The organism is Fulverythrobacter fulvus, from assembly GCF_037154085.1.
GTDB classification, from domain to species: Bacteria; Pseudomonadota; Alphaproteobacteria; order Sphingomonadales; family Sphingomonadaceae; genus Andeanibacterium; species Andeanibacterium fulvum.
This window is the reverse complement of sequence record NZ_JBANRM010000001.1, coordinates 629935-852250: the sequence shown is the minus strand read 5'-3', so window position 1 is coordinate 852250 and position 222316 is coordinate 629935. Positions and strand designations below refer to the sequence as shown.

At 63.5% G+C, this 222316-nt stretch carries 231 protein-coding genes, 3 tRNA genes and 1 riboswitch (2 of these 235 running past the window's edge); of the genes, 138 read left to right on the top strand and 96 right to left on the bottom strand.

The genetic code is table 11. The features are described from left to right. The 6 genes from WFP36_RS04130 to WFP36_RS04105 form a co-directional block, all read left to right on the top strand. Positions 1-2606, top strand: partial view of an efflux RND transporter permease subunit gene (locus tag WFP36_RS04130; protein WP_336978101.1) — the 3' portion only. It extends 628 nt beyond the left edge of the window; the window shows 2606 of its 3234 coding nt (coding positions 629-3234); its start codon lies beyond the left edge, outside the window; it ends in the stop codon at positions 2604-2606. Next, positions 2603-2944: an ArsR/SmtB family transcription factor gene (locus WFP36_RS04125; RefSeq protein WP_336978098.1), complete on the top strand. Its 342-nt coding sequence runs from the start codon at positions 2603-2605 to the stop codon at positions 2942-2944. The genes WFP36_RS04130 and WFP36_RS04125 overlap by 4 nt, the downstream gene beginning before the upstream one ends. Before the next feature lie 108 nt (positions 2945-3052). Then, positions 3053-3886: a beta-etherase gene (locus tag WFP36_RS04120; protein ID WP_336978096.1), complete on the top strand. Its 834-nt coding sequence runs from the start codon at positions 3053-3055 to the stop codon at positions 3884-3886. Between the two features lie 143 nt (positions 3887-4029). Then, entirely contained in the window at positions 4030-6027 is a 1998-nt protein-coding gene (locus tag WFP36_RS04115; RefSeq protein WP_336978094.1) for a TadE/TadG family type IV pilus assembly protein, read from the top strand. Next, positions 6024-6638 carry a TadE/TadG family type IV pilus assembly protein gene (locus WFP36_RS04110; RefSeq protein WP_336978092.1) on the top strand — a complete coding sequence of 205 codons (615 nt, stop codon included), beginning with the start codon at positions 6024-6026 and terminating at the stop codon, positions 6636-6638. The genes WFP36_RS04115 and WFP36_RS04110 overlap by 4 nt, the downstream gene beginning before the upstream one ends. Continuing rightward, entirely contained in the window at positions 6638-7303 is a 666-nt protein-coding gene (locus WFP36_RS04105; protein ID WP_336978090.1) for a TadE/TadG family type IV pilus assembly protein, read from the top strand. Before WFP36_RS04110 ends, WFP36_RS04105 begins: the two co-directional genes overlap by 1 nt. A gap of 53 nt (positions 7304-7356) precedes the next feature. Here the strand turns inward: WFP36_RS04105 and WFP36_RS04100 are convergent. From WFP36_RS04100 to WFP36_RS04085, 4 genes are all read right to left on the bottom strand, one after another. Then, a tRNA-Gln gene (locus WFP36_RS04100) sits at positions 7357-7431 on the bottom strand. Between the two features lie 91 nt (positions 7432-7522). Further along, the gene (gene yghU / locus WFP36_RS04095; protein ID WP_336978088.1) at positions 7523-8395 is read right to left on the bottom strand and encodes a glutathione-dependent disulfide-bond oxidoreductase; all 873 of its coding nucleotides are present in this window, start codon (positions 8393-8395) and stop codon (positions 7523-7525) included. A 107-nt stretch (positions 8396-8502) separates the two neighbouring features. Beyond that, the gene (locus tag WFP36_RS04090; protein WP_336978086.1) at positions 8503-8799 is read right to left on the bottom strand and encodes a winged helix-turn-helix domain-containing protein; all 297 of its coding nucleotides are present in this window, start codon (positions 8797-8799) and stop codon (positions 8503-8505) included. A gap of 108 nt (positions 8800-8907) precedes the next feature. Next, a complete protein-coding gene (locus WFP36_RS04085; protein WP_336978084.1) occupies positions 8908-9426 on the bottom strand; it encodes a hypothetical protein in 519 nt (172 codons plus the stop codon). A 77-nt stretch (positions 9427-9503) separates the two neighbouring features. On the opposite strand from WFP36_RS04085, the gene modA reads away from it, so the two are divergent. The 5 genes from modA (at position 9504) to WFP36_RS04060 (ending at position 13625) form a co-directional block, all read left to right on the top strand. Then, positions 9504-10286, top strand: coding sequence for a molybdate ABC transporter substrate-binding protein (gene modA, locus WFP36_RS04080; RefSeq protein WP_336978082.1), 783 nt, complete (start codon positions 9504-9506; stop codon positions 10284-10286). 19 nt (positions 10287-10305) lie between these two features. Beyond that, positions 10306-11010: a molybdate ABC transporter permease subunit gene (gene modB / locus WFP36_RS04075; RefSeq protein ID WP_336978080.1), complete on the top strand. Its 705-nt coding sequence runs from the start codon at positions 10306-10308 to the stop codon at positions 11008-11010. Beyond that, entirely contained in the window at positions 11000-11647 is a 648-nt protein-coding gene (locus WFP36_RS04070) for an ATP-binding cassette domain-containing protein (protein ID WP_336978078.1), read from the top strand. The genes modB and WFP36_RS04070 overlap by 11 nt, the downstream gene beginning before the upstream one ends. A gap of 33 nt (positions 11648-11680) precedes the next feature. Beyond that, positions 11681-12856: a BaiN/RdsA family NAD(P)/FAD-dependent oxidoreductase gene (locus WFP36_RS04065; RefSeq protein WP_336978076.1), complete on the top strand. Its 1176-nt coding sequence runs from the start codon at positions 11681-11683 to the stop codon at positions 12854-12856. Positions 12857-13271: 415 nt separating this feature from the next. After that, the gene (locus WFP36_RS04060; protein ID WP_336978075.1) at positions 13272-13625 is read left to right on the top strand and encodes a hypothetical protein; all 354 of its coding nucleotides are present in this window, start codon (positions 13272-13274) and stop codon (positions 13623-13625) included. 360 nt (positions 13626-13985) lie between these two features. Here WFP36_RS04060 and WFP36_RS04055 read toward each other — a convergent pair whose 3' ends face one another. From WFP36_RS04055 to WFP36_RS04035, 5 genes are all read right to left on the bottom strand, one after another. After that, positions 13986-14375, bottom strand: a complete 390-nt coding sequence (locus WFP36_RS04055) for a DUF6334 family protein (protein ID WP_336978074.1) — start codon at positions 14373-14375, stop codon at positions 13986-13988. 51 nt (positions 14376-14426) lie between these two features. Next, positions 14427-15380, bottom strand: coding sequence for an oxygen-dependent tRNA uridine(34) hydroxylase TrhO (trhO, locus tag WFP36_RS04050; RefSeq protein ID WP_336978072.1), 954 nt, complete (start codon positions 15378-15380; stop codon positions 14427-14429). A 23-nt stretch (positions 15381-15403) separates the two neighbouring features. Further along, positions 15404-16501: a branched-chain amino acid aminotransferase gene (locus WFP36_RS04045; RefSeq protein ID WP_336978070.1), complete on the bottom strand. Its 1098-nt coding sequence runs from the start codon at positions 16499-16501 to the stop codon at positions 15404-15406. Positions 16502-17088: 587 nt separating this feature from the next. After that, positions 17089-17295 carry a hypothetical protein gene (locus WFP36_RS04040; RefSeq protein ID WP_336978068.1) on the bottom strand — a complete coding sequence of 69 codons (207 nt, stop codon included), beginning with the start codon at positions 17293-17295 and terminating at the stop codon, positions 17089-17091. A gap of 230 nt (positions 17296-17525) precedes the next feature. Continuing rightward, positions 17526-18086: a hypothetical protein gene (locus tag WFP36_RS04035; protein WP_336978066.1), complete on the bottom strand. Its 561-nt coding sequence runs from the start codon at positions 18084-18086 to the stop codon at positions 17526-17528. A gap of 66 nt (positions 18087-18152) precedes the next feature. Here WFP36_RS04035 and WFP36_RS04030 point away from each other — a divergent pair, with 66 nt between their 5' ends. From WFP36_RS04030 to WFP36_RS04015, 4 genes are all read left to right on the top strand, one after another. Continuing rightward, the gene (locus WFP36_RS04030) at positions 18153-18890 is read left to right on the top strand and encodes a TlyA family RNA methyltransferase (RefSeq protein WP_336978065.1); all 738 of its coding nucleotides are present in this window, start codon (positions 18153-18155) and stop codon (positions 18888-18890) included. Between the two features lie 116 nt (positions 18891-19006). Beyond that, on the top strand, positions 19007-19561 hold the full coding sequence (locus WFP36_RS04025) for a TspO/MBR family protein (RefSeq protein ID WP_336978063.1): 555 nt from the start codon (positions 19007-19009) through the stop codon (positions 19559-19561). Positions 19562-19598: 37 nt separating this feature from the next. After that, on the top strand, positions 19599-19847 hold the full coding sequence (locus tag WFP36_RS04020) for an accessory factor UbiK family protein (protein WP_336978061.1): 249 nt from the start codon (positions 19599-19601) through the stop codon (positions 19845-19847). A 73-nt stretch (positions 19848-19920) separates the two neighbouring features. Next, positions 19921-20193 carry a hypothetical protein gene (locus WFP36_RS04015; protein WP_336978059.1) on the top strand — a complete coding sequence of 91 codons (273 nt, stop codon included), beginning with the start codon at positions 19921-19923 and terminating at the stop codon, positions 20191-20193. A 6-nt stretch (positions 20194-20199) separates the two neighbouring features. Here WFP36_RS04015 and WFP36_RS04010 read toward each other — a convergent pair whose 3' ends face one another. Further along, positions 20200-20682, bottom strand: a complete 483-nt coding sequence (locus WFP36_RS04010; protein ID WP_336978057.1) for a DUF983 domain-containing protein — start codon at positions 20680-20682, stop codon at positions 20200-20202. A 97-nt stretch (positions 20683-20779) separates the two neighbouring features. Here WFP36_RS04010 and recO point away from each other — a divergent pair, with 97 nt between their 5' ends. The 4 genes from recO (at position 20780) to WFP36_RS03990 (ending at position 23877) form a co-directional block, all read left to right on the top strand. After that, positions 20780-21382 (top strand): DNA repair protein RecO, encoded by a 603-nt coding sequence (recO, locus tag WFP36_RS04005; protein ID WP_336978055.1) that lies wholly within the window; start codon positions 20780-20782, stop codon positions 21380-21382. Next, positions 21379-22437, top strand: a complete 1059-nt coding sequence (gene leuB / locus WFP36_RS04000; protein WP_336978053.1) for a 3-isopropylmalate dehydrogenase — start codon at positions 21379-21381, stop codon at positions 22435-22437. Before recO ends, leuB begins: the two co-directional genes overlap by 4 nt. An 11-nt stretch (positions 22438-22448) precedes the next feature. After that, on the top strand, positions 22449-23573 hold the full coding sequence (locus WFP36_RS03995; RefSeq protein ID WP_336978051.1) for a glycosyltransferase family 2 protein: 1125 nt from the start codon (positions 22449-22451) through the stop codon (positions 23571-23573). 121 nt (positions 23574-23694) lie between these two features. Further along, positions 23695-23877 carry a PLDc N-terminal domain-containing protein gene (locus WFP36_RS03990; protein ID WP_336978049.1) on the top strand — a complete coding sequence of 61 codons (183 nt, stop codon included), beginning with the start codon at positions 23695-23697 and terminating at the stop codon, positions 23875-23877. 12 nt (positions 23878-23889) lie between these two features. Here the strand turns inward: WFP36_RS03990 and WFP36_RS03985 are convergent, their stop codons facing one another. Next, entirely contained in the window at positions 23890-24483 is a 594-nt protein-coding gene (locus WFP36_RS03985; protein WP_336978047.1) for a hypothetical protein, read from the bottom strand. Between the two features lie 115 nt (positions 24484-24598). Between WFP36_RS03985 and WFP36_RS03980 the strand changes: the two genes are divergently transcribed. Then, positions 24599-25084, top strand: coding sequence for a hypothetical protein (locus tag WFP36_RS03980; protein WP_336978046.1), 486 nt, complete (start codon positions 24599-24601; stop codon positions 25082-25084). A gap of 20 nt (positions 25085-25104) precedes the next feature. Here WFP36_RS03980 and WFP36_RS03975 read toward each other — a convergent pair whose 3' ends face one another. After that, on the bottom strand, positions 25105-26379 hold the full coding sequence (locus WFP36_RS03975) for a phospholipid carrier-dependent glycosyltransferase (RefSeq protein WP_336978044.1): 1275 nt from the start codon (positions 26377-26379) through the stop codon (positions 25105-25107). Positions 26380-26501: 122 nt separating this feature from the next. Between WFP36_RS03975 and metZ the strand changes: the two genes are divergently transcribed. Both metZ and WFP36_RS03965 read left to right on the top strand, forming a co-directional pair. Next, positions 26502-27710: an O-succinylhomoserine sulfhydrylase gene (gene metZ, locus WFP36_RS03970; RefSeq protein WP_336978042.1), complete on the top strand. Its 1209-nt coding sequence runs from the start codon at positions 26502-26504 to the stop codon at positions 27708-27710. A gap of 85 nt (positions 27711-27795) precedes the next feature. Further along, positions 27796-28395: a hypothetical protein gene (locus tag WFP36_RS03965; protein ID WP_336978040.1), complete on the top strand. Its 600-nt coding sequence runs from the start codon at positions 27796-27798 to the stop codon at positions 28393-28395. Here WFP36_RS03965 and WFP36_RS03960 read toward each other — a convergent pair. The 3 genes from WFP36_RS03960 to WFP36_RS03950 all read right to left on the bottom strand — a co-directional run bounded on the left by WFP36_RS03960 (position 28368) and on the right by WFP36_RS03950 (position 30512). Continuing rightward, positions 28368-28814, bottom strand: coding sequence for a DUF6628 family protein (locus WFP36_RS03960; protein ID WP_336978038.1), 447 nt, complete (start codon positions 28812-28814; stop codon positions 28368-28370). The two genes, WFP36_RS03965 and WFP36_RS03960, sit on opposite strands and share 28 nt — an antisense overlap. Before the next feature lie 97 nt (positions 28815-28911). Then, positions 28912-30111, bottom strand: a complete 1200-nt coding sequence (locus WFP36_RS03955) for a cation:proton antiporter (protein ID WP_336978696.1) — start codon at positions 30109-30111, stop codon at positions 28912-28914. Between the two features lie 92 nt (positions 30112-30203). After that, positions 30204-30512: an excalibur calcium-binding domain-containing protein gene (locus WFP36_RS03950; RefSeq protein ID WP_336978036.1), complete on the bottom strand. Its 309-nt coding sequence runs from the start codon at positions 30510-30512 to the stop codon at positions 30204-30206. 63 nt (positions 30513-30575) lie between these two features. On the opposite strand from WFP36_RS03950, the gene apaG reads away from it, so the two are divergent. The 4 genes from apaG (at position 30576) to WFP36_RS03930 (ending at position 33200) form a co-directional block, all read left to right on the top strand. Beyond that, positions 30576-30986: a Co2+/Mg2+ efflux protein ApaG gene (gene apaG / locus WFP36_RS03945; protein ID WP_336978034.1), complete on the top strand. Its 411-nt coding sequence runs from the start codon at positions 30576-30578 to the stop codon at positions 30984-30986. Positions 30987-31080: 94 nt separating this feature from the next. Continuing rightward, positions 31081-31869, top strand: coding sequence for a LysR substrate-binding domain-containing protein (locus WFP36_RS03940; RefSeq protein ID WP_336978032.1), 789 nt, complete (start codon positions 31081-31083; stop codon positions 31867-31869). Between the two features lie 30 nt (positions 31870-31899). Further along, entirely contained in the window at positions 31900-32415 is a 516-nt protein-coding gene (locus tag WFP36_RS03935) for an FKBP-type peptidyl-prolyl cis-trans isomerase (protein WP_336978030.1), read from the top strand. 74 nt (positions 32416-32489) lie between these two features. After that, on the top strand, positions 32490-33200 hold the full coding sequence (locus WFP36_RS03930; protein WP_336978029.1) for an EF-hand domain-containing protein: 711 nt from the start codon (positions 32490-32492) through the stop codon (positions 33198-33200). Positions 33201-33946: 746 nt separating this feature from the next. On the opposite strand, the gene WFP36_RS03925 is transcribed toward WFP36_RS03930, so the two are convergent. Continuing rightward, positions 33947-34813, bottom strand: a complete 867-nt coding sequence (locus tag WFP36_RS03925; RefSeq protein ID WP_336978027.1) for a DUF3800 domain-containing protein — start codon at positions 34811-34813, stop codon at positions 33947-33949. A gap of 621 nt (positions 34814-35434) precedes the next feature. Between WFP36_RS03925 and rpsL the strand changes: the two genes are divergently transcribed. From rpsL to rplQ, 32 genes are all read left to right on the top strand, one after another. Continuing rightward, positions 35435-35806, top strand: a complete 372-nt coding sequence (gene rpsL / locus WFP36_RS03920) for a 30S ribosomal protein S12 (RefSeq protein ID WP_006831873.1) — start codon at positions 35435-35437, stop codon at positions 35804-35806. Positions 35807-35881: 75 nt separating this feature from the next. Further along, positions 35882-36352, top strand: a complete 471-nt coding sequence (gene rpsG, locus WFP36_RS03915) for a 30S ribosomal protein S7 (RefSeq protein WP_054530261.1) — start codon at positions 35882-35884, stop codon at positions 36350-36352. Between the two features lie 119 nt (positions 36353-36471). Continuing rightward, positions 36472-38565: an elongation factor G gene (gene fusA, locus WFP36_RS03910; RefSeq protein ID WP_336978003.1), complete on the top strand. Its 2094-nt coding sequence runs from the start codon at positions 36472-36474 to the stop codon at positions 38563-38565. Between the two features lie 89 nt (positions 38566-38654). Beyond that, entirely contained in the window at positions 38655-39830 is a 1176-nt protein-coding gene (tuf, locus tag WFP36_RS03905; protein ID WP_054530259.1) for an elongation factor Tu, read from the top strand. A 161-nt stretch (positions 39831-39991) separates the two neighbouring features. Beyond that, entirely contained in the window at positions 39992-40303 is a 312-nt protein-coding gene (gene rpsJ / locus WFP36_RS03900; protein WP_040715017.1) for a 30S ribosomal protein S10, read from the top strand. Positions 40304-40561: 258 nt separating this feature from the next. Further along, the gene (gene rplC / locus WFP36_RS03895) at positions 40562-41320 is read left to right on the top strand and encodes a 50S ribosomal protein L3 (protein ID WP_336977998.1); all 759 of its coding nucleotides are present in this window, start codon (positions 40562-40564) and stop codon (positions 41318-41320) included. 3 nt (positions 41321-41323) lie between these two features. Then, complete coding sequence (rplD, locus tag WFP36_RS03890) at positions 41324-41950, top strand: 50S ribosomal protein L4 (protein ID WP_054530257.1); 627 nt, start codon at positions 41324-41326, stop codon at positions 41948-41950. Next, positions 41943-42254, top strand: a complete 312-nt coding sequence (locus WFP36_RS03885) for a 50S ribosomal protein L23 (RefSeq protein ID WP_054530256.1) — start codon at positions 41943-41945, stop codon at positions 42252-42254. Before rplD ends, WFP36_RS03885 begins: the two co-directional genes overlap by 8 nt. Positions 42255-42266: 12 nt before the next feature. After that, the gene (rplB, locus tag WFP36_RS03880; RefSeq protein WP_336977994.1) at positions 42267-43103 is read left to right on the top strand and encodes a 50S ribosomal protein L2; all 837 of its coding nucleotides are present in this window, start codon (positions 42267-42269) and stop codon (positions 43101-43103) included. A 5-nt stretch (positions 43104-43108) separates the two neighbouring features. Then, the gene (gene rpsS, locus WFP36_RS03875) at positions 43109-43387 is read left to right on the top strand and encodes a 30S ribosomal protein S19 (RefSeq protein ID WP_336977993.1); all 279 of its coding nucleotides are present in this window, start codon (positions 43109-43111) and stop codon (positions 43385-43387) included. Continuing rightward, positions 43387-43764 (top strand): 50S ribosomal protein L22, encoded by a 378-nt coding sequence (gene rplV / locus WFP36_RS03870; protein ID WP_054530253.1) that lies wholly within the window; start codon positions 43387-43389, stop codon positions 43762-43764. The genes rpsS and rplV overlap by 1 nt, the downstream gene beginning before the upstream one ends. A gap of 2 nt (positions 43765-43766) precedes the next feature. Beyond that, positions 43767-44462, top strand: a complete 696-nt coding sequence (rpsC, locus tag WFP36_RS03865) for a 30S ribosomal protein S3 (RefSeq protein ID WP_336977992.1) — start codon at positions 43767-43769, stop codon at positions 44460-44462. Positions 44463-44482: 20 nt separating this feature from the next. After that, entirely contained in the window at positions 44483-44914 is a 432-nt protein-coding gene (gene rplP / locus WFP36_RS03860) for a 50S ribosomal protein L16 (protein ID WP_226792785.1), read from the top strand. Between the two features lie 3 nt (positions 44915-44917). After that, complete coding sequence (gene rpmC / locus WFP36_RS03855; RefSeq protein ID WP_336977990.1) at positions 44918-45121, top strand: 50S ribosomal protein L29; 204 nt, start codon at positions 44918-44920, stop codon at positions 45119-45121. A gap of 11 nt (positions 45122-45132) precedes the next feature. After that, the gene (gene rpsQ / locus WFP36_RS03850; protein WP_054530249.1) at positions 45133-45414 is read left to right on the top strand and encodes a 30S ribosomal protein S17; all 282 of its coding nucleotides are present in this window, start codon (positions 45133-45135) and stop codon (positions 45412-45414) included. Between the two features lie 61 nt (positions 45415-45475). Then, positions 45476-45844 carry a 50S ribosomal protein L14 gene (rplN, locus tag WFP36_RS03845; RefSeq protein WP_336977987.1) on the top strand — a complete coding sequence of 123 codons (369 nt, stop codon included), beginning with the start codon at positions 45476-45478 and terminating at the stop codon, positions 45842-45844. Then, complete coding sequence (gene rplX / locus WFP36_RS03840; RefSeq protein ID WP_336977985.1) at positions 45844-46164, top strand: 50S ribosomal protein L24; 321 nt, start codon at positions 45844-45846, stop codon at positions 46162-46164. The genes rplN and rplX overlap by 1 nt, the downstream gene beginning before the upstream one ends. Beyond that, on the top strand, positions 46157-46738 hold the full coding sequence (gene rplE / locus WFP36_RS03835; RefSeq protein WP_226792789.1) for a 50S ribosomal protein L5: 582 nt from the start codon (positions 46157-46159) through the stop codon (positions 46736-46738). Before rplX ends, rplE begins: the two co-directional genes overlap by 8 nt. Positions 46739-46764: 26 nt before the next feature. Further along, positions 46765-47070: a 30S ribosomal protein S14 gene (gene rpsN / locus WFP36_RS03830; RefSeq protein ID WP_226792790.1), complete on the top strand. Its 306-nt coding sequence runs from the start codon at positions 46765-46767 to the stop codon at positions 47068-47070. A 10-nt stretch (positions 47071-47080) separates the two neighbouring features. Continuing rightward, the gene (rpsH, locus tag WFP36_RS03825) at positions 47081-47476 is read left to right on the top strand and encodes a 30S ribosomal protein S8 (RefSeq protein WP_226792791.1); all 396 of its coding nucleotides are present in this window, start codon (positions 47081-47083) and stop codon (positions 47474-47476) included. Beyond that, positions 47476-48009: a 50S ribosomal protein L6 gene (rplF, locus tag WFP36_RS03820; protein ID WP_054530244.1), complete on the top strand. Its 534-nt coding sequence runs from the start codon at positions 47476-47478 to the stop codon at positions 48007-48009. Before rpsH ends, rplF begins: the two co-directional genes overlap by 1 nt. Before the next feature lies 1 nt (position 48010). After that, positions 48011-48355, top strand: a complete 345-nt coding sequence (gene rplR / locus WFP36_RS03815) for a 50S ribosomal protein L18 (RefSeq protein ID WP_336977981.1) — start codon at positions 48011-48013, stop codon at positions 48353-48355. A 2-nt stretch (positions 48356-48357) separates the two neighbouring features. Next, on the top strand, positions 48358-49095 hold the full coding sequence (gene rpsE / locus WFP36_RS03810) for a 30S ribosomal protein S5 (RefSeq protein WP_336977979.1): 738 nt from the start codon (positions 48358-48360) through the stop codon (positions 49093-49095). A gap of 6 nt (positions 49096-49101) precedes the next feature. Next, a complete protein-coding gene (gene rpmD / locus WFP36_RS03805) occupies positions 49102-49278 on the top strand; it encodes a 50S ribosomal protein L30 (protein ID WP_054530242.1) in 177 nt (58 codons plus the stop codon). A gap of 91 nt (positions 49279-49369) precedes the next feature. Then, positions 49370-50521 carry an acyltransferase family protein gene (locus WFP36_RS03800; RefSeq protein WP_336977977.1) on the top strand — a complete coding sequence of 384 codons (1152 nt, stop codon included), beginning with the start codon at positions 49370-49372 and terminating at the stop codon, positions 50519-50521. 71 nt (positions 50522-50592) lie between these two features. After that, a complete protein-coding gene (gene rplO, locus WFP36_RS03795; protein WP_336977975.1) occupies positions 50593-51081 on the top strand; it encodes a 50S ribosomal protein L15 in 489 nt (162 codons plus the stop codon). 123 nt (positions 51082-51204) lie between these two features. After that, positions 51205-52569, top strand: coding sequence for a preprotein translocase subunit SecY (gene secY, locus WFP36_RS03790; protein ID WP_336977974.1), 1365 nt, complete (start codon positions 51205-51207; stop codon positions 52567-52569). Between the two features lie 60 nt (positions 52570-52629). Next, the gene (locus tag WFP36_RS03785) at positions 52630-53277 is read left to right on the top strand and encodes an adenylate kinase (RefSeq protein ID WP_336977973.1); all 648 of its coding nucleotides are present in this window, start codon (positions 52630-52632) and stop codon (positions 53275-53277) included. 409 nt (positions 53278-53686) lie between these two features. Next, positions 53687-54055, top strand: coding sequence for a 30S ribosomal protein S13 (gene rpsM, locus WFP36_RS03780; RefSeq protein ID WP_226792798.1), 369 nt, complete (start codon positions 53687-53689; stop codon positions 54053-54055). 54 nt (positions 54056-54109) lie between these two features. Beyond that, positions 54110-54499, top strand: a complete 390-nt coding sequence (rpsK, locus tag WFP36_RS03775) for a 30S ribosomal protein S11 (protein ID WP_054530236.1) — start codon at positions 54110-54112, stop codon at positions 54497-54499. A 106-nt stretch (positions 54500-54605) separates the two neighbouring features. After that, entirely contained in the window at positions 54606-55661 is a 1056-nt protein-coding gene (locus tag WFP36_RS03770) for a DNA-directed RNA polymerase subunit alpha (protein ID WP_336977970.1), read from the top strand. 86 nt (positions 55662-55747) lie between these two features. Then, entirely contained in the window at positions 55748-56170 is a 423-nt protein-coding gene (gene rplQ, locus WFP36_RS03765; RefSeq protein WP_336977969.1) for a 50S ribosomal protein L17, read from the top strand. Between the two features lie 89 nt (positions 56171-56259). Here rplQ and WFP36_RS03760 read toward each other — a convergent pair whose 3' ends face one another. Further along, positions 56260-57033 carry a hypothetical protein gene (locus WFP36_RS03760; RefSeq protein ID WP_336977968.1) on the bottom strand — a complete coding sequence of 258 codons (774 nt, stop codon included), beginning with the start codon at positions 57031-57033 and terminating at the stop codon, positions 56260-56262. Between the two features lie 201 nt (positions 57034-57234). Between WFP36_RS03760 and WFP36_RS03755 the strand changes: the two genes are divergently transcribed. Together WFP36_RS03755 and WFP36_RS03750 are read left to right on the top strand one after the other, a co-directional pair. Then, the gene (locus WFP36_RS03755) at positions 57235-57834 is read left to right on the top strand and encodes a hypothetical protein (protein WP_336977966.1); all 600 of its coding nucleotides are present in this window, start codon (positions 57235-57237) and stop codon (positions 57832-57834) included. Between the two features lie 137 nt (positions 57835-57971). Beyond that, entirely contained in the window at positions 57972-58673 is a 702-nt protein-coding gene (locus WFP36_RS03750; RefSeq protein WP_336977964.1) for a hypothetical protein, read from the top strand. On the opposite strand, the gene WFP36_RS03745 is transcribed toward WFP36_RS03750, so the two are convergent. The 13 genes from WFP36_RS03745 to WFP36_RS03685 all read right to left on the bottom strand — a co-directional run bounded on the left by WFP36_RS03745 (position 58652) and on the right by WFP36_RS03685 (position 74016). Next, positions 58652-59296, bottom strand: a complete 645-nt coding sequence (locus WFP36_RS03745) for a trimeric intracellular cation channel family protein (RefSeq protein ID WP_336977962.1) — start codon at positions 59294-59296, stop codon at positions 58652-58654. The genes WFP36_RS03750 and WFP36_RS03745 overlap by 22 nt on opposite strands. Further along, a complete protein-coding gene (locus WFP36_RS03740; protein WP_336977961.1) occupies positions 59293-59979 on the bottom strand; it encodes a PepSY domain-containing protein in 687 nt (228 codons plus the stop codon). Before WFP36_RS03740 ends, WFP36_RS03745 begins: the two co-directional genes overlap by 4 nt. A gap of 46 nt (positions 59980-60025) precedes the next feature. After that, positions 60026-60448, bottom strand: a complete 423-nt coding sequence (locus WFP36_RS03735; protein WP_336977960.1) for a VOC family protein — start codon at positions 60446-60448, stop codon at positions 60026-60028. Then, entirely contained in the window at positions 60445-61797 is a 1353-nt protein-coding gene (locus tag WFP36_RS03730) for an amidohydrolase (protein ID WP_336977959.1), read from the bottom strand. The genes WFP36_RS03735 and WFP36_RS03730 overlap by 4 nt, the downstream gene beginning before the upstream one ends. Positions 61798-61821: 24 nt before the next feature. Beyond that, on the bottom strand, positions 61822-63228 hold the full coding sequence (gene lpdA, locus WFP36_RS03725; protein WP_336977958.1) for a dihydrolipoyl dehydrogenase: 1407 nt from the start codon (positions 63226-63228) through the stop codon (positions 61822-61824). Positions 63229-63341: 113 nt separating this feature from the next. Next, positions 63342-64565, bottom strand: a complete 1224-nt coding sequence (gene odhB / locus WFP36_RS03720) for a 2-oxoglutarate dehydrogenase complex dihydrolipoyllysine-residue succinyltransferase (protein ID WP_336977957.1) — start codon at positions 64563-64565, stop codon at positions 63342-63344. Positions 64566-64592: 27 nt separating this feature from the next. Further along, a complete protein-coding gene (locus WFP36_RS03715; protein WP_336977955.1) occupies positions 64593-67427 on the bottom strand; it encodes a 2-oxoglutarate dehydrogenase E1 component in 2835 nt (944 codons plus the stop codon). A 43-nt stretch (positions 67428-67470) separates the two neighbouring features. After that, positions 67471-68361 carry a succinate--CoA ligase subunit alpha gene (sucD, locus tag WFP36_RS03710; protein WP_336977954.1) on the bottom strand — a complete coding sequence of 297 codons (891 nt, stop codon included), beginning with the start codon at positions 68359-68361 and terminating at the stop codon, positions 67471-67473. After that, positions 68358-68972 (bottom strand): hypothetical protein, encoded by a 615-nt coding sequence (locus tag WFP36_RS03705; protein ID WP_336977952.1) that lies wholly within the window; start codon positions 68970-68972, stop codon positions 68358-68360. Before WFP36_RS03705 ends, sucD begins: the two co-directional genes overlap by 4 nt. Positions 68973-68979: 7 nt before the next feature. Then, positions 68980-69942: a malate dehydrogenase gene (gene mdh / locus WFP36_RS03700; RefSeq protein WP_336977950.1), complete on the bottom strand. Its 963-nt coding sequence runs from the start codon at positions 69940-69942 to the stop codon at positions 68980-68982. A gap of 388 nt (positions 69943-70330) precedes the next feature. After that, on the bottom strand, positions 70331-72325 hold the full coding sequence (locus tag WFP36_RS03695; RefSeq protein ID WP_336977948.1) for a putative bifunctional diguanylate cyclase/phosphodiesterase: 1995 nt from the start codon (positions 72323-72325) through the stop codon (positions 70331-70333). A gap of 38 nt (positions 72326-72363) precedes the next feature. Then, positions 72364-72741, bottom strand: coding sequence for a hypothetical protein (locus WFP36_RS03690; RefSeq protein WP_336977946.1), 378 nt, complete (start codon positions 72739-72741; stop codon positions 72364-72366). A 165-nt stretch (positions 72742-72906) separates the two neighbouring features. Next, positions 72907-74016 carry a cell wall hydrolase gene (locus WFP36_RS03685; protein WP_336977945.1) on the bottom strand — a complete coding sequence of 370 codons (1110 nt, stop codon included), beginning with the start codon at positions 74014-74016 and terminating at the stop codon, positions 72907-72909. 173 nt (positions 74017-74189) lie between these two features. Continuing rightward, positions 74190-74400: riboswitch (cobalamin riboswitch) on the top strand. Between the two features lie 68 nt (positions 74401-74468). On the opposite strand from WFP36_RS03685, the gene WFP36_RS03680 reads away from it, so the two are divergent. The 3 genes from WFP36_RS03680 to WFP36_RS03670 are packed head-to-tail and all read left to right on the top strand — an operon-like array spanning position 74469 to position 77127. Continuing rightward, positions 74469-75425: an ABC transporter substrate-binding protein gene (locus WFP36_RS03680; RefSeq protein ID WP_336977943.1), complete on the top strand. Its 957-nt coding sequence runs from the start codon at positions 74469-74471 to the stop codon at positions 75423-75425. After that, positions 75422-76375, top strand: coding sequence for a FecCD family ABC transporter permease (locus tag WFP36_RS03675; protein ID WP_336978695.1), 954 nt, complete (start codon positions 75422-75424; stop codon positions 76373-76375). The genes WFP36_RS03680 and WFP36_RS03675 overlap by 4 nt, the downstream gene beginning before the upstream one ends. Further along, positions 76372-77127, top strand: a complete 756-nt coding sequence (locus tag WFP36_RS03670; RefSeq protein WP_336977941.1) for an ABC transporter ATP-binding protein — start codon at positions 76372-76374, stop codon at positions 77125-77127. Before WFP36_RS03675 ends, WFP36_RS03670 begins: the two co-directional genes overlap by 4 nt. On the opposite strand, the gene WFP36_RS03665 is transcribed toward WFP36_RS03670, so the two are convergent. The 3 genes from WFP36_RS03665 to WFP36_RS03655 form a co-directional block, all read right to left on the bottom strand. After that, positions 77114-79291, bottom strand: a complete 2178-nt coding sequence (locus WFP36_RS03665) for a M3 family metallopeptidase (RefSeq protein WP_336977940.1) — start codon at positions 79289-79291, stop codon at positions 77114-77116. The two genes, WFP36_RS03670 and WFP36_RS03665, sit on opposite strands and share 14 nt — an antisense overlap. 112 nt (positions 79292-79403) lie before the next feature. Further along, on the bottom strand, positions 79404-79916 hold the full coding sequence (locus WFP36_RS03660) for a hypothetical protein (protein ID WP_336977938.1): 513 nt from the start codon (positions 79914-79916) through the stop codon (positions 79404-79406). Continuing rightward, positions 79913-80356 carry a hypothetical protein gene (locus tag WFP36_RS03655; RefSeq protein WP_336977936.1) on the bottom strand — a complete coding sequence of 148 codons (444 nt, stop codon included), beginning with the start codon at positions 80354-80356 and terminating at the stop codon, positions 79913-79915. The genes WFP36_RS03660 and WFP36_RS03655 overlap by 4 nt, the downstream gene beginning before the upstream one ends. Before the next feature lie 257 nt (positions 80357-80613). Here WFP36_RS03655 and WFP36_RS03650 point away from each other — a divergent pair, with 257 nt between their 5' ends. From WFP36_RS03650 to WFP36_RS03640, 3 genes are all read left to right on the top strand, one after another. Continuing rightward, entirely contained in the window at positions 80614-82002 is a 1389-nt protein-coding gene (locus WFP36_RS03650) for a porin family protein (protein ID WP_336977934.1), read from the top strand. Positions 82003-82128: 126 nt separating this feature from the next. Beyond that, positions 82129-83088 (top strand): transferrin-binding protein-like solute binding protein, encoded by a 960-nt coding sequence (locus tag WFP36_RS03645; RefSeq protein ID WP_336977932.1) that lies wholly within the window; start codon positions 82129-82131, stop codon positions 83086-83088. 222 nt (positions 83089-83310) lie between these two features. Then, a complete protein-coding gene (locus tag WFP36_RS03640; protein ID WP_336977930.1) occupies positions 83311-84276 on the top strand; it encodes a HupA family protein in 966 nt (321 codons plus the stop codon). Positions 84277-84390: 114 nt separating this feature from the next. Here the strand turns inward: WFP36_RS03640 and WFP36_RS03635 are convergent, their stop codons facing one another. After that, positions 84391-84753 (bottom strand): hypothetical protein, encoded by a 363-nt coding sequence (locus tag WFP36_RS03635; protein WP_336977929.1) that lies wholly within the window; start codon positions 84751-84753, stop codon positions 84391-84393. Between WFP36_RS03635 and WFP36_RS03630 the strand changes: the two genes are divergently transcribed. Beyond that, on the top strand, positions 84722-85567 hold the full coding sequence (locus tag WFP36_RS03630; protein WP_336977927.1) for a HupA family protein: 846 nt from the start codon (positions 84722-84724) through the stop codon (positions 85565-85567). The two genes, WFP36_RS03635 and WFP36_RS03630, sit on opposite strands and share 32 nt — an antisense overlap. Before the next feature lie 24 nt (positions 85568-85591). Here the strand turns inward: WFP36_RS03630 and WFP36_RS03625 are convergent, their stop codons facing one another. Beyond that, positions 85592-86203 carry an HdeD family acid-resistance protein gene (locus WFP36_RS03625; RefSeq protein WP_336977925.1) on the bottom strand — a complete coding sequence of 204 codons (612 nt, stop codon included), beginning with the start codon at positions 86201-86203 and terminating at the stop codon, positions 85592-85594. Positions 86204-86753: 550 nt separating this feature from the next. Here WFP36_RS03625 and WFP36_RS03620 point away from each other — a divergent pair. From WFP36_RS03620 to WFP36_RS03600, 5 genes are all read left to right on the top strand, one after another. Beyond that, positions 86754-88589, top strand: a complete 1836-nt coding sequence (locus WFP36_RS03620; protein ID WP_336977923.1) for a transferrin-binding protein-like solute binding protein — start codon at positions 86754-86756, stop codon at positions 88587-88589. Between the two features lie 129 nt (positions 88590-88718). After that, the gene (gene uvrA / locus WFP36_RS03615) at positions 88719-91628 is read left to right on the top strand and encodes an excinuclease ABC subunit UvrA (RefSeq protein ID WP_336977921.1); all 2910 of its coding nucleotides are present in this window, start codon (positions 88719-88721) and stop codon (positions 91626-91628) included. Beyond that, positions 91625-92176, top strand: coding sequence for a hypothetical protein (locus WFP36_RS03610; RefSeq protein WP_336977920.1), 552 nt, complete (start codon positions 91625-91627; stop codon positions 92174-92176). Before uvrA ends, WFP36_RS03610 begins: the two co-directional genes overlap by 4 nt. Further along, positions 92151-92339: a hypothetical protein gene (locus WFP36_RS03605; RefSeq protein ID WP_336977918.1), complete on the top strand. Its 189-nt coding sequence runs from the start codon at positions 92151-92153 to the stop codon at positions 92337-92339. Before WFP36_RS03610 ends, WFP36_RS03605 begins: the two co-directional genes overlap by 26 nt. Before the next feature lie 101 nt (positions 92340-92440). Then, positions 92441-92914, top strand: a complete 474-nt coding sequence (locus tag WFP36_RS03600; RefSeq protein WP_336977916.1) for a CHRD domain-containing protein — start codon at positions 92441-92443, stop codon at positions 92912-92914. Positions 92915-93006: 92 nt separating this feature from the next. On the opposite strand, the gene WFP36_RS03595 is transcribed toward WFP36_RS03600, so the two are convergent. After that, a complete protein-coding gene (locus WFP36_RS03595; protein ID WP_336977915.1) occupies positions 93007-93351 on the bottom strand; it encodes a hypothetical protein in 345 nt (114 codons plus the stop codon). Positions 93352-94070: 719 nt separating this feature from the next. Between WFP36_RS03595 and WFP36_RS03590 the strand changes: the two genes are divergently transcribed. Both WFP36_RS03590 and WFP36_RS03585 read left to right on the top strand, forming a co-directional pair. Continuing rightward, on the top strand, positions 94071-95276 hold the full coding sequence (locus WFP36_RS03590) for a hypothetical protein (protein ID WP_336977913.1): 1206 nt from the start codon (positions 94071-94073) through the stop codon (positions 95274-95276). Between the two features lie 87 nt (positions 95277-95363). After that, complete coding sequence (locus tag WFP36_RS03585; protein WP_336977911.1) at positions 95364-95768, top strand: glycine zipper 2TM domain-containing protein; 405 nt, start codon at positions 95364-95366, stop codon at positions 95766-95768. Between the two features lie 63 nt (positions 95769-95831). Here WFP36_RS03585 and WFP36_RS03580 read toward each other — a convergent pair whose 3' ends face one another. The 9 genes from WFP36_RS03580 to WFP36_RS03540 form a co-directional block, all read right to left on the bottom strand. After that, on the bottom strand, positions 95832-96365 hold the full coding sequence (locus tag WFP36_RS03580; protein ID WP_336977909.1) for a septal ring lytic transglycosylase RlpA family protein: 534 nt from the start codon (positions 96363-96365) through the stop codon (positions 95832-95834). A gap of 1010 nt (positions 96366-97375) precedes the next feature. Beyond that, positions 97376-98593: an argininosuccinate synthase gene (locus WFP36_RS03575; RefSeq protein WP_226792830.1), complete on the bottom strand. Its 1218-nt coding sequence runs from the start codon at positions 98591-98593 to the stop codon at positions 97376-97378. Between the two features lie 40 nt (positions 98594-98633). Next, entirely contained in the window at positions 98634-99950 is a 1317-nt protein-coding gene (locus WFP36_RS03570) for an MATE family efflux transporter (protein ID WP_336977906.1), read from the bottom strand. 51 nt (positions 99951-100001) lie between these two features. Next, the gene (locus tag WFP36_RS03565; RefSeq protein ID WP_336977904.1) at positions 100002-101267 is read right to left on the bottom strand and encodes a cyclopropane-fatty-acyl-phospholipid synthase family protein; all 1266 of its coding nucleotides are present in this window, start codon (positions 101265-101267) and stop codon (positions 100002-100004) included. 88 nt (positions 101268-101355) lie between these two features. After that, the gene (locus WFP36_RS03560) at positions 101356-102096 is read right to left on the bottom strand and encodes a molybdopterin-binding protein (RefSeq protein ID WP_336977903.1); all 741 of its coding nucleotides are present in this window, start codon (positions 102094-102096) and stop codon (positions 101356-101358) included. Further along, on the bottom strand, positions 102093-102788 hold the full coding sequence (locus WFP36_RS03555; protein ID WP_336977901.1) for a cytochrome b/b6 domain-containing protein: 696 nt from the start codon (positions 102786-102788) through the stop codon (positions 102093-102095). Before WFP36_RS03555 ends, WFP36_RS03560 begins: the two co-directional genes overlap by 4 nt. Continuing rightward, complete coding sequence (locus tag WFP36_RS03550; RefSeq protein WP_336977900.1) at positions 102785-103549, bottom strand: SDR family oxidoreductase; 765 nt, start codon at positions 103547-103549, stop codon at positions 102785-102787. The genes WFP36_RS03555 and WFP36_RS03550 overlap by 4 nt, the downstream gene beginning before the upstream one ends. A 269-nt stretch (positions 103550-103818) precedes the next feature. Further along, positions 103819-104103 (bottom strand): GIY-YIG nuclease family protein, encoded by a 285-nt coding sequence (locus WFP36_RS03545; protein WP_336977898.1) that lies wholly within the window; start codon positions 104101-104103, stop codon positions 103819-103821. Positions 104104-104171: 68 nt separating this feature from the next. Continuing rightward, a complete protein-coding gene (locus WFP36_RS03540; protein WP_336977896.1) occupies positions 104172-104810 on the bottom strand; it encodes an MOSC domain-containing protein in 639 nt (212 codons plus the stop codon). Between the two features lie 116 nt (positions 104811-104926). Between WFP36_RS03540 and WFP36_RS03535 the strand changes: the two genes are divergently transcribed. After that, positions 104927-106393 (top strand): carotenoid oxygenase family protein, encoded by a 1467-nt coding sequence (locus tag WFP36_RS03535; RefSeq protein WP_336977894.1) that lies wholly within the window; start codon positions 104927-104929, stop codon positions 106391-106393. Between the two features lie 209 nt (positions 106394-106602). Here the strand turns inward: WFP36_RS03535 and WFP36_RS03530 are convergent, their stop codons facing one another. The 3 genes from WFP36_RS03530 to WFP36_RS03520 all read right to left on the bottom strand — a co-directional run bounded on the left by WFP36_RS03530 (position 106603) and on the right by WFP36_RS03520 (position 109078). Then, a complete protein-coding gene (locus WFP36_RS03530; RefSeq protein ID WP_336977892.1) occupies positions 106603-107805 on the bottom strand; it encodes an amidohydrolase family protein in 1203 nt (400 codons plus the stop codon). A gap of 161 nt (positions 107806-107966) precedes the next feature. Next, entirely contained in the window at positions 107967-108338 is a 372-nt protein-coding gene (locus tag WFP36_RS03525) for a glycine zipper 2TM domain-containing protein (protein WP_336977890.1), read from the bottom strand. A gap of 137 nt (positions 108339-108475) precedes the next feature. Further along, complete coding sequence (locus tag WFP36_RS03520) at positions 108476-109078, bottom strand: class I SAM-dependent methyltransferase (RefSeq protein ID WP_336977889.1); 603 nt, start codon at positions 109076-109078, stop codon at positions 108476-108478. Positions 109079-109142: 64 nt separating this feature from the next. Here WFP36_RS03520 and WFP36_RS03515 point away from each other — a divergent pair, with 64 nt between their 5' ends. Next, positions 109143-110000, top strand: a complete 858-nt coding sequence (locus WFP36_RS03515) for a PhzF family phenazine biosynthesis protein (protein ID WP_336977888.1) — start codon at positions 109143-109145, stop codon at positions 109998-110000. A gap of 104 nt (positions 110001-110104) precedes the next feature. Here the strand turns inward: WFP36_RS03515 and WFP36_RS03510 are convergent, their stop codons facing one another. Next, a complete protein-coding gene (locus tag WFP36_RS03510) occupies positions 110105-110701 on the bottom strand; it encodes an FMN-dependent NADH-azoreductase (protein ID WP_336977886.1) in 597 nt (198 codons plus the stop codon). A 92-nt stretch (positions 110702-110793) separates the two neighbouring features. Here WFP36_RS03510 and WFP36_RS03505 point away from each other — a divergent pair, with 92 nt between their 5' ends. Continuing rightward, positions 110794-111189 (top strand): winged helix-turn-helix transcriptional regulator, encoded by a 396-nt coding sequence (locus WFP36_RS03505; protein ID WP_336977884.1) that lies wholly within the window; start codon positions 110794-110796, stop codon positions 111187-111189. 16 nt (positions 111190-111205) lie between these two features. On the opposite strand, the gene WFP36_RS03500 is transcribed toward WFP36_RS03505, so the two are convergent. Both WFP36_RS03500 and rlmN read right to left on the bottom strand, forming a co-directional pair. Beyond that, positions 111206-111535, bottom strand: a complete 330-nt coding sequence (locus WFP36_RS03500; protein WP_336977882.1) for an SMR family transporter — start codon at positions 111533-111535, stop codon at positions 111206-111208. Between the two features lie 153 nt (positions 111536-111688). Continuing rightward, entirely contained in the window at positions 111689-112999 is a 1311-nt protein-coding gene (gene rlmN / locus WFP36_RS03495) for a 23S rRNA (adenine(2503)-C(2))-methyltransferase RlmN (RefSeq protein WP_336977880.1), read from the bottom strand. A gap of 210 nt (positions 113000-113209) precedes the next feature. Between rlmN and WFP36_RS03490 the strand changes: the two genes are divergently transcribed. Beyond that, positions 113210-113872 (top strand): outer membrane protein, encoded by a 663-nt coding sequence (locus WFP36_RS03490; protein ID WP_336977879.1) that lies wholly within the window; start codon positions 113210-113212, stop codon positions 113870-113872. Positions 113873-113953: 81 nt separating this feature from the next. On the opposite strand, the gene WFP36_RS03485 is transcribed toward WFP36_RS03490, so the two are convergent. Next, entirely contained in the window at positions 113954-114454 is a 501-nt protein-coding gene (locus WFP36_RS03485; protein WP_336977878.1) for a hypothetical protein, read from the bottom strand. A gap of 212 nt (positions 114455-114666) precedes the next feature. On the opposite strand from WFP36_RS03485, the gene WFP36_RS03480 reads away from it, so the two are divergent. Both WFP36_RS03480 and WFP36_RS03475 read left to right on the top strand, forming a co-directional pair. Beyond that, entirely contained in the window at positions 114667-115296 is a 630-nt protein-coding gene (locus tag WFP36_RS03480; protein WP_336977877.1) for an OB-fold-containig protein, read from the top strand. A 20-nt stretch (positions 115297-115316) separates the two neighbouring features. After that, on the top strand, positions 115317-117053 hold the full coding sequence (locus tag WFP36_RS03475; protein WP_336977875.1) for a flotillin family protein: 1737 nt from the start codon (positions 115317-115319) through the stop codon (positions 117051-117053). Positions 117054-117129: 76 nt separating this feature from the next. On the opposite strand, the gene WFP36_RS03470 is transcribed toward WFP36_RS03475, so the two are convergent. From WFP36_RS03470 to WFP36_RS03445, 6 genes are all read right to left on the bottom strand, one after another. Next, positions 117130-117750: a hypothetical protein gene (locus WFP36_RS03470; RefSeq protein ID WP_336977873.1), complete on the bottom strand. Its 621-nt coding sequence runs from the start codon at positions 117748-117750 to the stop codon at positions 117130-117132. A 110-nt stretch (positions 117751-117860) separates the two neighbouring features. Next, on the bottom strand, positions 117861-118064 hold the full coding sequence (locus tag WFP36_RS03465; protein WP_336977871.1) for a hypothetical protein: 204 nt from the start codon (positions 118062-118064) through the stop codon (positions 117861-117863). Continuing rightward, complete coding sequence (locus WFP36_RS03460; RefSeq protein WP_336977870.1) at positions 118064-118243, bottom strand: DUF4169 family protein; 180 nt, start codon at positions 118241-118243, stop codon at positions 118064-118066. Before WFP36_RS03460 ends, WFP36_RS03465 begins: the two co-directional genes overlap by 1 nt. 2 nt (positions 118244-118245) lie before the next feature. Further along, on the bottom strand, positions 118246-118737 hold the full coding sequence (locus WFP36_RS03455; RefSeq protein WP_336977868.1) for a GreA/GreB family elongation factor: 492 nt from the start codon (positions 118735-118737) through the stop codon (positions 118246-118248). A 64-nt stretch (positions 118738-118801) separates the two neighbouring features. Beyond that, positions 118802-119161, bottom strand: coding sequence for a hypothetical protein (locus tag WFP36_RS03450; protein ID WP_336977866.1), 360 nt, complete (start codon positions 119159-119161; stop codon positions 118802-118804). Positions 119162-119456: 295 nt separating this feature from the next. After that, on the bottom strand, positions 119457-121427 hold the full coding sequence (locus WFP36_RS03445; RefSeq protein WP_336977864.1) for a lytic transglycosylase domain-containing protein: 1971 nt from the start codon (positions 121425-121427) through the stop codon (positions 119457-119459). A gap of 102 nt (positions 121428-121529) precedes the next feature. Here WFP36_RS03445 and dapA point away from each other — a divergent pair, with 102 nt between their 5' ends. Continuing rightward, the gene (dapA, locus tag WFP36_RS03440) at positions 121530-122414 is read left to right on the top strand and encodes a 4-hydroxy-tetrahydrodipicolinate synthase (protein ID WP_336977862.1); all 885 of its coding nucleotides are present in this window, start codon (positions 121530-121532) and stop codon (positions 122412-122414) included. 124 nt (positions 122415-122538) lie between these two features. Next, entirely contained in the window at positions 122539-124641 is a 2103-nt protein-coding gene (locus tag WFP36_RS03435) for a putative bifunctional diguanylate cyclase/phosphodiesterase (protein WP_336977861.1), read from the top strand. Positions 124642-124657: 16 nt separating this feature from the next. Here WFP36_RS03435 and WFP36_RS03430 read toward each other — a convergent pair whose 3' ends face one another. Together WFP36_RS03430 and WFP36_RS03425 are read right to left on the bottom strand one after the other, a co-directional pair. Next, positions 124658-125815 (bottom strand): acyl-CoA dehydrogenase family protein, encoded by a 1158-nt coding sequence (locus WFP36_RS03430; RefSeq protein ID WP_336977860.1) that lies wholly within the window; start codon positions 125813-125815, stop codon positions 124658-124660. Between the two features lie 11 nt (positions 125816-125826). After that, complete coding sequence (locus WFP36_RS03425) at positions 125827-127725, bottom strand: alpha/beta hydrolase family protein (RefSeq protein ID WP_336977858.1); 1899 nt, start codon at positions 127723-127725, stop codon at positions 125827-125829. 190 nt (positions 127726-127915) lie between these two features. Between WFP36_RS03425 and smpB the strand changes: the two genes are divergently transcribed. The 8 genes from smpB to alaS all read left to right on the top strand — a co-directional run bounded on the left by smpB (position 127916) and on the right by alaS (position 140091). Then, complete coding sequence (gene smpB, locus WFP36_RS03420; RefSeq protein ID WP_336977856.1) at positions 127916-128398, top strand: SsrA-binding protein SmpB; 483 nt, start codon at positions 127916-127918, stop codon at positions 128396-128398. Positions 128399-128616: 218 nt separating this feature from the next. After that, complete coding sequence (locus WFP36_RS03415; protein ID WP_336977855.1) at positions 128617-129207, top strand: DUF2062 domain-containing protein; 591 nt, start codon at positions 128617-128619, stop codon at positions 129205-129207. After that, a complete protein-coding gene (locus WFP36_RS03410) occupies positions 129204-131645 on the top strand; it encodes a hybrid sensor histidine kinase/response regulator (RefSeq protein ID WP_336977853.1) in 2442 nt (813 codons plus the stop codon). The genes WFP36_RS03415 and WFP36_RS03410 overlap by 4 nt, the downstream gene beginning before the upstream one ends. A gap of 197 nt (positions 131646-131842) precedes the next feature. Next, positions 131843-133375: a DUF4139 domain-containing protein gene (locus tag WFP36_RS03405; RefSeq protein ID WP_336977851.1), complete on the top strand. Its 1533-nt coding sequence runs from the start codon at positions 131843-131845 to the stop codon at positions 133373-133375. A gap of 221 nt (positions 133376-133596) precedes the next feature. Next, a complete protein-coding gene (locus WFP36_RS03400; RefSeq protein ID WP_336977849.1) occupies positions 133597-135141 on the top strand; it encodes a DUF4139 domain-containing protein in 1545 nt (514 codons plus the stop codon). 134 nt (positions 135142-135275) lie between these two features. Further along, positions 135276-136337: a recombinase RecA gene (gene recA, locus WFP36_RS03395; protein ID WP_226792861.1), complete on the top strand. Its 1062-nt coding sequence runs from the start codon at positions 135276-135278 to the stop codon at positions 136335-136337. A gap of 161 nt (positions 136338-136498) precedes the next feature. Beyond that, on the top strand, positions 136499-137323 hold the full coding sequence (locus WFP36_RS03390) for a class I SAM-dependent methyltransferase (RefSeq protein ID WP_336977845.1): 825 nt from the start codon (positions 136499-136501) through the stop codon (positions 137321-137323). A 101-nt stretch (positions 137324-137424) separates the two neighbouring features. After that, positions 137425-140091, top strand: a complete 2667-nt coding sequence (gene alaS, locus WFP36_RS03385; RefSeq protein WP_336977843.1) for an alanine--tRNA ligase — start codon at positions 137425-137427, stop codon at positions 140089-140091. 39 nt (positions 140092-140130) lie between these two features. On the opposite strand, the gene WFP36_RS03380 is transcribed toward alaS, so the two are convergent. After that, on the bottom strand, positions 140131-141903 hold the full coding sequence (locus WFP36_RS03380) for a cation:proton antiporter domain-containing protein (RefSeq protein WP_336977842.1): 1773 nt from the start codon (positions 141901-141903) through the stop codon (positions 140131-140133). A 183-nt stretch (positions 141904-142086) separates the two neighbouring features. Here WFP36_RS03380 and ybaL point away from each other — a divergent pair, with 183 nt between their 5' ends. Together ybaL and WFP36_RS03370 are read left to right on the top strand one after the other, a co-directional pair. After that, a complete protein-coding gene (gene ybaL, locus WFP36_RS03375; RefSeq protein ID WP_336977840.1) occupies positions 142087-143736 on the top strand; it encodes a YbaL family putative K(+) efflux transporter in 1650 nt (549 codons plus the stop codon). Between the two features lie 212 nt (positions 143737-143948). Next, positions 143949-144335, top strand: a complete 387-nt coding sequence (locus WFP36_RS03370) for a hypothetical protein (RefSeq protein WP_336977838.1) — start codon at positions 143949-143951, stop codon at positions 144333-144335. 93 nt (positions 144336-144428) lie between these two features. Here WFP36_RS03370 and WFP36_RS03365 read toward each other — a convergent pair whose 3' ends face one another. The 3 genes from WFP36_RS03365 to cpdR form a co-directional block, all read right to left on the bottom strand. Continuing rightward, complete coding sequence (locus tag WFP36_RS03365) at positions 144429-145652, bottom strand: NADP-dependent isocitrate dehydrogenase (protein WP_336977837.1); 1224 nt, start codon at positions 145650-145652, stop codon at positions 144429-144431. 140 nt (positions 145653-145792) lie between these two features. Beyond that, positions 145793-145867 (bottom strand) — tRNA-Val (locus tag WFP36_RS03360). Between the two features lie 103 nt (positions 145868-145970). Next, positions 145971-146345 carry a cell cycle two-component system response regulator CpdR gene (gene cpdR / locus WFP36_RS03355; RefSeq protein ID WP_336977835.1) on the bottom strand — a complete coding sequence of 125 codons (375 nt, stop codon included), beginning with the start codon at positions 146343-146345 and terminating at the stop codon, positions 145971-145973. Positions 146346-146484: 139 nt separating this feature from the next. Between cpdR and WFP36_RS03350 the strand changes: the two genes are divergently transcribed. Continuing rightward, positions 146485-147444 (top strand): N-formylglutamate amidohydrolase, encoded by a 960-nt coding sequence (locus WFP36_RS03350; protein WP_336977834.1) that lies wholly within the window; start codon positions 146485-146487, stop codon positions 147442-147444. A 223-nt stretch (positions 147445-147667) separates the two neighbouring features. Here WFP36_RS03350 and WFP36_RS03345 read toward each other — a convergent pair whose 3' ends face one another. Both WFP36_RS03345 and WFP36_RS03340 read right to left on the bottom strand, forming a co-directional pair. Further along, complete coding sequence (locus WFP36_RS03345; protein ID WP_336977832.1) at positions 147668-148447, bottom strand: SapC family protein; 780 nt, start codon at positions 148445-148447, stop codon at positions 147668-147670. Positions 148448-148514: 67 nt separating this feature from the next. Next, positions 148515-149969 (bottom strand): FAD-binding oxidoreductase, encoded by a 1455-nt coding sequence (locus WFP36_RS03340; protein ID WP_336977830.1) that lies wholly within the window; start codon positions 149967-149969, stop codon positions 148515-148517. 159 nt (positions 149970-150128) lie between these two features. Between WFP36_RS03340 and WFP36_RS03335 the strand changes: the two genes are divergently transcribed. Beyond that, entirely contained in the window at positions 150129-150710 is a 582-nt protein-coding gene (locus tag WFP36_RS03335; protein WP_336977829.1) for a hypothetical protein, read from the top strand. Between the two features lie 144 nt (positions 150711-150854). Next, entirely contained in the window at positions 150855-152252 is a 1398-nt protein-coding gene (locus tag WFP36_RS03330) for a DEAD/DEAH box helicase (protein WP_336977827.1), read from the top strand. Between the two features lie 183 nt (positions 152253-152435). On the opposite strand, the gene WFP36_RS03325 is transcribed toward WFP36_RS03330, so the two are convergent. Further along, positions 152436-154745 (bottom strand): ATP-dependent helicase, encoded by a 2310-nt coding sequence (locus tag WFP36_RS03325; RefSeq protein WP_336977825.1) that lies wholly within the window; start codon positions 154743-154745, stop codon positions 152436-152438. 98 nt (positions 154746-154843) lie between these two features. On the opposite strand from WFP36_RS03325, the gene WFP36_RS03320 reads away from it, so the two are divergent. Continuing rightward, the gene (locus tag WFP36_RS03320) at positions 154844-156136 is read left to right on the top strand and encodes an MFS transporter (RefSeq protein WP_336977823.1); all 1293 of its coding nucleotides are present in this window, start codon (positions 154844-154846) and stop codon (positions 156134-156136) included. A 9-nt stretch (positions 156137-156145) separates the two neighbouring features. Here WFP36_RS03320 and rsmD read toward each other — a convergent pair whose 3' ends face one another. After that, positions 156146-156694: a 16S rRNA (guanine(966)-N(2))-methyltransferase RsmD gene (rsmD, locus tag WFP36_RS03315; RefSeq protein WP_336977821.1), complete on the bottom strand. Its 549-nt coding sequence runs from the start codon at positions 156692-156694 to the stop codon at positions 156146-156148. After that, the gene (locus WFP36_RS03310) at positions 156691-157563 is read right to left on the bottom strand and encodes a pseudouridine synthase (protein ID WP_336977819.1); all 873 of its coding nucleotides are present in this window, start codon (positions 157561-157563) and stop codon (positions 156691-156693) included. Before WFP36_RS03310 ends, rsmD begins: the two co-directional genes overlap by 4 nt. A gap of 937 nt (positions 157564-158500) precedes the next feature. Here WFP36_RS03310 and WFP36_RS03305 point away from each other — a divergent pair. Further along, complete coding sequence (locus tag WFP36_RS03305) at positions 158501-159841, top strand: AmpG family muropeptide MFS transporter (RefSeq protein WP_336977817.1); 1341 nt, start codon at positions 158501-158503, stop codon at positions 159839-159841. Between the two features lie 242 nt (positions 159842-160083). Here the strand turns inward: WFP36_RS03305 and WFP36_RS03300 are convergent, their stop codons facing one another. The 4 genes from WFP36_RS03300 to trpB are packed head-to-tail and all read right to left on the bottom strand — an operon-like array spanning position 160084 to position 164276. Further along, complete coding sequence (locus WFP36_RS03300; protein WP_336977816.1) at positions 160084-161406, bottom strand: bifunctional folylpolyglutamate synthase/dihydrofolate synthase; 1323 nt, start codon at positions 161404-161406, stop codon at positions 160084-160086. Positions 161407-161428: 22 nt separating this feature from the next. Then, positions 161429-162277, bottom strand: a complete 849-nt coding sequence (gene accD, locus WFP36_RS03295; RefSeq protein ID WP_336977814.1) for an acetyl-CoA carboxylase, carboxyltransferase subunit beta — start codon at positions 162275-162277, stop codon at positions 161429-161431. Then, complete coding sequence (trpA, locus tag WFP36_RS03290; RefSeq protein WP_336977812.1) at positions 162274-163065, bottom strand: tryptophan synthase subunit alpha; 792 nt, start codon at positions 163063-163065, stop codon at positions 162274-162276. The genes accD and trpA overlap by 4 nt, the downstream gene beginning before the upstream one ends. Further along, positions 163062-164276 (bottom strand): tryptophan synthase subunit beta, encoded by a 1215-nt coding sequence (gene trpB, locus WFP36_RS03285; RefSeq protein ID WP_336977810.1) that lies wholly within the window; start codon positions 164274-164276, stop codon positions 163062-163064. The genes trpA and trpB overlap by 4 nt, the downstream gene beginning before the upstream one ends. A 248-nt stretch (positions 164277-164524) precedes the next feature. Between trpB and WFP36_RS03280 the strand changes: the two genes are divergently transcribed. Both WFP36_RS03280 and WFP36_RS03275 read left to right on the top strand, forming a co-directional pair. After that, entirely contained in the window at positions 164525-165016 is a 492-nt protein-coding gene (locus WFP36_RS03280) for a hypothetical protein (RefSeq protein ID WP_336977809.1), read from the top strand. A 274-nt stretch (positions 165017-165290) separates the two neighbouring features. Then, a complete protein-coding gene (locus WFP36_RS03275; RefSeq protein WP_336977807.1) occupies positions 165291-165746 on the top strand; it encodes an outer membrane protein in 456 nt (151 codons plus the stop codon). A gap of 130 nt (positions 165747-165876) precedes the next feature. Here the strand turns inward: WFP36_RS03275 and WFP36_RS03270 are convergent, their stop codons facing one another. Further along, on the bottom strand, positions 165877-166518 hold the full coding sequence (locus WFP36_RS03270) for a phosphoribosylanthranilate isomerase (protein ID WP_336977806.1): 642 nt from the start codon (positions 166516-166518) through the stop codon (positions 165877-165879). A 57-nt stretch (positions 166519-166575) separates the two neighbouring features. Here WFP36_RS03270 and WFP36_RS03265 point away from each other — a divergent pair, with 57 nt between their 5' ends. Further along, complete coding sequence (locus WFP36_RS03265; protein ID WP_336977804.1) at positions 166576-166995, top strand: DUF4019 domain-containing protein; 420 nt, start codon at positions 166576-166578, stop codon at positions 166993-166995. A gap of 290 nt (positions 166996-167285) precedes the next feature. Here the strand turns inward: WFP36_RS03265 and pyrF are convergent, their stop codons facing one another. The 3 genes from pyrF to purB all read right to left on the bottom strand — a co-directional run bounded on the left by pyrF (position 167286) and on the right by purB (position 169723). Further along, positions 167286-167960: an orotidine-5'-phosphate decarboxylase gene (gene pyrF / locus WFP36_RS03260; RefSeq protein ID WP_336977802.1), complete on the bottom strand. Its 675-nt coding sequence runs from the start codon at positions 167958-167960 to the stop codon at positions 167286-167288. 17 nt (positions 167961-167977) lie between these two features. Further along, positions 167978-168304, bottom strand: coding sequence for a LapA family protein (locus WFP36_RS03255; RefSeq protein ID WP_336977800.1), 327 nt, complete (start codon positions 168302-168304; stop codon positions 167978-167980). A 93-nt stretch (positions 168305-168397) separates the two neighbouring features. Next, on the bottom strand, positions 168398-169723 hold the full coding sequence (gene purB, locus WFP36_RS03250) for an adenylosuccinate lyase (RefSeq protein ID WP_336977798.1): 1326 nt from the start codon (positions 169721-169723) through the stop codon (positions 168398-168400). Positions 169724-169905: 182 nt separating this feature from the next. Between purB and WFP36_RS03245 the strand changes: the two genes are divergently transcribed. After that, positions 169906-172701, top strand: a complete 2796-nt coding sequence (locus tag WFP36_RS03245) for a DUF3857 domain-containing protein (protein WP_336977797.1) — start codon at positions 169906-169908, stop codon at positions 172699-172701. A 7-nt stretch (positions 172702-172708) separates the two neighbouring features. On the opposite strand, the gene radC is transcribed toward WFP36_RS03245, so the two are convergent. Next, positions 172709-173401, bottom strand: a complete 693-nt coding sequence (gene radC / locus WFP36_RS03240; protein WP_336977795.1) for a RadC family protein — start codon at positions 173399-173401, stop codon at positions 172709-172711. Between the two features lie 80 nt (positions 173402-173481). Between radC and WFP36_RS03235 the strand changes: the two genes are divergently transcribed. The 9 genes from WFP36_RS03235 to WFP36_RS03195 all read left to right on the top strand — a co-directional run bounded on the left by WFP36_RS03235 (position 173482) and on the right by WFP36_RS03195 (position 180883). Further along, complete coding sequence (locus tag WFP36_RS03235) at positions 173482-176706, top strand: intermembrane phospholipid transport YdbH family protein (protein ID WP_336977793.1); 3225 nt, start codon at positions 173482-173484, stop codon at positions 176704-176706. A gap of 47 nt (positions 176707-176753) precedes the next feature. Further along, a complete protein-coding gene (locus WFP36_RS03230) occupies positions 176754-176960 on the top strand; it encodes a YnbE family lipoprotein (RefSeq protein WP_336977791.1) in 207 nt (68 codons plus the stop codon). Positions 176961-176962: 2 nt separating this feature from the next. Next, positions 176963-177370, top strand: coding sequence for a YdbL family probable chaperone protein (locus WFP36_RS03225; protein WP_419716609.1), 408 nt, complete (start codon positions 176963-176965; stop codon positions 177368-177370). A 176-nt stretch (positions 177371-177546) separates the two neighbouring features. Continuing rightward, positions 177547-177864 carry an AtpZ/AtpI family protein gene (locus tag WFP36_RS03220; protein WP_336977789.1) on the top strand — a complete coding sequence of 106 codons (318 nt, stop codon included), beginning with the start codon at positions 177547-177549 and terminating at the stop codon, positions 177862-177864. A 54-nt stretch (positions 177865-177918) separates the two neighbouring features. After that, entirely contained in the window at positions 177919-178716 is a 798-nt protein-coding gene (locus WFP36_RS03215) for a F0F1 ATP synthase subunit A (protein WP_336977787.1), read from the top strand. A gap of 44 nt (positions 178717-178760) precedes the next feature. Continuing rightward, positions 178761-178988 carry a F0F1 ATP synthase subunit C gene (locus WFP36_RS03210; protein WP_054530138.1) on the top strand — a complete coding sequence of 76 codons (228 nt, stop codon included), beginning with the start codon at positions 178761-178763 and terminating at the stop codon, positions 178986-178988. A gap of 82 nt (positions 178989-179070) precedes the next feature. Beyond that, a complete protein-coding gene (locus tag WFP36_RS03205) occupies positions 179071-179565 on the top strand; it encodes a F0F1 ATP synthase subunit B family protein (protein ID WP_336977784.1) in 495 nt (164 codons plus the stop codon). A 31-nt stretch (positions 179566-179596) separates the two neighbouring features. Next, positions 179597-180142, top strand: coding sequence for a F0F1 ATP synthase subunit B family protein (locus WFP36_RS03200; protein WP_336978691.1), 546 nt, complete (start codon positions 179597-179599; stop codon positions 180140-180142). Positions 180143-180274: 132 nt separating this feature from the next. After that, positions 180275-180883 (top strand): NAD(P)-dependent oxidoreductase, encoded by a 609-nt coding sequence (locus WFP36_RS03195; RefSeq protein ID WP_336977782.1) that lies wholly within the window; start codon positions 180275-180277, stop codon positions 180881-180883. A gap of 15 nt (positions 180884-180898) precedes the next feature. Here the strand turns inward: WFP36_RS03195 and gloB are convergent, their stop codons facing one another. From gloB to aroA, 9 genes are all read right to left on the bottom strand, one after another. Beyond that, the gene (gloB, locus tag WFP36_RS03190; protein ID WP_336977781.1) at positions 180899-181657 is read right to left on the bottom strand and encodes a hydroxyacylglutathione hydrolase; all 759 of its coding nucleotides are present in this window, start codon (positions 181655-181657) and stop codon (positions 180899-180901) included. Positions 181658-181666: 9 nt separating this feature from the next. Beyond that, positions 181667-182050, bottom strand: coding sequence for a VOC family protein (locus WFP36_RS03185; protein ID WP_336977779.1), 384 nt, complete (start codon positions 182048-182050; stop codon positions 181667-181669). Between the two features lie 2 nt (positions 182051-182052). After that, positions 182053-182469, bottom strand: a complete 417-nt coding sequence (locus WFP36_RS03180) for a GFA family protein (protein WP_336977778.1) — start codon at positions 182467-182469, stop codon at positions 182053-182055. A 93-nt stretch (positions 182470-182562) separates the two neighbouring features. Then, positions 182563-184257, bottom strand: a complete 1695-nt coding sequence (gene rpsA / locus WFP36_RS03175; RefSeq protein ID WP_054530133.1) for a 30S ribosomal protein S1 — start codon at positions 184255-184257, stop codon at positions 182563-182565. A gap of 390 nt (positions 184258-184647) precedes the next feature. Next, positions 184648-184818 carry a hypothetical protein gene (locus tag WFP36_RS03170; protein ID WP_336977776.1) on the bottom strand — a complete coding sequence of 57 codons (171 nt, stop codon included), beginning with the start codon at positions 184816-184818 and terminating at the stop codon, positions 184648-184650. A gap of 10 nt (positions 184819-184828) precedes the next feature. Next, positions 184829-185176 (bottom strand): hypothetical protein, encoded by a 348-nt coding sequence (locus WFP36_RS03165; protein ID WP_336977774.1) that lies wholly within the window; start codon positions 185174-185176, stop codon positions 184829-184831. 38 nt (positions 185177-185214) lie between these two features. Beyond that, entirely contained in the window at positions 185215-185850 is a 636-nt protein-coding gene (locus WFP36_RS03160) for a (d)CMP kinase (RefSeq protein WP_336977772.1), read from the bottom strand. Next, positions 185847-186104: a CBU_0592 family membrane protein gene (locus WFP36_RS03155; RefSeq protein WP_336977770.1), complete on the bottom strand. Its 258-nt coding sequence runs from the start codon at positions 186102-186104 to the stop codon at positions 185847-185849. Before WFP36_RS03155 ends, WFP36_RS03160 begins: the two co-directional genes overlap by 4 nt. Beyond that, complete coding sequence (gene aroA / locus WFP36_RS03150) at positions 186101-187447, bottom strand: 3-phosphoshikimate 1-carboxyvinyltransferase (RefSeq protein ID WP_336977768.1); 1347 nt, start codon at positions 187445-187447, stop codon at positions 186101-186103. The genes WFP36_RS03155 and aroA overlap by 4 nt, the downstream gene beginning before the upstream one ends. 178 nt (positions 187448-187625) lie before the next feature. Between aroA and WFP36_RS03145 the strand changes: the two genes are divergently transcribed. The 11 genes from WFP36_RS03145 to WFP36_RS03095 all read left to right on the top strand — a co-directional run bounded on the left by WFP36_RS03145 (position 187626) and on the right by WFP36_RS03095 (position 194294). Continuing rightward, entirely contained in the window at positions 187626-187949 is a 324-nt protein-coding gene (locus WFP36_RS03145; RefSeq protein WP_336977766.1) for a TIGR02300 family protein, read from the top strand. Positions 187950-188066: 117 nt separating this feature from the next. Then, a tRNA-Ala gene (locus WFP36_RS03140) sits at positions 188067-188142 on the top strand. A 129-nt stretch (positions 188143-188271) separates the two neighbouring features. Next, positions 188272-189726, top strand: coding sequence for a signal recognition particle protein (ffh, locus tag WFP36_RS03135; RefSeq protein ID WP_336977764.1), 1455 nt, complete (start codon positions 188272-188274; stop codon positions 189724-189726). A 33-nt stretch (positions 189727-189759) separates the two neighbouring features. Further along, complete coding sequence (gene rpsP / locus WFP36_RS03130) at positions 189760-190212, top strand: 30S ribosomal protein S16 (protein WP_336977762.1); 453 nt, start codon at positions 189760-189762, stop codon at positions 190210-190212. Between the two features lie 6 nt (positions 190213-190218). Continuing rightward, a complete protein-coding gene (gene rimM, locus WFP36_RS03125; RefSeq protein WP_336977760.1) occupies positions 190219-190704 on the top strand; it encodes a ribosome maturation factor RimM in 486 nt (161 codons plus the stop codon). A 30-nt stretch (positions 190705-190734) separates the two neighbouring features. Beyond that, positions 190735-191010 carry an AbrB/MazE/SpoVT family DNA-binding domain-containing protein gene (locus WFP36_RS03120; protein ID WP_336977759.1) on the top strand — a complete coding sequence of 92 codons (276 nt, stop codon included), beginning with the start codon at positions 190735-190737 and terminating at the stop codon, positions 191008-191010. After that, positions 191003-191389 (top strand): type II toxin-antitoxin system VapC family toxin, encoded by a 387-nt coding sequence (locus WFP36_RS03115; protein ID WP_336977758.1) that lies wholly within the window; start codon positions 191003-191005, stop codon positions 191387-191389. The genes WFP36_RS03120 and WFP36_RS03115 overlap by 8 nt, the downstream gene beginning before the upstream one ends. Further along, on the top strand, positions 191386-192087 hold the full coding sequence (gene trmD, locus WFP36_RS03110; RefSeq protein WP_336977756.1) for a tRNA (guanosine(37)-N1)-methyltransferase TrmD: 702 nt from the start codon (positions 191386-191388) through the stop codon (positions 192085-192087). Before WFP36_RS03115 ends, trmD begins: the two co-directional genes overlap by 4 nt. Before the next feature lie 41 nt (positions 192088-192128). Then, positions 192129-192506: a 50S ribosomal protein L19 gene (rplS, locus tag WFP36_RS03105; protein WP_336977754.1), complete on the top strand. Its 378-nt coding sequence runs from the start codon at positions 192129-192131 to the stop codon at positions 192504-192506. Between the two features lie 115 nt (positions 192507-192621). Beyond that, positions 192622-193647, top strand: coding sequence for an aspartate-semialdehyde dehydrogenase (locus tag WFP36_RS03100; protein ID WP_336977752.1), 1026 nt, complete (start codon positions 192622-192624; stop codon positions 193645-193647). Positions 193648-193670: 23 nt separating this feature from the next. Next, a complete protein-coding gene (locus WFP36_RS03095) occupies positions 193671-194294 on the top strand; it encodes a DUF2238 domain-containing protein (RefSeq protein WP_336977751.1) in 624 nt (207 codons plus the stop codon). Here the strand turns inward: WFP36_RS03095 and WFP36_RS03090 are convergent. From WFP36_RS03090 to WFP36_RS03080, 3 genes are read right to left on the bottom strand one after another with little or no spacing between them, the layout of a single operon-like run. Then, positions 194291-195841 (bottom strand): DHA2 family efflux MFS transporter permease subunit, encoded by a 1551-nt coding sequence (locus WFP36_RS03090; RefSeq protein ID WP_336977750.1) that lies wholly within the window; start codon positions 195839-195841, stop codon positions 194291-194293. The genes WFP36_RS03095 and WFP36_RS03090 overlap by 4 nt on opposite strands. A gap of 4 nt (positions 195842-195845) precedes the next feature. Continuing rightward, the gene (locus WFP36_RS03085) at positions 195846-196904 is read right to left on the bottom strand and encodes an HlyD family secretion protein (RefSeq protein ID WP_336977748.1); all 1059 of its coding nucleotides are present in this window, start codon (positions 196902-196904) and stop codon (positions 195846-195848) included. Continuing rightward, complete coding sequence (locus WFP36_RS03080) at positions 196897-197352, bottom strand: MarR family winged helix-turn-helix transcriptional regulator (protein ID WP_336977746.1); 456 nt, start codon at positions 197350-197352, stop codon at positions 196897-196899. The genes WFP36_RS03085 and WFP36_RS03080 overlap by 8 nt, the downstream gene beginning before the upstream one ends. 91 nt (positions 197353-197443) lie before the next feature. On the opposite strand from WFP36_RS03080, the gene WFP36_RS03075 reads away from it, so the two are divergent. The 5 genes from WFP36_RS03075 to WFP36_RS03055 all read left to right on the top strand — a co-directional run bounded on the left by WFP36_RS03075 (position 197444) and on the right by WFP36_RS03055 (position 202361). After that, positions 197444-198202 (top strand): alpha/beta fold hydrolase, encoded by a 759-nt coding sequence (locus WFP36_RS03075; RefSeq protein ID WP_336977744.1) that lies wholly within the window; start codon positions 197444-197446, stop codon positions 198200-198202. Positions 198203-198271: 69 nt separating this feature from the next. After that, positions 198272-200113 (top strand): M2 family metallopeptidase, encoded by a 1842-nt coding sequence (locus tag WFP36_RS03070; RefSeq protein ID WP_336977743.1) that lies wholly within the window; start codon positions 198272-198274, stop codon positions 200111-200113. A 108-nt stretch (positions 200114-200221) separates the two neighbouring features. Further along, positions 200222-200686, top strand: a complete 465-nt coding sequence (locus WFP36_RS03065; RefSeq protein WP_336977741.1) for an ATP-dependent zinc protease family protein — start codon at positions 200222-200224, stop codon at positions 200684-200686. Between the two features lie 16 nt (positions 200687-200702). Further along, positions 200703-201608: a 30S ribosomal protein S6--L-glutamate ligase gene (gene rimK / locus WFP36_RS03060; RefSeq protein WP_336977739.1), complete on the top strand. Its 906-nt coding sequence runs from the start codon at positions 200703-200705 to the stop codon at positions 201606-201608. A gap of 45 nt (positions 201609-201653) precedes the next feature. Next, a complete protein-coding gene (locus WFP36_RS03055; protein WP_336977737.1) occupies positions 201654-202361 on the top strand; it encodes a hypothetical protein in 708 nt (235 codons plus the stop codon). 112 nt (positions 202362-202473) lie between these two features. On the opposite strand, the gene WFP36_RS03050 is transcribed toward WFP36_RS03055, so the two are convergent. From WFP36_RS03050 to rpsF, 4 genes are all read right to left on the bottom strand, one after another. After that, complete coding sequence (locus WFP36_RS03050) at positions 202474-203916, bottom strand: AMP nucleosidase (protein ID WP_336977735.1); 1443 nt, start codon at positions 203914-203916, stop codon at positions 202474-202476. A gap of 120 nt (positions 203917-204036) precedes the next feature. Next, entirely contained in the window at positions 204037-204645 is a 609-nt protein-coding gene (gene rplI, locus WFP36_RS03045; protein ID WP_336977733.1) for a 50S ribosomal protein L9, read from the bottom strand. Positions 204646-204658: 13 nt separating this feature from the next. After that, positions 204659-204883, bottom strand: a complete 225-nt coding sequence (gene rpsR / locus WFP36_RS03040; protein WP_054530110.1) for a 30S ribosomal protein S18 — start codon at positions 204881-204883, stop codon at positions 204659-204661. Next, the gene (rpsF, locus tag WFP36_RS03035) at positions 204883-205245 is read right to left on the bottom strand and encodes a 30S ribosomal protein S6 (protein ID WP_054530109.1); all 363 of its coding nucleotides are present in this window, start codon (positions 205243-205245) and stop codon (positions 204883-204885) included. Before rpsF ends, rpsR begins: the two co-directional genes overlap by 1 nt. Before the next feature lie 463 nt (positions 205246-205708). On the opposite strand from rpsF, the gene WFP36_RS03030 reads away from it, so the two are divergent. Beyond that, complete coding sequence (locus tag WFP36_RS03030; protein WP_336977729.1) at positions 205709-206218, top strand: DUF3237 domain-containing protein; 510 nt, start codon at positions 205709-205711, stop codon at positions 206216-206218. 130 nt (positions 206219-206348) lie between these two features. Here WFP36_RS03030 and WFP36_RS03025 read toward each other — a convergent pair whose 3' ends face one another. Next, positions 206349-207767: a UDP-N-acetylmuramate--L-alanine ligase gene (locus WFP36_RS03025; RefSeq protein ID WP_336977727.1), complete on the bottom strand. Its 1419-nt coding sequence runs from the start codon at positions 207765-207767 to the stop codon at positions 206349-206351. A gap of 56 nt (positions 207768-207823) precedes the next feature. On the opposite strand from WFP36_RS03025, the gene WFP36_RS03020 reads away from it, so the two are divergent. The 7 genes from WFP36_RS03020 (at position 207824) to WFP36_RS02990 (ending at position 213134) form a co-directional block, all read left to right on the top strand. Next, positions 207824-208648, top strand: a complete 825-nt coding sequence (locus WFP36_RS03020; protein ID WP_336977725.1) for an LD-carboxypeptidase — start codon at positions 207824-207826, stop codon at positions 208646-208648. A 38-nt stretch (positions 208649-208686) separates the two neighbouring features. Continuing rightward, positions 208687-209622 (top strand): ACP S-malonyltransferase, encoded by a 936-nt coding sequence (gene fabD, locus WFP36_RS03015; protein WP_336977723.1) that lies wholly within the window; start codon positions 208687-208689, stop codon positions 209620-209622. A gap of 61 nt (positions 209623-209683) precedes the next feature. Next, entirely contained in the window at positions 209684-210076 is a 393-nt protein-coding gene (locus tag WFP36_RS03010) for a GxxExxY protein (protein WP_336977721.1), read from the top strand. 52 nt (positions 210077-210128) lie between these two features. Further along, a complete protein-coding gene (gene fabG, locus WFP36_RS03005; protein WP_336977720.1) occupies positions 210129-210881 on the top strand; it encodes a 3-oxoacyl-[acyl-carrier-protein] reductase in 753 nt (250 codons plus the stop codon). Between the two features lie 44 nt (positions 210882-210925). Further along, positions 210926-211459, top strand: coding sequence for a hypothetical protein (locus tag WFP36_RS03000; RefSeq protein ID WP_336977718.1), 534 nt, complete (start codon positions 210926-210928; stop codon positions 211457-211459). Between the two features lie 158 nt (positions 211460-211617). Continuing rightward, positions 211618-212745 (top strand): DNA polymerase III subunit beta, encoded by a 1128-nt coding sequence (gene dnaN / locus WFP36_RS02995; RefSeq protein WP_336977717.1) that lies wholly within the window; start codon positions 211618-211620, stop codon positions 212743-212745. Continuing rightward, positions 212745-213134 (top strand): hypothetical protein, encoded by a 390-nt coding sequence (locus WFP36_RS02990; RefSeq protein WP_336977715.1) that lies wholly within the window; start codon positions 212745-212747, stop codon positions 213132-213134. The genes dnaN and WFP36_RS02990 overlap by 1 nt, the downstream gene beginning before the upstream one ends. Positions 213135-213254: 120 nt before the next feature. Here WFP36_RS02990 and WFP36_RS02985 read toward each other — a convergent pair whose 3' ends face one another. Beyond that, positions 213255-214571: an FAD-dependent oxidoreductase gene (locus WFP36_RS02985; RefSeq protein ID WP_336977713.1), complete on the bottom strand. Its 1317-nt coding sequence runs from the start codon at positions 214569-214571 to the stop codon at positions 213255-213257. 306 nt (positions 214572-214877) lie between these two features. Between WFP36_RS02985 and WFP36_RS02980 the strand changes: the two genes are divergently transcribed. From WFP36_RS02980 to WFP36_RS02965, 4 genes are all read left to right on the top strand, one after another. Further along, positions 214878-217499 (top strand): EAL domain-containing protein, encoded by a 2622-nt coding sequence (locus tag WFP36_RS02980; RefSeq protein WP_336977711.1) that lies wholly within the window; start codon positions 214878-214880, stop codon positions 217497-217499. 234 nt (positions 217500-217733) lie between these two features. After that, entirely contained in the window at positions 217734-219830 is a 2097-nt protein-coding gene (locus tag WFP36_RS02975) for an EAL domain-containing protein (RefSeq protein ID WP_336977709.1), read from the top strand. 48 nt (positions 219831-219878) lie between these two features. Further along, complete coding sequence (lepA, locus tag WFP36_RS02970) at positions 219879-221696, top strand: translation elongation factor 4 (RefSeq protein ID WP_336977707.1); 1818 nt, start codon at positions 219879-219881, stop codon at positions 221694-221696. Positions 221697-221755: 59 nt separating this feature from the next. Then, positions 221756-222316, top strand: the 5' portion of a protein-coding gene (locus WFP36_RS02965) for a TetR/AcrR family transcriptional regulator (RefSeq protein WP_336977705.1). The gene runs 93 nt beyond the window's last position; 561 of the gene's 654 nt are visible here — the first part of the coding sequence; it begins with the start codon at positions 221756-221758; the stop codon falls past the right edge of the window.

The window sequence follows — 222316 nt, the reverse complement described above, 5'->3', positions numbered from 1 at the left end:
AGGTGCCGCTGGGCAATCTGATCGAGGCGGCCAGCCAGGCCAATCGTGCCTTCCCTGCGGGCAGCGTGCGCGAAGCGGGGCAGGCGGCGGACGTCGTGGCCGGGCGCACGCTCTCAGGCGCGGACGAAGTCGGCAATCTGCAGGTACGCGCGGTGGACGGATCGCCCGTCTACATGCGCGACGTTGCCACTGTCACCGAAGCACCCACTCAGGACCAGCAAATGGTCTGGCGTTGGTCGAAGGGCGAGGAAGAGGGCGCGAAATGGGCCCGCACTCCCGCCGTCAGTATCGCGATCGCCAAGCGCGCGGGCGCCAATGCCGTGACCGTTTCGGAAGCGGTGGTGGACCGGATCGAAAGCCTCGAAGGAACGCTCATCCCCACTTCGCTCGATGTCGCGGTGACGCGCAATTATGGCGAGACGGCGAATGAGAAGGCGAACGAACTGCTGTTCCACCTCGCTCTCGCCACCGTTTCCATCGTGGTGCTGATCGGCTTTGCCATCGGCTGGCGCGAGGCGGGTGTGACGGCCATCGTCATTCCCACCACCATCCTGCTCACCATGTTCGCCTCGAACATCATGGGCTTCACGATCAACCGGGTGAGCCTGTTCGCGCTGATCTTCTCGATCGGGATCCTGGTCGACGATGCCATCGTGATGATCGAGAATATCGCCCGGCACTGGGCGATGGCTGACGATCGCCCGCGTATTCAGGCCGCTGTCGAAGCCGTCGCCGAAGTGGGCAATCCCACCATCGTCGCGACCATGACCGTTGTGGCCGCCCTGCTGCCGATGCTGTTCGTTTCGGGGCTGATGGGCCCCTACATGGCCCCGATCCCGATCAATGCCTCGGCAGCGATGATCTTCAGCTTCTTTGTGGCCGTGATCATTGCGCCCTGGCTGATGATCCGCTTCGCACGCGAGACGCTGGCCCATGGGCATGACGAGCACGGCGGCAAGCTGGGCCAATATTACGCCCGTGTTGCCCGTCGCGTCATCCGTGACCGCAAGAGCGCGCGCAATTTCCTCATCGGCGTGGGCGTGGCAACGCTGGTCGCCTGCTCGATGTTCTACTTCAAGGCGGTGACGGTGAAGCTGCTGCCCTTCGACAACAAGTCGGAGATCCAGCTTGTCGTAGATATGCCGGAAGGCACGAGTCTCGAGACCACTGCCCGCGTGCTGGATCAGGCCGCTGCCGTTGCTCGCAGTGTGCCCGAAGTCACCTCCATGGAGGCTTATGCCGGTTCGTCGGCGCCGTTCAACTTCAACGGCCTCGTGCGGCATTATTTCCTGCGCGCCAGGCCGGAGATGGGGGACCTGATGGTGACCTTGCTTCCCAAGGGCGACCGTTCGCGCGCCAGCCACGATATTGCAGTGGACATGCGCGAGAAACTCGCGGGGATCGCGCTGCCGCAGGGTGGTTCGATCAAGGTGGTCGAAACCCCGCCGGGGCCGCCGGTACTCGCCACCCTGCTGGCAGAGATCTACGGCCCGGACGAGACTACCCGCCGCGCCGTGGCCATGCAGGTCGAGAAGATCTTCAAGGACGTGCCGTTCATCGTCGATGTCGATAACAGCTTCGGGGAAGGGCGCCCCCAATTGCGGCTGGTGCCGGACCGTTCGCGGCTCGATCACTATGGCCTGTCGGAACGTCAGCTGTTCGATTCCATCGGCGCGCTGATGGGCAATCAGATCGTGGGATATGCCCCGCAGGGCATGGGCCGCGATCCGCTGCCGATCCAGGTCGCGCTCGACCAGTCGGAGCGCGCCTGGTCGGCCAGCCTTGCCGCCACTCCGGTGGCGGTGACGAATGCCGCGGGCGCGCCGCAACTGATCCAACTGGGCGAACTGGTCGATGCGCGGATGGAGCGCGGCGAGCCAGCCGTGTTCCGCCGCGACGGGCGAGGGGCGGCGATGGTGCAGGCCGAGCTTGCCGGCCGTTACGAGGCACCGATCTACGGCATGCTTGCGGTCGACCAGGCCATTAACGATTTCGACTGGGCCAAGGCAGGCCTGCCCAAGCCCGAAATCGCCCTTAACGGACAGCCTGAAGACGAACGCCATCCGACCCTGCTGTGGGATGGAGAATGGGAAATCACCTGGGTGACCTTCCGCGACATGGGCGCGGCCTTCATGGTGGCTCTTCTGGGCATCTATGTGCTGGTTGTGGCTCAGTTCGGGAACTTCAAGATCCCGCTGGTGATCCTCACGCCCATTCCGCTGACCCTGATCGGAATCGTGATAGGTCACATGCTGTTCGGCGCGCCGTTCACGGCCACCAGCATGATCGGCTTCATCGCATTGGCCGGGATCATTGTGCGCAATTCCATCCTGCTGGTGGACTTCATCCGCCATGCGCGGGCGCCCGGAAAGTCACTGCGCGATACCTTGCTGGAGGCGGGGACCATCCGCTTCAAGCCCATCGCCCTGACGGCCGCTGCCGCCATGATCGGCGCGGCGGTGATCCTTACCGATCCGATCTTCCAGGGGCTGGCGATCTCGCTGCTCTTCGGCCTTGCTTCCTCCACCGCGCTCACGGTGCTGGTCATTCCCGCCATCTATATCGTCTTGCGCGATGACGGGTTGCCTGCCACCGGAGACGAATGAAGACTTTGATGCCCTTGGACCTGCTACGCGAAAATTCCGAGGCAATGGCCAACCGGTTGCGGATTCTCTCGCATCCGGACCGGCTGCTCATGCTGTGCCGCATGTCGGACGAGGAAGTGACGGTCGGCGAACTGGTCGAACTTACCGGCATGTCCCAGTCCGCCGTCTCGCAGCACCTCGCCAAGTTCCGCGACATGGGGCTGGTGACAGTGAGGCCCGATGCGCAGACCCGCTATTACAAGCTGGTGGACAACGATGTGCGCCAGATCATCCTCGCCCTTTGGGAAATCTGCCAGGCGGGGATGGAAGGGGCACCGGATTCCTGCGCTTCCTCTTGAGGTGAATGGCGCGGAAACCCGCGAGCTAAGTTGACTCTGTCCTAATGCGGTTGCACAAACCGCGCCTTCGACGCCTGATCGAGGCGCGGGTTGGACGGAGAGGGCCGGATGGCAAAGAACAACACGATCACGCTTTACGATCTTCAGCTTGAGCCGGGCTGCACGATCAGTCCCTTCGTCTGGGCGACCAAATATGCCATCGCCCACAAGGGTTTCGAGATTGACATTGTCCCCGGCGGTTTCACGGGCATCATGGAGCGGACGGGCGGCAAGACCGAACGCCTGCCCGCGATCGTCGATGACGGCGAATGGGTGCTCGATAGCTGGCTGATCGCCGAATATCTCGACGAGAAATACCCCGATCGCCCGACCCTGATCCCTGACCCCAGCGTGCGGGTGCTGACCACCATGATGGAAAACTGGCTGTGGCAGGTGGCCATCGGCCCGTGGATGACCTGCTTCATCAAGTCCTATCGCGACCGGTCGCTGCCGCAGGACCACGAATATGTCACCGAAAGCCGCGAGCGGATGTTCGGGCGCAAGATGGAAGACATCATTGTCGGCCGCGAGGATCGCCTGCCTCTCGTCCCGCCGGCACTGCAACTCATGCGCAACACGCTGGCCGACAACAAATGGTTCGGCGGCGAAAGCCCCAATTACGCCGATTACCGCATGCTGAGTGTATTCCTGTTTGCTGCTTCCGTGGCGGATACGCCGGTGCTGACCGCGGACGATCCCCTGCGTGACTGGATCGATCGCGGGTTCGACCTTTATGGTGGCCTGGGGCGTCATCCGGGCATGTTGCCGCTGTTCGGGCTCAAGCTGCGCGAAGGCGATCCTGAGCCGTTCCAGAAGGGACCGCAACTGGGCGGACTCGCCCGTCGCAACACCGGCCCGCAATCCACTCAGGCCGAGACAGCGATGATGAAGGGTAAGAGTTAACGCTTGTAAAAACTCTGTCCCGATATCGCACGTCTACGATTTCTGCGGGCGTTAACGCGCATTAACCATAAGTGTTGGCGAGGGAGTAACCGTGTTCCGTCTATCTCCGGGCAGGCTTGGCCTAGTCTATGGAGAATATCGGAATGCGCAGCCATTCCCCCGGGGGCAAATTCCTTCGCGCGCTTGCGAAAGACCGTTCGGGCAACACGCTCGTGATCGCGGCTGCCTCGCTGCTTCCTATGACGGCTCTCATTGGAGGCGGGGTGGACGTCAGTCGAGCCTATATGGCCAAGACCCAGCTTCAGTCCGCCTGCGACGCGGGTGTGCTCGCAGGCCGCCGAGCGATGAGCAAGACCGGCACCTACGGCACTACGGAAAAAGCGAAGGCGAGCAGCATGTTCACCTTCAACTTCAACCCGACCTCATTCGATGCCACGAATGTTAGTTACGTCACTCACGACAATGATGACGGACAGGTTCTTGGCACCGCAACCGCGACCATCCCGACACTGGTGATGAAAGTGTTCGACATGAACACGGTCGACCTGTCGGTGGATTGCATGGCCGAATTGCAGATCGGCAATGCGGACATCATGTTCGTGCTCGATACCACCGGTTCGATGGCCAATTCGATCAGCTATGGCGATCCGGCCAAAATCGACGGCCTGCGATCCGCGGTTCGTGACTTCCACAAAACGATCAACCAAGCGGTGAACGATAACCGCACGCGTATCCGTTACGGCTTTGTACCTTATTCGATGACGGTGAATGCCAAGGGCCTGCTCACCGGCGGATCCATGCCCTACAGCTATTTCACGGACCAAACCCAGTACCAGACGCGTATTCCCTATTTCGGGAAGACGACCTACGTGGCCGAAACTCCGGTAGAGGTTGGTAGTGGAACCGAGGTCTATTCGACCAAGATCAGCCAGACCAATTGCAACAAGTATGGCGCCTACAATTACCCTACGAGCGGCGTGAATCCGGTAAAAACTGGCGGCGCGCCCAATCCGCTTTACGTGACTGAGTACAACTATGTCTCCTGGACGAATGTAACCGGATCCGGGAATAACAAGGTTGGCACCTGCACCCGACGCTGGGTGAAGACCAGGACGGATTATGAGACGTGGTTTGGCTTCAGCTACTGGATCTACCAGGATGAGTCGCTGGACACCGCGAATTTCAAGAACTTCTCCTCGGTGCCCATCGCCACATCGGTGACCTCGGCGCTGGTTTCCACGCAGGGTGATTATGACCTCGTGACGCTTGCCAAGATGCAGGCCGGAACTGCCCCCAATGGCGTGAAAGCGACTGGCGTAAGTGTTTCAAGTTATACTTGGAACGGCTGCCTGGAAGAGCGCGACACGGTTCAGGAAACCGATTTCGATCCGATCCCGGACGATGCGTACGATCTCGATCTGGATTTGGTGCCAAGCAGCAGTCAGACACGCTGGCACCCGATGTGGAACAACGTCGAATATTCGCGAAGCAATTACGACGGTCAATATTACTATTATAATTCATCGGACGGTAAGTACTACAACTATTCGAACTATAGCGGGAACCAGGTTTCGCCGCCCAGCAACAGCAGCGGCAGTTGTCCTTCGGAGATGATGCTGTTTCGGACTGTCGAACTGGCTGACGACCCGAATGACGTGCCTGCCTGGCTCAACACTTTTCTGAACAATCTGGTGGCGACCGGTAACACCTACCACGACATAGGGATGACCTGGGGTGGTCGTCTTACGAGTGCGACCGGGCTATTCGCTGACAACGTGAATCTTGATGCCGACAAGATCAATGTGAGCAAGCATATCATCTTCATGACCGACGGTATTATGGAGCCCACAGCGTCCGGCTATTCCGCCTATGGTATCGAGAACCTCGATAGCCGGATTGCGCCACGTTATTACGCCAATACGATCACATCGCGACACAATGCGCGCTTTTCGGCTCAGTGTGAGGCCATCAAGGCGCAAGGCACGACGATCTGGGTAGTCGCTTTTGGTACAAGCATGACCACTGAGTTGCAGAACTGCGCCAGTAATGGCCGTGCCTATTACTCGAGCAATACTGAGCAGCTTCGCAACACTTTCAAGTTCATTGCCGCACAGGTGGCCGACCTGAGGTTGGGCGAATGATCGGGCGAATTCTCCTCAATTCGGTACGCTGCCTTGCGGGTGATGCGCGAGGGGCGACCCTGCCGGAATTCGCCATCGTGCTGCCGACCTTTCTGCTGCTGCTGTTTGGTATCTTCGATCTCGGCCAAGGCATTTACGTCCAGTCCGTGCTTCAGGGGGCAATCCAGGATGCGGGGCGTGACGCCGGTCTCGAAAGCGGGACGAGCCAGAAGGATGTGATCGACCAATACGTGCGCGACCAGCTTCGTCCGATCGCGATCAGCAATCCCACTTATACGATTGAGCGCAAGAATTATTCGAGCTTCGCCGACGTCGGGCGGCCCGAGGATTTCACTGACTCGAACAAGAACGACAAGTACGATTCCAACGAGTGCTTCGTTGACGAGAACGGCAACAACTCATGGGATGGCGACGTCGGTAAAGGCGGGCAGGGCGGCGCGAACGACGTTGTGCTTTATACGGTCACTGTCAGTTATAATCGCGTGTTTCCCCTTTGGAAGCTCATAAGCAGTGAGGAACGTAGTGACGTTTCTGCCTCAACTGTGCTGCGTAACCAGCCTTTCGGCCCTCAGGCCGGCAGGGCGACGAAACAGGTGTGTCCGGGGGTATGATGAGCAAAACAACTCCGGGCGCTCTGCGCCGCTTTGTGCGTCGTCTTTGGCGTGATGAAAATGCCATTGCCCTCGTCGAGTTCGCCTACTCGCTCCCTGTGCTGACCATGCTTGGCCTCGGCGGTGTGGAGATCGCGAACCTCTCGATCACGCATATGCGGGTGAGTCAAATCGCGATCTCGCTGGCTGATAACGCGTCGCGCGCGAAGCAGGAGATCGTCTCCGGCGTGCCGCGCATGCGCGAATATGACGTTAACGAGACGTTCGAAGGCGCCGCGCTGCAATCGGGCGGGCTCGATATCGAGCAGAACGGGCGGCTGATCCTGTCCAGCCTTGAGGTGAACTCGCAGGGTGGGCAGTGGGTCCACTGGCAGCGTTGCTTCGGAAAGACGGCTTACAAGTCGAGCTATGGCAAGCAGGGCGACGGCATTACCGGAACCAGCTTCCCCGGCATGGGTCCCGCCAATCGGCGGGTGCGCGCCGAGAGCGGCTTTGCCATCATGTTTGCGGAAGTGGTCTATAATTACAAACCACTGATCTTCAGCAGCCTGGTGCCGCCGCAGGCGATCCGCAAGACGGCAGCAATGTATGTCCGCGATGATCGCGATCTCACGCAGATCTACAACCCTTCGCCTGCCGCGACAGTGAATTCCTGCCCGAACTGAACGCATGCGCCGCAGGCCCAAGAGTGCGGCTGTGTATCGTGGATCATGCGATTTGGCTGGGGCGGCAGGATTCGAACCTGCGAATGCCGGTACCAAAAACCGGTGCCTTACCACTTGGCGACGCCCCAGCAGCGTCTCCGCCTGCGCCCTTGGGCGCATGGGTGAGGCGCCCCTATAGCGGGGCCTCGCCCATGCGCAAGGTGCTATGCTCGCCCTTCCTCAGAGGAGATCGGGACGCTTGCGTACCGGATCGAACAACGAGGGGTCGAGCGCGTCGAAATCCGCCGCCGAATGGCGTTCCGCCATTGCCTGCGTGTTCACGAGGCGACCGCGAATGGCGCCCGGGCGCGCGTCGATCGTGCGGATCCAGCGGCCGACATTCTCGTATTCGTCGAGGCTGAGGAAGATGTCACAGCGATTATAGGCACCGTGATAGAGGTTGCCGAGCCACGTATAGGCGGCGATATCGGCGATCGTGTAATCGCTGCCCGCGAGATATTCCGTCTTGCCTAGCTGCATGTCCGCCACGGCGAAAAGCCGCTTGGTTTCCATCGCATAGCGATCGATCGGGTACTTATAGCGCTCGGGCGCGTAGACGTAGAAATGTCCGAAGCCGCCGCCCATGAAGGGCGCGCTGCCCATCTGCCACATCAGCCAGCTGAGCGTCTCGGCGCGGGCGGGTTGGGTCTTGGGCAGCAAATAGTCGAACTTCTCCGCCAGATGCAGCAGGATCGAGCCGGATTCGAACACGCGGAACCGCTCCGGCCCGGACTTGTCGAGCAGGGCGGGGATCTTGGAATTAGGGTTCAGTTCGACGAAGCCGGACCAGAACTGGTTGCCTTCGAAGATCTTGATCAGCCACGCATCGTATTCCGCGTCGGAAAAGCCGGCTTCCAGCAATTCCTCCAACATGATGGTGGCTTTCACGCCGTTGGGAGTTCCGAGCGAATAGAGCTGGAAGGGGTGATCGCCCTCCGGCAGTTCATGTTCTTCGCGCGCGCCGGCGGTGGGGCGGTTGATCCCGGCGAACTGGCCGCCATTTTCGGGATCGAAGGTCCAGACCTTGGGCGGAACATAGGTGTCGTCGGACATGGCGCGGCTCTCCTGCGAGGGGGTTTGTTGACTCTGTCGCAGTAGATGGGACTGCGCGGGCGCGAGGGCAAGCGATGCTTTGCTTGGGGCGCGCCAAGATGCGGTTTTCAGCCTCTGAGTGCCCGTGTCAGCAGGGCCAGCGCCTCGCCCTGAGCACCCTTTTCAGCCATTTCCACGACCTTGCGATAGGCTTCCCGCATGTCGCGGCCCAGTTCGGTGACTTTCGCCCCGGCTTGCTGTCCGCCGCCGGGATGTGTCTCCACCAGGGGCTCGGCAAAGCAGCGGTTCATCGCGTCGACCAGCATCCAGGCGCGGCGATAGCTCATGCCCATGGAGCGCGCGGCCGCCGAAATGGAGCCTGTCGCCTCGATCGCGTCGAGCAGGTCCGCCTTGCCGGGGCCCATGGCGATCTCATCGCCGACATAGAGCTGCAGCTTGAGCTTGAGCGTTGCGATCGGCCGTCTCCCGTTTGATCGGGTCAGACTAGCCGATCATGCGGCGGATTGCAGCCGTCAGGGTGCCTTTATCATCAGCCTGCTGGTAGCCACCTGCGCGGCGGAAAGCTCGATCCGATAGGCTCCGGCCTCCAGCGGGAAGTGGACGATCTTGCCGATGCCCGAACAGTCGGACCCATGGCCGTGGCTTGAGGATTCGATCACGCCCTTGGGCCCGATCACGTCGATCCACATCGGGTCTGCCACGGTGATGAGGTAGGTTCCCGCGGCCGGAGCGGTAAAGGTCAGCACGGCGCCCATGCTGCCTTCGGGCAGTTCCTTGCCGTCGAAGCCGGTAAGCGCCACCTGCTCGACGGGAGCGAGCGTGAAGGACCAGGCTTGGCCTGCCGAGATATCGCCGTTTTCGGGTGCAGCCGAAGGACTGTCCCACCCGGTCCATTCGGCAGGCACCGGAACGGGCGCATCGCAGGCAGGCGGTTGCCATTTGTCTTCGGCGGCCAATGCCGGAGAAGCCGAGATGAAGCCGAAGGAAACAAGCGCTGAAAGCGCTGAGGTAATCACGGAACGGGGGGCCAAGGACGTGCTCCTGCCTTGCTATATCGCAGTGTATATAGCATAGGCGCCGTTCGATACGTCAACCGAAAGCCACTGCAATGCAGCGCATTTTTTCCCGCCTCCTGCCGATCGTTGCCGCTGCACTGCTGGCCGCGTGTTCCGGCGGGAAGGAGGAGGCAAAGGGCCCGACTGTGCTCGCCGCCGCAAGCCTGCAGGAATCGCTGGAAGAAGTGGCCGATGCCTGGGCTAAGGAAGGCCATCCCCGCCCGGTGCTGAGCTTCGCGGCCACTTCCGCATTGGCCCGACAGGTCGAGCAGGGCGCGCCCGCGGATTTGTTCATTTCCGCCGATGAGCAATGGATGGACACGCTGGAGGGCGAGAAGCTGATCGAGCCTGGCACGCGCAAGACCCTGCTCGGCAACACGCTGGTGCTGATTGCGCCGGTGGCCAGCAATACCCGCGTCGATCTTGCCGATCGCGCCGGTTTCGTCCGGGCGCTGGGGCAGGGGCCGCTGGCGCTGGCCGATCCCGAAGCCGTGCCGGCCGGGAAATATGCCAAGGCGGCGCTGACCGGGCTTGGCCTGTGGGGCGATGTTCAGGGCAAGATCGTCCAGGCGGAGAATGTCCGCGCGGCGATGGCGCTGGTCGAGCGGGGCGAAGCCGCTTTGGGCGCCGTCTATGGCAGTGATGCCAAGGCGAGTGCCAAGGTGCGCGTCGTGGCGAGTTTCCCCGCTGACAGCCATCCGCCGATCCTTTATCCGGTGGGCCAGATCAAGGCTTCGACGAACCCTGAAGCGGCGGGTTTCCGTGAATATCTGGCGGGCGACGCGGCGATGGCGGTGTTCGAACGGCACGGCTTCACGCGGCCCGGCGCCGATTGAGACAACAAGGCGGTCCTGAATGCTGAGTGCGGCGGAATGGGCCATCGTGGGCCTCTCGCTCAAGGTGAGCCTCGTCGCCATGGCGGGTACCTTGCCCGTCGCCTATGGGCTCGCCTGGCTCCTCGCTCGCAAGCGCTTCCCCGGTATTCTGCTGCTCGACGCGCTGGTGCATTTGCCGCTGGTCGTCCCCCCGGTGGTGACCGGCTGGCTGCTGCTGATCCTGTTCGGGCGTAACGGCCCGGTCGGGTCCTTCCTGGAAGATCATCTGGGCATTGTCCTTGTCTTCCGCTGGACCGGCGCGGCACTTGCGGCGGCCGTCATGGCGCTGCCCCTGATGGTCCGCGCGATCCGCCTCTCCATCGAAAGCGTGGACCAGCGGCTGGAAGAGGCTGCGCGTACCCTGGGCGCACGGCCGCTGCGCGCGTTTCTTACCGTTACTCTGCCACTTTCCGTGCCCGGCATTCTGGCAGGCAGCGTGCTGGGCTTTGCGCGCTCCATCGGGGAGTTCGGGGCCACGATCACCTTTGCCTCCAATATTCCGGGCGAGACGCGCACGCTGCCGTTGGCGATCTATACCGGCCTGCAAATGCCCGGAGGCGAGGAGATGGTGACGCGGCTGGCGCTGATTTCCGTCGGCCTGTCCATCGCGGCGCTGGTCGCCAGCGAATGGCTGGTGCGCCGCAGCGGGGCCCGGCTGGGGCAGGGGGGTGGCCATGTCCTCTGAACCACAGTCCTCTGAGCCCATCTTCGAGATCAAGCTCGCCCGCCGGGTCGGGGATATGCGGCTCGAACTGAATGCCGTTTCCCATGCCTCGCTCACGGCGCTGGTCGGCCCTTCGGGTGCCGGCAAGACCACTACGCTCAACTGCATCGCCGGCCTGTTGAAGCCGGAGAGCGGCCGCATCGTGGTGGCGGGCAGGGTGCTGTTCGATTCCGCGCTGAAGATAAACCTGCCGCCGGAGCGGCGCCGGGTCGGTTACGTCTTCCAGCAAGGGCGGCTGTTCCCGCATATGAATGTGGCGGCAAACCTTGCCTATGGCGAGAAGCTCCACGCGCCGGAAGAACGCTGGATCACGCAGGGCGAAGTGGTCGAGTTTCTCGGCATCGCCCATTTGCTGGAACGGATGCCCGGCACGCTGTCTGGCGGTGAGGCCCGCCGGGTTACTATCGGTCGCGCGCTGCTGTCGGCGCCCAAATTCCTGCTGATGGACGAGCCGCTTACCTCGCTCGACGCGGCTCGGGGCGAGGAGATCCTGCGCGTGGTGGAACGTATCCGCGACGAACTGGCTCTGCCGGTGCTCTATGTCAGCCATGACATGGCGGAAGTGGAGCGTCTGACGGATAGCGTCATCCGGCTCTAGGCGGCAGGGCGCCCGCCCGCTAGGGGCACTGCCATGGCCGGCGAATTCGATGCGATTGTTCTGGGCGCCGGCGCTGCCGGCATGATGGCGGCGGCCACGGCCGGGCAGCGCGGCAGACGTGTGCTGTTGCTCGACCATGCCGATGCACCGGGCAAAAAGATCCTCATTTCCGGCGGCGGGCGGTGCAATTTCACCAATATCCACACCGCGCCGGATCGCTATCTTTCGCAGAACCCGCATTTCGCCAAATCGGCGCTGGGCCGCTATTCGCCGCAGCACTTCCTCGCCCTGGTCGAGAGCCATGGCATTGCCTGGCACGAGAAGACGCTGGGCCAGCTCTTCTGTGACGGTTCCGCGCGGCAGATCGTGGATATGCTGCTGGAAGAATGCGCGAAAGGCGGGGTCGAGCTGCGCTGCAATGCCCCGGTGAGCGAGGTTGCCCACGTCGATGGGACCTTTCGCGTCGCCGCCGGAGGCGAGACGGCAAGCGCGCCCGCACTGGTGATCGCCACGGGCGGCCCGTCGATTCCCAAGATGGGCGCGACTGGCTTCGCCTATGATCTCGCCCGGCAATTCGGCCTCAAGGTGGTGGAACCGCGCCCCGCGCTGGTGCCCCTCACTTTGCCGGGGGACGAAGCCCTGTTCCGCGAGCTTTCCGGCGTTTCGGCCGAAGTGATCGCGCGCTGCGGTAAGGCTGCCTTCCGCGAGGCGGCCCTGTTTACTCATCGCGGACTGTCCGGTCCGGCGATCCTGCAAATCTCCTCCTACTGGCGGCGGGGCGAGGAAGTGGGGATCGACTTCCTGCCCGATCTTGGCGAGGGCTGGCTGGCCGAAGCCAAGCGTACCCGTCCGCGCGCTGGCCTGCGCAGCGCACTGGGTGAGCATCTGCCCGACAGGCTGGCCACGGTGCTGGCGGAAAAGCTGGGGCTGGAGAGGGAACTGGGCAATCTGTCCGACAAGGCACTGGCCGAAGCGGCGCGGCGGCTGGCGGACTGGCGCTTCCGCCCGAATGGCAGCGAGGGTTTCGCCAAGGCCGAAGTGACCATCGGCGGGATCAGCACGGCGGAGCTTTCCTCCAAGACCATGGAGGCGCGCAAGCTGCCCGGCCTATACGCCATTGGCGAGGCTGTGGACGTGACCGGCTGGCTGGGCGGCTATAATTTCCAATGGGCCTGGGCGAGCGCGAAGGCGGCGGGGCAGGCGATTTAGGCGGGGCGGTTGGGGCAAGCGTGTCACCTTTGATGTTACACGGAACGGCCATCGAAACCCCTTGTGTAACACCCCCTGTATGCCGCAGTTTTGAGCCGTTTTTCGGGATTAGGCTCGCGGCGGAGTGTGACCTTTTGTTTTTGCTTTTTCGTGGCCGTTCCAGCCGACCTTTCCAGACCGGGCGGAGGGAGGCGAGGAGGGGCGTGGCGAGGTAAGGCATCGAGCAGGATAAACCCCATTTGCCACGATGTAGGAAAGTGATTTCTCGCCCCCGTCATCCTGAACTCGTTTGTGTAAGCACAGCTTCGCTTCCAGGATCTATTTTTCCAGATTAGGCCGTAGTTTGGGGGGGAGCGATGGATGCTGAAACAAGTTCAGCATGACGGTATAGTGATTTCCGCTTCCCATCCCAATCTTGCCGAATGCCGCCATTCCGGACGCGATGACATTGCGGACGTTGGCTGAAAAGATATATCCTGTTGCGAAGATGACTGTGTCCGAGATCGCAAATGAGCTGGCTAATGAGTGGCTTGAGATGCTTGCCAAGGTTTCGTGGTCCGACCATGCCAAGTCAATTCATGCACGTTCACCGTTTCCCTGCGGTGAGACCACATCGGTTGATACGTCGATAGGACTCTTGGATGTCAGCGATACGGAGCGTTGGACAAGTGGGATTGACGGAGACATCGAACTGATCATCGAGGTGTACGATGATCCCGATGGTGAACCACTTGCCAAGCGCAGCGCCACCATCAGGCGGCCTGCCTAAACACGACGAGCCTCCTCTATGTCCGCTTACCACCCCATTCCTGCCGGTTGAACGTCGCCTTGAGGCAAACGAAAGCTGACAGTCCCGAATGCGTGCGGGCATCCTCCATCCTCCGCTCGTCCTGAGCCTGTCGAAGGACACGCGCGACGGTGGTTCCGGGAAAGATCCAGCTGGGCCAGTTCGCACTGGGAAGGCGACGGAGCTGCTCAATGGTCAAATGGCAGCGCGTGTCCTTCGACAGGCTCAGGATGAACGGACGGGGTGATTGCGGAAAAGGAGCTTTGTTCGCCCCCTTTCTCCCCCGCCTAACCTCAACCCCGAAGCTTGCCCCCACATGCGCCTCGCAGCGGGAGTGGCCGTTCAGCCTGCTATCGACGTAATACGCGTGCAATGGAGCGCGGAAGCTACTCCTGTGAAACTGTAGGCGGGATCGATTCCATCTAACGCGAACGAGAAGCAATCCAGATAACCGCGAAAATTTCGTCCTATCCAGCACCAGCCAAGCTTGTGGGACACAGCGCCTTGTAGTTGCGGAAGCGTCTGCCATCCCTCAACTTCACCGTCGAACGGCTCAAGTGTGACTATCACCTCATCGGTATCCGGGTTCACCCTCAGGATCACAGCGGAGGAGTCCAGCTTCAATGCAAGCTCTTTGCATTCAAGACTGCCGTCATCAAGGCAGCGCCCCCCCTTGGCAAACACGCCTGCCACGGTAGCACCTTCAACTTCTTCCCAGTCAAACTGAAGCATAATTGCCTGATTGTTCGTCCGAAAAGTCTGGCAGGAAAGAGAGCCCGCCGCTTAACCCTCAACCCCGAAGCTCGCCCCAACATGCGTCTCACCCCTTGCCCGGGCGAGCATTTCCTGGCGGTGGCGTTCGGCGTAGCTGGCGCGCTGTTCCTCGTCGCGCTCGGCGTGGCAGGCGGGGCAGCTGACGCCCTCGACATAGAGCGGCGAGGCCTTGTCTTCCGCGCTCACCGGGCGGCGGCAGGCGTGGCACAGATCGTAGCTGCCCGGCGCGAGGCCGTGGGCGACTGTTACCCGCTGGTCGAAGACGAAGCATTCGCCTTCCCACAGGCTGTCTTCGGCGGGCACGGTTTCCAGATATTTGAGGATGCCGCCCTTGAGGTGGAATACCTCTTCCACGCCCTCGGCCTTGAGGAAGGCAGTGGACTTCTCGCAGCGTATGCCGCCGGTGCAATACATCGCCACCTTGGGCGCCTTGCCTTCTCCCAGCAGGCGCTCGCGCTCGGCGCGGAACCAGGCGGGGAAATCGCGGAAAGTGGCGGTCTGCGGGTCGATCGCGCCGTGGAATTTGCCCACGGCCACTTCGTAATCGTTGCGCGTGTCGATCAAGATGGTTTCCGGATCGTTGATCAGCGCGTTCCAGTCTTCCGCCGGGACATAGGTCCCCACGCTGGCCAGCGGATCGATGTCCGGCTCGCCCATGGTAACGATTTCCTTCTTCAGCCGCACTTTCATGCGGTGGAAGGGCATGGCGGGGGCGCGGGAATATTTGACGTCCAGCCCCGCACAACCGGGCAGGGCGCGGACATGGCCGACCACGCGGGCAATCGCATTGTCGCTGCCCGCGATAGTGCCGTTGATCCCCTCATGCGCCAGCAGCAGAGTGCCCTTTACGCCCAGCTCCTCGCACAAAGCGAGCAGCGGAGCGCGCAGGACCTTGTGGTCCGGGAAGGGCGTGAACTGATAGAGCGCCGCGACGCAGACGGGCAGGGAAGTTTCCTTGGGCATGTCAGCCACAGGGGCGGTTCCGCTCAGTCCAGCCGCATCACCCAGCCATGGGTGTCAGGCACGGTGCCGCGCTGGATGCCCACCAGCTTCTCGCGCAGTTTGCTGGTCATCTGGCCGGGGCCGCCCGAACCGATGGTGAATTCGCCATCATGGCCAGCGACCTTGCCCACCGGAGTGACGACCGCAGCGGTGCCGCAGGCGAAGGTTTCGACCAGCTTGCCGCTTTCGGCATCGGCACGCCATTGATCGAGCGAATAGCGTTCCTCGCTCACGGTCAGGCCTTCCTCGCGGGCGAGGGCCAGCAGGCTGTCACGCGTGATGCCCGGCAGGATCGTGCCGGTCAGCGGGGGCGTGACCATGCGCCCGTCATCGAAGACGAAGAACAGGTTCATGCCGCCCAGTTCCTCGATATATTTATGCTCGGCAGCATCGAGGAACACGACCTGATCGTGGCCGCGGGCAATGGCTTCTGCCTGCGGAACAAGACTGGCAGCGTAATTGCCGCCGCACTTGGCCGCGCCCGTGCCGCCGGGGGCCGCGCGCGTATAGTCGCTCGACACCCAGATCGAGACGGCCGGGGCGCCCGACTTGAAGTAATTGCCTGCCGGGCTGGCGATCACCAGGAACTTGTACTGCTTGGCCGGGCGCACGCCCAGGAAGGGCTCGGACGCGAACATGAAGGGCCGCAGATAGAGCGAGCCGCCTTCCACGCTGGGGAACCAGTCCGCATCGGCGGCGACCAGTTCGCGCACGGCGCCGATGAAGGTCTCTTCCGGGATTTCCGGCATGGCCAGGCGCTTGGCCGACTCATTGAAGCGGCGCGCATTGGCATCCGGGCGGAACAGGGCAGTGCCGCCATCGGACAGGCGATAGGCCTTCAGCCCTTCGAAGATTTCCTGCGCGTAATGCAGCACGGCGGCGGCGGGATCGAGCGTGATCGGCTCGCGCGGGCCTACCTTCGCATTGTGCCAGCCCAGGCCGTCGGTCCAGTCAATCGATACCATGTGGTCCGAAAACAGAGTGCCGAAGCCGGGATTGGCGAGGGCGCTGTTACGTTCCGCCAGCCCCATGGGGGCCGGATGAGGCAGGCGATTGAATTCGACGGCGGGAAAATCGGCCATGGGAAGGTTTAACTCCGGTTGATCGGGGCGGTTAAACCTAAATCCGCAGGCGGTGCAAGTGCGAGTAAAGTTGCCATTGTAACGGGTGGCTGCCGCCGGATTTGCCGGGATTTGCCCCAGATATGTGAAAACCCGCCCCGGCAGGCCGGGAGCGGGTTTTCGCATGGTCAGCGGCCGGAAGTGCCGCTCACGGAGCCTTTATCGTTGCTGCTGGATTTAACGATAATGCTCCGCGCGGAAAATAACCGACCTCCCTGCTGAACCATGAGACATCGGATCACCTCCTTTCGCGCTGTTGAGCCAAAGTCGCCGTTTTTTGCGGCTGGGCCCGCGGTCTCGCGTGCCTTGGCCCCAATGTGAGTCATGACGCGGCGCAACACAAGTCTTGCAAATATGTTTTTCCCCGTCAGAATTGAGCGCTTGGGACATTGACGGGTGAACTGGCCCGAATTCCCCGGATTTCCGACATTTCTGGACAGCACAGCAAAACCGCCACGCCTGCTTGTGAGCTGGCGTGGCGGTTGCGATCGGATTGCATGGCCGGTGCAGCCCCACCGCCGGACAGACGGCGAGGCTGCTGCGGGGCATCAGCCCTGGGGTGCTTCGGTCGGAGCCGGAGCCGGGTCTTCGGTGGGGGCCGGCGTCGGGCTTTCGGTCGGCTCCGGAGTCGGAGTGGCCGTTTCGTCCGGCGTGGGGGCGGGAGCTTCTTCCGCGTGAGCGGCGCTCATCGCGAAAGGGGCGACCAGTGCGAGCAGGGCCTTGGCTGCGACCATGTTTTTGATTGTCTTGGACATTACAAACTCCTGGATATTCTGGGGGCGAGGAACAATCCTGCGTTCGGAAAATTCAGGGTAATCCGTCAGTTAAGCATCCAAAATGCGATAATTAGAGCATTTGTAGGGGTGGGGTGCGGCAGGCGTCCGGTTCGTCGCGCGGCGGGCACGCTTCACGTGCGCGCTCGTAACAATTTGCCACGAAGCGGCATGGCGGGTGGGCGATTCTCACCCGCCGGGCACGCGTCGCCCTAGCGGCAATCCTCGATCACTCGGGTCACTTCCGGCCAGCTGGGCACATAGAGCGTCGGCTCGCCTCCCGTCTCGACGGCGAAGCGGCCCTTGCTGATCGCCATCGCATCCAGCAGCGAGTCGCTGGCGGAAAGGTCTGCGGCGAGCAGGGTTTCAATCGAACCCTGGCGCGGCTGGGCGTTGAGCAGGCGCTCGGCGCTTTCGGCACGGATTCGCATCGGCTGGGCGCGGGTCTGGGCGCTGACGCGGCCGATGGCGATGGTGCGGGTTGCCGGATCGCAGCGCATGACGAAGCCGAAATCCGTATCGCTCCTGCCATAGACGGCATAGCTGAACGCACCGACCTTCTTGTAGAACCAGTCCCCGGGGCTGCGCGGTGCATCCATCCAGTTCTCATGCGCCTGAGTCGGCACGGGTGCCGGGGCGGGAGCTGGCAGCGGGGCCGGTGCAGGCGTGGGGCTGGGCAGCGGCGCCGGGGCCGGAGCGGGCGGCACGGCGGCCGGAACGCAGGCGCCGAGCGCGGCGGCGGGCAGGCAGGCGGCGAGAAGGCGAAGTTTCATCGCATGCATCCTTGGCTCAAAGGCGGCGCTGGCTCAAGCGCGCGCTCGGCGCTATCGGCTGCGTTCATGGCGGGAAAACAACGTATCGACCAATTGCTGGTGGCCCGAGGCCTCGCGGAAAGCCGTGCGCGTGCGCAGGCGCTGGTGATGGCGGGCCTCGTCTATCTGGGCGAAAGCAAGGTCTCCAAGCCGGGGCAGCAGGTCGCGGAAGATGCCGAAGTCAGCGTGCGCGGGCGCGATCATCCCTGGGTCAGCCGGGGCGGGATCAAGCTGGCCCATGCGATCGAGCATTTCGGCCTCGATCCCGCCGGCGCGGTGGCGATGGATATCGGCAGTTCCACCGGCGGCTTTACCGATGTGCTGTTGAGCAAGGGTGCCGAGCGCGTATTCGCGGTCGATTCAGGCACTAACCAGCTTGCCTGGAAGCTGCGGCAGGACCCGCGCGTGACCGTGCTGGAACAGACCAGCGCGCGCATCCTGACGCCCGGACAGATCGACGCACCCTGCAACTGGGTGGTCTGCGACGCCAGTTTCATTTCGCTGCGCAAAGTATTGGAAGTGCCCCTGAAACTGGCTGCGCGGCAATGCCGCCTTGTCGCCCTGATCAAGCCGCAATTCGAAGTCGGCAAGGGCGAGGTGGGCAAGGGCGGCGTGGTGCGCGACCCGGCACTGCACCAGCGTGTCTGCGATGAAGTGCGCGAATGGCTGGAGGGCGAGGGCTGGCAGATCGACGGCATCGTCGAAAGCCCGATCACCGGGCCGGAAGGCAATGTCGAATTCCTGATCGCGGCGCAGCGCGGTTAAGGTGCGGGGGATAAGCGAAATTCCCCTTTCCGCCCCGCTTTGGGAACAGTGTGACGCGCGCGATTGCTCCGGCGGCTGCGTGCCGCCAATATCCGGGCAACCGAATCGGAGTTCGCATGACCGTTCTCGCCTCGCGCGCGCAGCTGAGGGCTAGTTTCTTCCGCTGGGCGCTGTTCTTCGTACCTGTGGTTCTGCTGCTGGGATTCCTTTCCGGTGCCGTTTCGGGATCCGGGGCGGAAAACCCGTGGTTCGCCACGCTTGATAAGCCAGCGATCTATCCGCCGCCGGTTGCCTTTCCGGTCGTGTGGAGCGTGCTCTACGCGCTGATGGGCTTTGCTGCCGCGCTGGTGGCTGCGGCCTGGGGCGCACGCGGCCGTACGGCGGCGCTGGTGTTCTTCATCATTCAGTTCGCGCTCAATCTCGCCTGGTCGCCGGTGTTCTTCGGCCTGCACGAGATTCGCTGGGCGCTTTATCTGCTGGGCGCGATGGATGTGGCAGTACTGGTGACGCTGGTGCTGTTCTGGCGAGTGCGCTGGCAGGCGGGCGTGCTGCTGCTGCCCTATCTGGCATGGATTTGCTTCGCGACCCTGCTGACTTTCCAGCTGCTGGAACTCAATCCCCGCGCGGATGGCTCGGAATATTCGGGCGCGGTGCAGCGGATCGAACTCTGATCTTGCGCGCCGCTTCATGCGGGACCAAATAGGCGCCATGCAAAGCGACAACCCGATCGTCTCCGATTTCGTCAAGCTGATGAACAGCGCCGCCGGCACCTTTGCGGGCATGACCCGCGAAGCGCGCGAAGCCGCGCGTGAGCGGATGAAGGGCGCCATGGGCGGCTTCGATTTCGTTTCCCGCGAAGAATTCGACGCAGTGAAGGCAATGGCCGCCAAGGCACGGGAAGAAAACGAAAAACTGGCGGAACGTCTCGCGGCGCTTGAGGCCTCGCTCAAGAAGTAAGCCGCCTCGTGCGTGCGGCAGGCGGAGGAACGCCTGCCCGCCTGAATGGGTTTTACATGCGAAAGGATGCCGCATGTTCACCCAACTCGAACCCGCAATCCCCCTCCATGTCCTGGGCAAGGGCGATGGCTATGCCTTCGCCGTCATCGACTATGGGCAGGAGCATAATCTGATCTGGGTCACCTCGATCAACGACACTGGCGAGATCTGGTGCGCGCCCAATCCACGTGTCCGCATGCAGAAGAACTGGACCATGGGCCGCACGGAGAATCCGCAGGCGGCATCGGCCCGGAATGCCCCGGCATTATGCGCGGATTGTACCGAGGTGCTTGCGGCCCGCGATTGAGGGCGATCAGCCCTCCTTGCTGCCCGCGTCGCTGTTGTCGTCTTCGCGGGCGTGGAGCTTTGCCCACAGGCCTTCCGTGCCCGCTTCCTGCGCCTTGTTGACGTATTGCGAGGCAACCAGCCAACCCTTGATCGGGCGCAGCGGCAGGATGCATCCCGCCAGCATCAGCGGCACCGAGAAGATCAGGTGGACCCAGAAAGGCGGATGATAGGCAACTTCCAGCCACACCACCACGAACAGCAGCGGGAAGGCCACGATGCATTGCGAGAAGAATGCCGGCCCGTCATCCGGGGCGGCAAAGCGGTAATCGAGGTCGCAAACGTCGCACTTGGTGTTGAGCTTCAGCCATGAGGCAAACATCTTGCCTTCGCCGCAACGCGGGCACAGGCCCTTCCAGCCGCAGCGCAGGATCCAGTGGAGCTTGTCGTCTCGGGCGGACGATTTTGACCGAGCAGAAGACTCGGGCGCGGGACTCGGGTTCTTGTCCATGCGCGCGCCATACACACCTCCGCCCGCCATGCCGACCGGATAAGTGGCCGTTCGCGAAAGATTTGTGCGGCGTGGGTTGCTCGCCTACACCGCCGCTATGCATATCCGCGCCCAGGCGATCCTCTGCGCTGCCCGTCCTCATGGCGAGACGGCCGTGATCGCACGGCTGCTGAGCGAGGAACACGGCATGGTCGCGGGCTATGTCGCGGGGGGCAGGGGGCGCAACCTGCGGCCGGTGATGATTCCCGGCAATCTGGTGGACATGGAACTGCGCTGGAAATCGGAAAGCCAGTTGCCTTTTGCCCGGCTGGAACTGGTGCAGAGCCGGGGGCCGTGGCTTTCGGAGCCCCTGCCGGCCGCCGCGATCCAGTGGGCTTGCGCGCTCACGGCATCGGCCTTGCCCGAGCGTCAGCCCTATCCGTCCCTCTATCAGGCACTGGGCGCCTTGCTCGACGCCATATGCCACGCGCCCTCTGCGAGGGGCTGGGCCGGGGCAATGGCCGCCTATGAGGCACTGGTGCTGCGCGAGTTGGGATATGGCGGCGGCGGGCCGCCCCGAACCGAGACACTGACCGAAGCACTTACGGCGCTGGATGCACTTTCCGCTCCTATCGAGCGCTACCTTCTTGCCGACCGGCGCGGCGATGTTATGGCGACGCGCGCGATTCTGCGGGACAGACTAGGGCGGATGGATAGATGAAGATTGCTGTGCTGGCCGGTGACGGCATCGGTCCGGAAATCATGGAGCAGGCTCTGGCCGTGCTCGATGCGCTGGCGCTGCCCGGCGTGGAACTGATGCATGGCGATGTAGGCGGCATCGGCTACAAGAAGCATGGCCACCCGCTTCCGCCCGAAACGCTGGAAATGGCCAAGGCTGCCGATGCGGTGCTGTTCGGCGCGGTGGGCGATCCTTCCTGCGACAATCTGGAGCGCCATCTGCGCCCGGAACAGGCGATCCTCGGGCTGCGCCAGGCATTGACCCTGTTCGCCAACCTCCGCCCCGCCACCCTGTTTCCCGGCCTTGAGGACATGTCTGCCCTGCGCCCCGAAGTGGCCCGCCAGATCGATCTGCTGATCGTGCGCGAGCTGAATGGCGACGTCTATTTCGGCGAAAAGGGCATGCGTACCCTGCATGACGGGCGCCGTCAGGGCTATGATTTCATGTCCTATGCCGAAGACGAAGTGGAGCGTATCGCCCATGTCGCCTTCCGCGCGGCTCAGGGTCGGAAGGGCCGGCTGTGCAGCGTGGACAAGGCCAATGTGCTGGAAACCAGCCAGCTGTGGCGCGACGTGGTGATCGACATCGCCAAGCAATATCCCGATGTGGAACTCAGCCACATGTATGTGGATAATGCCGCGATGCAGTTGGTGCGCAATCCCGGCCAGTTCGACGTGATCGTCACCGGCAATCTGTTCGGCGACATCCTATCCGACCAGGCAAGCATGTGCGTGGGCTCCATCGGCCTGCTCGCCAGCGCCTCGCTGGGTGAGAAGCAGACCGCCTATGGCACCAAGGGCCTGTACGAGCCTATCCATGGCAGCGCGCCCGACATTGCCGGGCAGGGCAAGGCCAATCCGATGGCGATGATCCTCTCGCTTGCCATGCTGCTGCGCCACTCGCTGGGGCTGGAAGCCGAAGCCGCCCGTGTGGAAGCTGCCGTGGCGAAGGCCTTGGCGGACGGCGTGAAGGGTGCCGATCTGGGAGGCAGTGCAAGCACCGCGGAAATCGGCGCTGCGGTCGTCGCGCGTCTCTGAGCCGAACCGGCATGTCCCTGCGCCTCGCGATCATCCTGCCGACCTATAATGAGCGCGCGAATCTGCGTGCGCTGGTCGTGCGCCTCGATGCGGCGCTGAAGGGTGTCGAATGGGAAGCGGTGATTGTCGACGATCACAGCCCCGACGGCACGGCGGATGAAGCACGGGCCATTTCGCTGGAAGATTCGCGTATCCGGGTGATCGAGCGGATCGGCCGGCGCGGCCTCGCCAGCGCGGCGATCGAGGGCATGTGCGCCACTGCGGCGCCGATCGTCGCGGTGATGGATGCCGATCACCAGCACGATCCGGCTCTGTTGCCCGGCATGCTGCAGGCAATCGAGAGCGGCGAATACGACGTCGCCTATGCCTCGCGTTTCTGCGAGGGGGCCAGTACGGAGGCGTGGAACCGGCCCGACCGGGTCAAGGCTTCGGGCCTTGCCAACAGCCTCGCCCGCAAGATGACCGGCGTCGAACTGTCGGACCCGATGAGCGGATATTTCATGCTGCGGGCCGAAACCCTGCGCGCCGATGCCCATCGCCTTTCCGGCGTCGGTTTCAAGATTCTGCTGGATATTCTCGCAACAGTGGACCGTCCGTTGAAGATCAAGGAATTCCCGCTGGAATTCGCGGCCCGTGCCGAGGGCGAGAGCAAGCTCGACCGGACAGTGGTGTTCGAATTCCTCGTCGGCCTCTACGACAAGTGGCTGGGCCGGATCATTCCCACTCGCTTCGCGCTGTTCGGCACCATCGGTGCGGCCGGTGTTGTCGTGCACATGGCCGTGCTTGCCACTTTCCTGCATCTCGCGGGCGGCGACGGCTTTGTCTTCGGGCGCTGGATCACGCAATTCGACGTTGGGCAGACAGTCGCCTCCATCGTGGCGATGACGTTCAACTTCGTGCTTAACAATGCGCTGACCTATGCCGACAAGCGCCTGACGGGCGCGGGGCCCCTGTTGCGCGGCTGGCTGCGCTTCGCGCTGACCTGTTCGGTGGGCATGCTCGCCAATGTCGGCGTCGCGGCGGCGCTCGTGCGTTCGGGTTTCCACGCCTATCCTTCGGCCATTGTCGGCATTCTGGTCGGCTCGGTCTGGAACTATGCCCTGTCGAGCCGCTTCGTCTGGGGCCGCTTCAAATAGGCAGGCGCGAGGCGGGCCGTTCGCATGGCTCGATCGGTTGGGGAACGTTTATCCCGTCCAAGCCGTTGAATTTACGTCGACGCCGCCAGGCGGCGCCGTAAACGGCAAAGGAGGATATTCCATGTCCTATCTTCTCGGCATCATCCTGCTGATCCTCGATATCTGGGCCATCGTCAGCGTTCTGCAGAGTTCGGCCTCCGGCGGGGCGAAACTCGCCTGGTCGGCCGGGATCGTGATCTTCCCGCTGCTGGGGCTGATCGTGTGGTTCCTTGCCGGCCCCAAGGGGCGGCCGGCGCTTACCTGATAATCTGCCGTGCTATCGGGGCGTAGGCACATCGAAAGCCTGCGCCCCCTCGCGGTCGAGATGGGCGATCAGCACTTTTACCGCCCAGACCGAGGCTTCGGCCACATCCGGCCCCCTCAGATCCCACTGATCGCGCATTTCCCGCCAGGCGAGCCCGCTGCACAGCAATTGCATTGCCGCATGGGCCTTGCGTGCCTGATCCTCGGTCAGGTCCTTTGTGTGCGGGCCGAAGATCGCGTTATACGCCGCAACCCGTTCCTGCTTCATTTCCAGCCGCATCTGGCGCCCTTCCGGGCTCGCTGAGGCGACCGTCATGACGGCTGCTTGGCGATCGAACTTCTCGAATGTCTCGCGCAATTCCCAGGTCAGCAGATCGTGCAGGCTGCGCGGCATGCCGCCCGGTGGAGAGAGCAGGCTCCACAGCCGCTTCCGCAGCGCCACCTGATCCGCATAGCGGCGATAGACTGTCCGGCGCGATACGCCGGATTTGCTGGCTACGGCATCGTGAGTGAGCGGCGCACCCTCGGCCGCGAGTTGCAGCAGGGCCTCGTCGATCCGCTCGTCATTGGAGGAAGGCTTTTCGGGTGCGGTTACGTCTTCGGTCATAACGGGTCTCTGGCATGTGGCATAAAATGTGTCAAATTGACGTTGACACTTTTTGTGCCATAATCCAGATGGCCCGCCATCGAGTCGCCCTTGCGGCTCAAAGGGGAGAACCGAAATGCTGTTTCATCTTTCGATCGATGCGCGTCAGCCGCACCATGTCGCCTCCGTCCTCGCCGAGCTGTTCGGCGGCGGCACCGTCACGCCTTTTCCTCCGGTAAGCGAAGGCAGCTGGCTCGCCATGGCAGGCGACGAGCGCAATACGATGGTGGAAGTCTATCCGCGCGGCACAGTGCTGGAAGAAGTGCAGGGCGATGCCGACGCTGTGGGCAATTATGATCCGCGCGCGGGCAGTGTGCCCGGCTTCTCGACCCATTTCGCCATGGCCACCCGCCTGTCTCAGGATGAAGTGATGGCCATTGCCGGACGCGAGGGCTGGCCGGCCAAATATCGCAGCCGTGCGGGGATGTTCGGCGTGATCGAGATGTGGATCGAGGGCGAACGGATGATCGAGGTGCTTACTCAGGACATGCAGGACGAATATCTCGCCAGCATGAGCGTGAGTAACTGGACCGGATTTCTAGCCGCTCACGCCCCGGCCTGATCGGCTCCGGCATTGCCGGATCACCGCCAGCTCTTCAGCCACATCCAGTGCTCATAGGCATAGGGGCCGGAGAGCTTGGCGGAGGAAATGATCGGATAGAACACCGCGAACATTGCCACGCTCAGCGCAAGGCCGCCCAGAGCGGTCTTGCGCCAGCCCGATTTCCACAGATCGTCCAGCGCCACGGCCATCGCGCCCAGCAGGAAGCAGCTGGGCAGGAAATAGTGATAATAGAACTGGATCGGCTTGGGGGCGATGATCCACATGCCCAGCGTCACGCCATAAAGCACGGCCATGGCGAGCGCGGCCTTGTTCTGCCGCATCACCCCGGCAAAGGCACACCAGCCGACCGCCACCAGTCCCGCGATCATGGAAAAGGGATTGCCCAGCAGCAGCACGCCGCGCTGCGCGCCGTCGACCTTGTCGTAAAGGAACCAGATCGGGCGCCAGTCGATCACCCACTGATACCAGCGGCTCATATAGGGATGCGGCTTCACCGTCTGCTGCTGCAGTTCCCACATCTTCTGGTGGTATTCCCAATAGCCGCCGATGGTCAGTGGGTTCTTGGCGTAGAAGAAGACGGGCCAGAAAGTGGCGAGATAGACCAGTACCGGCAGCACGCCGAGCCACAGCCCGGCTTCCAGCAGCGAAATGCCGCGGATCGGCCCGGCATTGGTCGCGGTGAGGAAGCGCGGGCCGGTTTCCTTCAGGCGGATCGCCAGGAAGGCGAGGCCGGGGACCATCAGCACCGGCGCGGCGTTCCATTTGCTGCCCAGCGCCAGCCCCATGAAAATGCCCGCCAGAATCAGCCGCCAGCGCGCCTGCGTGGGCAGGCGGACCGCGCCTGCCACCATCCACAGCGCAAGGATGGCGAAGCACACCATGAAGATGTCGAGCATGGCGATGCGCGACATCATGAACAGGATGAAGCCGGTCGCCAGCAGGATGCCGCTGGCAAGCGTGGCGAAGCGTGAAAGGCTGGCGAACCACATCCCGCGCATGAAGGCGAAGAAGGTCGCCACGCCCGCCACCGCAGGGAAGAAGCGCCACGCCCAGGGATTATCGCCGAAGATGGCGATACCCAGCGCGATCAGTTCCTTGCCCAGCAGCGGATGTTCGCGATTGGTGATGTGATCGAACGTCGCCAGAATGCGCGAGGCAGGCACATAATGCACCTCGTCGAAATAGATTCGCGACGGCGTGCCCAACCGCCAGAAGACGAGGGCTGCAAAGATGGCGGTGAATATTGCGCACCAGCCGAGCGGGTCGCGGGGAGTTGCCTGATGCTGCGTCATCGCCGCGCTGGATAGCAGAGCCGTAAGCCGGAGCAATCGGGTATTCGCCGTGGTCTGCAGCTATCCGTCGCATTACCAAAGCTTGCTTGCCCCGTTGACGCAGCGGCCCTAAACGCGCGCCCATGAAGAAGACCACTGGAACCGACCGCTCGATCACTTCAAAATGGCGCCCGGCCACCCGTGCGGTGCGCGCCGGCACCTGGCGCAGCGAGCACGGCGAGACGAGCGAGGCGCTGTTCCTCACCTCGGGCTATACCTACGACACGGCCGAGACCGTCGCCGCGCGCTTCGCGGGCGAGCAGGAAGGCATGGTCTATTCGCGCATGCAGAACCCTACCACGGCGATGCTGGAAGAACGCATCGCCATGCTGGAAGGCGCCGAGGCATGCCGCGTGCAGGCCACGGGCATGGCCGCGATGACCGCCGCCCTGCTGTGCCAGCTTTCCGCGGGCGATCACATCGTGGCCGGCCGCGCGGCCTTCGGTTCGTGCCGCTGGATCGTCGACAATCTCCTCCCGCGCTTCGGCATCGAGAAGACGATCGTCGATGCGCGCGATAATGATGCGTGGGAAAAGGCTATCCGCCCGAACACCAAGGTGTTCTTCTTCGAAACGCCGGCCAATCCCACCATGGACGTGGTGGACATGCGGGCTGTCTGCGGGCTGGCGCGGGCACATGGTATCATTACCGTGGTGGACAATGCCTTTGCCACTCCCGCGCTGCAGCGGCCGATGGAATATGGGGCCGACGTGGTCGCCTATTCGGCCACCAAGCTGATGGACGGTCAGGGCCGCGTGCTCGCCGGTGCGCTCTGTGCCAGCGAGGAATGGATTCAGGACAAACTGATGCCCTTCCAGCGCAATACCGGCCCGATCCTCGCGCCGTTCAATGCGTGGGTCGTGCTCAAGGGGCTCGAAACGCTTGAACTGCGCGCCGCGCGGCAGAGCGATAATGCGCTGAAGGTGGCGCAATTCGTGGAAAGCCGCGTCAGCCGCGTGCTCCATCCTGGGCTTCCCAGCCATCCGCAGCACGAATTGTGCATGAGCCAGATGAGCGCGGCGGGCCCGATCTTCTCCTTCTTCGTCGAAGGCGGGCGGGAACAGGCGATGGCCGTGCTCAATGGCCTAGAGCTGGTCGATATCTCCAACAATATCGGCGATTCCAAGAGCCTGCTGTGCCATCCGGCAACCACAACCCATCACAATATGGGCCCCGAAGGCCGCGCCGAAGCGGGCGTGGAAGACGGGATGCTGCGCATCAATGTGGGGCTGGAAGATCCTCAGGATGTGATCGAGGACCTTGCCCACGCATTCGACCGAGCCGGGTTCTGATCGCGCTCGGCTCCATCAGGCTGCCCTGAGTAAAATCGTAACTACTCGCCGCTAGGATATTCCCGCCAGAAGAGTGGGGACTTTTATGCGCGAAGTGATTTTCGGGACCATCCTGGTCGCTGCGGCGGGACTGGGCGTCTATTTCATGCCGCTGACCGCCAGCGGCGAGAAGCCCGCCTACGCGATGAGCGTGGGCGAGGCGAAGAAGCTGCTCGCGGGAGCGGACCTGCGCAAGGGCAAGGAACCCTTCGGCGGGTTGGACGTGCTGGTGACTGCGCCAGCCCCCAATGTCGTGCGGTACGAGGCGGGGGGCTCCTTCGCTACGCTCGACTGCCGGGCGGAATTCACTCCGGTCGCGGACACGGGGGTCAATGTCTCGACCAGTTGCAAGCGCGCGGCGATGGACGGTGCGGCTGCTTCCGCGGCCGAGGAAATGACTGACGTCGCCTTTGCCGAATATGTCGATGCCGCGCTCGACCAACGTGCGTTCAATGAAGGCAAGGTCCGTGCCTTGAGTGCGGGGGCAGCGATGCGCAATCTGCCCAAGATGCAGCATGAGGCGCTGAAGATGCAGCGCGAGATGAACGACATGCAGGCCGAAACCAGCCGCCCGCACGACACCGATTGGTCATCCGACGATCAGGTGAACGACTACGATTACGCGCCGGACGCCAGCGACTGGTAAGCCCTGGTCGGCTCAATCTCGGCAATGGCGCGGCTGAACACGGCTGCGGCCGAAAGCGGCTCGCAAATGCAGGGATTGCCCGACAGGCGCACCAATGCGTCTTCGGCCAGATGCGGGTGATCGGCCGCCAGGTTCAGGGCATCGATCAGCAGGCCTTCATCCTGTGTCATCCTGAGCGAACAGCATGGCGCGATGCGGATCGAGCGGTGCGATGCCTGCGCGAATTCCAGCATGAAGGCCCGCAGCAGGACCAGCGGGCGGCGGAAGCGTGCGCCGAACAGATCCAGCATCAGCCAGGCCGCATGCGCATCGCGAATCCCGTGAGCGGCCATGCGGCGCATCGCGACGAGCACCATTCGCCCGGTGCGATCCGCCGGGAGCGGAAGGGGAAGCAAATCGGCGGAACGGCCGTGATTCATGACGCAAACTCCCATCGGCATTATCCGAGCATCTGCGACTCGTTTACCGCTAATGAGAATCGTTCGCAAGTAGAAGAAGGGCCGGGATCGTCCTGACCTATTGATGCTCCATCCGGCGCAGGGCCGGGGTGGCCACGGGAATGGTCAGCATGGTGCTGCCTACTGCCGCCAGCAGCAGGGCAGTGAAGCTGGCACTGGTGATGATCTGCTTGTCGAACAGGATGTTGACGAAGATGATCATGATCAGCGCCTTGGTCTGAAGCAGCCAGCCGATCAGCCACGCATCGCCCTTGTTCCAGCCGAGGATTTTCCCTGCGATGCCAACGCCCGCGAGCTTGCCAGCCACGCTGGCGGCAAGGAACAGCGCTGCCGCGCCGATCACTGCCACGCCGCCCATGTCCCAATTGGTGCGCAGGCCGGTGGAGAGGAAGAACACCGGCATGATCGCCAGCAGGATCGCGTCGCGGAACCGGTCGAGCGCTTCGATTTCCAGCCATTCGGCGTCAAGCACCACGCCCGCCAGGAACGCGCCGACCATGTAATGCAGGCCTGACCAGTCGGCCGCATAGCCCGCTGCCGCGAGCCAGACGAGCACGACATACCACCGGTCGCGCACGGAAAGCCGGGCCATCAGCCAGCGCATGGCAAGGGCGCACACAGCGAAACCTGTAAGGAAGATGGCCTGCCGCCCGACCCGTTCCCAATCGAGCAGGATCAGCGCCAACACGCCCCAGATCGCGACATCGTCAAGGCTGGCATAGCCGATCACGCGCTGGCCCATGGGGCTGCGCAGGATACCCAGCTTGTCGAGCAGCAAGATCAGGATCGGAAGGGCAGTGACGGCGCAGGCCATGCCGGTGCCGAGCACGAATTGCCAATCTTGCCCCAATGCTCCGACCCAGCCGTCCGGGCTTACCGCCAGAAGCAGGACCGCCGCTGCACTGCCCAGCGCCAGAGGCACTGCGAGCGCGAAGAAGGCAGTCGTGCCCGTCTCCCGCCGCCGCTGCCAGGTGCGGCGCAGGTCCAGTTCCATGCCGGCGACGAAGACGAACAGCATCACGGCCCACCACGCAATCCCGTTCAGCGCGCCGATCACTTCCTTGGTGAAGATGGTCGAATAATAGGCCGGAAAGGCCGCGCCCAGCACGCCGGGACCGAGCAGGATGCCGGTGACGATCTGCACCACCACCAGCGGCGCGAAATAGTCGGTGTGGAAAAGGCGCCAGATAAGCCACGGCACGGCGAAGATCAGGGTGAGCGCCACCAGGAACAGTTCGGTCGTCGTCACACCGTGCATGCGGGGCCCCTTCGCCATGCGGTTCGTCGCATTGGCAACAGAATGTCAGGGGTAACAGCATGCCGGGGGAGGCGGAAGGCTGGCCGGGCAGTTTATTCGCAGGCGATCCCGTCATCGTCGCGGTCGAGCCCGGCACGATAGCCCGGATCGCCGCGTCGCAGGGGCGCTGCTCCTGCTGCCCGCGCGGCGGCGCAATTGGGATAATAGGTGCCGGCAGACCCGTTCCGCCGGGGAGACGGGGCGGGGGCAGGCCTATTGGCGGCGCGGTGGCAATGATACTCGCCCGTCTTGCGATTGGTGTGGCAGCCACTGGCGTCGAGCCCGCCCGGATGGGCATGCGCAGGCGATGGATGCGATACCACCAGTACCGCAGCGGCTATTGCCGGGGTAAGGGCGCGCATTCGTCCCATGCGGCCCCTTAGCACCCTTTGACGCCCGGCCAAATATGGCTACCGTCCCGACTCATGAAGGAACTGTTTCAGCACGCCGCGATCACGCAGGGCATCACTGTCAGAGTGGCGGTGAATTTCATGCCCGATCAGTCGCGCGTGGAAGCGGGCAAGTGGTTCTGGGTCTATCACATCCGGCTCGAGAACGATTCGGACGAGACGGTGCAATTGCTCTCCCGCTTCTGGCGCATCACCGATGGGCGCGGCATGGTGAACATCGTCCAGGGCGAAGGGGTGGTTGGCGAAACTCCCGTACTCGCCCCGGGCCGGAGCCACGATTACGTCTCCGGCTGCCCGCTCACCACGCCGCATGGCAGCATGGAAGGGCATTACACCTTCCGCCGGCTGGACGGCGCGCGGGAGGGCGAACTGTTCGAAGTGGCCATTCCCTTTTTCCCCCTCGCAGCCCCTGCAACGGCTAACTGATCGGGGGCCAACTGGCTGGGACGGACCGACTTTCGTCCGCCCAAGCCATGCTTGGTTGCCCACAGCCGCCGGTCAGCCTAAATCCCCTGTCACCATGAAGCGGACGCATCTGCCCCTTAACGCCTTGCGCGTATTCGATGCCGCAGCCCGGCACCTGTCCTTCACCCGCGCGGCGGACGAACTGGCGGTGACGCCGGCGGCCGTAGGCCAGCAGATCCGCGCGCTGGAAGATGTGCTGGGCGTGGTCCTGTTCCGCCGCACCTCCAAGGGCCTGGAACTGACCGACGAGGCGGTGGCCGGGCTCGACACTTTGCGCGAAGGCTTCCTGCGCTTCGAGGAAAGCGTGCAGGCGATGCAGGCGGGTCAGTCCAGCTACAGCTATGCCATTGCCGCCCCGCATGAATTCTGGGCCACCTGGCTCGCCCCGCGCCTTGCCGCGTTCCGCAAGGAGAACCCGGAAATCCGCTATCAGTTGATCGCGGGCGAGGAAGTGGACTTTACCGAGGCCAATCTGGATATCGCGATCCGCCTGGCGGAAGGGCCGGGCGATCTGGAGGGGCTGCAGCTTGCCCCGGCCATGCGCGTGGTGGTGGCTGCCGATGGGGCCCCGGATGACTGGATCGCATGGCCCGGCGCGCCCTTGCCCGATGGGGCCGAGGCCGTGCTGCAGGTGGGCAACGCCGCGCAGGCGCTTGCCAGCGTGCGGGCAGGGCTGGGCAAGGCCATGCTGCCGCTGCTGCTGGTAGAGGAACTGCTGGCCGATGGCAGGCTGCAGGCGCTGCAGGGGCCGGAGCCGGGCCACCGCGCCTATTGGCTGGTCGCGCCGCGTCCACAATGGCGTCAGAAGAAAGTGCGCCAACTCGTTGAATTTCTTACGGCCTGAAATCGCCGCCAGTTTGAGTAAACCACTCCTATGAAACGCTTCTTCTCCTACATTCCTTTCCTGTTGCTCGGCGTCACCGCTATTCCGGCGCTGGTCCTCACTGCCGCCCGCGCGCAGGAAGAACCGCAGGGCACCGGTCTCCAGCAGGATGCCGCCTGGCTCAACAAGCAGCAGGCCGCGCTGGCCTCACTCAAGGCGGAAGATGGCTGGCAATGGATGGAAGGCGGTCTGATGTGGCGCCGGGTGAAGGGCGATGGCACGGGCGAGCATCCCACGGTGCGAGACACGGTGCGCATCCATTATCGCGGCACGCTGACGGATGGGACGGAGTTCGACAGTTCCTATGCCTCCGGCCGCCCGGCCACTTTCCCTTTGCGCGGCTTGATTCCGGCGTGGCAGATGGCCGTGCCGCAGGCGGGCGTGGGCGACACGATCGAGATCGCGGTGCCCGCCGACATGGGCTACGGTCCGCGCGGTGCAGGGCCGATCCCCGGCGGGGCGACTCTGTTCTTCACGATCGAGTTGCTTGGCATTGTCGGCAGGTAAGCGGCGGGGCGGTTCATTCGCCATTCACTGCGCGGGACGGAGGAACCGGTCCGGCGCGGGGAGGAAAGGGCATCATGCGCGGATATCTTGCATTGTTCGGCACGGCGCTGGCCGTTCTCGCCGCCTCGCAGCCTGTGGGCGCGCAGGGCGTGAGCTATGGCGGCGAACCCTCCCGGATCGAACGCGGCCGTTCCGGCCCCAGAATGGACGAGCCGATCGCCCGCAAGAAGTTCGATCAGGCAGTGGAAAAGGTCTTCCGTTCCGGCGACACGGATCGTGACGGCTCCATCACGCTGGCCGAATTCAACGCCGCGATCGAGGGGCGCAAGGCTGCGATGATCTCGCAGCGTTTCGGTGCCATCGATACGGACCGCAACCGCCAGATCAGCCTGGAGGAATTCTCCGCATGGCAACGCTCGCTCGGCTCGGCCGTGCTGGCCGAAGGCGACGGTGCCGGCGCCGAGCGGATTGCGCTGGTGGCGGAACAATTGCCGCTCGATCTGGGCAAGGATCGCGACGACGAAGTTCTGGAAGACATCATCGCCCCGATCACCGCGACGCTGATCGTGGAGGCCAACAGCAATTACGATGGCGGCGTTTCGCTGGAGGAACTGCTCGCCCATGAAGGCGCGCTGTTCGACAAGGCCGACCTCAACAAGGATGGCTGGCTGACAGTGGACGAGATCATTGCCCTGCGCGAGGCATCGGGCAAGCGCGATCCGCGCGGCCCCGGCGGCGCACCCGGAGGTCCGGGCGGCCCGCCGCCTCCGCCGCCGGGCAATTAGAGCCCGACACTCACTGTCATTGCGAGCGGCGTAGCAGCGCGGCAATCCACTGCGTGAAGCGCGGGCTTGCCGAGCACGAAATCCGCATTTCCGAGACTTCGCCGACTGAGCAGGGTGGGGCGGATGTGTCACCCTCGTGTTACGCAGAACGGCCCCCGAAACACACTGTGTAACACCCCCTGCAAGGCGCGGTTTCGAGCCGTTTTTGGCCCTTGCGCGCATTGCGATGTGTGACTTTCCATTTCGCGCTTTCGTGCACGCCGCGCGCTTGCCGCGAGGCGGCACTTTGCCCGACGCCCGCCACGCCTTCTCCCTTCGTTACCCCCGCGCAGGCGGAGGAGAAGGCCGCCGTCTCCAAATCCTCCCCGACACGGGGAGGGGGACCAGCCACAGGCTGGTGGAGGGGCACCTGCCCCATATCCCCACCGCCGCCGCCAGTTGCCTCGCCGGGCAACGCAGGCGCGGTGTCCGCCCCTGAAGGCGGCTCGTCCTTGCGGGTTAATGCGGAGGAAATCGCCCGATCCTCAAGCGGATAGGGAGATATGCGGATGAGGCCATGCGGGGAAGTATAGGCCATAACCCGCCCCAGATTGCAGAAACGGGGCGTGTAGGAAAATGGTTTGTTGGGGGTGGGTTGGAAGATAGCAGCAGTTGTGACGCCGGCGGATAATTCAATTTCTCAAAAACGCGCCGATGACGATATTTAGTTGATTCAGGAAACGATGGGCGCACAAAAAATTTTGATACTATTTGAAATGCTCAACAAGTGCATCAAGGTGCGCAGGTGTTGGTTGTGAATCGCGGTGATCAAGTGTTCGCAATCCGAACATACGATGACCTGCGTGTAAAGCTTGTGATTCAAATACAAGACTCTTGAAGCGTAACCAGTATCGCTTGGTATGACTATAATCAAAATAACCCAGAGTTGGCTCTGCTCCCTTCGGAGCCAGTCTTTCTCGATAGGAGTTTGTGTATGTCAACGCAGAAATTATATCCGCAATTTGTAGTCCCGCTGTCAGACCCGAGTCGGCAAAAAGAGGGGCTTCGATCAATGGGCGCAATAAGCGCCCTTCTTCATTGCCAAATATAAAACTAAGGTAGCTAACTGCTACGGTATAATCTAAACCGTTTCCTTTTTTAAGATGTGCCATGCGAGAATCTAGTATCATTACTCCAGTAGATCGTTTTTCTTTTAAGAATTCAGCATAACGTTCTGCGATGATCTGTAGGGCTTTAGTGTAAATGGTAGTCTTTGGTGTTGGGTTGATTGCGCCCTTTAGCACGGTTACTCCAACGACTCGACCTCCCAATTCTTCGACCAGATCAAGCACGCGATAAACAAACGTAGCGTTTCGTTCTGATCCACTATTTCTAGGGCTTAGAAGGTCCGATCCCTTCACTTCCCACACTGCGTCAATCTTCGATGATCGTTCGATTTCCGCAGCAAAGAACTCGCGTTTGAGGTAAAGATAACGGCGATCATAGTCGCGCCAGCGAGAGAGCGGTAGTGCTACCCCTGCCAAGGTGAAAAGCGGACTTTGGCCCGGATTAAGTGGCAAGCTATGAGGGTCCGTTGTCCCTGATTCATCCAAATAGAGCGCCCACTCAGCCATAACCCCTCCAAATGACGAACGGCCCCACCTATACAGGAAGGGCCGTTCTGGGCGTTCACCCTGATCAAGCGATCATACCGTCCGATGCGGCCGGTCAGATGAACGCAGTTCATATCGGCGGCAGGAATAGCGACGTCAAGTGTTGATGGGGGATGCGCTATTGATACTTAAATTAGGTATGCCTTCGTAGATGTTAACGCGATGCAGCATGGTTGGGAGAATGAGCGTGTGTTGACACTAGGCTTTCCTGCGAGTGAGATTGTAAATCTTGGCAAGATAGGACGGGGATCAGGCGCCGCCTCGCCATCTCCCCACCCCCCGCTTGACCTCATCCCCCCTTTCCCCTAATGGCCCGCGCAAGTTCGGGCAGGGATTCCCTGTGCCGGGCATTACGAGCTGAACATTGGCGGTGCGGTCCCATTGGGGCGACCGGCAAAGTAACCCGGCCTTGTGGCCTGGTGGAGCGTTTCGGCTGGTGCTTCCTTCGGGGCCTCTTTTGCGAGGCCTGGGTTTCCGCTTTCGCGGGAATGACGAGAGGGCGCCATCCTTCACTCTTCACCCGGTCGTATTGTCGACAAGCCTGATCCCCTTTGGGGTCAGAAGATAAGGTGAAGAGATTTAATGCCTACGATCAACCAGCTGGTCCGCAAGGGCCGCGTGCCGCAGAAGGCCAAGAGCAAGGTCCCTGCGATGGAGCAGAACCCGCAGAAGCGCGGCGTCTGCACTCGCGTCTACACCACGACCCCGAAGAAGCCGAACTCGGCTCTCCGCAAGGTCGCCAAGGTCCGCCTGACCAACCAGCGCGAAGTCATTTCCTACATCCCCGGCGAAGGCCACAACCTGCAGGAACACTCGGTTGTGCTGATCCGCGGCGGCCGTGTGCGCGACCTTCCCGGCGTGCGCTACCACGTGCTGCGCGGCGTGCTCGACACGCAGGGCGTGAAGGACCGCAAGCAGAGCCGTTCGAAGTACGGCGCCAAGCGTCCTAAGTAAGCTCCGCCGCGAGCAAGGATTGAGGGCCGGCGCGCCGCCTGACGGAAGCGCCGCCCAGTTGAAAAGGAATTACCGATGTCACGTCGTCGTCGTCCCGAGAAGCGGGAAATCCTGCCCGATCCCAAGTTTGGGGATGTGGTGCTTTCGAAGTTCATGAACAACCTGATGTATGACGGCAAGAAGTCTGCCGCCGAAAAGATCGTCTATGGCGCGCTCGACACTGTCGAGACCAAGGCCAAGACCGATCCGGTTCAGGTTTTCCATGACGCGCTGAACAATGTGAAGCCGGCCATCGAAGTGCGTTCGCGCCGCGTTGGTGGTGCGACCTACCAGGTCCCCGTGGAAGTGCGCCCCGAGCGTGCCCAGGCCCTGGCGATCCGCTGGCTTATCACTGCCGCTCGCGGCCGTGCGGAAACCACCATGGCTGCCCGCCTTTCGGGTGAGCTGATGGATGCGGCGAACAATCGCGGCAACGCGGTCAAGAAGCGGGAAGACACTCACCGCATGGCCGACGCCAACCGCGCGTTCAGCCACTACCGCTGGTAAGCGGCGGGCCGGGGAAGGGCACGCATCGGGCGTGTCTTTTGCCGGTCACAATCGTTACTATATGGGGCGAGGGCCGGCATTGGCCGGCCTGACCTCCGAAAGGCCTTAAGGAAACCACCATGGCACGCAGCCATCCGATCGAACGCTACCGCAATTTCGGTATCATGGCGCATATCGACGCCGGCAAGACCACGACGACCGAGCGGATTCTCTACTACACCGGCAAGTCCTACAAGATCGGCGAAGTGCACGATGGCGCCGCCACCATGGACTGGATGGAGCAGGAACAGGAACGCGGCATCACCATCACGTCGGCCGCGACGACCTGTTTCTGGAAGGCCGAAGAGGGCAATGGCCCTGAGCACCGCCTGAACATTATCGACACCCCGGGCCACGTGGACTTCACCATCGAGGTGGAACGTTCGCTGCGCGTGCTCGACGGCGCGGTTGCTGCTTTCGACGGCGTTGCCGGCGTTGAGCCGCAGTCCGAAACCGTGTGGCGCCAGGCTGAAAAGTACGGCGTTCCCCGGATGTGCTACATCAACAAGCTCGATCGCACCGGCGCCGACTTCTATTACTGCGTGCAGACGATCATCGATCGCCTCGGCGCGGTGCCGCTGGTGCTGTATCTGCCGATCGGCGCTGAATCGGGCTTCAAGGGCCTGGTCGACCTCGTCAACAACCGCGCGATCATCTGGAAGGATGAAAGCCTGGGCGCCGAATTCTTCTATGAAGAAATCCCGGCCGACCTCGCCGACAAGGCTGCCGAATATCGCGAAAAGCTGGTCGAACTCGCCGTCGAACAGGACGATGCGGCGACCGAAGCCTATCTCGAAGGCGTGGCGCCCGACGTGGCCCAGCTCAAGGCGCTGATCCGCAAGGGCACGCTGGAGCATGCGTTCGTTCCGGTGCTGTGCGGCTCCTCGTTCAAGAACAAGGGCGTGCAGGCCCTGCTCGACGCCGTTGTCGACTACCTGCCGAGCCCGATCGACGTTCCGGCCATCAAGGGCGTGAAGCCCGGCTCGGACGAGGAAGACAGCCGTCCTTCGAGCGACGAAGCTCCGTTCAGCGCGCTGGCGTTCAAGATCATGAACGACCCGTTCGTGGGTTCGCTGACCTTCGCCCGCATCTATTCGGGCAAGCTCTCCAAGGGTTCGTACCTCAACTCCGTGAAGGAGAAGGACGAAAAGATCGGCCGCATGCTTCTGATGCACTCCAACAACCGCGAGGACATCGACGAAGCATTCGCGGGCGACATCGTCGCGCTGGCGGGCCTCAAGGAAACCACCACCGGCGATACGCTGTGCGCCAAGAACGCTCCGATCATCCTCGAGCGTATGGAATTCCCAGAGCCGGTTATCGAACTGTCGGTGGAACCCAAGACCAAGGCCGACCAGGAAAAGATGGGCATCGCGCTCAATCGCCTGGCTGCCGAGGATCCTTCGTTCCGCGTCTCGACCGACCATGAATCGGGCCAGACCATCATCAAGGGCATGGGCGAACTTCACCTTGAAATCCTCGTCGACCGCATGCGTCGCGAATTCAAGGTCGAGGCAAACGTCGGTGCGCCGCAGGTGGCCTATCGCGAATCGCTGTCGAAGCCGGTGGATGTCGACTTCACCCACAAGAAGCAGTCGGGCGGTACCGGCCAGTTCGGCCGCGTGAAGGTCAAGGTTGCTCCGGGCGAACGCGGCGCGGGCATCACTTTCATCGACGAGATCAAGGGCGGCAACATTCCGCGCGAATATATCCCGTCGATCGAAAAGGGCATGCGCGAACAGGCAGCCAGCGGCTACCTGATCGGCTTCCCGATCATCGACTTCGAAATTCGCCTCTATGACGGTGCGTATCACGACGTCGACTCCTCGACGATCGCGTTCGAAATCGCCGGTCGCGGCGCAATGCGCGAAGTCGCCGAGAAGGCCGGCATCAAGCTGCTCGAGCCGATCATGAAGGTGGAAGTGGTTACTCCGGAAGAATTCATGGGCGACGTTATCGGCGACATGAACTCCCGCCGTGGCCAGATTCAGGGCACCGACAGCCGCGGTAATGCCCAGGTGGTCGAGGCCTTCGTGCCGCTGGCCAACATGTTCGGCTACGTCAACGAACTGCGCTCGTTTACCCAGGGCCGCGCCCAGTACACGATGCAGTTCTCGCACTACGACGAAGTGCCCGCCAACGTGGCGGCCGAAGTCAAGGAGAAGCTTGCCTAACGGCGAGCGACCGTCTAGGGGCGGCGCCTGATTCAACGGGCGCCGTATCCCGCATTGATCGAATTTTGAGAAAATAGAGGTTTTGACAAATGGCTAAGGCAAAATTTGAGCGGACCAAGCCGCACTGCAACATCGGCACCATCGGTCACGTCGACCACGGCAAGACCACGCTGACCGCTGCGATCACCAAGGTCCTCGGCGCCCCCGTCGATTTCGCGAACATCGACAAGGCTCCCGAAGAGCGCGAGCGCGGCATCACCATCTCGACCGCTCACGTGGAATACGAAACCGACGCTCGCCACTATGCGCACGTCGACTGCCCGGGCCACGCCGACTACGTGAAGAACATGATCACCGGTGCCGCCCAGATGGACGGCGCGATCCTGGTTGTGAACGCTGCTGACGGCCCGATGCCGCAGACCCGCGAGCACATCCTGCTTGCCCGCCAGGTCGGCGTGCCGGCGCTGGTCGTGTACATGAACAAGGTCGACCAGGTTGACGACGAAGAGCTGCTCGAGCTCGTGGAACTCGAAATCCGCGAACTGCTCTCCAGCTACGACTTCCCGGGCGACGATATTCCGATCGTCAAGGGTTCGGCTCTGGCCGCTCTCGAAGGCCGCGATCCGGAAATCGGCGAAAAGTCGATCCTCGAGCTGATGAAGGCTGTCGACGACTACATCCCGCAGCCCGATCGTCCGATCGACAAGCCCTTCCTGATGCCGATCGAAGACGTGTTCTCGATCTCGGGTCGTGGTACCGTTGTGACCGGCCGTATCGAAACCGGCGTTGTGAACGTGGGTGACGAAGTCGAAATCGTCGGCATCAAGGACACCCAGAAGACGACCGTCACCGGCGTCGAAATGTTCCGCAAGCTGCTCGATCGTGGTGAAGCCGGCGACAACGTCGGTGCGCTGATCCGCGGTATCGCTCGTGAATCGGTTGAGCGTGGCCAGGTCCTCGCCAAGCCGGGCACCGTGAACCCGCACACCGAATTCAACGCCGAAGTCTACGTGCTGTCGAAGGACGAAGGTGGCCGTCACACGCCGTTCTTCGCCAACTATCGTCCGCAGTTCTACTTCCGCACCACCGACGTGACCGGCGAAGTGATCCTCCCCGAGGGCACCGAGATGGTCATGCCGGGCGACAACGTGACGATCGGCGTGAAGCTGATTGCTCCGATCGCGATGGACGAAGGTCTTCGCTTCGCAATCCGTGAAGGCGGTCGTACCGTCGGTTCTGGGGTTGTCAGCAAGATCACGAAGTAATATAGGCGCGCGACCCGCGGGGGATTCGTCCCCTGCGGGTCCGGCTTTTGCCTATAAAGTTTCTGGGGGCCGCCCCTTCCCGAACATTCGGTGAGGCGGGGCGGTTCTTTGTTTTTGGCGGTTTTCGGATCGCCTTGGCTCTTTCGCATCGGTAGTTGGAAATGGAAGCTCAGAATATTCGCATTCGCCTCAAGGCGTTTGACCACCGCGTTCTCGATCAGGCGACTGGCGAGATTGCCGAAACCGCCCGCCGTACCGGCGCGCTGATCCGGGGCCCCATTCCGCTGCCGACGCGTATCGAGAAGTTCACCGTGAACCGCGGTCCGCACATCGACAAGAAGTCGCGGGAACAGTTCGAGGTTCGCACCTACAAGCGGCTGCTGGACATCGTGCAGCCCAACGCCCAGACGGTCGACGCGCTGATGAAGCTGGACCTGGCGGCTGGTGTGAATGTTGAGATTAAGCTGGCTTAAGCCGCTGATCTGAAAGTTTTGGCCTTCGGGCCGCATCCTATCCGGAAGCCGGATTTATCCGGCCCGGTCCGCGGGCAAAGTCCCGCGCAGACATTGGGATACCGCCGGATCATCGGATCCGGGCTGCGTCCCCCGTCTTGCTCTCCCCGAGGCTTCAAAGCTGGGGGAGGGTGCTCAGCCCGGACGGGGCGATGCATCACAATTAGGGCTGGCAAGCACCTGGAATGGGTCCAGGTGCCTCTGTTGAGGAGATTGGTCATGCGCACAGGCGTGATCGCTAAGAAAGTCGGGATGACCCGCCTGTTCCAGGAGGATGGACGTCACGTTCCCGTGACCGTTCTTGCCCTGGAAGACTGCCAGGTGGTTTCGGTCCGTACCCAGGAGAAGGATGGTTACACCGCTCTCCAGGTCGGTTCGGGTGAAGCCAAGCAGAAGAACGTTGCCAAGCCGCAGCGTGAACATTTCGCCAAGGCCGAAGTGTCGCTCAAGATGAAGGTCGCCGAGTTCCGCGTCGCCGATGATGCGGTGCTGGAAGTCGGTTCGACGATCGCTGCCTCGCACTTCGTGCCGGGTCAGCTGGTCGACATCACTGGCGACACGCAGGGCAAGGGCTTTGCCGGTGCGATGAAGCGCTGGGGTTTCGGCGGTATGCGCGCTACCCACGGTGTTTCCATCAGCCACCGTGCTCACGGTTCGACCGGTAATCGCCAGGATCCGGGCCGCGTGTTCAAGGGCAAGAAGATGGCCGGCCACATGGGCGACCGTCAGCGCACTCAGCAGAACCTCGAGATCGTCCGCACCGATGACGAGCGCGGCCTGATCTTCGTGAAGGGTTCGGTCCCGGGTTCGAAGAACGCATGGCTCCTCGTTCGCGACTCCGTGAAGGTTTCGCGTCACGCCGAGGCTCCCTATCCCGCCGGGCTGAAGAGCGCGGCCAACAGCAATGACGCGGCGCCCGCCGACACCCCGGCTGAGGAAGCCGTGGCGGTCGAGGCGACCGAAGGCCAGGAGGGCTAAGTCGTGAAGGTGAAGCTTTCCAACCTCGACGGTTCGGTCGCCAAGGGCGATATTGAACTGAACGATGCCGTGTTCGGTCTTGAGCCGCGCGCCGACATCCTCCACCGCGTTGTCACCTGGCAGCTCGAAAATCGCCGCGGCATTGCCCGTGCGACCCGCGAGCGTTCGGACGTTGCCCGTACCGGCAAGAAGTTCGGCCGCCAGAAGGGTGGCGGCACGGCCCGTCACGGCGACCGCAAGGCGCCGGTGTTCATTGGCGGTGGTAAGGCCCATGGTGCCCGCCGTCGCGAATTCGACATCTCGCTCAACAAGAAGATCCGTGCTCTGGGTCTGCGCATGGCTCTTTCGGCCAAGGCGAAGAACGGCCTCGTCGTCGTCGACAGCCTTGAACTGACCGATGCCAAGACCAAGGCACTGGCCGGTCAGCTCGCCAAGGCGGGCTGGGGCAAGAAGGTGCTGGTGATCGACGGCGAAAGCGTGAACGACAACTTCGCGCGTGCCGCCGGCAACCTGAAGGACATCAACGTCCTCCCCGCCATCGGCGCCAATGTCTATGACATCCTGAAGCATGACACGCTGGTGCTGACGCGCGCCGCTGTCGAAAAGCTGGAGGCGCGTTTCAATGGCTAAGAAGCAGGACGTGGATGTGCGTCACTATGACGTGATCCTTTCGCCGCACATCACCGAGAAGTCGACGCTGCTGTCGGAAAACAACGCAGTCGTCTTCAAGGTCGCCGGCAGCGCCACCAAGCCGCAGATCAAGGAAGCGGTCGAAGCGCTGTTCGACACCAAGGTGAAGGCAGTGAATACGATTGTCCAGAAGGGCAAGACGAAGCGCTGGAAGGGCAAGGCCTATAAGCGCACCGACGTGAAGAAGGCGATCGTGACCCTGGCTGCCGGCCAGGACCCCATCGACGTCACCAGCGGCATCTGAGGCTAGAGAACAATGGCACTCAAGAACTACAAGCCGACTAGCCCCGCGCGTCGCGGCCTCGTGCTGGTCGACCGCTCGGGCCTGTACAAGGGCAAGCCGGTCAAGTCCCTCACCGAGGGCAAGAGCAAGACGGGCGGCCGCAACAACAAGGGCCACGTGACTTCGCGTGGCATTGGTGGCGGTCACAAGCAGAAGTATCGCTTCGTCGACTTCAAGCGTCGCAAGTGGGACGTTGCTGCAACCGTCGAACGGATCGAATACGATCCCAACCGCACCGCGTTCATCGCGCTGATCAAGTACGAGGACGGCGAACTCGCTTATATCCTCGCACCGCAGCGCGTTGCCGTGGGTGACCAGGTGATCGCCGGTGAAAAGACCGACGTGAAGCCGGGCAACGCCATGCTGCTCAGCCAGATGCCGGTCGGCACCATCTGCCACAACGTGGAGATGAAGCCGGGCAAGGGTGGTCAGATCGCCCGTTCGGCAGGCACCTATGTGCAGCTGGTCGGTCGTGACCGCGGTCTCGTGATCGTCCGCCTGAACTCGGGCGAACAGCGTTACCTGCGTGGCGATTGCATGGGTACGGTCGGTGCGGTGTCCAACCCGGACAATTCGAACCAGACGCTTGCCAAGGCTGGTCGTCGTCGCTGGATGGGCGTGAAGCCGCTCACCCGCGGTGTCGCCAAGAACCCGGTCGACCACCCGCACGGCGGTGGTGAAGGCCGCACCTCGGGTGGCCGTCATCCGGTTACTCCGTGGGGTAAGCCGACGAAGGGTGCGCGCACGCGGCACAACAAGTCGACCGACAAGATGATCATCCGTTCGCGTCACGCGAAGAAGAAGAGGTAAGCCCCATGGCTCGTTCCGTCTGGAAAGGCCCGTTCGTCGACCTGCATCTGCTGAAGAAGGCAGAAGACGCGCAGGATCAGGGCACTCGCGCTGGCGCGATCAAGACCTGGTCGCGTCGTTCGACGATCCTGCCGCAGTTCGTTGGCCTGACGTTCAACGTCTACAATGGCCAGAAGTTCATCCCCGTCTCGGTCAACGAGGAAATGGTCGGTCACAAGCTTGGTGAATTCGCGCCCACGCGCAATTTCCCCGGCCACGCAGCCGACAAGAAGGGTAAGCGCTGATGAGCAAGCAGAAAGCTCCCCGTCGCGTCGGTGAAAAGGAAGCGCTGTCGGTCGGCACCACCATCCGTGGTTCGGCTCAGAAGCTCAACCTCGTCGCCGGTCTGATCCGCGGCAAGAAGGCTGAAGAAGCCCTCAACATCCTGACCTTCTCCAAGCGGGCGATGGCGCAGGACGCGAAGAAGGTGCTCGCCTCGGCGATCGCCAATGCCGAAAACAACCACAATCTCGACGTCGACGCTCTGATCGTCGCCGAAGCGAGCGTGGGCAAGTCGGTGACCATGAAGCGGTTTCACACGCGCGGTCGTGGCAAGTCCACGCGCATCCTGAAGCCGTTCAGCCGGCTGCGTATCGTCGTCCGCGAAGTCGAGGAGGCCTGATCATGGGTCATAAATCAAACCCCATTGGCCTGCGCCTGCAGATCAACCGCACCTGGGACAGCCGCTGGTACGCCGAAGGGCGTGACTATGCCAAGCTGCTCGAGGAAGATATCAAGATCCGCAAGTTCGTGATCGCAACCCTGCCGCAGGCCGCGATCTCCAAGATCGTGATCGAGCGTCCGGCCAAGCTGTGCCGCGTCAGCATCTATGCTGCGCGTCCCGGCGTGATCATCGGCAAGAAGGGCGCCGACATCGAGAAGCTGCGCACGCAGCTTTCGAAGATGACCCAGAGCGAAGTGAAGCTGAACATCGTTGAAATCCGCAAGCCGGAAATCGACGCCAAGCTCGTCGCCCAGGGCATTGCCGACCAGCTCGTTCGCCGCGTGGCTTTCCGCCGTGCGATGAAGCGCGCGATGCAGTCCGCCATGCGTCTCGGTGCCGACGGCATCAAGGTGATGTGCGGCGGCCGTCTCGGCGGCGCCGAAATCGCCCGTGTCGAGCAGTATCGCGAAGGTCGCGTGCCGCTGCATACGCTGCGCGCCAATGTCGATTATGCCGAAGCCGAGGCGCTGACCGCCTATGGCATCATCGGCATCAAGTGCTGGATCTTCAAGGGTGAGATCTTCGCCCACGATCCGCTCGCGCAGGACCGGCTGATGATGGAGGCTCAAACCTCCGGCGTCCGTCCGGCGCGCTGATCGGGAGCTGAGTAGAGACAATGCTGCAACCGAAGAAAACCAAGTTCCGCAAGGCGTTCAAGGGCCGCATCAAGGGTGATGCCAAGGGTGGTTCGAGCCTGAACTTCGGCTCCTACGGCCTCAAGGCCCTCGAGCCGGAGCGGATCACCGCCCGCCAGATCGAAGCGGCTCGCCGTGCGATCACGCGTCACATCAAGCGCCAGGGCCGTCTCTGGATCCGCGTCTTCCCGGACGTGCCGGTTTCGAAGAAGCCTGCCGAAGTCCGTCAGGGTAAGGGCAAGGGTTCGATCGAATATTGGGCTGCCCGCGTTAAGCCGGGTCGCATCCTGTTCGAACTGGACGGCGTCGCCGGCCCGCTCGCAGCCGAGGCTTTCAGCCGCGCTGCGATGAAGCTGCCGATCAAGACCAAGGTCGTTGCCCGTCTCGGCGACACCTCGCACCTGGAGGGCTAAGCGATGAACAAGATCGAAGATCTCCGCACCAAGACCGACGACCAGCTGACCGCTGAACTCGTCGACCTCAAGCGCGAGCAGTTCAACCTGCGCTTCCAGGCCGCGACCAACCAGCTCGAGCGTCCCGCCCGAGTGAAGGAAGTCCGCCGCGAGATCGCGCGCATCAAGACGCTGCAGAGCGAACGCGCTGCGGCCGCCAAGGCCTGAGGAGTTAGACGATGCCGAAGCGTATCCTGATCGGGACCGTCGTCTCCGACAAGACCGACAAGACCGTCACGGTCAAGGTCGAGCGTAAGGTGAAGCACCCGCTGTACGGGAAGATCATCCGCCGCTCGAAGAAGTACCACGCCCACGACGAAGACAATTCGTTCAAGGTTGGCGAAACCGTTCGGATCGAAGAGACCCGCCCGATTTCGAAGACCAAGAGCTGGAAGGTCCTCGACCGGGTGACGGCCGGTAAGGGCACGGCTCTCGAAGCCAATCTCGAAGCCGAAGCGTAAGCTGAAGATTTTGGAACTGCCGGACTGGTTTCGGCAAGCCGATTGAGAAGGAACCGGATCAATGATCCAGATGCAATCCAACCTCGACGTCGCGGATAACAGCGGCGCGAAGCGCGTCCAGTGCATCAAGGTGCTGGGCGGCTCCAAGCGCCGTACCGCTGGCGTTGGCGACGTGATCGTCGTCTCCATCAAGGAGGCGCAGCCGCGTGCTCGTGTGAAGAAGGGTGACGTTCACCGCGCCGTTATCGTGCGCACCAGGAAGGACGTTCGCCGTCCCGATGGCAGCGTGATCCGCTTCGACACCAATGCCGCTGTTCTCGTGAACAAGAACGAGGAGCCGATCGGCACTCGTATCTTCGGCCCCGTGGTTCGCGAACTTCGCGGCAAGGGCTTCATGAAGATCATCTCGCTCGCACCGGAGGTGCTGTAATGTCTGCCGCGAAGATCAAGAAGGGCGACACCGTCGTTGTTCGTTCGGGCAAGGACAAGGGCCGCACCGGCACCGTGCTGAAGGTGCTTCCGCAGGACGGCAAGGTCGTGGTGCAGGGCGTCAACGTCGCTGCCCGCCACCGCAAGCCGTCGCAGGCGAACCCGCAGGGCGGTATCGACCGCTTCGAAGCGCCGCTCGCCGTTTCCAAGGTTGCTCTGGCCGATCCCAAGTCGGGCCAGGCGACGCGCGTTCGCTTCGAAGAGCGTGATGGCAAGAAGGTCCGTGTGGCCGTGAAGTCCGGGGAGGTCATCAGTGGCTGACAATTATACCCCTCGCCTCAAGCAGAGCTATGAGGACCAGATCGTCAAGGCGATGACCGAGAAGTTCGGTTACAAGAACCGCCTTGAAGTTCCGAAGCTGGAAAAGATCACGCTCAACATGGGCGTTGGCGAAGCCAGCCAGGACAAGAAGAAGGTCCAGACGGCCGCCGAGGAAATGGAACTGATCGCCGGCCAGAAGCCCGTGATCACCAAGGCGAAGAAGTCGATCGCTCAGTTCAAGCTGCGCGAAGGCATGCCGATCGGTTGCAAGGTTACCCTGCGCCGCGAACGCATGTACGAATTCCTCGATCGCCTCGTGACGATCGCGATGCCCCGCATCCGCGACTTCCGTGGTCTCAATCCGAAGAGCTTCGATGGCCGTGGCAACTATGCCATGGGCGTGAAGGAGCAGATCATCTTCCCCGAGATCAGCTACGACAAGATCGACAAGGTGCGTGGGATGGACATCATCGTCACCACCACTGCGAAGACCGACGAGGAAGCCCGCGAGCTTCTGCGTCTGTTCGGTTTCCCTTTCCCTGCCGACCAGCAGGACCAGAAGGAAGCGGCGTGAGCCGCTGATAGAGAGAGCTTAAGTCCATGGCGAAACTGAGTTCCGTGAACAAGAACGAGCGTCGCAAGCAGCTCGTGAAGAAGTATGCGGCGAAGTACGCAAAGCTGAAGGCCATTGCCGACAATGAGTCGCTCGATGAAACCGAGCGTCTGATGGCTCGCCTGAAGCTGGCGGAAATCCCGCGTAACGCGAACCCCACCCGTGTGCGCAACCGCTGCGCCACCACCGGCCGTCCGCGCGGCTATTATCGCAAGTTCGGCCTGTGCCGCATCGAACTGCGGGATCTGGCCAACAAGGGCCTCATCCCCGGTGTGACGAAGTCGAGCTGGTAAGGATCCGCAAATGGCTATGACCGATCCCCTGGGTGATATGCTCACCCGCATCCGCAACGGCCAGCAGGCGAAGAAGGATTCTGTCCTTTCGCCCGCTTCCAAGCTGCGCGCCAACGTGCTCGAAGTGCTCCGCCGCGAAGGCTATATCCGTGGTTACTCGGAAGATGCCACCGGCAAGCACCCGCAGCTGCGGATCGAACTGAAGTATTTCGAAGGCGAGCCCGCGATCAAGCATGTCGCTCGCGTGTCCAAGCCTGGCCGCCGCGTCTATTCGGGTTCCAAGGAACTTCCGAATGTCCGCAACGGCCTTGGCATCACCATCGTCTCGACGCCGCGCGGCGTGCTTTCGGATGCCGAAGCGCGCGCGCAGAATGTCGGCGGCGAAGTGCTGGCGGAGGTGTTCTGATGAGCCGCATCGGTAAAGTGCCGGTGACGATCCCCAGTGGCGTCACCGCCGATATCAACGACGGTATCCTCACCGTGAAGGGCCCGAAGGGCACTCTCACGCTGGGTCTTGCCGACGATGTTACTTACGAGCTGCAGGACGGGACGATTTCCATTCGTCCGGCCAATGACAGCAAGCGCGCCCGCTCCTTCTGGGGCATGCAGCGTACGCTGGTTGCCAACCTCGTCTCGGGCGTGACCGAAGGCTACACCAAGGTGCTGGAAATCACCGGTGTGGGTTATCGTGCGCAGGCCCAGGGCGCGAAGCTCAAGCTTCAGCTCGGCTACAGCCACGACGTCGACCTCGACGTGCCGGCAGGCCTCGAAGTGAAGACGCCCGATCAGACCACGGTCGAGATCACCGGCATCGACAAGCAGATGGTCGGCCAGTTCGCGGCCGAAGTTCGTCGCTGGCGCAAGCCTGAGCCCTATAAGGGCAAGGGTATCAAGTATCGCGGCGAGTACATCTTCCGCAAGGAAGGGAAGAAGAAGTAAGATGGCCAAGCTCTCCCTTTTCGAACGTCGCCGGCGCCGCGTGCGCACCGCGCTCAAGAGCCGTGCGGGCGGTCGTCCGCGTCTGTCGGTGCACCGCACCGGCCGTCACATCTACGCGCAGATCATCGATGACGCCGAAGGCCGCACCGTGGCCGCCGCGTCGACGCTGGGCATCAAGGCCAGCGGCGCCAATGTCGATGCTGCCTCGCAGGTGGGCAAGGACATCGCCGCCGCCGCCAAGAAGGCTGGCGTGACTACCGTCGTGTTCGATCGCGGCGGCTTCCTGTTCCATGGCCGCGTCAAGGCGCTGGCCGACGCCGCGCGCGAAGGCGGGCTGGAGTTCTGATGATGGCTGACGAGATCAACAACGAACAGACCCCGGAAACCACCGGTGCCGTCGAAGCCGCGGTGGAAGTGACCACCGGGGAAACCCGCGAAGGCCGTGGTGGCCGTGGCCGTGGCCGCGGTGGTGACCGTGGCGAGCGCGGTGAACGTGGCCGTGGCCGTCGTGACGACCGCCGTGGCGGCCGTGGCGGCGAGGAAGAAGCGGGTGAGGAGCTGATCGAAAAGCTCGTTCACATCAACCGCGTCTCCAAGACCGTCAAGGGCGGTAAGCGCTTTGGTTTTGCCGCGCTGGTCGTGGTGGGTGACGGCAAGGGCCGCGTTGGCTTCGGCCACGGCAAGGCTCGCGAAGTGCCGGAAGCCATCACCAAGGCCACTGCTTCTGCCAAGAAGAAGATGGTGCGCGTGCCCCTCAAGGAAGGCCGCACTCTGCACCATGATGGCAAGGGCCGCTTCGGTGCCGGCAAGGTCAACGTGCGCAGCGCCCCGGCGGGTACCGGCATCATTGCCGGCGGTCCGATGCGCGCCGTGTTCGAAAGCCTGGGCGTCCACGACGTGGTGACCAAGTCGGTCGGCACTTCGAACCCCTACAATATGATCCGCGCCACTTTCGATGCGCTGATCAACCAGACTTCGCCGAAGTCGGTTGCCCAGCGTCGCGGCAAGAAGGTCGCCGACCTGCTCGGCCGTGGCGGCGCTAACGAGGCCGAGGCTGAAGCCGACGCCGCTGCCCTGACGGAGTAAGCACCGATGGCAAAGATCAAGATCAAGCAGATCGGTTCGCCGATCCGCCGGCCCGAAAGCCAGAAGAAGATCCTCATCGGCCTGGGCCTGGGCAAGATGCACCGCGTCGTCGAGGTGGAAGACACCCCGGAAGTGCGCGGCGCCATCGCCAAGCTGCCCCATATGGTGGAAGTGGTCGGCTGACCGTTCCCCACCGATACGGACAAGGAAGACCCCGGCCATCGTGCCGGGGTTTTTCGTAAGCGCAGAGAATTCGCGGGAGCAAGGGCGCGCAATGGAAGGCAGAGGCGCGGCACAGGGAACGGGCAGGGCGGAGCGGAAGGCGGCCAACCGGCCTTATCTCTCGCTGATCGACGGGGTGCGCGGCATCGCGGCACTGTCGGTGCTGTTCTACCACTATGTCCATTTCTTCATGTCCGGTTCCGACCGGCGCAAGGTGCCCGGCTATCTCGAGCTGTTTCCGGGGCGCGAGTTTCTTTGGCCCGCCTATGAGTGGGGCTATTTTGCGGTCCAGATATTCTGGCTGATCTCCGGCTTCGTATTTGCCCATGTCTATTACGGCCACCGGGTGGGCACGCGCAGCTTCCTCGTCAACCGGATAGCGCGACTTTATCCGCTGCACCTGTTGACCTTGCTTGTAGTGACCGCGCTGCAATTGGTCGCGCTGCATCGCCTTGGTTACACGCCGATCTACGGTAAGTTCGACTGGCAGCATTTCGTCGCCCAGCTCTTCATGGCGTCCGACTGGATCCGTACGGGCCTGTCCTTCAATGGGCCGGTCTGGTCTGTATCGGTCGAGATCGCGGTCTATGCCGTGTTCTGGCTCACGCGCGGATTGGCCCGGCGTTTCGGGGCATTCTTCACGATCGCCATGGCGCTCGGCTTTGCCTGGGCGGACCATGAATGGGGTGCCCAATCCGGTGTCTTGTCCTGCGGGTCCTATTTCTTCGCCGGCTGCACGCTCAGCGTGCTGCGTGAAGGGCGCCTCGGCAAGGGCTGGTGGCTGGCGGGGCTGGTGGCACTGCTCGCGGCGGTGGGGCTGGCGGTCACCCTTCACTGGGGCGTCTGGGGCTGGCGGGCCTTCGGTATTACCGGCATGTTCGGCGCGCTCTTCCTGCTGCTGGCCCAATGGCAGAGCCGGGCGCCTGCCTGGCTCGACCGCAGCTGCGAGTGGTTGGGGGAGAACACCTATGGCGTGTATCTCTGGCACTTCCCGCTTCAGCTTACCCTGATGCTGGTGCTGATGCCGGCGATAAAGACCCAGGAGATTGCCCAGAACTGGTGGTTCCTGGCGCTCTATTTCATTCTTGCAGTGACCATCGCGCGAGTAAGCTACGTCTGGTTCGAACGGCCAATGCGCGATTTCCTGCGCGATCGCCTCGGCGGTTCGCGCCATGCCCGGAAGGATGTGGCCAAAGGGGGGTGACAAGCTCCCCCCTTTCCCTTAAGGGCCCGCCTTTCCATTCAGCGCGAACAAAGCGAAAGCGAGTGCAAATCATGAAACTGAACGAAATCCGTGACAATGCCGGCGCCCGCAAGGGTCGTATGCGTATCGGCCGTGGTATCGGCTCCGGCAAGGGCAAGACGGGCGGCCGCGGCCAGAAGGGTGCCAAGGCACGTTCGGGCGTCTCGATCGCCGGGTTCGAAGGCGGCCAGATGCCGCTTCACATGCGCATCCCGAAGCGCGGCTTCAACAATCCCTTCGGCAAGGACTATGCCGAAGTGAACATCGGCATGATCCAGAAGTTCATCGATGCCGGCAAGCTCGACATCAAGGGCACTGTCGATCACGCGGCCCTGCAGGCTGCCGGTCTTGCCCGTGGCGGCAAGGACGGCGTGCGTCTGCTCGGCAAGGGCGATCTCTCGGCCAAGGTGTCGTTCAAGGTCGCCGGCGCCAGCAAGGGCGCTGTCGCTGCGGTTGAAAAGGCTGGCGGTTCGGTCGAACTGCTCGCTGCTGCCGCTCCTGCGGCCGAAGCTTCCGAATAATTCGGGGAATCGTCCGGGCGGGGGTGGTCGCATCTCCGCCCGGCCCCTATATGGGCTTCAGCTGATAGGACGGGGGAAGATCGGCATATGCTGCCGCGCCCCCAATAAAGGTTAAGCGTTCCCATGGCATCACGCGCCGACAACATTGCGAGCAACCTCAATCTCGCCAACTTCTCGAAGGCGACCGAGCTCAAGCAGCGCATCTGGTTCACGATCGGCGCGCTGATTGTCTTCCGGTTCCTGAGCTTCGTTCCGCTGCCCGGCGTCAACCCGCTGATCCTTGAGGATCTCTATTCGCAGACGCGCGGCGGTATCCTCGACCTGTTCAACACTTTCTCGGGCGGCAGCCTTGAGCGCATGAGCCTCATCGCGCTCGGCATCATGCCCTACATCACGGCTTCGATCGTGGTGCAGCTCGCAGCCTCGCTTCATCCCGCTCTCGCGGCGATCAAGAAGGAAGGCGAAAGCGGGCGCAAGAAGCTCAACCAATATACCCGTTATGGCGCGGTGTTCCTCACCGCGGTCCAGGGCTGGTTCCTCGCCTCGGGTCTCGAAAGCTATGGCGCGCAGAGCGGCCTGCAGGCCGTGGTCGAGCCGGGTATTTCCTTCCGTATCGTGGCGGTGATCAGCCTGATCGGCGGCACCATGTTCCTGCTGTGGCTGGGTGAGCAGATCACCTCGCGCGGCATCGGCAATGGCGTGTCGCTGATCATCATGGCCGGCATCGTTGCCCAGTTCCCGACCTTCACGACGAATATGTTCGAAGGCGGTCGCTCGGGTTCGATCAATCCCTTCGTGATCGTCGGCTTTGTCGGGATGGTCGTGGGCCTCGTATTGCTGATCTGCTTCATGGAGCGTGCCCAGCGGCGCCTGCTGATCCAGTATCCCAAGCGAGCGAGCCAGCACGGCATGATGCAGGCCGATCGCAGCCACCTGCCGCTCAAGCTCAACACCGCAGGCGTGATCCCGCCGATCTTCGCCAGCTCGCTGCTGCTGCTGCCGCTGACGATCAGCCAGTTCGCCGGCAATTCGGTGAGCACGGACAGCACGCTGGGCGGCATCATCGTGACGCTGAACCAGTATCTGCAGCACGGCCAGCCGCTTTACATGACGCTCTATGCGATCGGCATCATCTTCTTCTGCTTCTTCTACACCGCCGTGGTGTTCAATCCGGAAGAGACGGCCGACAATCTTAAGAAGAATGGCGGCTTCATCCCCGGCATCCGTCCGGGCAAGAACACCGCCACCTATCTGGATTACGTCCTGACGCGCATTACCGTGATCGGTGCTGTCTACCTCACCGTGGTGTGCTGTCTTCCCGAATACATGATCGCGCAGACCGGCGTTCCGCTGTTCCTTGGCGGCACCAGCCTGCTGATCGTGGTGAACGTGACTGTGGATACAATTACCCAGATCCAGTCGCACCTTCTGGCGCACCAGTATGGTGACCTTATCAAGAAGGCGAAGCTGAAAGGCCGACTGCGCTGATCGGCGGGCGGGCTGCAAGGCCCGCCCGGGTCGACAGTGCCGGATCAATGGGGAGGGCAAATGAACATCATTCTTCTTGGGCCTCCGGGCGCGGGCAAGGGGACGCAGGCAAAGCGTCTCGTTGAGCGCCACGGCATGCGCCAGCTTTCGACCGGGGACATGCTGCGCGCTGCGGTGAAGGCGGAAACTCCGACCGGGCTTCGCGTGAAGGCCGTCATGGAAGCGGGGGAGCTCGTTTCCGACGAGATCGTCTCGGCGCTGATCTCCGACGAGCTCGAAGCAATGGGCGAGGGCGTAGGCGCCATCTTTGATGGCTATCCGCGCACGGCCGAGCAGGCTCATGCGCTGGACGAGATCCTGGCCGCGCACGGCCGTACGCTTGGCCATGTGATCGAGCTGGAAGTGAACGAAGACGCGCTGGTGGAACGCATCACCGGCCGCTTCACCTGCGCCAAGTGCGGGCAGGGCTATCACGACAAGTTCGAGCAGCCCAAGGTCGAAGGCGTATGCGACAAGTGCGGCGGGACCGAGTTCAAGCGCCGTCCCGACGACAATGAGGAAACGGTGCGCACCCGTCTGGCCGAATACCGCGCCAAGACCGCGCCGATCCTGCCGATCTACGAAGCGCGCGGAATCGTCAGCCGGGTCGACGGCATGGCCGATATCGACGTGGTGACGGCGGGCATCGAGGCTATCCTCGGCAACTGATCCGTTCCGGAACATGCGGGCCGTGCCGATCCCTTTGCGGGGCGGTGCGGTCCGATTGTCTGGGGCAGGGCGGCCTTGTTCGGGAACCGCCGGGCGGCCGATGGATTGATGGCTTTGACCGGGGCCTCTCTCTCGGGTATATACTTAAGCATTCGGCAATCACGCCCGCTGCGTTGGGCGCGGAATGCGCGTGCAAGCTAGCGGTTGACGCCGTGCGAGAATCGGCGTAGGCGCCTTTCCCTCCGATAATGACGGACAGTCCGGCAGGCGGCAATTCAGTGTTCGCCGTCCGGGCTTTTTGCCGTGGCGAAAAAGTCGTCTTTGCCGGAGATGCGCAACGCGTTGAGATAGAGGTTTGTCCGCCCGCCATCGGGCGATCCGGATGCCCTCTGTGGAGCAGGAGAATTAAGTGGCTCGTATTGCCGGGGTAAACATCCCCACCAACAAGCGCGTGATCATCGCGCTCACCTACATTCACGGTATCGGCCCCAAGTCGGCCAAGGACATCGCGGACAAGCTGGGCATCGACCACAGCCGCCGCGTTCAGGATCTTTCCGATGCGGAAGTCCTGCAGATCCGCGAAGCGATTGACGCTGGCTACACCGTGGAAGGTGACCTTCGCCGTAACACCGCGATGAACATCAAGCGCCTGATGGACCTGGCCTGCTATCGCGGCCTCCGCCATCGCAAGGGCCTGCCCGTCCGTGGCCAGCGCACGCACACCAATGCGCGCACCCGCAAGGGCAAGGCCAAGCCGATCGCAGGTAAGAAGAAGTAAGCACCGGCCTTTCAGGCACGGCTTCCTTCTCATTTTCAGGACAGGATACGAACCATGGCACGCGAACCCCAGCGCATTAAGCGCCGCGAGCGTAAGAACATCACCAGCGGCGTCGCTCACGTGAACGCCAGCTTCAACAACACCATGATCACCATCACGGACGCCCAGGGCAATGCGATCAGCTGGTCCTCGGCCGGTATGATGGGCTTCAAGGGCAGCCGCAAGTCGACGCCTTATGCCGCGCAGGTCGCCGCCGACGACGCCGGCAAGAAGGCCGCCGAGCACGGCGTGCGCACCCTGGAAGTCGAAGTGAAGGGCCCGGGTTCGGGCCGCGAGAGCGCCCTGCGCGCCCTTCAGGCGGTGGGTTTCACCATCACCTCTATCCGCGACGTTACGCCGATCCCGCACAATGGCGTGCGGCCTTCCAAGCGTCGCCGCGTCTGATTTGAACCTGCCCGCGGCCCTTCGGGGCCGCACAGTAATTCGGATCGGCCGCGGCGCATCCGGCGCCGACGGCCGATCCCGCAAATAAAACCTCTAGGGGAAGTCCATGTCCGTCAACATGAAGAACTGGCAGGAACTCAAGAAGCCCAACAGTCTGGAAGTGAAGGCCGGAGGCGACGGCCGCCGCAAGGCGACCTTCATTGCCGAGCCGCTGGAGCGCGGCTTCGGCCTGACGCTGGGCAACGCCCTGCGCCGCGTGCTGCTGTCCTCGCTGCAGGGCGCCGCGATCACCTCGATCAAGATCGAGAACGTGCTGCATGAATTCTCCTCGCTCGCCGGCGTGCGCGAGGACGTGACCGACATCGTCCTGAACGTGAAGCAGATCGCGCTCAAGATGGAAGGCGAAGGCCCCAAGCGGCTGCAGCTTTCGGCGACCGGCCCGGCCGAAGTGAAGGCGGGCGACATTGCCGTTACCGGCGATATCGAGGTGATGAACAAGGATCTCGTGATCTGCCATCTCGACGAAGGTGCCACGCTGAACATGGAACTCACCGCCGATACGGGCAAGGGCTATGTCCCGGCGGTTTCCAATCGTCCTGTCGATGCGCCGATCGGCCTGATCCCGGTGGACTCGCTCTACTCGCCGATCAAGCAGGTCAGCTACAAGGTCGAGAACGCTCGCGTTGGCCAGGAACTGGACTATGACAAGCTGAGCCTGAACGTCGAAACCGACGGTACGGTCACCCCGGAAGACGCCGTGGCCTATGCCGCGCGCATTCTGCAGGACCAGCTGACCCTGTTCGTCCACTTCGAAGACGGTATTCCGCAGCCTTCCAGCCCGATGATCGGCATTGCCGCTCAGCCGGAAGAATCGGACGCCAACCAGCTCAACCGCTACCTCCTCAAGAAGGTGGACGAGCTGGAGCTTTCGGTGCGTTCGGCCAATTGCCTCAAGAACGACAACATCATCTATATCGGCGACCTGGTCCAGAAGACCGAAGCCGAGATGCTGCGCACGCCGAACTTCGGCCGCAAGTCGCTCAACGAGATCAAGGAAGTCCTCAGCTCCATGGGCCTGCGCCTGGGCATGGACATCCCTGGCTGGCCGCCCGAGAACATCGAGGAAATGGCCAAGAAGCTCGAGCAGGAACTGCTGGGCTAACAGCTTTAGGGTGAAGGCGGCGACCCGCAACTGCCGCCGGGATTGGGCTACCTCGCACGGGCCCCTTACGAACGAAGGATAGTAAAATGCGTCACAAACTTTCCGGCCGCAAGCTGCAGCGCAAGTCCGGCCATCGCGCCGCCCTCATGCGCAACCTGGCTGCCGCGCTGATCAAGCACGAGCAGATTCAGACCACCACGCCCAAGGCCAAGGAACTGCGCCCCTATGTCGAAAAGCTGATCACGCTGGCCAAGCGCGGCGGCCTTTCGAACCGTCGTCTCGCGCATGCGCGCGTGCTGGACGAGGCTCAGGAAAAGAAGCTCTTCGAAGTTCTGGCCGCGCGCTATGCCGGTCGTGACGGCGGCTACACCCGCATCATCAAGGCAGGCATCCGCGCTTCGGACGCCGCCCCGATCGCGATCATCGAACTGGTTGACCGCGACGTGGAAGCCAAGGGCCAGGATAGCGGCCCGGTGATGAGCGAGGAGCTGGACATGGCCGAAGCCTGATCCAGCCCGCAAGCTGATTGGAAAACCCGCCGGGAGCGATCCTGGCGGGTTTTTCTTTGGGTCTTACCCTCGATGGGATGCGCGCCACCTCATTCCCATTCAGGTTCGCCGGGGCCGGCATAGGGCGCACGTCCTTCCGCGATTGCTTCCCGCATCTTCTCCGTCAGCGCATAGACGAAATCGGCGGGAATGAGGGCGAAGTGGCTTTCGGCCTCGGCGATCTCGGCCGCGTCGTTCGTCAGAAACCCGTCCAGATAGAGCGCCTGCGCGACCTTGTTGTGTTCGAAGGCGATGGAGTCCTGATCCCCGGCCGCATCCGCCAACTGCAGGCGATTGGCATGGATGTTGGCTTTCGACCATGCGCGCCAGCGTGGATCGTCCAGATAGGCGCCGAGCGCGAAAAGATCGCCCGTGATTTCGCGATATTCATAAAGCGGCTTGGCCTCATAGTCCGGGGCGGCCATCACCGGCTCCAGCGCGGCGAGCGAGCGGGTGAGCAGGTCGACCCGCTCGGTGCGGGCCTGATCCTCGCCCGCGGTCAACTGGCGATAATAGGCGGCGTAATAGAGCGCGACGCCCAGTTCCCGCTTCATCTCGAGCGCCAGTTCCGGGTCTTCGCCATAGGTTGCCAGCGCCGCTTCCGCCCTGGTCGCAGCGGCCAGGAGATTCTCGACTGCCTCCGCCTGCCGTTCATCCGGAAGGCCGAGATTTTCCCCGATTTGCGAATTGATCTGCCATTTGAGATCGACCCCGGCGCTGCGCTGTTCCTCGCTGAGCGCCTGAACGGGGGAGGCGATTGCCGCCATCTGCGCTGCGAGGCCAAGGGCGAAAGAAAAGGCGATCGGTCGGCGCAGAATGGTCATGCAGATACTCGTCCCGTTGGCAGTTTCCGAGGTGTAGCGCGCCTGCTGCATCCCGATAGTGCCTTTATGGCCGTTCAGAAAACAAACCTCATTTATGAATGATCGCTGTCGGCCCGATTCAGCATCGCCACACCCACGAATCGGTACACCCCCTCTCATGGAAGGGCATTTCCGCCCCATTGGATGAAGAGGACAGTACCCATGAAGACCATTACCAAGGGCCTGGTCGGAACCGTCGCGGCTGGCGCCGTGGCGATGGCTTCGGTCTCCCCCGCTTACGCTCGCAATGGCCATGACGACCGGATCGATGCCGGCGACGTGATTGCCGGGGCTTTGATCATCGGCGGTATCGCGGCCATCGCGGCTGCGGCTTCCGACAATGATCGCGACCGCTACGATTATGACCGCGGCTATGGCCGTGACGGCTATCGGGATCGCGATGGCTATGACGATCGCTATTATGGAGACCGTCGAGGCGGCAGCGCGCGCAGCGCGGTGGAACAGTGCGTCAACGTGGCAGAGCGTCAGGCCAGCCGTTACTCCTATGGCGGCCGGGCGGATGTGACCGATATTCGCAATATCAGCCGCACTCGCGACGGGTACCGGGTCAAGGGCCGTATCGCGGTGAATACGCGCGGCCATGACTGGCGCCGGGGCGACAATCGCTACGGCAATGGCTGGGGCGGCGATTATCGCGGGTGGAACAATCGCCTGTCGGGCTACGATGCGGGCAATTTCACTTGCAAGGTCCGCTACGGCCGGGTCGTGGATGTCGATTATAGCGGCATTCGCGGACTGTAATCCCCCCGGTGCCCGGCAGAACCTTCGACCGGGCACCCCATCTTGAAGCGAAGGCGGTTCAGGCGCAGGAAAGCCTGGACCGCCTAGCTTGATCCAACGATCCGGCCATGCCGGTATCGCCTCTGGGAGCCATTGAGATGCCCCGTTCGTTCTTTCGTCACGCTTCTGCCACGCTCGCTCTAGCGGCGGCATTGTCCATGGCGGCCACTCCCGCTTCGGCGGCGAACCTTCCCGCCCAGTCGCGCGCGCCGCAGGGTGTTGCGCAGCCTCTGCCTGCCATTGGCGGTGCCGAGACCATGGCCGGGTGGGGCGGGCGCCATCATCGCGATCGCGGCGGTATCGATGCGGGCGACGTATTGGCCGGCGTGCTCATCATCGGGGGTATTGCCGCCATCGCCAGTGCGGCGAGCAATTCCAGCAGGGATTCCGGGCCGAGCGAGGACTATCGTTATCGCGAGCCTTCCTATCCTTATCCGGACGAGCGCCCGGACTATCGCGAGCAGGACAGCTATCGCGGATCGACCTATTCCGGCGGCGGAATCGACAATGCCGTGAGCATCTGCACCGATCAGGTGGAGCGCGGCGATACGCGTGTGGCGAGCGTCGATAATGCGGCACGCACGGCGGATGGCTGGCGGATTTCGGGCCAGCTCGACACGGCCGGCGGGTTCAATTGCTGGATCGATAATGACGGCCGCGTCCGCAACGTCGATCTGGGCGGCGTGTCGCTGAATGGCGATGCCTATCCGGGCTCGGACAATCAGTGGGACGACGATAGCTATGCCCGCGCGCGGCAGCAGTCGGGCTATCCCGGAGATTACGACGGCTCAGGCGGCTGAGTGCCTCCGCGCGAATAGGCTGGCAGGTAAAATCCCCAATGCAATGCCGCGCCGCGCAGGGCAAAGCCTGCCAGCGCGGAGACGCCCCATACCAATGGAGCATTGAGGTTCAGCGCCAGCCCTGCCGCGCAGGTGAAGGCGGAGAGGGCGGCGGCCGTCACGTAAAGCTCCGGCCGCATCAGGATGGAGGGAACGCCCGCGAGCACGTCGCGAATGATCCCGCCGACGCAGCCCGTCACGATGCCCAGGATCGCCGCCGGAACCGGCGTTGCCCCAAGGGAGAGGGCCTTGGCCGTGCCCAGCACGGAAAACACCGCGAGCCCTATCGCGTCCAGCCATTCGAGCAATTGCCCCTCCCACCAGCGATGCGGGGTGAACCACGCCACCAGTGCCACGGCCATGATGACTGGGGCGATCCATGGATCGTGCAGCCAGAAGGCGGGCACGCCCAGCAGCACATCGCGCACCGATCCGCCGCCGACACCGGTAACCAGCGCGAAGAACGACATGGTCACGAAGGTCTGGCGCATCTGTGCGGCCAGCAGCGCTCCGCTGAGCGCGAAGACGGCCACGCCCGCGACATCGAGTGCCGGGGGCAGGGCCAGTGTCGCGCTGGCGCTCATGACGCCTTCACCCGTGCCTTGCGGCGGCGGAACATCAGGATACAGCCGAGCAGGGCCCCTGCCACCGAAATGCCCGCGAAGATCAGCAGGATCGCGTGATGGGCATTCTCGCGTGTCTTGAGGTCCATGATGTGCAGGCCCCACATGAAATCATAGGCACGCCAGAAGCCGGTCCGGACGGCCACGACCTCGCCGGTAACGTCGGCGATGTAGAGATGCGTGCCGTCCGAGAAGCGGGCCTGCCAGCTGTCGATGGGTTGGCGCAGATCCGATGGGGCGACATCGCCGGGGAAATAGGTGACGCCTTCCAGCGTGGCAGTGCCGATATAGGCCTGATCCGCGATGGCTCGAGCCTCGTCCTTCGTTACGGGCCCCAGCACGGTGCCGTCGCGCGCGGAATAGCGATAGCGCGCGCCGTCGGTCTGCGTCACGATCCACACTGGTCCATCTGCCTGCGCGGCCAGGGTCATTTCCTTTACCTTGCCAAGGCGGGGCGGGATGACCAGCGCATCCGTTGCGACAGTGTCCGGCCGGGCGAGCAAGTGATCGCCGCGCACTTCGCCGATCGGGCGGGCAGCCATGAACAGGCCGGTCACGGTCCACATCAGGATCGGGAACCCGGCCAGCCAGCCTAGCCAGATATGCCAGCGTGCGAAGCGCTGCATGGTGGTCGCTCTTGCCATTCGCTCCTCCGGCCGCCCGTTCGTTTGCAGCAGCCTTAGCGCAGGTTCATTCCGTGGCGAACAACTGCTTGAGATCGGCAAAGGCCTTCATCTCGATCGCGTTCCCGGAAGGATCGCGGAAGAACATCGTCGCCTGCTCGCCGGGCAGGCCCTTGAAGCGGATGTAAGGCTCGATCGCGAATTCCACGCCCGCAGCCTTCAGCCGATCGGCCAGGTCCTGCCAGTCGTCCAGCGTCAGCACGATGCCGAAATGGGGGACGGGGACATTGTGCCCATCCACGGGATTGTTGGCGTTGGCGGCCGCCGCATCGGGGGCCAGATGAGTGACGATCTGGTGGCCGTAAAAGTCGAAATCGATCCAGTGATCGCTGCTGCGCCCTTCGGGGCAGCCCATGATTCCGCCCCAGAAGGCGCGCGCTTCTTCGAGATCGCGGACGGGAAAGGCGAGGTGGAACGGGCGCAGGCTCATTTCGGGGAAGTTCCGCTTTCAGGATGGACGCCGCCGACGATCGACATGACGAGCGCGCGCACGCCGGCGCGGATGGTCGGATCTGGAGTGGGGGCGAAGAAGGGGGAATGGTTGACGGGCAGGGGCTCGCCCTTGGCCTTTGCTGCGGCAATGGCGTCCGGTGAATAGCCGCCAATGCCAAAGAACAGCGAGGGTACGCCCGCCGATACGAATTCCGAATAATCCTCGCTCGCCGAAACGGGCGGGGCGTCGCGCGGGACGAACTGGATCGCGTCGCCATAAAGCGGCGCAAGCAGCGCCCGCGCCTGTTCGGCCATGCTGCCATCGTTGATGAGAGCCGCCGTTCCTCCGATGTAATTGATCGTGGGTTCGGGTGCGCGGGCCATCATCGCGCTGGCCTTGGCGGTGCGAACGACTCCGTCCTGAAGCAGCGCGCGAACATCCGCGCTGTTGGATCGCAGATTGACCTTCAGCAAGGCGCTGTCGGGAATGATATTGGCCACTGTGCCCGCCTGGAAGGCGCCCACGGTCAGCACGCCGAATGCGGCGGCATCCTTCTCGCGGCTCACGACTGTCTGGGCATCGGTGACGAAATGGGCCGCCATGGTGATCGGATCGATCGTGGCGCTGGGCATGGAGCCGTGGCCGCCGCGCCCGTGGAAGGTGATCTCGTAACTGTCCGATGCAGCGCCTGCCGCTCCGGGCCTGATCTGGACAGTGCCTGCGGGCAGGTTGCTGACATGGGCGGCAAAGCCGAAATCGGGCTTGCCGAAGCGCTTGAACAGATCGTCGTCCAGCATGGCGCGCGCGCCGCCCAGGCTTTCCTCGGCGGGCTGGGCAATGAACATCAGCGTGCCGCGCCACTTGTCCTTCATCTCGGACAGAGCCTGCGCGGTGCCGGTCCACCACGCCATGTGAAGATCATGGCCGCAGCTGTGCGCTACGAAGCTCTCCGCTCCGTCGCCCTGCTGGCGGACGCGGCTGGCATAGGAAAGGCCGGTCTTCTCCTCCATGGGGAGGGCGTCCATTTCCGTGCGGACGAGGATCGTCGGCCCGTCGCCATTGCGCAGGATGCCGACTACGCCGGTGCCGCCGACCTTTTCCGTCACGGTGAAGCCGGCCGCGCGCAGTTTGCCCGCCAGCAGGGCGGCCGTGCGGGTTTCCTGCATGCTTAGTTCGGGATGCTCGTGCACATCCCGATATTGCGCTGCGAGCGCCGGATAGGCCTTGTCCAGAATGGCTTCGAGCTGTGCCCGCGCCGCCGGAAGGTCAGGACTGTTCGCCCAGGCCGGTGTGGCGAGCGCGCAGGCGAGCGACAGGCCCAAAGGCCATGCAATCAGGTTCCTCATCGGCGCAGGATAGCCCTAGCCAGCTTAAATGTGGATAGGCTTGCCCATCACTGCCATCGCCGCTTCCTTCAGCGCTTCCGAATGGGTCGGGTGCGCATGGCAGGTATAGGCGATATCCTCGCTCAGCGCGCCGAATTCCATCGCGAGCGCGGCTTCGGCGATCATCGTGCCAGCCACGCTGGCCACGATCCACACACCCAGCACGCGGTCGGTCTTGGCATCGGCGATCACCTTCACGAAGCCGTCCGTATCGCGATTGGTCTTGGCGCGGCTGTTGGCGACCATCGGGAACTTGCCGACCTTGATCTCGCCGCGTTCCTTCGCGGCTTCCTCGGTCAGGCCGACGCCCGCGATTTCCGGCATGGTGTAGACCACGCTGGGGATCACATCGTGGTTCACGATGCCGATCTGTCCGGCGATGAATTCGGCCACGGCAATGCCTTCATCCTCGGCCTTGTGGGCCAGCATCGGGCCGGGGATCACGTCGCCGACAGCCCACACGCCATCCACGGCAGTGCGGAAATCGTGGCGGGTTTCGATCTGGCCGCGCTTGTTCAGTTCCAGTCCGATGGCTTCGAGGTTCAATCCATCCGTATTGGGCTTGCGGCCGATGGCCACCAGCACGCAATCGGCTTCCAGCGTTTCGGCAGTGCCGCCAGCGGCGGGTTCCAGCGTTAGCGTGGCCTTCTTGCCCTTCACGGTGGCGCCGGTCACCTTGGTGCCCAGCTTGAATTCGATACCCTGCTTGGCAAACAGCTTCTGCGCTTCCTTGCGCATTTCGCCGTCCATGCCGGGCAGGATCTGGTCGAGGAATTCCACGACGGTGACCTTGGCACCAAGGCGGCGCCAGACCGAGCCGAGTTCCAGCCCGATCACGCCGCCGCCGATCACTACCAGATGGTCCGGCACCTTGGGCAGGGCCAGCGCGCCGGTGGAATCGACGATCACGCCCTTGTCATTGTCGACTTCGACATTGGGGAGGGGAGTGACGGAAGAACCGGTGGCGATGACGACATTCTTTGCCGTTACCGTCTGCCCGGCGACTTCGACGGTGTGCGCATCCTTGAAGGTGGCATGGCCCTTCAGCCAGTCGACCTTGTTCTTCTTGAACAGATATTCGATGCCGCCGGTCAGGCCTTTGACTGCCGTGTCCTTCTCGCCCAGCAGGGTGGCCAGATCGATTTCCACCTTGCCGGTCTTGATACCGAACTTGGCGAGCGCGCCGTGGGCGGCTTCCTCGAACAGTTCCGAACCGTGCAGCAGTGCCTTGGAGGGAATGCAGCCGACGTTGAGGCAGGTGCCGCCGAGTGTCTCACGGCTTTCGGCGCAGGCCGTCTTCAGGCCCAGCTGCGCCGCACGGATCGCTGCGACATAGCCGCCGGGACCGGCACCGATGATGAGGACATCGTAATCGTAAGACTGGTCAGCCATTGGGGCCTCCGTGGTGCGCGTCCTTCGACAGGCTCAGGACGAACGGAACTCTTCACTCAAAACCAATGTCCGCTCACCCTGAGCTTGTCGAAGGGTGCGCGAACCATTCGCCATTACAGATCGATCAGCAGACGCGTCGGGTCCTCGATCGCTTCCTTGATGATCTTCAGCGCGGTCACGGCTTCGCGGCCGTCGATGATGCGATGGTCATAGGACAGGGCGATGTACATCATCGGACGGATGACGATTTCGCCGTTCACCACAACCGGGCGCTCGTCGATCCGGTGCAGGCCGAGCACGGCGCTCTGCGGCGGGTTGATGATCGGGGTGGACATCAGGCTGCCGAACACGCCGCCATTGGAAATGGTGAAAGTGCCGCCCTGCATGTCGGCCATGGTCAGCGTGCCGTCCTTGGCCTTCTTGCCGTAATCGGCGATCGACTGTTCGATCTGGGCAAAGCTCAGCTTGTCGCAATCGCGCACCACCGGCACGACGAGGCCGTTCGGCGCGGAGACCGCCACCGAGATATCGACGAAATCGTGATAGATGATCTCGTCGCCCTCGATCTGGGCGTTCACGGCGGGCACGTCCTTCAGCGCCAGCACGGCGGCCTTGGCGAAGAAGCTCATGAAGCCCAGGCGGACGCCGTGCTTCTTCTCGAACACGTCCTTGTACTTGGCGCGCGCCTCGATCACGGCCGACATGTCGACATCGTTGAAGGTGGTGAGCAGCGCGGCATTTTCCTGCGCGCTCTTCAGGCGCTTGGCGATGGTCTGGCGCAGGCGCGTCATCTTCACGCGCTCGACCCGGCGCTCGCCCGTGGCGGCAGCGACCGGCGCGGCGGCCGGGTTGGCGGCGGGGGCGGGCGAGGCTTCCTTCGCCTTGGCTGCGCTCAGCACGTCTTCCTTGGTCAGGCGGCCATCCTTGCCGGTGCCCTTCACGGTCGAGGGGTCGATCCCGTGTTCCAGCACAGCGCGGCGTACGGCGGGCGACAGGGTAAGGCTGTCGGTCTCTGCCGGTTCGGGCGTCACGGCGGCGGGGATTGCCGGAGCCGGAGCCGGCTGGGCGGCAGGTGCCGGAGTAGCGGCGGCCGCAACCGCGCCTTCTTCCACCAGCGCGAGGACCGCGCCGACTTCCACCGTATCGCCCAGGGCGACCTTGTACTCGCCCATCACGCCCGCAACGGGGCTGGGCACTTCCACGGCGACCTTGTCGGTCTCGAGGCTGGCAATGGGTTCATCCGCCTTCACAGCTTCGCCGGGCTTCTTCAGCCATTCGCCGACGGTGGCCTCGGTCACGGATTCGCCGAGCGTGGGGACTTTGACTTCGATGGTCATGGTCGTTCTTCCCTGTGGGGGTCAGGCTTACTTGCCCTTCGCCTTGGCGGCGGCGGGGGCGGAATGGTCGAGGCCCAGCGCGGCGGCGACCAGCGCCTCCTGCTGTTCCTTGTGCTTGGAGGCGAGGCCCGTGGCGGGCGAGGCGGCGGGATCGCGCCCGGCATAGCAGGCACGCATGCCTGCCTTGCCTGCTGCGGTCAGCGCGTCTTCGATCTGGCTTTCCACGAAGAACCATGCGCCATTATTGCGCGGTTCTTCCTGGCACCAAACCACTTCCTCGAGATTGCTCATCCGCGAGAGGCGCGCGGCCAGCGGCTCGCCCGGGAAGGGATAGAGCTGCTCGACCCGAACGATCGAGACATCGTCCAGTGCTTCCTTGTCGCGCGTTTCGATCAGGTCATAGGCGACCTTGCCCGAACAAAGCACGAGGCGGCGGACCTTCTTGTCCTCGATCGGCTTCGTATCCGAAACGAGGCGCATGAAGTGGCCTTCGCCGGTGAACTCGCTCGCCTGCGATTTCGCCATGGGATGGCGCAGCAGCGATTTGGGCGACATGATGATCAGCGGCTTGCGGAAGGGACGCAGCATCTGCCGGCGCAGCACGTGGAAGTAATTGGCCGGAACGGTGATGTTGCACACTTGCAGGTTATCGCCCGCACACAGCTGCAGGAAGCGTTCCAGGCGAGCGGAACTGTGTTCCGGCCCCTGGCCTTCATAGCCGTGCGGCAGCAGCATCACGAGGCCGTTGGCACGCAGCCACTTGGCTTCGGACGCGGCTATATACTGGTCGATGATGATCTGCGCGCCATTGGCGAAGTCGCCGAACTGCGCTTCCCACAGCACCAGCGTCTTCGGGTCGGCGCTGGCGAAGCCATATTCGAAGCCCAGCACGCCATATTCGGACAGCGGGCTGTCATAGACCTCGAACTTGCCATGCGGCAGTTCGCAGAGCGGGATATACTTGCGCTCGTCGCGCTGGTCGATCCAGGTCGCATGGCGCTGGCTGAAAGTGCCGCGGCTGGAATCCTGCCCGGACAGGCGGATGCCGAAGCCTTCCATCATCAGGCTGCCGAAGGCGAGCGCCTCGGCCGTCGACCAGTCGAAGCCCTTGCCGCTCTCGAACATCTCGCGCTTGGCATCGATCACACGGGCCAGCGTCTTGTGGATCTCCAGATCCGCAGGAACGGTGCTGAGCGTGCGACCAAGGCTTTCGAACAGCTTGGGTTCGATCGCGGTATTGATGTTGCGGCGGGCGGTTTCCGGATCGGCCGGCTTGTTCAGCCCGCTCCAGCGGCCGGCGAACCAGTCTGCCTCATTGGGCTTGTAGCCCTTGCCAGCCTCGAATTCCTGATCGAGCACAGCGATGAAGTGGGACGCGGTTTCCCCGGCCCAGTTCTTATCGATCACGCTTTCTTCGATCAGGCGCTGGGCATAGATCTCGCTGACACGCGGGTGCTGACGGATCTTGGAATACATCAGCGGCTGAGTGAAGCTGGGCTCGTCGCCTTCGTTGTGGCCGAAGCGGCGATAGCACCACATGTCGATCACGATGTCGCGCTTGAAGGTCTGGCGATATTCGACCGCAAGCTTGCAGGCGAAGGTCACCGCTTCCGGATCGTCGCCGTTCACATGCAGGATCGGGGCCTGCACGCCCTTGGCCACGTCGGACGGGTAGGGCGAGTTGCGCGCGAATTTCGGGCTGGTGGTGAAGCCGATCTGGTTGTTGATCACGAAGTGGATGCAACCGCCGGTGCTGTAGCCGCGCACGCCGGACAGGCCGAAACATTCCCAGACGATGCCCTGGCCGGCAAAGGCCGCGTCGCCATGGATCAGGACGGGCAGAACCTGCTCATGCTTGTCCAGATCCTCGCGGAAGGCCTGCTGCGCGCGGACCTTGCCCAGCACCACCGGGTCCACCGTTTCGAGGTGGCTGGGGTTGGGCACCAGGCTCATGTGAACCTTGATCCCGTCGAATTCGCGGTCGGTGCTGGTGCCGAGGTGATATTTCACGTCGCCCGAACCGCCGACGTCTTCCGGATTGGCGCTGCCGCCTGAGAATTCGTGGAAGATCACGCGATAGGGCTTGGCCATCACGTTGGCGAGCACGTTGAGGCGGCCGCGATGGGCCATGCCATAGACGATCTCGCGCACACCCAGCGCGCCGCCATACTTGATCACCGCCTCCAGCGCCGGGATCATGGACTCGCCGCCATCCAGGCCGAAGCGCTTGGTGCCGACATATTTCTTGCCGAGGAACTTTTCATATTCCTCGCCGCGGATCACGGCGGCCAGGATGGCCTTCTTGCCGTTCTCGGTGAACTCGATTTCCTTGCCGGCACCTTCCATGCGCTGCTGGAGGAAGCGGCGCTCGTCCAGATCGGTGATGTGCATGTATTCGAGGCCGACATGGCCGCAATAATTGGCCCGCAGGGTGTCGACGATCTCGCGCACGGTCGCCCATTCGAGGCCGAGATTGCCGCCCATATAGACCGGACGGTCCAGCGCGGCGCCGGAGAAGCCATGATATTCGGGCGTGAGGTCGGCCGGCAGTTCCCGCTGATGCAGACCCAGCGGGTCCAGATCGGCCGCAAGATGGCCGCGCACGCGATAAGTGCGCACCAGCATCATGGCGCGGATCGCATCCGCTGCCGCCTGCTCGATTGCCCGTTCGTCAAGCTTCAGTCCGGCCTTTTCGGCGGACTGCTTCACCACCGCCTTCATGGCGAAGGGATCGAGCGCCTGCGTGAGGTCGTCCTCGCTCGCCACATCGGTCAGCGGCCAGCGGGGATTCTTCCAGCTGGGGCCGGGTTGCGGCCCTTCGGAGCCGGTATCGAGCGGGAAATCGTGCAGTTCGTTGCCCATTGGGTTCACCGTAATAGGCCCCCGCCGAAGCGGGGGTGAGGGATTACGCCAGTTCCTTCAGCAGATCCGCCAGCGTGGTGCCGAGTTCGCTGGGCGAGGGGGAGACGCGGATGCCCGCTTCTTCCATCGCAGCGATCTTGTCTTCCGCGCCGCCCTGGCCGCCCGAAACGATCGCGCCGGCATGGCCCATGCGGCGGCCCGGAGGGGCCGTGCGTCCGGCGATGAAGCCGACCATCGGCTTCTTGCGGCCGCGCTTTGCCTCGTCCTTCAGGAACTGGGCGGCTTCTTCCTCGGCGCTGCCGCCGATTTCGCCGATCATGATGATCGACTTGGTCTCGTCATCGGCCAGGAACAGTTCCAGCACGTCGATGAAGTTGGTGCCGTTCACCGGGTCGCCGCCGATGCCGACCGCCGTGGTCTGGCCAAGGCCCGCCATGGTGGTCTGGTGCACGGCTTCATAAGTGAGCGTGCCCGAACGGCTGACGACGCCGACCGAGCCCTTCTTGAAGATGGAGCCCGGCATGATGCCGATCTTGCATTCGTTGGGCGTCAGAACGCCGGGGCAGTTCGGGCCGATCAGACGGCTCTTGCTGCCGGACAGGGCGCGCTTCACCTTGACCATGTCGAGCACGGGGATGCCCTCGGTGATGGCCACGATCAGTTCGATCTCGGCATCGATCGCTTCCAGGATCGAATCCGCGGCGAACGGCGGCGGAACGTAGATCACCGAAGCGGTGGCGCTGGTGGCGTGCTTTGCTTCGGCCACCGTGTCATAAACGGGGATACCGATATGGCTGGTGCCGCCCTTGCCGGGGGTCACGCCCGCGACCATCTGCGTGCCATAGGCCACGGCTTGTTCCGTGTGGAACGTGCCGGTGGCGCCGGTCATCCCCTGAGTGATGACCTTGGTGTCCTTGTTGATGAGAATGCTCATAGATCGGTAAACTCCACCGAGGAGGCAGTGAAAACGAGGCCGGACAGGGGAATGCCGGCAAGCGGTTCGGGAAGCACCGTGCCCTGAGGCACGAAGCTGATTTCCATTTCCATGTGGCCCGGTTTCAGCCCCGGGTTCCAGACGAACTTGCTGCCACCGGGAATGCCGTTGGGCCGTTCCGCCGGATCGCGAACAGCCCAGTCGCGCAGTTCTTCCAGCGGAAGTGCGGCGGGGGCGGAAAGATCGTAGACGCGGCAGCCATGCGAGACGATACCGTCCAACTCCACGCCGGAAATCACCGTGAACAATTCGCGTCCGGCAACCGACTTGCGCCAGATGCCGCCATCCAGAATCTGCACGGTGGGGTCTTCCTTCGCCATCAGCTCTTCGCCGGAGGCGACGATGCGGGCAATCGCACTGTCGGCAGCGGGGGAGTAATGTTCCCAGCCGGCCGCCTGGGCCGAAGCCTGCGCGACGGGAATCTCCTCGATCCCCGAACAGGCCGTGGCAAAGGCTGCCAGAACCTCGCGTGCCGGATAGGGTTCCGGCTCCGCGAGGTCCTCACTCGCTGCTGCCGCTGCGAGGGGAAGAAGGGCTGCGGCGAGGATCAAGTCAGACTCAGCCCAGGCTCGGGTCGATGCCCTTGCACGCGACGAGCAGTTCCTTGACCGCATCGACCGAGGTCTGGAAGTTGGCCTTGGCCGCGTCGTCCAGCGCGATTTCCACCACTTCCTCCACGCCATTGGCGCCGACCACGGCGGGGACGCCGACATAGAGGCCATCGAGGCCATATTGGCCGTCAACATACACGGCGCAGGGCAGGATGCGCTTCTGGTCGCCCAGATAGGCTTCCGCCATGGCAATCGCCGAAGTGGCGGGCGCGTAATAGGCCGAACCGGTCTTGAGCAGGCCGACGATTTCGCCGCCGCCCGAACGGGTGCGAGCCACGATCGCGTCGATGGCTTCCTTGCTGGACTTGCCCATCTTGACCAGATCGTCGACCGGGATGCCCGAAATGGTGGTGTAGCTGGTGACCGGCACCATGGTGTCGCCATGGCCGCCCAGCACGAAGGCGTTCACGTCCTTCACCGAGACGCCGAATTCCCAGGCGAGGAAAGTGGCGAAGCGCGCGCTGTCCAGCACGCCGGCCATGCCGACGACCTTGTTGGCGGGCAGGCCGGAGAATTCGCGCAGCGCCCAGACCATCGCGTCGAGCGGGTTGGTGATGCAGATCACGAAAGCGTCGGGCGCGTGGTTCTTGATGCCTTCGCCCACGGCCTTCATCACGGAGAGGTTGATGCCCAGCAGGTCATCGCGGCTCATGCCCGGCTTGCGGGGCACGCCGGCCGTGACGATGATCACGTCCGCGCCAGCGATATCGGCATAATCGTTGGTGCCGGTGATCTTCGCGTCGAACCCTTCGACCGGGCCGCACTGGGAAAGGTCCAGCGCTTTGCCCTGGGGAATGCCCTCGGCAATGTCGAACAGGACGATGTCACCCATCTCCTTCTTCGCGGCGAGGTGGGCCAGGGTGCCGCCGATCATGCCGGCGCCGATGAGGGCGATCTTCTTGCGAGCCATGTGCGATGCTTGCCTTTCGCGAAAGAGCGGGAGCGATGCTCATCCGAATGGCGTGCGCCCCGCATCCCGCGAGAGGCGAACGCCCCAAGTTTGAGTCGGCCCTAGGCCTGTGGATTTGCTTTGGCAACCGCGAAAAGCCGCCAATTTTGCTTATTTTGTGATAACAGTTCGCAATATCAATTAGGGTAAAAACGGAACGGGAATTGCCCCGCGGCAGCGACCATGAAAGGGCGCCCGCACAGGCTGTTGCATGCAGGTGAATACCCGTTGCGAATGTCCGGAAGATGAACCCGCCAAGCGGGGAGGGAAAGGGCGGCGGCGGTGACTCGGTCCGGGACCGGGTCTGGCCGCAGGCGCGCGTCAACTGGCGTCGATCAGGCGGTGCCGATCAGCCAACCAAGCGGATGGCGGGTTCCTTGTCGCGTTCCTGCGCCAGCAGGGTAGCGGCAAGGTAATCGGGCACGGCGCGGCTGAAATAGTAACCCTGGCCCAGGGTACAGCCGGCATCGCGCACGGCGCGGACCTGTTCGATGGTTTCGAGCCCTTCGGCCACGATGTCCATTTCCAGCCGCGAGCCGAGTTCGGCCACGGCGCGGATGATCGCGTCGCTCTTGCGGCCGACATTGGGGCCGGAAACGAAGCTGCGGTCCACCTTGATCTTCTTGAAGGGGAACTTGTTGATGTAGCCGAGCGAGGAATAGCCCGTGCCGAAATCGTCGAGCGCGAAGCGCACGCCTTCGGCTGCCAGCTTCTCGATGAAGCGGGCAGTGTGGTGATTGTCTTCCAGGAACAGGCTCTCGGTCACTTCCAGCTCAAGCCGCGAAGGATCGAGCTTGGCTTCCTTCAGCGCGTTCAGGATGCCCAGCGCCGAACCCGGAGCCTTGATCTGCACGGGCGAGAGGTTGACCGCGATGGTCACGTCTTCGGGCCACTGGGCGCAAGCCTTGGCGGCCTGTGCCGTGATCCAGTTGCCCAGCGTGATGATAACGCCGGTTTCTTCGGCGACCGGAATGAACTCGTCCGGGCGCAGCTCGCCCTTTTCGGGGTGGAACCAGCGCACCAGCGCTTCGAAGGTCTTGATCCGCCCGGTTTCGAGATCGACAATCGGCTGGAAGAAGATCGACAATTCGTCGCGCTGCAGGGCGGCGCGCAGTTCGGCCTCGATCTCCTTGCGGCGCATCAGGTCGCGCGTCATCGAAGCGTCGAAGAAGCTCGTCTGGTTCCGGCCGTTCACCTTGGCGTGATAGAGCGCAAGGTCCGCGCTTTGCATCACGGTGTCGAGATCGGTGCCGTCGTCGGGCATCAGGGCGATGCCCATGGAAGTGCCGATTTCCAGCCGTTCGCCGTCGATGCGATAGGGGCGCGAGATTTCGTCGAGCAGGCTGCTGGCGAGGCGTTCGCTTTCCGAGCGCGTGTCCACTTCGCATACCACGATGAACTCGTCGCCGCCGAAACGGGCGACAGTTGCGCCATCGGGCGCGGTTTCGCGCAGGCGGCGGGCGACTTCGGTCAACACGCGGTCGCCCACCGGATGGCCGAGCGTGTCGTTCACTTCCTTGAACTTGTCGAGATCGAGCCAGAACAGCGCGAGCTTCTGGTCGTCGCGCATCGTCATCAGTTTCTCGACCATCTCGTGGTTGAGACCGGCACGGTTGGACAGGCCGGTGACGACGTCGGTGCGGGCAAGGTCGCGCATCTTGTCGGCCATGCGCTGGCTGGTCTCCGCAGCAGCGACGGATTCGCGCAGCACGTCGAAGATGTTGAACGTCACCGAGGCCATTGCCGGGATCAGCAGCAGGGTGGTGACGGAAAAGACGATATAGATCGGTTCGGCCCGGATCGCCGCGACCACGATCAGCGGAGCGAGCGAGAGAATCATCTGGCCCAGCGCGATCATCGGCAGGCCGGCATTGCGAGTGGACGTGCCCGCGCCATAGGCAATGGCATAGCTCACTGCCAGCAATTGCAGGCTGGTCGAAAGGTCGAACCAGATAGTAAGCGCGCCGATCGTGCCGACCAGGAAGGCGAAGCTGAAGGCGCCCGCTTCATAGAGAAGCTCGAGCAGCTTGGCATCGCGCCGGTCGCTCTCGGGGCCAAGGCTGGCGGCCATCCCCACGCGCATCACCGCAACGGCGGTAAGCAGCAGCGCGGCGATGATGATCTGGAGATTGCCCGACACATAGGCCACCGTCGCCGCCGCGCTGACGCCGCAGAGGGCGCCGATCGCGAGGCTGGAGGGCTGCGTGTATAGGGATGTGACGAGCTTGCGACGAACGCGATCGTCCAGCGCATCGCCGGAGATGGTTCGTGCAAGGATTTCCTTGACCTTCTTTATCGGTCGTCTCCCGATCGTCACGCGCTCGGGATAGCGAGAAGAGGTCACTGAATGGTTAAGACGATCCTTACCAGCACCTGTGGGTTTTATCGGCCCGGAGGATTAACGCCTTCGAATTCACCGGCCTGGCTGGCCAGTCGGGCGGCCATTCGCCGGTCGAGCGTGCGGCATACGCCCAGCCACCAGCGATAGGTCTCGCGGTCGCCCGCAAAGAAGGCACGTTCGGCCTGATTGCGGGCATGATCGGCAGCGCCGATGCCGTGCTGGGCGAACTGGCGCAGCGCGGCATGCAGGATCGCACGGTCGGCAGCGGGATTGCTTGCAGAATTCAGGGCGGCATTCAGGGCCGCTTCGGGGCGCAGGGCGATGTTGTCGTTCGCCGGGCGTGCCATGGTGGCGCGGGCCCGCGATGTGCTGAGGCTGGGAATCAGCCGGCCATCGGCGGCGGCGAAATGGATCGTCATAAGACTGGAACCTTCATCATCCCGGCGGCGCCCTGGTCACTTGCCGGGCGCTCGACCTGGGACGTTCCTAGCGGGGCAAGTTGAAGCCTTCGTTCCCGCGCATGGTTTCCAGCCTGTAAACCTTTGAAAGCGGTGGATTCCTGACCTGCAACGCCTCGTCGTGCGTCAGGGGCGGCCTATCCATTGGCCGGACTGCTGGTACTGGCTCTTCACTTCGCCGCCCGCAGGCAGGCGGTTGCCGGAATAGAGTGTCTCGCCGCCGCGCGCTTCGATCTCGGTCGAATAAGCAGGGGCAGGCGCGTTCTGCGTGGACTGCGCAGGGGCACTTGCCCCGCCACGGGCGGAAACGGGTGTTGCGGCCTGCGAATTGGCCAGCGTCGCCTCGTAACGGCGAGCCAGTTCGATGGGATCGGCGAGCGATGCCAGATCGGGCGCAGCGGTGGGCCGATGGCGCTGGGGCAGGGGCTCGGCCCCGTAATAGGCTTGGGTAAAGGCTGCCGGCAGCCCCGCCGCGCCGCGCCAGCGGTAGAAGGTATGCGCGCCGATAGTGGTGATGTTGTTCAGGCTGTCCGCCCAATAGGGATGGATCTGCACGGTGTGGTAATGGGTGGCGAGGCCCACCGGGCGATAGACCGAGCCGGCCAGCGCCGCCATCGCCACGCGCTGCGCCCGGTCCCAGAACTTGCGTGCGGGCGCGCGGGCAAGCGAGCCGTCGCAGGTGAAGCTGAACTGGCACCCGGTCGAGCGTTCGGACCCCTGGAAGACCACGCCGCACACTGTGTTGGGATAGGCGGGATGCGTCACGCGGTTGAGCACCACCTGAGCCACGGCGCGCTGGCCGGCATCGGATTCGGTCGCTGCCTCGTAATAGATCGCCATGGTCATGCATTGCAACGCGCGCGCCTTGTCGATCGCGCTGCCGGCAAGGGCGATAGGCCGGGCGGCGGGGCCGATTGCAGGATCGGCTGCACCGGGCTGGGCTACCGCGAAAGTGCCGCCGACGGGTGCGGCCGCGAAGGCAGAGGGCTCGTCCGCAAGGTAATAGAAGGCCGAACCGGGGAAGCTTTCGCCTGCGACCTCGAAGCCCAGCGGGCTTGCGGCTTTCGCTTCCTCGCTGCCGAACAGGTCGAGGCTGCGCCATTCGGCAGGCGCTGCGACCGCTGGAACGCCAAGGGCGAGCGCCAGCGCCGCCAGCTTCCGCCCACGATGGGAAGCGCGCGGTTTCGCCCGCAGGAAGGAGCGGGGGCTGTCAGTCAGGACGGCGGAAGCGGTCAAAAAAATCTTTCGGGGCCAAGCAGTGAAGAACGCGCCGCGGCGCGTATCGCCAAACCGGGCGTTCCGCAGCTGCGAATTCCGGTTCGTGCCGAAGCGGTACAGCGTACCCCTAGAGGTTAATTGCTGAATATCGGGTAAGCGCGGTGCTTGCGGCGCTTGGCGGGGCGTCCTATCGCTAGCCGCGCGTCATGGGTTGCCCGCGAGAGCGGGCCGAAGAGGGAAGCAGGTGAGGGGCACGCCCCGAATCCTGCGCTGCCCCCGCAACTGTGACCGGGGAGCCGCGCGCCCATCAAGCCACTGCCGCCTTTGCGAAGGCAGCGGGAAGGCGGGTGCGATGGCTGAGATCCGGCGAGCCAGGAGACCTGCCCATAGCGCGTCGTTCGGCCTCGGGCGGGGTGTACCGATGGCAAGCGCACTGGCCTGTGCGGGCATGTCCGCGCGCGCCTTTCGCCATGGACGGCACTTGTGTCGTGGCGGGAGGTATGGTGCGTAAATATCTAATATCCATGATGGTTCTGGCCGGACTGGTGGGGTGCACGCCTGCGGGGAAGGGCACATCATCAACGAGCAGCCCGACCATCGTGTCGCTCAATCCCTGCAGCGATGCGATCCTGGCCGAGGTCACCGGGCCCGGCCAGTTACTCGCCATTTCCCATTACAGCCACGATCCGCGTGCCACCTCGATGGACCTTGCCACGGCCCGTCGCTTCGCCGCCACCAGCGGCACGGCGGAGGAAGTGTTCGCGCTGAAGCCGGATGTGGTGGTGGCAGGCAGTTTCCTCCCCGGAGCAACCCGCCGAGCCTTCGAGCAGCAGGGCATTCGCGTCGCAACACTCGACGTTGCCCACGATGTCGGCGAAAGCGAGGCGCAGGTGCGCCAACTGGCGGCGCTGGCCGGACGCCCGGCGCAGGGCGAGGAACTCGTGGCCCGGATCGAGGTGGCGCTGGACAAGGCCCGCCCACCACAGGGTGCGGCGCCGGTGGAGGCGCTGGTGTGGCAGCAGGGCGGGATCGTCGCGGGGCCGGGCAGCCTGATCGCCGATCTGCTCCACCGCACCGGCTTTGCCAGCCATGCCGCCGCGCGCGGGCTGGGGCAGGGCGCCTATCTGCCGCTCGAGCAAGTGCTGGCCGATCCGCCTGATCTGGTGCTGGCCGCTGGCGGTGAGCGTGCGCTGGGCCATCCGGCGCTCAAACAGTTGAAAGGCACGCAGTACGAGCAGCTCGATCCCTCGCTGCTGTATTGTGGCGGGCCTACCATCGTACGCGCGGTGGAGCGGCTGAGCGAAGTGAGGGCCAGCGTCGGGATGCGTGCTTCGACAGGCTCAGCACGAGCGGTGTTAGGGCGCTCCGAAAAAGACCCGTTCATCCTGAGCTTGTCGAAGGACACGCGGAAACGGTGGCAGATATGACCCGCCCCGTTCCCCTCTTCCTCCTCGCGCTGGCCCTTGCCATGCCGCTCTCGCTGCTCGCGGGCCGCGTGTGGATCGATCCGGCGACAACGCCCAATGCGGCGCTGATCCTGATGGAACTGCGTTTGCCGCGCGCGCTGCTCGCGTTGGCAATCGGCGGCGGGTTGGGTGCGGCCGGAGCCGCGATGCAGGGCTATCTGCGCAATCCGCTCGCCGATCCGGGGCTGTTCGGCATCGCACCCGGCGCGGCTTTGGGCGCGGTGACGAGCCTGCTGTTCGGATATGCCGCTTGGGTCTGGCTGCTGCCTGCCTTCGCTCTGGCGGGCGCGGCCGGGGCCATGGCGCTGCTGGCGCTGATCGCCGGGCGGAGCGGCGGGATCGGGCTATTCACGCTGGCGGGGATGATGATCGCCAGCCTTGCGGGCGCGCTCACCTCGCTCATCATCAGCCTTGCGCCCAATGCCTTCGCCATGAGCGAGATCGTCACCTGGCTGATGGGCGCACTGACGGACCGAAGCTGGGCGGATGTATGGATCGCCGCGCCGCTTACCTTTGCGGGGATCGTGTTGCTGCGGCTGGCGGGGCCCTCGCTCGACGCGCTGACGCTGGGCGAGGCGGCGGCGCGATCGCTGGGCGTGAACCCCGCGCGGTTGCAAATATTGCTGGTGCTGGGCGTGGGCCTGACGGTTGGCTCGGGTGTGGCCGTGGCCGGGATTGTCGGCTTCGTCGGGCTGATCGTGCCGCATCTGGTCCGCCCCCTGACTGACCGGCGGCCCAGTTCGCTGATCCTTCCCAGTGCGCTGGCGGGGGCCTTGCTGGTGCTGGTGGCCGACTGCCTGTGCCGCATCCTGCCGCTGGTCACCGAATTGCGGCTGGGTATCGCGTTGAGCCTGATCGGTGCGCCGTTCTTCCTTGGCCTGCTGCTGAAGATGAGAAGGGGGCTGGCATGACGCTTGCGGCGCAAAAGCTGGAGGTTCGGCTGGGCGAAGCCGAGATCCTGTGCGGCATCTCCGCCAGCCTGCTTCCGGGAACGGTCACGGCGATCTGCGGGCCGAACGGAGCGGGCAAGTCCACGCTGCTGGCGGCTTTGGCCGGGTTGGCGATGCCTTCCTCAGGCGAAGTGTTGCTGGACAATGCGCCGTTCCCCGCTCTCCAATTGCGTGAACGGGCGCGGGCTATCGGCTATCTGCCGCAGGCGGGTGAGGTGGCGTGGGATCTGTCCGTGCGCAATCTCGTCGCGCTAGGCCGCCTGCCGCATGGCGATGAGGGGCAAGAGGCTATCGAGGCGGCGCTTGTGGCCTGCGATCTGGAGGGGCTGGCCACGCGCCCGGTTTCCACCCTTTCAGGCGGGGAGAAGGCGCGGGCTCTGCTGGCGCGCGTTCTGGCGGGGCAGCCGCGCTGGATATTGGCGGACGAGCCGCTTGCCGCGCTTGATCTGGCGCATCAGCTCGGTCTGCTGGCTACGCTTCGGCAGGCGGCCGATGCCGGGGCCGGGGTAGTGCTGGTGCTGCACGATCTGGCGCTGGCGATGAACCATGCCGACCGGGTGCTGCTGCTCGACAAGGGTGAGCTTGTGGCCGATGCGCTGCCGGAGGATGCGCTGAGCGATGTCAGCATCGCCCGCGTCTGGGGCATGACCGCGCGCTGGCTGGGTCAGCCAGGCGCGCGGGCGCTTGTCGCAGAAGGGCTTACTGCCCGCTGAGGCCGCGTGCTTCCAGCATCGGGGCGATCTGCGGATCGTGGCCCGAATAATCGCGATACATGTCCGCATAATCCTTCGTGTGGCCCTGGCCGAGGAAAGTGGCGCGCACGTGATCGCCATTGGCGCGGGTCGGGCCGCCATTCTTCACGACCCAGTCCCACGCATCGTGGGCCAGCATCTCGGTCCAGATGTAGGAATAATATCCGGCGCCATAGCCGTTGGACCAGATATGCCGGAAATAGGGCGAGCGATAACGCGGCGGGATCAGGGTCGCGTCCAAGGGCGCCATTTCCGCCAGTTCCGCCTTCTCGAATGCGGCGGCGTCCACCTTCGCATTGGCCGGGGTGAGATCGTGCCATTTCATGTCAAGCAGGGCAGAGGCCAGCAACTCGCCGAAGGACAGGCTCTGGTTGAACTTGTTCGCCGCCTCGATCTTCTGCACCAGCTCGGCCGGGATGGTTTCGCCGGTCTGATAGTGCTTGGCGTAATTGTTCAGAACTTCCGGAAAAAAGGCGAAGTTCTCATTGAACTGGCTGGGAAATTCCACGAAGTCGCGCGCGGTATTCGTGCCGGAAAGGCTGGGATATTGCTGGCTGGCGAAGATGCCGTGCAGCGCGTGGCCGAATTCGTGGAACATGGTGTTCACGTCGTCCGCCGTGGCGAGCGCCGGCTCGCCAGGGGCGGGCGGGGTGATGTTCTGCGTGTTGTAGATCACCGGCTTGTCGCCCAGCAGGTATGATTGCTCGACGAAATTGCCCATCCATGCACCGCCCTGCTTGTTCGGGCGGGCGAAGGGATCGAAATAGAATACCGCCATCTCGCTGCCGTCCTTGTCGTAGACAGTGTAGACGCGCATGTCGGGGTGGTAGGTGGGCAGGTCGGTCCGGCGCTTGAAGCTGATGCCGTAGAATTTGTTGGCGGCGAAGAACACGCCGTCTTCCAGCGTCTTCCACACTTCGAAATAGGGCTTCACTGTCGCATCGTCGATATCGTAGCGGGCCTTGCGGACCTTCTCCGCGTAATAGGACCAGTCCCACGGCTCCAGCTTGATGTTCTGCCCTTCGGAGGCGGCCATTTCCTCCAGCATTGTGCGCTCGCGCTGCTGCGTGGCGGCAACGGCGGGGACGAAGTCCTGCATGAAGGAAATCGCCTTGGCCGGGTCTTTCACCATGCGATCGTACAGCGCGAAGGCGGCGTAGTTCGGCTGGCCCAGCAGCGCGGCCTTGGTGGCGCGAAGCTGCGCGATTTCCTCGATCGTGGCGGTCAGATCGTACTGGTCGCCGCCGGAGGTACGGTCGATGCTGGCCTTGAACAGCTTCTCACGGCTGGCGCGGTTGGTCAGGCTGGTGAGTTGCGGCTGCTGCGTGGTGTTGATCAGGGCGAGGGCATATTTGCCCGGGTGGCCCATTTCGGTGGCGAGCTTGGCCGCAGCGTCGATTTCCGCCTGGGAGAGGCCGGCAAGGTCGGATGCCTGGTCGAAGATCGGGGCCTTGGCGGCAGTCGCCTCGGTCAGCTTCTGGGAGAATTCGGTCTCCAGCCCGGCAAGCCGACCGTTGATTGCCTTCAGCTCTTCCTTCTGCTTCGCGTCGAGCAGCGCGCCGGCATGGACGAAATCGGCATAGGCCGTTTCCAGCAGCATCGCATCCTCGCCCGTCATGCTCATCGCGGCGCGATTGTCGTAAACCGCCTTCACGCGCTGGAAGAGCTTGTCGTTGAGGTAGATCGCATCCTGCATCGCCGCCAGCTTGGGCGAGATGTCCTTGTCGATCGCATCGAGCGTGTCGTTGGTATTGGCGGCGGTCAGCTGCCCGAAGGGATAATAGGCGCGCAGGAACATCTGGCCCGAACGCTGCATCGCCACCAGCGTGTTGTCGAAAGTGGGTGCATCGGGATTGTTCGCAATCGCGTCGATCTCGGCCAGCTGGATCGCAATGCCCTGTTCCAGCGCGCTGCGGAAATCCTCGTCCTTGAACTTGGTGAAATCCGGAGCATGGAAGGGCAGGGTGGATTCCTGCGCGAAATAGCCGGTGGCCTGCGGGATCGTGGCCGGCGGAGTCCTGGTGGTGCTGTTCACGGTTTCGGCATTGCCCGTTCCAGCGCATCCGGCAAGTGCCACGGCTCCAAGAACGATCGGGGCAGTGGCGGCAAGCAGGCGGGTCTTCATCGGGCTCATCTCCTGTTGCGGGCGCGAAATGGTTGCGCCCGAAATCAAAGCCTCGGGCATGCCTGCAAATCGTCGACTGAACAAGGGGTGACCGAAACCGAAGCGGGACGGCTCAGGGCGTGCAGGGCTTGCCTTCATATTCATTGCGATGCGGCTCGTAGGTCGAACCGTTCCACCGCAGCACGGGGAAGCAGAAACCGGGGCCGCCCACTTCCAGATCGGGCCAGTTGGCAGAGCCGCGCGTTTCGAGCGCCCGCAATATGCCGATGCCCTGATCCATCAGTTTCCACTGACCGGAGGCATCGCGGCTGACCAGATAATAGCCTTGCCCGGTGAAGCCATAGCAGAAGCTGCTGCTCTCGGTGATGACCGCCTCCGGCTGGCCGTCGCCATTGAGGTCCGCCACCTGTTCGATCTGGCCGGGCACGTAAGCTGCCGAGCCGGGATCGTCGCAGGCGTGCCAATCGCCATTCTGCAGCTTGAAACCGGCCGCGGCAAAGGCAGCCGCATCGTCGGCCGGTTCCATAGGGAAGGCTTCGGCAGGGGGCGGCTCCACTGCCAGCAGCGGGGCGGTAAACCCCGCTGCGAGCATTGCCGCCAGCGCTCCGGCGCGGCGCAGCCTCACGGCTTGGCGGCGGCGGCAGTCTGGCCGCAACGCGCGATCTCGCCTGCCTTGCAGGCTTCCACATCGTCACGCCACTTGGCCATGGCGGCCTGGTAATCCTGTTCGCGCTTGGCCTTTTCGGCCTCATAGGCGGCCTGCGCGGCAGCCTGATCGGCGGCGATCTTCACCTTCGCCTCTTCCACTTCCCTCAGTCCGCGATCGTATTCGGCCTGGGAATTGGCGTTGTTCTGCAGCTGGCCGGCAGCGAATTCGGCCTGTTGTTCGTTCGCAATCTTGCGCTGGGCGACTTCCTCGGGCGAATTGCCTTCGGGCAGGGCGGAAGCATCCGTCTGCTGGGCAAGAGCGGGCGCGGATATGGCCAGCAGGGTGCCCATGGCCAAGGCGGCGGGCAGGGCGGCAGGCAGGGCAAGGCGACGGCAAAGGGTTGCAGGGCGTTCCATGTCGGACTCTCCTTCTTCTTCGCTCGGACAATGCGGAGCGCAGGCCCGGATGGCAAGGGCTCAATGGCACCCTAAGGCGCCGTGTAGCGAGCGATTCCGGCAAGCTATCTGCCTGCAACTCCTTAACCTGAAATTGCTCCATGCCCGAAGTGGTTCCCGAATGCCCCTCTCGACCGTCAGCGCGGCGGAAGCTATGTCCGCGCCATCTGCAAGCGCGGTGTGGTCGGTGCCGCGAACACGTGATTAGGGGATGTAAGGTGAAATTACCGGCTATTGGCGCGGCTCCGCTGGCATTGCTGGCGTTCGGCATCACGTCCGCGCCCGCGCTTGCTCAGCAAACCGGTGCGGCGGACGGTGCTGTTCCTGCGGCAGGCGCTCCTGAGGCAGGGGGCGGACAGGACAGCGGTGTGGAAATGACCGCGGCGCAATTGTTCCAATATGCAGATGCCGCGCGCGATCGCGCGGATTTCGAAACGGCGGAAGCCGCCTATCGCGCGCTGATGGAAGATCCCGATCTGGAATTGCGGACCGAAGCGCGCTTTCGCCTTGCCCTGATGCTGGCTGACCAGATGGGCAAGCCGCGCGAGGCGGCCGTGCTGCTGCGGCGCATTCTGGACGACAAGCCCGATGCCGCCGCCGTGCGCCTCCAACTGGCGCGTTTGCAGGCGCAGATGGGCAATATGAGCGAGGCACGGCGCGAATTGCGCGCGGCCGAAGCCACCGGCCTGCCGCCGCAGGTGGAACAGCAGGTGCGCTTCTTTGCCAATGCCCTGTCCGCGTTGAAGCGTACCGGCGGCGGGTTCGAAGTGGCCGCCGCGCCCAGCACCAATATCAACAACGCCACCCATTCCGATACGCTCGGCACGATCATCGGCGATTTCACGCTGGACGAGGATGCCAAGGCGCAGTCCGGCATCGGCCTTTCGGTGCGCGGCCAGCTCTATCACCGCATTCCGCTCAGCACGAAGACGGACATCCTGCTGCGCGCCTCGGGCTCGGCGGATATCTACCGCAAGAGCCGGTTCGACGATTTCTCCGCCTCGCTCCAGGCGGGCCCGCAATGGCGCTGGGGCTCGGACCGTTTCTCGCTCGCCGGGGCGGCCAGCTGGCGCTGGTACGGGATGGACCCCTACAGCACCTCCTACGGTGTAACCGGCAACTGGCAGCACCCATTGGGCAAGCGCACTCAGCTGCGGATGGATGGCACCGTGCTGCTGGAAGACAATCACCGCAACAATCTGGAAGACGGGGAACGCTACACTTTGGCCATTGGGTTGGACCGCGCCTTTTCCGCCCGTTTCGGCGGCGGGTTCCAGCTGAACGGATCACGCGATGCAGCGTCCGATCCCGGCTATTCCACGGCCAGCGGGGGCATCAACACCTATCTCTATCGCGAGATGGGGCGGACCACGGCAGTGCTCAATCTGGGTTACCGCCGCCTGGAAGCGGACAAGCGCCTGTTCCTCTATCCCCAGCGCCGCAAGGACGACAATTTCTCCGCCAGCCTTTCGGGCACGTTTCGCGGCCTGACCTTCGGCACCTTCGCGCCGCTGGTGCGGGTCGCCTATCAGCGCAACTGGTCGACTGTGGAGATCTATGATTTTGACCGGATTTCGGCGGAAGTGGGGTTGGTTGCGGCGTTTTGACGGGACTGCGGGCGATCTCTCCGAAATGGAGGTGCCTTCGCTTTCTATTGGGCTGCAGGACGATATGTCCGTCCAATAGCGTGCGTGCTCAGGCCGGTGCCCGTATCTGCGTGCGGAGGGGGAAACATGGGGATATTGCGCCTGGCAACAGGTGTTTCGCTGGTCGCGCTCGGCCTGACTCTGGCGGCCTGCGGAGGGGGTGGCGTGAATTCCACGCCTACGCCGTCGCCGAGTCCTCCTCCGACGCCTGCGCCGACGCCTGCGCCCGTGTATGAGGTCTACTCTTCCCAGACTGGGGCCAAGACGTTCAAATTGAGCGGGATAAAAGCCGTACAGAGTGATCTTCTGGCCACGACACCGCCGGTCGCCACATCGCTTCCCTATGCAAGCGGCGTAGCCATGGAGGTCGACTTCGCTGAAGGCAGTGTGGAGGCGACTCTTCCCGGTGGACAGAAGGTGGTGTTCCCTCCGGAAAGCGAGATGGTCACGCCCATTCCGGGGCAGTGGCAGCTCTATCAGTTGCAGGACGGCCTCGGGCGCTGGACCTATTCGCTCAGCGTGCTGGACCCGGAATTCAACGGAGTTCCCATGTCCTATCTGCGTCTCGCCACGATCGACTGGACGACATATGAGAACGACACTTCCATGACTCCTACAGGCTTTGCTGGCTACAGCGGCGTGTTCGGTGTTGCGACACAGGATGGCGATCTGCCGACTTCCGGCTCTGCTTCATATTCGGCGAAGCTCGTTGCCGGCGGCGCGCTGAGGTATGACGGTGGGGTTGACCTGAATTACTCGCTGGATTCCACGGCAAGCTTTTCCGCTGATTTCCGTGCGGGGACGGTGTCTACATCGCTCCATCTGATCGGCGTGAAAGATGCTATCACGCAGGATTTGGGTACTATGACCGGGGCTGGAACGATCGCCTCCGGCGGGCCAGGTTTTGCGGGTACTCTCGGCGGCTCTGCGAATGGTCTTTTCTCGGGTGCCTTTTTCGGGCCGAAAGGGGTGGAGATGGGCTATTCGTTCTACGTGGAGAATGCAGGCTTCAATGCCAGCGGGACGGTGGTCGGCAAGAAGAACTGAACCGCTCGAACCCATCCCCGACTTCCCGCAAATTCGACGGATCGCCCATGGTAATCGGCCAGCGGCGGACAGGGCGGCCGGTATCTGGTCCCGCTTTTGCGGAAATGGGGTACAGAACCCCCTGCCCAAGGCGCGCTTTTTGGTGCAGGAAGCGCGAATTAAGGTTTGTGTGCTGCCGGTACGTCTAGTGCTAGAGGCCGGGTGAAAGCGGGAGTTTCTGTGATGAGTGCGATGCGGATGATGGCGGGGGCTTCGCTCCTCGTGCTGGGGCTGACTGTGGCCGCCTGTGGTGGCGGCGTGGATTCGACCCCGACTCCTACGCCTACCCCCACCGAAACGCCGACACCCAGCCCGTCGCCGGTCGTGCCCTATATCACGGTGGCCGAAGCCTTCGCTTCGCCCAGCAACAAGATCTTCCGTTCGGGCGGCGTGACCTGGTCGAAGACCGGCACTGCCGATGCGACCGGCCACAAGAACTTCGCCTTCGGTACGGCGTTCGTGGTCGGCTACAATGAAACCACCGATACCTATAAGGTGACGCCGGTTTCCTTCGGTTCGAGTGCATCCGGGACCGCGCTTGACGCTGTGGAATTCCCCATCGGCTCGGCAACGCCGGGCGCTACGTCAAGCTTCACCAAGACCACCAGCGGCGTGACGGATACGTTCAATATCGCCATTCCGCAGGTTGCCAGCGTGCCGCTGTCCTACACAATGCTGTTCGACTTCACGCGCAGCACCAGTTCGACCGGCAAGGTCGAACGCTGGCTGACCGTGGGCGGCATTCCGACCCAGTCCGGCGACATGCCGCGCACCGGTTCCGCCACTTACAACATGATGGTGGATGGTTCCGCCACGCGCGACGGCGACAGCAAGACCTATATGCTGGGCGGCCTGTCCAGCGGCACGTTCTCTGCCAATTTCGCCGACAGCAAGATCACCACAACACTGAACCTCAAGGGCGAGGCCACCGGCGGAGCGACGAGCGATTTCGGCACCGTCAATGGCACGTCGACCTTCATTTCCGGCTCTCCGGTGTTCGGCGGCGAACTGACCGGGGCGAACAGCACCAAGGGCGCGTTTTCGGGCAGCTTCTTCGGCCCGCAGGCGGGCGAGGTCGGTTATAGCTGGTATTTCCTGGGTTCGGATTTCGACGCCCAGGGCTTCGCCGCGGGCAAGAAGCAGGAGTAATCTGCAGGTGCCGGCCGTTTTCGTGTGGAAGCGGCCGGCACAAAATGGGGCAATGGCGGCCGGGGGGCCGTTTATGGCGTAAAGCCAATAGGGGGCATTAATGAGCAGAATCCGTTACGCGGCGGGCGCGTCGCTGGTTTCGATCGCCATGGTGATGGCCGGTTGCGGTGGCGGCGGCGTGAACAGCACGCCCACGCCTTCGCCTACTCCCGCCCCCTCGCAAACGCCCACCCCGACACCCTCGCAGACCCCGACGCCCACACCGTCGCAGACGCCCACGCCTACACCGTCGCCGACTTCCACGCCGACACCCACTCCGTCTCCGACGCCGAGCCCCACGCCGACGCCGAGCCCCACGCCGACACCTACTCCGTCGCCTACACCGACCCCGTCTCCCACTCCGACGCCTACGCCCACTCCGCTGCCGACGCCGATTTCGTCGGTGATGAGCGGGCTGCCGGCGGATACGGCGATCAACACTGCGTCCTTTTATGGCGGGGTGACCCTGTCCGGTTCGGTCAGCGGCGGTCGGAACAATTACGGTTCGACGGTCCAGGTCCGCTATTCGGTCACCACCGGCAAGATCGAGATCCTCAAATCGGGCAATGCGGTTGCGTCCTTCCTGCCCTCCGATCTCGACACCACGAATAGCGGCGACGGGCTGGCGATCTTCCAGAAGGGGCAGGTGACTATCCCGCTGAGCACTACCACTCTGCCCAAGGAAGTGCTGGAACTGCATGTTCCGCAGATCGGCGGCGTTCCGCTCAGCTATACGCGCTTTGGCACCTATCTGAATCTCAATGTCAGTCTGCTTCAGCAGAAGATCGATCCGCTGGCGGCATTCGTTTTCGGCCAGCCGACGGCGAGCGGCAGCATGCCGACCTCGGGCAGTGCCACTTACAGGTCGGATGTCTATGGTGCGGTCTTCGTTCCCAACGGCACGAGCCCCTCGCTCTACGCCATGGGCGACGGCAGCGGATCGGCGACCTTCAGCGCCAATTTCGCCAGCGGCACTGTGTCCACGCTGATCAACCTGGCGGGCAATGACGCGCTGGGTAGCGGCGGTTATGCCACTTTCGGCTCGGTCAGCGGCTCGGGTTCGATCCTGTCGGGCGGGCCGGCCTTCAGCGGTAGCCTCTCGGGTTCCGGCAGCGGCGGCTTTACCGGAGCTTTCTTCGGCCCGAGCGCGGTCGAGATGGGGTATGTGTTCAACGTCCAGGGCACGTATAACAGCACCGAATTCGTCGCTTACGGCAACGTCTTCGGCACCACTGCCTCACCCCCGCCCTGAGGCGGGGAGGGGTACGATCGGGCGCTACGCGGCTTCCTTGCGCAGCCGCAGAGCCAGCATCACCAGCGCGATACCGCTTGCCAGCGCATAGAGCCCGATCAACCAGCCCAGCGAGATGAGCGAGGCACCCGGCGCCACGGCCAGCATTGCCAGGATCGCCACGCCCAGCAGCACCGACAGCGCGCCGGACAGGCCGAGCAGCCATTCGCCCTCGATCTCGCGGCGCAGGCGGATCGCGGCGAACAACTCGAACAGGCCAGTGAACAGCGCCCACATGGCCAGCATGATCACCAGGAACAGTGCATAGGTCGCCGCGGCCAGCATCGGCCAGACGAAGAACAGCACGCCCACCGCGATGCCCAGCAGCCCGGAAAAGACCAGCATTCCCCAGCGATCCGCATGGCTGCGCGCGCCCCTGATCCCGGCGCCGAGCGACAATAGGCCGTCAGCAAAGCTGAACGCGCCGAACAGCATGGCAAAGGCAAACACCGTCAGCCCGGGAACCAGCAGCGCCAGGATGCCGAGCGCAATCGCCAGCAGGCCGCGGACCAGAAACCAGCGCCAGTTATGGCGAGGCAGGACGAATATGGATGCCTGAAATTCGGCCGAATTTACGGGGTTGCCGGAACTATCCATGGAGTTTCTCCTGCGATGGGGCGGTGTCGGTCCTTTGCGATGGCGTGTCGGGGCCAGGGCGGTTGAGCAATTCTGCCTCATTTTTCCGGGCGAGTCATATGATTGCATCCGATTGGGACTAGGTCGTAAACTCATAGATGCCACCCTCGAGGCATCTATGAGTTTGCGACCTGATCCTGCCTGCGGCGAACCTCACAATTCCGTCCAACGGATGGACCTCGCACTGAACGTCCTGGACGACTTCCACGATCCTGTCCGCCTTGTTCTGCAAGGGCGTTGCCCAATATGGCATGACGGCTTCGTCTATCTTCCCATCCGCACGAATATTTGCGGAGCAGCCAGGAGTCTGGCGGCTTGCCCGTGGTGCCGGGGAATTCCCGCGTCGGGAGCAGTGCCGCTGGCCGAGTAATGTGTTCACGTCCGTTTCGGACGCAGTCCTTCGGCTAAACGGCGGGCGGGACTGCCGGATTTCATCGATCTGTCACGTGCGCTTCCTAGCCCGTTTAGGAATTCGGGTGGCACTGCGGGCTGCCTCAAGCGGGGGTTTGCAATGGGTTATGCGCGTTTTGCGGCAGGGGCTTCGCTCGCCGCGCTGGGGCTGATGCTGGGTGCATGCGGCGGGGGCGGGGTGAATTCCACGCCGACGCCGACTCCCACAGGCGGTACACCGACCCCCACGCCGACCGCAGGCACACCGACGCCGACGCCGTCCACAGGCACCAATGACGATTTGCTGACTCCGCTGGCGAGCGAAAACTTTGTCAACGACGGCGTGAGCGGCAGTGCAAACTATCCAAAGAATGGTTCACCGGGCACCAACTCGGCGGCATTCTCCTCAATCGGTGTGGTCTACGACGCCTCGGCAAAACGCTACACGATCACTGGTGGGGGAAAGTCGCAATCCTTCGGCGCTTCTGATCGCGATGCGGCGCAAAGCAACGCCTTGATCGACGTATATGTCCGCAAGAGCGGAAATACGACGGATTCTCTGACCATGACGAGGCCCGGAACGAGCGGGCGCATGACCTATCGCTATGTCGGAGCAGGTTTCTGGCAGCGGACCGTTGAGAGTAACAGCGCAATTTCAGGCACGTTCGACGCATTCACTTACGGCGTGGAAACTCCCGATGCGAATATGCCGCATAGCGGCAAGGGCAATTTCACCACCGACATGCTCGGGGTGATTGCCTATTACGATAATCTTGTTTCCTTCAGCGGCGAAGGTGTGTTGGGGGTCGATTTCGGCACGGGCAAAATTCTGCTCTCAGGCGAATATACGACAATTGAACCCGGAACCGGCGTTCCTCATTCTCCGGTTGCCTATGATGGCGAAGCGACGCTTACGTCCAACACGAACGAATTTACCGGGCGGCTTTTCATCTTTCCCATGTACAATCAATTGAAAGGCCGTTTCTACGGTCCTGGCGCGGATGAGCTGGGCGCCGTCTTCGTCGGTTCGGACACCAATATCACAATCATGGGAACGCTCACCGGCCGCCGCGCCGAGGCAGGCGGGAATCCCGGGCTCGATAGCCTGACGGGGGAGCATGCCTTCACCGGAACCGTCGGCCCTAACCTCTATCCCCGGTTCTGGGCGAATGGGTGGACAGTCGAGCTTGATGCAAATGGCAGGCCGGTCGCCGTACCGGGCACCTATATCGGGGGTGAACCAGATGCGGTGACCGTGAATTTCACTTCCGGAAGCTATGCCTTCGCGAAGATGAACGAACCGCTGGTAACATTCACTTCAGCGGATCGCGTGGCAGGGCAAAGCAATGCGTCCTTCTCAGCCTATCGAAGATCTTCAGGCAGCATTGCCGACGAATTGCATGTCTCCAATCCGGGCGCGTCAAATCCCACGATTGCCCTTTCCTATCTGAGCTTCGGCAGCCTTACCCATTCCGGCCCCGCGTCGACTGCCGGTCATGTCGCCTCCAGCACAGCCTATTTCATCTATGGCATGCCGATATCGTCGACCATTTTCCCTACCACCGGATCGGCAAATTATCGGGGTATCCTCTATGGCAGCGGGGCCAGTTTTTCCGGCGGGAACAACAGTTACGCCGTCTCCGGCAATTTCAATCTCACGGCCAACTTCGCATCAATGTCGGTGACAGGCGACATCTCTCCCGTTCTGACCAACGATGCGTCCGGTCAGGTGCTGAGCCTCGCTTCATTCGGCTTGAACGGTTCGATAGATGCACGGGTGCCTCGACCCATTGCGGCAAGCTTCAGCGGAGCCGGCGTGAGTTCCTCGTATTTTCGGGGCAACTTTTTCGGCCCGGCCGCAAATGAGATCGGGGCGGATTTCGGCGGGCGTGTCACGAACCCGTTCGATGGCGCGGAGACGATTGCCATCATGGGAGTCGCGGTGGGCAAGCAATAGATCGTCTTCAACGAACCTGTTCTAAGCGGGGCTCTTGACGGGCGCGAACATTTGCGGAACAAAAGGGCGTCCGGCGGTCTGCCTTGAAGGTCACTGGACTCTTCGCCCTCCAGCCCCCAGATCGCGCTCATGTCACTCACCACCATTTCCGTACGCGGTGCCCGCGAGCATAATCTCAAGGGCGTGGATATCGACCTTCCGCGGGACAAGCTGATCGTCATCACCGGGCTTTCCGGCTCGGGTAAGTCCAGCCTGGCCTTCGATACGATCTATGCCGAGGGGCAGCGCCGCTATGTGGAGAGCCTCTCCGCCTATGCCCGCCAGTTCCTGGAGATGATGCAGAAGCCGGATGTCGAGCATATCGATGGCCTGAGCCCTGCTATCTCGATCGAGCAAAAGACTACCAGCCGCAACCCGCGCTCCACCGTGGCGACGGTTACCGAGATCTACGATTACATGCGCCTGCTCTGGGCGCGGGTGGGTGTGCCCTATAGCCCGGCCACCGGCCTGCCGATCAGCGCGCAGACCGTCAGCCAGATGGTGGATCGGGTGATGGCGCTGCCCGAAGGCACGCGGCTCTATCTGCTCGCCCCGGTGGTGCGCGGGCGCAAGGGCGAATATCGCAAGGAACTGGCCGAATGGCAGAAAGCCGGCTTCACCCGCGTGCGGATCGACGGCGAGATTTACGAGATCGCCGAGGCGCCCGCGCTCGACAAGAAGTACAAGCATGACATCGAAGTCGTGGTCGATCGCCTCGCCGTGCGCGAAGGGATCGAAACGCGCCTTGCCGACAGTTTCGAAACCGCGCTGAAACTTGCCGAGGGGTTGGCCTATGTCGATCTGGCCGATGGCGTAGTACCCGGCCGAGAGGCGGAGCAGGGCGGGCCGAATGTCACGGGCGGCCAGCTCAAGGGGGCGGGCCTGCCCGCCAACCGCATCGTGTTCAGCGAGAAATTCGCCTGCCCGGTCAGCGGCTTCACCATCGAGGAAATCGAGCCGCGCCTGTTCTCCTTCAACGCTCCGCAGGGTGCCTGTCCGGCCTGCGACGGGCTGGGCGAAAAGCTGCTGTTCGACCCGCAGCTGGTCGTGCCCAATGAGGAACTGAGCCTGAAGAAGGGCGCCGTGGTGCCCTGGGCCAAGAGCAATCCTCCGTCGCCCTATTACATGCAGGTGCTGGCTAGCCTGGCCAAGGCTTACGATTTCAGCCTGGAAACGCCGTGGAAAGACCTTGAGCCGGACCAGAAGCTGATCATCCTGCACGGCACGGGCGGCATGCCGGTGGAGCTGACCTTCAAGGATGGGCGCAAGGAATATACCGTGCGTAAGGCCTTTGAAGGCGTGATCGGCAATCTCAACCGCCGCATGGGCCAGACTGACAGCGCCTGGATGCGCGAGGAATTGTCCAAGTTCCAGACCGCGCAGCCCTGCGAGACCTGCGGCGGCAAGCGCCTCAATGAAAAGGCGCTGGCCGTGAAGGTCGCCGGCGCGGATATCGCCACGCCGGTGCGCCTGTCTGTCAGCGATGCGGTGGAATGGTTCGGCAATCTCCAGCACGAACTGACCGCGCAGCAGAACCAGATCGCCAAGGCCATCCTCAAGGAAATCAACGAGCGGCTGGGCTTCCTCAACAATGTCGGGCTGGATTATCTCAATCTCGACCGGACGAGCGGCACGCTGTCCGGCGGGGAAAGCCAGCGCATCCGCCTCGCCAGCCAGATCGGCAGCGGCCTTTCCGGCGTGCTTTACGTGCTGGACGAGCCCTCCATCGGCCTGCACCAGCGCGATAACGACATGCTGCTGGAAACGCTCAAGCGCCTGCGCGATCTGGGCAATACGGTGATCGTGGTGGAGCATGACGAGGATGCGATCCGCGCGGCGGACCATGTGGTCGATCTTGGCCCAGGCGCGGGCGTCCATGGCGGCGAAGTGGTGGCCGAAGGCACGCTGAAGGATATCCTCAAGAGCAAGAAGAGCCTCACTGCCGCCTATCTCAACGGCACCCGCCAGATCGAGGTGCCGAAACAGCGCCGCAAGGGCAACGGCCACAAGCTGACCGTCCATGGCGCGCGGGCGAACAATCTCAAGAATGTCAGCGCCAGCCTGCCGCTCGGCACTTTCACCTGCATCACCGGCGTATCGGGCAGCGGCAAGTCCAGCTTCACGATCGACACGCTCTATGCCGGGGCTGCCCGCACGCTCAACGGCGCGCGGGTGATCGCGGGCGCGCATGACAAGATCACCGGCTTCGAACATTGCGACAAGGTGATCGAGATCGACCAGTCGCCCATCGGCCGCACGCCGCGAAGCAACCCGGCCACCTATACCGGCGCCTTCACGCAGATCCGCGACTGGTTCGCCGGCCTGCCGGAAGCGCAGGCGCGCGGATACAAGGCCGGGCGCTTCAGCTTCAACGTCAAGGGCGGCCGCTGCGAGGCGTGCCAGGGCGACGGGCTGATCAAGATCGAGATGCACTTCCTGCCGGATGTCTACGTCACTTGCGAGGAATGCCACGGCAAGCGCTACAATCGCGAAACGCTGGAAGTGAAGTTCAAGGGCCACTCCATCGCCGATGTGCTCGACATGACGATCGAGGATGCGGAGGAGTTCTTCAAGGCCGTGCCGCCGATCCGCGACAAGATGCACATGCTCAACGAAGTGGGGCTGGGTTATGTGAAGGTCGGCCAGCAGGCCACCACGCTTTCGGGCGGGGAGGCGCAGCGGGTGAAGCTGGCCAAGGAACTCAGCCGCCGCTCCACCGGGCAGACGCTCTACATTCTGGACGAGCCGACCACCGGCCTCCATTTCGAGGATGTGCGCAAGCTGCTGGAAGTGCTGCATCGGCTGGTGGAACAGGGCAATTCCGTGGTGGTGATCGAACATAATCTGGACGTAATCAAGACGGCGGACTGGATTCTGGACCTCGGCCCCGAAGGCGGCATCCGCGGCGGCGAGATCGTCGCCCAGGGCACGCCCGAACAGGTCGTGAAGGAACCGCGTTCCTATACGGGCCAATATCTGGCCCCGATGCTGGGGAAATGAGCCTCTACCGCCCCGAATTCGAGGCGGCTTTGCGACTGCTCGCTCGTGCAAGCGAGGCCATGCACCGGCGCGGATACCAGCGCCCTATCCTCGTGGGTGGAGCCGCTGCGGAATTCTATTCGACCAGTGCGATCACGACTGGCGATTTCGATGTCTGTACGGTCCGACAGGACGAATTCGAGGAGGAACTGCTCCGCCTGGGTTTCGTGCGTCCAGCAGGTCACGGGCAGATGCTGAGAGGGCTGATACATCCCGAACTGAAGATCGGCTGCGAAGTCGTGGCGGAAGTCCCAATGGATGGGAATGTAGATGCCGGGCACGTTCGACTGGTGGAGCCAATTGGAGAAACCGCGCTTTTCCGGGTGATTTCGGTGGAAGATCTGATCGCTGACCGGGTGGGACAATTTGCCTCTGGCAGTGCGCCTGATCGTCTTGAGCAGGCCCGATTGCTGCTGGCCCTTCACCCGGACGCCGACATGACCTATCTTGAGCGCAGGATACGTGAAGAGTCCATGGGCGATTATGGCGTCGAAGACCTCAGGAACTGAACCGGAAACTCCGGTAATCCGCATGGCGGAATTCGGCGCGCGCATCGCCGCACGCAAGGCGGAATTGCGCCTTCCCGATCTGCCCCGCAATTCCGGCAAGAACCGTACGCCCGGCAAGCGGGCGCTGCTCAAGGCCATCGAGGAAGCCGGCGGTAAGTGGTGAAAGATGTGGAGGGGGCGGCGCAGGCTGTCACGCCAATCTCCGCAATCGGCTATCCCTTGCCGTAACCGGCAGTGCCGCGCCCTTTTCCCGACGAGGTTACGATGATCCAGCCCGCCCGCACTTCCGCGCTTTTCCTGACTGCCGCTTTGCTCGCTTTGCCGGGCTGCATGGCGCAGACCGGGGCCAAGCCGGTGAAGCCTTATCCCGGCGCGGAAGTGACGGGCCTGTTCGATGGGCGCACGGCGGTGCCGCTGGGCGATCCGGACGGGTCGGGCAAGTTCGCCGGCTTCGTCGATCTGGATTACGGCCGCCTGTGCTACACCTTGTCGGTCGCGGGCATCGCCACGCCGACGGCAGCCCATATCCACAAGGGTGCGCCGGGTGCGGCAGGCGAGGCCGTGCTGACGCTCGCCACCCCGACCTATATGCAGAACCAGACCTGCACCCCGATCGACGCTGCACTGGCCACCGATTTGATCGCCAATCCGGCGGCCTATTACGTCAACGTCCACAATGCCGAATTCCCCGGCGGCGCGATCCGCGCGCAGCTGGAAAAGGGCAAGGGCGGGAAGTAGCTCTGGCGCAGGCAATCCTCCCCGATGCGGGAGGGGGTGCTGGAGGGACGGGTGCCTGTCAGCGTTGACGGCGAATGTCGCGCGGAAGGAACTCAGGCCCGACTGAGAAGAAATTCGAACCCGTAGCCTCGTTCGGTCGCTCGGTGATTGTCCGAATCCAGGCGGAAATTGGCAACATTTCCGCCCCCCATGATGACGCTGTATTCGATGGCGAGATAGGCATTGTTGAAATGCTCGTCATGCGCGCGGCCGACTTCGGCTCCATCGTAAAACAATGCCAGATCGGCGGTGGATTCGTCTCCGCCATCCTCATGCAGGGCATAGGCCTTCACCCAGATACGCACCGCGAACGGGTAAGGCCCAAGCTCCATCGCGCGCAGCATCGGCGCCGAATAAGGATAGTCCAATCCGGCCTGCATCGTCTCGATCGCGTCCATTGGTATTCCCCCGAGAAATAGAATTGCGCGAAATATATTCGAGATCGGTGATTATGGGTAGGAAAATTATTATTATATATTCAATTACTTGATACTCTTCCTGTGAAGATAGTATTGAAGTGGATTTCCGATATAGGGACCTGTTTTTCGGGATATTCCTCCAGCGGAGGCGTGCGAAGGTGGGTGCGTGAGAATAGGGCTGCCGCAAAGGCGCAAGGCCGCGAGGAAGGCAGGGCAATCGGGATCTCGACGTATTGCCGTTGCCGGGGCACCCAGTTCCTGCCTAGGTCGTAAACTCATAAATACCACGCACGAGGCATCCAAATGGCGAACATATCGGGCCGAAAGACGCGCCGCGACGGCTTGCTGCCATCGCAAGCGTCTTTCGGTTCGAGATGGAAGCCATTTGGATGTCCCGCAGGGATTTGACCAAAATGGCCCGGCGCCGCGTCGGAGTGGCTGGAAATATCGACATATTCCTCCGCCTCTCCTCCTTGCGCCGAGCCATTTTGCCTCAAACCTCGTGGGTGGTATTTATGAGTTTACGACCTAGCCATTCGTCACCCCGGAACGGGTCCGGGGTGACGAATGGGTGAGGCTGGGGCAGGCCTCTGCGCGCGCCCCCGTGGCTCTGACGGGGGAGGATCGGCGGATAATAACTTTCCTACACGCTCCGTCCTGTATAACTGAATTGGTTCATCGAATTTACAAGGTGAACCATGTCAGCACTTTTTCGCACTCATTCGCCTGCGACTTCCTCGTCTGAACTTCACTCGCACAAGTCCCATCCCGCCGGGCGCGGGTGGATTTCTGCTGCACGGGATGTCGGCTTGCCGGGGGAGGGGCCCGATGCGGCGCAGGCGGCTTTTGCGGGACTGGTGGATGCCGAGGCCTTGGGCGCCGGGGCGCATTCGCTTCACACAGGCTTCACGCCCGAGCGCCGGATGCGGTTCTGCGAGCGGCTGGCGGGTTGCGGCAATGTCCGCTTGGCCTGCGCGATGAGCGGGATTTCCGCCATGACTGCCTATCGCGCGCGGCGGCGCGATGGTCTGTTTGCGCAGGTGTGGGACCGGGCGCTGGCCCTGGCGCGCGACCATGCCGAGGCCGTGCTGGCCGACCGCGCGCTGGAGGGGATTGCCGAGCCGGTGTTCCATGGCGGCGAAGTGGTCGGCTATCGGCGGCGTTACGAAAGCAGATTGCTGCTGGCCCATCTCGCGCGGCTCGACCGGCGCTGCGACGCGCTGGACGGCGGGGGCGACCAATTGGGCGAGGCTCCGGTGGAGGCGTTCGATCTGCTGCTCGCCCGGCTCGGCGCGGTCGATGCGGCAGAAGATGCCTTGCCTGCGCGCGAGGAGCATGTCGCGCATGCAGGGGCGGCGGCCGAGCGGGCCGCGCTGGCGGAGATCTGGCCGGAGGAACCCGACGATGGGGAGGTGAGCGAGGAGGATATGAACGATCCGGACTGGGAAGGCACGGATCGGGACGATGATCACTCTGCCGATGAATGTGCGGAGGACAATTGCGTCCTCGCAGCCGGAAGCGAGGCACGCGAGCGGGCCGGGGAGGAATGGGACGCGGCCCATGCGTCGCTCTGCGCGAGGCTGGATGCGCTTTGCGATGAACCCTGCACTGTGCCCGATGCGGTGCCCGGCGAAGTGGAAGGCGAGGCAGGCGACGAGGTGGAGAACAATGCCGCCGTCGCCTGGGATCACGGGGAGGGCGTGAAACAGGTCGGGGCGCCTTCCGGGGCTAACGGGAGTGTAACAGGTGTAACACGGCTGCGCGCGGCCCTGCTGCGTCAGGCCTCTTTCAGGGCGCCGCTCCAGCCTTTGCCTGCCATGCCCCCGCTGGCGCTTCGGCCTCTGCCGTGGCCGCCCCATACCGAGCAGCCCCATCCTGCGCAGCGCCATCCCTCGCGGCCCTGATATCTACGTCGCCTCGAACTTCGCGTGGCTTGTCCGCGCCCGCACGAGGCGTATAGTTCGGCATACTCACAAAAGGAGGAACGGCTCATGCGCATTGCGTTATTGACCGTGGCGGCAGCGGCGACACTTGTCGGCGGCTGCACGACCGATGGCTATCGTGACGATGGCTGGAGAGGCTATCGCAACTACGATTATAACCGCCCCGATCCGCGATATAAGGATTACGACGCCGCACGATATTATCGCGACGGGCGATATTACCGGGAACACAACCTCAATCGCAACGACCGCATCTATCGCGGCCGCGACGGGAAGTTCTATTGCCGGCGCAGCGACGGGACTACCGGGCTGGTCGTGGGTGCGCTGGCGGGCGGGACGCTGGGCAGCGCCATCGCCCCGGGCGATTCCGAAGTGCTGGGTGCGCTGATCGGCGGGGCCGTGGGGGCCCTGATCGGCAGCGAGATCGACAAGGGGCAGGCGCGTTGCCGCTGACCGGCGAGCAGACTGGGCAGGGCAGGTTTGCCGCATCCTCCGTCTCCCGGAGGCGCGGGTGCCTTATTCGCTCAGCAGGGCGATGCTTACCTGGCCGCTGCCGGGGCCGATCAGGCCCAGTTCGCGGGCGGCGGCCTGGCTGACGTCGATCAGGCGCTTATGCGTGTAGGGGCCGCGATCGTTGATGCGGACCACGACGTTCTGGCCGGTCTTGGTGTTGGTCACGCGCACCAGGCTGCCGAAGGGCAGGGTGGGGTGAGCGGCCGTGAGCCCGGCGGGATCGAACTTCTCGCCGCTGGCGGTGCGGCGGCCCTTGAATTCCTTGCCATACCAGCTGGCAAGGCCGGAGCCGAGCAACTCGCCTTCGGCCTGTTCGGCGACCGCTTCCTGCGCAGCAGGCTTGGGCGCGGTGTCGAGCGGAGCGAAGGCGGTGTCGAATGCGCTCATTTGAATGGCGGCGGGCACCAGCACCGGCGCGATGGCGGTTTCCGCATGGCCGGGCGCGCTGGCGCCAAGGCTTGCAAACAGGATCGCCGCGCTCAGCCCGGCAAGCGTGCGCCGGGAGGGATTGGCGAAGAAGGTGGAACCGCTTTTCATCGGGGGCAGCGCATACAGCATCTGGGGGCGGAGGGAATTAACACCTCACATCTTGTCGCTGACGATGAACGGTTCACCGACTCATCGGCGGAATCTGCGGTGAATGGAGGCGGTTTTCCACCGGGAGCGGAGGGGGTGTGGGCGGATTTCGGGACGAATCGGATGGCGGGAGGGGGTTTCGGGGTGATGGGATGCAAGCAAACCCCGCTCAGCCTGAGCCTGTCGAAGGCCATTCGCCGGGGCTCGCCCGGCCAAGGAGTTGGGCAAGCGGTTTCCCGTGGCCTTCGACAGGCTCAGGCTGGGCGGAAGTGTGGGATGGAAGTGTGGGATGAAGGCAGGAGCGAACGAGAGCGCCCAAATGCACCCAATGCAAATGAGGGCGGCATCGCTGCCACCCTCACTGCACCGGCTGCGTTTACCGGCGTTTGGCGACCCCCGAGAGGGCGCTGTGTCGCCCGGCGCTCGCGCCGGCATCCGGTCCCGTCAGGCGGGGGATGGAGCCCGAAGGCACTCTCACTCCCGCCCGGCGGTTCCGCGGCTTTCCAGTCCGTTGGGGGCCCTGCGTTTCACCTGGTCCTGCCTGGCCGAAGCCTTGCACTCCCATCCACACCGAGCCGGACTTTCCGGCCAACCGATGGTCTGCCCCTCACATTTCTTTCACTGGTCACGCGTCTGCCTGAAGACTTGCGTCCAAAGACTGTCGCGATCTGCCTGCTTCCGAATTGCGCGGTTGTGGCCATCGCCTCGAGAAGTGTCTTCCTTGTCCTACGCCTCATCCGGCCTTGCGGCTTTCTGCGGTTTCGGTCCGGATTTCCCGTCTCGATGATTGAAAGGTGCGCCCAAGGAGTGAGTCGTTCAAGGCGCGCAAGGCCGACTTATCCACTTTCGCCAGAATTGGCGGTGGATAAGTGTGGATAACTCTGCAATCCGTGTTGCGGATGCGAGAAAACCCTGCTGTAGGGCGCGATTTTGTTGCGCTGCCGCAAGAATCGCGCCCCGCAGGGCGGCAATCAGCCCCGGTCGCGCTGGGCCAGCAGGCGCAGGCGCAGGGCGTTGAGCTTGATGAAGCCCGCCGCATCCTTCTGATCGTAAGCGCCGGCATCGTCCTCGAAAGTGACGTGGCGTTCCGAATAGAGGCTGTTGGGGCTCTTGCGGCCCACCACATTGGCGCTGCCCTTGTAGAGCTTGAGGCGCACGGTGCCGGAGACCTTTTCCTGGCTGTGGTCGATCGCCGCCTGCAGCATCTCGCGCTCGGGGCTGAACCAGAAGCCGTTATAGATCAGCTCAGCATATTTCGGCATCAGCTCGTCCTTGAGGTGAGCCGCGCCGCGATCCAGCGTGATCTGTTCGATGCCGCGATGGGCGCGGGCATAGATCTCGCCGCCGGGGGTTTCATACATGCCGCGGCTCTTCATGCCGACGAAGCGGTTCTCGACCAGATCGAGGCGGCCGATGCCGTGTTTGCGGCCCAGATCGTTGAGCGCGGCGAGCAGCGTGGCCGGGCTCATCGCTTCGCCGTTCAGGGCAACGCCGTCGCCCTTCTCGAAGTCGATGGTGATATATTCCGGAGTATCCGGCGCATCTTCCGGGTTCACGGTGCGCGAATAGACGTAATCCGGGGTTTCTTCCCACGGATCTTCGAGCACCTTGCCCTCGGAAGAGGTGTGCAGCAGGTTCGCGTCGGTGGAGAAGGGGCTTTCGCCGCGCTTGTCCTTCGGCACGGGGATCTGGTGCTCTTCGGCCCAGGCGATCAGCGCGGTGCGGCTGGTCAGATCCCATTCGCGCCACGGCGCGATGACCTTGATGTTCGGTTCCAGCGCATAGGCCGAGAGTTCGAAGCGGACCTGATCGTTGCCCTTGCCGGTGGCGCCATGGGCCACGGCATCGGCGCCGGTTTCGCGGGCGATCTCGATCAGGCGCTTGGAAATCAGCGGGCGGGCGATGGAAGTGCCCAGCAGATAGTCGCCTTCATAGCGGGCATTGGCGCGCATCATCGGGAAGACGAAATCGCGCACGAATTCCTCGCGCAGATCGTCGATATAGATGTGGTGATCGGGCACGCCCATCAGCTTGGCCTTGGCGCGGGCAGGCTCCAGCTCTTCGCCCTGGCCGAGATCGGCAGTGAAGGTCACCACCTCGCAATTATAGGTCACCTGCAGCCATTTGAGGATCACGCTGGTGTCGAGACCACCGGAATAGGCGAGGACGACACGCTTGATATCGGACATGGGCGGCTCCGGATAAGAGACTATGGAATCGCCCGGCGCTCTATGCGCCATCGCGCCCCGGTGCAAGGCGGGCGAGCAGGCGGGGCCAATGGAAACCCAGCGCAAGGGCGCGGAAAGCATAGCCCGCCAGCAGGGCGAGCCAGATGCCGGTGGCTCCCAGCGGGCGCAGTAACAGGTCCGTGGCGATATAGGCGGCCGTGGCAAAGATCGCCGCATTGCGCAGCGCGCGCCCTTCGGTGGCGCCTATGAACACCCCGTCGAGTAGCCATGAGGCAAGGCCCGCCAGCGGCACCAGTGCGACGAGCCACAGCAGCGGCGCTGCGGCGGCGCGCACTGCTTCATTGGTGGTGAGCAGGGCGATCAGCGGCTGCCCCGCAAGCAGGATCAGTGCGGTGAAGGCAAGGGCGGCCCACAGGCACCATTCCGCGACCAGCTGCACGGTGCGCAGGAAATCCGCACGGGAACGGGCGCCGATGGCGCTGCCGACCCGTTCTTCCGCCGTGAAACAAAACCCGTCGAGCACGAAGGCGGTGATGGAGACGAACTGCATCAGCACCTGCTGCGCGGCCAGCGCGTCCTCACCCAGCCGGGCGCCGGCATTGGTGAACCAGGTGAACAGGCCCAGCAGGGCTATGGTGCGGATCATCAGGTCGCGATTGACGGCGAAGAGCCGGCCCAATGCGGCCCGGTTCAGGATCGCGTCGCGGTGAGGGGGCTTGCGCCAGACATTGCGGGTCAGCCACAGGCCCATGGCCAGCGCGGTCCATTCGGCGATGGCGGTGCCATAGCCAATACCGCGCACGCCCATGTCGAAGCCCCAAACCAGTACGATATTGGCGGCCATGTTCACGCCGTTCATCACCAGTTGCAGCGCCAGCGCGGCGCGGGTCTGCCGCATGCCCAACAGCCAGCCATTGATCGAGTAAAACGCGAGCAGGGCGGGCGCGCCCCACAGGCGGGCATGGATGAAGGCGGCAGCCTCCCGGTCAAGCGCCTCACCGCTGGCCATCAGGGCAAGGGCACCGGGTACGATCAGCCATTGCAGTGCGAACAGGCCAATGCCCAGCGAGCCGCCCAGCAGCACGCCGCGCGCCAGCAGGGCGTTTACCTCACCGTCATTCCCGCCGCCGCGTGCTTGCGCGACAAGGCCGGTGATGCCCATGCGCAGGAAGCCGAAGGCCCAGACGAGGAAATTGACGATTGCAACGCCCAGCGCGACTGCCGCCAGCGCGAGTGCATCGCCGGTGCGCCCGATGACGGCAGTATCCACCAGTCCGACGAGCGGGATCGTCGCCTGAGCCAGCATGATCGGCCAGGCCTGCGCAAAGATCGCGCGACGGGTGAGGGCAGAAGCCATGCGCGCCCTTCGCATGGCCCCCATGGAGAGGCAAGGCAGGCGGGGAGGGGCTTACTCCGCCGCTTCCGCCTGCCGAGCGAGGTGCCATTCCGGCGCTTCGTCCGCCGCCATCAGGCGAGCGGCTTCTTCCGCGATGTAATCCCGCGTCATCGGCAGAGCCTCGCGGTTCTTCACCGACTGGATGTGGAAATTGACCATGCCGCCTGCAAGGAAGCTCTGCTCCGCCCCGGCGAGGTAGAACTGCCACATGCGGAACAGCCGTTCGTCATAGAGTTCGACGATTTCGCGCTCATGCTGGCAGGTACGGCGGTACCACTCCGCCAGCGTATGGGCGTAGTGATAGCGCAGCACCTCCACGTCGCCCACTTCCCAGCCGGTGCGTTCCATAGCGAAGACCAACTCGCTCATCGCGGGGATATAGCCGCCGGGGAAGATGTATTTGCGGGTCCACTTGTCGGTCGTCCCGCGTCCGCGAGCCCGGCCGATCGTGTGAGTGAGCATGATCCCGTCGTCGGCGAGCAACTCGTTCGTCTTGGCGAAATATTCGCCATAATGCAGCGCGCCGACATGCTCGATCATGCCCACGCTGGTGATCCGGTCGAACTTGTCCCGCACGTCGCGATAATCGCGCAGTTCGAAGCGTACCTTGTCGGCAACGCCTGCCGCCTCGGCCCGTTCATTGGCGAACTTCACCTGATCGGGGGCGAGGCTGACGCCCAGCACTTCGCAGCCGTAATGCCGGTTGAGATAGAGCGCGAGGCCGCCCCAACCGCTACCGATGTCGAGGATTTTCATGCCCGGCCGCACGCGCAGCTTCGCCGCGATCAGGGCCAGCTTGTCGAGCTGGGCGCGTTCGAGCGAGTTCGCCGGATCGCGATAATAGGCCATGGTGTAGAACCGGCCTTCGTCGAGGAACAATTCATAGAAGCGCCGGGTCAGATCGTAGTGGTGCACCACGTTCTTGCTCGCCTTGGTGCGCAGATTGATCCCGTCGAGCTTGGCGGCCACGAAATCGAGGCTCTTGCGCAAGGGATTGGGCGGCTTGAGTCCCTTGCGCCCGGCATTGCGCATCACCAGCAGGATCATGTCGCGAATGTCATGCGGCGGTTCCACCACAAGGCGGCCGTCCATGTAGCATTCGCCCGCGCCGAGATCGGGATGGCGGGCGATATGCATTGCCGCGCCCTTGTCGGTCAGGCGCACGCAGACAGGCTCTTCCGCCCGGTCTCCGAAATCATAGGTGCGGCCATCGTAATCGGTTATTACCAGCCGCCCCTGCCGGACGACTTGCCGCAGTATCTTTTCGAGCAGCCACATGGGCCTTCTCCCCTAGCCAGTTAAGGCCCCCGCCGGCGGACTTTGAACAGGGCGGAAAGGCGCTGTCAATCGGCTGCTGCCCGCCGCGTCAGATACCCGCATACCATTGATAGCCAGTGCGATCTTCCCAATAGCCGCCCTTGCCGGAGCCGATCTCGTCCAGGCTGGCTACGGCCTCGATCCCCTTGAGATATTTGGCATGCTTGTAGCCAAGCTGCCGCTCGATCCGCATCCGCAGCGGGGCGCCGTTCTTCACTGGCAGCGGCTCGCCATTGAGGCTGTGGGCGATGATGGTCTGCGGATGGAATGCGTCGATCAGGTCCACGCTCTCGTAATAGGCACTGCCGTTCAGCATGTCGGCACAATGGAACACGATGAAGCGGGCTTCCGGCCGGAGACCGGCCTTTTCAAGGATATGCGCCAGTTGCGGCCCGGTCCACTGGCCGATGGCGCTCCACCCCTCCACGCAATCGTGGCGGGTGATCTGGGTGCGCTGGGGCAGGGCCTTCACATCTTCCAGAGTGAGCGAGAGCGGCGTGGCGACCAAGCCCGTCACATCCAGCCGCCAATCGGCAAAGCCCGCTGCGACATGGGCCTTGTAGGCCTCGTCGTCGGGATCGGTCGTGCCATTGCCGCGGAAGACCGGCGAGATGTCCTCCAGCGTGAATTCCGGGGCCAGTGCCTTGCGGCGGCCCAGCAGCTCGTGCAGGCCCTTGTTCCAGTCCTCTACCGAGGAAAGCAGGGAGGAAACCGGCCCGCTTTCCGCCAGCTTGGAGCAACCGGTGGCGAAAAAGGCGATGGTACCTGCCAGGACAGAGCGGCGCTTCATGGCCTATCCTCCTTCACTCGCCCGCCGGTGATCATGTCGCGGATCTGGCCGATGGGGCCGGAAAGCAGCACCAGCACCAGATGGACGAACAGGAAGCCCACCAGCGCCCAGGCGCAGAGGAAATGGATGGAACGCGCGCTCTGGCGGCCGAAGAAGATGTCCAGCAGCCACGGCCAGTTGGCGTCCATGCCCGGGCTCATGGCAAGGCCGGTGAAGATCATCAGCGGCAGCAGGATGAAGATCACCACGCCATAGCTCAGCTTCTGCAGGAAATTGAACTTCGTGCCGCGATGTTCGAAATCCAGCTTCAGATGCTTGACGATATCCTCGCGGATCGCGGCCCAGCGCCATTCGCGCGGCCGAGTGACCAGATCGCGGATGAAATGCCGGTTTGCCAGCGAGACGAGCATGAATACCAGCAGCCCGAAGGCGAAGGGCCAGGCGAACAGCAAGTGCCACAGCCGCGCTTCGGCCAGACTGTAATGGCCGGGAATGGTGATCCAGTTGGGGAAGCGGATCAGGTGCAGCCAGGCTTCCGACCGCTCGAAGCCCCAGGCGCCCCAATAGAGGCGGGGATGGGCATTGGAGATGCCGAGCCCGGACATGAACAGCACCACCAGGCACACGGCATTCAGCCAGTGCCACAGGCGCGTGGTCAGGGCGTGTTTCCTCTGCGGGGCGGGCTTCTTCAAGGCCGGTCCTCCTCGCGCGCTAGATAGAGCACATCGCGAGGCTGGGAAAGCAGATGCTGGCCGGAATCGACGAACAGGGTGGTGCCGCTTTCCAGCCAGCCCTGTGCGAGAAAATAGGCCGCATCGGCCACTTCCTTCGCGCTGGTCAGGCGATTCAGCAGGTTGAGGCGGCCCGATACTTCGAATTCCTGCGGCGTCTGGTCATGGCTGGGCAGGATCGCGCCGGGGGCAAGGCCATAGATCCGGTCGCGCCGCCGCCGGTCCGCCATGGCCAGCATGGGAATAGTCGCGGCCAGCGCGTGCTTGCTCATCGTATAGGAGAAGAAGTCCGGATTCGGATTGGCCAGCTTCTGATCGGTGATGTCGATCACCTTACGCCCCGCCGGGCTGCGGGCGTTGGCCAGGAACGCCTGCGACATGCGCACCGGCGAGACCGCGTTGATCCGCATCGACAGCCGGCTGGTCTCGGGATCGAGCCCGGTCGCCTCGTCCGGCACGAAGATCGAGGCGGAATTGATCAGCACCCGCCAGTCCGGCAGCCGGGCAGCGAGGTTCTCGATCATGGCAATGGCGGCTTCGCTGTCGATCAGATCGCACACCACCACTTCGGCCGAGGGCAGGGCGGCGGCGAGCGCATCGGCCTCGCCGCGAGAGCGATTGCAGTGAATCACCACATGCCAGCCATCGCTCGCAAAGCGGCGCACGATCGCCGCACCGATCCGCTTTCCGCCGCCGGTTACGAGGACTGCCGGCTGGGTCATGCGGCGAGGGGGGTGTTACACATGTTACACATAGGCACGGTGTGGAAGGTCCCGGCCTGCGTTCCGCCGATTTCTGCGCCTTCTGGGGCGATTGTGAGGGGATTTCGGAGGGAGAAAGCGGGGCGCGTCATCTGGCGCAATGGACCATATTTCGGCCGTGTAGGAAAGGTGGGATTAGGGGCAGCACGCCTGATTTCGTCCCATGTAACCCCCTCCGTTCGTCCTGAGCTTGTCGAAGGACGCGCGCTGACATCTACCCAAGGCACACTTCAGCCCTGCCTGTTACGAGAAAGCAGTCTGATCCGCTCCCAATCCCCACGGATAAGCGCTTCCTTTTTTGCCCTGCTCCAGCCTTTGACGCGCCGTTCGGCAGCAAGGGCTTCTTCTCGGGTCGGGAACCGTTCGGACCACACAAGCGTCACCGGTCTACGAGCGGCAGTGTAACCGTCAGTCAGGCCGCTTTGGTGCTGGGCGATGCGTGTTTCCAGGTTGTCGGTGTGGCCTGCGTAGAAGGAGCCATCATTGCAGCGCAACAGGTAGGCATGGAAGTCCATTGCGTTGGACTACGCTTTGTGCGCGTCCTTCGACAAGCTCAGGACGAACGGGTTCGGATGTTTTCCCTTCACCCAACCTTCGCCGCCGCCCTCTCCTGCCATTCGGGCGAAAGCGCATCCAGTTCGGCCAGTTCCGCCAGTTCGCCCGCGTCCGCGCCCTTGTGGAACATCAGGGCGAAGACGCGCGCTACGCTCCAGCCCTTGTGGCCGGGGCTTTCCAGCACAAAACTGTCGCCTGTCGCCACGATGCCCGGTTCCAGCACGCGGTAATACCAGCCGCAGCGGCCGCTTTTCAGCACGCTGGCGGTGATGCCCTTGCGCTCGAATTTGTGGTCGATCTTCCAGCAGGGCTGGCGGCCCTGGCTGACTTCCACCAGCGCGCTGCCCAGGCGGAAGCGGTCGCCGATCAGCACGGTGCTTTCGGTCAGGCCGAGAGTGGAGACATTCTCGCCAAAGGCGCCCGGCGCGGCGAGCAGCGGATGGTTGTCCAGTTCGCCGCGCCAGCCTTCGTAATGATCCAGCGGATAGTGGTGCACGGCCATATGGGTGCCGCCGTGATGCACTCGGTCTGCCTGCTCGTCGCCTTCCAGCCCCATCGGCCCGACCGAAACCGGGCCGGGCGCAGGCCGCTTGGCGATGGCGCTCTTTTCCTCGCCGCGAAAGGGCACTGCCTTGCCGGTGAGGATGGCTTCGATCCGGTATGCCACGCGCTGCTCTCCCGCAAAAAATCCCTGCCGCTTTCGCGCGTTTCTTGCGCCAGATCAATTCGCTCCGGCAACTCCTCGCTAGATTGATGAAATATCAATGAACCTGGAGAGTTGCCTTGGCTCACTATCCCGAAACCCCCGGATTTACCGGTGTCCTGCGCCCCCTCCGCCTTGAAGGCGATATTCTCGATGTGGAGATCGAGGGCGAGATTCCTTCCCAGCTCAACGGCACTTTCCACCGCGTCCATCCCGATGCGCAATTCCCGCCCAAGTTCGAGAACGATCAGTTCTTCAATGGCGATGGCATGGTCAGCATGTTCCATGTCCATGACGGCAAGGTGGATTTCAAGCAGCGCTATGCCCAGACCGACAAGTGGAAGGCGGAGCGTGAGGCGGGACGGAGCCTGTTCGGCGCCTATCGTAATCCGCTGACCGACGAGGACAGCGTGCAGGGCATGATCCGCGGCACGGCCAACACCAATGTGATGGTCCATGCGGGCAAGCTCTATGCGATGAAGGAAGACAGCCCCTGCCTCATCATGGACCCGCTGACGCTGGAGACGGAAGGCTACACCGATTTCGGCGGCAAGATCAAAAACCAGACCTTCTCTGCCCACGCCAAGATCGACCCGAAGACCGGCAATTTCTGCAATTTCGGCTATGCGGCCACCGGGCTGTTCACCACCGATTGCAGCTATTTCGAGATCGATCCCGAAGGCAATGTCCTGTTCGAGACCTTCTTCACCGTGCCCTATTACTGCATGATGCACGATTACGGGCTGACCGAGGATTACGCGATCTTCCACATCGTGCCCTCCACCGGCAATTGGGACCGGCTGAAGGCAGGCAAGCCGCATTTCGGCTTCGACAAGACGCTGCCGGTTTACCTCGGCATTCTGCCGCGCGGCAGCGGGGTGACGAACAAGGACATGCGCTGGTTCAAGGCGCCGAAGAACATCTTCGCCAGCCATGTGATGAACGCTTTCCAGAACGGCACGAAGATCCATTTCGACATTCCGCAGGCGGAAGGAAACAGCTTCCCCTTCTTCCCCGACATCCATGACGACAGCTTCGATCCGGTGGCCGCGCTGCCCTATCTGCACCGCTGGACGGTGGACATGGGATCGAATGGCGAGGACTTCGAATCCGTCGAGAAACTGACCGACTGGATCGACGAGTTCCCCCGGATCGACGAGCGCTATGTCGGCCAGCCCTATCGCCATGGCTGGGGGCTGGTGATGGACCCGGAAATGCCGATGGACTTCCTGCGCGGGCGGGCCTCGGGCTTCAAGATGAACAAGATCGGCCATTGGGACCATGCAACCGGCAAGCAGGATTTCTGGTGGGCGGGGCCGCAATCGATCATCCAGGAACCGTGCTTCGTGCCCCGGCACAAGGACAGCGCGGAAGGCGATGGCTACATCATCGCTTTGGTGGACAATCTGATCACCAATTACAGCGATCTGGTGGTGCTGGATGCCCTGCGCATGAGCGAGGGGCCCATCGGCCGGGCCAAACTGCCGATCCGCATCCGTTCCGGCCTGCACGGCAATTGGGCGGATGCATCGAAACTGCCGAACTGACGAAATTCCGAGTGGGGCAGGGAAGGCCGCGTTTCCGAAAGGGAGCGCGGCCTTCTTCTTTTTCCCTCGGCAAACACCCGCTCAGCCTGAGCCTGTCGAAGGCCACGCGCCAACGGCCACCCAGCAGGGATACTTGGGCTGACGGTTTCCCGGGGCCTTCGACAGGCTCAGGCTGAGCGGGGGTGGTTAGTGGGAGGAGGTGACAGCCCTTAAGCCGCCACAGCCTCCCGCCCGATCGCCAGCTTGCCCAGTACGGTCGCCTTGCTCAGGTCCAGCCCATAGAGTTTGGCCGCATTGCCGCCGACGATCTTGCGTACGTCCTCCGGGTTCATGTGGCCCATCGTTTTCGCGATGGTCGCCTGGCTGTTTGGCCAGATCGAATCCGGGTGCGGATAGTCGCTGGCCCACAGGAGATTGTCCGGCCCCCAGAATTCGAGCAGCCGCATGGCCGTGGGGCTTTGCTGGAAGGTACCGTAAACCTGCCGCTTGAATACTTCGGACGGCTTCATCTTGTGCGGGATGCCGCCCTTGTCGTCCCAGTAATCGGCGCATTCCCACAGGCGGTGGTGGCGGTAGTCGAGTTCCTCGACCACCCAGGGAACCCAGCCCACGCCGCTTTCCGCGATCACGATCTTGAGACCGGGGTGCCGCTCGAGGATGCCCCAGGCGAACAGGTCCACGAAGGGATCGAGGAACTGTTCGATGAACATCTTGGCGTGCAGGAACGTCGCGCCGGGGCTGCCCTTGTATTTGTCGAACGCCTTGGTGGCGGAGGGGAATACCGTGACGTGGAAGGACAGGACGATGCCGGTTTCCTCCAGCAGCGCGAAAAGCGGTTCCCAGCGCGGATCTTCCAGCCGCGGTTCGGCCACGGCGATCTGGAGGTTCGCCTGCTTCACTCCGCCGCGTTTGGCCAGCCGCTTCAGCTCGTCAATCGCCGGTTCGGGATGCGGGGGCAGCATGGCCACGCCGATCAGCCGATCCGGCGCGGCGGAGCAGAAATCATCATAGAGCCAGTCATTGAAGGCGGAATAGCAGGCGCGCATCAGCGCCTCGTCATCGGTCTTGATCGAGGTGACAGGGCCGAACACCAGATGGCCCCACACGCCGTCGCGGTCCATGTCTTCAAGGCGCAGCTTGGGATGGCCGGCGCGCAGTTCGGTCGTGTCGTCCACGCCGCCGCGATCGTAGGCCGTCTTGATCGGCTTGGGGCCGGGGCCGAAATTGAACGGCTTGCCGGACCACATGCCCCAGCTCTGGCCGTCGCACACCCAGTGGCAGCCGCGCTCGTTCTCTTCGATATGCGGCGCGCGATCCCCCCATTCGGCCGCCATGCGCCTGGTCCAGACATCGGCGGGCAGCATGTTGAGGTCGAGATGATCGTCGCAGGAAATCAGCGGCGTTTCGATCATGGGGTCTCTCTCCGGGTCTTATTGCTTAGCTTGCTCTCGACATGGCAGGCCTGCGGGCCCGGTGCAATGGGGATTGCACAAAAAGGCAAAGGGCCGCGCAGCTTTCGCCACGCGGCCCGTCAGGTGACGGAATGCCGTTTCCGAAATTCCGTGCGGGAGATTTAGCGGCAGCGCGCCTCGCCGCGGTCGATCTCGCGACCCAGCAGGCCGCCAACCGCAGCGCCGAGAATCGTGCCGACCGTGCGGTCGCCGCGAGTGTCGATCGCGCGGCCGACCAGTGCACCGCCAGCGGCGCCGATGATCAGGCCGGTCGTGCCGTTATCGCGCTTGCAGTAATAACGGCCGTCATTCCCGCGCCAGATGCGGTCATTGTGAGTGACGCGGCGGGGTTCGCGATAGCGGCCCTTGCTGTCATAGACATCGTGCTTGTCGCGATAGCCATGGGCCGGGGCATGGCGCGGCGGGTCGGCAGCAGCGGGGACGGCGGGGAGAACCAGGCCGGCGGCCGCAATGGCCATCATAAACTTCTTCATGGCTCGATCCTTTCCTTCCAAATCAGATCCAATGACGCCGTTTTTGTTCAGCATGGCAAAACCGAAGCTGAACGGATCGTTGGGATTTCTGTCAGGAGCCGAGCCGTGGATTTTGCACGGCAGGTGGAGGCGGATAGCTATTTCCGGGCCGTCACTGCGTGCCAGATGGTGGGCGTGCCGCCGAAGCTGCCGCCCTGCGTGGTGACGAATCCAAGGTCTGCCCAATCGACCGCCTTACGATAGGCTGCTTCAAGATCGGCCACGGACAGGTAGCTGTAGAAGCGGCCGAAATCGTCTCGCCCATTTGTCTGGTGGTGCCCACCTTCGCCGCCCTTGTAATTGGCATAAAAGGGCGCGCTGGGCTTCAGGGCGCGGTGAATGCGGGCGAGAATGCCGGGCAGATCGGCCAGCGGGACGTGGAGCAGCGAGGCGTGGCACCATGCCGCGTCATACTCGCCTTCGGCTTCTAGTTCCTCATACAGCATTACCGGCACGGGCCGCCCGATCCGCTCGCTGGCGAGCTGGGCCATTTCGGGCACGCCGTCGCTGGTATCAACGTCGAAGCCGCGCTCGATCATGCGCTGCGCATCGCGCCCGTCGCCGCAGCCCAGTTCCAGGATGCGCGCGCCGGGGGCCAGCCGGTCGAGAAACGCGTCCAGCTCGGGACGAAGTTCGCGGGGCAGGGCGGCTGCCCATTCGCGCGAACGCGTGCGGTAGAATTCGGCGGTCTGCGGGTCCATGGTGAGGGTCTAGGTGATCGGCCTCGTCATTGCGAGTGACTGTTCTGATGAAAGGCGTTTCCCGGTGAGTGACCCCATCCTGCTCGATCTCGTCGACGTGTTCGGCTCTGCCCCGCTCAAGGGCAATCCGCTGGCCGTGGTGCGCGGGGCAGATGGGTGGAGCGGCGAGCAGATGTTGCGGCTCACCCAGTGGCTCGGCTTTTCCGAGACGACCTTCCTCCTGCCGCCCACCGATCCGGCAGCGGATTACCGGGTGCGGATATTCTATCCTGCGGGCGAATTGCCCTTTGCCGGGCATCCCACGCTTGGCACTTGCCATGCCTGGCTTGAGGCAGGTGGCCAGCCGCGCCGCGAAGGCGTGGTGGTGCAGGAATGCGGGGTCGGGCTGGTGGAAGTGAAGCAGGATGGCGCCATGCTGTCCTTCTGTGCTCCGCCGCTGGTGAAGGGTGGTGAACTGAGTGCAGAGGAGCGTGCAGAAGCCGCGCGCATCGCCGGAGTGGAGGAGGGCGCCATCGTCTCCGCTGTCCATGCCGATAATGGCCCCGGCTGGAAGATGCTGCGCCTGCGCTCTGCCGAGGATGTGCTGGCGGCCCATCCCCTGCCGCGCGCGCCGGTGCCGACCGATATCGGCCTGGCCGGGCCCTGTGCCGAAGGATCGGACGCCGCCTGGGAAGTCCGCGCCTTCTTCGTCAACGACAAGGGAATGCTGGTGGAAGACCCGGTGACCGGCAGCTTCAACGCGGCGGCGGCGATGTATCTGTTCGGAACCGGCCTTGCTCGGGAAAGCTATGTAGCGGCACAGGGCCGGATGGTGGGCGCCGATGGTCGGGTGTTCTGCTCGGTGGACAAGAACAATGCCATTTGGGTCGGGGGCAGGGTGGCCACGATTTCCCGTGGTGGGGTGGTGCCGATATTTGGCTGATCGTCATTGCGAGCGACCGCAGGTCGCGCGGCAATCCAGGGCCGTTGTATACTGGGCTCTGGATTGCTTCGTCGGCTTTGCCTCCTCGCAATGACGAAGAGAAATCAAAGCTTCGCGATCTCTTCCTTGGCCGCAGCGATCGAGGCTGCACGCACGTCGGGGCCGTAGCCGATCTTTTCCGCGCGGATGAATTCGACATTGTCGATGCCGATGAAGCCGAACATGTCGCGCAGGTAGGTTTCCTGATGTTCCATCGGACCGTCAAAACCATATTCGCCGCCGCGCGAGGAAGCGACGATCACCCGGCGGCCGCCGGCAAGGCCCTTGGGGCCGGCTTCGGAATAGCTGAAGGTCACGCCCGGCACGCCCAGGCGGTCAAGCCAGGCCTTGATCGAGCTGGGAATGGTGAAGTTGTACATCGGCGCGCCGATCACGACCACGTCGGAAGCAAGGAACTGGTCCAGCACCGCGCGTTCGGCGGCAAAGGCAGCGGCCATTTCGGGCGTGTGCGCTTCGGCCGGCAGGCGGATGGCGCCGGTGGTGGCGTTGGTGAGGTGCGGGATCGGATTGGCTTCGAGATCCAGAACCGCCACTTCCGCACCGGGATTCTTGGCCGTGAAATGCTCGACGATCGCCTTGGTAAGCTCGCGGCTGACTGAGTTCTCGCCGGTCGTGGCGCTGTCGATATGCAGAATCTTCATCTGGAATTCTCCGGTAACAAACGATAACCAAGGGCCATATGGAAACCACTACCACCATCGCGCAAGAAGGCACTTTATTGTCCGATAGGAACATGGATGTTCCTTTGGAGACCTTCATCGCCCTGGACGTGCCGCATAGTGGCACCTGCCAGACCGTCACCGAAGTGCTCAGCCGCGTGGGGGACAAATGGTCGATGCAGGTGGTGATGAGCCTCGATGAAGGGCCTTTGCGTTTCAACGAGTTGCGGCGTGCCATCGCGGGCATTTCGCAGCGCATGCTCACTCGCACCCTGCGCGGGCTGGAGCGGGACGGGCTGGTGAGCCGGGCGGTGACCCCCAGCATCCCGCCGCGCGTCGATTATTCGCTCACGCCGCTGGGCCATTCGCTCAAATGCCCGGTCAAGGCGCTGGGCGCGTGGGCCGTTTCGAATCGCGAGGCCATTGCGGCCGCCCGTGCGAAGTTCGATGCGGAGTGTCCGGAGGATTGAGCGCCGGGCGTGCCCTTCAATGGGCGGCGGTCTTCGAAAACACGTTCATCACCACTACTCCTGCAGTGATCAGCCCCATGCCGACAAGGGCTGGGCTGTCGAGCTTCTGGCCCTGGAACACCCAAGCGACCGTGGTGATGAGCACGATCCCCACGCCCGACCAGATCGCATAGGCGACCCCGGTGGGTACCGTGCGCAAGGTGAGCGAGAGGAAATAGAAGGCGATCCCATAGCCGATTACCGAGCCGATCGTGGGCAACGGCTTCGAGAACCCGTCCGCCGCCTTGAGCAGCGAGGTGGCGATGACTTCCGCCACGATGGCGATCAGCAGATAAATATAGGCCATGAGACGGGGATAGGGCGGGGTTTGCGCCCTGTCACGCAAGATAGCGGCAGCTTTACTTCAGATCGCTTCGTCATTGCGAGCGTAGCGAAGCAATCCAGAGCGTAACGCGTTGGGCCCTGGATTGCTTCGGGCCGCTGGCCCTCGCAATGACGATTATCCTTGCGGGAAATCCGCTTCCAGCGCGGCCTGCTTTTCGGCGGCGAGCCGGTCCAGTTCGGCGCGGCTCTTCTTTTCGGCGGCAGTCTTCAACTGGCCGCAGGCGGCATCGATGTCGCGCCCGCGCGGCGTGCGCACCGGGGCGGAAATGCCTGCTTCGAATACGATGTTGGAAAAGGCCCGCACCCGTTCCGGCGAGGAACATTCATAAGGCGCGCCCGGCCAGGGGTTGAACGGGATCAGGTTCACCTTGGCGGGCAGGCGGTATTGCTTGATCAGCCGCACCAGCTCGTGCGCATCCTCGTCGCTGTCGTTCTTGTCCTTCAGCATCACATATTCGAACGTGATGCGCCGGGCATTGGAGGCGCCGGGATAGTCGGAACAGGCCTGCAGCAGTTCCTCGATCCCGTATTTGCGATTGATCGGCACGATTTCGTCGCGGATTTCCTTGTTCACCGCATGGAGCGAGACGGCAAGGTTTACGCCGATTTCCTCGCCGCAGCGTTCCATCATCGGCACAACGCCGCTGGTGGACAGGGTGATGCGGCGCTTGGACAGGGCCAGCCCGTCGCCATCCATCACCAGCCGCAGCGCATCGCGCACATTGTCGAAATTATACAGCGGCTCGCCCATGCCCATCATTACGATGTTGGTCAGCAGGCGCCCATCTGAGGTGTAGCTGCTTTCCCCATCATCCTCGTCCTCGTCGTAATCGAGGCCGGCCATGGTGGCCATGCGCGTATCGTTCGCGCCCTTGGGCCATTCGCCCAGTGCATCGCGCGCCAGCATCACCTGGCCCACGATCTCGCCCGGCGTGAGGTTGCGCACCAGCCGCATCGTGCCGGTGTGGCAGAAGCGGCAGTTGAGCGTGCAGCCCACCTGGCTGGACACGCACAGCGTGCCGCGATCCGCATCGGGGATGAACACCATCTCGAAATCATGGCCATCGGCCGTGCGCAGCAGCCATTTGCGAGTGCCGTCGGTGGAATGCTGGGCTTCAACGATCTGCGGGCGGCCGATCACGAAGCGTTCGGCCAGCCAGGGGCGCATGGTCTTGGCGATGTCGGTCATCGCCTCGAACTCGGTCACGCCGCGATGATAGAGCCAGTGGAACACTTGCTTGGCGCGCAGCTTCGCCTGTTTCGCGTCGAGTCCCGCCTCGGCGAACAATTCGGCGATACGGGCCTTGGGCAGGCCGATCAGGTCGATACGGCCGTCTTCACGCGGCGTGATGTCGCGCGCGACGGGAACCGGGTCAAACTGACCGGGGATCGGGATAAGCGGAGTGTCTGTCACAATGCGCCGCATATAGGGGGAGTTTCGTCGCGCGCAAAGGGCAGTGGCGGCAGGCCGTTCCAGGCGTCTCACCGCTTGAGATGCACCGTTCAACCTCGAAGCGATGTTGCTGGAATAACACAGTTTTTTCGTTGCCTTAGGTTCATCTGGCGGGGGCATTCTCACTCTCACCCAAGAAGGAGCACGGCATATCCGCCGTGCGATAAGCAAGGGAGTGAACCCATGAAGAAGACGTTTTTCCTCATCGCAACCGGCACTGCCGCGGCCATTGCCGCCCCTGCCGCGGCACAGGAAGAATCCGATGCCTTCACCGGTTTCCGCCTCGAAGGGCTGGTGGGCTATGACAGCGTGCGGCCCGGCAGCAGCGAAGACATCGACAATGCCGACGAGCTTGACCAGTCGATCGACGACCTGACCTACGGCGTGGGTGTGGGCTACGATTTCAATGCCGGCGGCGTGGTCGTGGGCGTGGAAGGCGAGTGGATGGAATCCCAGGCCAGCACCGAATATGACACGGCGGCCTTTTCCGGCTTCGGCGTGGCCAATGCCTCGGCCGGAAGGGACCTCTACGCCGGTGTCCGCGTAGGTGTGCCCATCGGCCCCTCGGCCCTCGTCTATGCCAAGGGCGGTTATACCAATACCCGCTTCAACGTCCTAGCCACCGACAACACCACCGATACCGAAACCGATGTGGATCTTGATGGCTGGCGCCTCGGCGCGGGCGCGGAATTCGCCCTGACGAAGAACGTCTTCCTCAAGGGCGAATATCGCTATTCCAACTATGCGAAAGGCGAGGCCGAGGCCCCGAGCGGACTGGAGAGCGACCGCTTCGATGTCGATCTCGACCGCCATCAGGTGGTCGCGGGCCTTGGCGTGCGCTTCTGATATTTCGGATCAGCGCAGGAGCGCACACGCCGCGGGCCGGGAGCAATCCCGGCCCGTTTCGTCTGGGCGCTCGGCGAAATATTACAGCTTGGCGCAGCCCACGGTTGCCGCATCCATTGCGGTGGCTGCGCCTGCGAGGCCGTAACGGTCGGTAAAGCTGGCGCCGTTCCTGTCGCGCGCGGTCACGGTCATCCCGCCTGCGGAGCGCATGGCGGCGATGATCGCGGCGTCCATCTTGCGGTCCTTCGCCCAGGCATCGCCCCCGCCGCCGGTCAGTTCGAACGAAGTGCCGCGTCCCACGGTCAGCACGATCCTGCCTGAGGGGCTGACGTTGCGGGACAGGCGGAAATGAATCTGATTGCGCAATTGCCGCTTCGGCCAGGAGCCGACGCTGGCAAAGGGCTGGTAATCGCGCGCCGCAGTGGAGTTGAGCGCCATGGCGATGGCATAGCAGCGCGGCGTTTGCGGATCGCGAAAGGCGCCCCATTCCGAGAAGACGCCCAGACTGTCCTTCGCCGCGAGCGGGGCGGCGACAAGCATGGCCGGCAGGGCGAGCAGCAGGGCGAATGTCGGCTTGCGCATGACGCTTCCTAGCACTGCGGGGCAGGGCGGCAATGCGGTTCATGCGAGAAGGCGTCCGTCGTTAGGGACTTCTCCGTATCGGTGCGGAATTCGGCGATGCTTCATCCGGTTATGCTGGATTCTTCGGCTGCGTGCCGGTTCAATGCTGCGAGCTGCCAGCCTCGGCAGCGATTCGGAGGGGGCATGTCCGGATTTGCGGCGGGCGGTTCGTCATGAACCTGCTTGCAGACCACAATCTGCCATTCATGGCGGCCTTGGCCGTGATGCTGCTGCTGGCCTTGGCCCAGTTGCTCGGCGCATTGGATTTCGACAGCGAGGCGGGCTTCGACGCCGATCTGGACGGCGACGGGCATCTTGGCTTCGTGGAAGGACTGCTGTCGCTGTTCGGGATCGGCCGCGTCCCCTTCACTGTCTGGCTGGCGCTGTTCCTGTTCCTGTTTGCCGGGCTGGGCGTGGGCATCCAGTCACTGGCGCAGGGGCTGCTCGGCGCTCCGCTGGACCGCTGGCTGGCCGCCGGGATCGCGGTGGTGCCTGCGCTTCCCGTCACCGGGGTGGTCACGCGCCCGCTCGCCCGTATTCTGCCGCGCGACGAGAGCAGTGCCGTCACTCTCGATAGTCTGGTCGGCCGCCGTGGGCGTATCGTCACCGGCAAGGCGAGGGCAGGCTTTCCCGCCCGGGCGCAGGTGCGGGACCTCTACGATCATCCGCATCACCTGATGGTCGTACCGCATGAGGACGGGGCCGAAATCGCCGAGGGCGAGGAAGTGCTGATTGTCCGCCGCGAAGGTGAAACCTTTTACTGCATAGCGTTGCAGGACCGCTGGCTGGCGCCTGCCGACTGATTTCTGGGGGAGCATTTAGGATGGAAAATCTGATCCAAATCGGGATCTGGGGCGGATCGGGTTTCCTCGTCGTCCTCATCATCGGCCTGACGATCACCAAGCTGTATCGCCGCGCAACCAAGGAAGTGAGCTTCGTGCGCACCGGCTTTGGCGGGGAGAAGGTGATCATGAACGGCGGCGCGCTGGTGCTGCCGGTGCTCCATGAAACCATGCCGGTGAACATGAACACCGTGCGCCTTGCGGTGGAACGCAAGAACCAGGACGCGCTGATCACTCTCGACCGCCTGCGTATCGACGTGAAGGCCGAATTCTACGTCCGTGTGCGGCCCGATGCCGGTTCCATTGCCATGGCGGCGCAGACGCTGGGCCAGCGCACGATGATCCCCGATGCGCTGAAGGATCTGGTGGAAGGCAAGTTCGTCGACGCGCTGCGTTCGGTCGCGGCGGGCATGACGATGAACGAGCTGCACGAACAGCGCGCCGAATTCGTCCAGAAGGTGCAGCAGGTATCGTCCAACGATCTGGCCATGAACGGGCTTGAACTGGAATCGGTCTCTCTCACCGGCCTCGACCAGACGAGCATCGAGCATTTCAACGCCAACAATGCCTTCGACGCCGAGGGCCTGACCAAGCTCACCGAGCAGATCGAACTGCGCAAGAAGGCGCGCAACGACATCGAGCAGGATACGCGCGTCCAGATCGAGACGAAGAATCTCGAAGCGGCCAAGCGCAGTTTCGAAATCAGCCGTGACAATGAATTTGCCCGGCTGGAGCAGGAGCGGGAAGTCGAAATGCGCCGCGCCGAACAGGCAGCGGAAATCGCCCGTCAGCAGGCAGAGCGCAATCAGGAAGCCGAAGCAGCGCGGATCGAGGCGAAGCGAGCGATCGATTCCAACCAGATCGAGGCCGATCGCTCGGTCGAACAATCCCGCATCGCGCAGACCCAGGCGCTGGAAATCGCGCGGCAGGAACAGCAGATCGCGGTCCAGAACAAGAGCCGCGAGGAAAGCCAGGCCAAGGCCGAGGCGGATGCCGCGCGCGCCAAGGCGGTCGCCGCTGAGGAAGGCGTGGTCACTGCGCGCGAAACCGAAGTGGCGGAGCGTGAAAAGCGCATCGAACTGATCGAGGCGGCCAAGGCGGCCGAGCGGGAAGCGATCCGCGTCAAGGTACAGGCAGAGGCCGAGCGCGATGCGGCCACCAACCGCGCGGACGCCGTGCGCCGGGAGGCGGAAGGCCAGGCCGATGCCGAGAAGCTACGGGCCGAGGCGGACCGGGTGCGTTTCGAAGTGGAGGCCGCCGGTCAGCGCGCCGTGAACGAGGCCGCTAATTTGCTCTCGATGGAGCAGATTTCGCTGCAGACCAAGCTGGCGCTGCTCAAGGTCCTCCCCGAGCTGGTGCGCGAGAGCGCCAAGCCGCTGGAGGCCATCGAATCGATCAAGATCGTGCAGGTAGATGGGCTCACGCAGAAGGCCGGAGGCAGCAGCACGGCAACTCCTGCGGCGGGTGGCGGCAGCGGAAATCTGGCGAATGACGCAGTCGCCGCCGCGCTCGCCTATCGCGCGCAGGCGCCAGTGCTCGACGGGTTGATGAAGGAACTCGGGCTGGATGGCAGCTCGCTGAGCGGACTGGTGAAGGGACCGGCCGAGGCGGAAGCCTCTGCTCCGACGCGGGCGCCCGTCGTGGCTGAAACCGAACCGAAGCCGTCTAAAGCGAAGATTGCTGCAAAGGTGGCTGCTGCGCCTGACACAGACGGTTGAATGACACGGCGATGGGGAGGGGCGGAAACCCCCTCCTCATCCTCCGTACGAGCGGATGTAGTGGGCAATGCGGGCGTCAAAATGGACCGCACTCGAGGGCTGGCAATTTCAATATGGCGCGCTGCTGCGCCAGAAGTTCATTGACCCTTGATCTGAAATCCGCGGTGCGTCCGGTGAGCGGCAAAAAGGGCGCTGCATATGGAATAACTCTCGTATCATGGATTCCATGTAAAAAGGCCGCAGATTCTTCTTTCTTTCCGAGTATTCCGCAAGCGAGTCCTGCTCTGTAACCGAACCAACTCGGTCGCATTCTCTCGTTATTCAGTGCTTGCTCGATAACGAAATTTGCAATTGCGTCGAAATTTGAGAACTTGTTTTCCAAATCGACCGCACGAGATGCCGCTTCATTAGCGATCTCCCCTAGTTCATTGCTGAACTGTATTTCATCATCGAATGAAGCATGTGATCCGCGAATGAAATAATCCAAGCTCATGAAGCTGTGACCCGCCCAAAGCCAATGGGCAGCATTGTCGAGGTCCACAGATACTGACCACTGCCCAGGCCTGAAGCCAACGATATTCAGCCATAGGCCATGATCTAGAATCCATAGACGTGTTCGCCCCTTCCTCTTGAAGCCCAAGGGGCCGAGGCTCGCTTCTGCGGCGGTGGCGATGATTTTGTTATGCTCTCCAGCCATGCAGTCGAAGCTATGCAGATAAGGGGCTGCTTCCAACCCCAAACCCGCCATTCTAGTGCGGCAAAGCGTCGAAAGCCGCACTCATTCCCGCCTGAACTCGACCGCTTGGCTTATCCCTCGATCAGGTCCAGCCACGCCACCACATCGTTGTCCGTGGCGATGAACAGGCCCTCCTGTATTTCCTCGGGCTGCGCGGCGGCGATGCGCATCGCTTCTGACAGCGGGCCGTAGAACAGGGTTTCTGCCGCGCCGCCTTCCATGGCATCGCTCAGGTGATAGAGGCGAACGGTCGCGTCTTCATAAGTGGTGCGCATCAGTCGCGCTCCAGCTTTGCGCCGTCCAGCGTTCGCCCGGCACGTTCTGCTTCATCGCGCTGGATGGACTTTTCCGCCTTGGTCTGGCCGAATTTCGCACGATTGGCGGCGGCAGTGCCGGCTTTGTCGGCGCGTTGCTTTGCCTTGCGGGCCAGGCGCAGATTGACGATCTCGGCCATGGTCAGGCAGCCTCGTCCGGATAGGAGACTGCGACCACTTCCCACTCCTTTTCCCCGCCGGGCAGGCGTACGCGGCGCAGATCGCCAACGGCGGCGCCACGAAGGGCGCGGGCAATGGGGGCGCTCCAGCCGATCTTTCCGGCAGACGGGTCCTGCTCGTCGTCCCCGACCAGGGTGACGATGCGTTCATCGTCATCCTCGTCGGCAATGGTCACGGTGGCGCCGAACCACGCGCGGCTCTTGTCGGCCTGCTGGACAGGGTCGATCACGCGGGATGCCTTCATCCGCCGGGCGAGATGGGCCAGTTCGCGGTCGATCTCGCGCATGCGCTTGCGGCCGTAGAGATAGTCGCCATTCTCGCTGCGGTCGCCATTGCCAGCGGCCCAGCTGACGATCTCGACGATGGCCGGCCGCTCGGTGCCGAGCAGGTGATCGTAGCGCGCCTTTAGCGCGGCGAGGCCCGCCGGGGTGATCGGATTGGTGCGAGTGTCCATCGCCGCGGCCTTAGCCGAAGGCGGGCCATCCGTCCAAGCCCGGCGGGCCTACTTGCGGCGACGATCAGCCGGGGCTGTCATTATCGTCGCAGAAGCTGAAATCGAACACCCGGCACAGCGCCGGATTATCGATCCCGGCGCGCAGGAAGAAGTCTTCCAGCCGATCGATCAGCCGCGGCGGAAGCGGGAGAGGAAATATCACTCCGCCAAGCCAGCCCCGGTTCGGCAATCGGGGACCACCGAAATTGCCGCCGATAAAAGCTGGTTGCCGGGCCGAAACGCCGATGCTTTTCGTGGCGACGTAGGAACGGCTGGGGAGGGAATCGCCCGACCTGGTGCCCTGCCTCGCCATGGCGGGCTGCGCGGTTAAGGCGAGCATGGCCGCCATGCCGAGTGACAGTCCCGCGATTTTCAATCTGCTCATCGCAGCCTCCTTCTGGCAATGCCGATCATGCGCAGCCGCGCTGCCCCGCAGGCAGCGGTGCTTACCTCTTCCAAAAAGTAGTGCTTTCGCGGCTTTTCGTGCCGCTTGTCGGACCCTGTCAGGGTCTGGTTTATCGCGACCTGACGGAACTGGTTAAAGCACCCCGGTCACCATCAAATAATATGCGATTGCCCGGGCAATGTCTCTGCGAGCCGCCGCGCGATTGGCTCGGTTTGCCCTGAATTCAAACGGTTCGTCGCAATTCCTGAGAGTTGGGCGGTTGCACTGCGCCAATTCAGCCCGGAGTCGACTTGCCCAGGAACTGGCTGATCCCGCGCGGGCGGCCAAGGCTCGCCTTGCCAGGATTCATCGCTTCGTAGACCACGGCATTTTCCAGCACGCGCTGGACGTAGTTCTTGGTTTCGAAGATCGGAATCTTCTCGATCCAGTCGATCCAGCTGATCGAACCCGTGCGCGGATCGCCATTGGCCTTGAGCCATTTGTTCACATTGCCCGGCCCGGCGTTATAGGCGGCTACAGCCAGTGGATAGCTGCCCCCGTAATAATCGAGCATCCGTCGGATATAGCCTTCGCCAAGGCGCAGATTGTAATCCGGATTGTCGACCAGCGAGGCGGAGAGATATTCCATCCCCAGCTTGCCCGCCTGTTCACGCGCGGTGCCCGGCATAAGCTGCATCAATCCGCGCGCCCCGGCGTGACTTACCGCGTTCTGGGCGAACTGGCTTTCCTGCCGGGTGATGGCGTGGATCATGGTCCAGTCGGTCGCGCCCGGAGTGGGGACGGTGGGGAAGGCGAGGGCCGTGAAATCCCCGTGCCCCTGCGCGGCGGCCTCGTCACCGAGGATCACCGCCAGATCGCGCCGCCCGATATCGCGCGCCAGTTCGGCCACCAGCAGCAGGTCCTCCCGGCTTTCCGCCTGACCGGCAATCGCGCGATAGAAGCGGATGCCGACCGACCATGGGGCATCGCGCGCCACTTCGCGCACGGCGCGGGTCAGCGGGCGGGAGAGGAACTCCGCGCGGCGCGACGGGTCGGCATTGAGCAGCGGCGCCTGCGTGAGGTCGGGCATGGGCAGGCCGAGCCGTTCGCGGGCAAGCATGCCGTAGAAACGGTCCGCATAGATCGCCGCCTGTTCGAAATAACGCTTCGCGGCGGCACTGTCGCCCGCACGGGACGCGGAGAGCCCTGCCCAGTAGAAGCCCTTGGAGCGTGTATAGGGCGTGCGGGCTGCGGCACCGTAGCGATAGAAGAGCGGCGCCGCGCTGGCCGGTTCGTTGAGTTCCCACAGCGCCTTCGTCCCGCCGAGCCACATCAGCGAGGTGTAATCGTCGCGCAGGCCATAGGAGAGGGCGGAAATATCCTCGCCCGGCAGGAAGGCGTCATCGACCGAGGCGGCGATCCGCTGCGCGGCGCGGGCGCCCCCAGCCTTGGCGGTGGTGAGCAGTTCTTCCACCCATGCGTCGCGGTCGCGCGGAATGGAGGACAGTTCGGGGCGTGTGGCAAGCAGGTTCACTGCATCCGGCGTGCGCCCGCCCTTGCGCAGTTGGCGCACCACGTTGAACACATAGCCCGGGTCTTTCAGCGCCTCCGCCTGTCCGCCGGGCAGGTCGAACGCGCTCGGATCGATGCCTTGCGCGGCGGTGAGGCGCGCCCGGAACACGGCCTGCCGGGCAGGGGAGGTGCGGCCAAGCTGCCGCGCGGCGCCATCGGTATCTCGCGCCCACAGCAGCGCGTCCATGCGCGCATCGTGATCCTCGGCCGTGAAGCTCGTGCCATAGAGCGCGGCCAGAGTCGTTTCGGCGAGCTGGCTCATCGAACCGCCCCGCCATGCCGCGCGAGCCGCCTCGGGCGCTTCGGGGCGCCCGGCGGCATTCAGCGCCAGCGCATATTGCGCCCGTGCCGGATTGGTCTGGGGTGGAAAACGATCGAAGAAGGCCACGAGGCGGCTTTGGTCGACCGGATCGCTGGCCAGCCGGGCCTCGGCATAGGAACGCAGCTTGCCTTCGTCCGGGAAGCCGGGATTCGTCAGGATGAAGCTGGCATAATCGTCAAAAGTGAAGCGCGAACTGCCGGTCAGCTGCTGCCAGCGGTCGATCGCCTGGGCCATGGGGCCGGGCTGCGTCGCGACCAGTTGGGCGCGTGCGACATCCCATTGCGCGGCATCTTCTGCAGACACAGGCGCAGAGGCGCTGAGGAGGGAACTGGCGAGTACGGCGATGGAGGACATGCGAAGCATGCTGGACATCGTGGGCCTTGCCTCCTTATCAGGCGCTGAACGTGAATCCCCTGGCATGGTCGCCAGACGGTACCCGATTAAGAAAATTGGGCAAGACGAGAGGCGAAGTCGATGTTTTCCGGTTCCATCCCGGCCCTGGTGACCCCTTTCCGCGACGGGTCGTTCGATGAAGAGGGTTTCCGCCGCCTCGTCGATTGGCAAATCGAGAACGGATCTTCCGCGCTGGTTCCCTGCGGCACCACGGGCGAAGCCTCCACTCTTTCCAATGCCGAACACCACCGCGTGATCGAAGTCTGCGTGGAGCAGGCCGCCGGTCGCGTTCCCGTGATTGCGGGCTGCGGCAGCAACGACACCAAGAATGCCCTGCTGCACATGAACTTCTCCAAGAAGTGCGGCGTGAAGGCGGGCCTTTGCGTGGCGCCCTATTACAACCGGCCGAGCCAGGCGGGCCTGATCGCGCATTACAGCTATCTGGCCGAGCATAGCGACCTGCCGATCATTCTCTACAACGTGCCGGGCCGCACGGTGACCGACCTCAAGCCCGAGACGGTGTGCGAACTAGTCAATCGTTTTCCGGACCGGATCGTGGGCATCAAGGATGCCAGCGGCGACCTTTCGCGCGTGACCGATCACCGCATGGGCATCGAGGCCGAAGGTTTCGTCCAGCTGTGCGGCGATGACGAATTGTGGCTGTCCCACAGCGCCGCAGGCGGGGTGGGTTGCATTTCGGTGACCGCCAATGTCGCCCCGCGCCTGTGCGCCGATTTCCAGGCCGCGATTGCCGCCAACGACCTGCAAAAGGCGCGTGAGCTGAACGACAAGCTCTATCCGCTGCATTATGCCATGTTCTCCGACGCGTCGCCTGCACCGGCGAAATATGCGCTCAGCCGGGTGCACGATTTCCTGGATGACAGCGTGCGCCTGCCGCTCGTTACCGCCAGTGCCGAAGCGCGCAAGGCAGTGGACGCGGCTTTGGAGCATGCCGGACTGGTCTGATCCCTCAGGATTGTCCCTTATCCTCCTGAAAATGCGTGTATCGCTCATTGTGCACTGCACCAATTGTTAACCCTTAGGAGGGTACCGAACCCGCCAATGCGCACGGGTTGCGAAGAGGCGGACAATGCACGGCGTAAAGGATGGATTTTCGGCTGGGGCGCGGCCTCTGGCGGATGAGCGGGCAGCGCTGCGTGCGGCCACGGAAGCTGCTGCGCTCGCCGAGAAGCGCCTGCGCGAGGCGATTGACGTGCTGCCCGAAGGGATCGTGTTCCTCGATGCGGAGGGGCGCTACATCCTGTGGAATCAGGAATATGCCAAGATCTACGCCAAATCGGCCGACCTGCTGAAGGAAGGCGCGCGACTGGCGGATACCTTGCGCATCGGCGTGCAGCGCGGCGATTATCCCGAGGCTCTGGGCCGCGAAGAGGAATGGATTGCCGACCGTCTCGACCTGATCGAGAACCCCGGTGCAGGCACGCGCCACGAACAGCGCCTTTCCAGCGGCCAGACCATCCTGATCGAGGAACGCCGTACTGCCGATGGCGGGACGATCGGCCTGCGCGTGGATGTGACCGACATGAAGCGGCGCGAGGAGGGCTTCCGTCTGCTGTTCGAAGGCAATCCGGTGCCGCTGCTGGTCTACGATCCGAAGACCGAGACGATCCTGCGTGCCAATGATGCCGCGGCCTCCCATTTCGGTTTTACCCGCGAGGAATTTGCCGGACTTCCGGCCGAACGCATTTTCGCCTCCGACGAATGGCCGGCCGCGCGCGAATTGCTGGTGAGCGATCATTCCGAGAAGGACCGCTTCTGGCAGCAGACCGCCGCTGACGGATCGCGCCTGGAATCCGTGCTCTTCACCCGCCAGACCATGCTGGACGAGGGGATCGCCACGATCCTGTCCGTATTCGACGTCACCGAACGCCGCCGCGCCGAAGCGCGCATGGCCTATATGGCCCGGCATGACGAGCTGACCGGCCTTGCCAATCGCGTCCAGTGCCGCGAGCAGCTGAACTATTATCTCGAGAATGCGAGCGAGGATAATTGGTTCACGCTGGCGATGGTCGATCTCGACCATTTCAAGGACGTCAACGATACCTATGGCCACCAGCCGGGCGATGCCCTGCTGGCCGAAGCCGCGCGGCGCATGTCCGGCCTCGTGCCCGATGGCGCGCTGCTATGCCGCCTGGGCGGCGATGAATTCGCGATCCTGTTCCCCGGCTTCTCCGAAGAAGTGGTGACGGAAACCTGCCGCACGATCATCGCCGAGATTTCCAAGGCGTTCTTCATCGGCGAAAATGTCCTGCGCATCGGCGCCACTATCGGCCTTGCCTGTGCCCCGCGCGACAGCCGCGATTCCGAGACTTTGCAGCGTTACGCCGATCTTGCGCTCTACGCCGCCAAGTCCGGTGCGCGCGGCACTGTCCGCCAGTTCGAACCGGCGATGGACATCGCCGCGCAGGAACGCACCCGGCTGGAAAACGATTTCCGCGACGCGGTGCTGAAGGGCGAGCTGGAAGTCTATTACCAGCCGCTGATCGACCTCGATACGGAGGAAGTCGACGGATACGAGGCGCTGCTGCGCTGGAACCATGCCGAGCGCGGCGCTGTCTCGCCGGAAATCTTCATTCCGCTGGCCGAGGAAATGGGTCTGATCGATATTGTCGGCCAGCAGGTGCTGCGCACGGCCTGTGTCGAGGCGGCCAAATGGCCTTCGCATCACAAGCTGGCAGTGAATGTCTCGCCGCTGCAGTTCCGTAACGGCCATCTGCTGAATTCCGTGCTGCAGGCACTCGCCTGGTCAGGCCTCGAACCCTCGCGGCTGGAACTGGAGATTACCGAAGCCGTGCTGATCGAGCAGGGCGAGCAGACCTCGACTCTCATCAAGCGCATCCGCGAGATGGGGATCGGCATTTCGATGGACGATTTCGGTACGGGCTACAGCTCGCTCAGCTATCTGCTCCATTACCCCTTCACCAAGATCAAGATCGACAAGAGCTTCGTGCTGCAACTGGCCAAGGAGCCGGAATCGCGGGCCGTGGTGCGCGCGATCATCAGCCTAGGCCGCTCGCTCGGCCTCACCGTGACCGCCGAAGGCGTGGAGCGCGAAGACGTGCTCGCCTGCCTGCGCGAGGAAGGTTGCGGGCAGGGGCAGGGCTATCTCTTCGGCAAGGCCAAGCCCGGCGGCGAGATCGCGGCCGAGGTGGATCAGACTCGGGTGGCGTGACGCAGGGTCTGAGGCTCTAATACAGCGGCGAGGGGTGGGCCTTGCCCAGAATCATTGCCCCGTAATGCTCCAGATGGGCGGGGGAGACGATCATGTGCTGGCGCAGGGTCAGTGCATCGCGGGTCAGCCGTTCGATCACCGATCCTTCGAAGATCACATTCGCGCCGATCAGGTCGAACAGCATCCTCGTGACGTCCGCCCCGGTGCGGCAGGCATTGACGTTGGACAGCGCCAGCCTGCCCTTGGTTTCGACCGAGGGGGCGCCCCGTTCCAGTTCCGCCCAGAAGGCGTCGGCGGCGGAATAGAGGAAGGCTTCGGCCGAGGCACGCGCCATTTCGGCATGGGCAATGGCCTCGCGCACATGCGTGAGTTCGGCCATCGGACGAGGGGGGATGCCGCCGGTACGCTGCGCGATCAGTGCCTTGGCCTCGTCCATTGCCCGCCGCATGACGCCCAGAGGCACGGCGGCCATGGTCGTCACCCAGTTGAAGCCCGAGGAATAGAGCGTCTCGCGCCCTGCGAAGAGGGCCTCCTCGATCAGCATGGCCCGGCCTTCGGGAATGAAGATGCCTTCCGCCCGGTAATGATTGCTGCCCGTGCCGCGCAGGCCATGGGTGTGCCAGGTGTCTTCCAGCACGTAGTCGCTTGCCGGGGCAAAGGCGAGGCGGGTTTCGGGCAGGCCATTGCCCCCGATGGCAGGCGCGCCGTCCACATGGACGATGGCCCCGCTCATGATGACGTCGGCATGGCCGGAGATGCTGCCGAAGGGGAAACGCCCGGTCAGGAGATAGCCGCCTTCCACCCGGTCCAGCCTGCCGCGCCCGGCCGTGAACTGGCCGGCCGTGATCGAATCCGGGGAGGGCAGCAATTCGGCGGAAATCTCGGGCGGAAGATATTCGGCGATCAACCCGCTATCGGCGCCGATCTTCACGCACCAGCCGACGGAGGAATCGGCATAGGCCAGTTGCTCGATAACCCGCAGCTGCTGCGGCAGGCTCATCTGTGGGCCGCCCTTGGCGCGGGAACGGGCCATGCGGAAGACGCCCGCCTGCTTGAGCTGCGCCACCAGATCGTCGGGCAGGCGGCGCAATTGCTCTATCTCGCCCGACCGCTCCATGATGGCGGGCGTCAGTTCCCGCACGTTTGCGAGAATCTCGGCGGCTTCCATTGCCATTCCTCTCCCGGTCAATTCGCCGGGTTGTGTTCCTGCACGAAGGCGAGTGCTTCCGCCAGCATCTGCTTGCGGGTATCCGAACGGGAGAGCCAGTGATCCTCTCCGGCAAGTTCGACGAACTTGTACGGCTTGCCCGCGTCCTTCAGGGCACCGGCCATTTTCGTGCTCTGCTCGAAGGCGACCACCGTATCGTCGCGGCCATGGACCAGAAGGATCGGCGCGTTGGCCTTTCCGGCAAGGCGGCGGGGGGAAACCTGATCGAGATCGGATTTCTTGCCCAGTTCCACCTTCAGGGCTTCGCGCAGGATATCGCTGTTCCCGCTTTCCCGCACTTCGGTGTTGTACATCTCCCTGGGGTCGGAAACGCCTGCCACCGATACGGCGCAGCGATAAAGCCCGTTCTGCACCGTGACGCCCGCCAGCGCCGCATAGCCGCCATAGCTGGCGCCCATGATGCAGGCCCGCTTCGGATCGACGATCCCGGCATCGGCCAGCGCCGCCAGCCCGTCCGAGAGGTCGGTCTGCATCTTGCGCCCCCATTCGCCGTTACCCGCAATGCGGAAGGCGGCTTCGCGATTGGTCGATCCACGGAAATTGGGCTGGAACACGGCATAGCCGCGCGAGGCGAAGGCTTGTGCCCACCAGTCGAATTCCGGCCGGTCGAAGCCTGATGGCCCGCCATGAGGAAAGATCACCACCGGCAGCGATTTCGCTTCCCGCCCCGGCGGAAGGGTAAGGACGCCGTCGACCTCCAGCCCGTCCTGTGCCTTGTAAGTGAAGGTGGAGACCGGGCCGACCTGCTCCGCCGCGATAGCAGGGCGCTCGCGACCGATTGCCTCGGCCTTCGATTGGTCGATATCCACCAGATACCAGGTGCCGCTGTCTCCTGTGCCGCTGGTGCGCACCAGCACCTGGCTGAATGTGTCGTTCCAATCCTCGATGGAGAAATCGAGCTTGGAGAATGCCCGGGCGACCTTTTGCGCGCGCTCGTTCCAGACGGGGTCGAAGAATTCGGGCTTTGGGCTGGTGCCGCGTTGCAGAATGCCAAGAATACGCCCGCTATGTCGGTCGAAATAGGTGTTCTCGATCCCGACCTCGCCAAACACCTCGCGGGGCTCGTCGCTGCCATCCAGCATCCGTTCGTACCAGACGGACTGGTCTTCCTTCCTGACGCTGTAGATCACGGTCTTCCCGTCAAAGCCCAGGCCGATCAGGCCGGCATAACCTGCCGGCTGTATGCCGCTGGCCAGCACTTTCCCGCCTCGGCCGAACAATTGCCAACGTCCGGAATCCCGCTGCAGGTCAAAGCGTGCCGCGACTTTCCCCTCGGCATCGACCAACCATTCGCGTGAAATCTCTACCGATGGCGGGCTCGCCGCCTTGCGGGCGGAATTCTTGAGCAGATCCACTTCCATCAGCGAGATGTCCGTGCCTGAGATCACAAATCCCAGGTCAAGCGAACGCGCAAGCTGGATTCCGCCGAAATAGCCGCGCCATTGTCCGTCCACCTTGCGGACGCCGTAATTGCCGAAAATCGAGGTAACGATTCCTCTGTTGCCGGCAAAGACCACCTGAATTTCCTTCTGGCTGTCCACCGGAACAGTGATTGCCCTGAAGGCTTCGTAGGAATCGGTCGTGAAGCCGAAGGGCAGCGCTTCCGTTTCGCTCATCACGACGAGCACTGCCTCGTCGCCGATCCACTCCAGATCGCGCAGCTTGGTATCCTGCACCTTGATCTGGCGAAGCAGGTTCATCGAGGAATCGACGATCAGCAGAAGTCGTTCATGACCATAGGTGGTGACGATTGCGATGCGTTCACCGCTTGCCGAAATAGCCGCGGTTTCCACCGAAGGCAGCTCGCCATAGGCTTCGATGGGAGGCATATCCTGGGCCTGGGTAGGCTGCGCCACCAGCAGGCATGCCGCGAGGGCTCCGCTCACGGCAAGCCGCAAGCTGCTCATATTTCCGTACCAACCCATTGATGCGCCCCCTTTTCTTGCCCGATGATGGGCGGGATCGGCGCGCAGGGCAAGTAAGGACGTCCACGGAAAAAGTCGCACCTTTCCCTTTTGCCCCGCTGCCCCTACATGGCGCCACACCATGGCACGGCCCAAACCACTTACGTTCGACAAGAAGAAGATCGTCGCGGAGAATCGTCGCGCGCGGTTCGACTATCATATCGAGGATACGTATGAGGCGGGGATCGCGCTGACCGGCACCGAGGTGAAAAGCCTGCGGGGCGGCGAGGGCTCGATTGCCGAGAGCTATGCCGAAATCCGGGATGGCGAGGCTTTCCTCGTCAATGCCAACATCCCCGAATTCAGCCACGGCAACCGCTTCAATCACGAGCCCAAGCGGCCGCGCAAGCTGCTGTTGCATGCCCGCGAAGTGGAAAAGCTGCTGGGCGCGGTGGAGCGCAAGGGCATGACGCTGGTGCCGCTGTCGGTCTATTTCAATTCGCGCGGGCGGGCGAAAGTGGAACTGGCGCTGGCCAAGGGCAAGCAGACCCATGACAAGCGCGCCAGCATCAAGGAACGCGACTGGAAGCGCGACAAGGCACGGCTGCTGCGCGACAAGGGCTGAGCGGCTATCCGAGGCCCGATCCGGGCCCGAAGTTGCGGCGCTTGCGCAACACTTGCCGCATGCCCGATTTGATCCGACGCCCGGTGCACGATTTTCCGCCGTTTGGGACTTGCCCTGCAAGGCCGTGCGCGCGAAAGGCGTTCACCCGTCGTTTCGCCCACATTCGGTAAAGGAGAGTCCTTGCCGCAGCGGGCGGCGATACCGATATGCAAGGGCAGATGAGCGCTACCCGATCAAAGACTGCACTGGCCGACTGGATCAAGCGGCAGATTCCCAGCCGGGAACAGCTTGAAGAGATTCGGCTGATCCGCCCGCTCGCGCGGCGTGCGGAGCTGTTCCGGTTGACGCGTCGCTCGGTGCCGCGCGGCGTGGCGATCGGCCTGCTGGTGGGCATCTTCGCACTGATTCCCGGTATCCAGATCGTGGGCGCCGCGCTGATGTGCGTGCCGTTCAGGGGGAATATTCCGCTGGCGGCGGGGATGACCTTCCTCTCCAATCCGGCGACGACCCCGTTCATTCTGGCGGGCTCGCTCTATATCGGCTCCGGTCTGGGCTTCCATGCCGACCTTGCGACCTTCATGGGCCTTTACGAACATGGTGCCTCCATCGGCGAATGGAGCAGGTGGCTGCTTTCCGATGCGGCGCCTGCCCTGCTGATCGGGCTGCTCGTCATCTCGGTGGTTGCGGCCGCCATCGGCTATCTCATGACCTCCTTCATCTGGCGCAACATGGTGGCCCGCAGGCGGCGGCACCGGCTGGCCAACGGAACCGGGGGCAGCGCTCCTAGCGATCTCAGCCCGGCGGAATGAGCCGCGCCGCCGATATCGCGCCGCGGCGGCTGGGCGGCACTGCAAGGAACGGAGCCGCGCTGATTGCAGCGGCTCTCGCATTCAGTGCCCTTCTGATCTGGATCATCACGGGCGAGGCATCGGTGATGGTGGCCTATGTCGGCGCGCTGGTCGTGCTCGGCACTCTGGCATGGCTTCTTACCCGCACGCGCAGCACGCCCGTGGCAACGAATGGCACCTTGCCTGACTGGTCGGTCACCGTGGCCGCGATCGAACAGCCGGACGTGGCGGTGGCGATTACCGATCGGGCAAGCCGCCTGACCTGCGCCAATTCCGAATTTGTCGGCAATTTCGGCACGGCCAATGCGCCGCCCGCCATGCCGCTCGACGATGGCGCGGTGGAATTGCTGACACGCACTGCCCGTGCCGCCTGGCGTGACGGTGCGGCCGTGCTCGACCTGCTGGAGGCGCAGGGCAAGAGCTGGACCGTCAGGGCATCGCGGGCAGGGCGGGGCGACGATTATCTCGTCTGGCGGTTCGAGCCCTTGCTGCGCAGCGATCCGCTGGCCGAGATCGGCACCCGCATCGCCGGGCCGTTCGGCCGGGTGTTGTCGCAGGCGGGAATCGAGGCGGCGCTGGTCGGGCCCGACGGTATCGTGCGTTCCGCCAGCGAAGGTTTCGCCGCCCGGGCCGCAGGCGATCCGGCCGCTACTCTGGCCGGGCAAGACTTTGCAGCCCTGTTGCGCAGCGATGAGCGCGACCGGATATTCTTCGCCCGCGAAGGCCGCAAGGGCACGCCGCAAACGCTGGTGCATGTCCCGCTGGCGGACCCGGACGGGAAAGACCCGGCGCCCGACAAGGCGCCTTCGCTCATGCTGCTGCTGGAGGCGGGCGTGGGTATCGGCGGGGCATGGGGGGCGGAAGCCCAGACCGGCACGCCGCAATTGCAGGCCCTGCTCGAACAGTTGCCCCTCGGTCTCGCCATGACGGACCGGGACGGGCATTTCCTGTTCGCCAACCCCGCCTTCATGCGCGCCGCCGGGATCGAAGGGCGCGATCTGGTGCCTTACCCTTCCGATCTGGTGGTGAAGGAAGACAAGGCCGCGCTGGTCGATGCCGTGCGCCGCTATGGGCAAGGCTCTGCCTCCAGCACCGACATGGCAGTGCGGCTGAAGCACAATCCCGACGATCCGGTTTCGCTCGGCATTGCAGGTGTGCGCGGGCTGGGTGAGCCATCGGTCCTGCTCAGCCTTGCCGACACTACCGAGGAAACGCGCCTGAAGCGCCAGATCGCCCAGGCGACCAAGATGCAGGCCGTGGGCCAGCTGGCAGGCGGCGTGGCGCATGATTTCAACAATGTGCTCACTGCCATCATCGGCTATTGCGACTTGATGTTGCTGCGCCATACGCCGGGTGACAGCGACTATGACGATATCCAGCAGATCAAGGCGAATTCGAACCGCGCGGCCAGCCTGACGCGGCAATTGCTCGCCTTTTCGCGCCAGCAGACCCTGCGCCCGCAAGTGCTGCAACTGCCCGATGTTGTCGCCGAGGTCAGCCAGCTGCTCAAGCGGCTGATGGGCGAGAAGATCGAGTTCAAGGTTCATCATGACCGCAATCTGGGCCCTGTCCGCGCGGACCCCCAGCAGCTCGAACAGGTGATCGTGAACCTGGCCGTCAATGCCCGCGATGCGATCCATGCGCGCGGAGACGGGACTGGCCGCCTGACCATGGCGACGCGGCGCATCGCCTCTTCCGACATTCGCCGCATGGGCAGCGAAATCCTCCCGGTCGGCGATTATACCGTGCTGATCGTCGAGGATACGGGCGGCGGCATTCCCGGCGAGCATCTGGCCAAGATCTTCGATCCCTTCTTCACCACCAAGGAAATGGGCAAGGGCACCGGCCTTGGCCTCTCGACCGTCTACGGCATCGTCAAGCAGTCCGGCGGGTTCATCTTTGCCGACAATGTCGCTGCCGATAATGGGTCGATCCGCGGCGCGCGCTTTACCATCTATCTGCCGGTCCACCATTCGACCGAGCCGGTGGCGGTAAAGGTGGAAAAGGAAATCTCCTCCAACTGGTCGGGCGGCGGGCGCATCCTGCTGGTAGAGGATGAGGATATGGTTCGCGCCGTGGCCGAACGTGCGCTGACCCGGCAGGGCTATATCGTCACTACCGCCAGCGATGGCGAGGAAGGGCTCGAAAAGGTCCGGGGCGGCGGCGAGTTCGACCTGGTGGTGAGCGACGTGGTCATGCCCACCATGGACGGCCCTGCCATGGCCCGCGAATTGCGCCGGATCGCTCCGCACCTGCCGGTGCTGTTCATGTCCGGCTATGCGGAAGAGCAATTGCGCAACGAGATCGACCTTGAGGACATGCACTTCATTCCCAAGCCGTTCTCGGTCCAGCAGATCGCCAACAAGGTGGCCGAGGTGCTTAGCGCGCCGAGGGGATAATTCCTGGCCGAAAACATTCATTCGTCATTCCTGCCTTCGGGGAATGACGAATGAAAGGCGGAAGGGGCGACGTCTCCATATTTCACCCTGTGCCACCGTCCATCGTCCTTATGCCTCTGTTCATCGAAGGGTAACGCGCAAGGCGCAAACCTCTCCGTCAAGGGTATGGACCCGTATCTTTGGGAGTAGGTCAGATCATGATCCGCAACTTCGCCCGCCTTGCCGTTACCGCCTCTGCGCTTCCGGGCGTGCTCTTCGCCGCGCAACAGCCCGCCATCGCTCAGACGGCCGCCCCCCAGGGGGCAAGCGCCCAGGGCGACGTATCGGTGACGATCTACAATAACGGCCAGGCGCTGGTGCAGGATGTGCGCCAGCTTCCCATCGCCAATGGCCGCAGCCGGATCGAGTTTCCCGATGTGTCGGCCATGATCCGGCCTGAGACGCTCAGCTTCTCGGCCGCGGATACCGGCATTGTCGAACAGAATTTCGATTTCGACCTGCTCACTCCCACCAAGATGATGGAAAAGGCCATTGGCCAGACCGTCACCCTGCTGCGCACCAATCCCGCCACCGGGCAGGAAACGCGCGAGCGGGCGACGGTGCTGTCTACGGCCGGAGGCGTGGTGATCCGCATCGGCGACCGGATCGAGGTGCTGCGCGACGATGGCCTGCCGGTGCGCGTGATCTTCGACGGAGTGCCGCCGAACCTGCGTGCCCGTCCAACTCTGTCCGTGACGGTCGACAGCAGCCGTGCGGGCAATCGCCCGGCCTCGATCCGCTATCTCACCCCCGGCCTCGGCTGGTCGTCGGACTATGTGGCTCTCTATGACGAGGGCAAGGGCACAGTGGACGTGCAGGGCTGGGTCACGCTGACCAACAATACCGGCACCACTTTCGACAATGCGAAGACCTTGCTGGTGGCGGGCAGCCCGTCCGGCAGTGGCGGCTACAATCCGCGCTACGGCTCGGTTCGGCCGGTTTCCGCCCCGCGTGGCTCCTTCGTTCCCGGCACCGAGACGGCCAATCGCGAGCAGTTGGGGGATTACTACCTCTACCCGATCGATGGGCGCACCACGATTGCCAACAACCAGACTAAGCAGGTCAGCTTCCTCGATGTGCAGGCCGTGCCGGCGCGCAAGATTTATGGTTTTGAGGTTGGCTGGCTGCAGAGTGACAGCGATCCGCGCAACGTGTCGAGCCAGATCGCCTTTTCGTCCTCGAAGGAAGGCGGACTGGGCGATGCGCTTCCGGCCGGCACCGTTCGCTTCTACCAGCGCGACAGCAAGGGCACGCCGCAATTCATCGGCGAGAACCAGATCGGCCACACGCCCATGGGCAGCGAACTGACGCTGACTACGGGCGATGCCTTCGACATCTTCGTGAAGGCCGAAGTCGAAAAGCGCGAGAAAATCACCGGCGCAGAGTGGGAGAAATCCGCCCGCTGGCGCGTGATTAAGGAAGATGGCAGCGTGGTGCAGGGCGAGGCCGAGCGGCCCGTAACCTATTACCGCACCACTATGCGCTACACTCTCACCAATGCGAAATCGCAGCCTGTGAATGTCGATCTGTTCCAGAGCGGGCTTGATTATGGCTGGTGGGGCCGGGACTTCCGCATCGTGAGTGAGGATGTGCCGGGCGAACAGCTCAATGCCGACCGCCGGAAATGGACTGTGCCCGTTCCCGCCAATGGCGAGCGGGTCGTCCGGGTCACTTACGAAACGCGTTACTGAGGCCCGGCATGGCGCGCGCCACCCGCATGATCCTCCTCTCCCCGGCGGGGAGGGGACCGAGGGGAGGGGGAGCGAGGCAAGGCCTCGCGTCCGCTGCTGGCGTGGCGCACCCCCCCCACCCGGCCTCCCCCTTGAGGGGGAGGGGCTGGACAGGGCGCGCCCTGTTCGCAGCCTTGCTGTTCGGCTTGCCTCTGACCCCAGCCACTGCCCGCGATGCCGTGATGGCTTCCACTCCCAGTGCCGTCTCGGTCACCCTCTATCGCGATCCGGATCGCGGGCCGGATGCCCAGATCAATCGCAATTGGCCGCGAGGCTTTGCGATGATCAACGAGACTCGCACCGTAACGCTCCCTCCGGGCGAATCGACCATCCGGTTCGAGGGCGTGGCCGAAGGAATGGTGGCCGTCAGCGCCATCGTCACCGGCCTGCCGGGCGGGACGATCGAGAAGAACCGCAATGCGGACCTGCTCTCCCCCGCCGCCCTGGTGGACGGGACTTTGGGCAACCGGGTCACGATCACTCGCACCAATCCGGCGACGGGCGCGCAGACTGCCGAAAGCGCCGTGGTACGTACCCGCGCAGATGGCGGCCTCGTCCTCCAGACCGCGCAGGGTTATGAGGCAGTGCGCTGCGCCGGCATCCCCGAAAAGCTGACCTTCGACCGTGTGCCCGACGGCCTTTCGGCCCAGCCCGTCTTCAGCATCGATACGCGCGATGCCAGCGGCGGCACCTATCAGGTTCAGTTGACTTACATCGCCTGGGGCTTCGACTGGCAGGCCCATTATGTCGGCACGTTCCAGGATGCGGCACCCTCCGGCAAGGAGAAGCTGCGCCTGCGGAGCTGGCTCACGTTGGTGAACGACAATGGCCAGAGCTTCGAGGATGCCACGCTGCTGGTGGTTGCAGGCAAACTCAATGTGGAGAGCGATTTTCAGGGCCTGTCCGACCCGCCACAAGGGCGCGGGCTGTATCTGACCTGCTATCCGATTGGCAGCACGGCGGCGGGATCGCCTGAACAACTCCCGCAATTCATGCCGATGCAGTCTCCTGCCCCGCCACCACCCGCTTCGATGGCAGACTATGACAATATCGTGGTAACCGGCGCGCGTATGGAAAAGGCGATGGCGTCTCCGGTCGCCATGGTCGCCACCGAGGAAGCTCTCGGCGATCTCAAGCTCTATCGGGTGCCCGAGCGGGTTACCGTCGCCTCGAAGTCGATGAAGCAGGTTGCCTTCCTCGACAAGGACGCGGTCCAGGGCGAGTTGGAATATCGCGCCTCCTGTTCTCCGTGGGACGATTATGACGATCCACGCGCCCTGCGCCGTGTGCTCAAGACGAAGAACGACAAGAAGCACGGATTGGGCGTGGCCCTGCCGATGGGCGGGGTGTCCCTGTTCGAACCGTCCTCGGGCGGCGAATTGCTGGTCGGCGAGGAGAATCTGCGCGATTATGCCGAAGGGCAGGACGTGGAGATTTCGCTGGGCGAGAGCCCCAATGCCTTCGCCCTTTGTGCCCGGCAGACCGAGGCCGAGCCTGGCGATGAGGGCAATCCCTGGCTGCCGACCCGTGCCACGCTGACCAATGCCAATCGCCATCCGATCAAGGCCCGCGTCGAACTGGGCCGCCCGGCGGACTGGGCGGTGCGCAAGAAGGTGAAGGGCATGTCCGTGAAGGACGGCCAGTGGGTGATCGAACGGACGATTCCCGCCGGCACCTCCGTCAACATTGACTGGGAAGTGCGTTCCACCGAGGCGGAGGATAGCTGAAGCGGCAGAAAACAGCGAGTTTCCGGAGTGACGAAAATATTTCGTTCCACTCTTGTTCCATGAGAACAAATGCGATACATCTTCCGTCAGTTGACCTTTCCGGTCTTGGCTCTAGGCACTGACGGAGGCCCCAGATGGCGACGCAACTTAAGCTCGTGGATAAGGATACTATGGACCGTCAGAAGGCGCTGGACGCCGCTCTCGCACAGATCGACCGTGCTTTCGGCAAGGGTTCGGCAATGAAGCTGGGCTCGAAGGAAGCGATGCAGGTGGAAGCCATTTCCACCGGTTCGCTCGGTCTCGATATCGCCCTTGGCGTCGGCGGCCTGCCGCGCGGCCGCGTGATCGAGGTCTATGGGCCGGAAAGCTCGGGCAAGACCACGCTGGCGCTTCACGTCATTGCCGAAGCGCAGAAGTCCGGCGGCACGGCGGCCTTTATCGATGCCGAACATGCGCTCGATCCGGTCTATGCCAAGAAACTGGGCGTCAACATCGATGAACTGATCGTCTCGCAGCCCGACACGGGCGAGCAGGCGCTCGAAATCACCGACACGCTGGTGCGCTCCAATGCGATCGACGTGCTGGTTGTCGATTCGGTTGCCGCTCTGGTTCCCCGGGCCGAAATCGAGGGCGAGATGGGCGATAGCCATGTCGGCCTGCAGGCCCGCCTCATGTCGCAATCCCTGCGCAAGCTCACCGGCTCGATCAGCCGCTCGCGCTGCATGGTGATCTTTATCAACCAGCTGCGCATGAAGATCGGCGTGATGTACGGTAATCCGGAAACCACGACTGGCGGTAACGCCTTGAAATTCTACGCTTCCGTCCGCCTCGATATCCGCCGCACCGGCCAGATCAAGGACCGCGAAGAGATTGTCGGCAACGCCACACGCGTAAAAGTAGTAAAGAACAAGGTCGCTCCGCCGTTCAAGCAGGTGGAATTCGACATCATGTATGGCGAAGGCATTTCCAAGATCGGCGAGATTCTCGATCTCGGCGTGAAGGTCGGCCTCGTCGAGAAATCCGGTTCGTGGTTCAGCTATGACAGCATCCGGATCGGGCAGGGGCGTGAAAACGCCAAGACCTATCTCAAGGAAAATCCCGAGATTTGCGACCGGTTGGAAGCCGCCATTCGCGGCCGGACCGATCAGGTTGCCGAGGAGATGATGACGGGGCCGGACGCGGACTCCGAAGACTGATCCTCAAGAAGCGCCGCCTTGCGCGGTGTTTGCGAGAACGAAGCCGGTGCGAGTTTTCCCTTGACGGGTCTCGCGCCGGCTTTTTCGTGTCGCCGCTTGGCGCGAGGGCGCGGAGGGTCTAGCCTCACGGCTTGTTGGGGCAACGACAAGGTGCGGATGTCATGTCGAGGGTGATGGATTGGGAAGGGGACGCCGGTAGCAACTGGGCCGCCGAATGGCGCCGGACCGATCGCAGTTGGGGTGGCCTGACCGAGCGCCTGTTGCGCGCCACGCGAGATGTCACCTTTGACAGCGTGCTGGATATCGGCTGCGGCGCAGGCGAATTATCGCTCGCCATTGCCCGCGGACGGCCCAATGTCGATGTCATGGGCGTCGATATCTCGCCCCAATTGATCGAAGTCGCTCGCGATCGCGGCCGCAATCTGTCCAATGCCGCCTTCGCCCTGGGCGATGCCTCGCGCTGGGTTCCGCAAGGCGACTTCCGGCCGGAACTGCTGATCTCGCGCCATGGCGTGATGTTCTTCGCCGATCCGATCGCCGCCTTTACCCATATGGCGTCCATTGCCGCGCCAGGGGCAGGGCTGCTGTTCACCTGTTTCCGCTCTCCGGCAGTGAACGAGATATTCACTGCTGTCGCCAGCTTGCTCCCGCCCCCCGAAACCCCGCCCGATCCCGAGGCTCCGGGGCCGATGGCCTTCGCCGATCCCGACCGGGTCAAGCGCATCCTCACCGCTGCAGGCTGGACCGATATCCAGCTCGATCCCTTCGATTTCGCGATGGTAGTCGGTTCCGGGGAAGATCCGGTAAGCGATGCCGTGGCCTATTTCTCGACCATTGGCCCGGTGGCGAGCGCCATGGCGGCCATGACGCAGGACGAGCAGGCCGCCTTTCGCAAGAAGCTGCGCAGTTTTGCCGCCTCGCATGAAGTCGAAGGCATCATTGCCTTCGCCGCGGGGGCATGGGTCGTTACGGCAAAGCGCAAGTAAAAGCCCGCGCCGGCATCCCCGGTCCGGATTTGGCGCAAAAGCGGCATTCATCGATGCATCTCGGGCTTGGCTTTCGCTTTCACAGCCCCTAGTTGCGGGCCATGAACTCGTCGAACGATATCCGCCGCACATTCCTCGATTATTTCGGGGCCAACGGGCATCAGGTCATGCCTTCGGCGCCGCTTGTGCCGTATAACGATCCCACGCTGATGTTCGTCAATGCGGGCATGGTCCCGTTCAAGAACGTCTTTACCGGGCTCGAAACCCCGCCCGCGCCGCGCGCGGCCAGTTCGCAGAAATGCGTGCGCGCCGGGGGCAAGCACAACGATCTGGACAATGTCGGCTATACTGCCCGCCATCTCACCCTGTTCGAGATGCTGGGCAACTTCTCCTTCGGCGACTACTTCAAGGAACGCGCGATCGAACTGGCCTGGAACCTGGTGACGGGCGAGTTCGGGCTGGCGAAGGATCGCCTCTCGGTCACCGTCTATCACACGGATGACGAGGCCTGGAACCTGTGGAAGAAGATCGCCGGCCTGCCGGACGAGCGCATCATCCGCATCGCCACCAAGGATAATTTCTGGGCCATGGGCTCGGACGGTCCCTGCGGCCCCTGTTCGGAAATCTTCTGGGATCACGGCCCTGAAATATGGGGCGGCCCTCCGGGATCGCCCGAGGAAGACGGCGATCGCTTCGTCGAAATCTGGAACCTCGTCTTCATGCAGCACATGCAGGAAGCCGACCAGATCATCGGCGATCTGCCGCGCCCCAGCATCGATACCGGCATGGGGCTGGAGCGTATCTCCACCGTGATGCAGGGCGTCCATTCGGTGTTCGAGACGGATACGTTCCAGGCGCTGATCAACCAGTCGGTCGAACTCACCAAGGTGAAGGCCGAAGGCGATCACACCGCCAGCCACCGCGTGATCGCGGATCATTTGCGCTCCACCAGCTTCCTGATCGCCGATGGCGTGCTGCCTTCGAATGAAGGCCGCGGCTATGTGCTGCGCCGGATCATGCGCCGCGCCATGCGCCACGCGCATCTGCTGGGCGCGGCCGAGCCGCTGATGCACCGCCTGGTGCCCGCACTGGTTACCGAGATGGGCCAGGCCTATCCCGAACTGACCCGCGCCCAGAGCCTGATCGAGGAAACGCTTGAGCGCGAGGAAACCCGTTTCCGCCAGACGCTCGAAAAGGGCTTGCGCCTGCTGGAAGAAGAAACCGGCAATCTGGGCGAAGGGTCGGAGCTTCCGGGCGAGACGGCCTTCAAGCTCTATGACACTTTCGGTTTCCCTTACGATCTGACCGAGGACGCGCTGCGTTCGCGCGGTATCGGCGTGGACAAGGCCGGCTTCGATGCCGCCATGGCCCGCCAGAAAGCCGCTGCCCGCGCCGCATGGAAGGGCTCGGGCGCCGCTGCGGACGAGGAAGTCTGGTTCGACATCGCCGAGCGCGAAGGCGCCAGCGAGTTCACCGGCTATGTCTCGACCAGCGGCGAAGGCCAGGTCGTGGCACTGGTGGCGAACGGCAAGGAAGTTCAGTCTGCCGATGCCGGTACGGAGGTGATCGTCCTCACCAACCAGACGCCCTTCTATGGCGAAAGCGGCGGTCAGGTCGGCGATGCCGGCACGATCACCGGCCCGGGTGGTCTCAACATCGCCATTGCCGACACTGCCAAGCCGCTCGGCCGCCTGCACGCCATGCGCGGCAAGGTGGAAAGCGGCACGGTGAAGGTGGGTGATACCGTCCGTCTCGACGTGGACGTCGCGAGGCGCGATGCAATCCGCTCCAATCACTCGGCCACGCACTTGCTGCACGCGGCTTTGCGCAACCATCTGGGCGATCATGTCACTCAGAAGGGCTCGATGGTCGCGGCTGACCGTCTGCGCTTCGATTTTTCCCATCCCAAGGCGCTCAGCCCTGAGGAATTCGCGCTGATCGAAGCCGAAGTGAATGCAGAAATCCGCCATAACGATCCCGTGACCACGCGCCTGATGACGCCGGACGATGCCATTGCGGCGGGCGCCATGGCGCTGTTCGGCGAGAAATACGGCGACGAGGTGCGTGTCCTTTCGATGGGCCACACGGCTGTCGATACCGGCCGCAACTATTCGGTGGAACTGTGCGGCGGCACCCATGTGCGCGCTACCGGCGATATCGGTCTGTTCCGCATCGTCTCGGAAAGCGCCGTGTCTTCGGGCGTGCGCCGTATCGAGGCATTGACCGGCGAGGCCGCGCGCCAGTGGCTGGTCGGCCGCGAGGAAGCGCTGAAGGCCGTTGCGGGCACGCTCAAGAGCACGCCCGAAGAGGTCGAGGCTCGCGTCGCCGCGCTGGTGGACGAACGCAAGCGCCTTGAAAAGGAACTGGCAGAAGCCAAGCGCGCGCTCGCCCTGGGCGGCGGCGGTGGGGCTGCTCCTGCTGCGGCGGACGAAGAAGTGGGCGGAGTGAAGTTCTCCGGTCAGGTCATCGAAGGGCTGGACGCCAAGGAACTGCGCGGCCTGCTCGACGAGGCCAAGAAGCGCATGGGTTCGGGCGTGGCGGCCATCGTCGCCGTCAATGAGGGCCGCGCGGCTATCGCTGCCGCAGTGACCGACGATCTTACAGGCAAGTTCGACGCAGTGACGCTGGTGCGCGCGGGCGTTGAAGCGCTAGGCGGCAAGGGCGGTGGTGGCCGCGCCGACATGGCGCAGGGCGGCGGGCCGGATGCTTCCAGGGCTGCCGATGCGATCGCTGCGGTGAAGGCTGCACTGGAAGCCGTCGCAGCCTGAACGGGCTGCACGGCTGCTCCGTTCGCTTGGTCTCCGGGCCTAGCTTTCCGCCGATGCCGAGCTGGTCCGGAGCTTCGGCTTGTGGTCCAGCGCGCCCTGTTCCTTGATCAGCAAGCGGTATTCGTCCCGTTTCTCGTGGATCGAGGCGATCACCGGGCCCATCGCGACGCCCAGATCGACCAGCACGGCCTCCGATAGCTGGAGCGAGCTTTCCAGCGTTTCGGGCACAGCGTGCGTGGCGCCGCTGCGATAGAGCAGGGCGGCATGTTCGGTGTCGCGCGCGCGGGCGATGATCAGCAGATCGGGATAGGCCTGACGCAGTTTGCGCACCAGACGCTGGGCCAGAACCGGCTCGTCCATGGTGAGGACCACGGCAGGCGCCTTGTCCATGCCCAACCGTTCCAGCACCTTGGCCCGCGCGGCATCGCCGAATGTCACGGCATAGCCATCGCGCCGGGCGCGCTCCACCAGGTCGGCATCCCCGTCCACCCCGATATAGGGCTTGCCATGGCGGGTAAGCATGTCCGCCACCAGCCGCCCGACGCGGCCGAAGCCGAGCACGATCACATGGGGTTCGCCGGGGCGTGCGGAGACGTCCTCGAGCCTAGGAGTGGGGTCGACCCGCCGCCCGATCAGCCGGCCGAGCCGCGCCAGCAGCGGAGTGATGGTAAGGCCGATTGCGGTCACGATCTGCCAGAACTGGGCCGTGCCGGGCTGGATCAGCAGCGCCTGCGTAGCGGCTGCGAGCACGATCAGGGTCGTTTCCGAAGGACTGGACATCAATATGCCGGTCTCGGCCGCGGTACCCGGCCGGGCACCCATCAGCCGCAGCAGCACGCCAGTGACGATGGCCTTCAGCGTCAGAACGCCCACCACGGCCAGCGCGATCGGGCCGAGATTGGCCCAGATCGTCGTGAGATCGATCCCCATGCCGACCGTGATAAGGAATACGCCCAGCGCGAGGCCCTTGAACGGCTCCGTGATCTGTTCGACTTCCGAATGATATTCGGTCTCGGCGATAAGCAGTCCGGCAATCAGCGCGCCTACGATGGGGGAAAGGCCGGTTGCCGCCGTGGCAAGGCTGGCGCCAATCACGACGAGCAGGCTGGCGGCAAGAAACAGTTCCGGGCTTTTGGTCCGGGCGGCCTGAGCGAAGAGAGGGGGCAAAGCGAGCCGGCCGAGCAGCAGCAAGGCGCCCACCACCAGCAGCCCTTGCCACAGGGTGGTCATCAGTCCTTCTGCCCCGTCGCTTGCCGCATAGGGCGCCAGCGCGCCCAGCAGGAAGATGATCGGAACGATCGCGATATCCTCGAACAGCAGCATGGCGAGCGCCGCGCGACCGACGGGGGATTGCGTGCCCGAAATCTGCAACACCAGCGCCGTGGAAGACAGGGCGAGGGCCAGGCCGAGCCCCAGTGCCCCGGTCCAGTACTGGCCGAGCATGGCGAGAAAGGCGGTGAGCAGGCAGGCGATTACCGTCAGTTCCAGCGCGCCCAGCCCGAAGACGAGCTTTCGCATTTCCCACAAGCGATTGAAGCTCAGTTCCAGCCCGATTGTGAACAGCAGCAGGATGATGCCGAACTCGGCAAAGGGTTCCAGCCCCTCGGGATCGGTGATGGTGACATAGCCAAGCCAGTCATTGTTGTAGACCAGCTTGCCGAGCCCATAGGGGCCCACCAGCACGCCCACCAGGATGAAGCCGATTACCGGAGTGATGCGGAAGCGGGCGAAGATCGGGATGACCAGCCCGGCCGCCCCCAGGATCACCAGAGCATCGGACAGGAAGGTGGAAGTGAAATCGCCATGCGCCATGGTGAAAGCTTATTGCAGGCGCGAAGGGATTGTCACCCACGGATAGGCATCAAAACCTTCGATCTGCGAATGAATCGGGCGTATCGCTATCCGGGGCATAAAAAACTGCGCCGACACCCTTCGCAGCGGAGGAATTTTCTGGTTTAACTTTCGATATCTCCAAAAGAAGGAACCTGACGCCGCATGCCTCATGCCACGCCGCTTATCGCCACGCTTGTAGGAGGGATTGTCCTCGCATTCGTGCTGGGAGCGCTGGCGCATAGAGTGAAGTTGCCCCCGCTGATCGGCTATCTGATGGCCGGGGTGGTGATCGGGCCGTTCACTCCCGGCTATGTGGCGGATCAGCATCTGGCCGATCAGCTGGCGGAACTGGGTGTGATCCTGCTCATGTTCGGCGTCGGCCTGCATTTCTCGCTGAAAGAACTGATGGCGGTTCGCAAGGTCGCGATCCCCGGCGCCATGGTCCAGATCGCCGTGGCGGTGCTGCTGGGCATGGGGCTGGCGGCGATCCTCGGCTGGAGCGTGGCGGGCGGGCTTGTCTTCGGCCTTGCGCTGTCCGTGGCGAGTACGGTGGTGCTGCTGCGTGCGATGCAGGAACGGCGGCTGCTGGATACGGAGCGTGGCAAGATCGCGGTCGGCTGGCTGATCGTGGAAGATCTGGTGATGGTCTTCGCGCTGGTGCTGTTGCCTGCCGTCGCTGCGGGTGACGGGTCGATTTCCGGTATCGGCAGCGCACTGGGTCTTACTCTGGTGAAGGTCGGTGCCTTCATCGCTTTCATGCTGATCGTCGGGCGGCGGGCGATCCCGTGGCTGCTGCACGAGGTGGCGCATAGCGGCTCGCGTGAGCTGTTCCGCCTGGCAGTGCTGGCCATCGCGCTGGGCGTGGCCTTCGGGGCGGCGGCCTTGTTCGGCGTGTCCTTCGCGCTGGGCGCATTCTTTGCCGGCATGATCCTGTCCGAATCGCAGCTCAGTCAGCGTGCGGCCGAAGAGACGCTGCCCCTGCGCGATGCCTTTGCGGTGCTGTTCTTCGTCTCGGTCGGCATGCTGTTCAATCCGCATGTCGTGGTGGAGCGGCCACTGGCGCTTATCGCCACGGTGGCAATCATCGTGCTGGGCAAGTCGATCGCGGCCTATCTGATCGTCCGCGCTTTCCGCCGCACGCACCGCACCGCGCTGACCATTGCGGCGAGCCTGGCGCAGATCGGCGAGTTTTCCTTCATCCTCGCCACGCTCGGCACTTCGCTGGACCTCATTCCCGGCACGGCGCGCGATCTGGTCCTGGCCGGGGCGATCTTCTCGATCCTGCTCAACCCGCTGCTGTTCAGCCTGATTGCGCGCTTCGAGGGCAAGACTGCCGACAGCAAGGTGGGCGAGACCAAGGCGGAAGCGCAGGTTCAACCCCCGGCTGCCGCTCCCGCTGCCAAGGGGCACGTCGTGCTGATCGGCTATGGCCGGGTCGGTTCGTTGATCGGCGAGAAGTTGATCGCGGCGGGCGAGCGGCTGACCGTGATCGAGGCGGAAGACGATTTTGCCGGTCTGCCCGAAGCCAGCGACACCGTTACCGTGATCGCCGGCAACGCGGCCGGCCGTGCGGTGCTGGACCGGGCGAAGCTGCCCGAGGCGCGGCTGCTGTTCGTGGCGATCCCGCAGAGCTTCGAGGCCGGTCAGATCGTGCAGCAGGCCCGCGCGATCAATCCCGGCCTCAGGATCGTTGCCCGTGCGCATAGCGACGAGGAAGAGCGCCACCTCGCAGCCTGCGGGGCCAGCCTGACCATCATGGGCGAGCGCGAGATCGCGACGAAGATGATCGATCAAGCATTGCTGCCCGCCTGATCACTGGCGCTCCCGCCGCTGGCCAGGTGGGGGGTGTTACACATGTTACACGAAAATGAGATTGTTCCGGCGTCGCATCGCGGAATCCGCTATCTATTTAAAATATTGAAAATAAACGATGAATTTTAGAAATTTGTCATGAACCCACGCTCCGCGATTGACGATCACCGGGGGAGGGGCGATGCAAGGCCCTTCCGAGATTGGGGGCATTCATGAAGCGAGTTAAGGTGTTCGCCGCGGCAGTTGCCGCATTCGCAGCTGTCGCCGGGCCGCATGTGGTCAGTGCGCAATCCGCTTCCGACGAAGCAACCCTCGTTACGCAGGGACTGCAGCAGCTTGTCGGCTCCGATTATGGCGGTGGCCTCACCGTCAGTGCGATCTCGTCCGAAGGAGCGGTCGTCGTGTTGACGATGGATGGCCCGGCCAATTGGCGTGAGGGCATCAGCGCGGCCGAGATTTCCTATGCGCTGTTAACCGGCCTGTGCAGCACGGCGCCGCAGTTTTTCGATGGCGGTGTGCAATTGCGCGTGGATAGCACCGAAGTGAACGCGAACCGGATCGCGGGCCCGATCGAGACGTCCTGCCCTCCGCCTGAATAAGGCAAGCGCTGCGCCATCACGCAAAAGGAAAGGCCGGGTCTGCGCTGTCGCAAAACCCGGCCTTTACGTGTTCCCGATCCGGGAGAAGCTGAATCAGGCCCAGTTGGCCATTTCGGCTTCGAGGTTCTGGACGATGGCTTCGAAGAACTGCTCGGTGGTCATCCACGGCTGGTCCGGGCCGATCAGCAGAGCGAGGTCCTTGGTCATCTTGCCGCTTTCCACGGTTTCGATGCAGACCTTTTCCAGCGTTTCGGCAAAGCGCACCACGTCGGGCGTGTTGTCGAAACGGCCGCGATAGATCAGGCCGCGCGTCCAGGCGAAGATGCTGGCGATCGGGTTGGTGCTGGTCGCCTTGCCCTGCTGGTGCTGGCGATAGTGGCGAGTTACAGTGCCGTGGGCGGCTTCGGCTTCCACGGTCTTGCCGTCGGGCGTCATCAGCACGGAAGTCATCAGGCCGAGCGAGCCGAAGCCCTGGGCGACCTGGTCCGACTGCACGTCGCCATCGTAGTTCTTGCAGGCCCAGACGAACTTGCCGTTCCACTTGAGGGCACTGGCGACCATGTCGTCGATCAGGCGGTGTTCGTACCAGATCTTGGCTTCGTCGAACTTCGCCTTGAAGCCTTCGCTCTCGTAGACTTCCTGGAACAGGTCCTTGAAGCGGCCGTCATAGGCCTTGATGATCGTGTTCTTGGTCGACAGGTAGAGCGGCCAGCCACGGTTGAGCGCGTAGTTCATGCTCGCACGGGCGAAGTCGCGGATCGAATCGTCGAGATTGTACATCGACATGGCGACGCCCGAGGACGGGAAGTTGAACACTTCGCGGTCGATCACCGTGCCGTCTTCACCCTCGAACACCAGGCGCAGCTTGCCCTTGCCGGGAACGAGGAAGTCGGTCGCGCGATACTGGTCGCCAAAGGCGTGACGGCCGACCACGATGGGATCGGTCCAGCCCGGGATCAGGCGGGGGACGTTGGAAATCACGATCGGCTCGCGGAAGATCGTGCCGCCCAGGATGTTGCGGATCGTGCCGTTCGGGCTCTTCCACATCTGCTTGAGGCCGAACTCCGTAACGCGGCCTTCGTCCGGGGTGATGGTGGCGCACTTAACGCCCACGCCGTACTGCTTGATCGCATTGGCGGCATCGACGGTGATCTGATCGTCCGTCTCGTCGCGCTTCTCGACCGACAGGTCGTAATAGACCAGGTCGATATCCAGATAGGGCTGGATCAGCCTTTCGCGGATCCACTGCCAGATGATCCGCGTCATTTCGTCGCCGTCAATCTCGACGACCGGATTCGCGACCTTGATCTTCGCCATGGGGGCCCCTGTACCTAGAGAAATGGGATGAGGGGCCTCTTAGCAGCACGGGGTCCGTACTCAATAGCCACGGACCGCAATCAGCGTGCCAAACCGGCCATAAAACGAAAAAAGCGCCGCTTTCGCGGCGCCTTTTCGAATGGTGGGCGTAGCAAGGATTGAACTTGCGACCCCTACGATGTCAACATAGTGCTCTACCACTGAGCTATACGCCCGCACCATTCGGTCCGCCGGAGCATCCGGCAGGCGGGCCATGTAGCGGCGCCTCCGCCCGGTTGCAAGTGGGTAGCGGACAAGCTTTTGCGCTTTATCCGCTTTTTACAGCATCACCGATGCCTGATCCTCGAATACGCGCTCGATTTCCAGCACCAGGTCACGCAGGTGGAAGGGCTTGGAAAGCACGTTTGCCCGTGGGGTTTCGCGGTTTGCCTTGAGCGTCACGGCCGCGAATCCGGTGATGAACATCACCTTGGTATGGGGGCTGATTTCGCCGCAGCGCTGGGCCAGCTCGATGCCGTCCATCTCGGGCATCACGATGTCCGACAGAAGAAGGTCGTATTCGCCGGTTTCCAGCAAGGGCAGGGCGGCAGTGCCCCGATCGACTGCCGAAACCTTGTATCCTGCATTTTCCAGTGCGCGCGCCAGATAGGTGCGCATGGCCTCTTCGTCTTCGGCCAGCAGGATTTGCCGCATACCCGTACCTTTTTTGATCCCTTGTGGCGAAATCCTATAGCCTATCGGCCGTTAACAATCTCGTGCGCATTTGCAGTTGGCCACATTTGACACAGCCGCCTTTGACTTGGTTAGCATTCCGGGCCAGCAAGGTCGGATCGTGGGCGACAATCCTATCACGCGCGAATCGCACGGCTCCGGCGATGGCATCAGGGGCGGGGCGATTCCCGGTTGTTCCGGCCAGCCGGCCTTCACGCTGACGCGGCGGGAGCCTTCTCCGATTCCGGTGCTGGTGGCCGTGCCTCATGCCGGGCGGCTCTATCCACCCGCCCTGATTGGCCAGATGCGCAATCCGGGCGAGGCCGCACTGCGGCTGGAAGACCGTTATGTCGATTTGCTGGCGACCGCCGTGGCCCGGGAAACCGGGGCAGCTCTGCTCGTCGCCCATGCGCCCCGCGCGATGATCGACCTCAACCGCGCCCCGGACGAGATGGATTGGGACATGCTGCGTCTGGGCACTCCTCCGGGCAGGCAGGGCGAGCGTGTCAGCCGCCGTGCGCGCAGCGGGCTGGGCCTCGTGCCCCGGCGCCTTGCGGGCATGGGCGAATTGTGGCGCTCGCGGCTGGATGAGGCCGAGTTGGAGGCGCGGCTCGAAGGGGTGCACCGGCCCTATCACGAGACATTGTCGCACAGCCTTGCTGCCCTTCGCGCGCGGTGGGGGGCGGCCCTGCTGCTGGACATGCATTCCATGCCGCCGCTCGGCTCGCGCGGGCCGGGGGAGCCCGCGCCGGAAATCGTGCTGGGGGACCGCTTCGGCGCGACCTGCGACGGCGCCCTGTGCGCGGCGGCCTTCGACGAGCTTAACCAGCAGCGGCGGGTCGCGACTCACAATCGCCCCTATGCCGGCGGCTATGTGCTGGAACGCCATGCCGCGCCGGACCGGGGCATTCATGCCATGCAGGTGGAAGTGTGCCGCTCCGCCTATCTCGACCGGCGACTGGCCGAACCGGCAGAGGCGATGGCCGGGATGGCGGCCTCTCTCGTGGCGCTGGTGCGGCGGCTTGCGGCCGAAACCGCGGCTTTGGGGCGGGGGGCGCAGCTTCCGCAGGCAGCCGAATAGGCATCGGCGGCAGGGTCAGCCAGCCCGCAAGATTCTCGCAGGCAATAAAAAACCACCTCGTGCGCAGGGCACGAGGTGGCCAAGGTACAGGGAGGAAGCACGCTCTCGCGTGCTTATCCAGTCGAGCCATGAGGGAAGCTGCAACCGGACTACCTAAAGATAGGCGCCTGCGGACCAAATGCAAGTCCGCCGACGCCTCTCCTTAGGAATTTCGTAGCTTTGCTTAGTTGGCGGCCTGCGCATTGGCCGCGCCCGGGCCCTTGCCCAGGCTGGTCTGGCGGGCGAAGATCACGCGCAGCAGGTCCAGCGAGAGGACATGGGCGAAGATCAGCGCCAGCATGCCATTCTGGTTCCAGGTGCGCAGCAGGTCGCCGCGCAGGTCGCGCAGCTTTTCCTGATTGATCATCTTGAAGCCGCGATAAATGAAAGGCTGCTCGAGGCCGTCCTGGGTGATGGCGACTTCGCCGTCCATCAGCAGGTCGTGCTTGATCAGTTCGTCGACAAAGGCCTGAGTGCGCATGCCGGCTTCTTCGAAGCGTTCGCAGAACTGCATCACGCCCTTGATGAAATCGGCCGGCTCTTCGCCTTCGAACAGGGTGTCGCCTTCCTCGAAATCGCCCAGCAGCTTGCTCGACGGGTCGAAGCACAGCGACATCGCCTCGCTATTGGGGTCGAGCTTGGCGAGCAGGAAGGGGTAACGGCGGATATAGGCGGGAATGTAGACGTCGTTGCTGACAGTGCCCTTGTCGTCCACATAGACGTTCACGCCTTCGTTCAGGCCGAACAGCGCCAGCGGAACCGGGCGGTTGCCGGACGAGAAGATGATCGGGAAATGGCGCTGGGCCGGGCCGAATTCGTCCACCGTCAGCGGAACGGCATGCTGGCCGATCAGCCAGTCGGCCGTGTCGGAGCGGCGCGCACGCCACTTCTCGTGGTCGCGCCGGTTGAGCGGCATCAGGTCCTGGTAGAACAAGGGCAGGTTCGGGCTCGGCGCGGTGGCCATTGGCATCTCTCCGACGTCAAAAAATTGCAAAAAAGCGGCATTTTCCGCGGTGTTTGAGCGGGCGGCTTTAGGGCCTGTCTTGCACCGGTGCAAGGGGCGGTGCGAGGGGCACGAGTTTCCCCGGATTGAGCAGGCCGGCAGGGTCCAGCGCCTGCTTGACCGAGCGCATCATGGCCAGGGAAACCGGGTCTCCCAGCCGGGAAAGCTCGTCGCGCTTCAGCTGGCCGATACCGTGTTCGGCACTGATCGAACCGCCCCATTGCGTGACAAGTTCGTAGACCTGGGCACTGATCTTCTTCCCGTCGCCTTCCTGCCAGCCGAGTGGATCGACACCGGCAGGCGCGATGACGTGGAAATGGACATTGCCGTCGCCCAGATGCCCGAAGGCGATGGCTTCGGTGCCGGGCCACGCCGCTTCCAGCAATGGCACGGCGCTATCGACGAAATCGGGCATCTTATCGACCGCCACGGAAATATCGTGCTGCACCGCGGGGCCCTTCGCCCGCTCGGCCGGGGCAATCGAATCGCGCAGCAGCCAGAAGGCTTCTGCCTGCGTTTCATTGGCGGAGATCACCGCGTCCTCCAGCAATTCCTTCTCGAAGGCGGAGCCAAGCATGTCCTCCGCCAGCTGCTGCAGGTCGCGCGGATTGCCGCGTTCGGCCACGATCTCGATCAGGGCGTGCCAGGCATGGGGCGCCTCCAGCGGAGCTCGGGCGCCGGGCAGATGGTCGATCACGTCTTCCAGCGTGGATTGTGCCAGCACTTCGAAGCCCTCCAGCGCGTCGCCCGCCACGGCCTCGCAATGCAGCAACAGGGTGCGCGCGGCTTTGAGCGAGCTGACCCCGGCCCACAGCACCAGCCGGTCCGCAAGGCCGAGCGAGAGCTTCAGCGTGGCTGCTGTGACGATCCCCAGCGTCCCTTCCGATCCGATCAGCAATTGCTTGAGATCGAAACCGCGATTGTCCTTCTTCAGCGGGGTGAGGGCGCTGAACACGCTGCCATCGGCCAGCACGGCCTCCAGCCCCAGAACCTGCGCACGCATCGAACCGTGGCGCAGCACCTGCGTGCCGCCGGCGTTGGTGGAAATGAGGCCGCCGATCGTGGCCGAACCCTTGCCGCCCAGAGTGAGCGGAAAGCGCAGGCCCTTTTCCTCTACTGCCTCGTGGAAAGTCTGCAGGATCACGCCGGCCTCGCACACGGCCTGACGCGCGCCTTCGTCGATGGAGCGGATCGCATGCATGCGCCGCAGCGAGAGGATGATGGCATTGCCGCTGCTGTCCGGCGTCGCCCCGCCGCACATGCCGCTGTTCCCGCCCTGCGGTACGATAGCGACGCCGTGCGCGGCGCACAGCTTCACCAGCGCGGAAACCTCCTGCGTCGAGGCGGGGGAGGCCATGGCCAGAGCGGCACCGGTGAAACGCCCGCGCCAGTCGGTCAGCCAGGGTTCCATCAGCTCCGGATCGCGGGTCAGGCCGCGGGGGCCGAGCAGTGCCTCGGCGTCGGTCAGGAAGGTCTCGCTCATGCCTGGGCCTATGGCACAGATGGTTGCCGCGCCGCCAGCATTTGCAGGTGCCAGCCCGCTTGCAACTTGCGGGCGAAGAGTTAAGCCGATGTTCAAGCGGTGGTCTTATGGAGATAGGCGTGACGGGGTGCATGGGGCGCCCGTCAGGTTCGGATGTGGATGAACAGCTTCGCTGCCTTTCTCGCGCCGCTGGCCTTGATGCTTCCCTTGGGGCTCGCCGATGCGCCCGCCGGAAATGGCGGCGATGCCCTGCGTCTCGTGGCGCAGGACGGGGAAGGCGTCGGTCCGCTTGCCTCTTCGGCTGCCAGCATCGCACCCGCTCTATCGCTCGGTGAAAATCTCGAACCGCAGGACAATGCGCAGGTCCGCATCGAACAGAGCGTGACCATCCGAATCTCCCCCCGCGCGGTTGCCAATCAGCGCGAATTGCTCGCCCAGTTGCCGCAGGGGCAGAGGTCCACTCATGTGGAGGAACGCAAGTTCGGCAATTGCGTCTCGGCGCAGGGAATTGCCGGTGTGGCGACGACTTCGGACGATCGGCTGCTGCTGTTCATGCGAGACCGCAAGGTGATCAGCGCCGCGCTGGAAAAGGCCTGCAGCGCCCGCGATTTCTATTCCGGCTTCTACGTCCAGCGGACCAGCGACGGGATGTTGTGCGTGAAGCGTGACAAGATTCATTCCCGCGCCGGCAGTAAATGCGAACTCAAGCAGTTCCGCCAACTGGTGGCGGTTCGTGAATGACCGGTGACCGGCCCGCCAATTCCTTGACTTTTCCTGCCATATCGTCTTAGGGCGCGGCGTTTGCCGTGTGCCTCTTGGCGCGCAGCTTTCGCCAGGGCCGGCCGCATTTCGCAGCCCGCGCCGAATCCGGACACAGTCTATCCTATGAAATTCGCCGATCTCGGCCTGTCTGACGAATTGCTGCAAGCGGTTGAATCCGCTGGCTATGACACGCCCACGCCGATTCAGGCGCAGGCGATCCCGCAGATCCAGATGATGAAGGATCTGATCGCGATCGCACAGACGGGTACCGGCAAGACCGCGTCCTTTGTCCTGCCGATGATCGACATCCTCGCCCATGGCCGCCGCCGCGCGCTGATGCCGCGCAGCCTGATTCTGGAGCCGACCCGCGAACTGGCCGCCCAGGTTGCCGAGAATTTCGAGAAATACGGCAAGAACCACGATCTGAAGATGGCGCTGCTGATCGGTGGCGTGCAGATGGGCGATCAGGTGAAGGCGCTGAACGAAGGCGTGGACGTGCTGATCGCCACTCCGGGCCGCCTGATGGATTTGTTCGAGCGCGGCAAAATCCTCCTCACCGGCTGCGACCTGCTGGTGATCGACGAGGCGGACCGCATGCTCGACATGGGCTTCATCCCGGATATCGAGACGATCTGTTCCAAGCTGCCGCCCAACCGGCAGACGCTGCTGTTCTCGGCCACCATGCCGCCGCCGATCAAGAAGCTGGCGGACAAGTTCCTGACCAACCCGAAATATATCGAGGTTGCTCGTCCGGCATCGGCCAACATCAACATCGCCCAGCACAAGGTGTTCGTCACCCCGCGCAAGAAGCGCGAAGTGCTGCGCCACCTGCTGCGCACGGACGATGTGCGCACCGCGATCATCTTCGCCAACCGCAAGACGACGGTGCGCGAACTGGCCAAGAGCCTCAAGCAGCATGGCTTTGCCGTGGGCGAAATCCATGGCGACATGGACCAGCCGCAGCGCCTGGCCGAATTGCAGCTGTTCAAGGATGGGCACATCAACATTCTGTGCGCTTCCGACGTCGCTGCCCGAGGGCTGGACGTGAAGGGCGTGAGCCACGTCTTCAATTTCGACACGCCGTGGCACCCGGACGATTACGTCCACCGCATCGGCCGTACCGGTCGCGCGGGAGCCAAGGGCCGCGCCTTCACTTTCGTGAGCGACGACGATGCCGAGGCGATTGCCAATGTCGAGAAGCTCACCGGGATGCAGATTCCGGTCTTCACCATCGAAGGCGAGTCCGAGGCGGAAGAGCGTCCCGCCCGGTCGGAAAAGCCCAAGCGGCAAAGTCGGGAGCGTGAAGGCCGTGAGCGTGAAGGTCGTGAGCGCGAGGAGCGCGAACCGCGCAAGCCCGTCCGCGAGGAACGCCGCGACCATCGCAGCGAGCGCGCGGAAGGCAAGAAGCACAAGCCCGAACGCCGCGGTGAAGACCGTCGTCCGAAATTCGAGGACAATGCGCCGGATGACGGCGGCTGGAACGGCCCGATTCCGGGCTTCCTGAACGTATCGGCGATTTGAGCCAGAAGACTATTCTCAGTTAGCCGGTGGGGTGGGGCCGGAGTTCCATCCGCCCCCAGACTTGGCGTATATGAGGAGCCGGGCATGAGGAGCCGGGAAAGTCGGCTCGTGTCGACCAGGTGCAGTTCGAGGCGAGCTTCGCCTCTGCCTGCCCGGCCGATCATCGGTTCTGCCTCTGAGCGTCTATTCCGCCAAGCTGACGAAGCTGTCGATCACCCGCTTGCGGCCGGTGGTCTCGAACTCGATTTCCAGCTTGTTGCCTTCCTGGCCGATCACTTCGCCATAGCCGAACTTCTCGTGGAACACGCGCGCGCCGAGCGCGATGTCGCCGCGTGGCTTGGCGGCATAGCTGGCGGCGCTGCGGCCCGGTTCGGCGAGGCGCTTGGGGGTGGCATCGTATCCGGTCGAGAGCGCGCGCTGCCAGCCGGGGCCGCGATTTTGCGAGCGGGCAGGGCGGTCGCGCGAGACATGGGCGAAGGGGTCTTCCCGTTCCGACCAGTTTGCGCGCCACATCGAGGCGCCGCCTGACAGGGTCGTCTCCTGCTCGATATGGGCATCGGGCAGTTCGGCGATGAAGCGGCTGGGGATCGAACTGGTCCACTGGCCGTAGATGCGCCGGTTTGCCGCGTGGAGGATCGTGCAGCGTTTGCGCGCGCGGGTGATCGCGACATAGGCGAGGCGGCGTTCTTCCTCCAGGCTGGCGAGTCCGCCTTCATCCAGCGCCCGCTGCGAGGGGAATACGCCTTCTTCCCAGCCGGGCAGGAAGACATTGTCGAATTCCAGCCCCTTGGCGGCGTGCATGGTCATGATGGTGACCTTCTCGCCATCGTCGCTGGCATCGTTGTCCATCACCAGGCTGACATGCTCGAGGAAGTCGCCCAGCGTCTCGTAATCCTCCATCGCGCGGGCGAGTTCGGAGAGGTTTTCGAGACGGCCCGAGGCTTCGGCACTGCGCTCGGCCTGCAGCATGGCAGTGTAGCCGGTTTCTTCCAGCAGAGTGCGCAGCAATTCGGCGGGGGTGGTCTGCTCGGCCAGTTCGCGCCAGCGGATGAAGCTGGCCATCAGGCTGGCGATGGTGCCCGCAGCGCGCTTGGGCAATTCGTCCGTCCCGGCCAGTTGGAGCGCCGCGGCGGCAAGGGGCAGTCCGGTGGCGCGGGCATGGCGGTGCATCGCCTCCAGCGCCTTGGCGCCAAGGCCGCGCTTGGGCTGGTTGTAAATCCGCTCGAACGCCAGATCGTCCTGCGGCTGGGCAATCACCCGCAGATAGGCGAGGGCATCGCGGATTTCGGCGCGTTCGTAGAAACGAAAACCGCCGATAATCTTGTAGTTAAGTCCGATTTGTATGAACCGGTCTTCAAATTCGCGCGTCTGGTATTGCGCACGTACGAGGATGGCGATCTGATCGAGCGGAGCACCTTCGCGTTCCAGCCGTTCGATTTCCTCGCCCACTCGGCGCGCTTCCTCCGGCGCGTCCCACACGCCGATCACGCGCACCCGGTCCCCGCCATTGCGCTCGGTCCACAAGGTCTTGCCCAGCCGCTCGCTATTGGCGGCGATCAGGCCGGAGGCCGCGCCCAGAATGTCGGGCGTGGACCGATAATTCTGTTCCAGCCGGATTACTTTCGCGCCGGGAAAGTCCTTTTCAAACCGCAGGATATTGGCAACTTCTGCACCGCGCCATGAATAGATGGACTGATCGTCATCCCCCACCACGCAGATGTTTTTCCGGGCCTGAGCGAGCAGGCGCAGCCAGAAATACTGCACGGCGTTGGTGTCCTGATATTCGTCCACCATGATATATTTGAAGCGCTGCTGATATTGCTCCAGCACCTCGCGATGCTTGCGGAAGATGTTCAGCATGTGGAGCATCAGATCGCCGAAATCGCAGGCGTTCAGCGCCTTCAGCCGATCCTGATAGAGGCGGTAGAATTGCTGCCCCTTGCCGTTGGCGTAGCTCTCGTTCTCCCCCGCATCGAGGTCTTCCGGGTTGAGGCCGCGGTTCTTCCAGCGGTCGATCAGCCCGGCGAGTTGGCGGGCGGGCCAGCGCTTCTCGTCAAGGTTCTGTTCCACGATCAACTGCTTGAGCAGGCGCAGCTGATCGTCCGTGTCGATGATTGTGTAATTCGATTGCAGCCCGGCCAGTTCGGCATGGCGGCGCAGCATCTTGGCGCAGATCGAATGGAAGGTGCCGAGCCAGGGCATCCCTTCCACCGCATCGCCGATGAGCTGTCCCACGCGGTGGCGCATTTCGCGCGCGGCGCGGTTAGTGAAAGTGACGCACAATATCTCGCTCGGCCAGGCGCGCCTTGTGGCGACCAGATGGGCGAGGCGCGCGGTAAGCGCGGCCGTCTTGCCCGTGCCCGCGCCCGCCAGCATCAGCACCGGGCCTTCGGTGGTCAGCACCGCTTCCTGCTGGGGCGGGTTCAGGCCCCGCGCATAGGGCGGCAGGTCGGCGCCCGTCGCGGGCGGGAAGGGGGAAGCGTCATTATTCATGGTGTTTGCGAACAGTTAGGGAACATGGGCGCGCCGCGCAAGCGCTTGTCCACAAGTCGTGCTTGACCTTGCGCGTGGTGCGAAGCAGCAGGTTTCGCATGGGTCACATCAAAGATAATTCGCGCGTCCTCACCGCGGCGATGGTCGGCACGGCAGTCGAATTCTACGATTTCTATGTCTATGCCACGGCGGCGGCGCTGGTGTTCGGGCCGCTGTTCTTCCCCGCCGAAAGCTCCAGCGCGCAATTGCTGCTCAGCCTGATGAGTTTTGGCCTGGCCTTTTTCGCGCGGCCGGTGGGCGCGATCGTGTTCGGCCATTTCGGCGACAAGCTGGGCCGCAAGAGCACGCTGGTCGTCTCGCTGCTGCTGATGGGTGTTTCCACCCTGCTGATCGCCTTCCTGCCGACCTATCAGATGGTCGGCTGGATTGCCCCGGCGCTGCTTTGCGTGCTCCGCTTCGGACAGGGTTTCGGCCTTGGCGGCGAATGGGGCGGGGCGGCGCTGCTGGCGGTGGAGAACGCACCCAAGGGCTGGGAAGCGCGCTTCGGCTCGGCCCCGCAGCTGGGCGCTCCGGTGGGTTTCCTTGCCGCCAACGGCCTGTTCCTGCTGCTCGGTATGGGCTTGCCGGAAGATGACTTCAACAGCTGGGGCTGGCGCATTCCCTTCCTGCTGAGCGCGATCCTGGTGGTGCTGGGCCTGTGGGTGCGCCTGCGCATCGGCGAAACGCCTGCCTTCAAGGAAGCGCTGGAGAAAGCCCCGCCGCACAAGATGCCGCTGGGCACGGTGGTGGTGCATCACTGGCCTGCCCTGATCGCGGGCTGTGCGGGCGTGGTGGCCTGCTTTGCGATCTTCTACCTCTCTACCGCCTTTGCGCTGGGCCATATGACCACCGTGCGCGGGGTGGATCGGGAAACGATGCTGGCCATCCAGCTGGCCGCCAACACTTTCCTGGCAGTGGGCATCGTGCTCTCCGCCATATGGTCCGATCAGGCGAGCCCGCGCAACGTGCTGGTAGCGGGGGCGCTCGGCACGATCATGCTGGGCGTGATGTTCGGCCCGCTGATCGCATGGGGCAGGCTGGGCGAGGTGTTCGTCCTGCTGTCCTTTGCCCTGCTGGTAATGGGCTTTGCCTATGGCCCGCTGGGTGCCTGGTTGCCGACCCTGTTCCCGGTGAATGTGCGCTACACCGGGGTTTCCATCGCCTTCAATGGCGGCGGGATCATCGGCGGGGCCGTAACGCCGGTCGCCGCCCAGTGGCTTGCCGGCAGCGGCGGGGCCGATGGCACGGCGCGGGTCGGGGCCTTCCTTGCCGTTGCCGGGCTCATCACTCTGCTGGGCGTCGCTTTCGGCCGCAAGGGTGGGGAGCGCGTGGCGGCAGTGATCGCCGAATAGGCCCCCGGCTCAGCCTTCCGCCAGCCGCAGCAGGTGCAGCCGCGCCTTGCCGCAATCGCGCGTAGCGTCGAGTTCGAAGCCCTTGAGGTCAAGCACTTCGCGGCGCGACGTTTCCACGCTGATCCACGCACCCGGCGCGATCCAGCCGAGGCGGCGCAGCTTGTCCAGCGCCACAGCGCCTGCACCGGTCTCGTAAGGCGGATCGAGCAGCAGCAGGTCTACCGGCTGCTTCGCCACGCCCAGCGAGAGGACGGACATGGCCCGCACATCGCATTGCTGCTGCGCGCGCAGGCCCGCGATATTCTCGCGCAAGGCGCGGATCGCGGCCGGGTCCTGCTCGACGAAGATCGCCTTTTCCGCCCCGCGAGAGAGGGCTTCCAGCCCCAGCGCGCCCGAACCGGCGAACAGATCCGCCACCGTCAGCCCTTCAAAGCTGCCCAGGCGGCTCGCCAGCATGGAGAACAGAGTCTCCCGCGTCCGGTCAGACGTGGGGCGGGTGGTCTCGCCCGCAGGCGCGCGCAAGGGCCGCCCGCGCCATTCCCCGGCGATGATCCTCATTTCCAGCCCCCGCGCGTGGCGATGTGGCGGCGGAACTGTTCTACATCCTTCTGGCGCACTTCACTGGCCTGCCCGCGGGGCAGGTCGCCCAGCGCGAAGGGACCGTAGGAAATGCGCATCAGGCGGCTGACCTGAAGGCCGAGATGTTCCAGCACGCGGCGCACTTCGCGGTTCTTGCCTTCGGTCAGGGTCAGTTCGATCCACTGGTTGCGGCCGGTGCGCCGTTCCAGATTGGCGTCGATCCGCCCATAGTGAACGCCTTCGATCGTCACGCCTTCGATCAGCGTTTCAAGCTCGGCCTGCGAGATGTCGCCGAAAGTGCGGGCGCGATAGGTGCGCGGAATGCCGCTGGCCGGCAGTTCCATGGCGCGCTTCAACTCGCCATCGTTGGTCAGCAGCAGCAGCCCTTCCGTGTTGAGGTCCAGCCGCCCGATCGGCATCAGCCGGGGCGTGCCGGGGGGCAGGGCATTGCGCAACGCGTTATAGATCGTCGGGCGGCCCTTGGGATCGCGCTCCGCCGTCAGCAGGCCTTGCGGCTTGTGGAACAGGAACAGGCGCGGAGCTTCGGGCGCGGCGACCGGGTCGCCATCCACCGTCACGCCCCTCAGGCTCGTGAGGATTGTAGCGGGCGTTTCGAGGACCTTGCCGTCCAGCGCGATGCGCCCTTCGGCGATCATGCGCTCCACCTCGCGGCGGCTGGCAACGCCTGCGCGGGCGAGCAGCTTGGCGATACGGTCCCCGGCGCGGGGCGCGGCGTCTGCGGCTTTGGCCGTGGCTTTCGCGGGGGCGGGCTTCTTGGGCGCAGATTTGGCGGCTGCGGATTTGGGGGCGGTTCGCTTGCGCGGCGCCGCATTCCTGTCTTGAGGCATGGAGCGGCCCTTAGGGCCAGAGCGCGGGGCCGTCAAAGCAATGCCTCCCTTTTCCGGGGCAAAGAGGGATGCTGCCCGAAAGTTACACGAAACAGCCTGCGAAACTCCGCAAATATTTCGGAATAATCGCAAAATAACAATGTATTGAGCGACAATTCTCGACGCAGGGTGTGACCTTTTGCCTGCTGGTCCCTGCTGCGCGAGAAGGTACGTTCATTCCCGCCGCGCGGCAAGGCGCAGCCGGTGAAGGGGACGAGGCCGGATATTGCGAACATTGCCTTCGCGCATTCGCATATTCGGACGCAGTAGGAAAATGCTTTGCGAGGCCTCAGCCGGGATCGCGGGCGCGCGGATGGGGGAGGCGGCCCGGATTGTCGTGCCGGGCAGGATCATATTCCCGCCATTGATCCAGATCGCGGATCAGTTCGGTGCCACAGCGATGGCACGAAGTACGAAAGTCTATTCCATCGTTCCACACACGGCGCCGGTTAACCCGGTGCCCGAGCGAACGGCATAAGAATGCCCCTAACACAAGTTTTGCCCCTTTTTTCCGGATCGCCTTTCCGGATCATCGTTCCCCCCCAGGGATCGGCATTTGTCGGTTTGTGACAATTTGCTAATTTATGACAATTTACCAATGCCTTAGGAGTCCATGGATGCAGGGAAACTCTTAACGGATGGTTACACAGATTGCGGCTTTGTTAACATTTGGCGCTGGCGGACCGAGGGGCGGGCAAGCGAGGGGGGAAGCAAGGGGGAGGCGGCGCGGGGCGGCAGTGTCGGCATGATCTCCTGATCGGCGATTAACCCATCGGGATAAGCATCCTGCCGGGCTGCGCGACCGGCCCATCCATGTGCATGTGCGATCTTGTGGATGCCGCTCTTTCTTTCCCCAAGTGCCACGCTAGTTTCACGCTCTCAAACCAAGGGAGACGGCATGGCCGACGCGATGGAACAAGCTGCAACAATGGAACGGCGCAGCCTGTGGGGCTCGATCAAGCCCTATCTGGAGAAGGAATCGCTGGCGGCCTTCTTCCTCGGCATTTCCTCGGGCTTTCCCTATGCGATGATCGCCGCGACGCTGACCACGCGGCTGGCGCAGGACGGGATCGACAAATCCACCGTTACGGCCTTCACGCTGGCCTTCCTGGTCTACAACCTCAAGGTGTTCTGGGCCTGGATTCCGGACGGCGTGCGGCTGCCCATTCTGGGTCGGCTGGGGCAGCGCGTTTCCTGGATGATCGTGTGCGGGGCCTTCGTGGCGGCGGCCGTGGTGAACCTCGCCCTGGCCGATCCCAAGGCCGATATCGTGTGGATGGCCACCAGCGCGGTGCTGGTGGGCATTGCGGGCGCGACCTTCGACATCGTGATCGACGCCTATCGGATCGAGACGCTGAAGCCCTACCAGCTCGGCACCGGCTCGGGCATGAGCCAGTATGGCTGGCGCATCGGCTCTGCCGGGGCGGGCGCGCTGGCGCTGGTCGTGGCGGCGCGCATGGGCTGGTCCGCCGCCTATATCGCCTGTGCGGCGCTGGTGCTCCCGGCAGTGCTGACCGCGTTGATCCTTGGCGAGCCTGAGCGGCGCAAGGTGACCATCGAACGGCGCGGCGTGGCCGATGTGTGGCATTCCATTGCCGGGCCCTTTGCCGAATTCTTCCAGCGCAAGGGCGCCTTGCTGGTGCTGCTGTTCATCCTCGTCCACAAGATCGGCGACACGCTGGCGAACCTGACCTTCCGCCTGCTGTTCGACGATCTGGCATTCAGCAATGACGAGATTGCGCTGTACGATGTGGGCGTGGGTTTCTGGGCCTATCTGATCGGCGTCTTCATCGGCGGCGTGGCCTATGCGAAAATGGGCCTCAAGCGTTCGGTGCTGGTGGCGCTGGTGCTGATGGCCGTTTCCAATCTCAGCTTTGCCGCACTGGCGGCTGCGGGCCATTCCAACATCGGCATGGCCGCGGCCATCGGGTTCGAGAATATCGCCAGCGGCTATGGCGGCGTGGTGGTCGTGGCCTATTTCTCGGCCCTGTGCGACCTGCGCTTCACGGCGGCCCAATATGCGCTGATCAGTGCAAGCGCGAGCGTGGTGGGCCGCTTCCTGACCGGCACCACGGCGGGTGCGATGATCGAGAATTTCGGTTACGTGAACTTCTACCTCGTCACCACCGTGGCGGCTGTGCCGGGCATCGTGCTGTTCTGGTGGATGAGCCGTACCGGGCTGGTGGACGCCGCCATGGGCAGTGCGGGCGAGGAAGAGCCGGTGGAGAAGACTTTCTGAGCTGAGGCGCAGGAAAGAGAGAAGGGTTCGCGCAAAGACCGCAGAGAACGCGAAGCGGGTGGGTCATGTCCACCCCCTCGTCATTCTCGTGCAGGCGGGAATCCGGTTCGACCGTAGCTGCTGGGTTCCCGCCTGCGCGGGAATGACGACAATAGAAGTGGGCGCGAGTTCGCTGCGCTCTCTGCGTCTCTGCGCGAAAAGAACGGCCTCGCTGAAATCGCTCGCGCGGCGAGCGCCAAACCTCAGTCCGGCACTTCCTCATTCGCTTCCAGCACCACGCCCGCCAGATAGAGCGAACCGGCGATCAGCACGGTGTGCGCACCGGGGGTGAAGCTGGCCAGCGCTTCCTGCACCGTCAGGGCAGGGGCAGCGTCGGCGATGCCGAGCGCCTTGGCGGCGGCGGCGATGTCTTCCGGGCTGTGGCAATCGTGGCCGGTGATCGGCACGGTGCGGATCTGGGCGATCATCGGGGCGATCGGCTCCAGGAATTCGGTGATGGGCCGGTTGGCCATCATGCCCATGACGAGGGCGAGGCCGCTGCGGCCCGCCAGCGCGCGCGAAATCGCCTGCGCCGCATCGGGGTTGTGCCCGCCATCGAGGATGAATTCCGCGCCGGGAACCAGCGCCGTGATCGGCCCTGCGCGCAATGCCTGCAGCCGGGCGGGCCAGCGGGCATTGACGATGCCTTGAGCCATGGCCTCGGGCGTTACCGCCACTATGCTCTGGTGGCGCAGCATGGCCACGGCCAGTGCGGCATTTTCGCCCTGATGCTTGCCGTAGAGCGTGGGCAGGGGCAGTTCCAGATCGCCGGCGGCATCGCGATAATGCAGCTTGTCGTCCACATGCACGGTCCATTCCTGGCCGCGCATGGCCACGCTGGTGCGCGCTTCCTTGGCGAGGCGGATGACCTGCGCGGTCGCCTCGGGCGGGTAGGACATGGTGACGAGCGGCGCGCCCGCGCGGGCGATATGCGCCTTCTCGAAGGCGATGCGGGCCAGCGGATGGGCCGGTGCGCCGGGATCTTCGCGCAGCAGGAAAGCCTCATGGTCGATCCCCAGCGAGGCGATGCCGCAGGCGACCGGGTTTTCCAGCACATTGGTGGCGTCGAACCGGCCGCCAAGGCCGACCTCGATCACGCAGACATCCGCCGGGATGCGCGCGAAGGCGAGGAAAGTGGCGGCGGTCGTCACTTCGAAGAAGCTCGGGCCAAGGTCTTCGCTGGCGTCCAGCACTTCCTTGAGCAGCGAGGCGAGCAGCTTGTCCTCGATCAGCTTGCCGGCCAGCCGGATGCGTTCGTTATAGCGCACCAGATGCGGCTTGGTGGCGGTGTGGACCGTCAGCCCCTGCGCCTCCAGCATGAAGCGCAGATAGGTGCAGGTGGAACCCTTGCCATTGGTGCCCGCGACGTGGAACGTCGGCGGCAAGTGCTTCTGCGGATCGCCGATGCGCTTCAATATCTCGCGGATCGTCTCCAGGCCGAAGCGGCCCTGCGGCAGCGTGAGAGCGGCGAGCCGGTCAAGCTCGCGCTGGACCTCAGGATCGTCCGAGGTGGCGAAATCGCGCATCAGCTATGTCCTGCGAAGTGGCTCAGGCGGCCTTGGCCGGGGCCAGGTAATCGAGCAGCGTGGCCAGCGTGGCGCGCAGGTCCTTGCGCTCCACCACCATGTCCACCATGCCGTGTTCGTGCAGATATTCCGCGCGCTGGAACCCTTCGGGCAGCTTTTCGCGGATCGTTTCCTGAATCACACGCTGGCCCGCAAAGGCGATCAGCGCGCCGGGTTCGGCAATGTGGATATCGCCCAGCATCGCGTAGCTGGCGGTAACGCCGCCCGTGGTCGGATCGGCCAGCACCACGATATAGGGCAGGCCCGCTTCCTTGAGGCGGCGGGTCATGACGGTGGCCTTGGGCATCTGCATCAGGCTGAGAATGCCTTCCTGCATCCGCGCGCCGCCTGCGGCAGTGACGACCACATAGGCGCATTTCTCTGCCAGAGCCTTCTCGGCACCGGCACAGAAGGCTGCGCCCACGGCCATGCCCATGGAACCGCCCATGAAGCCGAAATCCTGTACGCCCACCACGGCCTTGCGCCCGTCGATCTTGCCGGAAGCGGCAGTGAAGGCATCGGCATGGGGGGAATTGGCACGGGCGGCCTTGAGGCGATCGGTATAGCGCTTGGAATCCCGGAACTTCAGCGGGTCTTCCTTCACCTTGGGCGCGGGCAGCAGCTTGAAACCCTCGTCCAGAATCTGCGCCAGGCGGGCATCGGCGCCGATACGGCCATGGTGGCCGCAACGCGGACAGACGCTGAGGTTCGCCTCATATTCCTGAGTGAACAGCATTTCCCCGCAACCGGGGCACTTCACCCACAGATTGTCGGGTGATTCGCGCTTGTTCCCGAAGGGCAGCGCGTTGCGAACGCGGGAAAGCCAGCTCATGCGACTGTTTCTCGTGCATTATGGACCGCCTTGGCAAGGGCGGCGGTCAGTTCCTTGAGCGGCGCGGCGGCTTCTTCGCCATGGGCCGCGACGATATCGATGAAGGCAGAGCCGACCACGACGCCATCGGCCACGCGGGCAATCGCCTCGGCCTGTTCGGGCGTGCGCACGCCGAAACCGACCGCCACAGGCAAATCGGTGGAGGCCTTGAGCCTTGCCACGGCCTGCTCGATGGAATCGAGCGCCGCCTGCTGCTTGCCGGTTATCCCGGCGACAGAGACGTAATAGAGGAACCCGCCCGACCCTTCGAGCACGGCCGGAAGGCGCGCTGCATCGGTGGTGGGCGTGGCAAGGCGGATCATGTTGAGGCCTGCGCCGCGCAATTGCGGGCCAAGTTCTGCATCTTCCTCAGGCGGAATGTCGACGCAGATCACGCCGTCCACGCCTGCCTTGGCAGCCTCGGCGGCGAACCAGTCCGCGCCGCGATGGATCATCGGATTGGCATAGCCCATCAGGACCAGCGGCACTTCGGGATGGCGCGCACGGAAGCCCGCGGCGAGGGCGAGAACATCCGCCGTGGTCGTGCCCTTGGCCAGCGAACGCAGGTTCGCAGCCTGAATTGCCGGGCCATCGGCCATGGGATCGGTAAAGGGCATGCCCAGTTCGATCACGTCCGCCCCGCCTGCGACCAGCGCATCGAGATTGGCGGCGGTGTCGCCATCACCGGCAGTGATGAAGCAGACGAGGGCAGGGCGGCCCTTTCCGAATGCGGTTGCAAAGCGGCTCATATCTTGGCCCCCAGCGCATCGGCCACGGTGTAGATGTCCTTGTCGCCCCGGCCGGAGACATTGACCAGGATGATCTGGTCCTTGCCATATTCCTTGGCCAGCTTGGGCAGGGCCGCCAGCGCGTGGGAGCTTTCCAGCGCAGGAATGATCCCCTCAAGCTTGCAGCAGAGCTGGAACGCTTCCAGCGCCTCGTCATCGTTGATCGGGAGATACTTCACCCGGCCGATATCGTGCAGCCAGCTATGTTCCGGTCCGATGCCCGGATAATCGAGCCCGGCACTGATCGAGTGTGCCTCGATGATCTGGCCGTCCTCGTCCTGCAGCAGATAGGTCTTGTTGCCGTGGAGGATGCCCGGCGCGCCACCGGTCAGGCTGGCGGCGTGCTTGTCCGTGTCCACGCCGTGACCACCTGCCTCGACCCCGATCATCGCCACATCGGCATCGTCGAGGAAGGGGTGGAACAGGCCGATTGCATTCGATCCGCCGCCCACGGCTGCCAGCAGCAGGTCGGGCAGGCGGCCCGTGCGCTCCAGCATCTGGGCGCGGGCCTCCTTGCCAATCACGCTCTGGAAATCGCGGACCAGTTCCGGATAGGGATGCGGGCCAGCGGCAGTGCCGATGATGTAGAACGTGTCATGCACATTGGCGACCCAGTCGCGCAGTGCCTCGTTCATCGCATCCTTCAGCGTCTTGGCGCCCGATTCCACCGGCACCACTTCGGCGCCCAGCAGCTTCATGCGGAACACGTTGGGCTGCTGGCGAGCCACGTCGGTGGAGCCCATGTAGATCACGCAGGGCAGGCCGAAGCGCGCGCAGACCGTGGCAGTAGCCACGCCGTGCTGGCCCGCGCCGGTTTCCGCGATGATCCGCGTCTTGCCCATGCGGATGGCGAGCAGGATCTGGCCGATGCAATTGTTGATCTTGTGCGCGCCGGTGTGATTCAGTTCCTCGCGCTTGAACCAGATCTGTGCGCCGCCGAAGTGCTCCGTCAGCCGTTCCGCGAAATAGAGCGGGCTGGGGCGGCCGACATAATGGGCCATCAGATTGTCGAACTCGGCCTTGAAGGCAGGGTCTGCCTTGGCCGCGCGATATTCCTTCTCCAGATCGAGGATGAGCGGCATCAGCGTTTCGGCGACGTAGCGGCCGCCGAACTGGCCGAAGTGCCCGCGCTCGTCGGGCTGGGTGCGGAATGAGTTGGCTAGGTCTGTCATATCCGCCGCGCCGATTGGCAGAGAGGTATGCGCAAGTCCAGCGCTTTGGCGCATTCCGGGGGTGTCTGCACTTTCAGGCAGGTGTGAGTGTGCAACAGCGGTGTTGCAATATTGTTTCACCCCTGTGGTCATTCTGCTCAGCGGAGCATTCGTCATGTTGCACATGCACAGGCCGGGATTAAGGGGGCGCCGCCTTTCCGGGATCGCTTCGCAAGAGAGAGCGGCCGGAAGGATGCAAGGAGAATAAAATGAACAAGTTTGCGTTTGCCGCCGCTTTCGGTCTGGCGTCGGCCGTTCTGGCTACCCCCGCTTTCGCTCAGGATGAAGCAGCGAATGCCAACGAAATCCGCGTGGAAGGCCGCGCCGGTTATTTCTGGGGCCAGGGCTTTGACGATGCAACCGTCGGCGTTGCCGCGGGCTATGACCTCGCTCTCGGCGATCTCGCTTTCGCTGGCGCTGAAGTTTCGGCCGACAAGATCCTGACGGACGGCACCAAGGTTTCCTTCGGCGCTTCGGGCCGTCTGGGCCTCAAGACCAACGAAACCGGCAAGTTCTACGTCGCCGGTGGCTGGAACAGCGAACCGTGCGACGCCTGCGTCGGCGCCTGGAACGTGGGCCTGGGCCTGCAGCAGGGCATCACCGGCAACTTCTACGCCAAGGGCGAATTCCGCCACATCATGGCTGAAAAGGACGGCGGCACTTACGAAACCGCGCTGTTCGGTATCGGCATGACCTTCTGATCCCTACGGGATTTCGAAGCTTTCGAGAGGGGCGGCCTGAAAGGGCTGCCCCTTTTTTCATGCGTGTTTTTCATGCTTGGCGGGCCTGGGGGACGTCTCGCGTCGAGGAAGCACCTGCCGGAACATTGCGCTCAGATGAACGAATATGTTGCGTATTGGCAACATGATTATGTGGTGATGCAATATCTGAACGCGGGGTTCATTTGGGCGACAGGAAGCGGTTCCTAGCTACCGGCTCGTCCCTTGCGAGGGGCTGAATTGAAGGAGATTACCTATGCGTCGTGTTGTTCTCACCCTGGCTGCCGTTGCAGCCTCTGCCGCTGTGGCTTCGCCTGCTTTCGCCAACGAAGCACGCGTCGAAGCGCGTGGCGGCGTGATCTGGGGCGGCGGCGATGAAGAAGCGACCGCCGGCATTGCCGCGGGCTACGATTTCGACCTCGGCAGCACCGCCTTCGCGGGTGTCGAAGTGTCCGCCGACAAGGCTCTGGTCGGCGGCGCCGATATCGGCGTGGGCTTCACCGGCCGCCTCGGCGTGAAGGCTTCGGAAGCTACCAAGCTCTATGTCGATGGCGGCTACACCGTCAGCGACGGCGAAGACACCCCGCACCTTGGCGCGGGCGTCGAGCAGATGTTCGGCAAGAGCCTCTACGGCAAGGTCTATTACCGCCACAACTTCAGCGACTTCACTGATACCGACACGGTCGGCGTCGGCGTGGGCGTGAAGTTCTGATCCGGCTCAACCGGTTCGAATAAAGGGAAGGGCGGCCTGGAGACGGGCCGCCCTTTTCCTTTGGGCCTTCTGTCCTCTCCCGCAGGGGGAGAGGAAATGGGGAGGCACATTACCTGCGCTTGGGCTCAGTTCAAGCCGCGCGCACTGCCTTGCAGAAGTCCGCGATCTTCTCCGCATCTTTCACGCCCGGCGCGCTCTCCACGCCTGAGGAGGTGTCGACCAGTGTCGTATGCGTAGTGCGGATCGCCTCGCCCACATTGAGCGAGTTGAGCCCGCCCGCCAGCCCCCAGGGCGTAGGCCCGCGATAGAGCGCCAGCAGCGACCAGTCGAAGGCGAGCCCCATGCCGCCCGGCAGGGCACCCTTGGGCGTCTTGGCATCGAACAGGATGAAGTCCGCCACGTCGCGATAGGCCGTGGCCATGCCGACATCGCGCCCGGCGGCGACTGGCAGCACTTTCCATACCGGCAAGCCGAACCGGGTCTTCACCTCTGCCACCCGGTCTGGCGTCTCGGCGCCGTGGAGCTGGAGAATGTCGATCTTTCCGGCGGCCCCCCCCTCGGCAATCGCATGATCGTCCGCGTCGACAAACAGGCCGACCTTGGCGATGCTGTTGCCTGCCAGCGCGCCCAGCTTTGCCGCCTGATCAAGCGGGAGAAAGCGCGGCGAGGGCGGGTAGAAATTGAACCCCACGTAATCCGCACGCGCGGCGATCGTCGCCTCCAGCGTCTGCGGATTCGTGATTCCACATATCTTGATCGAAACTCTTGTCATTCTCGGCCCGTTTTGGAACTCTTGCAGCGCCTATTGCACAGGTGGGGGGAAGAGAGAATGGCTGCAAGATTGCGTCTGGCGTTTGCCCTGTCGCTCGCACTGCTGGCCGCGGCCTGCGGTATGAAGGAAAACACGGAACAGGCCGGCAAGGATGTGGAGAGCTTCCACGCCCATTACGACCGGCAGGATTATCCCGCGATCTGGCGCACCACCTCGAGCGAATTCCGCAAGGTCACGTCTGAAAAGGACTTCGAACGGCTACTCGTGGCCATTCATACCAAGCTGGGTGCCGTGAAGACGAGCGAGCAGGCGGGCTGGCAGGCCAACACAAACAACGGCGTCTCGAGCGTGGTGATCAACACCAAGACCAGCTTCGAGAAAGGCGACGGGATCGAGACCTTCACTTTCGTGAAGGAGGGCGAGGGCCTGAAGCTGATGGGCTACAACATCAATTCGGACGCGCTGATCTATAATTGAGGGTGCGGGGATGAATGGCGGGCGCCCATCACGGATAGTGCTTCCAGCTCCGCTCGTCCCAAACGACCTCGTCGACGTGACTGTCGGATGCCCGCGCATTCGTCATGCTGAACTTGTTTCAGCATCCATCGCGCCCTGCGGACCGCCCTCAATCCGGAGGAATGGATCCTGAAACAAGTTCAGGATGACGCAGTGGGGTGGTGAGTAGCCTCAAGCAAGCTTCGCTTCGGCCTTGTCAGTTCGACTGAACCCAAGTGAAGCTGACGGTGAGGATGCCGTATGCAAGTGCCTTAAAGCGTCGCCTCAATCGCCCGCGCGGCTTCCGCCGGATCTTCCGCGCGGCTGATCGGCCGGCCGACCACCAGCACGCTGGCGCCATCGTCGCGCGCCTGGCGCGGGGTGACGATGCGCTTCTGGTCGCCCTTGTTGCCGTCGGGCAAGCGCAGGCCGGGGACGACGAAGAAGCCGTCCTTCCATTGCTTGTGGACCGAGCCGACTTCCTGTCCGGAACAGACGATCCCGTCGAGCCCGGCACGCTCGGCCAGTTCGGCAAGGCGCATCACCTGATCGTGCGGGGTGCCGGACACGCCGGTGCGCATCAGGTCGTTCTCGTCGAGGCTGGTGAGCATGGTGACGGCAACCACCTTCGTATGTTCGCCGGCCGCGGCCTTTGCATCTTCCATCATCGCCCGGCCGCCGCTGGCATGGACCGTGACGATGGCCGGCTCCAGCATGTGGATCGCCTGCATCGCGCCCGCCACGGTGTTGGGGATGTCATGCAGCTTGAGGTCGAGGAAGATCGGCAGGCCCAGATGAGCCAGTTCATGCACGCCGTGATGGCCATGCGCGCAAAAAAATTCCAGCCCCAGCTTGAGCCCGCCGACATGGGCCTTCACCCGCTCGGCCAGAGCCTTGGCGGCATCGAGTTGCGGCAGGTCGAGTGCGAGGTAGACTGGGTTGCTCAAGGGGGCCTCTCGTCAGTTCATTCCGGCTTGGGGCCGGTATTTTCGGGTGCCGGATCGATGGGATCGACAGGATCGTCGCCCTTCGGGGCATTGGCGGTCACCGCGTTGCGAACGGCGGTTTCCAGCGAGCTGATCCGGCGACGCAGCTGCCAGCGCGTTCCGCGATGAAGCAGCCATAGCGGCAGGAACCCTACCAGGAAGGAGATGATCACCAGCACCGGCAGTTTGGTCTCGATCAGGATATCCTCCCAGATCTTCACCTCGACAACTTTCCAGTTGTTGACGGTGAAGACCAGCAGGAGGATCGCGACCACGACCCAGATGATCGTGCGGATGATGTTCATGTCCGCGGTCTCCTATCCCTTGCTTTGCGCCCGACCCTTGGTTGGGGAGAGGCTAGGCGGGATCGCTCGCGAAGGGAAGGCGCAACCTCAGGCTCAGCCGAAGACGCGTTCGAACAGCCTGTCCACCTGCGCGAAGTGATAGCCGAGGTCGAATTTCTCCTCCAGCTGCTGCGGAGTGAGCGCGGCGGCGACCTGCGGATCGGCCTTGAGCAGTTCGAGCAGCGAGAGAGCGCCGTCCGATTCCCACACCTTCATCGCATTGCGCTGGACAAGGGCATAGGCATCCTCGCGGCTGATCCCGGCCTGGGTGAGGGCGAGCAGCACGCGCTGCGAATGGACGAGGCCGCCCATCCGGTCGAGATTCTTCTGCATCCGCTCGGGATAGATCAGCAGCTTGTCGACAACGCCGGTAAGGCGGGCGAGCGAGAAATCGAGCGCGATGGTGGCGTCCGGGCCGATATAGCGTTCCACCGAGGAGTGGGAGATGTCGCGTTCGTGCCACAGGGCGACGTTTTCCAGCGCCGGCATGGCATAGGAACGGATCATGCGCGCCTGGCCGGTGAGGTTTTCGGTCAGCACCGGATTGCGCTTGTGCGGCATGGCGCTGGAGCCCTTCTGGCCGGGCGAGAAATATTCTTCCGCTTCCAGCACTTCGGTGCGCTGCAGATGGCGGATTTCCACGGCGAGGCGCTCGATCGAGCTGGCGATCACCGCCAGCACGGAGAAGAACATGGCGTGCCGGTCACGTGGGATCACCTGAGTGGAGATCGTTTCGGGCTTGAGGCCGAGCTTCGCGGCGACATGCTCTTCCACCGACGGATCGATATTGGCGAAGGTGCCGACCGCGCCGGAAATGGCGCAAGTGGCAATTTCCTCACGCGCGGCGACCAGACGGGCGCGGCAACGGTCGAACTCGGCATAGGCCTGGGCCAGCTTGAGGCCGAAAGTGGTCGGCTCGGCATGGATGCCGTGGCTGCGGCCGATGGTGGGCGTATATTTGTGTTCTTCAGCGCGGCGCTTGAGCGCGGCGAGCAATTCGTCGAGATCGGCCAGCAGCAGGTCGGAAGCGCGGGCAAGCTGCACTGCCAGCGTGGTGTCCAGCACGTCGGAGCTGGTCATACCCTGATGCATGAAGCGGGCTTCGCCCACATAACCTGCAGCGTCGACCTGTTCGGCCACCCAGGTGAGGAAGGCGATCACGTCATGCTTGGTAACGGCTTCGATGGCATCGATCGCCGCCACGTCGATCACCGGATTGGTCGCCCACCAGTCCCACAGCGCCTTGGCCGCGCTCTTGGGCACAACGCCCAGCTCGCCCAGCTTCTCGGTCGCATGAGCTTCGATTTCGAACCAGATGCGGAACTTCGCTTCCGGCTCCCAGATCGCGACCATTGCGGGGCGGGCGTAGCGGGGGACCATGGACAACTCCGGGCTTGATATTGACGTCTTGCCCGGGCGGCTAGGCGTAGTGCCCGAATTTGGCAAGGGTCAGGGTCTGTAACAGAGCATCGCCGAAGCGGCCCAGCTTGCGATTGCGGAGCGGCGGGCGCTCTGCCAGAATCACACCCGAAACGTCCTGCGGGGCGAAACGGGGAGAATATATGACACGCGCGAGCCGGTTCGGCCTGGTTACGGTTCTGTTGTGCAGCGCGGCCCCCGTGCTGGCGGGGGAAAACCCGCTCTATCAGCCCGCGCCCGACTGGGTGGAACCGATCGCACTTGCCGACAAGGACCTGACGTCCGGCCCTGCCGTGCTGCTGGCGGATGTCCAGAAGCGGCTCGATGGCGCGAAGGTGTGGGATTACCGCGACATTGCCTTCCGCCTCGACAGCCCCGATTCGCTTGCCAGTGCGGGCACGCTTTCCGCCTCGTGGATTCCCGACAAGGGTGACATTATCATCAATCGCGTGGAAATCCTGCGCGGCGGGGAAGTGGTGGACGTGCTGGCGCAAGGCGCGCGCTTCACTGTGCTGCGGCGCGAGGCTCAGCTGGAACAGCGCTCGATCAACGGGCTGTTGACCGCCACTCTGGCCGTGCCCGGCCTGCGGGTGGGCGATGTGCTGCGCGTGGCCTACACCACCGTGCAGGCGGATCAGGCGCTGGGCAACAAGGTCCAGTCCATCGACAGCCTGCCGGTCGCTCCTCTCCAGATCGGACATAGCCGGGTGCGCGTGTCCTGGCCGGATGGCGCGGATGTCCAGTGGCGGGCCGGGCCCGGCGCGGAGGATGTGCAGCCGGTGGAGCAGGGCGGATACAAGGTTCTCGAGATCGATCTGCCGCTGGCCGAAATGGATGAAATGCCGGCCGACGCGCCCTTGCGGTTCCGTCGCACGCCCTTGCTGCAGGTGGGCAGTTTCTCCGGCTGGCAGGACGTTTCGAAAACGCTGGCGCCTCATTTCGCCACTGAAGGCTCAATCGATCCCAAGGGCGAGATCGCGGCTAAGACCGATGCGATCATGAAGACCACGCGCGATCCGCTGGCCCGCGCCGCTGCTGCCCTGCGCATCGTGCAGGACGATGTGAGCTACCTCGCCAACGGGCTCGATGGCGGGAATTATCTGCCGCAAAAGCCGGAAGAGACATGGCAACTGCGCTATGGTGACTGCAAGGCCAAGTCACTGCTGCTGCTGGCCATGTTGCGCCGGATGGGCATTTCGGCGGATGTCGTGGTTGTGCACAGCACTTCGGGAGACGCTGCGCCCGATCTGCTGCCCATGCCCGCCGACTTCGACCATATGATCGTGCGCGCCACTATCGGCGGCGAGGATTACTGGCTGGACGGCACCGCTTCCGGCACCAGGCTCTCCAATATCGGGGAGGTGCCGCCTTTCCGCTATGCCCTGCCGATCAACGCGCAAGGTTCCGATCTGGTGGAAATGGTCCAGCGTCCGCTGGCCGCGCCTGACCGGACGCTGGAACTGACGCTGGACCAGTCTGCGGGGGTGGATCTGCCTTCGCTCTATTCCGTGCGGGTCGAGATGACCGGCGCGCTTGGCGCCATGATCCGTTCGCTCGTCGCTCAGCCGGATGCGACTTATCAGAGCACTTTCGTCGACAGCTTTATGGACAAGCTGATCGGCAATGGCAGCATGCTCGAATATTCGTTGAGCTATGACGAGGATACCGCTCACGCGGTAATCACCGCTTCCGGCATTACTCAGCCGATGTGGACTTTCGAGCGCGGGATCGCGCGCGAATATCTGCCTGCCATGCCGTCCAGCGATTTCGCCTTCGCGCCAGACCGTGCACGCAAGGCATGGCGCGATATTCCGGTGCAAATGGCTGGCCCCTATGGCTTCAGCACCAAATTGAAGCTGGTCCTCCCCGAAGGGGGTGTGGGCTATGAAGTGCGCGGGCGCGAGATCGTGGATACCGAGATTGCCGGAACCCGCGTCAAGCGCGAGGCACTGCTCGACAAGGGCACGCTCACGGTAAAAGAGGAAGTCGTCTCAAGGCTGATGGAAGTGGCCCCTGCCGATGTCACGGCGGAAAAGGCCAAGGCTGCCCGCTTTGCTGCAGGCAAACTCAGCCTGCGCGCGCCGGAAACGGCGAAGCGGCAATGGGAAGTCACGCCGCAGGACCGGGCAAGGCTTGCCCCGATCGAGGATGCCTATGCGGCGCTCATCGCGAAAGACCCGGACGCAGCGCAGCCCTATCTGGACCGCGCGGCCTTCCGCAGCGGTATTCTCGACTGGCAGGGCGCGCTGGAGGATGTGGACGAGGCTATCGCGCTGGAGCCCACTTCTGCGTCATGGTTCAGCCGGGCCGACCTGCTGGCACGGCTCGGCAAGCTCGACGAATCGCTCGAGGCAGTGCGTAAGGCCTTCGAAATCGATCCCACGCCTCAAAACGCGCTGGCTGAGGCTCAGGCCATGGCCGAGATCGGCGATGTCGGGGAAGCGCTCGATCTCGTCGAAACCTATGAAGACGATTTCGAGGACCGTTTCGCTGCAATTGTCGTGAAGGCCAATCTGCTGGGCATGTCCGGCAAGGCGGAACAGGGCCTGCAATTGCTCGACAGGCTGCTGGTGGAGCGCCCGGGCGATCCGGAAGTGCTCAACAATCTGTGCTGGCACATGAGCGTGTGGCAAGTGCGCGAGGATGCGATGCTGGCGCAGTGCACTCGGGCGGTTGAAGGGGGCGGCTGGTCGCCCCCGGTGCTCGACAGCCGCGCCATGGCCTATTTCCGCCTCGGCCGGATGGAAGAGGCGCTGACCGACCTCAATGCCGCGCTCAGCAGTGAGCCGGGCCTCGCCAATTCGCTGTTCATGCGCGGCATCGTTCGCGCAAAGCTCGGCGACAAGGACGGGACGAAGGATGTGGATATGGCACTGCGGCTCGATCCCAGTCTGAAAGCGACCTATGCCCGTTATGGCATCGAGGCGCCGGGGAACTGATCCGGGCTCAGATCAGCCCCTTGGCCTTGAGCGAGACGTGCCCCTCGCGCCCGATGACGATGTGATCGTGCACCACGATCCCCAATAGCCGCCCGGCTTCGGCGATGCGGTTAGTGATCTGGATGTCGGCGCGGCTGGGTTCGGGCGAGCCCGACGGGTGGTTGTGGACCAGGATCAGCGCGGTGGCGCCTATATCCAGCGCGCGGCGGATCACTTCGCGGGGGTGGATCGCCGCCTCGTCGATCGAACCGTCGCCCACATGCTCGTCAAGGATCAGCATGTTCTGGGTGTTGAGGTAGAGCACGCGCACGCGCTCCACCGTCAGATGCGCCATGTCGATACGCAGATAGTCGATCAGGGCCTGCCAGCTTCCCAGTACAGGCTTTTCGCGCACTTGCTGTTTGGCGAGGCGGCGGGCTGCCAGAGCCACAACTTTCAGCGCCGCAGCGGATGTTTCTCCCATCTGGGGATGATCGGCCAGCACTCTGGCATCGGCATTGAGTACTGCGGCGAGCGAGCCGAATCGTCGGATGAGCGATTTCGCGATTGGCTTGGTGTCGATCCGCGGGCGGGCCGTCATCAGCAGATATTCGATCACCTCATGATCGGCCAGCGCATCGTCCCCGCCTTCCAGCAGGCGCTGGCGCAGGCGGGCGCGATGCCCGGCCGAATCGGTGTTGCTGTCGCTGTCCCCGGCCAAGCGCCAAATCCCCTTCGAGGGCGTTCATCCCGCGTGCAGTGCATTGCCTTTAGCCGTGCTTGCGCGCAAGTGTAGGGACGATGGCGGAGCAGAACGAGGAACCGGGCGAAGAGGCCGAGGCACCCGCCGCTCCGCGTCGCCGCAGGACCGGACGGCGCATTGCGGGCGTGGTGGCGATATTGCTCGCCACGGCGGGCATTGTCGTGTGGACCTCACGCGAACGGCTGGCGGAAGACATCATTACCAGCCAGCTCGAGAAGCTGGGGGTCAAGGCCACTTACAAGATCGAATCGATCGGCCCGCAGCAGCAGGTCATTACCGATATCGTCGTAGGCGATCCGGGGCGCCCGGACCTGACAATCGAGCGAGTGGAAGTCACGCTGGAGCCGCGCTTCCCCTTCCTGGAACTGGGCAAGGTGCGGGTCGTGCGCCCGCGCCTTTATGGCAGCTACCGTGCGGGCAAATTGAGCTTCGGTGCGCTGGACCCGCTGCTGTTCGATCAGAAATCGACCGAACCGTTCAGCTTTCCGGACCTCAATCTGGAACTGGTCGATGGCAGGGCGCTGCTGGAAAGCGATTACGGCCCGGTCGGCTTCAAGGCGCAGGGCGAGGGCAATTTGCGCAGCGGCTTTGCGGGCATACTGGCTGCCAATGCGCCCAAGCTAGCAGTGGAAGGCTGCACGGCAACCGGCGCCACTCTCTACGGCAAGGTCACCATGGATGCGGAGCGGCCCGGTTTTTCCGGCCCCTTGCGGCTGGGGGCGCTCGATTGCCCGGATAACGGGGCGGGGCTGCGCGATCTGGCGGTCAGGCTCGATACAAGGATCGACCGCACGCTGGACGGGGTCGAGGGCAAGGCGGCGCTGGCGGGCAAGAGCTTCGCGCTGGGCGAGAACCGGCTCGACGGCCTCGATGGGACGAGCCGCTTCACCTGGCGCAAGAATGCGCTGACGGCGGATTATGAACTGGGCTTCGGCGCCCTGCGCACGCCGCAACTGGCGCTCGATTCGCTGGCGCTCGAAGGCTCGGCCCGCACGCGTGAGGCGGGGGAACGCGTCGAAGTGCAGGCCAATCTCGAAGGCACAGGCCTGCGTCCCGGCGCCGCGCTGGACAAGGCGCTGGGCGACGCGGCGAAGGCGGCCGAAGGAACCTTGCTCGGCCCGATGCTCGCCCAGATGCGCGGCGCACTGGCGCGGGAAGGGCGGGGCAGCGATCTCGCCGCTGAAATGACCCTGCGCAAGACCGGTGACATGCTCAGCCTCGTCATGCCGCAGGCGCGGGTTCGCGGCTCGAGCGGATCGATTCTGCTGGCGCTGTCGCGCTTCCAGATCGCGAGCGACGGGAAGGGCACAGCTCCGCGCTTTTCCGGCAATTTCATGACCGGCGGCACGGGACTGCCACAGATCAGTGGCCGCATGGAAAGCAGTGGCGGGCGCGGCGCGGCCGAACTCAGGATGCGCATGGCGCTCTATGCGGCAGGGGGCGGAAGCCTCGAACTGCCGGAACTGACCGTGGCACAGGGCGCGGACGGGGCATTGGCCTTTTCCGGCCGGGCGCTGGCGAGCGGGGCCATTCCCGGCGGTTCGGCACAGGGGCTTGTAGTGCGATTCAACGGCAACTGGTCCGGCGCCCAGGGGCTTGCGGTGTGGCGCGGCTGCACGACGATCGGTTTCGACAGCCTGTCGCTCGCCAGCCTCACGCTTGAAGGGCGCACGCTCCAGCTCTGTCCGCCCACCGGCAGTGCGATTCTACGCAGCGGTCCCGGAGGGTTCAGGGTTGCGGCGGGTGTCCCATCGCTCGATCTGGCGGGCAGGCTGGGCGAGACGCCGCTGCGGCTCCAGTCGGGCGCGGTTGGTTTTGCCTGGCCCGGTACGCTGGTGGCGAACAATGTCGACGTGACGATGGGCGCGGCAGATGCACCCACGCGGTTCCGCCTGACCCGGATTGACGCGCGGATCGCGGACGAGATCGAGGGCAGTTTCTCCGGCACCGATGCGAAGCTCTTCGCCGTGCCGCTCGATTTGCTCGAAGCCTCGGGTAAATGGCGCTTCGCCGATGGCCGTCTGGACCTCAGCGAGGGGGCCTTCCGCTTGGTCGACCGGCAGGCGCCGGGCCGGTTCGAGCCGCTCGTTGCGCGGGATGCCACGCTTTCGCTGGTGGACAACAGCATCACGGCCAAGGCCGTGATGCGCGAACCGAAGAGCGACCGCGAAGTGACGGCGGCCAATATCGTCCATGACCTCTCGAGCGGCGTTGGCCATGCCGATCTCGACGTTCCGGGTATCCTGTTCGATCAGGGCATGCAGCCCGATACGCTGACCGGCCTTGCGCTGGGCCTCATCGCCAATGCGAACGGCACGATCACCGGCACGGGCCGGATCGACTGGACGCGGGACAAGGTGACCAGCACCGGCAAGTTCTCGACTGACAGTTTCGACTTCGCCGCCGCCTTCGGTCCGGTGCAGGGCGTTTCGGGGACGATCGAGTTCACCGACCTGCTTGGCATGGTCACGGCGCCGAACCAGCGCCTGCAGATTCGCTCCTTCAACCCCGGCATCGAGGTGGAGAGCGGCGAGCTGCGCTATGAGATTCGCGAGAACCAGACCATGGCGATCCATGGCGGGCGCTGGCCGTTCATCGGCGGCGCGCTCGTGCTGGAACCGGCGGTCATCCGCATGGCCCAGGCAGAAGAGCGGCGCTTTGCCATCCAGCTCGAAGGCGTGGACGCCGCGCAGTTTATCGAGCGGATGGAACTGGCCAATATCTCCGCCACCGGTACTTTCGATGGCAGGGTGCCGCTGGTGTTCGACGAGAACGGCGGCCGGATCGAGGGAGGTTCGCTCACTTCGCGCCCGCCGGGCGGGAATGTCTCTTATGTCGGCAAGCTGACCTATGAGAACATGAACCCGATCGCCAATTACGCGTTCGATGCGCTCAAATCGCTCGATTACAAGCAGATGGACATCGCGTTGAACGGTTCGCTCACCGGCGAGATCGTTACTCAGGTCCGCTTCGACGGCATCCGCCAGGGGGCGGGAACCTCGCAGAATATCCTCACGAAGCAGCTGGCCAAGCTGCCGATCCGTTTCAACGTGAACATCCACGCGCCGTTCTATCAGCTGATCGGCAGCTTCAAGTCGATGTACGATCCGGCCCTGACCCGTAACCCGCGCGACCTGGGCCTGATCGATGCCAATGGCAACATAATCCAGAACCCGACCCTCAAGCCTCCCACGCCGGGGGTGGAAGACCTTCCGGATGATGAATCCGGCATTCAGCACCCAGAAAGTGAGCCAGTGCCATGAAGTCCCCGAAATTGACCTCCCCGGAATGCCCGGCGCATAAGGCGCCCATGGAGATATTTCGTATGGGACTTGCCGGAGGGGCGAAGTTGCTGGTGCTGGTTCCGGGGCTGATTGTCCTGGGGGGCTGCATCACGATCAAGGCCCCGGAGGACAAAATCGTGATCGAGCTCAACATCAACATCAAGCAGGAGGTTCTCTACAAGATCGAGAACCAGGTGCAGGATACGATCGAGCAGAACCAGGGAATTTTCTGAAGGTGGCACGCGATACCATGAAGAAACAGGCTCACACTCTCTTCCACGCCGCAGCGGCTCTGGCCGCGCTGGCCCTCGTTGCCGCTCCTGCCGCCGCGCAGCGCGATCCGGCCTATCAGGCCGCGCGGACCAGCGGTCAGGTGGGCGAGAAGATGGATGGCTATCTGGGCACGGTCGGTTCCGTTCCGGCCGATGTCGACAAGCTGGTCAAGGACCTCAATATCAAGCGCAAGGCGGTTTACACGCAGGGTGCGCAGGGCGCGGGCGTGTCGGTGGAGGAATTCGCCTTCGGCGCGGGCTGCAAGAACATCCGCGACACGGCGGCGGGCGAAAAATACCAGGCGCCCGACGGCACTTGGAAAACCCGTTCGGCAGGCGAAGCGCCAGTGCGTGACAGCCGCTGCCCGTAAACGGCGGAATTCCGACACTTGAGAGGCCTTCCTGCAGGGATGATGCGGGAAGGCCTTTTTCATGCCCGATTGAGACGCGGCTTGCGGTTGACTCGGGGATACCCCCCGCCTAAGGGGGCGGCGCTCTTGGCAGGGGCGGATTTGCTTGTGTTGCATCTCCTGATTAGGAAGGCGGCATGAGCGAGGACGAGACTGCCCGGGAACCCATCGGTGAAGATGCGCGGATCGACGCGCTCGATGAGCGGCTGAAGGCTGCACGCGAGCGGGAAGAACAGCGCAACAAGCCGCAAGTGCAGGGTGCCGATGCGAATTACCGCACAGGCAACCGGGTGCTGGCGGAATTGCTGGGGGGGATCGGTGGCGGGGCGCTGATCGGTTGGGTAATCGACCGGTTTGCGGGAACTTCGCCCTGGGGTCTGTTGGTGATGATGTTCCTTGGGATCATCGTTGCCTTCAGGAACATTATTCGGATTTCGAACCAGCGTCCTGACTGAACCCGCAATTGGGGGAAGAGGGGCGCTGCCGTTCATTGGCACAGGGACGGTAGAGTGGCAGGCGAAGAAGCCAAGGTCGACCCGATGCACCAGTTTGCGATCGAACCTCTGTTCGGTACGCAGAACTGGGAGCTGGCGGGTTACAACATTGCCTTCACCAACAGCGCGATGTGGATGGCGATTGCCGCCGTGGCGCTGTGGATCTTCGTGGCTGGTGGCATGAAGCGCGAGCTCGTGCCCGGCCGCTGGCAGATGGCTGTGGAAAGCTTCACGGGCTTCATCGACAGCCTGCTGGCCGCCAATGTCGGGCCGGCCGGGAAGAAGTACGTTCCGTATATCTTCTCGATCTTCATGTTCATTCTCTTCGCCAACCTGCTGGGCCTGCTTCCGCTGCCCCTGGGTCTGGTGGGGATTCATGCATTCACGTCCACCAGTCACTTCACGGTGACCGGCGTTCTCGCGGTGATGTCCTTCGCGATCGTGCTGGTGGTGGGCTTCTGGAAGCATAAGCTGCACTTCTTCTCGCTGTTCGTGCCGCACGGCACGCCGCTCGTGATGATCCCGATGATCTTCGTGATCGAGCTGGTCAGCTTCCTGGTGCGCCCCTTCAGCCTCGGCCTGCGACTGTTCGTTGCGATGATGGCCGGCCACGTGCTGCTGGAAGTGCTTTCGAGTTTCGTGATCGACGGTATCAATGCTGCATCGAGCGGTATCGGTCCGGTGGTTGCGATCCTGAGCTTCGCCCTGATGATTGCGATCTGCGCGCTGGAGATCCTGGTGGCCGGTATTCAGGCCTACGTCTTCGCGCTGTTGGCTTCGCTCTACATCAACGATGCCGAGAATCTTCACTAAGACCTTGAACTAACTGACCGAATTCTAAGAAAAGGAGTTTTCAAATGGATCCTCAGGCTGCAAAGCTGATCGGTGCGGGTCTCGCTGCTATCGGCGCCGGCATGGCTGCCATCGGCGTGGGTAACGTGTTCGGCTCGTTCCTCGAAAGCGCGCTGCGCAATCCGGGCGCTGCCGACGGCCAGCAGGGCCGTCTGTTCATCGGCTTCGCGGCCGCGGAACTTCTCGGTCTGCTCGCCTTCGTCGTGGCGATGATCCTGATCTTCGTCGCCTGACGAATGCCATTTGCCTGTGTGCCGGCCGGACGTTCTCCGGCCGGGCCGGGTGTGTTGACGCGCTGACCATCGGATCTGATCGATGCCACAGATAGCACAGCTCGCTGAAACCTACTCCAGCCAGGTCTTCTGGTTGCTGGTCATCTTCGGGCTCGTCTTCTTCGTGATCGGGCGCGGCATGGTGCCCAGGGTGATGGACACTGTGACGCTGCGTGACACGCAGATCGCAAGCGATCTTGCCGCCGCTGAAGAAGCGCGCGCCAAGGCCGACGAGGAAGAGCTTGCCTGGCGGGAGCGTGAAAACGCCAATCGCGCCCAGGCTCAGGCTCTCATTGCCAAGGCCAAGGCCGACGCAGCGGCTGCTTCCGAAAAGAAGCTCGCCGCCGCGCAGGGCCGGCTCGACAAGAAGATTGCCGAAGCCGACGCAGCGATCGACGAAGCGCGCTCTGCCGCGCTGACCGAGATCGAAGGCGTGGCCGCCGAAGCGGCGCAGGACATCGTCTCTCGCATTGCGGGTGTGAAGGTGACTGCCGCGGCTGCAAAGTCCGCCGTGAAGGAAGCGCTGAACCATGGCTGAGACCGCTGCTCCCACGGGCCCCGAGCTCGAGATGAACCATAACGAGCACCTCGTCGAAACGACCGAAGTGCCCGCTGGTGAAGAGCATCACGCTGAACCGAGCGCGCTGGGCATTGCCCCGGCGGGCTGGGTCGGCCTGTCCATGCTGGTCTTCATCCTCATCCTGGTGTGGAAGAAGGTTCCGGGCGTGATCACCGGCGGTCTCGACAAGAAGATCGCCGAGATCCGCAAGCAGCTTGACGAGGCGAAGGCCCTGCGTGCCGAGGCGGAAGGCCTGCGCAAGGAATATGCCGCCAAGATCGCCAGCGCCGAAAAGGACGCGGCGGCCATGCTCGATCACGCCAGGCACGAGGCCGAGGCAATCGTCGCCAAGGCCGAGGCCGATACCGAGGCCGTGATCAAGCGGCGCAAGCAGATGGCCGAAGACAAGATCTCCGCTGCCCAGCGCGGTGCTGTGGACGAGCTTCGCGCCCGTGCTGCAAATGCTGCCACCACGGCTGCCCGTGGCCTGATCGCCAAGGGCCACAATGCCGAGGCGGACAAGGCTCTGGTCGACAAGGCGATCACCGGGCTCTGATCCCGCGCCTTGCGTATCGGAACGTTAGCCCCCGCCTCGTGCGGGGGTTTTCGTATGTGCGCGATACGGCTTGCGGCGGAGCACGCACCTGAGGCAGTGACCGTGCTCGAGAGATTCTTGGGAGATGAAACGATGCATGTAGCGGTTCTTGGCGCCAGCGGGCGCGCGGGTTCGGAAATCGTCAAAGAGCTGGTCTCGCGCGGGCACACCGTGCTGGCCGTGGCTCGCAAGCCGGAGGCGATTGCCGCGGGTGAGGGCGTGACCGCAGTGGCTGGCGACGCAACCGATCCTGCCGCGCTGGCCGAAACCATCAAGGGCGCCGATGCTGTGATCAGCGCGATCCATTTCGATGTGTCGGCCGAAACCCTGCTGTCCGCTGTGAAGCAGGCGGGCGTGAATCGCCTGCTCATCACCGGCGGTGCTGCGAGCCTGAATGGGCCGGACGGGGTGATGCTCTACGATTCCCCGAATTTCCCGGAGAACATCAAGCCCTTCGTCCTGCCGGCAATCCATTTCCTGAACGACATCCGCAAGGAAACGGAGATCGACTGGACCTTCTTCTCGCCCGCGATGATCATTTTCGAAGGCCCGCGCCTCGGCACGTTCCGTCTCGGTGGGGACGAACTGGTCAGCGATGCCAATGGCGAGAGCAAGATCAGCTTTGCCGACTATGCCATCGCCATGGTCGACGAGCTGGAACAGCACCGGCACAGCCGGGCGCGCTTCACCGCCGCTTATTGAGCCGAAGGCCTCCGGTCAGAACGAATCCTTCGCCGCCCTCAGCGCGGCGAAGGTTTCGGCCGGTTCGTTCCCACCCCAGCGCGCCTTCATTTCCGGCGTATCGGCCCTGAGGAACGGATTGGCGGCCAGCTCGCGCGAAAGCACCGTGGGCACGGTCGGCTTTCCGGCAGCGCGCTTTTCCTCCACCTCGCGGGCATAATCGGCCAGCGCCGCATTATAGGGATCGGCATGGAGCGCGAATTTCGCGTTCGAGGCCGTATATTCATGCGCGCAATAGATCTTCGTCTCGCCCGGCAGGGCCTTGAGGCGCGAGAGGCTGGCCCAGAACTGGGGCGGACTGCCTTCGAACATGCGCCCGCAGCCCAGCGCGAAGAGCGAATCGCCGACAAAGGCGACCCCGGCGCGCGGCAGATAATAGGCGACATGGCCCATCGTATGCCCGCCTACGTCGATCACTTCAGCGGTGAAATCGCCCAGGCTCACTGTGTCGTCCTGGCCGACGGTCCGGTCAACACCGGCGATCTTCGTCGCGTCGCCTGCTGGAGCAGTGATGGTGCAGCCCGTGGCGGCCTTGATCGCCTCGTTCCCGCCCGCATGATCGGCATGCCAGTGCGTGTTCCAGATCTGGGTGATGGTCCAGCCCTTTGCCGCGGCTTCACGCAGATAGACGTGCGCATCGGGCGTATCGATGCAGGCCGTCTCTCCGCTGGCCGGATCGTGCAGCAGATAGCCGTAATTGTCATTCAGGCACGGGAACTGGTGAATCTGGAGCATGAGTAAGGCCTATGGAAGGTTGAGTTGCCAGCTTACACCGAAACGATCGGCAACCCAGCAGAAGAGCGCGCTGAAGCCATAGGAATCGACTGGCATCAGGAATGCCCCGCCATCGCCCAGTCGCTCCGCCAGCAGGCGGAGTTGGTCCTCGCTGTCGCAGGTGATGAAGATCGAGCTGGACGGCGTGAAAGTGAAATCATGGATCGGCGGGCTGTCGTTGAGCATGATCTCCAGCCCGCCCACGCGGATGCGCGCCATGGCGATCTGTCCGCCCATCGGGCCTGCAGGATGTTCCTGCAGCAGCACTTCCTCGAAATCGGGGAAGGTCGCGCGATATGCCGTCAGCGCATCGCGTGCCTGTCCCTGGAACATCAGAAACGGTGCAGCTTCCATCGTCAGCTCTCCCTTCCGCGCAGGTGCTGGGGCATGCCGTGCGGCAAGTGTACCCAGCCATGTCGGGTCTGTTCATAGACCGAGCGGGCGGGACTAGGGAAATCGGGATCGGCGAATGCCCCCACGGGCACGCCGAGAATCGCGGGATATTTGCTCGCCCTGGCGTAAACCGTACTGCCGCATTGCAGGCAGAAGCCCCCGGTGAAGCTGTTACCTTCATCGGTCGGCCGGGTGAATTCGCGGGCCTGTCCGGAAATCGTCACGGTCTCTGTGGGGAAATAGGCGATGATCCCGAAGGGCGAACCGCTGCGACGCTGGCAGTCGCGGCAGTGGCACAGGACAGTCATCGGTTGTGCTTCGGCGGCGACCTTGGCGGTAAGCGCACCGCATTGGCAGCTGGCTTTACGAGTGTGAGGCATGGCGTGGACCGTAACGCCGGCGCCCCATGTAGGAAAGGCCCGCCGCTCGAGTGAGCGACGGGCCTTTCCTTGAGCCTTTAGAGGCGGAGGGCCTTAGTCGGCCTTCTTCAGAGCTTCGCCCAGGATGTCGCCCAGCGAGGCGCCCGAGTCGGACGAGCCGTACTGTTCGACAGCCTGCTTTTCTTCAGCCAGCTGGTGAGCCTTGATCGAGAAGTTGGGCTTCTTCGAACGGTCGAAGCCGATGACCATCGCGTCGACCTTCTGGCCCGACTGGAAGCGGTCCGGACGCTGTTCGTCACGGTCGCGGCCCAGGTCGCTGCGCTTGATGAAGCCGGTCGCGCCATCGTCGCCAGCCTGAACTTCGAGGCCGCCATCGCGGACTTCGAGGACAGTCACGGTGACAACGTCGCCGCGCTTGAGGCCGCCCGAACCGGTCGAACCACCGGCTGCCGGAGCACCCTTTTCAAGCTGCTTCATGCCAAGGCTGATGCGTTCCTTGTCGACGTCCACGTCGAGAACCACGGCCGTGACCTGCTCGCCCTTGCGGTGCAGGGCCAGCGCGTCTTCGCCCGAGATGCCCCATGCGATGTCCGACATGTGGACCATGCCGTCCACGTCGCCGTCCAGACCGATGAACAGGCCGAATTCGGTGGCGTTCTTGACTTCGCCTTCCACGGTCGAACCGACGGGGTGCTTCTCGGCGAAGGCTTCCCACGGATTCTGCTGGGCCTGCTTGAGGCCGAGGCTGATGCGGCGCTTTTCGGCATCCACTTCGAGCACGACCACGTCGACTTCCTGCGAGGTCGAGACGATCTTGCCGGGGTGGACGTTCTTCTTGGTCCAGGACATTTCCGAAACGTGGACCAGGCCTTCGATGCCGGCTTCCAGCTCCACGAAGGCGCCGTATTCGGTGATGTTGGTGACAGTGCCGTGCAGCTTGGCGCCGACCGGGTACTTGGCGGCAACGCCATCCCAGGGATCGCTTTCGAGCTGCTTCATGCCGAGGCTGATGCGCTGCGTATCCTGGTTGATACGGATGATCTGCACCTTCACGACGTCACCGATATTGATGACTTCGCTCGGGTGGTTGACGCGCTTGTAGCTCATGTCGGTGACGTGGAGCAGGCCGTCGATGCCGCCCAGATCCACGAAGGCGCCGTAATCGGTGATGTTCTTCACCACGCCGTCGATCACCTGACCTTCGGCCAGCTTGTCGATCAGTTCGCTGCGCTGTTCGGCGCGGGTTTCTTCCAGAACCGCACGGCGCGAAACGACGATGTTGCCGCGGCGGCGATCCATCTTGAGGATCTGGAAGGGCTGCGGGATATCCATCAGCGGGGTGACGTCGCGCACGGGGCGGATATCGACCTGCGAGCCGGGCAGGAAGGCCACGGCGCCGTCGAGGTCGACAGTGAAGCCGCCCTTCACGCGGCCGAAGATGCGGCCTTCGACGCGCTTGCCTTCGCCGAATTCGGATTCCAGCTTGTCCCAGGCGGCTTCGCGGCGGGCGCGGTCGCGGCTGAGCATTGCTTCGCCATCGGCGTTTTCGACGCGGTCGACGAAGACTTCGACTTCATCGCCCACGGAAAGGGTCTGGCCGGCGAATTCGCTGAGGCGGATGCGGCCTTCGCTCTTGAGGCCGACGTCGATCACGGCCTTGTCGCCTTCGATCGCGGTGACGGTGCCCTTGACGACGCGGCCTTCAAAGCCGCCGTCGGCGGCATCGCCGAGAGACTGGTTGAGCAGCGCTTCGAAATCGGAGCGCGAGGGATTTGCCGAAGAGGCCATTCCTGTAGTTTCCTGTACTGACATTTTCCGGCCAGGCGGTTGTTTCCGCCGGTCTTTCTCCGCCCAGGCACCATTGCCGTGGCGGGCCAAAGGGCCGAACCGCCCGCCGTGCCGAATGCAGCGACGGGCATCCTTGGGGCAGGGGAGGCGGGCGATGATCTCCAAAGCGGAAGCCCTGCGGCGAAGTGCCGTGCAGAGGCCGGTAAATGCAATGGTGGCCATCGACCGGCGCAACACGCCCGTCGAACGTCGCGGCGCCTATGGCAAAGCGCGCCGGAAAGCAAGGAAAATCGCGGTTTCGCAGGCGGGCCGGGCAGGGGAGTGTTACACCTGTTACACTTGTACCAGGATCGGAAATCCGGGCTTTTCCCTTCGGTTGCCGCAGGCGGCTTACCAGGCCTTGCTGCCGGTCGCCTCGAGCCAGGCCTTGAGCGCCGCTTCGGGCTCCGCGCCGTCCGTGCCGGGGACCATCAGCAGGTCTTTCCCGGCAGGAGAGACCATGAAAGTGGGATCATAACTGCCGCCTTCATCGCCATCGCGATATTTATGGCGTGAAATCAAAAGGTTGTCTTCATAAGGCCCTTCGCGCAGCACTTGCAGGTCGCTGCCGTCCGTCAGCCCCTTTGCGGGCGCCGGTCCCAAGGTCGACCGCGACGATGTAATTGCTCGTTACCCAGCGGCAGACTTCCTGAAACAGCACCTTGCCATCCTCGCTCGCCGCGTCGCGATAGAGGATCGGGCTGTTACAGGGTTGCTCCGAGCCGGAGAGATAGGCCTGCGGCACCATCTGCGCCCAGTCTTCCTCTGTCTCTGCCGCGCGCTCCGGAATCGGCGCGATCACCAGCGGGATATCCGCCGCCATGGCCGGAGCAGCAGGCAGCAGCAGGGCAAGAGTGAGGGCAGGGAGCAAGATTCGCATGATAACGGTAACTCCGGTGCGGGTGGGCTGGGATAGTCTCAGGGGCAGGGCGTCTGGCCGGTCAACTCGTTGACGATGCGGATGGCGGCGCTCACGGCCTCGTCGCGATTCAGCGCGCTGGTGTCGAGCAGTACGGCATCGGAGGCTGCGACAAGCGGAGCGGTGGCGCGAGTGCGGTCGCGTTCGTCCCGCTCGCGCAAATCGGCCTCGATGGCCTCCAGCGTCACATCCTCGCCGCGCTCGCGCATTTCGAGGAAGCGGCGCTGCGCGCGCGCTTCCACGCTGGCAGTGACGAACAGCTTCGCCCCGGCTTCCGGCGCGATCACCGTGCCGATGTCGCGCCCGTCCAGCACCGCGCCGCCGGGCCGGGTGGCAAAGGCGCGCTGGCGTTCGAACAGCGCGCGGCGCACGCCCGGATGGATGGAGACGCGGCTCGCCAGCCCGCCGGTTTCCTCACTGCGCAGTGCCGGATCGGCCAGCAGCGAATCGGGAAAGGCGCAGGCCTGTTCGGCATCGGCGGGATCGTCGGGATTGCCGCCATCCAGCGCCACTTGCCGCCCGACTGCGCGATACAGCAAACCGGTATCGAGATGCGGCAGGCCGAAATGGGCGGCGAGGGCCTTGGCAATCGTGCCCTTGCCCGAAGCGGTGGGCCCGTCGACCGCGATGATCATGCCTTGCTCTCCCCGCGTTTCAGGAAAGCACGCACAAGGCCATAGATCGCGATGGCGGCCCAGAAGAATTCCAGCACCAGCGAAGCGGGATTGGTGTTCACCAGCAGCGAAACCGTCAGCAGGGCGGCACCCAGCAGATTGGTGCCGTGCTGGATGAAGGGGTTCGGCTCGGCCCTTGCCGTCTGATAGGCATAGGCGCCGATAATGCAGGCCATGCCAGCAAAGCCGAAGATATTGGCGGTTGTCGGGCTCATTCCGCCGTGCCGAGCCCGTCCAGAAGCGCCTCGAAATTGGGGAAGCTGGTTGCGATGGGGCGGGTATCGTCCACTTCGACGCCATCTTGCGAGGCAAGGCCGGCCACGGCCATGCTCATGGCGATGCGGTGGTCGAGATGGGTCTTCACGCGGCTATTGGCGCTGCCGCGCAGCGGCTCGCCGCCGGTGCCGTCGATAATCAGGCCGTCCTCGGTTTCCTCCACTCGCGCGCCCGCGCCGGTGAGGGCAGCGGCCATCACGGCGATCCGGTCCGATTCCTTCACGCGCAGTTCCTCCAGCCCGCGCGTCACCGTGCGGCCTTCGGCCAGCGCGGCGGCGACGAACAGGGCGGGGAACTCGTCGACCATGCTGGGCACGATGGCGGGATCGACCTCCACCCCCTTCAGCGCCGAATGGGTGACATGCAGATCCGCCACCGGCTCGCCGCCCACTTCTCGGCGGTTCAGCTCCACGATGCTGCCGCCCATCTGGCGCAGCACTTCGATCAGCCCGGCGCGCGTGGCGTTGAGGCCGACATTCTCGATAATCACGTCGCTGCCCGGCACGATCAGCGCCGCGACCAGGAAGAAGGCAGCGGAGGACGGATCGCCCGGAACGTCGATCACCTGCGGCTTGAGTACAGCTTCGCCGCGAATGCGGATGACGCGTTCGCCATTTTCCTCTTCCACCCACAGTTCGGCGCCGAAGCCGGTGAGCATTCGCTCCGTATGGTCACGGGTGGGCACCGGCTCGATCACGGTGGTGATGCCCGGCGCGTTGAGCCCGGCGAGCAGCACGGCGCTCTTCACCTGCGCGCTAGCGACGGGGAGGCGATAGGTAATCGGCACGGCAGGCGCGATGCCGCGTTCGGTAAGGGGCAGGGTGCCGCCCTCCGATGTCTCGAAACTGGCGCCCATCTGGGAGAGGGGGCCGGTCACGCGGCCCATCGGGCGCTTGGACAGGCTGGCATCGCCCACGAAGGTCGCCGTGATCGGATGGCTGGCGACGAGGCCCATCAGCAGGCGAGTGGAGGTGCCGCTATTGCCCATGTCGAGCGGCGCCTCGGGCTGGAGCAGGGCGCCTACGCCCACGCCGTTGACCCGCCACTCTCCATCGCCCACGCGTTCGATATGCGCGCCCATCGCGCGCATGGCGGCGGCGGTGGCCATCACATCCTCGCCTTCCAGCAGGCCGGTGATGCGGCTTTCGCCCACCGCCAGCGACGAAAACATGATCGCGCGGTGGCTGATCGACTTGTCGCCGGGAACTCGAATCTTTCCGCGCAGGGGGCCAGTGGCAGTGAAGCGGCGCGGGCGGGCGGCGGCAGGATCGGCGTGCGACAAGGTACTGAGGACTCTCTATAGGGAGGGCTGGATGCGCGCGGCTTTTGACAGTGCCTTTGCCCTATGGCAAGGCGCGCCACCCGGTGAGGCGGCGGTACTTGATTCCGGCGCCGGTAATATCCATCACCACGCAAGATTTATCGCCCGCCTCTCTCGCGGGCCCAGTTGAGGAATGATTATGGTCAAGCCTGAGTGGGGGACGAAGCGCAGCTGCCCGAAATGCGGCACCCGCTTCTACGACCTCGGCAAGGAGGATCCGGTGGCCTGCATCGAATGCGGCAACCAGTGGTATCCGGAGCCGGTGCTCAAGTCGAAGCAGCCGATTCCGTTCGAGGAAGCGGTGAAGGAAAAGGAAGTCGAGGATCAGGATTCTGATCTCGCCGACGACGATCTGGAAGACATCGACGAGGACGTCGATTCGCCGGATAACGACGTCGACCTGGGCGGTGACGACGATCTCGGCGTTGCCGGCGCGGGCGACGATAACGACGAGGATAATTAATTCGTCGAAGGCGAAATTATCCTCTTGCCAAGGGTTGGGAGTGCGCATAGAGGGCTGCCTCCCGGCCCGGCAAGGTCGGTTTCGGAGGGCTCCCAGCCCTCCGGTAAATGAATGAATGGGGCCTTAGCTCAGCTGGGAGAGCGCCTGCATGGCATGCAGGAGGTCAGCGGTTCGATCCCGCTAGGCTCCACCATTCACCCAATATATCCGTGCCTTACGGCATGGGCGAGTAACTGGATTTCCCGCTGGCTGACGAGGTTTCGTCCGCCGGCGTTTTTCGCGTTTGGCCGGTTTCATGCTGGCGGAGGAGTTGCAGCGGTCGATGTTCGACAGTCTTTCTGACCGGCTTGGCGGTGTCTTCGATCGCCTGCGTGGGCGCGGTGCGCTCAAGGAAGACGATGTCCGCGAGGCGATGCGCGAAGTGCGCGTCGCGCTGCTGGAAGCCGACGTTGCGCTGCCGGTGGTTCGCCGCTTCATCGATTCGGTCACCGAAAAGGCCGTGGGGCAGGAAGTGCTCCGCTCGGTCACGCCGGGCCAGCAAGTGGTCAAGATCGTCAATGACGAACTGGTCGAGATGCTGGGCGGGCAGGAAGCCGTCGGCCTCGATCTCGCGGTAAGCCCGCCTGCCGTCATCATGATGGTCGGTCTGCAGGGCTCGGGTAAGACCACCACTACTGCCAAGCTCGGCAAGCTGCTCAAGGAAAAGCAGGGCAAGAAGGTGCTGATGGCGTCGCTCGACGTCAATCGCCCGGCCGCGCAGGAACAGCTTGCCGTGCTTGGCGAGCAGACCGGCGTTGCGACCCTGCCGATCGTTCCGGGCCAGATGCCCACCGATATCGCGGCCCGCGCGCTTCAGTCTGCCAAGCTGCAGGCCGTGGACGTGCTGCTGCTTGATACGGCGGGCCGCCTGCATGTCGACGATGCGCTGATGGCCGAGATGAAGGCCGTGGCCGCGATCTCTACTCCGCAGGAAACCCTGCTGGTGGTCGATTCGCTCACCGGCCAGGACGCAGTGAACGTCGCGCAGAGCTTCTCGGGCGAGATCGACCTTACCGGTGTGGTCCTGACCCGTATGGACGGCGATGCGCGCGGCGGTGCGGCGCTGTCGATGCGCGCCGTCACTGGCAAGCCGATCAAGTTTGCCGGTACGGGCGAAAAGATCGACGCGATCGAGCCTTTCGAACCTTCGCGCGTTGCCGGCCGCATCCTCGGCATGGGCGATATCGTCTCGCTGGTCGAAAAGGCCGCGGCGACGATCCAGAAGGAAGATGCCGACCGTCTGGCCGAGCGGATGATGAAGGGCCAGTTCGACCTGAACGACCTTCGCACTCAGCTGCGCCAGATGCAGAGCATGGGCGGCCTCGGCATGCTGGCGGGCATGATGCCTGGCATGAAGAAGGCCAAGCAGGCGATGGCGCAGAGCGGCATGGACGACAAGGTTCTGCTGCATATGGATGCCATCATTGGCTCCATGACGGCGCAGGAACGCGCGCGGCCCGAATTGCTCAATGCCAAGCGCAAGATCCGCGTGGCCAAGGGTTCGGGCACGCAGGTGCAGGACGTCAACAAGCTGCTGAAGATGCACCAGGAAATGGCGCGCGCCATGAAGCAGATCAGGAAGATGGGCGGCCTCAAGGGGCTGGGTGCCCTGTTGGGCAAGGGCGGCATGGGTGCCGCTATGCCCGGGCTTGGCGGAGGTGCGGGCGGAGGCCTGCCGGGCCTCGGCACTGGCGGCCAACTCCCGTCGAACATCCAGGATTTATTGAACAAGAAGTGATTTCAAAAGTTTAGTTCGGAAAGGTAAGTTACAATGGCAATTGCAATCCGTCTGTCGCGCGGTGGCGCGAAGAAGCGTCCTTACTACCGCGTCGTCGTGTCGGACACGCGCAGCCCGCGCGACGGCAAGTATCTGGAGCAGGTCGGCACCTACAATCCGGTGCTCGCCAAGGATAACCCGGCTCGCATCACGCTGAACGAAGATCGCATCCGCTACTGGCTGGGTGTTGGCGCGCAGCCGACCGATCGCGTTGCCCGTTTCCTGGACAATGCCGGGATCAAGGAACGCGACGCTCGCGTGAACCCGAAGAAGGGCGAACCGGGCGACAAGGCCAAGGAACGCGCCGAAGAAAAGGCTGCCAAGCTGGCTGAAGCCGAAGAAGCCGCTCGCGCCGCTGAAGAAGCTGCCAATGCTCCGGCCGAAGAACCGGCCGCCGAGGAAGCTCCGGCTGCCGAAGCCCCGGCTGAGGAACAGGCCGAAGGCTAAGCAGCAGTGCAGGACAAGCCCGTCACTCTCGCCGCCGTGGCCGGTGCGCATGGCGTGACGGGCGAAGTCCGCCTCAAGCTGTTCGGGGAGGGCGTTTCGGCGCTCTCCCGCTTCAAGCTGTTCAATGACGGCGCGCTGACCCTCAGGAAGATGCGCGACGACGGCAAGGGCGGCGCAATCGCCCGTTTCGCGGAAATCGCCGACCGCACCGCCGCCGAAAAATTGCGCGGCACTCTCCTCACCGTCCCCCGTTCTGCGCTCCCTCCACTGGAGGAAGGCGAATATTACCATGCCGATCTGCTCGGCCTGCCGGCCATTTCCGATGACGGAGTGGCCTTGGGCACAGTGGTCGCCGTTGAGAATTACGGCGCGGGCGACGTGATCGAGATCGAAAAGCCTGACGGAAAGAAGTTCATGGTTCCCATGAACGAAGCCGCCGTGCCCGAATGGAACGAGGCGCGACTGGTGGTTGCAGCCGGCTTTGCCGAATAGTATATACATTGCGTATATACGGAGGCGCCAATGGGCAAGGAATATAGGGCCAAGGTCTTCAAGTCGGGCAATTCCCTCGCCCTGCGCTTGCCCAAGGCGCTTGGGTTGGAGGAAGGTTCCGAGATGGTGCTGCGCGAAGTTCAGCAGGGCTATTCGCTGGAGCCCGTGGATAAGCCGAAACGGAAAATCGACGTCAGCAGGTTTGCCGGGAAGGCCCCATGGCTGAAACCCCTGGAGCCCGACGAACGGCAATTCGAAGAGCGGGAACTGGATTGGGAAGGCAGATTGCTGAGGCGGGATGACTGAATTCAGCTTCATGCTGGACAGCAATATCTGCATCTACCTGCTCAACGGCGCCAGCGAGGAACTGACTCGCCGGGTTGGAGAACGGGATGAGGGCAGTTTGTGCTGTTCGACGATAAGTCTTGCTGAAATCGCTGTCGGTTTTGGCGAGGCGGCTGCGTACGCGCCTGAACTTCGCGGCTTTCTTGACGCTATCCCCGCTGTTCCTTTCGATGAACTGGCGGGGCTGACTTATGGCAGCTTGCCCTTCAGGCGGACGAAATTCGATCGGCTGATTGCGGCACATGCGCTTTCTCTCGGGGTGACGCTGGTCACCAATAATGAAGCCGACTTTGCCGATCTGCCCGGTCTGAAAGTTGAGAACTGGACATTGCCGCAATGACCTTCTCTGCCACCATCCTCACTCTCTATCCCGAGATGTTCCCCGGGCCGCTGGGCATTTCGCTTGCCGGGCGTGCGCTGGAGGAAGGGAAATGGTCGTGCGAGACCGTGCAGATTCGCGACTTCGCGCAGGACAAGCACCGTACCGTCGATGACACTCCGGCAGGCGGCGGGGCGGGCATGGTGCTCAAGGCGGATGTCCTCGCCCGTGCGGTGGACCATGCGCTGGAGCGCCATCCGGACAGCCCCGTGCTGGCAATGACGCCGCGGGGCAAGCCGATCACGCAGGCCCGGATTCGCGAGCTTGCGGCAGGGCCGGGCGTGACCATTTTGTGTGGCCGTTTCGAGGGATTCGACGAGCGAATCTTCGAAGGTAGGCCTGTCGAACAGGTCTCTGTCGGCGATATCGTGCTGTCGGGCGGAGAACCTGCCGCTTTGATGCTTCTGGACGCTTGCATTCGCCTGCTTCCCGGCGTAATGGGCGCCGCTTCCAGCGGTACCGAAGAGAGCTTCGAAGAAGGTCTCCTCGAATATCCGCACTATACCCGACCTGTTGAATGGGAAGGGCGCACGATCCCTGAAGTGCTGCGATCGGGGGATCATGCGAAAATCGCCGCCTGGCGGAAACAAAGGGCGGAAGATGACACACGGTTACGCAGGCCAGACCTTTGGGAGCGCCACAGGGGCGCTCGGGACTGACCTGCCTCTGGCGCGCAGTAATTGATGAAGGACCTAGGTCAATGAACCTGATCCAGCAGATTGAAGCCGAAGAAATCGCCAAGGCTTCGAAGGACATCCCCGAATTCCGTCCGGGCGACACCGTCCGCGTCGGCGTGCGCGTCGTTGAAGGCGAACGCACCCGCGTCCAGAATTACGAAGGCGTCTGTATCGCCCGCTCGAACCGCGGCATGGGCAGCAACTTCACCGTTCGCAAGATCAGCTTCGGCGAAGGCGTGGAACGCGTGTTCCCGCTCTACTCGCCGAACATTGAATCGATTACCGTCGTCCGTCGCGGTGTCGTGCGGCGGGCGAAACTCTACTACCTGCGCGGCCGCACGGGTAAAAGTGCGCGCATCGCAGAGCGGCGCGACTATCAGAGCGCCGGCCAGGAGGGCTAACAGCCCGCGCCGATCTCAAGATCATGAAAGGGCGTCCTGGCTGGTAAGCCGGGGCGCCCTTTTCCTTTTCAGCTGAATCTTTGCCCGCCGCATCGGGCAACCGGGAGTTATCAAGATGGGTTATCGGGTAGTTGTTGTCGGTGCCACGGGGAATGTCGGCCGCGAAATGCTGGCGATCCTGGCCGAACGCGAATTTCCGATGGACGAAGTGGCCGCCGTCGCGTCGCCGCGTTCGACCGGGACGGAAATCGAGCTGGGCGACACCGGCAAGATGCTCAAGTGCCAGAATATCGAACATTTCGATTTCACCGGCTGGGACATCGCCCTGTTCGCCGCAGGGTCTGGCCCGACGGCCGAATATGCGCCCAAGGCGGCCGCCGCCGGCTGCGTGGTGATCGACAACAGCTCGCTCTACCGCATGGACCCGGACGTGCCGCTGATCGTTCCCGAAGTGAACCCGGAAGCGATCGACGGCTACACCAAGAAGAACATCATCGCGAACCCCAACTGCTCCACCGCGCAGATGGTCGTGGCGCTCAAGCCGCTGCACGATGCCGCCAAGATCAAGCGCGTGATCGTCGCCACCTACCAGTCGGTTTCCGGCGCGGGCAAGGCGGGCATGGACGAGCTGTTCGAGCAGAGCCGCGCGATCTTCGTGGGCGATCAGGTCGAAAACAAGAAGTTCACCAAGCAGATCGCCTTCAACGTGATCCCGCATATCGACGTCTTCCTCGACGATGGTTCGACCAAGGAAGAATGGAAGATGGTGGCCGAGACCAAGAAGATTCTCGATCCCAAGGTGAAGGTGCAGGCCACCTGCGTGCGCGTGCCCGTGTTCGTCGGCCACTCCGAAGCGCTGAACATCGAGTTCGAGAACGAAATCTCGGCCGAGCAGGCCCAGAACATCCTGCGCGAGGCGCCGGGCGTGATGTTGATCGATAAGCGCGAGGATGGCGGCTATGTCACCCCGATCGAATGCGTGGGCGATTACGCCACCTTCATCAGCCGCGTGCGTGAGGACTCGACCGTAGAGAATGGCCTGGCCCTGTGGTGCGTCAGCGACAATCTGCGCAAGGGCGCGGCGCTGAACGCAGTGCAGATCGCCGAACTGCTCGGCCGTCGTCACCTCAAGAAGGGCTGATCCTTCAAGGGAGGGGCGGCGCTGTGCCGCGGCTGAGAGTTGCGCAATGGGGATGGCTGGCACTGCTGGCCATCGCCCTTGTCGCCGCGCAGATCGATCAGCCCTATCCGGACGTTGCGCCGCTCCACCATATTCCCACGTTCCTGCTGCTTGTTGCCGCGCCATGGCTGCTGCGGCGCTGGCCGATCTCCAATGCATCGCTGGGCTGCGTGGTGGTGTTCTTCCTGCTGCACACGCTGGGCGGGCGCTACACTTATACGAACCTTCCCTATGATGAATGGTATCGCAGCCTGACCGGTGGCGATCTGTCCGCGATTACCGGCTGGCAGCGCAATAATTACGACCGGCTGGTCCACTTCGCCTTTGGAGTGCTGAGCGTGCTGCCGGTGGTTGAAGTGATGCGCATGGACGGCCTCAAGCTGCGCGGCGCACTATGGTCCGCGTTTGCCTTCGTCCTTGCCGTATCCTGCCTCTACGAAATCGTCGAATGGCTGCTCGGCATAATAGCGGCAGGTGAGATGGCCGATCAGTATAATGGCCAGCAGGGCGATATCTGGGACGCGCAGAAGGATATGGCGTTGGCGTTCCTTGGCTCGCTGGTTTCAATTGCGGCAATTGTCCTGCTCGCGCGGGGAAGACGGGCCTAGCGCCCCGGCTGATGGCGGCGGGGCGGCTTGATGAACATTACCAGCGGCACCACCAGCCAGGATAGCCACATCATCGCGCGGAAATCGTCCGTATAGGCAATGATCGCTGCCTGTCGGTTCACCTGCAGGTCCGCCATCGCCATCACCGCGCTGCCCAGTTCGCCGAAGCGGTCTATCGAGGACAGGTCGATGAAGCTGGACGCACTGGCGGTGACGTTCGCGCCGAGGTCCACATGCGCGATCTGCAGGTTGCGGGTGAGGATAGCGGTCAGGATCGCGATGCCGAGCGACGATCCGATGGAGCGGAACAGGTTCATCAGGCTCGATGCGTCGGTGCGCAGATGGGGGGGCAGGGTGGCAAATGCGCTGGTATTTAGCGGGATGAACACCATACCGATGCCCAGCCCCTGAACGAGGCCAGGGATCGCCACGTCCCACGGGGTGATCTCCAGATTCCAGCCCGACATCATGTAGAGCGAATAGCCGGTGACGGCGTAGCCCATGCCGATCAGCGCGCGCGTATCGGCGCCGAAGCGCATCAGCAGGCCCGCCACCTGCATGCTGGCCATCACGCCAAGGCCCCGCATGGCCAGCATCATGCCGGTTTCCACCACGCCATAGCCGATCACGCTCTGCAGCAGGCTGGGCAGCAGCGCCATGGACGAGAACAGGATCGCGCCTGCCACGAAGATGAAGAACATCGCGGTGATGAGGTTGAGGTCGCGGAACAGGCTGCGGTCGAACAAGGGATGGCGCGCCGTGGCGAGGTGGACCAGCGCCATCCAGGCGCAGGACACGGTCACTACAGCATAGACCCAGATTTCCAGCGAATCGAACCAGTCGAGCCGGGGACCGCGGTCGAGCATAAGTTGCAGCGCGGAAAGCGTGATCGCGATGAAGGAGAAGCCCGCCAGATCGAAAGGACGGCGTACGATCTCCCGGCGGGGAAGCTGGGTGATGAGCAGAAACAGCGCCAGCGCGCCGATGGGCAGGTTGACGTAAAACACCCAGCGCCAATTCCAGTTCTCCGTCAGGATGCCGCCCAGCACCGGGCCGAGCACCGGGCCCATCACCACGCCTACGCCCCACACGGTCATGATCTGGGCGCGCTTGCTGGGCCGGGTGGCGTCGAGCATGGCGGACTGGCTCAGCGGACCGATAAATGCTCCGGCAATGCCCTGAATGGCCCGGAACAGCACCATCTGTTCAAGGTTCTGCGCCATGCCGCATAGCATGGAGGCGACGATGAAGCCCGAGACGGACCAGAGGAACAATTGCCGCTGGCCCAGCCGGTTGGAAAGCCAGCCGGTGATCGGCATGAACACCGCACTGGCGATGATGTAGCTCGTCAGCACCCAGGTGATCGTCTCGGCCGAGGCGCCCAGCGTGGTCTGCATGTGGGGAACGGCGACGATGGTGATCGTCGTATCTAGCAACTGGATCAGCGAGGCGAGCATGACGCCCAGCACCAGCAGCGGGTAGTTCTTCGCGACGACCTCAGGCTCGTCGCGCATCATCTTCTCGCTATGGGCGGCCGCGCTGGCCATTGGGTCAGCGCTTCTTGCCGCGGGTGAAGACCGTGACGTCGACCGAGAGGCCCGCGATCAGGTCGCGCGGGCTCTTCTCGTCGAGTTCGATGCGGACCGGCACACGCTGGGTGACCTTTACCCAATTGGCGCTGGCATTCTGGGCGGGCAGCAGCGAGAATTCCGAATTGGTCCCCGCGCCGATAGAGGCGACATGGCCCTTGAGGCGAAGGCCGGGATAGGCGTCGAAAGTCACTTCGGCAGGCTGGCCCACCTTCATGTCGGCAAGGTCGGTTTCCTTGAAATTGGCCTCCACATAAGTCCCGTGGATGCCCACCAGCGTCAGCACGGGCAGGTTGGCCAGAACTTGCTGGCCGCGCTTGAGCCGATCGGCCTGTCCGACAAGACCTGCCATCGGCGCGCGGATTTCCGTGCGGGAAAGGTCCAACCGGGCTGCGGCCTGCTGGGCCTGAGCGGCGGCGATGCGAGGATTCTGGCCCGGAACGGCCGCGCCATTGGCCAGCTTGGCGCGGGCCTCGGACTGGCGCGCTTCGGCGGCGCGCAACTGCTCGCGCGCCTGGGCGACGGCATGTTCGGCCGCATCGAGATCGGCTTTCGTGGTGAAGCCGCGATCCCACAGCGATTTCTGCCGCTCGAGCCGCGACTGGGCGAAGGCGATTTCCTCGCGCGCGGCGGAGATGTCGGCGCCGGACAGTGCGGCATCGTTCGACAGGGCCGTGATGTCGGCCTGCGCCGTGGCGATCTGGGCGTTTGCCTGTGCCAGATCGATCTCATAGGGCTGGGGATCGATGCGGAACAGCAGTTGGCCCTGTTGGACCGTCTGGTTCTCCTTCACCAGCACGTCCACGATAGTGCCGCCTACCAGCGAGCTGACCGAGACCTTGTCCTGCTTCACATAGGCATTGTCGGTCTCGACCTTGCCCTGCAAGCTCTGCCAGTAGAACGCAGCGCCCCCGGCCAGTGCCAGCGGCATGGCCAGCATCACGGCGATCCGGCCCCAGCGGCGCTTGGGGGCAGGTGCCGCAGCTTGCATTTCGGCGATTTGCGGTTCGGCATCAGCCATTGGCAGCTCTCGCAATTGTACGGGCGGATTCGCGCCGGGCGGCAAGGTTGGTGCCGACGATCCGGAGCAGGCGGTGGAATTCGGCCCGGTCTTCGTCCGAAACGCCTTCCAGCATCATATCGACAAGCAGGTCGGCCTCGTGCCGGATCTGCCCCACCATTCGGCGGCTCTTGTCGGTCAGATGAAGCTGCCAGGCGCGCCGGTCGGCAGGATCGCGGCGGCGCTCCACCAAGGCGGCTTCTTCCAGCCGGTCGACCATGCGGCACAGGGTGATGGGTTCGACTTCCAGCTGTTCTGCATAGAAGCCCTGATTCTCGCCCGGCATGCGATCGAGGAGCAGCAGCAGCCGTGCCTGAGGGCCGGTGACCCCGGCAGCGCGTACCTGCTGATCGAAGGACCAGCGCGCGAGGCGGGAATTATCCGCCAGAAGGAAGCCGATATGAGCCACGTGCGGGCGTATAATAAGCCTGCTTAGCAAATCAAGCGAAGCTCGGTCCGCACCCTTGCCAGAATGGCGCCAATTGCCCGATAGGTCGGGCATGACCGATTTGCCCGTGACCGAGAATTTCGCCTCCTTCGACGGCGCCACGCTTGCTTTCCGCAGGCTGGGGCAGGGGCGGCCGGTGCTGTTGCTGCATGGCCTGTTTTCCAGCGCGGAAGTGAACTGGATCAAATATGGCCATGCCCGCACGCTGGCCGAGGCGGGGTTCGAGGCGATCATGCCGGATTTGCGCGCCCATGGGCAGAGCGCGGCTCCGCATGATCCAGCGGCCTATCCCCATGACGTGCTGGTGCGCGATGTGGAGGCGCTGGTGACTCATCTGGGGCTGGCGGACTTCGATCTGGCAGGCTTCTCGCTCGGCGCGCGCACGGCGGCGCGCTGCGTCATTGCCGGGCTCGCGCCCCGGCGGCTGGTGCTGGCAGGCATGGGGCTGGAAGGGCTGGCCGGATGGGCGCGGCGTTCGGCCTTCTTCCTCGATGCCATCGACCGGTTCGACAATATCGAGCGGGGCGATCCAGCCTATCTGGCGGTGCAATTCATGAAGACCATGAAGGTCGACCGGGTTGCCGCGCGGCTGCTGCTGGAATCGATTGGCGACACGGAACGAAGCGGCCTTGCTGCAATCACCATGTCCACGCTGGTGCTGTGCGGCGAAAAGGACCGCGACAATGGCTCGCCCGAGGCTTTGACCGAGGCTCTGCCGGACGGGCGCCTTGTCTGGATTCCCGGCACGCATATGAGCTCGGTGACGGAACGCGCCATGGGCGAGGAAATGGTGCGCTTCCTGGCGGCTTGATTCATCGCGGCGGAACGTCCAGACCGGTAGCAACTGTAACCGGTTTCGAATCCGAAGGACTGCCCCCCGATGAAATTGCTTGCCTCTGCCGCCCTGTTCGCACTCGCCGCCGGCCTGTCCGTTCCTGCCGCGGCCCAACAGGCCCCTGTCGAAAGCACCGGCCAGTTCCCGATGACACCGCAGGGCGCCGCCGATTTCGTCGCCGCGCTCGAAGCCGATATGTTCGCCTTCTCGGTGGAGGCGGGGCAGGTGCAGTGGGTGAACGAGACCTACATCACCGAGGATACCGATGCGATGGCCGCCCGGATCGGGGCCATCGGCACGGAAAAGGCGGTGAAATACGCGCTGGAAGCGGCGAAGTTCCGGACGATACCCGGCCTCGATCCCGAACTGGCGCGCAAGCTGGATATCGTGCGCAACGGCATCGTCCTGCCTGCGCCGACCACGACCGGCGCGGCCGAGGAACTGAGCACCATCGCCACCGATCTCAAGTCCCAATATGGCAAGGGCAAGGGCACGCTGGGCGGTCAGCCGGTCAACGGGTCGGATATAGAGGCGGAGATGGGCAACATGGCCCATACGCCTGCCGAATTCGTGGAGATGTGGGCCAGCTGGCACGACAATGTCGGTGCGCCGATGAAGCAGGACTATGCCCGTCTGGCCACTCTGGCCAATGAAGGCGCGCAGGAACTGGGTTTTGCCGATGCGGGCACCATGTGGCGCTCCAATTACGACATGGACCCGAAGGAATTCGCGGCCATGACCGAGCGGCTGTGGCAGGAGATGAAGCCTCTCTACGTCGCGCTGCACACCTATGTCCGCACCAAGCTGAACGAGAAATATGGCGATGCGGTGCAGGCGAAGACCGGCCCGATCCGTGCCGACCTGCTGGGCAATATGTGGGCGCAGGAATGGGGCAACATCTACCCGCTCGTCGCTCCGCCGGGATCGGGCGATCTGGGCTACGATATCGGCGACCTGCTGAAGGAAAAGGGCCGCGGTCCGATGGACATGGTGAAGATCGGGGAGGGGTTCTATTCCTCGCTCGGCTTCGAGGAACTGCCCGCCACTTTCTGGACGCGCAGCCAGTTCGAAAAGCCGGCGGATCGCGAAGTCGTCTGCCATGCGAGCGCCTGGGATATCGATAACAAGGACGACCTGCGCATCAAGATGTGCATCAAGGTGAATTCGGGCGACTTCGTCACGATCCATCACGAGCTGGGTCACAACTACTATCAGCGCGCCTATAAGGAGCAGCCGTTCCTCTATCTCAATGGCGCGAATGACGGGTTCCACGAGGCGATCGGCGATTTCGTCGCCCTTTCCATCACGCCCGAATATCTCGTCCAGATCGGCCTGATGGAACGCGATCAGGTGCCCAGCGCCGACAAGGATATCGGCCTGCTGCTGCGCCAGGCGCTGGACAAGGTGGCGTTCCTTCCCTTCGGCCTGCTGGTCGACAAATGGCGCTGGGGTGTGTTCGACGGCTCCATCCCGCCCGAGAAGTACAATCAGGCCTGGGTGGACCTGAAGCGCGAATATCAGGGCATCGTTCCCCCGGTGGAGCGCCCGGCCGATGCCTTCGATCCCGGCGCCAAGTTCCACATTCCCGGCAACACGCCTTACATGCGCTATTTCCTCGCCCGCATCCTGCAGTTCCAGTTCTATCAGGCGGCGTGCAAGCAGGCCGGCTGGAAGGGGCCGCTCCACCGCTGCAGCTTCTATGGCGACGAAAAGGTGGGCGAGAAGCTCAATGCCATGCTGGAAATGGGCGCCTCCAAGCCCTGGCCCGATGCGTTGGAAGCCTTCACCGGCAGCCGCGAGATCAGCGGCAAGGCGCTGGTGGAATATTTCGCGCCGCTCAAGAAATGGCTCGACGAGCAGAACAAGGGCAAGACGAAGGGCTGGTGAACGCCCTGCCTCTTTGTCCGGGGGTTTTCGCCGGGCGTCACTGGACGGTCACATTAGCCGCTCTATAGGGCGGCCGATGGCGGCGATTCGCCTGGTTTCGGAACTCCCATGACTTCAATCCCCGTGCTGGGTTGGCGCGAGGCCGTAGGCCTGCCCGAATTCGGCCTGTCCGGTATTCCGGCCAAGATCGATACCGGCGCGCGCACATCCGCGCTTCACGCCACTCATATCGAGATGGTGGAGCGTGAGGGCGTGGCCCATGCGCGTTTTCGGATCGATCTCGGTCATGGACATGAAACGGCGCTGTGCGAAGCCTGCCATGTGTCACGCAGGAAGATCACCAGTTCGAATGGTCTTTCGGAGGAAAGGCTGGTCGTCACCACCCGGCTGGAGCTGGGCGGAGAACTGTTCGATGCCGAATTCAGCCTGACGGACCGTTCGGACATGGTCCATCCGGTGCTGATCGGGCGCACGGCCCTGCGCAAGCGCTTCCTGGTGGACCCTGCCCGGACTTTCCTGAAGTCGCAGCGCTCCGCCCTGCTTTACCAGAATCCCGGCTCCCAAGGTGCCTGATCATGAAAACACGCCCATGAAAATCGCAATGCTGGCGCGCAACGCCAACCTCTATTCCCACCGGCGCATCGTTGAGGCGGCGCGCGAGCGCGGGCATGAGATCGACGTGCTCAACACCTTGCGGGTGACGATGAACATCACCTCGCACCGCCCGGAAGCCTTTTACAACGGCTCGAAGCTGGAGCTTTACGACGCCGTGATCCCGCGCATCGGCGCTTCGATCACCTTCTATGGCCTGGCCGTGCTGCGCCAGTTCGAGATGATGGGCGTGTGGCCGCTGAACGAGAGCGTCGCCATCGGCCGCAGCCGCGACAAGCTGCGTTCGATGCAGATCCTCGCCCGCGCCGGGCTGGGCCTGCCGGTCACTGCCTTCGCCCATGATCCCAAGCAGACCGACGAAGTGCTGCGTATGGTCGGCGGCGCGCCAGTGGTCATCAAGCTGCTGGAAGGCACACAGGGCATCGGCGTGGTGTTGGGCGAGACGGAGCAATCCGCCAAATCCGTGATCGAGGCGTTCCGGGGCGCCAATGTGAACATCCTGGTGCAGGAGTTCATCAAGGAAAGCCGCTCGCAGGATATCCGTGCCTTCGTGATCGGCGGCAAGGTAGTGGCCGCGATGCAGCGCACCGGCAGCCCGGACGATTTCCGCTCCAACCTCCATCGCGGCGGCACGGCGAAGCAGATCAAGATCACCCCGGAAGAACGCTCCACCGCTATTCGCGCCGCACGCAAGCTGGGGCTGAACGTGGCGGGCGTGGACATGCTGCGCAGCAATCACGGCCCGGTCATCATGGAAGTCAATTCCTCCCCCGGCCTCGAAGGGATCGAGCAGGCGACCGGCAAGGATATCGCCGGCAAGATCATCGAATTCCTCGAAGAGAACGCAGTGAAGGGGAAGACGAAGACACGAGGGAAGGGGTGAGGTAAGCTCCCATTATCCGTAGCCGGATAATTTTGGGGGAGTTTCATGAGCCTGTTGTTTCTTGCGGCTTCTCTAGCGGCGATCCAGCCCGCAGCCGATACTGTTGAAGTGGAAGTCGTGGTTCAGGGTATCACGAAGGTTCCGGCGCAGGGTTATGAGGTTGAAGGAATGATTTCGCAGCCGGCAGGTGCGAGTTACTATGGGAACCTCGCGCCGGATGTGGCGGAAAAACTTGCTGCCTTGGAAAGCAAAAAAGTGGGCAAGGCCTGCCAACTGTGGGGCCGGATCAGCTTCGTTGGAAACGAGAAAGTCTCCGATGGCGAAGATCCGGGCGGGCACGAATCCGAAGATTTCATCGCCGCATTGGATGCGGAAACCGATCTGGATGATCATCCGTCCGGTCGGAACTATGTGAGCAATTCCGGTATTTTCATATCGCGAGCAGACGCTGAAGAGGCCCTCAAGCTGCTGAAAGCCGAAGGCGCTCCCTTCCTCGGGATTAGCCCGGTGGTTTTCGATTGCAGCTTGGGGAAAGTCGAAGCCAAGCGGGATGCCCTTGTGAGATCGAAGCAGGAAGCGACCCTCATTGCCGACATGCTGGGCATGCGGATCAAAGGGGTTGCCCGCATCGCTCCCGACGAGCCGTCGACTGTTATGGCATTAGCAATGGAAAACGCGCTTCGTCAGAATGCCGGGAAAGATACTGTCGCAGTCGTACAGGGTATGAGAGTAACCTACATTCTGGAGAAGTAGTCGGTTCGACTTCCTTCATTCGTCATTGCGAGCGTAGCGAGGCAATCCAGGGCGTTTGCGCACCAGGCCCTGGATTGCTTCGGGGCTTTGCCCCTCGCAATGACGAAATGCGTTACCTGAATGGTGGCTCGTTGAAGGCGCGCAGTTTGCGGCTGTGCAGGCGGGGGCCTTCGGCGCGCAGGTGCTGGCAGGCGTGGATGCCGATCTGGAGGTGGGCCGCGATGGCTTCCTCGTAGAACTTGTTCGCCTGCCCCGGCAGCTTGATCTCGCCATGCAGCGGCTTGTCGGAGACGCAGAGGAGGGTGCCGTAGGGCACGCGGAAGCGATAGCCCTGGGCGGCGATAGTGGCGCTTTCCATCTCGATGGCCACCGCGCGACTGAGCGAGAGGCGCAGCGCCGAATGGGTGTAGCGCAGTTCCCAGTTCCGGTCGTCCGTCGTCACCACCGTGCCGGTGCGCATGCGCTTCTTGAGGTCCGCCCCGTGCTGCCCGCTGACATCCTCCGCCGCTGCGGCCAGCGCCTGCTGGACCTCCGCAATCGCGGGAATGGGGATTTCGGGCGGCAGGACCGGATCGAGCACATGATCGTCGCGCAGATAGGCATGGGCGAGCACGTAATCGCCGATCGCCTGGCTGGGACGCAGGCCCCCGCAATGGCCGATCATCAGCCATGCCTCCGGCCGCAGCACCGCCACGTGATCGCAGATGGTCTTGGCGTTGGAGGGGCCGACGCCGATATTGACCAGCGTGATCCCCGATCCATCTTCCCGCATCAGATGATAGGCGGGCATCTGGTGGCGGCGCCATGCGGTGTCGGACAGTTGCTCGCGCGCGCCCTTGGTTGGCTGGTCGAGATAAAGCCCGCCCGCGCCGGACAGGGCGACATAGCCATCCTGACCCAGCTGCGCGCCGGCCCAGTCCACGAATTCGTCGACATAGCGGTGGTAATTGGTGAACAGCACGAAGCGCTGGAAATGCTCTGGCCGCGTGCCGGTATAATGGGCGAGGCGGGCGAGCGAATAATCGGTGCGCAAGCCGTCGAACAGCGACAGCGGAATGGGATCGCCGGGCAGGGCGACTTCGATCCCGTCGGCCAGTTCGTCGCCGATCAGGGCAAGGTCCGTGCTGGGAAAGTGCCGCGCCAGTTCCGTGGGCGGAATGCCGGCGAGCCGCGCGCCCGCTTCGCCGTCCAGCACATAGGGGAAGGGCATTTCCTGCCGCGATTGCCGCACTTCGAAGCGCACATCGTAATCGGCGGCGATCAGGTCCAGCTGTTCGGCAAGGTAATCCGCGAACAGGGCTGGGCGAGTGATGGTGGTGGCGTAGGTGCCCGCCACCTGCAGGCGGCCATAGGCGCGCGGCGCTTCCGAACGTTCGCCTTCGCCGCTGAAATGCACCACCAGTTCGGGATAGCAATAGGAACCGTCGAGCCGCTTTTCGGCATCGGGCAAGGCGCCGGTTTCGGCATAGGCGAGGATGTCGGCGCGCAGGGTCGAAACGGTCTCGTCGAACAGACGGGCAAGTTCGGCGATGGCTTCGCGTGTGGTGAGGCTCATGGCGCAAGCTAACGCGCGAATTCCTACATTTCAAAGGCGATATGGCGCAGAAAGCAAAAGGGCGCGGAACCTTGCGGAACCGCGCCCTTTCGAATGGGCCATATGGACCGGAAGTGGCGCTTAGGCGCCGGCTTCCTCGTCTGCACCTTCGAGAAGGTCGGCAGGGATTTCGCCCGGTTCCGCATTGGGATCGACGGCTTCGGTGAAGCCTTCGCTCTCGTTGCGTTCGTCTTCGAACATCTGGGCCATCACGTCGACGCCCTGGCTCTGCAGCGCGGCTTCGTCGTCCGAACGGGCCACATTGACCTTGATCGTGACGCGAACTTCCGGGTGCAGAGCAACGGTGACGTCGGACATGCCGATCGACTTGATCGGGCTGCCCATGACAACCTGGCGCTTGTCGACCTTGTGGCCCTTTTCTTCAAGGGCTGCGGCGATGTCGCGCACGTTGACCGAACCGTAAAGCTGGCCGGAGTTGGACGAAGCGCGGATCAGCACGACTTCCACGCCATCGAGCGTGGTGCCGGCCTGTTCGGCCTCGACACGGCGTTCCGCGTTTTCCTTTTCCAGGCGTTCGCGGTTGGCTTCGAAGACGGCGCGGTTGGCGTTGTTCGAGCGAAGGGCCTTCTTCTGCGGAAGCAGGAAGTTACGGGCATAGCCGTCCTTCACGGTGACAACGTCGCCGATCGTGCCGAGCTTTTCGATGCGTTCGAGCAGGATGATTTCCATGGCTGAGCGCTCCTTACTTCACGATATACGGCAGAAGGCCGATCTGGCGAGCGCGCTTGATCGCGGTCGACAGTTCGCGCTGCTTCTTCGCGGAAACGGCGGTGATACGGCTCGGAACGATCTTGCCACGTTCGGACATGAAGCCCTGAAGCAGACGCACGTCCTTATAGTCGATGCTCGGTGCATTCTTGGCCGAGAACGGGCAGCTCTTGCGGCGACGGAAAAACGGACGGGCCATCAGTCTTCACCCCTCTCACGGCTGCGGCGGCGCTCACGCTCGTTCTTGCGCATCATTACGGACGGGCCTTCTTCAAGCTCGTCGACGCGAACGGTCATGTAGCGGATGATATCTTCGTTGATGCGGGCTTGGCGTTCCAGCTCGGCCACGACATCGCCCGGAGCTTCGATGTTCAGCAGGACGAAATGCGCCTTGCGGTTACGATCGATCTTGTAGGCGAGGTTCTTGAGGCCCCAGGTCTCGGTCTTGGTGACCTTGCCGTTGCCCTGTTCCACGATTTCCGTGGCGCCGGCGGCCAGAGTATCCACCTGAGCCTGGCTCAGGTCCTGACGCGCCAGGAAAACATGCTCGTAAAACGGCATGTGCGTTCCTTTCACTGTTATGCCGATCGCTGGTTTGTCCCGCCCCATGCGGGGACCCCTCCGGCCTTCTTCTTTCCGCCGCCCTAGAGCCGAGGAAGCGGCGCACATACAGGTTTGGGGCGCAATTGCAAGGAAAGGATGGGCGCCCGGCAGGCAATGGCAGAGTGCTGGTTGGCGAGGTAAAGAGAAGTTGACGCGGAATGCGGGGCGAAACTCGGATGAATGGTCGGAATTTATTATTTTAAAACAGTGCTTTCAGTGAATTTTTCCGGCTCAGCGTGTGACTTTTCGTTTGAGCGGTTTTCGTCGGGGGAAGGGGCGTTTCAGGGGCAGGGCAGCATTTACCGCGCCACCCAAGCAGAAATCAGATGTGTAGGAAAACGAAACCGCACTTTCAGCCACTTGCCGCAAGGTTCCTGATCGGCTTCAATTGGTCCGGAAAAGACTGACAGGGGAGGATTTGATGCAAAAGGTGATTGCGCCGGCCGTCATGGCTGCCGCGCTGCTGGCAGGTCCGGCATTGGCCGCCGATGCCCCGCCCGCGCCGAATGCGGAATTCGTGCTGGAAGAGATTGTGAAGCTCGGCCCGGTGGTGGAAGTGGGCAAGACTTCCAAGGGCGAACGCCGCATCATCCCCATCACCGGTGGCCGCTTCGAAGGGCCGGGCATAAAGGGCGAGATCGTTCCCGGCGGCTGGGACTGGCAGCTGACCCGCGCCGATGGCTGCACCGAAGTGGAGGCGGACTACTTCCTCAAGACCGATGACGGCGTGGTGATCAACGTCATCAACAAGGGCGCCCTGTGCCCGCCGACGGAAGGCGCTGCGCCCGCGCCAGTGCGCACCCATCCGGTGTTCGAGGCGCCGCTGGGCAAATATGAATGGATGTCCAAGACAGCCTTCATCGGCACGCTGGAAATGGCCGATCCTGCCGAAGGTCCGGCGGTGAAGATCCGGTTTTATAAGATGAAGTGAGCGAGCTGGGGGGAATAGCGGGAGCCAAACCATCTTTTCGTCATCCCCGCGAAGGCGGGGATCCAGCAGCAACGGTTGAAACTGGATTCCCGCCTTCGCGGGAATGACGAGGTGGTAAAATGGTAGGCAGTTACCCCAACTTCTCCAGCAGCCCCTGCGCCAGCGCGGTCAGGGTGTCGTCGCGGGCGCCCATGATCACGATGCGGTCGCCGGGGCGGGCGAGGGTTAGGATGCGTTCGGCGCAATCCTCGCGGCTGGGGATATATTCGGCGTGGCCGCCTGCTTCCTCGATCAGGCCCACGATCCGCTCGCTGCCTTCGCTGCGGTCGACCGTGCCGCCGAAATAGACCGGGTCGCACAGGAAGGTCAGGTCTTCCGGGCCGAGCAGGCGGGCGAAGACTTCCGCCAGTTCATGGCCCATCTGGCGCAGCGGGCCATAGCCATGGGGCTGGAAGAAGGCGATCACGCGGCCCGGCTGGCTTTTCAGCGTGCGCAGGGTGGCGGCGCATTTTTCGGGGTTGTGGCCGAAATCGTCGATCACCGTGATGCCGGAAGGGCTGGTGCCGATCACGTCGAACCGCCGGGCGAGGCCCTTGAAGCTTGCCAGCGCGGCCACCGCTTCCGCCACTGGCACTCCTGCGGCTTTCGCTCCGGCAATGGCCGCCAGCGCGTTGGAGAGGTTGTGGCGGCCCGGCATGGCGAGAGTGAGGGCGAAGTGCTCGCCCGTCTTGCGCTCCACCACTTGTGCGGCGATGCCGGTGGCGCTTTCGGAAACCGAGCCGGGAACCACGCCAATATCCGCCGTTGCACTCTCGATCCCGAAAGTGACGAGCCTGGCCGCGCGCGAGGCGAGGGCCATCGCCTCCGCATCGTCGGCATTCACGGCTGCGGCGCCCGATACGGCGAGGAAATCGCCGAACAGCACGCGCAATTCGTCCATGCCCTTGTGATCGAGGCTGACGTTGAGCAGCACGGCAACCGAGGGGCGATAGAGCGCGATGGAACCGTCGCTCTCATCCACTTCGGAAACGAACACATCGCCCGCGCCAACCCGCGCGCTGGCGAAGGGGACTTCCGCCGAGGCGAAGTTCTTCATCACCGCGCCGTTCATGATCGTGGGATCGCGCCCGGCCTGCTGCATGATCCAGCCACTCATGCCGGTGACGGTGGACTTGCCGCTGGTGCCGCCAATGGCCACGGAGCAGGCCGCGCGGTTGAACAGGGTGGAAAGCAGTTCCGCCCGCGTCATCCGCGCGCAGCCCAGTTCCTTCGCGCGGACCATTTCGGGCACGGTATCTTCCACGGCGGCAGAGGCGATCAGCACCTGATCGGGCGAGGTCACGCCGCTGCCGTCTTGCGGGAACAGGGCGATCCCCTCCCGCTCCAGCCAGGCGAATTTCTCGGGCGTGCGGCCCTGATCGCGGCTGCGGTCGGACCCGGCGATAGTGGCGCCCTGTCCCTTGAGGATCATGGCCAGCGGCAGCATTCCCGATCCGCCGATGCCGCAGAAGAACCAGGGGTGGGAAGTTAGGTCGGCGGTTTCGCTCATGCCGTTCTCGCTATGCAGTTGTGCCGGACAACACAAGCCGACTATCAGGGGCAGGCATGACCCGCATCGCAATCTGTGCCCCGTCCACCCCGCTGACGCCCGAAGATGTGGCGCGGGTGGAGGCCGTGGCGGCGGAGTTCCCTTCGCTGGAACTGGCCTTTCACGAGCAGGTCTATCTCTCGCAAGGCCACTTTGCCGGTTCGGACGAACAGCGGCTGGCCGCCCTGCTGGAATGCGCCAACGATCCGGCGTTCGATGCCGTGTGGTTCGCGCGGGGCGGCTATGGCGCGAACCGGATCGCCGCGCAGGCCCTGGCGGGGATGGGCGAGGCGGCGCAGGGCAAGGTGTTCCTTGGCTATTCCGATGGCGGCTATCTGCTCGCAGCCCTCTACCGCGCGGGGATCGGTCAGGGGGTCCATGCGCCCATGCCGGTCGATATCCGGCGTGCCGGCGGCGAGAATGCCGTGCGCCGCAGCCTCGCATGGCTCGCGGGGGATCATTCCGGCCTCGAGCCGCATATCGACCAGCACCCCGTGGTGGCCTTCAACCTGATGACGCTCGCCATGCTGTGCGGCACCGAGCTGATGCCGGACCTTTCGGGCCATGTAGTGATGGTGGAGGAGGTCAGCGAATATCTCTACGCGGTGGACCGGTTGTTCTTCCACGTGACCCAGCACCTTTCGGACATTGCCGGGCTGCGGCTGGGCCGGGTGAGCGATGTGCCGGAAAATGACCGGCCTTTTGGATCGGAGCCCGAAGAGATCGCCCGCTTCTGGTGCGAACGCACAGGCATTCCCTTCCTCGGTTTCGCCGATATCGGGCATGACGAAGCCAACAGGATTGTTCCCTTCGGGCTTGCCTCCGCGCACGCGCAAACCTAACCGCGCGGGCCAGACAGCACGGGACAGGAGACTGAAACATGCGTGCATTCGTATTTCCGGGGCAGGGCAGCCAGAAGGTCGGCATGGGGGCGGAACTCGCCGATGCCAGCGCCATTGCCCGCGAAGTGTTCGAGGAAGTGGACGAGGCTCTCCAGCAGAAGCTCTCCACCATCATGCGCGAGGGTCCGGAAGACCAGCTGACGCTGACCGAGAATGCGCAGCCCGCGATCATGGCCAATGCCATCGCCACTCTGCGCGTGCTGGAGAAGGAAGGCGGGCTGACCATCGCCGACAAGGGCGATTGCGTGGCCGGCCACTCGCTGGGCGAATATACCGCCCTGTGCGCCGTGGGCGCCTTCTCGCTGGCCGACACGGCTCGCCTGCTCAAGCTGCGTGGCCAGGCCATGCAGGCTGCCGTGCCGGTGGGCGTGGGCGCGATGTGCGCGCTGCTTGGCGCTGATATCGCCAAGGCGCAGGCGCTGGCCGATGCTGCTGCCGAGGGTGAAGTGTGCCAGATCGCCAATGATAACGATCCGGGGCAGGTCGTGCTCTCCGGCCATCGCGCCGCGATCGAGCGGGCCGTGGCACTGGCCAAGGACCATGGCATCAAGCGCGGCGTGATCCTGCCGGTTTCCGCGCCCTTCCATTGCGATCTGATGGGGCAGGCGGCCGAGGCGATGGATAAGGCGCTGGCCGACCTTCCGCCCGCGGCCTTCCGCCTGCCGCTCTATGCCAATTTCACTGCCTCCGCCGTGAGCGACCCGGCCGAAGAGCGCGATCTGCTGGTAAAGCAGGTCTGCGGCCGCGTGCGCTGGCGCGAAAGCGTGATCGCCATGGGCGAAGCTGGTGTGACACATTTCGTCGAGCTGGGCGGCAAGGTCGTCGGCCCGATGATCGGCCGCACGGTGGAAGGCGTCACTGTATCCAGCGTGGTGACGATGGCGGATATCGAGGCTCTGGCCAAGGAACTCTGAGGGTTTTTGGGGTTCGCGCAAAGATCGCGAAGATCGCAGAGATTTTGATCGAGAGGTAGGGATGCTTGATGTCGATGCGATCAGTTCGGATGTGATTGGCGAGGCAATCCGGATTCATCGAGAACTGGGACCGGGTTTGCTGGAAAGCGTCTATGAGGCCGTGCTTGCTGCTGCGATGCAACGAAGGGGGTATCGTGTCTCCCGCCAGGTTCCTGTGGGAATCGAATATGACGGACTAACCATTGATGCAGCTTTCCGGATTGATCTTCTCATCGAGGGCACTCTGATCATAGAGATCAAATCGGTGGAGCAAGTTTCCAAGCTGCACGCGAAACAGTTGCTGACATATCTAAGATTGACCAAGCAGCCCCTTGGGCTGCTTCTAAATTTCTCCGGTATGACCATGAAGGAAGGCATTCGCCGTCTGGTCAATGATCATCGTCCAGGCGCATAATCCTTAGCGATCTTCGCGGTCTTTGCGCGAAACAAATGACAGGAATTAAATCATGTTCGACCTCACTGGCATGACTGCCCTCGTAACCGGCGCTTCGGGCGGGATCGGATCTTCCATTGCGCGTGCACTGGCCTCGCAGGGGGCGCGGCTGGCGCTTTCGGGTTCCAATTCGGCAAAGCTGCGCGCCTTTCGCGACGAGCTGAACGCCGAATACGGGCATGACCATGTCGAGATCACCTGCGACCTTTCCAACACCACTCAGGTCGAGGAACTGGTGCCCGCCACGGTGGATACGCTCGGCAAGATCGACATCCTCGTGAACAACGCCGGCATCACGCGCGACAACCTCGCCATGCGGATGAAGGACGAGGAGTGGGATCAGGTCATCAGGATCAATCTCGAGGCCGCCTTCCGCCTGATGCGCGCTGCCTGCAAGCCGATGATGAAGGCCCGTTTCGGTCGCATCGTCACTATCACCTCGGTGGTGGGTGCCACGGGCAATCCGGGCCAGGTGAACTACGCCGCCGCCAAGGCGGGCCTTGTCGGCATGTCCAAGTCGCTGGGCCAGGAAGTGGCCAGTCGCGGCATCACGGTGAACTGCGTTGCCCCCGGCTTCATCCGCACCGCGATGACCGACGTGCTGCCCGATGCGCAGAAGGATGCGCTCAACGCCCGCATCCCCATGGGCCGCATGGGCGAGGGCAGCGATATCGGCGCCGCCGTTGCCTATCTCGCCTCGAAGGAGGCGGGCTATGTCACTGGCCAGACGCTGCATGTGAATGGCGGCATGGCGATGATTTCCTGATTCATTTCCGCAACCTGCTTCACGCCCGCGAAAGGCCTGCTCCGATGCGTTTCCTCCTCGTTCCCGCGGCGGCCCTTGGCCTGCTTGCCTCCACTCCGGCACATGCCACGGCGCAGGAGGCGGTGGAGTGCCCTGTCGCCATCGTTCCGGCTGCCTTCGCGCGGGAGATCGCCGATGCCATGTCGACCGGGGAGCCTACGCCGGAACAACAGGATGCCCTTGCCGCAAAGGTGAAGGTGATCGGCGATGCCTGTCGCAGCGTCCATGAAATCGCCGCCGACCGGGAAGAGGATTATCTCAATCTCGCTATGGCCGGGATCGTGATGACCCGGCTCGCAGTGGACCTCGAGGAAGCCGGCATTCCGCCGTCCTTCATCGAGGAGGAAATGAATATCGGCGAGGGGCGGGTGAACCTCGTCGCCGATGAATTCCCGCAGGAAGTGGTGGATGCGCTGCTCGACAGGCTGGAAGCGAACGGGCTGGATACCGACGCGGTCAGCGAGCTGGATTGGCAGAAGGTCGGCGCTTATGCTGCGGCAACCGCGACCTATTACACGCTGGCAGGCTCATTTAACTGAACCCTTGCGGCACGGGACTGTGGTTTATCCCCAGATTCCGCCCCTTGCGGGAAACGCAACCTTGCGATGACAGCGTGCCGCGTTAAGGCTTGTTCCCCATGCAACCCGCGCTCCCGGGCGATTCAGCCCGTGCGCCCCAGGGGGACTGAATAGGAACGATGAAGGCAACCATCGAACGTGCGACGCTGCTGCGCTGCCTGTCCCATGTCCAGTCGGTGGTGGAACGGCGCAACACGATCCCCATCCTGTCGAACGTGCTGATTGACGCGTCGGCCGATGGCACCGTGCGCATCATGGCGACTGACCTCGATCTGCAAGTGGTCGAGAGCATGGCTGCTGTGTCGGTCGAAACGCCGGGCGCGCTCACCGTTTCGGCGCATCTCCTGTTCGACATCGCCCGCAAGCTGCCCGAAGGCAGCCAAGTGGGGCTCGAAGCCGCGGATAATCGCCTCACCGTGAAGGCCGGGCGCAGCCGCTTCCAGCTGCCTACACTGCCGCGCGACGATTTCCCGGTGATTGTGGAAGGCGATCTGCCGACCAGCTTCGAACTGCCTGCCCGCGTGCTGGCCGAACTGATCGACAAGACCCGCTTCGCGATCTCGACCGAGGAAACCCGTTATTACCTTAATGGTATTTTCCTGCATGTCTCGGACGATGGCCAGCCGCTGCTGAAGGCTGCCGCCACCGATGGCCACCGTCTCGCCCGCTATACGCTGCCGCGCCCCGATGGCGCCGAGGGCATGCCGGACGTGATCGTGCCGCGTAAGGCGGTTGGCGAGCTGCGTAAGCTGCTGGACGAGGCTCTGGACGGCAATGTCGAGATCGACCTGTCTGCCAGCAAGATCCGCTTCACGCTGGGCGGCGAGGGCGGCGTGGTGCTCACCAGCAAGCTGATCGACGGGACTTTCCCCGACTACAGCCGCGTGATCCCCACCGGTAACGACAAGCTGCTCAAGCTCGATCCGAAGAGCTTCTTCGAAGGCGTGGACCGCGTGGCGACTATCGCGACGGAGAAGACCCGCGCCGTGAAGATGGGGCTGGAACAGGATCGCGTCGTGCTCTCGGTCACCTCGCCCGATAACGGCACGGCGGCCGAAGAAGTGCCTGCCGCCTATTCGGCCGATACTTTCGAGATCGGCTTCAACGCCAATTACCTGAAAGACATCCTGCACCAGATCGAAGGCGATTCGGTGGAACTTCACCTCGCCGATGCGGGTGCGCCGACTCTGATCCGTCAGGATGAGAAGAGCCCGGCGCTCTACGTCCTTATGCCGATGCGGGTTTGATGAAATCGTTCCTGCTTGCCGCTTCGGCGGCGCTCGCCGCTGTGGCCGTTCCGGCCATGGCGGCGGAAGAGGCGGTCCCCACGACCCCGCAGGACGATATCGAATGTGCCGCCTGGGCCTCGTTCACCGGCAGTTTCGCGGAGGATGACCTCGCGGACAAGAGCATGGCGATGGCCTTCAACTATTTCCTCGGCCGCTATCAGGCAGTGGTAGGCGAGGATTTCGGCGATGCGCTGACTGAAGCGCTCAACGCAATGGATGGCGACCCTTCCGTCTACGAGCGTTACGACGCGATGTGTCAGCCGCGTTGGCTGGCTCACGGGCAGGCCCTGCAAGACTGGGCGGCAAGCGTTGCCGGGACGACCGTGGAAGACGGGTCGGCGAGCTGAGGGGTAACGCGGCGGGCTTGCGATTACCGCAGAGACTTTCGCTCCCTCCAGTTGCGAACTGTCAAAGGCAAATGCCTCTGGGGGAATTCCCCGGCCGGAAAGGCGTTCAATCCAGCGCCTTCATCCCAACGCTTTCATCATTGCGCCGATATCGACGAATTTTTCGCGCGGGGCGCCTTCGCGGGCGGCGCGTTCCTCGGCTTCCTCGATCTTCTTCCAGTCGCGGAAAGTGACGAGTTTTAGCCCGCGTTCCCGGGCGAGTGCGTCGAAGCCGGGGCGGCCCTGTTTCTTCGCTGGGCCAAGCACGCCCGAAGCGGCATCCTGTGCGATCTTGTCGGCGATGTCGAAACCGTCTGGCCGGTTGGTGCCGATCGTCCCCGAAGGCCCACGCCGGGCCCAGCCGACACAATAGAGACGGGGCATGATCCGCCCTTCGTCATTGGCGAAGCGGCCCTGCCTTTCGTCGAACGGGACGTCGGGAATGGGGGAACTGCGATAGCCGATGCAGGATACCACCAGCGAGGCGGGAATGCGGTAGGTTTCGCCCGTGCCATGGGCGCGGCCGGTCTTCACTTCCGTGCGCTCCACCTCGATGGCCTCGAGCCTGCCATTGCCGATCAGCGCCTTGGGCGAAGCGAAGAAGTCGAACTCGATCTCGATGGGCTTTTCGGCATGGATCGCCTCGGGAATTGCGGCGAAGCCCCGCAGATGGGTGACCGATTTCCGCAGGCCCGGCTCCAGCAAGGCGTCGTCGCCTTCCGGCGGCAGGTCGCGCTGATCGACCCTGGGTGATGCCCGTTCGAGCAGGGCCAGTTCGCCCAGTTCCTTGGGCGTCATCATGATCTGGTGTGGTCCGCGCCGCCCGAGGATCACGATCCGCTCGATCCGCGATTGGCCCAGCAGGTCGAGCGCGTGGCCGACAATGTCACTGCCTTCGAATTCCCGCCGCGATTTGGAAAGGATGCGGGCGACGTCGAGCGCGACATTGCCCATGCCGATGACCACAGCCGTCTTGCCCGACAAATCCGGATCGAGCGCGGCGAATTGCGGATGGCCATTATACCAGCCGACGAAAGCCGCGCTGCCGAAGACGTTGGGCAGATCGTCTCCGGGCAAGTCCAGCGAACGATCCACGGGCGCACCGGTGGCCAGTACCACCGCGTCGTAGAGGCGCTGCAATTCGGGAATGGTCACGTCCTTGCCGATGGTGACATTGCCCACGAAACGCACATTCTCGCTCAGCGCGGTCTGCTCGTAGCGGCGCGAGACGCCCTTGATCGACTGATGATCGGGCGCGACCCCGGTGCGGATCAAGCCGTAGGGGACGGGCAGGCAATCGAACACGTCGATCCGCGCATCCTCCCCGAAGGCTTTCTGCACAGCCTCCGCAGTGTAATATCCCGCCGGTCCGGACCCGATGATCGCCACATGCCGCATCGCCCATCTCCCCGATTTCCGCGCCTTCCGGCCGCGGTTTTTCCGGCGTCCGTACAGTGCAAGCTGCCATGGGCGCGGCTTGCCTGCAATCCCCGGTAAAACCGTCGGAATCCGGCGGCGTGATTTGCTTGCCCGGCAATTAACGCTTTCTCAAAGCGGAACTGGCAACGGGCGAATATGGCGGTCGCTGCATCCAGACGAAACTCGATCCTGAAGGAAGGAGGGGAAGGCCTCGCCCGACAGGCCGAAGCGGCCCATTTAAACACTGACGATGCGCCTGGCAGCGTTGCTCCAGGGGTGGCCCCGGTGGCCGAGCGTCTCGCCATTGCCGAGCGTCATACCGTCCGCAATTCACGGTCCCGTTCGCGCCGGATGGACACGGGGGAATTCGTTCCTTCGCTCGTCGCAGCGCAATGGCCGCATATGGCGCCCGTTGTCGTGGTGACGCTGGCCTTTGCCGGCATCGTCGCGCATTCCGTGCCCCCGCTGGTGTCCCTCTTGCTCGCCATTGTCGCAGCGACGGTTCCGCTTGCGACGCCGATCGTCCGCAAGCTCGAAAAGCGCAGGAAGACCACGCTGGCACTCCGCATCGGCACGATGCTGCTGACAGTGGGTGTGCCTATGCTCGCTTATGGTTTCGCCGTGGGGCTCTGGGCAGTTGGAGGAGGTGTGACGTGGCCTCTCGCGCTGGGCGTGCTGATCGTCACCACCTCGCTTGCCGCCATTCTCCAGAGTGCCAAGGCGCCCGGGCTCTTCACCGCCCAGATCTCCTGTTGGACGGCAGTCGCGGTAGTGACCGGGTCCAGCATATCCTATGCATTGCTGGCAGGCTGCATCGCCTTTTCCGTGCTGGTCAGCCGGCGCCAGATGCAACTGACCCGCCGGAAGAAGGAACAGGAGTTCGAACGAAACCGTATCCGCGACCGGGCCGAGGATATCCTCAACGATTACGAGGAAACCGGGCAGGGCTGGTTCTGGGAAACGGATCGCCGGGGGTTGCTGACCTATATCTCGCCCACGGTCGCCAAGGTGCTCGGGCATGAGGATGTTCAGCTCTTGGCTGGCACGGGTTTCACTGACTTGTTCGATCTCGAAGCGAACAGTGCGGATGGGGAACGCAGGCTGACTTTCCATCTGTCAGCCCGTTCGTCCTTTCAGGAACTGGCGGTGCGGGCTGCGGTGCAGGAGGAGCGCTGGTGGTCGGTTAGCGGCCGCCCGATCTATGACGAATTCGGCAATTTCGTGGGGTATCGCGGTTCGGGCACCGATCTGACCGAACGCAAGCGGTCGCAGGAAAAAGCCTCGCGCCTTGCCCATTACGATTCGCTCACCGGCCTCGCCAACCGCTTCAAGATGTCGCAGTCGCTGGAGAAGATTCTTCACGCGCCCTTCGAGATGCACCGCTGCTGTGCGGTGCTGCTGCTCGATCTCGACCGCTTCAAGCAGGTCAACGACACGATGGGCCATCCAGCGGGCGATGCGCTGCTGAAGCAGGTGGCCCAGCGGCTCGAGCGGACCGTGGGCGAGAAGGGGCTGGTCGGCCGCCTGGGCGGCGACGAATTCGAGGTGATCGTTCCCGGCAGCGTCAATCGCGACCGGTTGGCCTATCTCTCGCAGGACATCATCAATTCCCTCTCGCAGCCCTATTCCATCGAAGGGCACCGCGTGGTCATCGGTGCATCGGTCGGAATCTCCATCGCGCCAGACCATGGTGCCACCAGCGAGGCATTGATCCGCAATGCGGACCTTGCGCTTTACGCGGCCAAGGATGGCGGGCGCGGGCGCTATCATTTCTACGCCGACGATCTGCATTCGCGCGCTGAGGAACGCCGCCAGTTGGAGCAGGATTTGCGCGATGCGATCAGCCATGGCGGGCTGGAACTCTATTACCAGCCGGTGGTCGACACCGCGACCGAACAGATCAGCGGTTTCGAGGCGTTGATGCGCTGGAACCATCCGACGCGTGGGGCCATGTCGCCCTCGCGCTTCATCGAGGTGGCGGAAGAGGCCGGTCTTATCGGGCAGATGGGCGAATGGGCCCTGCGCACGGCCTGCCGCGATCTGGCAAGCTGGCCCGGCAATGTCCGCGTGGCTGTGAATGTTTCGGCACTGCAATTCGCCAATCCGCAACTGCCGGCCATCGTTACCAGTGCGATCGCGGAAGCCGGGGTCGAGCCGGAACGGCTCGAACTGGAGATAACCGAAAGCGTCTTCCTCGACGATAATGAGGGCACCGATGCGATGTTCGCGGCGCTCAAGGGCGTGGGCGTGCGCCTCGCGCTCGACGATTTCGGAACCGGCTATTCCTCGCTCGGCTATCTGAAGAAGGCGCCGTTCGACAAGATTAAGATCGACCAGAGCTTCGTGCGCGGGGCGACCCAGCCGGGCAGCCGCAACGGCGCGATCATTGCCTCGATCACCAGCCTTGCCCAGGCACTGGGGATGGAAACCACGGCCGAGGGCGTCGAGACGCTGGATGAGCTGGACCTCATCCGCCTGCAGGGCTGCAGCCATGTGCAGGGCTTCATCTATGAGCAGCCGCTTTCCGCCAGTGCTGCCGCAGACCGTCTGCGCACCGGCCTTGCTGCGGTCGCGCGTGGCCCGCGTTCGGCCCGTGCGCCCCGCCAGACCATGCTGCGCAAGGTGGTGCTGGACCATGCCGGCCAGCTCTATAACGGCACGATCCGCAACATCTCCATAACTGGCGCCCTGATCGAAGGCCTGTGGAACGTGCCGGACGGCACGGTCTTCCGCATTCGGCTGTCCGCCAGCCACGCCATCACCGCCACGGCGCGCTGGTGCGAGGAAGACCGGATCGGCGTGGAATTCGCAACGCCATTGCAGCGCGATGCCAGCGGCCGCATCGCCATCATGAGCGAGGCCGGGCCCGATCTGGAACGTCATATCGCGGTGCGCAAGTCGGCGTGAGCGGCCCGACAGCTTCGCTCCAGCGTGGCCGAGCGAGCGCTGCTTAGCGATTTATAAACCCTGTGTGTTTAGAATGATGACAGGCAGGCAATCATGGCTGCCCTCTATGGTGACAGCAGGAATTCGGGATTGAGCAGGGGCATTTTGAGAGGGTTGCGGGGCGGCAGGAGCGTCGCCGCCGAAGCTGCGCCACCGCCCATTCCCTTGGGCGAGGCGGAACGCCGTCTTGCCCTGATGGCGGAATATGAAAAGTCCGGCATCGGCTGGTTCTGGGAAACCGACGAACACGGCTATGTCACCTATCTTTCCGAACCGATGGCCGAATTGTTCGGCAAGGCGCCGGAGATCCTCGCCGTCACGCCGTTCCACTCGCTGTTCGTTACCGAGCAGGCGGGCGACGGTTCCACCCCGCGCAACCTTTCGCTGCTGTTCGGCGGGCGCAAGACTTTCAACGGCCTGACTGTCCGCGCCGATATCGACGACAAGGATTATTACTGGCAGCTGAGCGGCAAGCCGCAATTCGATGCCGAGGGGAATTTCCGGGGCTATCGCGGCCATGGCGGCGACATCACCGAGAGCCGCCGCGCCGAGAACGAGACCGAGCGGCTGGCACAGTTCGATTCCCTTACCGGCCTTGCCAATCGGCCGCGCATGCAGCGCAAGATCGACGCGATGCTTACTGCGTTCCGCGCCGCCAAGCGCAACTGCGCTATCATGATGTTCGACCTCGACCGCTTCAAGCAGGTCAACGACACGCTGGGCCACAAGGCCGGGGACGAGTTGCTCAAGCAGGTCGCCCAGCGCATCCAGCGCGTGTTCGACACGACCTGCGAGATCGGCCGCCTGGGCGGCGACGAATTCCAGGTGCTGATTCCGGATATCGACGATCGCGGACGGCTGGGGGAACTCGCCAAGAACGCCATCTCCATGCTGACTCAGCCCTATTCGCTGTCGGAAGGGCGTTGCACCATCGGTGCGTCGATCGGCATCGCCATCGCGCCCTATGACGGCGTGACCCGCGAAGAAGTGGTCCATAGCGCCGACATCGCACTTTATGCGGCCAAGAATGGCGGGCGAGGCCAGTTCCGCTTCTATTCCAGCGATCTGCAGAACGAATCCCAGCTGCGTCGCGAACTCGAGCGCGATCTGCGCGGGGCGCTCGAAAAGGGCCAGTTGACGCTGGAATATCAGCCGATCGTCTCGGTGAAGAGCAATCGCATCATCGCGCTGGAAGCGTTGCTGCGCTGGTATCATCCCGAACGCGGCAAGATTTCTCCGGAAATCTTCATTCCGCTGGCCGAGGAGAGCAATCTCATCTCCACCATTGGAGAATGGGTGCTGCGCCGGGCCTGCGAAGACGCCATGAATTGGCCTGACGACGTGCGCGTCAGCGTCAATATTTCCGAACAGCAGATCATCACGCAGGGCCTCTCGAAGATCGTGGCCAATGCGCTCGCCTCCACTGGCCTGCCTGCCGACCGGCTGGAATGCGAGCTGAAGGAAAGCGTGCATTTCGGCGATGGCGATGTGAGCGAGCGCGAATTGAAGGCCCTGCGCCGGCTGGGCGTGCGTCTGGCGCTGGACGATTTCGGCACGGGGGTGTCTTCGCTCGGCTATCTCAGGCGCGCACCTTTCGAGACGATCAAGATCGATCCGAGCTTTCTGCGCGGCGCGTTCGAGGATGGCAGCCGCAATGGCGAGCTGATCGGCGCGATCGTGGCGCTGGCCAATGCGCTCAATATCGAGACAGTGGCCGAAGGCGTGGAGGCGATGGAAGAGTATCGCCTCGTCACCGAACAGGGCGTGAAGAACGTACAGGGCTTCGTCTATTCGCAGCCGCTCGCGCCTGAGGAAGTCGAGGAACTGCTTGCCGGGCATGACCGGGAAATCATGCCGAACGGCCCGGAAAAGCAGCGTTCCGAGCGCCGCAAGCTCTATCGCCGCATCCATGTGATCCATGAGGATCATTATTACGACGTCGTCCTGCGCGATCTCTCGCGCACTGGCGCGATGATCGAAGGCCTGCTCGATGTTCCGGTGGGGACCGAGTTCGTGCTCGATTTCGGGGAAGGCCAGCTTGCGGTGGCGCAGGTGGTCCGCAGCCATCAGGACCAGCAGGGCCTCACCTTCGAGACGCCGCTGGTGGAAGACGGGGCAGGGGGGCTGTGTACCCGCAACCGCGTTTCGCCCTATCTACTCGCCGCCGGCGGCCTGCCGCTGGCGCAATTGCCGCCGGGGCATTTCCCGCTGGCGGAAAAGGCCGAGAACCCCATGCTGCTCTCCGTTCCGCGCTTTGGGACGAAGAACCTCAAGGCCAAGCTGGAATATTGACGCATTCCGCCTGCTGACAGGGCGTTTCAGTCCGGCTAAGGGCGCGGGATGACCGAGCTTTCGCAGATCCGCAATTTTTCGATTATCGCGCATATCGACCATGGGAAGAGCACCCTGGCCGACCGGCTGATTCAGTTCACCGGCGGGCTGACCGAGCGTGAAATGAGCGAGCAAGTCCTTGATAACATGGACATTGAGCGCGAGCGCGGGATCACCATCAAGGCCCAGACCGTGCGCCTGAACTATACGGCCAAGGATGGGCAGACCTATGAGCTGAACCTCATGGACACGCCCGGCCATGTCGACTTCGCCTATGAGGTGAGCCGCAGCCTTGCCGCCTGCGAAGGCGCGCTGCTGGTGGTGGACGCGGCGCAGGGCGTGGAAGCGCAGACGCTCGCCAATGTCTATCAGTCGATCGAGCACGATCACGAGATCGTCCCCGTCATCAACAAGATCGACCTGCCCGCCGCCGAGCCCGAGAAGGTCCGCGCCGAGATCGAGGACATCATCGGCATCGATGCATCCGAAGCCGTCCTCGCCAGCGCCAAGAGCGGCATCGGCATCGCCGAAGTGCTCGAAGCCGTGGTCCAGAAGATCCCCGCCCCCAAGGGCGACCGCGAGGCGGCGCTCAAGGCGATGCTGGTGGATAGCTGGTACGATCCCTATCTGGGCGTCGTCATCCTCGTGCGCGTGATCGACGGGGTCATCAAGAAGGGCCTGCAGGTCAAGTTCATGCAGGGCGGCACCCAGCATCTGATCGACCGCGTGGGCTGCTTCACGCCCAAGCGCATCGAACTGCCGGAACTCGGCCCGGGCGAAATCGGCTTCATCACCGCACAGATCAAGGAAGTCGAACAGGCCAAGGTGGGTGACACGATCACTACCGTGAAGGGCGGCGCGACCGAGGCCCTGCCGGGCTACAAGGAAGTGCAGCCCGTGGTGTTCTGCGGCCTCTTCCCCGTGGATGCAGCCGATTTCGAGAAGCTGCGCGAAAGCATCGGCAAGCTGCGCCTCAACGATGCCAGCTTCAGCTTCGAAATGGAAAGCTCCGCCGCGCTGGGCTTCGGCTTCCGCTGCGGCTTCCTCGGCCTGCTGCATCTGGAAATCATCCAGGAACGCCTGACGCGCGAATACGATCTCGACCTGATCACTACCGCGCCGTCCGTGGTCTATCGCATCCAGCTGCGCGCTTCCAAGACGGAGGATGCGCAGGAAATCTTCCTTCACAACCCGGCCGACTATCCCGATCCCAGCCGGATCGAGACGATCGAGGAACCGTGGATCAAGGCCACGATCTACACGCCGGACGAATATCTCGGCTCGATCCTCAAGCTCTGTCAGGATCGCCGCGGTATCCAGACCGACCTCACTTACGTGGGCGGCCGCGCGCAGGTGAGCTACGAACTGCCGCTCAACGAAGTGGTGTTCGACTTCTACGACCGTCTGAAGAGCATCAGCCGCGGCTATGCCAGCTTCGACTATGAACAGATCGGCATGCGCGAGGGCGACCTCGTCAAGATGGGCATCATGGTCAATGGCGATCCGGTGGACGCGCTGAGCATGATCGTCCACCGCTCCGTGGCCGAGGAACGCGGCCGCCACATGTGTGAGCGCCTGAAGGACCTCATCCCCCGCCACCTGTTCAAGATCCCGATCCAGGCAGCCATCGGCGGCAAGGTGATCGCCCGCGAGACGATCAGCGCCATGCGCAAGGACGTGACCGCCAAATGCTATGGCGGCGACATCACCCGCAAGAAGAAGCTGCTGGAAAAGCAGAAGAAGGGCAAAGCCAAGATGCGGGAATACGGCAATGTGTCGATCCCGCAGGAAGCCTTCATTGCCGCGCTGCGGATGGGCGAGGAGTAACCCTCTCCCAGATTCAAGCGCAGGTTGGCCCATCGGGCGTTTGCGGCTAGGCAGGCGCGATGGAACATCATGCGCAGGAACGACGGCTTGAAGTCGGGCGGCAAAGGCGGGCGCGGACTCGGGCGAATATCGTGGCGGCGGCGTTCGATCTGTTCGGCAGCGAGGAAGGCCTGTTCACCCGGATCGAGGATATCGCGGCCAAGGCGGGGGTGACGCGCGCGACATTCTACAATCACTTCAGCGGCATGGCGGAACTGCGCGAGGCAGTGAGCTATGAAGTGACGCATGATTTCCTCGAGATCGTCAATGCCACTACGGCGCGAATGCCGGACCCGCGCGAGCGGGCGAGCACTGCCATCCGCTTCTATCTCCACCGCGCGCTGCAGGATCGGCGCTGGGCGTGGTCGATGGTGAATATCAGCGCCAATGGCATCGTCTTCGGTGCGGAAACCCACCGGCAGGCGGAACTCACCGTGGCAGAGGGAATGGAGGCCGGGCTGCTGCATCTGCGCAGCAGCGTGCTGGGTCGCGATCTGGTGCTGGGCACCACGCTTTCCTCCATTTCCACCATGCTGCGGGGGGAAGGCGAGGCCGATCATCCCGAGCTTGTAGCGGGGCAT

What these genes read in the sequence shown, in the direction of transcription:
- WFP36_RS03590 (WP_336977913.1), top strand. Translation starts at nt 94,071, where the DNA reads ATGTCAGCACTTTTTCGCACTCATTCGCCTGCGACTTCCTCGTCTGAA.
- WFP36_RS02990 (WP_336977715.1), top strand. Translation starts at nt 212,745, where the DNA reads ATGAAATCGTTCCTGCTTGCCGCTTCGGCGGCGCTCGCCGCTGTGGCC.
- WFP36_RS03020 (WP_336977725.1), top strand. Translation starts at nt 207,824, where the DNA reads ATGACCCGCATCGCAATCTGTGCCCCGTCCACCCCGCTGACGCCCGAA.
- WFP36_RS03455 (WP_336977868.1), bottom strand. Translation starts at nt 118,737, where the DNA reads ATGGACACTCGCACCAATCCGATCACCCCGGCGGGCCTCGCCGCGCTA.
- rpsG (WP_054530261.1), top strand. Translation starts at nt 35,882, where the DNA reads ATGTCACGTCGTCGTCGTCCCGAGAAGCGGGAAATCCTGCCCGATCCC.
- WFP36_RS03670 (WP_336977941.1), top strand. Translation starts at nt 76,372, where the DNA reads ATGACGCTTGCGGCGCAAAAGCTGGAGGTTCGGCTGGGCGAAGCCGAG.
- WFP36_RS03380 (WP_336977842.1), bottom strand. Translation starts at nt 141,903, where the DNA reads ATGGCGCATGGCGATTTCACTTCCACCTTCCTGTCCGATGCTCTGGTG.
- WFP36_RS03600 (WP_336977916.1), top strand. Translation starts at nt 92,441, where the DNA reads ATGATCCAGCCCGCCCGCACTTCCGCGCTTTTCCTGACTGCCGCTTTG.
- WFP36_RS03090 (WP_336977750.1), bottom strand. Translation starts at nt 195,841, where the DNA reads ATGGCCAGCGCGGCCGCCCATAGCGAGAAGATGATGCGCGACGAGCCT.
- rsmD (WP_336977821.1), bottom strand. Translation starts at nt 156,694, where the DNA reads ATGAGGATCATCGCCGGGGAATGGCGCGGGCGGCCCTTGCGCGCGCCT.
- secY (WP_336977974.1), top strand. Translation starts at nt 51,205, where the DNA reads ATGGCATCACGCGCCGACAACATTGCGAGCAACCTCAATCTCGCCAAC.
- dapA (WP_336977862.1), top strand. Translation starts at nt 121,530, where the DNA reads ATGTTTTCCGGTTCCATCCCGGCCCTGGTGACCCCTTTCCGCGACGGG.
- WFP36_RS03965 (WP_336978040.1), top strand. Translation starts at nt 27,796, where the DNA reads ATGCGCGAAGTGATTTTCGGGACCATCCTGGTCGCTGCGGCGGGACTG.
- trmD (WP_336977756.1), top strand. Translation starts at nt 191,386, where the DNA reads ATGACCTTCTCTGCCACCATCCTCACTCTCTATCCCGAGATGTTCCCC.
- WFP36_RS03935 (WP_336978030.1), top strand. Translation starts at nt 31,900, where the DNA reads ATGAAACGCTTCTTCTCCTACATTCCTTTCCTGTTGCTCGGCGTCACC.
- WFP36_RS03630 (WP_336977927.1), top strand. Translation starts at nt 84,722, where the DNA reads ATGAGCGGGCTGCCGGCGGATACGGCGATCAACACTGCGTCCTTTTAT.
- smpB (WP_336977856.1), top strand. Translation starts at nt 127,916, where the DNA reads ATGGCACGGCCCAAACCACTTACGTTCGACAAGAAGAAGATCGTCGCG.
- rpsF (WP_054530109.1), bottom strand. Translation starts at nt 205,245, where the DNA reads ATGCCGTTTTACGAGCATGTTTTCCTGGCGCGTCAGGACCTGAGCCAG.
- WFP36_RS03265 (WP_336977804.1), top strand. Translation starts at nt 166,576, where the DNA reads ATGGCTGCAAGATTGCGTCTGGCGTTTGCCCTGTCGCTCGCACTGCTG.
- rplF (WP_054530244.1), top strand. Translation starts at nt 47,476, where the DNA reads ATGAGCCGCATCGGTAAAGTGCCGGTGACGATCCCCAGTGGCGTCACC.
- sucD (WP_336977954.1), bottom strand. Translation starts at nt 68,361, where the DNA reads ATGAGCATTCTCATCAACAAGGACACCAAGGTCATCACTCAGGGGATG.
- WFP36_RS03195 (WP_336977782.1), top strand. Translation starts at nt 180,275, where the DNA reads ATGCATGTAGCGGTTCTTGGCGCCAGCGGGCGCGCGGGTTCGGAAATC.
- WFP36_RS03075 (WP_336977744.1), top strand. Translation starts at nt 197,444, where the DNA reads ATGACCGATTTGCCCGTGACCGAGAATTTCGCCTCCTTCGACGGCGCC.
- modB (WP_336978080.1), top strand. Translation starts at nt 10,306, where the DNA reads ATGCTGAGTGCGGCGGAATGGGCCATCGTGGGCCTCTCGCTCAAGGTG.
- WFP36_RS03460 (WP_336977870.1), bottom strand. Translation starts at nt 118,243, where the DNA reads ATGGCCGAGATCGTCAATCTGCGCCTGGCCCGCAAGGCAAAGCAACGC.
- WFP36_RS03365 (WP_336977837.1), bottom strand. Translation starts at nt 145,652, where the DNA reads ATGGCGAAGATCAAGGTCGCGAATCCGGTCGTCGAGATTGACGGCGAC.
- WFP36_RS03280 (WP_336977809.1), top strand. Translation starts at nt 164,525, where the DNA reads ATGAACAAGTTTGCGTTTGCCGCCGCTTTCGGTCTGGCGTCGGCCGTT.
- WFP36_RS03575 (WP_226792830.1), bottom strand. Translation starts at nt 98,593, where the DNA reads ATGTCCGATATCAAGCGTGTCGTCCTCGCCTATTCCGGTGGTCTCGAC.
- WFP36_RS03230 (WP_336977791.1), top strand. Translation starts at nt 176,754, where the DNA reads ATGGAGATATTTCGTATGGGACTTGCCGGAGGGGCGAAGTTGCTGGTG.
- WFP36_RS03010 (WP_336977721.1), top strand. Translation starts at nt 209,684, where the DNA reads ATGCTTGATGTCGATGCGATCAGTTCGGATGTGATTGGCGAGGCAATC.
- WFP36_RS03560 (WP_336977903.1), bottom strand. Translation starts at nt 102,096, where the DNA reads ATGAAGCGCCGCTCTGTCCTGGCAGGTACCATCGCCTTTTTCGCCACC.
- WFP36_RS03325 (WP_336977825.1), bottom strand. Translation starts at nt 154,745, where the DNA reads ATGAATAATGACGCTTCCCCCTTCCCGCCCGCGACGGGCGCCGACCTG.
- WFP36_RS03995 (WP_336978051.1), top strand. Translation starts at nt 22,449, where the DNA reads ATGTCCCTGCGCCTCGCGATCATCCTGCCGACCTATAATGAGCGCGCG.
- WFP36_RS03400 (WP_336977849.1), top strand. Translation starts at nt 133,597, where the DNA reads ATGGCTTCCACTCCCAGTGCCGTCTCGGTCACCCTCTATCGCGATCCG.
- fabG (WP_336977720.1), top strand. Translation starts at nt 210,129, where the DNA reads ATGTTCGACCTCACTGGCATGACTGCCCTCGTAACCGGCGCTTCGGGC.
- WFP36_RS04015 (WP_336978059.1), top strand. Translation starts at nt 19,921, where the DNA reads ATGTTCACCCAACTCGAACCCGCAATCCCCCTCCATGTCCTGGGCAAG.
- WFP36_RS03180 (WP_336977778.1), bottom strand. Translation starts at nt 182,469, where the DNA reads ATGCCTCACACTCGTAAAGCCAGCTGCCAATGCGGTGCGCTTACCGCC.
- WFP36_RS03085 (WP_336977748.1), bottom strand. Translation starts at nt 196,904, where the DNA reads ATGGCTGATGCCGAACCGCAAATCGCCGAAATGCAAGCTGCGGCACCT.
- WFP36_RS03690 (WP_336977946.1), bottom strand. Translation starts at nt 72,741, where the DNA reads ATGACGATCCATTTCGCCGCCGCCGATGGCCGGCTGATTCCCAGCCTC.
- WFP36_RS03675 (WP_336978695.1), top strand. Translation starts at nt 75,422, where the DNA reads ATGACCCGCCCCGTTCCCCTCTTCCTCCTCGCGCTGGCCCTTGCCATG.
- accD (WP_336977814.1), bottom strand. Translation starts at nt 162,277, where the DNA reads ATGAGCTGGCTTTCCCGCGTTCGCAACGCGCTGCCCTTCGGGAACAAG.
- rpmC (WP_336977990.1), top strand. Translation starts at nt 44,918, where the DNA reads ATGAACAAGATCGAAGATCTCCGCACCAAGACCGACGACCAGCTGACC.
- lepA (WP_336977707.1), top strand. Translation starts at nt 219,879, where the DNA reads ATGACCGAGCTTTCGCAGATCCGCAATTTTTCGATTATCGCGCATATC.
- WFP36_RS03245 (WP_336977797.1), top strand. Translation starts at nt 169,906, where the DNA reads ATGACACGCGCGAGCCGGTTCGGCCTGGTTACGGTTCTGTTGTGCAGC.
- WFP36_RS03735 (WP_336977960.1), bottom strand. Translation starts at nt 60,448, where the DNA reads ATGAGCCTGCGCCCGTTCCACCTCGCCTTTCCCGTCCGCGATCTCGAA.
- WFP36_RS03760 (WP_336977968.1), bottom strand. Translation starts at nt 57,033, where the DNA reads ATGACCATTCTGCGCCGACCGATCGCCTTTTCTTTCGCCCTTGGCCTC.
- WFP36_RS03100 (WP_336977752.1), top strand. Translation starts at nt 192,622, where the DNA reads ATGGGTTATCGGGTAGTTGTTGTCGGTGCCACGGGGAATGTCGGCCGC.
- trpB (WP_336977810.1), bottom strand. Translation starts at nt 164,276, where the DNA reads ATGACAGACCTAGCCAACTCATTCCGCACCCAGCCCGACGAGCGCGGG.
- WFP36_RS03435 (WP_336977861.1), top strand. Translation starts at nt 122,539, where the DNA reads ATGCACGGCGTAAAGGATGGATTTTCGGCTGGGGCGCGGCCTCTGGCG.
- WFP36_RS04045 (WP_336978070.1), bottom strand. Translation starts at nt 16,501, where the DNA reads ATGGCCGATTTTCCCGCCGTCGAATTCAATCGCCTGCCTCATCCGGCC.
- WFP36_RS03340 (WP_336977830.1), bottom strand. Translation starts at nt 149,969, where the DNA reads ATGAGCGAGACCTTCCTGACCGACGCCGAGGCACTGCTCGGCCCCCGC.
- trhO (WP_336978072.1), bottom strand. Translation starts at nt 15,380, where the DNA reads ATGCCCAAGGAAACTTCCCTGCCCGTCTGCGTCGCGGCGCTCTATCAG.
- WFP36_RS04120 (WP_336978096.1), top strand. Translation starts at nt 3,053, where the DNA reads ATGGCAAAGAACAACACGATCACGCTTTACGATCTTCAGCTTGAGCCG.
- WFP36_RS03210 (WP_054530138.1), top strand. Translation starts at nt 178,761, where the DNA reads ATGGATCCTCAGGCTGCAAAGCTGATCGGTGCGGGTCTCGCTGCTATC.
- WFP36_RS03545 (WP_336977898.1), bottom strand. Translation starts at nt 104,103, where the DNA reads ATGGACTTCCATGCCTACCTGTTGCGCTGCAATGATGGCTCCTTCTAC.
- WFP36_RS03750 (WP_336977964.1), top strand. Translation starts at nt 57,972, where the DNA reads ATGCCCCGTTCGTTCTTTCGTCACGCTTCTGCCACGCTCGCTCTAGCG.
- WFP36_RS03925 (WP_336978027.1), bottom strand. Translation starts at nt 34,813, where the DNA reads ATGGCTGAGTGGGCGCTCTATTTGGATGAATCAGGGACAACGGACCCT.
- WFP36_RS03520 (WP_336977889.1), bottom strand. Translation starts at nt 109,078, where the DNA reads ATGGACCCGCAGACCGCCGAATTCTACCGCACGCGTTCGCGCGAATGG.
- rplR (WP_336977981.1), top strand. Translation starts at nt 48,011, where the DNA reads ATGGCCAAGCTCTCCCTTTTCGAACGTCGCCGGCGCCGCGTGCGCACC.
- WFP36_RS03930 (WP_336978029.1), top strand. Translation starts at nt 32,490, where the DNA reads ATGCGCGGATATCTTGCATTGTTCGGCACGGCGCTGGCCGTTCTCGCC.
- WFP36_RS03450 (WP_336977866.1), bottom strand. Translation starts at nt 119,161, where the DNA reads ATGAGCAGATTGAAAATCGCGGGACTGTCACTCGGCATGGCGGCCATG.
- purB (WP_336977798.1), bottom strand. Translation starts at nt 169,723, where the DNA reads ATGGTCCCCCGCTACGCCCGCCCCGCAATGGTCGCGATCTGGGAGCCG.
- WFP36_RS03065 (WP_336977741.1), top strand. Translation starts at nt 200,222, where the DNA reads ATGACTTCAATCCCCGTGCTGGGTTGGCGCGAGGCCGTAGGCCTGCCC.
- WFP36_RS03770 (WP_336977970.1), top strand. Translation starts at nt 54,606, where the DNA reads ATGTCCGTCAACATGAAGAACTGGCAGGAACTCAAGAAGCCCAACAGT.
- WFP36_RS03550 (WP_336977900.1), bottom strand. Translation starts at nt 103,549, where the DNA reads ATGACCCAGCCGGCAGTCCTCGTAACCGGCGGCGGAAAGCGGATCGGT.
- WFP36_RS03185 (WP_336977779.1), bottom strand. Translation starts at nt 182,050, where the DNA reads ATGGAAGCTGCACCGTTTCTGATGTTCCAGGGACAGGCACGCGATGCG.
- WFP36_RS03605 (WP_336977918.1), top strand. Translation starts at nt 92,151, where the DNA reads ATGGCGTCGAAGACCTCAGGAACTGAACCGGAAACTCCGGTAATCCGC.
- WFP36_RS03465 (WP_336977871.1), bottom strand. Translation starts at nt 118,064, where the DNA reads ATGCGCACCACTTATGAAGACGCGACCGTTCGCCTCTATCACCTGAGC.
- WFP36_RS03975 (WP_336978044.1), bottom strand. Translation starts at nt 26,379, where the DNA reads ATGACGCAGCATCAGGCAACTCCCCGCGACCCGCTCGGCTGGTGCGCA.
- trpA (WP_336977812.1), bottom strand. Translation starts at nt 163,065, where the DNA reads ATGAGCCGCTTTGCAACCGCATTCGGAAAGGGCCGCCCTGCCCTCGTC.
- rplN (WP_336977987.1), top strand. Translation starts at nt 45,476, where the DNA reads ATGATCCAGATGCAATCCAACCTCGACGTCGCGGATAACAGCGGCGCG.
- WFP36_RS03275 (WP_336977807.1), top strand. Translation starts at nt 165,291, where the DNA reads ATGCGTCGTGTTGTTCTCACCCTGGCTGCCGTTGCAGCCTCTGCCGCT.
- rpsN (WP_226792790.1), top strand. Translation starts at nt 46,765, where the DNA reads ATGGCGAAACTGAGTTCCGTGAACAAGAACGAGCGTCGCAAGCAGCTC.
- WFP36_RS03580 (WP_336977909.1), bottom strand. Translation starts at nt 96,365, where the DNA reads ATGAAAAGCGGTTCCACCTTCTTCGCCAATCCCTCCCGGCGCACGCTT.
- WFP36_RS03030 (WP_336977729.1), top strand. Translation starts at nt 205,709, where the DNA reads ATGCAAAAGGTGATTGCGCCGGCCGTCATGGCTGCCGCGCTGCTGGCA.
- WFP36_RS03165 (WP_336977774.1), bottom strand. Translation starts at nt 185,176, where the DNA reads ATGCGAATCTTGCTCCCTGCCCTCACTCTTGCCCTGCTGCTGCCTGCT.
- WFP36_RS03885 (WP_054530256.1), top strand. Translation starts at nt 41,943, where the DNA reads ATGGCTAAGAAGCAGGACGTGGATGTGCGTCACTATGACGTGATCCTT.
- tuf (WP_054530259.1), top strand. Translation starts at nt 38,655, where the DNA reads ATGGCTAAGGCAAAATTTGAGCGGACCAAGCCGCACTGCAACATCGGC.
- rplI (WP_336977733.1), bottom strand. Translation starts at nt 204,645, where the DNA reads ATGGAAATCATCCTGCTCGAACGCATCGAAAAGCTCGGCACGATCGGC.
- WFP36_RS03595 (WP_336977915.1), bottom strand. Translation starts at nt 93,351, where the DNA reads ATGGACGCGATCGAGACGATGCAGGCCGGATTGGACTATCCTTATTCG.
- WFP36_RS03415 (WP_336977855.1), top strand. Translation starts at nt 128,617, where the DNA reads ATGAGCGCTACCCGATCAAAGACTGCACTGGCCGACTGGATCAAGCGG.
- rpsC (WP_336977992.1), top strand. Translation starts at nt 43,767, where the DNA reads ATGGGTCATAAATCAAACCCCATTGGCCTGCGCCTGCAGATCAACCGC.
- WFP36_RS03665 (WP_336977940.1), bottom strand. Translation starts at nt 79,291, where the DNA reads ATGAAGACCCGCCTGCTTGCCGCCACTGCCCCGATCGTTCTTGGAGCC.
- WFP36_RS03715 (WP_336977955.1), bottom strand. Translation starts at nt 67,427, where the DNA reads ATGGGCAACGAACTGCACGATTTCCCGCTCGATACCGGCTCCGAAGGG.
- WFP36_RS03320 (WP_336977823.1), top strand. Translation starts at nt 154,844, where the DNA reads ATGGGTCACATCAAAGATAATTCGCGCGTCCTCACCGCGGCGATGGTC.
- WFP36_RS03205 (WP_336977784.1), top strand. Translation starts at nt 179,071, where the DNA reads ATGCCACAGATAGCACAGCTCGCTGAAACCTACTCCAGCCAGGTCTTC.
- rlmN (WP_336977880.1), bottom strand. Translation starts at nt 112,999, where the DNA reads ATGCGGCGCATTGTGACAGACACTCCGCTTATCCCGATCCCCGGTCAG.
- WFP36_RS03270 (WP_336977806.1), bottom strand. Translation starts at nt 166,518, where the DNA reads ATGACAAGAGTTTCGATCAAGATATGTGGAATCACGAATCCGCAGACG.
- WFP36_RS03050 (WP_336977735.1), bottom strand. Translation starts at nt 203,916, where the DNA reads ATGAGCCTCACCACACGCGAAGCCATCGCCGAACTTGCCCGTCTGTTC.
- WFP36_RS03740 (WP_336977961.1), bottom strand. Translation starts at nt 59,979, where the DNA reads ATGGCAAGAGCGACCACCATGCAGCGCTTCGCACGCTGGCATATCTGG.
- WFP36_RS03480 (WP_336977877.1), top strand. Translation starts at nt 114,667, where the DNA reads ATGAACCTGCTTGCAGACCACAATCTGCCATTCATGGCGGCCTTGGCC.
- WFP36_RS03585 (WP_336977911.1), top strand. Translation starts at nt 95,364, where the DNA reads ATGCGCATTGCGTTATTGACCGTGGCGGCAGCGGCGACACTTGTCGGC.
- leuB (WP_336978053.1), top strand. Translation starts at nt 21,379, where the DNA reads ATGAAGATTGCTGTGCTGGCCGGTGACGGCATCGGTCCGGAAATCATG.
- WFP36_RS03430 (WP_336977860.1), bottom strand. Translation starts at nt 125,815, where the DNA reads ATGGCAATGGAAGCCGCCGAGATTCTCGCAAACGTGCGGGAACTGACG.
- WFP36_RS03405 (WP_336977851.1), top strand. Translation starts at nt 131,843, where the DNA reads ATGATCCGCAACTTCGCCCGCCTTGCCGTTACCGCCTCTGCGCTTCCG.
- cpdR (WP_336977835.1), bottom strand. Translation starts at nt 146,345, where the DNA reads ATGCGGCAAATCCTGCTGGCCGAAGACGAAGAGGCCATGCGCACCTAT.
- rplX (WP_336977985.1), top strand. Translation starts at nt 45,844, where the DNA reads ATGTCTGCCGCGAAGATCAAGAAGGGCGACACCGTCGTTGTTCGTTCG.
- WFP36_RS03120 (WP_336977759.1), top strand. Translation starts at nt 190,735, where the DNA reads ATGGGCAAGGAATATAGGGCCAAGGTCTTCAAGTCGGGCAATTCCCTC.
- WFP36_RS03115 (WP_336977758.1), top strand. Translation starts at nt 191,003, where the DNA reads ATGACTGAATTCAGCTTCATGCTGGACAGCAATATCTGCATCTACCTG.
- WFP36_RS03530 (WP_336977892.1), bottom strand. Translation starts at nt 107,805, where the DNA reads ATGATCGAAACGCCGCTGATTTCCTGCGACGATCATCTCGACCTCAAC.
- apaG (WP_336978034.1), top strand. Translation starts at nt 30,576, where the DNA reads ATGAAGGAACTGTTTCAGCACGCCGCGATCACGCAGGGCATCACTGTC.
- WFP36_RS03990 (WP_336978049.1), top strand. Translation starts at nt 23,695, where the DNA reads ATGTCCTATCTTCTCGGCATCATCCTGCTGATCCTCGATATCTGGGCC.
- rplB (WP_336977994.1), top strand. Translation starts at nt 42,267, where the DNA reads ATGGCACTCAAGAACTACAAGCCGACTAGCCCCGCGCGTCGCGGCCTC.
- rpmD (WP_054530242.1), top strand. Translation starts at nt 49,102, where the DNA reads ATGGCAAAGATCAAGATCAAGCAGATCGGTTCGCCGATCCGCCGGCCC.
- WFP36_RS03510 (WP_336977886.1), bottom strand. Translation starts at nt 110,701, where the DNA reads ATGAAGATTCTGCATATCGACAGCGCCACGACCGGCGAGAACTCAGTC.
- WFP36_RS03235 (WP_336977793.1), top strand. Translation starts at nt 173,482, where the DNA reads ATGGCGGAGCAGAACGAGGAACCGGGCGAAGAGGCCGAGGCACCCGCC.
- lpdA (WP_336977958.1), bottom strand. Translation starts at nt 63,228, where the DNA reads ATGGCTGACCAGTCTTACGATTACGATGTCCTCATCATCGGTGCCGGT.
- rplP (WP_226792785.1), top strand. Translation starts at nt 44,483, where the DNA reads ATGCTGCAACCGAAGAAAACCAAGTTCCGCAAGGCGTTCAAGGGCCGC.
- WFP36_RS03490 (WP_336977879.1), top strand. Translation starts at nt 113,210, where the DNA reads ATGAAGAAGACGTTTTTCCTCATCGCAACCGGCACTGCCGCGGCCATT.
- WFP36_RS03565 (WP_336977904.1), bottom strand. Translation starts at nt 101,267, where the DNA reads ATGTGGCTGCTCGAAAAGATACTGCGGCAAGTCGTCCGGCAGGGGCGG.
- WFP36_RS04115 (WP_336978094.1), top strand. Translation starts at nt 4,030, where the DNA reads ATGCGCAGCCATTCCCCCGGGGGCAAATTCCTTCGCGCGCTTGCGAAA.
- WFP36_RS03145 (WP_336977766.1), top strand. Translation starts at nt 187,626, where the DNA reads ATGGTCAAGCCTGAGTGGGGGACGAAGCGCAGCTGCCCGAAATGCGGC.
- WFP36_RS03985 (WP_336978047.1), bottom strand. Translation starts at nt 24,483, where the DNA reads ATGACCGAAGACGTAACCGCACCCGAAAAGCCTTCCTCCAATGACGAG.
- ybaL (WP_336977840.1), top strand. Translation starts at nt 142,087, where the DNA reads ATGCCTCATGCCACGCCGCTTATCGCCACGCTTGTAGGAGGGATTGTC.
- gloB (WP_336977781.1), bottom strand. Translation starts at nt 181,657, where the DNA reads ATGCTCCAGATTCACCAGTTCCCGTGCCTGAATGACAATTACGGCTAT.
- rpsS (WP_336977993.1), top strand. Translation starts at nt 43,109, where the DNA reads ATGGCTCGTTCCGTCTGGAAAGGCCCGTTCGTCGACCTGCATCTGCTG.
- alaS (WP_336977843.1), top strand. Translation starts at nt 137,425, where the DNA reads ATGAACTCGTCGAACGATATCCGCCGCACATTCCTCGATTATTTCGGG.
- rpsJ (WP_040715017.1), top strand. Translation starts at nt 39,992, where the DNA reads ATGGAAGCTCAGAATATTCGCATTCGCCTCAAGGCGTTTGACCACCGC.
- WFP36_RS04040 (WP_336978068.1), bottom strand. Translation starts at nt 17,295, where the DNA reads ATGTCCAAGACAATCAAAAACATGGTCGCAGCCAAGGCCCTGCTCGCA.
- fabD (WP_336977723.1), top strand. Translation starts at nt 208,687, where the DNA reads ATGCGTGCATTCGTATTTCCGGGGCAGGGCAGCCAGAAGGTCGGCATG.
- rpsA (WP_054530133.1), bottom strand. Translation starts at nt 184,257, where the DNA reads ATGGCCTCTTCGGCAAATCCCTCGCGCTCCGATTTCGAAGCGCTGCTC.
- WFP36_RS04110 (WP_336978092.1), top strand. Translation starts at nt 6,024, where the DNA reads ATGATCGGGCGAATTCTCCTCAATTCGGTACGCTGCCTTGCGGGTGAT.
- WFP36_RS03220 (WP_336977789.1), top strand. Translation starts at nt 177,547, where the DNA reads ATGAGCGAGGACGAGACTGCCCGGGAACCCATCGGTGAAGATGCGCGG.
- WFP36_RS03645 (WP_336977932.1), top strand. Translation starts at nt 82,129, where the DNA reads ATGGGGATATTGCGCCTGGCAACAGGTGTTTCGCTGGTCGCGCTCGGC.
- modA (WP_336978082.1), top strand. Translation starts at nt 9,504, where the DNA reads ATGCAGCGCATTTTTTCCCGCCTCCTGCCGATCGTTGCCGCTGCACTG.
- WFP36_RS03390 (WP_336977845.1), top strand. Translation starts at nt 136,499, where the DNA reads ATGTCGAGGGTGATGGATTGGGAAGGGGACGCCGGTAGCAACTGGGCC.
- WFP36_RS04020 (WP_336978061.1), top strand. Translation starts at nt 19,599, where the DNA reads ATGCAAAGCGACAACCCGATCGTCTCCGATTTCGTCAAGCTGATGAAC.
- rpsQ (WP_054530249.1), top strand. Translation starts at nt 45,133, where the DNA reads ATGCCGAAGCGTATCCTGATCGGGACCGTCGTCTCCGACAAGACCGAC.
- recO (WP_336978055.1), top strand. Translation starts at nt 20,780, where the DNA reads ATGCATATCCGCGCCCAGGCGATCCTCTGCGCTGCCCGTCCTCATGGC.
- WFP36_RS03370 (WP_336977838.1), top strand. Translation starts at nt 143,949, where the DNA reads ATGAAGCGAGTTAAGGTGTTCGCCGCGGCAGTTGCCGCATTCGCAGCT.
- WFP36_RS03980 (WP_336978046.1), top strand. Translation starts at nt 24,599, where the DNA reads ATGCTGTTTCATCTTTCGATCGATGCGCGTCAGCCGCACCATGTCGCC.
- rpsK (WP_054530236.1), top strand. Translation starts at nt 54,110, where the DNA reads ATGGCACGCGAACCCCAGCGCATTAAGCGCCGCGAGCGTAAGAACATC.
- WFP36_RS03950 (WP_336978036.1), bottom strand. Translation starts at nt 30,512, where the DNA reads ATGCGCGCCCTTACCCCGGCAATAGCCGCTGCGGTACTGGTGGTATCG.
- uvrA (WP_336977921.1), top strand. Translation starts at nt 88,719, where the DNA reads ATGTCACTCACCACCATTTCCGTACGCGGTGCCCGCGAGCATAATCTC.
- rplC (WP_336977998.1), top strand. Translation starts at nt 40,562, where the DNA reads ATGCGCACAGGCGTGATCGCTAAGAAAGTCGGGATGACCCGCCTGTTC.
- WFP36_RS03955 (WP_336978696.1), bottom strand. Translation starts at nt 30,111, where the DNA reads ATGCACGGTGTGACGACGACCGAACTGTTCCTGGTGGCGCTCACCCTG.
- WFP36_RS03155 (WP_336977770.1), bottom strand. Translation starts at nt 186,104, where the DNA reads ATGAGCCCGACAACCGCCAATATCTTCGGCTTTGCTGGCATGGCCTGC.
- rimK (WP_336977739.1), top strand. Translation starts at nt 200,703, where the DNA reads ATGAAAATCGCAATGCTGGCGCGCAACGCCAACCTCTATTCCCACCGG.
- WFP36_RS03625 (WP_336977925.1), bottom strand. Translation starts at nt 86,203, where the DNA reads ATGGATAGTTCCGGCAACCCCGTAAATTCGGCCGAATTTCAGGCATCC.
- WFP36_RS03335 (WP_336977829.1), top strand. Translation starts at nt 150,129, where the DNA reads ATGAACAGCTTCGCTGCCTTTCTCGCGCCGCTGGCCTTGATGCTTCCC.
- WFP36_RS04055 (WP_336978074.1), bottom strand. Translation starts at nt 14,375, where the DNA reads ATGCTTCAGTTTGACTGGGAAGAAGTTGAAGGTGCTACCGTGGCAGGC.
- WFP36_RS03445 (WP_336977864.1), bottom strand. Translation starts at nt 121,427, where the DNA reads ATGTCCAGCATGCTTCGCATGTCCTCCATCGCCGTACTCGCCAGTTCC.
- WFP36_RS02985 (WP_336977713.1), bottom strand. Translation starts at nt 214,571, where the DNA reads ATGCGGCATGTGGCGATCATCGGGTCCGGACCGGCGGGATATTACACT.
- rplQ (WP_336977969.1), top strand. Translation starts at nt 55,748, where the DNA reads ATGCGTCACAAACTTTCCGGCCGCAAGCTGCAGCGCAAGTCCGGCCAT.
- WFP36_RS03570 (WP_336977906.1), bottom strand. Translation starts at nt 99,950, where the DNA reads ATGGCTTCTGCCCTCACCCGTCGCGCGATCTTTGCGCAGGCCTGGCCG.
- yghU (WP_336978088.1), bottom strand. Translation starts at nt 8,395, where the DNA reads ATGTCCGACGACACCTATGTTCCGCCCAAGGTCTGGACCTTCGATCCC.
- metZ (WP_336978042.1), top strand. Translation starts at nt 26,502, where the DNA reads ATGAAGAAGACCACTGGAACCGACCGCTCGATCACTTCAAAATGGCGC.
- WFP36_RS03470 (WP_336977873.1), bottom strand. Translation starts at nt 117,750, where the DNA reads ATGGCTGGAGAGCATAACAAAATCATCGCCACCGCCGCAGAAGCGAGC.
- WFP36_RS03310 (WP_336977819.1), bottom strand. Translation starts at nt 157,563, where the DNA reads ATGCCTCAAGACAGGAATGCGGCGCCGCGCAAGCGAACCGCCCCCAAA.
- WFP36_RS03505 (WP_336977884.1), top strand. Translation starts at nt 110,794, where the DNA reads ATGGATGTTCCTTTGGAGACCTTCATCGCCCTGGACGTGCCGCATAGT.
- rpsH (WP_226792791.1), top strand. Translation starts at nt 47,081, where the DNA reads ATGGCTATGACCGATCCCCTGGGTGATATGCTCACCCGCATCCGCAAC.
- WFP36_RS03620 (WP_336977923.1), top strand. Translation starts at nt 86,754, where the DNA reads ATGGGTTATGCGCGTTTTGCGGCAGGGGCTTCGCTCGCCGCGCTGGGG.
- WFP36_RS03940 (WP_336978032.1), top strand. Translation starts at nt 31,081, where the DNA reads ATGAAGCGGACGCATCTGCCCCTTAACGCCTTGCGCGTATTCGATGCC.
- rpsL (WP_006831873.1), top strand. Translation starts at nt 35,435, where the DNA reads ATGCCTACGATCAACCAGCTGGTCCGCAAGGGCCGCGTGCCGCAGAAG.
- WFP36_RS03410 (WP_336977853.1), top strand. Translation starts at nt 129,204, where the DNA reads ATGAGCCGCGCCGCCGATATCGCGCCGCGGCGGCTGGGCGGCACTGCA.
- WFP36_RS03200 (WP_336978691.1), top strand. Translation starts at nt 179,597, where the DNA reads ATGAACCATAACGAGCACCTCGTCGAAACGACCGAAGTGCCCGCTGGT.
- WFP36_RS03345 (WP_336977832.1), bottom strand. Translation starts at nt 148,447, where the DNA reads ATGGCCACCGCGCCGAGCCCGAACCTGCCCTTGTTCTACCAGGACCTG.
- rplO (WP_336977975.1), top strand. Translation starts at nt 50,593, where the DNA reads ATGAAACTGAACGAAATCCGTGACAATGCCGGCGCCCGCAAGGGTCGT.
- fusA (WP_336978003.1), top strand. Translation starts at nt 36,472, where the DNA reads ATGGCACGCAGCCATCCGATCGAACGCTACCGCAATTTCGGTATCATG.
- rpsE (WP_336977979.1), top strand. Translation starts at nt 48,358, where the DNA reads ATGGCTGACGAGATCAACAACGAACAGACCCCGGAAACCACCGGTGCC.
- rplV (WP_054530253.1), top strand. Translation starts at nt 43,387, where the DNA reads ATGAGCAAGCAGAAAGCTCCCCGTCGCGTCGGTGAAAAGGAAGCGCTG.
- WFP36_RS04065 (WP_336978076.1), top strand. Translation starts at nt 11,681, where the DNA reads ATGGCCGGCGAATTCGATGCGATTGTTCTGGGCGCCGGCGCTGCCGGC.
- rplS (WP_336977754.1), top strand. Translation starts at nt 192,129, where the DNA reads ATGAACCTGATCCAGCAGATTGAAGCCGAAGAAATCGCCAAGGCTTCG.
- WFP36_RS03500 (WP_336977882.1), bottom strand. Translation starts at nt 111,535, where the DNA reads ATGGCCTATATTTATCTGCTGATCGCCATCGTGGCGGAAGTCATCGCC.
- WFP36_RS03730 (WP_336977959.1), bottom strand. Translation starts at nt 61,797, where the DNA reads ATGAGGAACCTGATTGCATGGCCTTTGGGCCTGTCGCTCGCCTGCGCG.
- WFP36_RS03525 (WP_336977890.1), bottom strand. Translation starts at nt 108,338, where the DNA reads ATGAAGAAGTTTATGATGGCCATTGCGGCCGCCGGCCTGGTTCTCCCC.
- WFP36_RS03475 (WP_336977875.1), top strand. Translation starts at nt 115,317, where the DNA reads ATGGAAAATCTGATCCAAATCGGGATCTGGGGCGGATCGGGTTTCCTC.
- WFP36_RS03160 (WP_336977772.1), bottom strand. Translation starts at nt 185,850, where the DNA reads ATGATCATCGCGGTCGACGGGCCCACCGCTTCGGGCAAGGGCACGATT.
- WFP36_RS03000 (WP_336977718.1), top strand. Translation starts at nt 210,926, where the DNA reads ATGCGTTTCCTCCTCGTTCCCGCGGCGGCCCTTGGCCTGCTTGCCTCC.
- recA (WP_226792861.1), top strand. Translation starts at nt 135,276, where the DNA reads ATGGCGACGCAACTTAAGCTCGTGGATAAGGATACTATGGACCGTCAG.
- WFP36_RS03330 (WP_336977827.1), top strand. Translation starts at nt 150,855, where the DNA reads ATGAAATTCGCCGATCTCGGCCTGTCTGACGAATTGCTGCAAGCGGTT.
- WFP36_RS03755 (WP_336977966.1), top strand. Translation starts at nt 57,235, where the DNA reads ATGAAGACCATTACCAAGGGCCTGGTCGGAACCGTCGCGGCTGGCGCC.
- WFP36_RS03785 (WP_336977973.1), top strand. Translation starts at nt 52,630, where the DNA reads ATGAACATCATTCTTCTTGGGCCTCCGGGCGCGGGCAAGGGGACGCAG.
- WFP36_RS04105 (WP_336978090.1), top strand. Translation starts at nt 6,638, where the DNA reads ATGAGCAAAACAACTCCGGGCGCTCTGCGCCGCTTTGTGCGTCGTCTT.
- WFP36_RS04035 (WP_336978066.1), bottom strand. Translation starts at nt 18,086, where the DNA reads ATGAAACTTCGCCTTCTCGCCGCCTGCCTGCCCGCCGCCGCGCTCGGC.
- WFP36_RS04090 (WP_336978086.1), bottom strand. Translation starts at nt 8,799, where the DNA reads ATGGGCCCCGGCAAGGCGGACCTGCTCGACGCGATCGAGGCGACAGGC.
- dnaN (WP_336977717.1), top strand. Translation starts at nt 211,618, where the DNA reads ATGAAGGCAACCATCGAACGTGCGACGCTGCTGCGCTGCCTGTCCCAT.
- WFP36_RS04010 (WP_336978057.1), bottom strand. Translation starts at nt 20,682, where the DNA reads ATGGACAAGAACCCGAGTCCCGCGCCCGAGTCTTCTGCTCGGTCAAAA.
- rpsR (WP_054530110.1), bottom strand. Translation starts at nt 204,883, where the DNA reads ATGGCCCGTCCGTTTTTCCGTCGCCGCAAGAGCTGCCCGTTCTCGGCC.
- WFP36_RS03610 (WP_336977920.1), top strand. Translation starts at nt 91,625, where the DNA reads ATGAGCCTCTACCGCCCCGAATTCGAGGCGGCTTTGCGACTGCTCGCT.
- odhB (WP_336977957.1), bottom strand. Translation starts at nt 64,565, where the DNA reads ATGACCATCGAAGTCAAAGTCCCCACGCTCGGCGAATCCGTGACCGAG.
- WFP36_RS03800 (WP_336977977.1), top strand. Translation starts at nt 49,370, where the DNA reads ATGGAAGGCAGAGGCGCGGCACAGGGAACGGGCAGGGCGGAGCGGAAG.
- WFP36_RS03070 (WP_336977743.1), top strand. Translation starts at nt 198,272, where the DNA reads ATGAAATTGCTTGCCTCTGCCGCCCTGTTCGCACTCGCCGCCGGCCTG.
- ffh (WP_336977764.1), top strand. Translation starts at nt 188,272, where the DNA reads ATGTTCGACAGTCTTTCTGACCGGCTTGGCGGTGTCTTCGATCGCCTG.
- WFP36_RS04030 (WP_336978065.1), top strand. Translation starts at nt 18,153, where the DNA reads ATGGCGGGAAAACAACGTATCGACCAATTGCTGGTGGCCCGAGGCCTC.
- WFP36_RS03300 (WP_336977816.1), bottom strand. Translation starts at nt 161,406, where the DNA reads ATGCGCGATTTCGCCACCTCGGACGATCCTGAGGTCCAGCGCGAGCTT.
- mdh (WP_336977950.1), bottom strand. Translation starts at nt 69,942, where the DNA reads ATGGCTCGCAAGAAGATCGCCCTCATCGGCGCCGGCATGATCGGCGGC.
- WFP36_RS03745 (WP_336977962.1), bottom strand. Translation starts at nt 59,296, where the DNA reads ATGAGCGCCAGCGCGACACTGGCCCTGCCCCCGGCACTCGATGTCGCG.
- WFP36_RS03640 (WP_336977930.1), top strand. Translation starts at nt 83,311, where the DNA reads ATGAGTGCGATGCGGATGATGGCGGGGGCTTCGCTCCTCGTGCTGGGG.
- rpsP (WP_336977762.1), top strand. Translation starts at nt 189,760, where the DNA reads ATGGCAATTGCAATCCGTCTGTCGCGCGGTGGCGCGAAGAAGCGTCCT.
- WFP36_RS03055 (WP_336977737.1), top strand. Translation starts at nt 201,654, where the DNA reads ATGAGCCTGTTGTTTCTTGCGGCTTCTCTAGCGGCGATCCAGCCCGCA.
- WFP36_RS03485 (WP_336977878.1), bottom strand. Translation starts at nt 114,454, where the DNA reads ATGCGCAAGCCGACATTCGCCCTGCTGCTCGCCCTGCCGGCCATGCTT.
- WFP36_RS03255 (WP_336977800.1), bottom strand. Translation starts at nt 168,304, where the DNA reads ATGAACATCATCCGCACGATCATCTGGGTCGTGGTCGCGATCCTCCTG.
- WFP36_RS02975 (WP_336977709.1), top strand. Translation starts at nt 217,734, where the DNA reads ATGGCGGAATATGAAAAGTCCGGCATCGGCTGGTTCTGGGAAACCGAC.
- WFP36_RS04025 (WP_336978063.1), top strand. Translation starts at nt 19,007, where the DNA reads ATGACCGTTCTCGCCTCGCGCGCGCAGCTGAGGGCTAGTTTCTTCCGC.
- WFP36_RS03655 (WP_336977936.1), bottom strand. Translation starts at nt 80,356, where the DNA reads ATGGAACGCCCTGCAACCCTTTGCCGTCGCCTTGCCCTGCCTGCCGCC.
- WFP36_RS03305 (WP_336977817.1), top strand. Translation starts at nt 158,501, where the DNA reads ATGGCCGACGCGATGGAACAAGCTGCAACAATGGAACGGCGCAGCCTG.
- WFP36_RS03960 (WP_336978038.1), bottom strand. Translation starts at nt 28,814, where the DNA reads ATGAATCACGGCCGTTCCGCCGATTTGCTTCCCCTTCCGCTCCCGGCG.
- WFP36_RS03025 (WP_336977727.1), bottom strand. Translation starts at nt 207,767, where the DNA reads ATGAGCGAAACCGCCGACCTAACTTCCCACCCCTGGTTCTTCTGCGGC.
- WFP36_RS04070 (WP_336978078.1), top strand. Translation starts at nt 11,000, where the DNA reads ATGTCCTCTGAACCACAGTCCTCTGAGCCCATCTTCGAGATCAAGCTC.
- WFP36_RS04125 (WP_336978098.1), top strand. Translation starts at nt 2,603, where the DNA reads ATGAAGACTTTGATGCCCTTGGACCTGCTACGCGAAAATTCCGAGGCA.
- WFP36_RS03680 (WP_336977943.1), top strand. Translation starts at nt 74,469, where the DNA reads ATGGACGGCACTTGTGTCGTGGCGGGAGGTATGGTGCGTAAATATCTA.